Here is a 230,686-nt window from a genome sequence, read left to right as displayed (position 1 = left end):
CTCCCACCAAATTTCTTCAGTTTTACCTATATCTCTAAAAGAATAAAGATCATCGTTTACAAAAGTTACTCGTTTAGAACCTTTTTTGTCGGCAACGCCTAAATCAGAAGGATGTTCCGTATTACCCAGGGTATATGCAAATCGTGAGTTTTTAGAAACTGTAAAATCACCTGCATTATAAGGTCTTCCTAATGACAAACCACCAAGACCTTCAACTAAAGTTGTAATTTTTCCTTCAAGGGTAATGTGTCCAATTTTGGTAGCACCTTCCGTATCATATTGAAAATAAAGACCTTTACCTTCGTTAGCCCATTGCGCATTGGCTATATCTCTATCAAAATCTCCAGAAAGCAATTTTGAGTTTGTACCATCGGTGTTCATCACATATAAATTCGTGATTTGGTACCCCATTAATTTATCATCGTTACCTGTGTAAGCAATCATTTTACCATCAGGAGAAACTGTTGGAGAGCTGTCAGGACCATATCTTGTAGTCAACGGAGAAACTTCGCCGTTAGAAATGTTCAGCGCATATACCTCACTATTGGCAGGTTCAAAAGCCTCATCAGGATTAAAATTCGCTGAGAAGTAAAGTGTTTTGTCATTTTTAGACCATACAGGTGCACCGTGATCAAATGTTGTTGCCGTCAATTGTTTAGGTGTACCACCATCAATAGAAAGGGTGAAAATTTGGTCGTGCCCACCTTTAATATAACCTTGTCCGTCACCTCTGTAATTTAATTTGTCAATGTAAGTAGGAGGTGTGTTCCATTTTGCACCTTCCGGCTTTGCAGGTAATTTTACAATAGATTGTTCAGCTTCTGGTACAAACATGGTAAATGCCAAATAGCGATCATCATTAGACCAGCTAACCGCACCTGGTGCTTTTGGCGTATTTGTTAGCGGAGCAATTTCTTTGGTATCCATCCACATGATATACAATTTCATCTTATCATCGGATTTGTTCGATTTAAAGATGATTTTTTTACCATCATGAGACCAACGTGGGTAGTAATCATTTTGGTTACCAGTGGTAATTGGTCTGTTTTGTGAACCATCATAATTTACCATCCAAAAGTTAGATAAGTTCTTATCTGTCATGATGTCCTTAAAATTTCGGACATAGATAATTTTGCTTCCATCAGGTGATATCTGAGGGTCAGATACATACTCCATGTTAAAAATATCGGTAAGCTCAAGATTTGAAGAAACTTGGGCGGTTACAGATACTGTAAACAGCAAGAGAAATAGTGTTTTGATAATAATTTTCATAGTGTTGAATTTGGTTTGAAATGATAGTATGAAGATAACAATTATGCATAAAAAAAGAACGGCTTAAATAGCGAAATGAACAAGTATTAACATTCGATTTTTTATTGCTTTTTGTATTTTCACACTATAGAAGATTAAGACTTCATGCATTAAACTAATTCTGTTTTTTCAGAATGGAACGTAATTGACATGTTTGATTTTTATAAGTTGTTTAAAAATGTATTATAATTTAATACATATATGTAAAGTAAATAGTTTTAATCAATTGATATTCAGTAAATAAAATATAAAAATGAAAGTATTATTTATAGGAGGCACAGGAAATATAAGTACGCCAAGTAGTAAGCTTGCAGTTGCTAAGGGAATGGATTTATATGTGTTGAATAGGGGGAAGGCCAAAGTTGAGATAAAGGGCGCACATTCCATTATTGGAGACATCAATAAACCCCAAGAACTTTCAGAACTTAAAAAGCATGACTGGGATGTTGTCGTAAATTGGATTGCTTTTACTCCAGAAGACATTGAGCGTGATATTGAATTGTTTAGAGGGAAAACCAAACAATATATTTTTATAAGTTCAGCTTCTTGTTATCAAACACCTTTAAGTTATCCTGTAATTACCGAATCTACTCCGTTACATAACAAGCTGTGGGACTATTCTGAGAATAAAATTCTATGTGAAGACCGCTTGCAAAAAGCATATAGAGAAGAAGGATTTCCTATCACTATTGTTCGTCCGTCACTAACATACGATACCGTAATACCTATTGCCGTAGGTGGATTTGATAAATTCAATACTGCACAGCGAATTTTAGATGGTAAGGAAATAATTATTCATGGTGATGGAACCTCACTTTGGACAGTGACACATTCAGATGATTTTGCAAAAGGCTTTGTAGGTTTATTAGGATTACAAACAGCGATCGGACATGCTTTTCATATTACTTCAGATGAGGTTTTAACGTGGAATATGATTTATAAAATTCTGGCGGATGCCTTAGGGAAAGAAGCAAAAATAGTACATATAGCATCAGATTTTATATGTAAAGTAGAACCATCATTTACTGGTACTTTGTTAGCAGATAAGGCAGAAAGTGTATTATTCGATAATTGCAAAATTAAGACCTTTGTACCAGGATTTAAAGCAACAATTCCGTTTTCTGAAGGGATAAAAAGGACCGTAAAGTGGTTATTAGAGAACCCAGAACATCAAAATATTGATGAATACACTGAGGCTAAGATTGAGAATGTATTGAAGGTTTATAAGGGGTTGTAGAGTTTGGGTCTTTTTTTTTTAGATTAATTGACCATCCGTATTACCCACGCCTTAATCCCCTCCCAAGAGGGGAGGATTACGTTTTTGATTTCGAACTAGAAGTGCCTTTAAATCTAGGGTTACGATGTCAATTTTGTAAATATTTTAAAATGTCAGCAGGAGCTATTCCCCTCTAGGGAGGGGCTAGGGCTGGGTGTCGTAGGCAGTATTTTAAAACAATTCGTGGTATTAAAAGGTAGGTATCTAGTTGAACCTAATTGGTTAAATGTTATTTTTAGAATAATTGACCATTCGTATTACCCACCCCTTGATCCCCTCCAAGGAGGGGAAGTTTACATTTTTGATTTCGAACTAGAAGTGCCTTTAAATCTAGGGTTACGATGTCAATTCTACAAATATTTTAAAATGTCAGCAAGAGCTATTCCCCTCTAGGGAGGGGCTAGGGGTGGGTGTCGTAGGCAGTATTTTAAAACAATTCGTGGTATAAAAAGGTAGGTATCTCGTTGAACTTAATTGGTTAAATGTTATTTTTAGAATAATTGACCATTCGTATTACCCACCCCTTAATCCCCTCCCAAGAGGGGAGGATTACGTTTTTGATTGCGAGTGTAATTTAATCCGAAAGGATTTTAACATGCACAATCTATTCCCCTCTAGGGAGGGGCTAGGGGTGGGTTGGCTATATTGTTTAATTAAATTGTATTTGTGAATTTATGGTATGAAATTCAACATAGTTAAACGATTCTTAGTGCCCCATAATAAACAGCGGTTATTAGTAACAGAATTAGACTAATGGCTAAAAAACGAATGGAACGTTGTACGTTTCTAAATTTCCAAGCGGCTATTTTTGAGTTGATATAGATTTGTTCTCCTAATTGCTCAAAAACCTCTTCTTCGTTCATACTTACCTTATAGAATTTTTTTGAGAATTCTTTGATGCTCCCAAATTTGGTTATGACATCTCCAAAATAAAATACATTGTCACTATAGTTTCCTTCTAATTTTGGAATAAAGCAGCGTACGCTATAAAAAACGGAAACAGTAGTGGCAACAAACCAAAGTCCGATAAAGACATAAAATAAAATAGCATTAGAAACCGAGTGCATTACAGGAGCTGCACTTTGATAAATGAAATTCAATATAATACCGTAAAAGGATAGAATTAGACCCGCTTTTAATTCAGAAGCCTTTATTAAGCTTGATACGTAATTGATGGTACCCCAATAGTGATCCACCAATTCTTCTGCATGCCCCTTAGATTTAAGTTCATCTAAGAGTCCTTTTTCAAAAGCAGATAACGAATTTTCTTTTTCCTTAATTTTAGTGTTTTTTTTATTTTCAGGTGGTAACGGTTTGGTCATAGTTAGAAATTTAAATACTGCAAATAATTATTCAAGTACATTATAGACAGTAATTGGTTGTGCTTTGTTCTTCATGTTAATACTACCTAGGTTCTCACATTTAAAAGCTTCTTTTACTTGTTCGTAGCAACCCTCGCAGATAATTATTTGATTTTCTTTAGCGGCATCTTGTAATCTGGCAGCAGTATTTACGGTATCGCCAATTACGGTATAATCAAGTCGTTTTAAAGTAGCGGAACCTATGTTTCCAGATATCATTTCACCACTTTTAATGCCTATTGAAACTTTTGGCTGGTATGTTTCTTTGCCTTCCTCCTTGGGTAAGCTGTTCACTTGATTTCTAATGGCTAATGCGGCGTCAATGGCACGGTCTAAATGGTATTCTCCTCTAAAAACGGCCATAACAGCATCACCAATAAATTTATCTATGATTCCGTCTTGCTCCATAATCTCTTTTACCATGGCATCGAAATAGGTGTTGAGCATGGTAACGACTACATCTGGGCTCGTAGTTTCACTAATCTTAGTAAATCCACAAACGTCTACGAACATGACCGTACCCTCAATACTTTCATTGTCCATAATTTTAGATTCATATTCTTGTCCGCTCATAAAATTTAGAACGTTCTCATCTACATACATTCTAAGAATATTGTTCTCTTTAATAGCCTGTAGGGTCTTTCGAATTTCTCTGGCATGCTTTAAAGTTTTCTCCATGGTCAAAGTAAGGTCCTCAAAATTGATAGGTTTGGTGATAAAGTCAAAAGCACCACGGTTCATGGCCACACGAATATTTTCCATATCCCCATAGGCAGAAACAATGACCGCTTTAATTAGTGGACTAGATTCATGTAACTCAGAGAGTAGGGTAAGACCGTCCATCTCTGGCATGTTAATATCGCTCAAAACAATATCTATACCGGGATTTTCCCCAAGTTTTTCTAGCGCATCTCTACCGTTTATAGCAAATACAAACTCGTATTCGTTCTGCCGTATCTGTTTTCTAAATTTCTGTTTGATGAGTATCTCTAAGTCTGTCTCATCATCTACTACCATTATCTTTGCCATTGTCTTAGGTTAAGGTTATCAGCTTATCTTTTAATAATGAAAAATCTAAAGGCTTAGTTAGAAAATCATCGGCACCTAGATTTTTTGCCATTGTTCTATTCTCATCATCTCCATAGGCGGTAATCATCATAACCATTGGTGGCGGTTTTACATAATTTTTTTTGATGTTATCTAATAGTTCCAGTCCGCTCATGCCTGGCATATTAATATCAGATAAAATCAACACCGCTTCATGCTCCATAGTTTTCATGATTTTGAGTGCATCTTCTCCAGAGAAAGCAAACACAAATTCTAATTCTTCTTTGCGAATCTCTTTTCTAAATCGTTGTTGAAAAAGCACTTTTACATCTTGTTCGTCATCTACAACTAATATTTTCATAATCTGTTTTTTTTGTGTTTGTAAATATTATAATGAGGGAACATTTTGCTATTTAATTCATTGGTAATGAGATGGTGAAGGTGGTGCCTTCTCCTTGTTTTGTTTCTACCGTTAATTCGCCACCATGTACCTTTACAATATCATAGCTTAGTGATAGTCCTAGTCCGGTACCTTCGCCAGAAGGTTTGGTGGTGAAGAAAGGTTGAAATATTTTATCTAATACTTCTTTAGGTACTCCGTTACCATTATCAGATACTTTAATAAGAATCATATTACCTTGCTTTTCGGTGCTCACAGATACAGTAGGGTTGTAACCTTTAGGATTTTCTTCTTTTTTCTTCTTAACTACATAAAAGGCATTAGTAATAAGATTTAGAATAACTCTACCCATATCTTGAGCTACGATATTTAATTTACCGATAGAGTCATCAAAGTCGGTATTCAACGTGGCATTAAAGGTTTTATCTTTTGCTCGCAAACCATGGTAGCCCAGGCGTAGGTATTCATCTGATAAAGTATTGATATCAGTTAATTCTTTTTGACCAGTACTACTACGGCTATGTTGTAGCATTCCTTTTACAATACCATCGGCACGTTTGCCATGAAAGATAATTTTATCCTCATTGGCAGATACGTCTTTAGCCAAAGCCTTTACTTCATCATAATTACCGTTATCTATTTCTTCTTCCAGTTCATCAAGAAGTTCTTTGTTTACTTCAGAGAAGTTGTTTACGAAGTTTAAAGGGTTTTGAATTTCATGGGCAATGCCGGCCGTGAGTTCTCCAAGGCTCGCCATTTTTTCAGATTGGATGAGTTGAGATTGGGTGGCTTTTAATTCTTCTAAAGATTGATTTAATTCTGATGTTCTTTCTTTTACTTTTAATTCTAACTTTTCATTTTGTGAAGTAATTAGCGCACTCTTTTCGGCTTCGACTCTTATCAGTTCCACTGCATTTTGTCGCATATCTTCATTCTTCTCTCTCATGCGATAGGCTACATATGCTAACATTCCTAAAAAGAGAATGGCTTTACCGATCGTATCACTATGAACCATTATTAACCTTAGACTAAAATCATCTTTTATAGAGGATTGTCTTACTAAAAGACCAACAAGAGTAAAGACATAAGATAATGTTAAACAATAAAGAAGTATTCTAGCAGATAATACTTTATTCTTAGACTTTATAGATAGGTAGATTAAGAAAATGCCAATACTGATTTTAAATATAAAATATAGGAAATCCCCTATATCGTTAGTTGCAAAGAAGAAAAATAATGGTATAATCAAACTTCCCAAAATAAGCCATTTAGGAACTTTTCCATAATATATTTTATAGGCGAACAAAACGCAGAATAAGTAAAAACATAATTCCAAATAAAATCCGCAATAGGCAAGTATTATCATGTAATGAGAAGGAATTGTAAAGTACAAACTATCACCACCATAGAAAGCTGTGCTAAAATTCTCTAATAACATTATAGTAGAAAAAAGAGCGATAAAGAGTAGTTCACTTTCCTCTTTAATAAGGAAATAAAGAAGCCAGAAAAGAATGAAGAAAATCAAAGAACTCAATAAGTCAAATAAATGTCTATACCCTATAAAACTCATGTAGTCAAAATAGTCATTGGTAACAAATCTGGTAGAGCCCAAAGGAAGCCATTTAGCAATGCCCCAATAGGTACTATAGTCAACATAATGTATGGCTAATGTATATGTAGTGTCAGGCTCTAAAAAAATAGGAGATCGTATCTCAAAATCTTGAATATGCTCTTTAAACGAGGCTCTGTCATTCCCTTTTTCTCCAAATTGACGGAACAACTTTCCATTTATATAAATATCCTCTGCTGCATGGTCTTCTTTGTCCAAGTAGAGTGGAAGCTTTGCGAAAGCACTATCAATGGTAAATTGCAACCTAAACCAGCCTTCAAATTTGCCAGAACTATCTGCCATATCATTGGTTATCTGAGAGGGGTTTAATCGTTCCCAACCAGCTAAATCAATGTCTATGGATGATGCATCTTGCTTATTTCCTGATTTAAAAATCCAACCTGCTTTATTTGTCAACCTTAAACCAAAAATTGAATCTAAATCTGCTTTCGTAAAATGAACAATTGTATCTAGTGCCAATCCATTTTTATCTATAGGGTTTTCTTGCCCACTTGCCGTAAATAGCATACAGAAAAATAGCGTGATGAATATTAGGGATTGTCTAATCATTGATTTTTAAGTTAATTATGAACGTTGTGCCTTTACCTTCTTTAGTTTTTACTTGTAATTCTCCACCATGTCCTTTTGTCACAATATCATAACTCATACTTAAGCCCAGGCCGGTACCTTGCCCTGTGGGTTTGGTGGTGAAAAAAGGTTGAAATATTTTATCTAAAATCTTCTTTGGAATGCCGTTACCGTTATCGGAAATAGATATTTGTACACCCTTAAACCCACCCACAGCCTCTCCAAGGAGGGGAGTTCGCTTTGATGTAATTTTCACGGTAGGTTTATAGCCTTCGATGTCAGATTTTGATTTCTCTTTTACCGCATAAAAAGCATTGGTAATTAAGTTCAATATTACTCTACCTATATCTTGTGGTACAATGTTTACTTTTCCAATATTCGCATCAAAATCGGTAATGAGTTCGGCATTAAAACTTTTGTCTTTTGCCCGTAATCCGTGGTATGCAAGTCTTAAATATTCATCTGCAAGGGCATTAATATCCGTTGGTTCTTTGGTATCACTGCTACTGCGACTGTGTTGTAACATACCTTTTACAATATTGTCTGCGCGTTTACCGTGATGGTTAATTTTTTCTAGGTTTTGTTTGATATCCAATGAAATAGCCTTCACTTCTTCAAGATCTCCTTTATCCAATTCCTCGTTCATTTCATCAACAAGTTCGTTGCTTACCTCAGAGAAATTATTGACGAAATTTAATGGATTTTGAATTTCATGGGCAATACCAGCAGTTAACTCTCCGAGTGAAGCCATTTTCTCAGATTGTATTAATTGCGATTGGGTGGCTTTTAAATCCTCTAAAGATTTGTTAAGTGCTGCTGTACGCTCCTTTACTTTTTGCTCTAAAGTATTTTTTTGTTGGGATAAAATGGATTCTTTTTCTTTAGATAATTTTTGAACACGTTCTAAATTTAATCTTAGATCTTGACTGCGCCTTCCAAATGCGTAACCTAGATATATCGCTAAAACAACATTGGCGAGCATAAAAGCAAAAGGAATAAATTTCTCTATGCGCTGCTCTACTAAACCCATATAAAGACATAACATTAAAATCCAAAAGACAAGGTTAATACAACTAGAACTTAAAAATAAAAAGCTGGCAACTTTATTTTTATTCCAAGATTTTAAACTTAAACGTATAATAGCAGCATAAAAGAAAATTGACCAGATTGGCCCCAACTCGTCAGGGTTATATAAAAAGTAACAACCTATAGTTAAAAAACATAAAAAACTAATAGCTTTAAAAACAAGGTCTATAGGCTGTTCTAAAATTTTATAAAAACAGAATAAAAGGATAAGGCTTGAAATAAGAATGCAAGTGTCAAAATAAAACGTTAGCCAAAAATAAGTACCAGTGTTAGGATAGAATGACAATACTCCTAGGTTAAATAGAATTAAGAATAATAAAGAGGCAGCAAAATAACCGTTAATTCTCTCCTTAGGGAAGAAAATAAAAAACGATAGGAAAATAATAAACATTAGAATAGCAAGACCAAGTGAGATATTATAATTATTGACATATTGTTTAAAAAAAGCTACACGTCTATTTTTTACCACATCAGTTGAATTGGCATTACGCAAAGACGATATAAAAATTCTAATTAGTCCGTTATGATGGTAGTAGATAGGGTATTTGAATTGGGCATTGACAAAACGTACAGCTAAAATTTGTTCCTTGCCTATCTCTAAAGGTAAATGAAGCACTTGACTAAATGGATTATGGTAGATAACTTCATCCTTATTAGAGCTTACATTGCCCAATTGGTGAATTAGTTTGCCATCTAAATAAATTTCTGAAGCTCCTTCTTGATAAATATTTAAAACTAGAGCATCATTTAACGACTGGTCTGCCATAATACGTTTACGCAACCATACAATCTCACCTCTATCTGCAATTACGTTTTTTCCATCAAGCAGATTTAAGTTACTACTAGAGAATTCATTCCAGGTAGAATCATCAAATTCTGGATTTGCCCATAATTTATTATCTCCTTTTTGATAACGCCAATCGTCACCAAGAATCATCCATTTATCAGCCACAGTAGTATCTGTAATGACTAACACTTTGTCTTCTTGACTTAATAGTGTCAACGGAAGTAGAAATCCAAAAATATATAATATGTGTTTCATAAGTTGTTAGTTGGTAATGTTACTGTAAACACACTTCCTTCATTTTCAGCGCTATTTAGATGTAATTCTCCACCATGTCCTTTGGTTACAATGCCATAGCTCATTCTCAAGTCAAAATTGGTTCTTAGAATTATAGATTCTGAGGTTGAATTTGGTTCAAAAATGGTGGTAAAGAAATTAGAGGTAGAAGAACAAATTAAAAACGCCTCATTCACGGAAGTACCGTTAAAACAAGAGTCATAATTAAAAAAAGGAGTATTGGTTTTTACGTAGACATTTAAATAACCATGTGACCAATTGGTATAAATTTCAACGATTTTTTTGTCCCTTTTTACAGCTAGTTTCATTTACTAATTGGTGGTTAGTTTGAAAAAAAATGTCCTGATTACAATTTCATATTTGTATTTAATTTTTGAATTAAACACAAAATAAATAAGGCTGCAAATCTGGGGGAGATTAGCAACATATGGGTGAATCAGAAAAATAAAGGGGAATTTTACACCCTTAAAGTACATAAATAACTTATACTTTTAAAGTGTTTTACTTATAATTTGGATAAGGATGATGAACTAGATTTCTCAATAAAGAAACTAGTATATAAAAATTAATTAGGAATACTTTAGATAGAACCTACGAAATAATAGTACTCTGTATCAATTCCTCAACAATTTCACCATCTTTTAAATACACGTAATAAGAGTGGTTTTCTTCATTCAAAGAAACAGAAGTATGTACTTCATCATCAATAAAATGAATAGCAGAACGGTCATCACAAGCGTAACCATTAGAAAGTTTGCCTGTTTTAATATTTTCAAAAAAAAGAGGTCTACGTGAAGTTTCAGAATTGTAATGCGGACAGTGACTTTTGTCAATAAAAGCCATACCGCCAACAATACTTAATTCCTTAGGTCTAGAATCTGTAGTTCCGCCATTAAACCAACATAAAGAACCTGCGCTACCGCCACCCATAACTACGCCGTTATCATAAGCGTTTTTAAGAGCAATATCAATGCCTTGCGCTTTCCAAATGGCAAGCATGTTTAAGGTGTTTCCGCCGCCAACTATAATAGCATCCATACGAGAGATAATCTCCTCGAACGATTCTTTTTGGTCATAAGAGTTGATCCAGACAGATAATACATGCGGAGTAACATCTATTTGAGAGCACACATCATAGAAAGACGCAATATACTGTTCATCTTCACCGCTGGCGGTGGGTATAAAACACATATTTGGTTTTTCTTTACCTGTAGCTTTAGCGATATAATTTAAGAATGGTACGGTATGACGACCGCTACCATAAATAACCATTTGCTTTTTCATAAGGTGATGTGTTGGTATAAATAAAGTTCTAACAGAAGCTATTCGCTTCTGTTAGAGTCATTTCTTTTTTTAGGTTTACTGGTATTTCTATTGTTCTTTCCTCGAAAGTTGTTACCACCAGGTCTATTTTTATTTCCTGATTTTCCTGGACCTCTAGGAGTTCTTGCAGGCCTGTCGTCTTTCTCTTCTTCACCATCTTCATCTGTAAACTGATGTTGTGGCATACGTGGTACAGGTTGCTTTATGAGCTTTTCTATATCGCGCAAGTATGCTCTTTCTTCTTTATCACAGAAAGAAATTGCGATTCCGCTTGCGTTTGCGCGTCCTGTTCTACCAATACGGTGAACATAGGTTTCAGAGACATTAGGTAAATCGTAATTTACCACTAACGATAAATCTTCAACATCAATACCTCTTGCAGCAATATCGGTAGCAACCAATACTTTCAATGAGCCATCTTTAAAACTACCCAAAGCTTTTTGCCTTGCCGTTTGTGATTTGTTACCATGTATTGCAGCAGAACGGATACCGGCCTGGTCTAATTTTTTTACAATCTTGTTAGCGCCATGCTTGGTTCTTGAGAATACGATTAGTGTATTTTCAGGATTTTCATTAATAAGGTGAATAAGAAGTTTAGGTTTATTTGCTTTACTCACAAAATAAACACCTTGCTCAACCTTCTCTGCAGTAGCTTGTTCAGGTTTAATAGTAACACGTTCAAAATCACCTAACATTTTTCTAGATAGCACAACAATATCTTTTGGCATAGTAGCCGAAAAGAATAGCGATTGTCTTTTAGGAGGTAATTTTGCTATGATTTTTTTAATATCGTGAATGAAACCCATATCAAGCATTTGGTCGGCTTCATCTAAAACAACATGTTCTAAATCTCTAAAAGAAATAAAACCTTGGTTCATTAAATCTAATAAACGCCCGGGAGTAGCAATTAAAATATCAACGCCGGCTTTAAGTGCATTTACTTGTTTACCTTGTTTTACACCGCCAAAAATAACAGTGTTACGTAGGCCCGTATATTTACCGTAAGCGGTAAAGCTTTCACCAATTTGTATAGCAAGCTCACGTGTAGGCGTAACTACTAAAGCTTTTACCTTACGTTTAGATTGGCTTAAGCTAATACCTTCATACAATTGATGAAGTATAGGAATACCAAAAGCTGCTGTCTTACCAGTACCTGTTTGTGCAACACCTAAAAGATCTTTGCCTTTAAGTAATATTGGAATAGATTGTTCTTGAATTGGAGTAGGGTGAGTATAACCTTCGGCTTCTAAGGCCTTTAGGATTGGTTCGGCTAGGCCGAGTTCTTTAAATGTCATAAAAATTTTAATAAGTTGCAAAGGTACGCTTTAATGTGGAAGAAATAATATAGTGGTAAGGGGTGGTTAAGTATAAAGTAATAAGTCTTAAGTACAGAGTAATATGTTGGAGGTATCAGGTAGATAGTATTAAGTACAAAGTGGGAGGTACGAAGTTGAAAGTAGAACAAGAGGAAAGAGGAAAGACTTTTGGTAATTAAAATTTAGCAAAGCTAAATTTTCTAACAACGAACAACTCATTTTGAACTTGAATTTGATTTTTGAGTTTGAACTTGTATTTAATTCTTGTATTTAAAACTTCGTTTGTCGGTTAACGACATTAATTATCGGTAAGGTGATTTTGGGAGGTGTGTCGTTTATCGATATGATTTTACACTTTACCCGAACTTGTGTCAAGTAACGAGTATAAGGGGTTTTTCAGCGATTCACCACCTAGTAAAAGAAGGTCTGCGGCGTTCTATTATTGTAACAAACGCAAGTCATGAAAACAATAATAGCAACTATCTTCATTATCTTTTTAAGCTTCACTGCTCAAGCACAAAACACTACTGAAGAAGTAAAGGTTGAAACTATTGAGATGACCATCGTTACTGAAACTACTTACGAGTTAAACGTAGAAGCAAAAACGGAAGTAGCTAGATTATACAAATTTAAAAATTCTAGAATCAAAAGAGATTTGAATTTCTTAACTAAAGCTAACAAGCCTAAGATGGCTTAAGTTTCAGTGTTCAGTGTTCAGTGTTCGGTTTCCAGTTTTCAATGTTCAGTGTTCGGTTACCAGTTACAATTTACAGTATTAAGTACTAAGTATTAGGTACAAAGTACAAAGTGGAAAAGAGAAAATAGAATAGAGAGGAAAGACTACTGGCAATAACAATTTAGCTAAGCAAAATTTTTATTTTCCAACAACCAATTAAAGTCCCGCCATCGCAGCTTCTGCACAGCGTTCACCGTCCATAGCAGCAGAAACGATACCACCAGCATAACCGCCACCTTCACCACATGGAAAAAGACCTTTTATAACAGGGTGTTCTAATTTTTCATTTCTAGGTATGCTCACCGGTGATGAAGTTCTAGATTCTACACCCACAATATTTGCCTCAGCTGTGTAATACCCATGCATCTTATCACCGAATGCTTTAAAGCCTTGACGTAATCTACCACCAATTAGCTTGGGTAATAAGGAGTGAAGGGGAGCGGAGTTGAGTCCCGGTTGGTATGAAGTGGGGTTGAGGTCTACAGAAAGGTTTCCATCTACAAAATCAGTTAATCGTTGGGCGGGAGCGGTTTGTGTTCTTCCACCAGAGGTAAAAGCCAGTCGCTCTAAAGCCTTCTGATATTCTAATCCTTTTAATGCTCCAAATTTCTCGTATTTAGGAATATCCTTATCCACATTTATTTCAACCACGATTCCGGAATTTGCATACAGGTTATTTCGTTTAGACGGAGACATTCCGTTCACTACAACCTCACCAGGTGCAGTTGCAGCAGGAACTATGAATCCGCCAGGACACATGCAGAATGAATACACGCCACGGTCTTTCACTTGTTCTACCAAACTATAAGAAGCCGCAGGTAACAATTCGCTACGGTCACCAGAACAATGGTATTGAATACTATCTATAATATGTTGCGGATGTTCTACACGTACACCCATTGCAAATGACTTTGCTTCAAGTGCAATGTCCTTTTTGTGAAGTAAATCGAAAATATCGCGAGCTGAATGTCCCGTTGCTAGGATTACACGTTCAACAGCCATTTCATCTTTCTCATTTAAAACAATTGCTTTTAGCGTGTTATCTTTTATAACGAAATCTGTCACTTTGGTATTGAAATGAATTTCACCACCGTGATGCTGAATTACTTCACGAATATTCTGAACAATTTTCGGAAGTTTATTTGTCCCAATATGCGGATGGGCATCTACCAAAATTTGGTCTGTAGCACCATGGAAAACTAGACTTTCAAATATGCGACGCACATCGCCACGTTTAAGGCTACGAGTATATAATTTTCCATCAGAATACGTACCGGCACCACCTTCACCAAAGCAATAATTACTTTCAGGGTTTACCTGATGATCTTGGTTGATGGCTTTTAAATCTCGTCTACGATCCTTTACATTATTACCTCGTTCAAGAACAATAGGTTTGTAACCCATTTCTAAACAACGTAATGCAGCCCACATACCGGCAGGTCCGAAACCTACAATATGTATTGCTTTTGCGTTCGAGACATCTTTGTATTTAAAGTTAAGGGCATCGCTAGGGGCAGGTTCATTAATATAAATTGCCAGTTTGTAATTAAAGAAAATTTTAGGCTTACGAGCATCAATAGACTTTCGAAGTACTCTAATTTTAAAGGTTCCATCTTCGAGTCCTAAGTATTTTGCTGCACGAATTTCTAATCCGTTAGGTGTGCCTTCTTCCTTTAATGTTAACCGCAATTGTACATTTCTGACCATGCTGCAAAATTAAAGTAAAAATTATGATGAGCACGCTAGCCAATCAAAAATGCTGAGGAGAATTGTAGTGCTATTTTTCAATAATAGTTCTAAAAGTCAAATTAACCCTTGGATTCTTGCTTTTAGTTGTTGGCGGCAGTCGATGTAGCCAATTCGTTTGGGTTTCATCTTTCATAATCAATAAGCTACCATGTTCTAAAACCAGTTCTACTTTTTCTTTAGTTTCTTTATGTTTAAAAGCGAATTTGCGTTCATCGCCAAAACTAAGAGAGGCAATGGCTCCGTTCTTTTTTAAGTCCTTTTCACCGTCACTATGCCAAGCCATACCCTCACTACCATTATGGTATAAGTTTAGCAGGCACGAGTTGAACGTTTCTCCAGTTTCTTGTTCTATCTTATATTTTAATTCCATTAACTCCGTCGTCCACGGTAAAGCCTGTTTTGTAGTATTAGAGTAAGTGTATTCAAATGGTTTTTCACCGTACCAAGCTACTTTACGTTTGGTAATAATCTTCTTTCCAAAGATGATAGCTTCATCATTCTTCCAAACAATGTTATTGAGTAGTTTGTCTAGGTAATCCACAGATTCCTGCTGGGTAAGTATTTTTCCGTAGTAATTAACTGTTCCGCCCTGTGGAAGTAAATTTTTACTATGATCAACCTTTATATCAAATAATTTCATTTTCTAATTCATGCTGATGTGCTTTTACAAGCTAATAAAATTTTAACGCTTAAAAAAGCAAAAGCGAATAGCTAATCTTTTTTTATAAGATTATCTACTCGCTTTTATAATTAAAAAGAACTCTGTTGCTATAGACTAATTACTTTTAAGCAAGTTCTTAATCACCTTGTTCCATTTTTCTATAGACTGAAACTCTCCGCTCAATTGATAGTTTATTTCAGCATTATAGAATTCAAAAACGGTATTGGGTTCATTTGCTTTTTTCGGAAAAAGATTCAAAAACAAACGCTCGGTTATTTTCTCTTTTCTAATATACGATTTGCCGATATTGGCAATTTCAGACGCCTTAATAGTAGATAAATCTGCGTATTGCTGATTTAAAACTTCTCCGCTTTTTAAAATAAAGAATACGAACTTTTTCTGTGCATCAACACCTATGGCATAGTGACCAAAAAATTCATGTTCTGTTATTTTACAATTATGTTTACTGGCAACATCGTTTAGAGATGTCATCATTTGTTTTTCTTTCATTTTTCTACTTTTGCTAGTTACAACAAAAGGCATTGCACAAAGTGCAACAGATGCTAAACCAATAGCGGCTATTCCTAATTCCATTTAATAATTTTTTAAATATGATATATTGTTTTCTGTATAATGTTTTAAATAACACCATATCAAATAGTTACATATGGTTACCAAAACGATAACCTTTAAAAAAATGGATTACCAGAAACTATGAAAAGGGAAGATAAGGTCAGACTTTCTATGTCTAATTAATAACGTATTCGCGAACAGTTGGTACTGCTTAAACCTTGCTAAGGTGCCTAATTCACTATTGTTTATATGTGAATTGAAACTTGTAAATGGTAGCTTATAATTTGATGATGATACTTCGGCAACATCAGAAACTGAAATTTCAGATTGCTGTGCATGCGGAGATAGCGTCTTTGTAGATTCTTTAAATAAGGATTGCTTATTATTACTTTGGCTTAGTACAACCTCATTAGAAAAGGGTAACGTATTGGCAGAACTATATATACCGAAACAATAAATTGTAACGAGTAATAGCACTCTGAATATGTTATTCGTACTTTTCATATTATGCAATAACCGCTTGGTTGAGAATTACATTAACTTCTTTCAAAATTTCTTCGTTATCTAGCAGTAATACTAGAATGTCATCAGCTTCAATAATTGTTGATCCGCCTGGTCTAACAAAGGTTCCGTCTCTTTTGATCATAACAATGAATGCAGCCCTTGGAAAGTGCAAATCTATAATACGTTTATTTACGGCGAAACTATTTGGCAAAATAATAACTTCTTCCATAGCAGATTTCGGTAGATTAAGAATATATCTATCATTTTCTGCTATAGGTTTCACTTCGTCAGGTAAAGCAACATTCAGCCATTTTGCAAAAATAGACAATGTAGTACCCTGAATTAGTACTGATGATACCGATATAAAGAATACGATACTAAAAATGATATTCGCCTTGTCAATACCTGCAAGTAGGGGATAGGTAGCAAATACAATAGGTACGGCACCACGCAAACCCACCCAAGAAATATAGAATCTTCTGCCCATTTTCATTTTAAAGAACATTAAGCTGAGAAAAACGCTTACTGGTCTTGCAACAAGAATTAAGAATACTGAAATAAGTAATCCGATACCTAAATATGGCACAATTTGAGATGGAAAAACTAGTAATCCCAACGTAAGGAATAATACAATTTGCATTAGCCATGCCATACCGTCGAACATCTTTAAAATGGTCGATTTATGAATTAAATCTTGATTGCCTAAATACACGGCACATATATAAATGGCTAAGAAACCATTACCACCAACAGCATCTGTTGCTGAAAATGTAATGAACATAAGGGCGATTACTAATACCGGATACAAACCTTCAAAACCTAGTTTGATTTTGTTGATAATTATCTCGCTCAATTTACCAAAAGCGAATCCGCCGATACCACCTAAAATCATTTGCTTTAAAAACAGAGGGATGATAGATAGTACGCTTAGATCTTGATTTATAACCAGTGTTAAAAATGCTAGCGTCAGTACATATGCCATTGGGTCGTTACTACCGCTTTCAAGCTCTAATGTTGGTCTAAGGTTACTTTTTAACGCTAAATTTTTAGAGCGTAAAATAGAGAATACAGCAGCAGCGTCTGTTGAAGAAACAATGGAACCCAACAGCATACTTTCATAAATGGTAAAATCGGTTACATAGTATACAAATGTACCCAGGGTTAGCGCTGTAAGGAGTACACCTAAGGTAGAAAGCATAATGCCTTCTTTTAAAATGGGTTTTACGGCTTTCCAGTTGGTATCTAATCCACCAGAAAAGAGAATAAAGTTTAAAGAAACGATGCCGATAAATTGAGCAAGCTTAGGATCATCAAACCTAATGCCTCCAATACCGTCAGAACCTGCCAGCATACCAATAGCCAAAAAAAGTATTAATGTAGGAACACCAAATTTATAAGATGTCTTACCAACTATAATACTGATAAACAGTAGAATAGAACCTACAAGAAGTATGTTTTCGATGGTAAGATTCATTGGTAGTTATTAACTTAAATTTTGTGGCTGTAAAGTTAATTTAATTATCAAAAATTCAATGTAAATGTTAGGGTTTGGCACAATGTTAACATGTTGCATTAATACCGGAAGTTGCAAGAAAAATTATTGTCTTTATTCTTAAGGTCAAGTTAATGATTATTAAGATCTTCCCAATTAATGTTTAATCCAGCTTATAATAAATACATTTGCATGTATCAATATATTAAATTCATCATGGAGCTAAAACAAATAGAAAAAATATCTAAAGCATTAAGTGATGTCAATCGTCTAAAAATATTACAATACATGCAAAAAAACCAAGGTAAGGTAGAATGTACTAAAGCCTGTAATTTGTTAGATTTAGCACAGCCTTCTATTAGTCATCATATTAAAAAATTAGTAGAAGCAGGATTGATAAATCAACATAAAATTGGTCGTAATTATAACTATTCACTGAATCATGAAGTGTGGGATAATTATATGTTGAGGTTGCAAAATTTGTAATTTTTTTAAATAGATATATAGATACTTTTAAATATATAAATGAATTTAATAGTATGAAAAAAATAAAATATTCCATATTAGATTTAGCCATAGTATCGCAGGGGACTACATTGAAAGATACCTTTGATCATTCGGTAGCTTTGGCACAAGCTGCGGAAGAAGCTGGCTACACTCGTTTTTGGTTGGCAGAGCATCATAATTCAGTAGCGATAGGCAGTAGTGCAACATCTATTTTAATTGGTAAAATTGCTGAAGAAACAAAAACAATACGAGTTGGATCTGGTGGTATAATGTTGCCTAACCATTCCCCGTTAATTATAGCGGAGCAATTTGGTACTTTAGGTATATTATATCCTAACCGAATAGATTTAGGCTTAGGTCGTGCGCCTGGTACAGATCAGTTGACGGCACAAGCCATACGTTCAGATTTTTATCAAGCAGCTCAATCATTTCCTTTAGAGGTAGAAAAAATACAACGCTACTTTTCTCATGAAAATGCCCATGCAAAAGTACGTGCTACTTTAGCCGAAGGGGTAGAGGTGCCTTTATACATTTTAGGTTCAAGTACGGATAGTGCACATTTGGCGGCTAAAAAAGGGTTGCCTTATGCTTTTGCGAGTCACTTCGCTACAACCCACTTAATGGATGCGTTGAAAATTTATCATAATGAATTTCAACCGTCAAAGGAGTTAGAAAAACCTTATACGGCTGCGGGAGTGAACATCATTATTGCAGATACAGATGAAGAAGCAGAACGCATTTCTACATCGTTATATAAAATGATTATTGCGTTGTTGACGGGTAATAGAACTTTTATGCAACCACCAGTTGACATGACAGATGATTTGCGTGAGTTAAGTCAGAATCCGTCTGTGCAACAAATGCTTAAATACTCCTTTATTGGAAGCAAGGAAACAGTAAAAAAACAGATAAAGCAATTTATTGCCGATACTCAAGTAGATGAACTGATAGCGGTTACTAACATTTATGACGGACAAGACCGTATAAAATCTTATCAAATTTTTGCGGAGATTATGAAAGAGTTGAATGGAGAGAACAGTTAAGTTCTCTCCATTTTAATCATTTATGTCAACAATTGATTGCCGTTCTCTATTAACGGTTAATTTCGTTACATCTGGTCTAGAATAGTGCCCAACGGAGTCAAAATTTTGTCGTTCTTCAAGCACCCTGTTAAAATCAATTGTAGCAGTAATTAAACCTTCTTTATCAATAACTGGGGGCAAAATCCATTCTCCATCCGGTCCAGCAATACATGAACCTCCGTTTGCTAGGGTATCTGGGCAGTTTTCAAGAATAGTATTTAAGTGTGGTGTGTCTTTAGGGAAGTCGGTTTTGCTCATTAAACTAGAAACGGAAACTACAAAAGATCTTGATTCTCTCGCAATAAATCGTGTAATATCAGCGGTATTATAATCGGATCCGGGCCATACGGCTATATGCAAATCTTCTCCTAAACCATATAAAGCTGTGCGTGGAAGAGGCATCCAGTTTTCCCAACAATTGAGCCCGCCAACAGTAAAGTTTTTCAGGTCGTGAACCCGTAATCCATTACCATCACCAGGTGCCCATGTTAATCGTTCTTCATAGGTAGGCTGCAATTTTCTATGAACAGACTTGATTTCTCCATTACTATTTATGTAAACAAGTGAACAGTAAATACTGTGACCACCTCTATTTTTTGCACGTTCCATTAATCCTAGGTAGATAGCAATTTTATGCTGCTTTGCAAGAGCACAAATGTCATCTAATTCTCCCGCTTCAATTTGAATGGAATTTTTGATGTAATGGGCATGAATTTCTTTCTGTACTTTAGAATCGAATTTAGCACCGTCTGTCATGGAAACCCAAAAAGGATAACCAGGTAATAGAGCTTCACCAAAAACTACAAGCTCACAATCATCTTCACCGGCTTTAATGATAAATTCCTTGATTTTATCAATAGTCTTCTCTTTATTTAGCCAAACCGGTGAGATTTGAGCCATACCTATTTTAAGGTTATTTTGTTCTGGAGTATCTATAATTTTAGTCATTCGTGTTAATGGTATTTAATTTTGTGAGAAGCTGAGTTTTAAATCGCTGTGCGAAAATATGATTAGGGTCTAATTGAAGGGCTTTATCAAGGTTTGAAGTCGCTAAAGACAAACTGTCCATTTTTAAATAAATACTTCCGTACAGCACGTAAGGTTGCGGTATGTTCGGGTCATTAATTTGATTATTAAAATCATCGGCAATGGAGAGTGCTTTTTCAAAATTGCCTAAATCAGATTCTAAAGTAGCTGCATAGCTAATAAAAAATGGAACTTTTTTCTGTTTAGGGGTGGTAAGTATATGTAATGAATCTAAGGCTATTTTTGCACCATATATTGCATTCAAAACCTCTATATACTCAGCTTTAATATATGATTCGTTTGGGTATTTATGGATAAAGGTTCTATAGTTCTTCTCGGCAGTGGTCAAAAAATTAGATATAAAGTCTTGATCTAATTTCATATTCTGTCCACGGGCATTAAACAATTCTAAAGTAATACGGGTTACTTCTAAAATTAATTGGTCGTCTTCACTAACCTTAATTTGTGAGCTGTTTATGTCATTTAAAATTTGAATTCTTTCATTGAGGTTTGTAGTGTTTTTTCCAACCAAAGCTTTACCTACAATAAAAGTAGAATCAAAATCTACAGCTTTTCTAAATGCTTTTTCAGATAGCGTCCATTGACCATAATCTAGAATATGTTCCCAACCTTTATTAAAATAAAAAACGGCAGAATCGTTTTTAGCACCGTAAGTGTATACGGCTAGATTTGTAGATGATTTATTTTGTTTTTGCTGACATGAAGTGAACAGTATAAAGACTAGTGCATAAATTGGGTACTTCAATGACATTGAAAATATGTTTATTCGAAAATATTGTTTTTAATTTCATTAGAGCCATTCCAAGGTCTAAAATATAGTACGGAATCTGACTGCGCTACAATAGTAAGTAAATCATCAATAGCATCTGGTGTGTATTGAGATTTATGACAATTTGATGCTTTATGTCCTAAATCTAAATCATCCTTATCACAGGGAATTCTATACGTAAGAAATCTTTTTTGAGTTCTTTTAAGATTGTCGTTTAACCATTGCACTAAATCTGTTTTGAAGCTAATGTCCTTATTACTTGTTTCCTTCGGATATGCATAATAGAGTAGGTTCTGTAACGATTCTGACGTTTCTCGCTGAAAGACCTCTGTAACCACATTACTAACAATTCTATGGTCTGGGTGTCCGTATTGGCCGCCAGGGCCAAAACTAATGACTACGTTTGGTTTATAGCTTGTAAATAAGCTATCAATCTTATCATCTAAAGAGTTGATATTTTCTTTTAGGGCTAAATCCCCATCAGTATACTTCAAAAATATTGGTGGATTAATTCCTAATGTTTTGGTGACGCACAATGCCTCTTCTGCACGTGTTTTAGCAAGTAACTCGCCAGTAGGAATATTTGCATGCGGTGTAACCCCGTTAGAACCATCGGTAACAATTACCAAATGAATATTTACCCCTTCTTTTTGATATTTGGATAGAATAGGGGAAATAACGATTTCATCATCTGGGTGAGCAAAAATTGCCATTAATGTTTTGCCTTTGTTAGTTTCTTTCAGAGGTGCATTACTCTGGATTAAATTTTCTTTATAATCAATCGGTTTTTGACTGTTTTCTTTACAGCCTATAATTGATAGAAAAACAGAGCAGGTTAGAAGTAGTATTGTTTTTTGAATCATTATATGCTTAAAAAATGTCATCTATTACGTTATTGATGTTCTAATGATGGTAGCGAAGATAATAATCTAGGTTGGAGCTTATTTTTTTAACTACTGATAATTTAAGTACTAATTTTTTATATCAATTTTTACTACTTTAACTGACTACTAAATAATAGCTGTATGAAGTGTTTAAAGTATTTGATGGTTTTCGTACTATTTACAGCGTGTAAGTCTTACGAAATAGGAAAAATTGACACTCAAAAGGGAGAAATTTTAGTTTGGTTGCATGATGAAACTCCGAATCATAAAGCAAGTTTTATAGAACTAGCGAATGCAGGTTATTGGGATTCGTTGACTTTCAATAGGGTGATTCCAGATTTTGTAGCACAAGGTGGTTGCCCAGATACACCAGAAGGGTTTAATGATCCCGAATATTTGTTAGCGCCAGAGTTTGAATCAAAACTAACACATACTTATGGAGCAGTAGGAGCAGGACGAGATGGAAATGCGGAGAAGTTATCGGCTCGTTGTCAGTTTTATATTGTACAAAATAAAGATGGCCTACATCGGTTAGATGGTGATTATACTGTTTTTGGGAATGTTTTAAAAGGGATGGATGTTGTAGACGAATTAGTAGGTGTTTCAAAAGATTCTACTGATACACCATTGACTCCTTTACCATTAGACATTTCAATAGTAAAGATTTCTGCAAAAAGGCTAAAAGAGCTAAGGTCAAATAATAAATAATACACCAATAGTTCTTATTTTGAATTAGTCTACAAAGCAAAAATCAATGGCTTTATTCATCTTTTTTAAATTCAATTTTACTTGTAGTAGTAACCAAGGTTTTAATTTGGTCATTAATACTTTTTTCAATTACAAATACTAGTGTATCTCCAATAGCTAAGTTTTTTTTCTCTTCTTTGAAAGTGGTCATATAATCTTCAGATAACCGATAAGATTTTCTATCATCTAGTTCTGTTTTGTTGATGTCAATACGGTATGGAACTCCTGCGTAAATTAATTGTTTAGCACCATTACTATTTTCGAACCGATCAGCTTCTTCATTAAAGCACTCTAAATCTACAGAAGTAACTTCATCAGAAAAACCAATTAACTGTACATAATACTGGTATTTTTTTGAAAAATTTTTCCATTTTTCCATTTCTGGCGGAATGTTATTTTTTATGATACTATCTGTTTCTTTACTATTAGAATCAAAGTCTTCAGGTAAAGAATTTAAGAGTTCATCTCCAACGGCATTCCAATTATAACTATCAAATTCTTTTGCTTGAAACGTTGCAATTTCTTTTTGAAAATAATGTTTACCCGAAGCCCAAAGTGTTACCATACCACCAGGGGCAATACCAACTCCAAATTCATATCCATAAACATCAGATCCACCATATGGACTAAATGAGTGCATTTTAGTTTTTTCTAACTTAAATAAACTATCTATTGTTTTATGCGGAAGCTCAAAAGTGCCTTTATATATTTTACGTTCACGAAGAGAAACCCAGTGACAGGATAAGGTATATGGTGGAGGAAAATTTTCAAATTCATAATTACCTGCAAACCCCCAGTATGCATTATCTTCTTTATAGTCTTCAGAAATAGTTATGGATTGATTTTTATTTTCAGTCATAAGTTCAAACCTGCCCATAATAGGGTGGTGCTCTGCCACACCTATACTAAAAGAGTAATTTTCTCGAGAGTAGGTTTGGTATGATATCATTCTCCATACATGTAATGCAATAAGAATTAAGGTAATGACCAAGAACGATAAAGTAAGTTTGTGTATTCTCATAATTAATGCTGAAAAGCTGCTGCTAGCCCTGTTAAAAATGCTATACCTAATGCCACTAGTAATGAAATCACTACGGCTATTGTACCAAGAATTTTAAATGTTTTTTTATTTTTAGAAGTATCGAAATATGCTATCAAAAACAGCTGAATTGCAACTACTACCCAAAATAAATTGAAAATATAGAAGAGCTGGTCTTCATGACTACTCATTTCTAATAAAAGAGTAAAAAGCAATATGGTGTTTATAATAGCTATTAGAAATGTCAAAGAGCTATTAAACTTTGGTATTGTTTTGATCATATTTTAAATTATAGTGTCAAAATTATTTTAGTTCACATTTTACGTCTGCCATATACCCTGCTTTCTGCTCAATCCATTCGTTCAAGTCTAAAGTATCATTTTCAGACTTTATAAAAACCCTATTCCAAGATTTTTTTAGAATTCGCCCTTGGGCAATAAGTTCTTCGGTAGTTCTATCTAAAATAATAACCGTATCATTTTGTTTTCCATTAAAAAAGACATGATTATTTCTTCCATAATAATCTTCAATATCAAGCATATATAGAAAACTGCCTATAATCCCAAAAAATAGAATTAGAAAAATGATCATTAATTTTAAAGAGCGTTTATATATCAAAAATATTATTAATAAAAGAAAGAGAACTAATGCAACTATTGACATTAATGATATGTATTAGGGTTGTGCTTAAAATTATTTTTTATTTAAAAGTAATTATAGAATACTAATCTCCAATCAATAGATATATTTCAGGACGGGTCAAGATTGATTACAACGGTTTGGATATGCTTAGTTGAGACAATTTAGCACTCAACTTTATAAGTACAAAGCCAAGTTTGGGAAATCGGAGATTTTCCAAAGTAGCACAGAACTAAGCAATTAAGTGTAGCCGTTGATATAGGCAGAGTTTATTTCAGTTCAGCATTTTGTTCAAAATAGCGTTTACGTGAATTTTAGTCGTATTAAACACTTTTAATTTGTCAAAATCCCCTTGTTCAAGTATTAGTGGTAATTCAGTTCCGCCTAATACAATTCCTTCGATATTTTCATTGACTTGTAATTCATTTATTATTCGAATGAGTTGCTTTTTTGTTTCGGGAACAATTTTGTTAAAAACTAATTCTCCCATATATTTTTCATGAATATAGTTTTGGTTTTCCTCATTTGGAATTACTATTTTAATACCATTTTTCTCTCCTTATTTTTGGTAAAATCCTTTGCTCATTGTTGATTTTGTTCCTAGCAAACCAACTTTTTCAATTCCTGTGTTTTTTATAGCTTTAGTCGTTTCCTCAACAATACTTATCATTTTCGTGTTTACAGATTCCGCTAGTTTGTCAAAAACTAAATGAGGTGTATTAGATGCTAATGCAATATAATCTACATTCGATTTTTCTAATATTTTGATTTTTCTTTTTAGAAACTCTACCAATTCATCTAATTGATTAGTAAAAACATAATTAAGCATTTCTGTCATATCCACGCTATGAATAAGAACTTCTGGATATTGATTTGTATTATGTCTCTCTCTAAATGTCTTTATCAACAATCTGTAGTATTCGATAGTTGATTCAGGTCCAATTCCACCAATTATTCCTATTTTATTCATACACTTTTGTTCTTTGCCTATAACGGTTTAATTATGAACAGTACGGTAGCAAACTAGCGTTTGCTTTCCGCCACGCACATAGCGAAATTTTATTGTTTTGATTTATTTTTTCTTGTCCGAGTAAAATCCATAAGATTTTGCGGTCCTCATAAAAATACACAAACCTTTCGATTAAGCCCGAAGTCCGTATTGTTTATAGGTTGTGTTGGTGGTAGTTTTTATTTCCCATATTCTCAAAGTCTGTTTAATAATGCTTGGTCCTCAAAGAATGCTTTAATGTATGAGTTAGTTTCATTAGGATATTGAAAATGCGGAGCATGACCGGCTTCTGGCATGACAATGAGCCTTAATGTTGGCGCTTTGCCAAGCATTGGATACCAGTTTTCTAACGAAAATGAGATATCATTATTACCAGATAAAACCAAAATAGGAATGTTTGTGTTTTGATATGCGGTTCTAAAATTATCCGAGTCTTCGGCAATCGCATTTTTTGAGGCAAAATATCTATTGAATACTTCTTGGCTTGAAGGTACTTTACTAAGGTCAAATCTTTTTGCTATTCGCTGCATAGATTTTTCTGCCGCTGTGCTACTTTTCTTTGAGCTTGGCTCAAAAAACAACACTAGAAAATCGTCATCAGTATTTACTGGTTTTAATGCTCTTTCAAAAAACTCTTTCTTAAACGGCAACTCATTTTTTCCAATGGGATTATTACCAATTATAACTGCTTTTAATATTCTTGAAGGATTTAGAAACATAGTATACTGTGCTACCCAGCCGCCGTAAGACCATCCTAAAACATGAAATTGTTCTATATCTAGATAGTCTGCAAGTTTTATAACATCATTTGCAACATCTTTAATAGCTAAGGGTAATTCTCCTTCAGAATAGCCAATACCACAATAGTCAAAGGTAATAACGGTATTATGTTTTGCTAATAAATTAAGAAATAAAGGGTCCCAAGTGTCTAATGTTCCTCTAAATCTATTTAGTAAAATTAATGGTTGTCCAATACCAAATTTTCTATACGCAATTTGATTATTATCAATGTTTGCAAATTGGGTATGAACTGTAAGTGCGTTCTCTTTCATAATTATTCTTTTATATTTGTATTGTACTTGCAAAATGCAAGTGTAAATATAAATCAATCTACTTGCATTTTGCAAGTGAATTTACGTTAAATTTTATGAAAGCACCAAAAAGAAGGTCTCAATGTCCCATAAGTTCTTCACTTGAAGTTTGGGGAGACAAATGGTCATTATTGATAATTAGAGACCTAATGTTTAATAAAAGATTTACTTATGGAGATTTTTTAAAATCAGAAGAGAAAATTTCAACTAATATTTTAGCAGCTAGATTACTAATGCTCGAAAAAAATGATTTGATTGAAAAATTGGAACATCCTGATAGTAAGGCCAAAGTACTATACCAATTGACCCAAAAAGGCATAGATTTAATTCCGGTAATTGTAGAAATTAATTTATGGGCAGAAAAGTATTTTCAATTAACGGAGGAAAAGAAGTTTCTAATAAAAGAGATAAAATTAAATAAAGAGAAATTTATTTCAACCTCAATTAATAGCTTGCTTAAAAATTAGGTTTAAATTACTACCAACGGCTTCGGCTATGATTAGTACGGGAATAAATAGGCGATTAATTTCCGATTAAACACTTAGCCAAAACTTTTTATTTTATTTTAATTTTTTCTGTTCAAAAGCCAAATCAAAAGATTTGGCGGACATTATAAAAATACACAAAACTTTGAATTAAATACTAAACCCGTATTAATTATAGCCATTGTTGGCATTAGTATTTAACATCCCATTGGTATTTCAAACGAGATTATTTTTTCCTTTTTTTCTCCAGTTTTAGAGTTTTTTAATTTAATTTTTAAGAATATTCTACTTGTTAATACGGTACTTGGGTATTGATTATATTTCGTTATGTTTTTAATGTTATTCGAAAATTTTTCAGCACAATTTTCATCAACATAGTTTTTCAGTTCATCAACAGCTATTTCATTAAACTTCTGAGTGTCTTTTTCAGTATATTTTTTGGTAGTAAAGTATGTGTTATTTACCTCAATATTCTCCCAATTTGAGTAATAGTGTTTCCAATTTATTAAATCACAATGAGCACCTTCATCTGTTATTGATATTGAGTTTTCAAACCTTTGTTTAATTTCAACCTTATCATACTTAGATTCAGATATTATAATTTTCTTTCCCTCAGGACTATCTCCAAGGTCAACAAATATTTTCACATTGTCTTTCTGTATTTTATTTAAGTTGTTTTCATTATCCCAGACATTTAATCTCATTGATAATGTAAATTCTTCAAATCTTATTTTCAGATTGTCACTTAAACTTTCAGGTGTTAGATAACCATTAAAAACAAATCCAGATATATTTCCATTAACTTCTTTTATTTGAACCCAATTCCCCTTAATTATTTTCCCTTCGTCAATTACTTCAAGTTTGTTTTCTGTTTGTTCAAAAATATAGACTTTAGAGCCGTATTCTAGTTTGCCAATTCGTTTAGAGTTTTTGTTTGGTTTTTCTCTAACTATTAAACCATTATCCGCTTTAACATATTGATTACTCTGTCCAATAACTGATATTGAAGAAAGGATTATTAAATAAATGAGTAATTTTTTCATATTAATGCCAACGTAGGTATAATGAACATATGTTCATTATATAACATATGTTTTTTACAAATCTAAAGGATTTTTAATAAGATTGATAATAAACAACTTTCACTATTTTTTTAATTATTATTTCAGAAAATGAGATTTACAACAATAAAATTCTACTAAGTAAATTCAATAATTGAAAAGAGGTTCTAGGTGGCTTACTACCGTAATTGGTTTTAGAAGTAACTTAAATTTATAAAATAGTCGTTCTATAGTACAATTCGGTAATCAAAAACAACAATTGAGTTCCTATTTTTTTTAATTCGGTAGAAAAGGATTCATGTTTGCTTTTTAATAGGGCAACTATAGAAAGAATTAAAGTTCTAAAAGTAAATCCCTAATTTTAAAAAATATAAGCAGCAATTCTAAGTATATTAAAAATGGGTAGTTTTTTAAAGGTGGTAAGAACAGCGGTTATTATAACCTTGGTTATGGAATTAGTGCGACTGTTATTGTCCGATTGGGAAAACATAACTTTATATCGTGAGCTGCAATTTGCCGGTATAGCCTTTCTCTACTCTTTTGCTCTTTCTTTAGTTAACATGTATTTTAGTGATTATATTTCTCAAAAATATAGTTGGGAGAATGAAGCCCAAAAAAGGTTATGGTTCGGTGCCGCCGGCTCAATAGTACTTACTGTATTGGCATTTGGTGCAGTACGTGCGTTTACTGAAATATATATATTAGGTAAAAACTTTGAGCAATACTTAGCTGGTGAAAGAGTAGAATACTACTTCTATGCGTTGTTGGTTACCTTGGTGGTATCTCTATTTTTACATGCTTTCTATTTCTACAAAGCATTACAAGACACCAAGGTAAAAGAACAGAAAATAATAGCAGGTTCAGCATCTGCAAAATTCGATGCACTAAAGAATCAACTAGACCCTCACTTTCTATTCAATAGCCTTAATGTACTAACAAGCCTTATTGAAGAGGATCCTTTGCAGGCACAAAAGTTTACTACTTCGTTATCTAAAGTATATAGATATGTGTTAGAGCAGAAGAGTAAAAATCTTATTTCTGTAGATGAAGAACTAAAGTTTGCAAGAACCTATGTACGACTTCTAAAAATGCGTTTTGAAGACAGTATCATATTTGAAATACCTGATGAGGCACTAAACCCCGAAGCTAAAATAGTACCATTATCACTTCAGTTATTATTAGAGAATGCGGTGAAGCACAATGTGGTAACTTCTTCTAAACCATTACATATTAGAATTTATGAAGAAAACGACTATTTGTATGTCGTTAATAATCTTCAAGAAAAACAGGTGGTTAAAAAGAGTAGTGGGGTAGGGCTGCAGAATATACGCCAACGCTATGCCATTCTCACAAAAAAGGAAATGCAAATCTTTAAAACGGACAAAGAGTTTAAAGTACGCTTACCTATGTTAATGAACGAAATTTCGTTTAGAGAAACACAAGATTCTCACATTAGTGCCAAGCGCTATGAGAAAGCTAAAGAGCGTGTAGAGCTTATTAAAGGCTTCTACGGTAACTTAACCTCATACTGTATTGTAATACCTGTGCTTGCCTTTATAAATTATAGAACTACCAGTTTTGTGTGGGTTATTTTCCCTGCCATTGGTTGGGGTATAGGTTTACTTGCCCATGGCTTAAAGGCTTATGGCTTAAATCCGTTATTTGGTAATGACTGGGAAGAAAGAAAAATTAAGGAATTCATGGAGAAAGATAATTTTTGAATGAATTTTAAAGAATTACACTATGATGCTAACAAAAGAAATAGAAGCGGCTATAGACGATAGTGTATTGTGTTGGCTGGCAACATCTTCTGCCGATAACATGCCTAATGTATCACCCAAAGAGATATTCTGTTATTTTGAAGACGATACAATTATAGTAGCAAATATAGCTTCGCCACAAACCGTTAAAAATATAAGGGCGAATAAAAACGTGTGTATCAGTTTTATAGACATTTTAAAGCAAAAAGGATTCCAGCTTAAAGGCGCGGCTGAAATAATAGAGAAATCAGCTACAGACTTCTCTAAGATGGAGAAAATGCTGCTACACCTTACTGAAGGCAAGTTTCCATTTGCTACAATTACCAAGATTACCATTACTAGTTCAAAACCTATTATAGCACCTAAATACCTGCTGTATCCTAATACTACAGAAGAACTACAGATAGAAAGTGCAAAGAAATCGTATGGGTTTTAAAGGTTTTTTACGCCTATAATTACCACATTTTACAATTCAGTCGTAAAAAATTACAACTGGGTATTTCATTTTTTCAAAACCTGGGTTATCTGCCGAAATTTGAAGTATAGTAATCAAATAACAATAACCTAAAACACATAAAGATGGAATCAAATTTCACAAACGACAACAATTACAAGTATCAAAAAGCAAAAGAAAAAGTAGAAGCTATAAAAGGTTTTTATGGCAACTTATTAGCATACTGCATCGTAATTCCCATTTTAGCATATATCAATTATAATACAACAAGTTTTCTATGGTTCATTTTTCCGGCTTTGGGTTGGGGATTTGGTTTGTTAATGAATGGTCTTTATGCCTTTGGATATAACCCATTATTCGGTAAAAATTGGGAAGAGAGAAAGATCAAAGAATTCATGCAAGAATCATAACCTAATAAACTGAAGATCATGGAAAACACAAAATATACAAGAGCAAAAGAAAGAGTAGAAGAAATTAAAGCATTCTATGGCAAAGTAGCATCAGCCATTGTAACCATTTTAATTGTAGCGGCAATCAATTATTACTTGAATGAATGGAGGCATGCCTGGTTTCTTTGGGTAGTATTCGGATTAAGCATTAGCTTATTTTTTAAAGCAAATAAAATCTTTAACTTGAATCCGTTTATGAATCGTGACTGGGAAGAAAGAAAATTACAAGAGTTTTTACAACAAGAAGAAAGTAGAAAAAGATGGAACTAAACGAATTTGAACAATCAGATAAATTAGCAAGAGCCCAAAAGAAGGTAAAAGAATTGAAAGGGTTTTATATTCACTTACTAGTGTATGTATTGGTTAATCTATTCCTTATGACTATTACCATAATGGGAATAATGTCTGGCGGAGCTTCATTTTCAGAGGCACTATTTAATTTTGGTACATTTTCTACTCCGTTTTTCTGGGGAATAGGTTTGGCATTTCACGCCGCTAAAGTATTTGGTTACAGTCCTTTCTTTAGTAAAGATTGGGAACAGCGCCAGATCAGTAAGTATGTAGAACAGGAGAAAAGAGATGCCGAAAAATTTAGATAATATGAATACTAAACGCACAAACGATAATTTCGACAATGAAGAATACAATAAGTTTTCTAAGTATGAAAGAGCAAAAACAAAAGTGGCCAGCATAAAGCGTTTCTATAACCACGTATTAGTTTTTCTGATAATTAATATCATTTTGTACTTCTTAAGGCATAAGTTCGTTTTCATTTTGGTGAGTGAAAATGCATTAGGAAATCCTGAGTTTTTAGATTGGATAAACTGGAATGTCTACGGCACCACCATTGTATGGGGATTCATTCTTGCGATTCATGCACTTATTGTTTTTAGTAATATCTCAGGGTACATGAAGAGATGGGAAGAACGTGAAATTCAAAAACACATAAACTCATATAACGACTAGGAATACTATTTTATAAAAATCATAAAACCAAACCATGAAGACCATTATAATTGAAGATGAAAAACCAGCAGCACGTAGGTTGGGTAGAATGTTAGAGAGTTTAGATCTTTCGGTTTCTACTATGCTACATTCTGTAGAAGAGGCTATTGATTGGTTTCAAAACAATGAACACCCAGATTTAATCTTCTTGGACATTCAACTTTCTGACGGACTCTCATTCGAAATTTTCGATGTTATAGAAGTACACAGCGCCATCATATTTACTACCGCCTTTGATGAGTACGCGCTTAAAGCCTTTAAATTGAACAGTATAGATTATATTTTAAAACCTATAGACGATGAAGATTTAGAGCAAGCAGTTGCTAAATATAGAAAGCTGTTTAGATCTGATAATGAGCCAAGTAAGATTGCTTTAGACTTTGAAGACATAAAGAAGTTATTGGTGAATCCGCTTGAGCGGGAATATAAAAAGCGATTTACCGCTAAAGTTGGTCAGCACTTAAAAATTATAAATGCTGAAGATGTAGAATGTTTTTATAGCGAAAACAAAGGTACCTATGCCGCTACTAAAGATGGTCGTAATTATTTGTTAGATACTACTTTAGAACAGCTAGAAGAGGAACTAAAACCGCAAGTATTTTTTAGGGTCAGCAGAAAGTTCTATGTGAATATAGACCATATAAAAGATATTGTTTCATACACCAATTCAAGATTACAGATTAAGCTCAAAAACAATCCGGATCACGAAATAATTGTGAGCAGAGAGAAGGTAAAAGACTTTAAGCTTTGGTTAGAGTAGAAAAGGTAAGTTGTTGATAATTAGTAAGTAGTCTAAATATCCTCTTCTTCGTCAATTCTATTTTCATCGAATGCAGAGGGCAATAATTTAGGGATCAGCTTAATAAAAATAGGAAGCAGAATTGCACCACCTGGTAAAATAAATATCGCTAGTGAAGGTATACTTTTAAAAATATCTAATAGTTGATTTTGAACCTTTTTCTTTTCTTCATCACTTAAATCTCTCATAGTTGATTTTGACAAAAGCGCAACCAACTCTGCACTTTGAGAAAGTTCTTTAAGTAAACGTTTACTATTTCGTAGAATCAGTTTTTTTACAATTTTACCCATACTTTCGTAAAACTGCTGTGCCAAATTCTTTTCCTTTAAATAAGGTATAACATCAACATTCATTTTAAAGAAGTCGGTAACATCAGTAATAGATGATGAAATTATAGATTTTTCAAAACCGAGATCTTCTCCTATTCCAAATATAAATTCAGACTCGGTATAATCTAAAGAATGGTCTTCCCAAACGGTAAGGCAAGCCATATCTAACAAATATCGATTCTCCCAATTTTCCTTATTATTTAAAAGCCGTTCGCGGTAAGAACCATCAAAGCTGTTTTCGGCACAACTAATATAGGTTAATGAAGAAGCCAATAACTGTGAAAGTCTATTGTCTTGTCTATCAATTTCTTGAGAACTAAGGGCAGCGTAGGTAATATTAATAGCTAAGTATTCTATTTCTTCTGCCTTTTTCTTTAATGCTGTGTGCTTATTTAAAAAATGTTTAAAAAGTAGTACATCAATAAAAAGTAGCGAATTGGTAATAAGGCTGTTAAAAGTCTTACTTATAATATTGTCTTCAATATATATTCTTGAAGTCATTAGTTTTTCAAGCTTCGCAGATGTTTTGCTACCGGTAAACCATTTATCAAAAAAACCTGCGCGACTAATATTTAGTATTCCGTAGAACTCAAACACTTGTTCAATAAAGGTATTATAGTCATCACCACCTTTTATACGGTAGGTAAAGTAAAGTGCGTGCAGTAAATTAATTTTTGCTTTCTCGTCTTCAGATAGGGAGTGTTCTAATTCTATAAACTCTGGTATGCTAGAATTTAGACCATATACGAATCCGCTTTTTTTAAGCGTACTGTATAAAGCTTCAAAATGGGGGAAAGCATTTTGGTGTTTTTGAACAACCGAACCATATTTCTCAATCCAACCAGAGGAAGACGGGTTCATATCTTAATTATTTAAGATTGTAAAGTTAGCTAATTATTAGTTTACACTTATTTATAAATAGTTACTTCTAAGCTATAGAAACATTTTTATTGATGGATCTCATCTTGTAGTTGAAAATAAATTTTAATTTTTTTTAAGAAAAAATGAACCTTTCATTTTTAGTCTCGTAAGTAGGGGTGATTCTAATCTAAAAAAAAAAAGGATAATGAAAAAATCAAAATTATTTATGGGACTTGGCGCTTTGGCCTTAGTAGGTGGTCTTTTAGTGGCAGCAGATCATATTGATGCGCCAAACGCTATGGGAACCTCGGCAGATATTGCCGATTTTTATGCTTTTGAACCAACAGAAGGTTCAGACAATACCGTTTTTGCGGTAGACCTTCAATCTAATGTACTGCCAGATTTGGCTTATGGTACGTTTGATGAAAATGTATTACTAGAAATTAATATTGATACCGATAATGATTTGGTAGAAGATTTAGTAATACAAGCAATACCAAGAGATGGTAAAATGTATTTCTTTGGTCCGGTTGCACCAAGTGAAACAGGTTTAAATGGTGCTATAATGGTAGATGCTCCATTAGGATCGGTAGACATTTCTGCTGAAACTGCTATTGTAGAGACTACGGCAAACGGAGTTTCGTTATTCGCAGGTCCTAGACAAGATGCTTTTTTCTTTGATTTCTTTCAATTCAATGAAGTTATTGGTGGTACGGCTCCTTTAGGTTTTAAACCAGCAGGTGATCCTAATACAACTGATGACGATGATGATACCGCTGTTGATACTTTTGATGGTGCAAATACAATGTCTATAGTAGTAGAGTTGCCTAACAGCCTTTTGGGTACTACAACAGGTCAGAATGCACTTGGTTTAGAAGTGTACAAAACTTGGGTAACAACAAACGCTAAACAATAATTATAACCTTATAAAAATATAACGATGAAATATAAAAATATAAAATATACGTTTTTGTCTCTTTTGGCAGTAGCAGCATTGGCTTCTTGTAGCGATGATGATGACAACACACCCATAGTTATTACACCAACATGTGATGATGGTATTATGAATGGCGATGAAACAGGAGTTGATTGTGGCGGTACTTGTACACCATGTGAAGAGGCAATGGCTCCAGATTTTACAGGAACGTACGCACAAGTTGATTTTATGGGAAGACCGGGAATTAATACGGTATTAAGTGCAGATGGTACTATTAAAGATGCTCATAACGTATCTATTCCTTCAGAAATGGCAGCAACTTTTCAAGCAGATTTTGAAGCAAGATTAGAAGCATATCATGATGTGTATGCAAACATTTTAGGTGCTGATCCAGCTGCAGTAAACTATGAAAGCAACATCTTAGGTTTAGATGCCCCTACATTAACAGGTTATTTAGCTGCCGATGTTTTAGAAGTAGCACCAAACTTACCTACCACATACTTTAACCCAGGTACAGATTTGGATGATGATGGTAGAATTTTGGTTCCTGATGGTGATGAAGTTGCATTAACAGGTAGAACTCCTCAAGATGATGTTATTGATGTGTCATTAATATTATTGTTTGGTGGTATGGAAGGTGATCGTTTTAGCGGTCAAGATACAGATGGTGATGGTATGGCAGATTTACCAAGATTAACCTCAGATGGCGTTGGGCAAACCGCTACTATAGGTACTACGTTCCCATACTTGGGAGCACCTGAATAAAAAGTTGCCATCACCTTGTCTATTGATAGGTTAGATAAGACTGGCGCAACCCTAAATTGTTTATGAAAGAGAAGGGGAAGGGGAGTTGAAAAACTCCCCTTATTTTAATCGATCCACAAAAAAACAACCTTATGAAATTAATACAGCTTTTAATAGTAATGATACTGGTGTCATCATGTGGTACCAAAAATCAGGACGCAATTGCACATAAAAAAGATTACGATAAGTTTTTAGTCTCTAACGAGATTAAAACAACATCAAAGTATTTTGACCTTTGGAATTCTAAAATAAGACCAGACAGCATGCAACTTACCAGTTTTGGTGTGGTAGGTGGGGAGTACAACAGATACTTTCAGCAAACGGGAGATATTGAATTTTTAAAGAAGGCAGAAAAGAGTTTAAAAAAGGCAGTTGATATTGCAAACATTGGGAAGCCCGGTTTTTACAGATCACTAGCTAGAAATTATATTTCTCAACATCGCTTTAAAGAAGCATTACAATTAGCAGATGCTGTGGCGGCAATTGGCGGAGATAAGAATGAGACCCAAAGCTTGTACTTTGATGTTCATATGGAATTGGGTAATTACCCATTGGCAGAGAAGTATTTAGATAGCTTAAAAAACATGTCAGATTTCGGTTATATGATTCGTTTGGCAAAATGGAACGATTATAAAGGCGATTTAGATACGACCATAAGTTTTATGGAAAAGGCTAGAACCAAAGCTGAGTTGGCAAAGAATAAAGACTTAATGCTGTGGAGCTATACGAATTTAGGAGACTATTATGGTCATGCAGGTAGAATTGAAGATTCGTACCAGCAATATTTAAAAGCGTTAGAAATTGACAATAATAATGCATATGCTAAAAAGGGAATCGCATGGGTCGTTTTTTCGAACGATAAAAATTCTGAAGAGGCAATCCGAATTTTAGACTCGGTTACCAAAACCTATAATGCTCCAGATTATTTTCTATTGAAAGCAGAAATAGCTGATTATATAGATGATGACTTAGTGCGTACCAAGAATTTAGATGAGTACTTTACAAGGGTAAAAAACACCGCTTACGGCGATATGTACAATGCATATAACCTTGGGTTGTATATAGGTGAAACCAAACAATATGATAGTGCTTTATTACTAGCACAGCGAGAAGTAGCTAATAGACCTACGCCAGAATCGTATAGCTGGTTAGGATACAGTCTACTTAAAAACGGAAATAAAGAGAAGGCTATGGAAATTATGAACACCTACGTATATGGTAAAACATTTGAACCGGCTTTACTATACCAAGCAGCTGAAGTTTATAAAGCTAACGGAGAAGAAGAGAGAGTTAAAGAACTAAAAGGAGAATTAATAGGGGCTATTTATGAATTAGGTCCCGGTATGGAAAAGCAAGTGCATGATTTGTAATTGATTGCCCAATTATTTTCATTTCATGTTTGTTTTAGGTTGGATTGTTTTTTTTTCAGTGTCACGATGTAAAGTCGTGACACTGTTATTATTACGCATTTCATCGAAAATTTGGTTTTTTTTAACAGGCGTATAGATGAAATGTATATATTTATCGACCAAATACATTTAAAATGCCCCAGCGTCTTAAATAACTGAACTAAAAGTAACCCCGTAAATCAATTAGTGTTATGGAATACCTGCTCTTTACATTATGGATAAGCTTAATGATTTTAATGGTTGGCAAAACAATCTTTGCCTATAGGTCTTTACAAAAAACATTAGACCGTACCAATAAGCCTGTCTAAATCAATTTTCTTAGTAATACCGGTAATAACAGCAAGTCTAATATCAATGCTGTTACCAGGGTTACACTTATGATCAACCCAATAGTTACACTAGGTTGATGAATAGAAAATAACATCACCATAAAGCCAAAGAAAAGAATGATGGTTGTAATGACCAATGCTCTACCGGTTTGTGCAAATGTCTTTTCAAGTGCAGCCTCTTTATCCAAGCCTTGGCTAATACTTAATTTATATTTTCCTAAGAAGTGAATGGTGTCATCAACGGCAATACCGAAGACGATAGCAAAAACTACAGATAGCGAAGCTTCAAGTGGTATCCCTAAAAAGCCTAACATACCACCGGCAAATAATATAGGTAACACATTCGGTACTAATGAAATCAGAAATATTTTAATATCCCGAAACACAAAAGCCATAATTACTCCGATCAGCAGTAATCCGTACAGCAATCCTTCTAATAAACTACTTCTAATATATTCAGAGTTTTTATCGAGCAAAATGCTCTTACCTGTTACTTTTATGGAAACTAGAGACGTGTCTAATTGTGTTTTTGCAAAATGATCAATATCGCTATATATAATTTTTAGCTTATCGGTACCAATATCTTGTAGCCTGCCATTAATACGGGCAATACTTTCATCTGCATTTATAAATTTAGCCAGTTGTTTACGCGCTAGTTTACGGGTATCTTTTTGATATTTTAAAAAGGTTTTCTCATCGCTAGGTAGGGTAAAATATGCAGCGCTATTTAGGTTGTTCGCTTTATTGAAGATTTTATACGGTAGGTTAGCAGATTGTACATTGCCTATACTTTCAAATGTTTTTAGATAGGTAAGTAATTTTTCAATTTCTTGGGCAACTTTAAAATCGGTAACCTTATTGCCTTCAGTACTCATAACGGCAATTTCTAAAGGTCTGAATCCTGAAAAATTACTTTGAAAGTAATCGAAATCTTTGGCTATTTTACTTTCTGCAGGTAAGGTGTTCTTTAATTCTTGATTGGTCTGTACCATGTAGATACCTAAAACACATAGAGCAGTGAAAACAACAGTTCCCAGTATAATAGACTTAGGGTAGTTTTTGGTGAATGTATTTAACTTTAAAAGGTATTTAACCCAATTCTCAGAGATACTTTTACGACCGATCAATGATTTTTCGGGTATAGTTACCAGTAATGAACCGGTTAAGAAAATAACCGTTATGTAAGCCACAAGTACGCCAATAGCGGCGTTTATTCCGAATTCTTGAATACTAACCAATCGTGATGAAAGCAAGGTTACAAAACCAACGGCAGTAGTTATTGAGGTAAGTAAGGTAGTCATACCCACTTCTCTAAGTGAAGATTTAATCGCCTTATATCGTGGTATACCGGTTTGCAATTTTCTTATATAACTATCGGTAAGGTGTATAACATCAGAAGTACCCACAATAAGCATGAGTACAGGGTAGAATGCAGCCATGGCATTTAGTTCTTTACCTAACCAGCCTAGTAATCCCATGAATAGTAAAAGAGACATGGCGATTGAGAAAACCGATATAAGAACTACGGGCATACTTCTGTATACGAGCAAAAGAATTATAAAAACTAAAATAGAAGCTACAATAGTGGTTGTAAGCACTTCACTCTTCTGCATTTCAACAATGGCTTCATAAAAGAAAGCCCTTCCTAAAATATGAAAATCGGGTAAGTTGTGCTCTTTTAAAGAAGCTCTAATACTATTTAAAAGAAGTTCAGATTGCTTGTAATCTAAATTGTCTTCGGTCTCTAGTGCTAGAACTAAAGACTTTCGCTTTTCATCTACAAGTACGTTTAGAAAAAGGGAATCTTCTTTAATTTTATTCCAATCTTTTTGGTATTGCGAAGGGTCGTCAATATGAATGATTGGTAAGGTGGTATAGCCAAAAGAGGTTTTAAGCGGGTAGGAGAGTGATGTTAAAGAGCTACTTTCTAAAACATATTTAAAAGTTTTACTCTCTTCAGAAAATGCTTGAAAACTGTTAAGGAAATCTTGCTGAAAAACATCGGGATCGTTCTTTACTGCTATTAGTAAAAAATTATCATCGGTACCAAATTCTTCTACATAACTATCGTAAAAGGCTAAATCTGGATCTTCTTCGGGGAAAAATTGACTAAAATCAAATGAAAACCGAAGCTCATCCAATTTAGAGGCAGCCATTACGCCCAATAGGATAAATAGTACAACGAATAACTTTTTAAGGAAGCCAAGGTCAGCCTTCATAGAAAAATATAAAATCTATTTCGGATGCGAATTTACCATTCTTCATGGTAACCTTGGTATAAAGAAACAATTAAGAACGAAGTAAATTTTTAAAAAAAATATCTTTCGCTCTCAAATGTGATGTTCCAACTATAGTTCTATAAAATTATCAAGATATAAAGTCCAATCGTAATTAATGTATTCAATATCCACACCTTTTGTAGAAGGTATAATTTCGTTCTCTTTTAGAATTTTTTTAATTCCGCTTTTGCCACCAAAATCACCTCTAAACCAACTAAATAGCGAAGTAACTTTAACTACATTGGTTTCGCTATTGTATTCGCTCGTTTTCTCTAGAAGTCTTTTTGTACCTATTTTAAATTGTTCAGGTAAACGTTCCCACTCATAAATTGCAACTGGCGGGCAATCTTTAGCACCGCAGTTTAAGGCAAAATGTACATTATAAACCGGTTTATTTACTCTTAGTTTACGTTCAAATTTACCTGGAAACCACTTGCGTATATAACCTAAACCATATTCCCATTGCGATTTTCTGATAATACCATGTTCTATTTTAGCAAACGATACCATTTCACCTGCAATCTTTATCTGCTCCAATTTAAAAAAACTACCTCTGTCATCATATAACTCCGGGTTCTTTTGAAGAATCACTTGTATGTAGGCATTGTAAATATTGAGCCAAAAAGCTAGTCTTTTATCATTGGTGTCCAGAGCATTGTCTAATTCTGAAATAGAAGTATTCGCTAAGATGTCTTGTAGGTCTTGTGTATCTTTCTTATCAATAATACGTTTTAAGAAAGTCTCAGACAATTCATTAAAATCTGTTTTGTTTGTAGTTTCTACTTGTGCTTGAAGTCCGGTTTTTGCAGTGCAGGACAATGCAAATAAAGTAGCAAGAAGATATAATTTAAGTTTCATAGCATTATTTTAGATTACCTACTAACTACGTAATTATAATTAAAAGGTTTATGAAACATTTGTCGCACCTTTATTTAATTGATTACAGTATTAATTTTAAAAAATTACGATAGTTTTAAAACTATTTCTCTCAAATTGCGTAAGTAATACGTAAAACTAGATACTACTTAAATGCTGTTTTACTTTTTAATAAATATGCATTAACTATTGCCATGATAAGTATAATAATACCAGCACATAACGAATTTGATAACCTGCAACGACTCTTTAAAGTTGCTTGTTTCATTGAACATGAAAGGCTCGTAGAAATTATAGTTGCAGTTTCTTCTGGTAATACTGATACTATAGACATATTAGAATGCAGTCAAAAAGTAAAAGTATTACACTGTAAAAATAAAGGTAGGGCGGCTCAAATGAATGAAGCCTCTCAAATTGCCTCAGGAAATACCTTTGTTTTTTTACATGCAGATGTAGTACCACCAATGGGGTTCATTGATGATATTTTAAATAGCTTACAGCATGGATATGATGCAGGGTTCTTTTCATACAAATTTGATAAGGATGTGTGGTACTTACGCGTAAATGCTTCGTTTACAGCTAAAGACGGATTATTTACCGGTGGCGGAGATCAGTGTCTGTTTATAAAAAAGGATGCTTTTAACCAATTAGGAAAGTTTGATGAAGAACAAGTTTTGATGGAAGATTTTGAGTTTTTCCGTAGGATGAAAAAAGAGAACGTACCCTATACCATCGTTAAAAATGACTTAATAGTATCTGCACGTAAATATGAGTCGAATTCGTATCTACGGGTAAACCTTTCTAACTTTCTTTTAGTCGTTCTTTTTAAATTCGGTTACCCGGGCAACAAACTAAAATCACTACATAATAAGCTGATACGCACCCCATACAATGGTTGAGATTATAAACGGAATTCAGCAAATTGGGATAGGCGTTCTCGATGTTAAAAAAGTATTTAATTGGTATAGAAAACATTTAAATTTTGATGTTTTATTGTTTGAAGATGAGGCGGTTGCATCATTAATGACAAAGTATACCAATGGTAAGGCAGAAAAACGAGAAGCGTACTTATCGTTAAATATGATTGGTGGCGGCGGATTAGAAATTTGGCAGTTCAAAAATCGAACTCCGACTGCTGCTATAAATCCAGTTAAATTCGGAGATTTAGGTATTTATGCAATGAAAATTAGATGTAATAATCTGATAGCAATGCATTCGTATTTGAGGGGATTAAAAGTGTCTGATTTATCGGATATCAATCAATCATTCTGTCCTAACTTTTACTTTACCGATCCTTTTGGTAACAGGGTTCAAATGGTTGAAGATCATTATGTTTTTTCTACACAAACCACTAAAAATGGTGGAGTACTTGGCGCTGTAATTGGCGTAAGTGACATGGAAACTGCTATGAAGTTTTATAGTACCATGTTAGGGTATACAACTGTAGCATATGATACCGTTGAAACTTCAGTTGAAAACTCTAAAAGTACATTTCGCAGCGTAATTATTTCACAAGAACGAAAGTCTGTTGGCGGATTCGGAGATCTTCTTGGTCCTACACAACTAGAGCTTATTCAGGTTTTAGATAGAACACCCGTTAAAATATTTAAAAATAGACTTTGGGGAGACTTGGGTTATATACACCTGTGTTTTGACATATCTGGTATGAGTTCCATTAGAGAAAAAGCAAAACTAAATGGTCATGCTTTTACGGTAGATAGCGCCAATAGTTTTGATATGGGAGATGCTGCCGGTCATTTTAGTTATATGGAAGATCCAGACGGTACATTAATAGAATTGGTAGAAACCCATAAAGTTCCTATTCTAAAATCATTAGGATTGTACTTAAATCTCAAAAATAGAAACCCACATAAAACCTTGCCAAAATGGTTGGTTAAAAGTTTAAGCTTGCATCGTGTAAAAAAGGACCGGTAATTACAGAGGTTATCGAATACTAACTCTTACTCGTATTTCTAATAAGTCCAATTCCAGAAAAGAAAAAGATAGCGCCTAATACACCATAAACAATAAGTTGTTTTGTGGTACCAGTGCTATTTCCAAATAAAATTGCAGTGTAAACAAGTCCGCCAATACCTAGTAAGGTTAAAACAGTTCCAAAAAGTTTCTTTAAATCCATGGTGGAAAAATAGTAAAAAAAATGGGCAGTTAATAAAAACTACCCATTATACTTTAAATTTTAATTTGTTATGAAGTCGCTACTACACCAAGTGTATATAGTTGCTCTAAGTTTGGCGATTCACTACCACCTGCCGGTTCTAATGTAATACCAAATGCTTCAGAATCATTAGGGTTGCTCAGTGCAAACACTTTGTTTTCATCCGTAGCAAAATCTTGTAGCAGACCCATACTGGTAGGGGTAAGCGGTGAAAGTTTTAAAGACCATACTTGGTACACAAAACCATCTGGTGGTTCAGGTAATCCTTTGGCGTCTATAAAAACTTTCTGATTCTCTTTATTCCAATACGCTTTAGCATAGGATGTTGGCGATACAGCTTGACCACCTAAAGAAGTTACACTAATATTTTTATCGCGTAATGTATTCAATAAATCTTGTGTCTGTTCTAATGAAGAGTCCGTGTCAGCTATTTGCTGCTCCAAATCAACATTTTGTTTTTCAACTACCTGAATATTAGACTTTAAATCTTCATTCTGTTGATACATCCAAAAAAGACCAACTGCAAGTAAAAGTGATGCCGCCCAACCAACGTAAGATAGAAGCGGTGTGCTACGTTTTTCGTTAATTGATACCACTTTAACCTCACCGTTTATTTTATCCATTAAAGATTTAAATGAATAGTTGTATCCTGGTGATGCTTTTTTAGATAACGCTAATATTGAAGCCTCAATCGCTTCTATTTCTTTCCGTATTTCTGGGTACTCTTTAGCGTAGTTGGCAATTTCCAGATTTTCTTTATCTGAAAGTATACCAGCTATATAAAGCTCTAAAATTCCTGATGCTATATACTTTTCTACATCCATACTACTTAACCTCCATATTCTCCCTTAATTGGGAAATGCAACTCCTATTCCTTGTTTTGACAGTACCTATCGGAATTTCCAATTCTTCTGCAGCATCTTTTTGAGTATATCCTCTAAAGTATAACAGTTCTATGATTTGAACACATTTTTCCTTTAAATTCTTAACTAGATCCCTCAACCCTTTGGTATCTATAGAAGAACTTTCTTCTTCCTGTCTGTTCTGTAAAATACCTACGAAGTAATCTGCGGAAAGGTTCTTTTTATCATTTTTATACGACCTACTGCGTATTTCGTCGATAGCCGCATTTCTGGCTATGTTCAAAATCCACGTAAAGAATCTCCCTTTAGAAGAGTTATAACTTTCGCAGTTGTTCCAAATTTTTATAAAAACGTCTTGACAAATTTCTTGAGATAAAGCGTCGTTTTTGACTATGGTATTAATTACGCCACAAATATTATCGGCATACATACCATATAACTTCTCGAAAGCTGAGGGGTCTTTCTTTTTAAATTGATCAACCAAAAGGTCTAATTGCATGAGTGCTTTTTTAAATCGGTTAAAAATAAAAAAAGCTGTTCTTAGAACAGCTTTTAAAAAAAATATTATTAACCCTATTCAATAATTCCGGCACAGCTAACACGTGCACCAGCAGCACCACTAGGTTGTGAAGTGTAATCATCTACACCTTGGTGTACAATTACTCCTTTTCCTAAAATGTTTTTGTTATCATCATCACATCCAATACACCATTCTTCCGTAGAGAATTCAACTTTTGCATTACCATCGGCATCTGCGGTAAAGTTTCCAATATCTCCTTTGTGGTATCCTTCAGAAGCGCCCCATTTACCATGTGGTTCGTTTGTTGGGTTCCAGTGACCTCCTGCAGAAGAACCATCAGCTGCAGTACAATCTGCAGTTTGGTGAATATGTATAGCATGTTCACCTTCAGTAAGTCCAGATAATACAGCAACCATATTTACTTCTTCATCTTCCTCGGTAAAAGTTACTTCACCTTTTACGTTACTATCACTTTTAGGCTCTAACATAAATTTCACGACAGTTTCCTCTTCGTTCATTTCAGTTTTAGCCTCATCCATAAGTTCTTCAACTTCTTCCTTTGCGTCAGAAGCTTCTTTTTTTACTTCTTTGCAGCTAAAAGCAACTAATATTGCCAGTAGTGCTAATTGCATTTTAAATATTTTCATGATGTTCTTATTTTATTATGAAATGTTAAATTAGACATTAAATAATGTAATATCAAACAGTTCCTTGAAATGAGCAATACTTTTAATTTTTAAGGATAAAAAAAATGAGGTACTGTTGGGCACCTCATTTTTTAATAGGAATAAAATCAATTTTATTATTTTGTAAATAGCACTTCTGCTTTTACAGCAACTTCGCTCCATGTTTTACTAACACCATCTTTACCGGTATGTAAAACTTCACAAGCTTTGTTAATAGAAGCAACGGCATCCATAGCATTCCAGTTTGCTAAATCCATAGTACCTGTGAAGGTAATTCTATCATCACCGTTCATTTCGTATGCAAGCGGAATGTTCTGTATTTCTCCGTTTAGACTAACATCAATAGAACTTTTATCACCTTCAACTTTAAAAACACCAGAAATTAGTTCAGTATCCTTCATAACACCAAAGAAAAACTCTAAAAGTTTAGGGTCTCTAGTTCCCGTTGGGTCATTGGTGAATAAACTACTAACGGGAATACTGAATTCAGTACCATTTAAAGCTTCCATGGCAGTTGCACCACTATTCGTCTTCCTAAAGTTTATTTTTTTGAACATTCCGCCAACAGGTAACTTTTCAGTTGTCTTGTAGGCTGTAAAGCTCACTTTTGTTGAATCTTGTACTAAACTGAAGGTTTCAACTGCTTCAGTTGAAGCATCTACGCTTGTAGATTCTTCACCTTTCTTAGTTTCTTTACAGCTTGCAAAAACAATCAATAATGCACTAACGAAAGTTATAGTTATTTTTTTCATGATAATGTAATTTGTTTATGGTATAAAGTTATTCTTTCTTTTTAAAAATACCTCGCAAATCAGTGTTATAAAATACCCCAACTTGTAATCGATCAAAATTAGTTTCGCTAAAATGATTTTTTAAGTAACCTACCTGCATGCTCAAATCTTCAGTAACATTAACACCTAGGGCTGCATAAGCACGGTTTTGACCAAAGGCATCATTTTGTAGGTTAATGAAAATTTCATCGTAGAAGTTTAGGAAGAAAATATCAGTTAGGGGCAAGGTCATTTGAATTCTATATCGAGCCCTATGTAATGTATTACTGATACCGGTAGCATTATTTTGAACAAAGCGTTGCTCTAAACGATAGCGATGCTCAAACTTAAATTCCCACACCTTATTTTTTAATATGAATTGCTCAAAAATACGATGCTCTGAAATGGAGTTATTGTCAAAAAAAACATCGCCACCAAGAATATCAAATTCTCTAAAAGTAGGATCAGTGTCTATAAAGCCGTATCCAAGAGTTGCAATAGCATCAGAATTAATATGATAATTAACTCCCGTACGCAGTAACAACTGATTGAAATTAGAAGCCATTTCATAATACCTAAATTGCGCTTCGGTATGTATACTCCATTTATCGGCAATCTTGTTGGTGCCAAAATACATGAACCAACTACCAAAATCGTCTTCTCCGGTTATTTCACTTTGAGCATTTGTACTAAAAATCGTTGTTGTTAATAATAGTAACGTAATAGCTTTCCTCATTCTTCGTCTTCTTAATTTACAATTTAATAATTATGGTTTACCCTTTATAGGTGTGTCATCTTCAATAGCTGTTCCTTTATCTTTCTTTAGATATTCATCTAAAAATTGTAGAACTCTACTATAGGCTTCAATTTGATTTTCTTTTTTAACGAAACCATGTCCCTCATCCTCAAACAGCACATACTCTACAGGTACACCGTTCTTTTTTACTCCGGCAACAATCTCATCAGATTCTACTTGTAGTACTCTAGGGTCTTGAGAACCTTGTAAAACAATTAAAGGCTTGGTTACTTTATCGGTATGGAAAAGAGGTGAAATTTCTTTTAAACGTACAGAATCTGCACTATAAGGATCACCTAATTCTAAGTAAAGCGCATCTTTAAAAGACTCCCACCATGGTGGTATACTTTTTAATGTTCTGATCCAATTGGTAACGCCAAAAAGATTTACACCAACGGCAAACTCTTCTGGGGTGTAGGTCAATGCTGCCATGGTCATATAACCACCATAAGAACCACCTATAATTCCTATTTTTTCTGCATCTATTTCTGGTTGTGCCGCAAGCCAATTTTTGCCTTCTACGCAATCTTTTAAATCTTTGTCGCCATGGTTTAGGTCATCCATTTGAAAGAATGTTTTACCATAGCCACTACTACCTCTGTTATTTACTGCTAAAACAGCATAACCATGGTTGGTTAAATATTGAATAAATGAACTAAAATTTTGACGACTCTGACCACCTGGTCCGCCATGAACCCAAACCAACGCTGGTACTTTAGCATCTGCACTTGCTTGATGAGGCTTGTAGTAAATAGCGGGAATTTCTACTCCGTCAAAAGACTTGTAGCGCACAACTTCAGCGGTAACAAGATCTTCTGTTTTAATTTCAGGATTTAAAACATCTGTCAATTGCTTCTGTTCTTTCGTTTCTAGGTTGTAGACATATAAGTTACTTGGCGTATGTGAACCTCCTGCGTAAAAACGCATCCATTTTTCGTCTTTTGAGAAATCTACATTAGTTATTGCCATAGATTTAAATGACGGTAAATCAATATTTTCCATAGTAGCTACATTCATAACTTCTATGGTGTTTTTTGCATCTTCATTGATATAAGTAACTAGGTAGGTGCCATTTTCGGTAAAGTAGCTACCCAAAATATCCCAATCACGGGTTAACACTGTATCGCTCGCGCCAGATGCAATGTTGTATTTCATAAGGTATGAAAACTCACTGCCTTCATCAGTGGTGTAATATAGTTCATCACCAGAGGGAGAAAAATCTTGACTGCTATTCGCCCTTTGCGTTTTATTAATCTTGATTTTCTTCTCTGTAGCAAGGTCTAAAAGGTATAAATCAGAATCGTTGGTGTTCAAAGACTTACTGAGCGTTAGATATTTTTCGTCTTTACTAAGGTTACCGATATCGTAACCTTCTTCATTCTTAAAAATTAATTTAGGAGAATAATCGAGAAAATCCATTTGATACAAATCCATGTATTTTGAATCTCGTTTATTAGAGGTAAAAAAGAAACTCTGGTTATCTTCTGCCCAACCATGAAAACTAGCCCTAGCACCTTTAGCGGGTGTAAGGTCTGTATGGCTACCATTTAAATTACGGATGTAGATATGGTATATTTCATCACCATTACCATCCATACTAAAAAGCATTCGCTCATCTCTTGGAAAATATGAAATAGCAAAAACAGAAGCACTATCAGATTGAGTTATTGGTGTTAACTCACCACCTTTGGCAGGAACAGTATACATGTTGTAAATACCCGATCTATTGCTTGAAACCAATAGTTTAGAATTATCATGATAAAAACTGCCGCCAGAAATAGCTTCATTATCCATCATTTGTTTAATGGTATACTTATCCGGTATTTTGGTGATTTCTATTTCCTTTTCTACTTCTTTTTGAACTTCTTTTTTTTCTGTACAACTCCAAATAAGGGATATTGCAAAACAAGCGAATAGTTTTTTCATAATTGATGTTTTAAATAAGCATACCTATAAAAATGAGAATTATTTCAAACTAAATGTATCTACTTCTTTAAATGGAGAAAGTTCAAGACTCTCCATAGTTGCCTTATATGATTTCCAATCTGTAGAAAAGAAAGTGTTAGTTTTATCTAAAGCACTTTCTATTTCATCTTTTGCAAATTCCATTAGTTGCTTCTCTGTAGCAGTCATACCAGCTTTACGTGAGCCTACATAGCCACGTGCTATTTGTAAACGTTGCATTACGGTCATTTCTTTATTACGTGTAATACCTTGTCGCTTGTCAACTTTACCTAAATATAATGCAGTAACAGAATCTATTTGCTTCACTATTTTTTTAGAAGCATCAATTTGCTCCTTGAACATTTTCTTGTCTTTCTTATTCAAGTCTTTTTGCAATTTTTCAGCAGCTTCTTTACTCTCTGCTAATTGCTGAACAGCATCGGCAGCTTTTTGCATGTAAGATTCTAAAACTTTACCATTAGCATACGCTTCATCGATACCAGCAGTAGAAACTTCTAAACGAGGATCAGATTTTACGGTAATCTTAGTTTCTTCCTCTAAATCACCATAAAGCATTTTCACGGTATAAGTACCTGGTTTTACATCTAATCCACCAGATTCTTTCTTTTTAGTTTGTACTTTTCTAGAAGGTCTGTCGGCTCCTTTTTCATCCATTCCCCAGTAAATTCTATGGAATCCGGCTTTTTCTGGAGTCTTGTATTTTAAAGTACGAATTAATCTGTCACCATCATAAAAATCGAACTGAACAGAATCTTTCTTTTGTACACCAGTTAATTCAACTGCTTCTGATTTTTCCTCAGAATCATCTTCTTTTTCTTTTGAAGAAGGCTTCTCTTTTTTGGCATCCTTTTTACCTTCTTTTAAATAATAGGTAATCATTGCGCCAGACTTTCTGTTTTCACCTTGGTAAAGTCCATCACCACCAAAACGACTTCCCGTTGGTTGTTGATATGAAGCTTGATATGCCGTTGGCGGAGTAAATAATTCTATTTCTTTATTAAGAATTGATGCATCTGAAGCTAAAGCACGCAACGGACGAATATCATCTAATACCCATGCAGCTCTACCGAATGTACCAATTACCAAATCATGTTCTCTTGGGTGAATGGCTAAATCTTTGGTAGAAACCGTAGGGAAACCTTCGGTCCATTTTTGCCATTTTTCACCTGCATTGAAAGAAATATATAATCCGTCATCGGTACCTAAAAACACCAAGTTAGGATTCTCTGGATCTTCGATAATAGATAGCGCATAACTTTCTACATCTGTAGCGTCTACAATTCTTGTCCAAGATTTACCGTAATCTTTTGTACGGTATGCATATGGTGTGTAGTTGAATCTTCTGTAATCATTGGCAATTAATAGCGCTTCACCTTTATTACGTGTAGATGCTTTTATTTGCGGAATCCAGCTTCCTTTTGGTAAACCTTTAATATTACCGGTTACTTCTGTCCAAGTTCCACCTCCGTTTTGGGTGTAATGCACACGACCATCATCAGAACCAGACCAAAGCATATCTTTCTCCACTGCAGAAGGTTCAATAACCAATATGGTAGTATGGTTTTCAGCACCTGTAGCATCCATAGACAATCCGCCGCTTTCGCTTTGTTTTTGTTTTTCTGGATCGTTGGTAGTTAAATCCGGAGAAATTACCTTCCATGTTAATCCTTTATCCGTGCTTTTATGAACAAACTGACTACCAAAATAGATGGTGCTATTATCAAAAGGATCTTGGTTAATAGCCGAGTTCCAGTTAAAACGTAGTTCTGTAGTTGCGTCTGGTGGAGTAGGGCGCACAATGTAATTATCGCCTGTTTCATGATCAAAACGTTGTACGTAACCTTGTTGACTCATAGTATATCCATATCTAGAATCTACAGGGTCGGGAACAACATCAAAACCATCACCAAAACTAATTTCTTGCCAATAACTATTACGAATTCCTTGAGCTTTCCAAACATAGGCAGGACCTCTCCAAGAACCGTTGTCCTGCATACCACCGTATACATTATAAGGGTACTCGTTATCCGTTGCAATATGATAAAATTGCGCTACAGGTAGATTACCTACAAAGCGCCAAGTTTTTCCTCCGTCTTTAGAAATATTTAATCCACCGTCATTACCGTCCATCATAAACTGTCCGTTATCTGGGTGAATCCAAAATGCGTGGTGATCAGGGTGTACTCCATTATCTGCGCGGTATGCCGGCATTAATTGTTCAAAGTTTTTTCCACCGTCTTGCGAAACGTTCACGTAAGTAAATACAGAAAACACTCTATTTTCATTTTCAGGATCTACATAAATTTCAGAATAGTAAAAAGGTCTATTTCCAATATCATCTTTTTCATTGATTTTTTTCCACTTAAATCCGCCATCTTCAGATTTGTATAGCGCATTCTTTTTAGCTTCTACCAATGCATAAATAACATCTGGTTTGCCAGGAGCAATAGCCACACCAATTCTACCTAAGTCACCAGCAGGCAATCCATCTTCTTCAGATAATTTCTTCCAATTCTTACCGCCATCATGTGTTATGTACAAGCCACTACCAGAACCACCAGAGTTAAAAAACCAAGGATCACGCTTGTGTTCCCACATTGCTGCAATTAATTTGTTAGGGTTGGTCGGATCCATAATAAGGTCTGCAACACCTGTTTTATTATTTACAAAAAGAACTTTCTCCCAAGTTTCGCCACCATCTGTAGTTTTAAAAACACCACGTTCTGGGTGTTCGCCCCAAGGAGAACCAATAGCACCTACATATACGGTATTAGGGTTCATTGGGTCAATCTTAATTCTATGAATGTGTCTTGTTTTTTCAAGACCCATAGATTTCCAAGTTTTTCCGCCGTCTAGAGATTTGTATACTCCGTACCCACCATTTAAACTATTTCTAGGATTACCTTCACCTGTACCTGCCCAAATAACAGACGGATTACTTTGTTGAATAGCAACTGCACCAATAGAGGCAGTAACCTCTTTATCAAAAATAGGATCCCATTTTATGCCGCCAGATGTAGATTTCCATAAGCCACCAGAAGCGGTACCTACATACATTATATCAGGATTTGAGTTGACAACATCAATGCTAGTAACACGACCGCTCATACCACCGGGACCTATGTTACGGGGTTTCATGTCCTGTACCAGGTCCATTTTAAATTCTTGAGCTGTAACGAAAAAAGATGCAAAAAGCATCAACAGGGAGAGTAATCTTCTTGTCATTGTAGTGGTTTGTTAGTTATGTGCCTAAAAATAAATGAAAAGAAAGGTAAGTATTCTTAAAAGGATGTTAACAGTGGTTGGTTTTGTATAATCGGTAATTAATTAACATTTGATGGATTCAGTTTTCAGTTGGTAGTAATAGTTTTCAGTATGCAGTTTTTTATTCCTCATTGCGAGGAGCTTTTCGCGACGTGGCAATCTGTTGAATTTATGTTCCTAAGTTCTCGATTGCGCTCGAAAAGACAAATTGATTCATGATCACTGAGCGAAGCCGAAGTGATAATTTAGATTGTGTTGAGCGTTAGTATTCAGTTTAAAGTATCAGTTGGCAGTGCCAGTTTTCAGTGTGCAGTTTTTTATTCGTTGGAGTTTTATGTTCCTAAGTTCTCGATTGCGCTCGAAAAGACAAATTGATTCATGATCACTGAGCGAAGCCGAAGTGAAAACCAACAACCATCAACGAACTTGAAAAATTCCAAACAATTCATTACCCTGTCTTGGTGGAATAGAATTATAGCACTGATCGAAATTGATCGTTTTGAAATATGGTGATAAGTATTTGGTATACAGTTCTTTGTTTCCTCCAAAAGGGCGTTTAATCATATCGCCAGTTAATGGAATATCAAACCAAAGTCCCACTAATTTTCCATTCTGTTTTAATAGGCCTGCCATGTGCTTAGCGTACGCATTTCTATTAGCATCTGTAGGTACAAAAGAGCAGAAAAAAGTTTGTTCTATTACTAAATCGTACTGACCTTTAAACTCGAAGAAATCCGCTTGGTGCATATTCGAATCGGGGAAATCGGGATTCCTTTTTTTGAATGCCTTTAATGGAACTTCAGAAATATCTAAAATATGTACATTTTTAAATCCCGCTTTCCAAAGGTATTCGGCTTCATAGGCATTTCCGGCACCAGGTATCAAGATTTGTAACGCCTTATCTTGTAGTTGGTCAACATAAGTTTTTATTGGGGTAGAAGGGTAGCCAATATCCCAACCCGTCTTTTTTTCTACGTAGCGTTCTGTCCAATAATTTTCTTCTTCTTTCAAGATAATTGCGTGTTTTGTACTCTAGTAAATACCCCGGGGCAAGTCCGCGAGACATTGAATTGAAAATATAATTTATATTTCGACGCAAGCGTCGGAGTATTTAAATCTCGATTATCGAGTAAAATTAAACAGATTTGGTGAGTTTTTGCAAAGTATGTAAAATTCAATACCATTGATCACTCATGGATTGTGGTAAACAAATCAAATCCCTATCTTTCTAACCGACTAAATACCAACTAGAAAACGTATGAAATATTCTTTTTTAACTGCAGTGGCGGTATGCCTAACTTATGTGTGTTCAGCACAAACAAATCCGAAATGGGCACGTTACCCCGCTATCTCACCAGATGGAAATACCATTGCATTTACCTATAAAGGAAACTTATTTACCGTACCTGCAGATGGTGGTGTAGCAAAGCAATTAACCTATCATTCGGCACATGACTATGCACCTGTTTGGAGTAAAAACGGTGAGAAAATCGCGTTTTCATCTAACCGATATGGCAATTTTGATGTGTATATAATGGATGCCAAAGGCGGAGAGTCAACACGGCTAACTTATCACAGTAATGATGAAAAACCATTTAGTTTTTCTGCCGATGATTCAGATGTACTATTTGGTGCAGATCGATTAGATATAGCCCAGCATCGACAGTATCCAACAGATGATCAACCAGAGCTATATAGCGTACCTGTAATTGGTGGTCGTGTAGGTCAATTGTTGACAGTGCCTGCGGAAGACGTACAAGTAAATGCCGATGGTACAAAAATGGTGTATCACGATAAAAAGGGATATGAAGACGAGTTTAGAAAGCATCATACATCTGCCATAACTAGGGATATTTGGTCGTATGACCCATCCACCGGAAAACATAAACAACTTACCACTTTTAAAGGGGAAGATCGTAATCCGGTATTTTCTAAAGATGGCAGTGCCATTTATTACCTAAGCGAGCAAGAAGGTTCTTTTAATGTTTTTACAATGACCGCCGAAGGTGATGCTGAGAATAAGAAGCTTACCGATTTTAAAACGCATCCGGTACGGTCATTAAGTATTGGTAATAACAAATTGGCATTTGGTTACGATGGTGAGATTTATACACTTTCAGAAGAGGAAACAGCCAAGAAAGTTGATATTATCGTTAGAACACAAGAAGACAGTAATCCTATAAAATATGTATCTGTAAACGGTGGTGTTCAAGAAATGGATGTTGCACCTAATGGTAAAGAAATCGCTTTTATAAGTAGGGGCGAAGTCTTTGTAACATCGGTAGATGGTTCGTTGACAAAACGTATCACCAATACCCCAGAACAAGAACGTTTTGTGAAGTTTATGCCCGATGGTAAATCTGTCGCATACTCTAGTGAACGCAATGGTAAATGGAGTATTTTTAAATCTTCTAAAGTCCGAAAAGAAGAACCTTATTTCTTTGCGGCAACGTTATTCAAAGAAGATACATTAGTCACTTCAAAAGAAGATATTTATCTGCCCGAATTCTCACCAGATAGCACCTATGTTGCCTATGTAGAAGGTAGAAGAACGATAAAGGTGAAGAACTTAAAGACGAAAGAAATAACCACAATAATGACGCCAGACAATGTAATTCACATGAGAGATGGTGATCAGTATTTTCAGTGGAGTCCAGATAGTAAATGGCTGTTGGTAGATTGGAGTGTTTCGTTGAATAATACCGAGTTGCTTTTGGTTTCTAAAGACGGAAAACAGCGCAAAAACTTGACCCAAAGTGGGTATTACGATTTTTCACCTAAATGGGTAAACGATGGTAGTCAGATTATCTACTTCTCGAATCGTGACGGACTCAAAAGTTACGCGACCAGTGGTTCTTTTGAAACAGATGTGTATACCATGTTCTTGAACCAAGAGTCTTGGGATAAGTTCAATAATACAAAAGAGGAATACGATTTGTTGAAAATGATAGAAGAGGCTGCCAAAGAAAAAAAGGACGAAGCCAAATCTGATGATAAAAAGAAGAAAGACGATAAAAAGGAAGAAGCAGCAGTAAAAACCTTAAAATTCGATTTGGAAGATGTAGAACGCAGAAAAGCGCGTTTAACCATACACTCCTCTAAACTTTCAGATGGCGTACTTTCTAAAGACGGAGAAAAACTGTATTACCTAACCAAATTTGAAAAAGGATTGAACCTTTGGGAAACCGAAATACGTACTAAAAGCACCAAAATGCTTATAGCCTTAGATGCGAAATCGGGAAGTTTACAGTGGGATGCCAAGAAAGAGCAACTGTTCTTATTATCCGACGGTAGCATATCTAAAGTTGATGTAGCCACTAGTAAGACAGAACCGGTAAAAGTAAAGGCAGAAATGGTTTTAGATGCCGATGCTGAGCGCAAGTATATGTTTAATCATATTTGGTTGCGAACCAACGGTATTTTCTATACCTCAAATTTTCACGGAATAGACTGGGCAGCCATGCGTACGGAATACGAAAAGTATTTGCCACATATTGGTAATGACTTTGAATTTGCAGAAATGATTTCTGAAATGCTGGGTGAGCTAAATGTGAGTCACGCTGGAGGTCGTTTTTCAGATGGTATCGCTAACGGAGATGAAACAGCTTCGCTAGGTATCTTTATGGATTACAATTATAAAGGAGACGGAATTAAAATTACAGAAGTTATAAAAGGCGGACCATTAGATAAATCTGGATTCGATATAAAACCCGGTACAGTAATTGAAAAAATTAATGGGGAAACTATTGGTACGTCAATGGATGCAGCCTATTATTTAAACCGTTTAGAGGGTAATTTCACCTTATTAGATGTGCTGGATGATAAAGGAAAAAGAAAGCAAATTACCGTGAAGCCTATTTCTTTAAGAACAGAAGGTGGGTTGTTATATGAGCGTTGGGTGAAGAATAATGAAAAGGAAGTACTGGAAAAGAGTAACGGTACCTTGGGCTATGTACACATACCAGGAATGAGCGACGGACCTTACCGTACCATCTACGAGGAAATGTTAGGTAAGTTCAATGATAAGAAAGGAGTTATTGTAGATACCCGGTTTAATGGCGGTGGAGACTTGGTAGCAGATTTGGCAATGTTCTTTACAGGAGTACCTTTTTTATCTTATGAGACCGAAGCTAGGGTAGTAGGTGGTGAACCAACTTCTAGGTGGACGAAACCAACCTTGGCAATGTTCAATGAATCTATGTACAGTGATGGCTCTTGTTTTGCTAGTGGCTATACCGATTTAAAAATTGGTAAAACCGTAGGTATGCCCGTACCAGGTACCTGTAGTTTTGCTGGTTGGGAACGTTTGCCAAACGGTGGCGTTTGGGGTGTTGTACCTGTTAGTGCTAAAAACAAAGCAGGTGAGTGGATGGAAAATAATGAAACCAACCCAGAAATTATCATTAAAAATCAGCCAGAAGTAATTGCAAAAGGTACTGATCAACAATTAGAAAAGTCTATTGAAGTGTTGATGAAAGAGGTGGAGTAACACTATAATTTAGTAAATAAGAGATAATTAGGATTGTACTTATATTTTTACATTTAGGGATATGTACAATTATGTACATAAACAATTGTTACCGCCAATTAAAAGAAAATAGTGCAAGAAACTGAACGCATATCGAAAGAATTATTAGGAGAAGAAGCTTCCATCTGGTTTACGGAACAACTTAATGATTTAAGTATATTGATAAAGGCTCCAATCAATACGTGTAAATCATTAATTAAGGACTGTGGAGCTGAAATAATAATAGGAAAAGATAATACTTTAGCTAAACCAATTATCCATACAGGTGTAAGGATATTTGATGATAAGATTAATCCATTACTATTAACTGGTGCTCATAGATATCGTGAAGAAAATAAAGCTCTTATCAAAATTCTAAAATCGGAATCATGTTTAGTTGGATTGTATAGTGAATTAGGTGTGTTGGTAGCGACAGGTCAAGTCGTTTTTAACTCAGATACCCAAAAAGTTATTGAAATGATTGGTAGTTTAGAGAGTCTATTCTTTGGTGGTTTTACCACAGAAGTTACGGATTCTCTCGACTCTTTTGACTATACAATTGATGATACAAGACAATTTAAAAATCCATACTCAATTGATTTAATGACTTTAGACTGTGAATTTAAAGATTGGAATCATATTGACGCTCATTTTGTTGGGTTAATGGAGCAACCACAGACAAGAATTGACGATATAGAAGAAGGAGCGACTTTAGAGAAACACGTTTGGTTTTCAATTGAGCGTTTATTTTCTTTTAATATTTATTTAAACCCCAAGTTTAAAAATAGTAAAGGTGATAAGGAATTAACCGACATTCTTGCCTTTTACGATTTAGGAATTTTTCTAATTGAAACAAAAGGACTTTCCATTTTTGCTCAGACTAAAGAGAAATCAATGGATAAAAAAGTTGCGACTCTTCAAAAACATATTAAGAAAGCAATTAAGCAACTTATTGGCGCAACGGAAAACATTGAAAGAGGAACTGAGTTCTTTAACTCTAAGGGAGAAAAAATAGAATTTAAGAGAAATATAGTTCCTCATTGTATTGTTTTAGTTTCTGAGTTGCTTCCATTTGGCGACTGGGAAAACATTCAAAAGGAAATTCTAAGAACAATGAGGGAAGCAAAAATATATTTAAACGTATTGGATTTTACAGAGTTTATGACCTTAGTTAAAAACACTAAAGGTAAAAAAGAGTATCTTGACTATTATCTAATGCAAAGGACTGAAAAGTTTGTTGAGCACGATAATATACATCTAAGAAAATTAATAACTGGCAGTGACAATGTATTAAAATAATGGCTAAAATAGTAGTAAAACCAAGTGTTGTAGCCCGCTTCAACTTTCTTATATCTTGACAGGAAAGTGCCACCCAGTCGGCTACTATTCTTATATTAACCGTTTCCAGAAATTTGAAAAGAAAATACAAACCAAATAGCAGATTAATTATAATCCTTTTGAAGGAAAATCTAATATTCATAATAAGTATTATTGTTTTCACCTCTATCCATTTTTATTTTAAAGGGGTTACAAATTTTGAATACTCTCCATTACTCATCAAAATTTTTATTTTTGTAGTACTAGTTTGGAATATTCCAGCCATTATACTTTTAATTCATTTCTATATCGAAAATAAAGACACAAAATTCGAAATAGACACGGAATCGGATGTAATTATAATTGAAGTTAAAGGATTAACTAAGCAGTATAAATTAAGTGAAATAGATAAATCTACTTATAACTTAGGAATTTATCACAAGAATAGTATTGATAATAAGGGACGATTTAAAATGCATATATCCGACTTTGGCTACTGGGCAATACAATTTAATAATGGTGACAAATTCTATTTCACAAATCTATTACACGACTTTTTACATGATAAACCTTTCATAAAAAAAACTAAATATAATTATTGGTTCTTTCCCATTATAAATAAACATATAGCTCATAAATAAAAAAAAATCATAAAGAGGCAATGAAAATAGTTGTAATAAAAACTTTTGGTAACAAAATCTAAACGTAATGTGGACTTTAGGGCAAAATCGAAAGGTCTGTATATATTTATAATGTCGCTAAATCTTATGGATTTAGCTTTGGACAAGAAAAATTAAAACGAAACAAAAAGCTTTAGCTTCGTGCGCAGACGGAAACGAAAAGTTTCCTTACTTCCGCACTACGTATAGCTCAGGCGTTGTAACACATTTAAAAAAAAATCCAAATTGAGATATTTATTCTTCATATCTACTCTTCTTTTACTTGTTAGTTGCAAGAATAATAGACTTGAATTTGATTCTAAAGAGTGGAAATCTGATAAAATTGGACACAATAATGTTAGAACGAATATGACGGAGGATTTGATTGACTCAAAATTACTAATTGGAATCAAAATGGATTCGGTTGTTAATTTACTTGGAGTTGAATATTATCCAATGAAATCTGACTTAAACAGAAAAGTACTTTTTACGATTAAAGAAAGTTATGGATTTGATATAGACCCATTGTATTCTTCTTACTTAATTGTTGAAACTGATACAATTACCAAAACAGTTCTAAACGTTGAATTTACGGAAACAGAAGATAAACGGAATTTAATAGAAAAGATGTTTACTGAATAAAAAACGTGTTACAACAAAGCTTAAACGTTATGTGGACTTTAGGACAAAATCGAAAGGTCTGTATATATGTATAATATCGCTAAATCTTATGGATTTAGCTTTGGACAAGAAAAAGTAAAGCTTAATAATAAGCTTATGCTTCGTGTTTAGAAGGAAACGAAAAGTTTCTTTACTACCTGCACTAAGCTTAGCTCAAGCATTAGCAAATAGTTTGAAAAAAATAGTATTCATATTAATATTTACGTTTGCTGTTCAAATTTCTTTTGGACAAAAAAAAACATGGGTATTCCCTAAATTCGAATTCTCAGACTATATATCGCCTAAGGATACTGTAGCCAGTAGTTTCGTAAAAGACCTTCAATTGGAATATGATTACGGAATAATTGATATGACAGATACTCTGAAGGAGATAAGAATAATAGCTTTTCGCGACAACAAAGCCTATAAGATTAGGAAAAAAATGGACTTGTCAAGAGCCCATAAAAAACTAAAAATCAAGAAAGTCAGAAAAAAAAACTTAAAATTGGTTAAAGACTTACTCAAAACAACGGACTCTCTAAATATTACAGAACTTCATAATGTCGGTATCAATAACACAAGTAATGATAAATACGTTTATGACCGAATCCAATGGACTTCTAATTTTGTATTATTTTCAAAACAAAAACAAATAATATTCCGGTGCAATCGGACACACAATCATGGAGATACGAAACTGTTAAATAACCAGCATGACAAGTACATATATTTTGTGCATAAATTTTATCCCATCTTCAACCGTGGATAAAACTATTTGCTAACAAAGCCTAAGCGTAATGCGGAGTTTAAGGCTAAATCGAAAGGTCTGTGTATATTTATGAAGTCGCTAATCCCGATAGCAATGGAGAATGGATTTATTTTAAAGCAAGAAAAATAAAACTAAATAAAAACCTAGTATACTCCTGTATTAATTATAATTAAAGGTTTGGACCAATTTTAATGAATTCAAAAGAATATTCTACAATTTTAAATATTCCTCTTCAGGAAAAAGAGGATTCCCAAATATTACGTGGTGGAATTTTTATGTTAATCATTTCTGTTATAATTAATCTGCTTGATTTAAAATTTGAGATACTTATTGTTTTACAATTTATAATTTCTGTTTTTTCTGCCTTGTGGGCCATTCATCGTGCAGAAATTTTGAACAGGAACAAATTTTTTTGGGGAGTTTTGGCTTTCTTGTTTCCTCCAATTATATTAACCATCCTCGGGTTTTTGAAAACTAATATAAAAATTAGTTCAATTAGTAATTTGGTTAATGAATATCGAAAAAAGTATGAATTAAAAACACAAAATATTGATTTTCCTCAAAAAGATAAAATTGAATTAAAATCAAAAATATATAATGAACTTTCATCTGAATTAAAGCAAGATATTTCTATTGAATTAAAAAAATTAAATATTCAACCTGAAAATATTAATACTGTTTCTCCAAGCTCCTTTACAGTTGGGGTTGGCGGACTCATTGCTTCTTTATTTTTAAAAAATAGCGCAACGCAAAAAAGCACCATTAATAAGGCTAAGCTTGGTTATATCTTCAATGTCATAGTATTGATTCTTTTAATTTCTGTTTTGATTTATATTATAATTCATGGGTGATCAAACAAACATGTTTAAATAACATCTGAAATTAACACGAACTCAGCATTTAGACGCTAAAGTGTTTTTATATTTATATTATCGCGAAATTTTGGCGATAAGATTTAAAAGTGGTTTCTATTTGAAAATGGTACTCACGGGGTTGACTATGTAATTTTAGTAAGTTGAAAGGAGTAAATGAGGCTTTATGAATTGATAACATTCTAATATTAACCAAACTTATAAAATGAATAAAAATATCATGGAATTTTTCAAAGAGATACTCACAATTATAGTTGGTATTTTGATTGCACTCTACATCAACAATTGGAATGAGGATCGAAAAGATGCAAAATACATTAATAAAATATTTGTATCAATGGATAAGGAATTGAAAGAAAGTAATGACGATATCAAGAAAAAAATGCCTCAACAACAAACACTTATCGACACTTTAGGTTTTTACAAAAAGAATGATTCAATTTCTATTTTCGATGTAATGATGAAAGTCAATGGAGTTCAAATACCTCAAATTAGAATTAGTTCTTGGAAAGCAATTTCTAGTTCAAAAATTGAATTGCTGGAATATGAGAGAGTTTCCGCTTTGGCAAATATTGAAGAGCAAAAAGAGTTATTATTATCTAAAACTCAATATTTAATGAATTTCCTTTATCCAAATATAAAAGACACCAGTTTTGACAAAAAAGAACTTATAATGTTTATGATGAAGGATATTATGGTTACGGAAAGAGATTTACAAAAGGAAATTGAGATGGCTATTCAAGATTAATTGATTGCTATTTAATAACCTGAGATTTAAAGAATATGTTTTGATTAAAATACTTAAAAAGCTAAGTTGGTTATTACTTTATTTACTGTTCAACACGGTATTGTTTTTCATTGAAGTAAGTATTTTATTTGATACCAATAACTCAAGTAATAGTGGTATTTCAGGATTTGATTCAATAGATGCTCTATTAGAAGGTTTTAATGCTTTTTTTGATGTTTTGCAAGGCATGGCACTACTATTCTTTTTCTATGCATCTATAGCCTCGGCTATTTTTGCTTTACTACTATTTATTCCCGTACAGCTATATTTTATAAATCGGAAATTTAAAAACCATAGCAGGAAGTTTTTATACAGTTTATTGGCTTCTTTTGCTTTAGTGATATTGTTAAAATTGCCGAAGTATATTTTTATGTTTATAGAAATGACTTATTCGTAAAACTACTTCAGATTGTTTTTTAGTTTAACTTGTTAGCTAGATAATATTCGTACTTATAAATTACATAGTAATGCACATCACTCAAGACTGGAAGAAGATAAGAACACATTTCAATAAGAGTTTCAGTTCAAATTTTCATATTTCCGTTGCCTCTGTAGACACAGAGAATAACCCGACTGTAACACCAATTGGTTCTTTGTTTCTGAATGATAATCAAACAGGATTTTATTTTGAAAAGTTTCCGAAGAAATTACCACAGCACGCAAAAAAGAATAAAAATGTCTGTCTTCTTGGAGTAAACAGTAGTCGGTTCTTTTGGCTTGGAGCATTGTTCAAAGAAAAGTTTTCTGACTACCCGGCTATAAAATTATATGGTAAGCTTGGCGAGAGAAGATTAGCGACAGATCAAGAAACAAAACGACTCAACCGCAGAATGCGAATGACTAAGGGACTTAAAGGGAATACGTATTTATGGGGTAAAATGGAATATGTACGTGATATCAACTTCACTAAAGCAGAGAAAATAAATTTGGGTAAAATGACAGCAGGTTTATAAAGTATAGCGAGAGTTTTGCAATGGTAATTTTTAATTATTAAATGTGCCCCTTAGCTGTAAATAAGGAGCACAAAAAATAAATAATACTAGTGGTGTTCTTAAATAACCCCAAGTTTATAGAACTCTTCTAATTGCGAATTACAGCTAAAATTAACCTCTAAATCTTTTATTATCCCTGTACCTACGCCATATACCCAACCATGTAAAAATAGTTCTTGTCCTCTTTCCCATGCATTTTGTACAATAGAAGTTTTAGCGAGATTATAAACCTGTTCCATAGCATTGAATTCAACAAAACGGTCAAAAAGTACCTCTTCATCAGTTATATCTCCTAGCTCTTTTTGATGTTGCCTGTAGACATCTCTAATATGGCGGATCCAGTTATCTGCTAATCCGTAAGATTTGCTTCCCATAGCAGCTTTTACACCACCACACCCGTAATGTCCACAGACAATAATATGTTTAATTTTTAGCACATTTACTGCGTAGTCTAAAACACTAAGCATGTTCATATCTGAATGTACCACCATGTTGGCTATGTTTCTATGTACAAAAACCTCACCTGGTTTACCCCCAATTATTTCGTTTGCAGGTACTCGACTATCTGAACAACCAATCCACAATAAAGGTGGTTGCTGTCCTTTCTCTAATTTCTTGAAAAAATCTGGGTCATCATCTAATTTAGATTCGACCCATTTTTTATTATTTTCAATCAAGCTTCTGTAAAAGTCTAATTTCATATTCTTTTCTTTATACTATTAATGCTCTAAATGGAATACTTGGTGTCCGAAATACTTTCTAAAACTTTCCGGATTATCTAAAGTTTCCTTTTCTGCAATCATTTTAATATTAATGTTATTATTCTTCGCCTTAATAGAAAATTCATCTAAATATTCAAGAATATCGTAGTCAAGTACCTTTGTTTTTCTAAAATCCAATTCAAGATAAGAATCGCTTTTCAAGGCATCGAGCTCTTTCATGATTGGACCTTTGTTGATAAAGGTAACCTCTTCGGCAAAATTAATGTGAAATATATTTCTTTTACCGTTATTCTCCTTTACTAGCAATTGGTGAGAGTTATAATAAGACTTTAAGAGAACTACAATTTAACCTACTGTTAACCCTATTAAAATACCCTTTAATAAATCTGTAGTTACAATACCGATTACCGTTATAATAAATGGAATAAACTGTGCCTTACCCAATTTATACATTTGAATAAAAGATTTAGGACTAGCAAGCTTAAAACCTATAACCAAAAGAACACTAGCTAAAACAGCTTGTGGTATAAGATTCAGTAGGGTAGGGATTGCAATAACACTTATAAGGATCAGTATACCATGTAAAATGGCAGAAAGTTTGGTCATGGCTCCGCTCATTACATTTGCAGAACTACGCACGACAACTTGGGTTATAGGTATACCGCCAATTAAACCAGAAACACTATTTCCAATACCTTGGGCGATCAATTCTCTATTAGTGGGTGTTTGTCTTTTTAAAGGATCAAGTTTATCTGAAGCCTCTACACTCAATAAAGTTTCTAAGCTTGCTACGATTGCAATGGTAAAGGCTATTATATATACCTTTTTATCTGTCAATGCAGAAAAATCAGGTAGTGTAAATTGTCCCATAAAAGAAGCTACATCATTTGGTATAGGTACGCTTACTAACTGACTTTCATGTAGTTCAAGAAAACCAGATTTCCCGAAAGTGATGTAAATTACTATTCCCGCAATTACAGCTATTAAGGGAGCAGGAACGAGCTTAAAAAGTTTACTCTTTTTTGCGAGTATACCATCCCAAATCAATAATATGCTTAATGAAATTATGGTAATTAATATGGCACCAGGGGTAATTTGGTCATGCAAACCACTTAAATCAATTCTGTCGGTATTGACATCGCCACTAAAGCCAAATGCTAGAGGAATTTGTTGAACGAAAATCATGATCCCTATGGCGCATAACATACCTTTAATTACCGCAGAAGGAAAGTAATATCCAATTACGCCCGCACGAAATATACCTAGTAGAATTTGAATGATACCAGCCAAAATTACAGCGGTAAGAAAAAGCTCGTAGCTTCCTAAATCAGCAATAGCATTAAACACAATAACGACTAAACCTGCAGCCGGACCGCTGACCCCTATGGATGAACCAGAAAGATAACCAACTAAAACACCACCAATTAAACCAGCTATTAGCCCTGCAAAAGGCGGTGCTCCACTTGCTAAAGCTACACCTAAACATAGTGGTAATGCGACAAAGAATACAACAAGACTTGCGGGTAAGTCTTTTTTCCAATGTTTGAATAAATTCATGAAAATTTTAGATTTGAATATATTAGAGATAGTCCCCAAATGATATGAAATACCTTTAGGAGATTTATTTTAATAATTAAAATGAAGTACTTACTATTAGTTGTGCAGTAAGTGAAAAGTGAATTATTAGCCTATATATTCAGGTGGAGGTGTAGGTTGTGAGATTTCAATAATTTTAAAAGCCAAGTTTAGCTTTGTATTAATCATAAAATTATTGGAGCTTAAATAAGCTTTTAAAAGATGCTTTTCTCGGCTAGGTATGTCTATATCTATAATTTCTTCATCAATATCAGATTCAGATTCATCTTGATTATCTTGTTGTTCCGTATCAAAAACAAGAGCATTGTCATCAGAATACTGAGACAATAACTCATTGGTTAGCCCTAAACTAAAAACAAGCAATAAAATGCTAGAAGCAATATATTTATGGAAGATTTTCAATTATCTGAAAAGTAAAATATTGAATATGTTGAATTATTCTCGTTAAATGTAGATATGTGTTATTAATATTTTACTAAAATTATGTTAAACAATAATGTTAATTAAATTAATTTTAGAAATAAATAAATTAATTGCGAATATCGTAATCGCTAAATTTGTGGTTATGTGCTTTTTAAATTGAAGTATGCTAGCGCTATAAGTAATTTATAAGCGGTATTTTTAATATTCACAAAAATAAGAACAGCTTGAAACAGTCCATAGCACGTGTAGCATTAGTAGTCGGTGATTACGATAAAGCTATTAAATTTTACACCAAGAAATTAGATTTTAATCTAATAGAAGATACAGATTTGGGCGATGGCAAACGTTGGGTAATAGTAGCTCCGCCAGGGTCTAATGAATGTTCGTTAGTATTGGCAGAAGCAGCTAACGAAAAACAATTGGCAAGTGTGGGCAACCAGACGGGCGGGCGTGTTTTTCTATTTCTACATACCGATGATTTCTGGAGGGATTATTACAAAATGATGGAACGTAAAATCAAATTTGTTCGTTCTCCCGAAAAAATGCCTTATGGTATGGTAGCAGTTTTTGAAGATCTATACGGCAACATGTGGGATTTATTAGAGCCTATTAAAAATCTACAACAAGAGCAGCAACAGCAACAACAATAAATTAGTCGCTTTATCACTACTAAAACATGTGGAAATATCTTAAAAGCATATTCAATTTCAAAGGTCAAATGCCTTTGACAGGTTTTAGTACTTCTAAGGACATTTTTACATTGAAAAATTTGTTGTGTGGTATTGGTAAATCTGAAATTCGGGAACAGGAAATTCTAATAAGCGATTATCCTTTTGAGCCATCAGCTGTTTATCCTACAGCACTAATTTCCGCAAATGATATCGAATGTATATCGGTCGATTTTACAGTGTGTAAAGTTTATGTACAAAACGATATCATTTTTATTTCAGCAGAATACAAGGAGAAATTGAAACAGTTTGCTGAAAGTAACAATATTAGACTCATACTTCAAAGTTGGAATTGGGATTGGATTCTAGAACCTTATCTAGATACCGAATTTACCAAAGAAAACGAAGAACGTTGTTTGGCAAGACTCATAGAAAACGGATTCACATCTCTAGAGGTAGATACTATTAGAGCAGAAGTAAAAGACCAGATGTATGCCTATAATTTTGATACCATGTTGTGGGATTGGTGCAGCTTAGGTTTGTCTGATGTTCTTTCTGCTATGCGCGCTAAATATTCTAAAAAGGAGTTTAGAATATTTTATAAAAGAGCATTGGAGATTGAAAAGCGCTCTAAAATAAGTAAGTAGATTTTTTGTAATTAATCTTTATCTTTAAAGAGACTAATTACAAGCCATGCAAATTCCTGAAATCCCCAATTTAATACACTACGCCATTCCGTTTTTTACGGTAACTGTAATTCTAGAAGTTATTCTATCAGTAAAGGTTAAGCTACATGATTATGAGTTTAAAGACGCCGGTACTTCTATTCTTATGGGTTTGGGCAATGTGGCAATTGGTTTGGTAACTAAAGGCATTGCATTGGGCTTCTTTTATCTTTTATATAATTTTTATCATCTGTTTGAAATTCCCTTTGCATGGTGGTCTTGGTTGATTTTACTTTTCGCAGAAGATTTATGCTATTATTGGTTTCATAGAACTAGTCATGTTAGCCGGTTTTTTTGGGCGAGTCATGTGGTGCATCATTCCTCAAAAAATTACAATTTAAGCACCGCATTACGGCAGTCGTGGTCTGGCGGATTTTATACCTTCATTTTTTGGACTCCTTTAGTACTCATCGGTTTTCACCCGGTAATGATATTGGTACAGATGTCGGTAAGCCTTATCTATCAATATTGGATTCATACTGAAATGATTAAGAAAATGCCCAGGTGGTTTGAAGCCGTTTTTAATACACCGAGTCACCATAGGGTTCACCATGCCACCAATCCGCAGTATTTAGATAGAAATCATGCCGGAGTATTTATTATTTGGGATAGGTTATTTGGCACTTTTGAGCCAGAAGTTGAAAAGCCTGTATATGGTTTGGTAGCGAATATTAATACGTATAACCCTATTAAAATTGCTTTTGGAGAGTGGTACAAAATGTTGACCGATTTCTTTACTTCAAAAACCACATGGGGGAACCGGTTCAAGTACTTGACAAAACCACCGGGCTGGAAACATGATGGTACTAGTATTCTTTCTACAGATTTACGAAGAGAGTGGGAGGAAAAGAACTAAAGTTTGATTTTGCATTTTAATTGAATCATCATGATAGAAAAGTATAAAGTACATATTCCGCAATGTGATATCGATGATTTAAATGAACGAATTAAAAGCGCCAGATGGCCAGATGAACTCAACAACTCCGGTTGGTTGTACGGCACCAATTTAGGATACTTAAAAGAACTGTCAGATTACTGGAGCACAGATTTCAGTTGGCGAGCGGTGGAAGAAAAAATTAACTCTTTCCCCAACTTTATAGCAACCCTATCAGGTAGTAAAATTCATTTTCTCCACATAAAAAGCACCAAAAAAAATGCGGTTCCATTAATAATTACTCATGGCTGGCCAGGTTCATTTCTAGAAATGCTCAAGATAATAACCTACTTAAATAATTCTGATGAGTTGGCTTTTCATTTAGTAATACCCTCTATTCGTGGTTTCGGTTTTTCCGAAAAGCCTTTAGAAAAAGGGAATGACTACGGGGCAAATGCTAAATTGTGGCATCAACTCATGCAAGAACTTGGCTATATTAACTATGGAGTACAAGGTGGTGATATAGGTGCAGGTATAAGTATAAAAATGGCACAATATTATCCGGAGAACATTATCGGACTTCATTTAAATTATATTTCCGATTCCTATAAACCATTCCCGAAAGACCAAGAAAAGTGCAATAGGGAAATTGAAGCATACAAGAAATATGTCAAAGAATGGACAGCTTCTGAAGGGGCTTATGCTTTAGTTCATAGCACAAAACCACTGTCTTTGGCATATGGCTTAAACGATTCACCAGTTGGATTATGTGCTTGGATTATTGAAAAATTTCATGCTTGGAGTGATAATGATGGTCAATTGAAAAATTGTTTTTCTAAAGATGAATTATTGGCAAATGTAAGTTTGTACTGGTTTACGCAAACTATACATTCTTCTATAAGAATGTATCACGAAATTAGCAGTAATCCACTACATTTCAATGAAGACGATTATATAACTGTTCCTGTTGGTTTTGCTAAGTTTCCGAAAGAAATTCCTATACCGCCCAGGTCTTATTTGAAAAAAGGATTTAATATTGTCCACTGGTCAGAATTGTCAAAAGGAGGTCATTTTCCTGCTATGGAACAACCAGAAATTCTTGCAAATGATATTATAGGTTTTTTTAAAAATCACTGTATTTCTTATTGATGTATCTAGGAAAATAGAAATGTATTTGTAACATAACTGGTGAATAGTAGTCATATAAACGGTAATTAAGTTTTTTAACAAAATATGAGCAATAAGCTAATAGCATATATAGGAATTTTAGGAGTTAGCTTGTTCGCCATTGCGGCAATTGTTGGTCCGTTATTAATTGATAATTACAGTGTAGTAAGTCAATATATTAGTGAATCTTTTGCGTCTGATACTGCATATGGTCGGTATTTGCAGTACTTTGGATATGTGCCTAGCGGAATTCTCATTACTATTTTCTGTTTTAGTTCACCTAAGTATTTACCAAGTTCAAAATTGGTGCTGGCAGGTTTTCTTGGGTTGGCATTGTTCTACGGATTGGGAACCATACTAGTAGGATTATTTCCGTGTGATGCCGGATGCCCAACAAATGTGGTAGATTCTAGCCTATCACAACTCATCCATAACGCCATGGCATCGCTCACCTATATATTCTTTCCTATTTGTTTAATTGGTATTGGGCTAGGTTTAAAGAAATCTGAGAACTACAATCGCTTATCTCAAATAGCCATGGTTACGGGGATTGTAAGCGCAATTTTTATCTTCTCGCTATTCTCTAATCCCGAATCTGGTTATAGAGGTATTTTACAACGTATAATAGAAACATGTTTCATCGTATTTATAGTTTCTAGTGCTTTGAGAATTGGCGAGGGTTCTGAAGGAAGAAGTACATAGTATGAAGTAAAAAGTACTAAGTGTAAATTGTTGATTATATAATATTTAGTAAGAAGTGCAAAGTGTCAGGTTCAAAGCACACTGAGGGTAGCAAAAGTAAACGTGTTACATTAGAACAGATATCTTAGCTGCACTCGCTATGACGAACAACCAACAACCAACAACCGACAACCGACAACCGACAACCAACCAACCAACAACTACTCCTTATAAACCACTCCATCTTTCATCACAAAAGATACATTTTTAACAGCTGAGATATCTTGTATAGGATTTCCTTTTACGGCAATAATATCAGCTAGGAAACCTTTTTTTAAGCTACCTAATTCATTTAAATGAAACATACTGGCATTACCAGATGTTGCAGATTTTAAGACAGCTAAAGGCTTCATTCCGTAATCGACCATCAATTCCATTTCACGATAATTTTCTCCATGGGTAAAAACACCCACATCACCACCAAAAACAATTTGTACACCAGAATCCAATGCCATTTTAAAAGACTTGCGTTTCTGCTGAATACGTTCAGGTTCTGGGTCTGTTGCTTTGTTCCACCCTCGATATTGAGTTATGGCATCGCCAGCAGCAAGAGTAGGGCATAGACCGATACCTTTATCTTTCATCATTTTAAAAATTTCAGGTGTACCACCATCACCATGCTCAATAGTTTCAACGCCACCGAGAATTGCTCTTTTCATTCCTTCGGGAGTACCGGCATGGGCAACCACATATTTTCCTGCAGTAGTAGCGGTCGCAACCATAGCATTAATTTCTTCTTGTAAAAATGTCGCTTTAGAATCGGCTCCTGGTGTCCAACGATAATCGGCATATATTTTAATTAAATCTGCACCATTACCCATTTGTCTACGAACCGTTTCAATGCATTGATCAACGCCACTTGCTGCTTCAGCACCTAATGGTACAGTTACACCGTCATGAAATCCTTTTGGGCCGTATGCTCCTGTAGCAACAATTGCGGGTCCGGCAACCAATAAACGTGGTCCGTCTATAATCCCCTTATCAATAGTTTTCTTTAAATAAACATCCGTATAACCGGCACCTTCGGCACCCAAATCTCGCATGGTGGTTACACCGGCCATTAAAGAATTCTTTACATGAACGGTACCTCTAACTGCACGTTCAACATGCGATTCTTTTAACACCTGGTCATTCCAATCCGTTTCATTGTATGGGTGTAATAAAACATGCGAGTGACCTTCGATAATACCAGGCATTAAAGTGCTGCCAGCCAAATCTATTTCTGTGGTGTTGTTTGGTAGACTTATTCCGTTCGCACTACCTGCATAAGTAATTTGATTTCCTTCAACCAAAACCACCCAATTGGTATGTAATTCTGTACCATCAAATACCTGGTCTGGTTTTAAGAGTGTTTGAGCATTACATAGACTTATGGAGAGTGAAAAGAAAAATAATATTGATTTCATAAAAGTAGTTTGTTTAGTTGGCAATGGCAGAATTTAATAAGTTATCTAAGTCAATTTTAGTATGTTGGTTGCCATTAGAAAGCACCATAAAGATGTCTTTGGTGTTTTTAATATTTTCTAACGGGTTGGTATTTAGTAAAACAATATCAGCAATTTTACTTTCAGAAACAGTTCCGTAATTAGAATCTTGTTTTAAAAATTTAGCGCCGTTATAAGCAGATGATTTAAGTGCATCTAAAGGAGAAATTCCGGTAGCGACCATGGCTTCCATTTCTTTATGTAATGAAATACCTGGGTACGTGTAACTGTTATATGCTCCGCTATCTGATCCTGCCAAAAGAGAGACTCCGTTTTCATTCAATTTAAACGCAAGTTCGCCGAAAAAATCATCAAGAGCTTTACGGTCTGCCACCTGTTGTTCGGTCGAATTTTTTACACGGTCAATTCTACCTTTGTAGGTTTGTTGAATTCCGTTACTCATATACTTTAAATAGTCATCATTAGTATGGTCAACTTCATCTAAATAGCTGAGCACTACGCCAATATGAAGCGTAGGTACTACAAATACGTTTTTAGATTTTAAATGCTTGAATGTTTTAAAAGCGGTCGCATCAGAATATGAAGATTGGAGTAGAGGCATGGCATCCCAAAATCCAATTTCTTTATTGATCAATTGTTGGGTAATTTCTTTCTCTTGAGAAGAAGAGCCTTTCATGATGTAATACAAATGTTCTACAGCATCAATTCCGGCCTCAATGGTAGCGTCAAGTTCAACAGTAAAAGGCATATGACCAGATGTAATCAAATTTCGTTTCTCAGCTTCCTGTATCACCTTTAAGTAATTCTCAGCAGAAATACGGCTATCATAAATTTTCACAAAGTCTGACGGTATAGCTTGCAAAGAGTCTAAAGCCTTAGAAATATCTTCATCAGTATCTACTTCTAAAGAACCGGCCCAAGTGCCACCTGGTCCGTCAATTTTTGGTCCCGATGTAAAAATGGTAGGTCCTACAAGTTCATTGTCTGCAATAGCTGTTCGCCACTCTAAAACAGACGATGTAAGATCGCCACCAGCATCGCGAACTGTTGTAATACCGTTAGCCATAAAGAGTTTTAAGAAGTTCTTGTTTGCGCTGATTAAAGAATCGCCACCTCTAAAATGCGTGTGATTATCCCAAAAGCCAGGTACTATAAATTTACCAGTTGCATCAATAACAGATTTAGCTTCTATGGTAGTTAAATCAGCATCAGAAGTTATTTTAACAATTCTGTTATCGTTAATTAGGATGTTAGAAATAGAAACAGAACCATCTTTAAGATGAATAAGATGACCATTTTTTATGATTATATCATAAATGATTTTCGGTTCAGATTTGCATGATAAAAGAATTGATATGCAGTATAAGGCTATGCAAGTCTGTTTTAATTTTATTGAAATATGCATGTTGATTTTAGTTGGTCTAGAAAGGTAGAAATAATTACTTATTTAATAATTGTCTGATCAAGATAAAAACAAAAATCAACAAACTATAACCTATAAAAAACGGGATGATATATGCTTTTATACCCAATACTAAAAACAACCCAATGAGTAATAGTTGAAAGCCTAGCCCAAAGGTAGATACCGCTGTCATTAACCAATTGGGTTGATACTTTCCTTTTATGGCATTTTTATCAAGACTATAGATGATTCTGTCATATGGACCATAACAATAGCTATAAATCTTATATAGTATGTTAACGGTTTGTTGATTTTCACCATGTAGGGCATTCGGAGTTTTATTCTCAAATACTCTACTTGTACTATCGCCATCATGTCTATTTCTTAAAATTACATAATAGTAATTGTAGAGCGTTCCTTGTAATTCAAGTCCTATGAATGCTAGCAGCACTAAGTAAATGCTAACATTGGTAATTTGCCAAATAGAAAGCATGAAAAGCAGATTTAGTATAAAATCTGAAATTGAATCAAAGTACCTACCAATATGTGACGGGGTATTCTTCAATCTAGCTAGTTCGCCATCTGCGGCATCTAAAACAGATTTAAATATTAAGAAAATTAATGCTGACCAATAAAAGCCGTTTAAAATAGAAACAATTGCCAAAAGTCCGCAGAACGTAAAGGCTAATGTTACGTGTATTGGTGTAAATATGGTTGTTTTTAAACGGTTAGCAATTAAAAAGGCAAGTGGTCTACCGTAATCAGATAAATCTAAGAACTGATGTTCTTTAGGTAATTTAGACATTCAATATATCTTCGGGAAAACCAATAACGGAAACACGTTGGCTTGGTACACCACAAAAGAGAATGTAAAAATAAGGTTTAATTAATAATTAGGTAATACTAATAGTATGGGGTAAATTCATTTTATATAACTATTTCTTAGTCTGCCAACCTCCACCATTTCTATATTTAAGGTTTTCAGCGGCATGCTGTATTATTTCTTTAATTCTTTTATTTCTAGTTTCTTGCCGTTTTGCTTGGTTTAAAAAATACAGATAGCTTTTACGTTGGCTATGGGTAAAGTTCATAAAATTGTCAAATGCTTTAAGGTTTTTGTCAAATTCTATTTGTAATTCTTCAGGTATAATTCCATTTTCTACATCGTCTAAAGAAGTCCAGGAACCATTCTCCTTAGCAATTTTTATAGATTCTAATCCTTTAGCATGCATTAAACCATTAGATTTCAATTCTTTAATATGTTCTTTATTTACTTTGCTCCACACACTTTTAGGTTTTCTAGGACAAAAATATTGGCGTCTTTTTCCATCGCCCAAACTTTTTACGGTACTATCAATCCAGCCATAACACAATGCAACACGCACAGCTTCTTCCCAGCGCATGCTTTCATTTTCATGGGCAACCGAATAAAAAATAAGATGTACTCCCAAATGATCAGAATGGTTATTGTGTAACCAATTTTTGAATTCAATATCATTTTTGAAATATAACTCGGGTTTATTTATCATAATTCTATTAAATGGGTATTAATTTATTATAAATGTACAATGATTAACACAGAAAGTATTGGTTAATACAGATGCGCGCCCTATTTTTATGCTTTCTAAAATCAACTAAACAACAACAATTTACGTATGAAAAAAATCTTCATCGCGCTGCTTTTGGGCTTTGCGCTTATTATTGTCTCATGTGGTGGCAATAAACGAGAGGGAGAACCAAAAGTATTGGTTTTTTCAAAAACAATGGGTTTTAAACATGGATCAATACCGGCAGGTGTTGCAGCAATTCAAAAACTAGGCTCAGAAAACGGATTTGTAGTCGATACTACCAAGAATGCAGATCTATTTACAGATGAAAATCTTAAAAAATATTCTACAGTCATTTTTCTAAGTACTACGGGTAACGTTTTAGACCAAAATCAAGAAGCAGCTTTTGAACGCTATATTCAAGCAGGCGGTGGTTATGTAGGTATACATGCTGCGGCAGATACTGAATATGATTGGGGTTGGTACAATGATCTCGCAGGAGCTCAATTTTTAAGTCATCCAAGAGGAATGCCAACGGCAGATTTCATTATTAAAGACAAGAATTTTAAAGCTACACAGTTTTTTACCGACTCCGTGTGGACCAGAAAGGATGAATTGTATAACTACAAAAACATCAATCCTGATATAAACGTTCTCATGACTTTAGACGAGTCAACTTATGAAGGCGGTGCAAACGGAGATTTTCATCCTATTGCGTGGTATCATGATTTTGATGGCGGACGCGCATTTTATACAGGAGGCGGACATGCTGATGCCAGTTTTTCTGAAGATTTATTTTTAAAACATTTGTTAGGCGGAATTCAATATGCAATTGGGGAAAACTTGAATCTAGACTATTCTAAAGTAACAACTCAAATGCCACCAGATGCAGATCGTTTTGCAAAAGTTACGTTAAGTGAAGGTCAGTTTTTTGAACCTACTGAAATGGCTGTACTTCCTAACGGAAATGTATTGGTAGCACAACGTAGGGGAGAGGTAATGTTATATAATGATGATACAAAAGAACTTAGCGAAGTGCTTAAGCTTGATGTCTATAGCAAAACATTGAACACACCCGGTGTTAATGCAGAAGAAGGATTAATGGGCTTACAAAAAGATCCAGATTATGCCAATAATCATTGGATATACCTGTACTATGCACCTACAGGAGATAAATGGGTAAACAGATTATCACGATTTAAGTTTGCAGATGGTAAATTCGATGTAGCATCAGAGCAAGTAATTATGGATGTAGATAGCCAGAGAGAGATTTGCTGTCATACTGGTGGTTCCATAGCTTTTGGTCCAGATAACTTACTATATCTTTCAACAGGTGATAACTCAACACCGTTTAACGAGAAAGGTGTAAAATATGTAAATAACGGATTTGCACCTTTAAATGATATACCAGGTCATGAGCAGTTTGATGCGCGTCGTTCTTCAGGTAATACAAATGACTTACGTGGTAAAATACTTAGAATTAAAGTAAAGGAAGATGGTTCATATGACATACCTGAAGGAAACCTATTCCCGGTAGGTACAGATAAAACAAGACCAGAGATTTATACTATGGGGCATAGAAACCCGTATAGAATATCTGTAGATATGAAGAGAGGATATGTGTATTGGGGCGATGTTGGTCCTGATGCTCGCGCAGATAGTTTAGGCACTAGAGGTCCAAGAGGATATGATGAAATGAACCAAGCTAAAAAAGCAGGTAACTTTGGCTGGCCATTGTTTATAGGTAACAATTTCGCCTATAATGCATACGACTATGAAACAGGTAAAACAGGAGCGGCATTTGATCCTGAAAAACCTATAAATAACTCTCGTAATAATACAGGGTTAACAGAATTACCGCCTGCAATGCCGGCGTATGTGTATTATCCGTATGATGATTCTCAAGATTTTCCGCAAACTACCACAGGTGGTAGAAATGCAATGGCAGGTCCTACATACTATTCAGATATGTTTGAAGGTGATGAGAAATTACCGAGTTACTATGACGGTAAGGTGATTATTTATGATTGGATGCGTGGATGGATGTTCGCCGTGCATTTAGATGAAAACGGAGATTTCAGTAAAATGGAACCGTTTGCTCCCGAGGTTAAGGTCAATAACTTAATTGATATGGAAGTAGGTCCTAATGGTAAAATCTACCTATTAGAATACGGTAGTGGTTGGTTCTCACAAAATGCTAATTCTTCTTTAGGGTATATCCAATTCAATGGCGGAAATAGACCACCATTAATCAATGAAGTAACTGTTAGTGAAACAGCAGGAAAAACTCCTTTGACAGTTAATGCAACGGTAGAAGCAAGTGATCGCGAAAATGATGCTATAAAGTATATATGGGATTTTGGTAATGGCGATACCAAAGAAACTACGGAACCAAATGTTAGCTACAGTTATGCAGATGCTGGTGTTTATAAGTTGAAGGTTACCGTTGCAGATGATAAGGGAGAAGAGGCAATTAGCGAAAGCACCAGTATTGTAGCAGGTAACTCAAGACCAGAAGTAGCTATTTCTTTAGGGGGTAGTACACCAGCTTTCTATTTGCCAGGTCAGAAAATAGCTTATGATGTTTCCGTAACAGATCCTGATGGTACTGAAATAGATGCAAACAATATTTTTGTAAGTGTTGATTATTTAGAAGGAATGGATAAAGTAGCTATGAATATGGGCCATCAACAAGTATCCGCAGCAGTTACTGGTAAAGCGTTGACTCAAGCAATGGACTGTAAAACATGTCATAAAGAAGCAGAAGCATCTATAGGTCCAAATTACAAAGATGTTGCCGCTAAGTATAAGGAGCGTAAAGATGCTTTAAAGTACTTGCAAGGTAAAATTAAAACAGGTGGTAATGGTGTTTGGGGAGAAGTGACTATGCCAGCTCACCCTAATATAACATCAGATGAATCTAGACAGATTGCTTTATATATTCTTTCCTTGAACGGAGACGGTAAGGAGGAAAAATCATTACCTGCAAAAGGTACTATAACAGCAGCATCGTCTGCTCCAGGTAATATGCTGGTAATTACAGCTAGTTATACCGATGCAGGTGCCGAAGGTACCATTCCGCTAACAGGTTCTAAATCTGTCGTAATACCAAGTAGTACTGTAAAGTTCAATGACAAAATGAAGGTGGACGGAATGCAAGCAATGCAATTTGGAGGAATGGACATTCTACTAGTAGGGAAATCTACAGGATGGTTTATGTTAGAAAACATGTCGCTAAAAGGAGTGAAATCTGTTTCGCTTACCGCAGGATGGCAGGCAGCACCTACCATGTACTTTGATTTCGAAATACATGAAAACACGGCAGACGGTCCAGTAATTGGTACAGGTAAATTAACAGCCCAACCAGAGGGTTCTCAAGGAACAATGATTACCATTCCAATAACTGGAACAGTTTCAGGTGACGGACCATATTATGTGACGTTTAAAGGGGAGGAAGGTAAAGAGCTTTCTCAAGTAGCTTTCACAGGGGCTATTTTTAAATAGAACTCAGATATATTGAATTTAAAAGCCCGCTATATAGCGGGCTTTTTTATTTATGAAGGCGAAAAAATTAGCTCAATTTTTTGCTAATTAACTCACCAATTTCCATTAGTAAATCCATTTCAGCTTCTGTAAAATCATAAGGTATTGGTTTAGCGATACCAATAGTGCCATAAAGCTTTTCATTGTGCATTAGTGGCGCTGCCAATGACCCTTCTACTTTAGTATCCTTTGCTGAAGGTCTGGCTACTCCAGAATCATCGGTCTGTAGATTACACATTTCAACAGGTTTTCTACGTTCGGCTGCAATACCAGCCATACCTTTCCCAATAGGAATACTAGATAACTTCGGAATCAAAAATTCTGGAATACCTACCTGTGATTTAAGCTGTAACAAAGCGTCTTTATCTAAAAAGTGTAAGGTACCGGTAGAACAGTCAAAATGTTCTAAAGTTATTTTCAAAAGAGTATCCCAGTTTGGTGTGTCCGTTGATAATTCAGTATGTATAGCTGCTATAATTTCTTTAGAGTTTGTCATTTTATTTTTTCTAAGGATTTTTCAATTCAAAATTAATGATTTCGCTGATTTCATCTGCTCGGTCAACTATCATAAAGTGTTCTCCACCCTTAATTAGTTTCATTTTAGTAATACCTTTTGGCGGAATCAATTTATCTTTTGTGCCGTTTATCTTAACTACGTTTACAGATTCTTTTAAATTCTGCCATGTAGTAAATTCTTGTAACGCCCATTTCACAAAGTTTAGATCGGTATCATCCAATATATCATAAAACAGCTGTGCGTTTTTAGCTCCGATGATATACTTCGCAAGAAACCTAGGTGGATTGAATAGAGAAGCAGGTATAAGCTTCAAAAACCTAGATTTGCCAACCCATTTATAGATGGGTCTCAATTCACGTTTTGTTTGTGCAGAAGAGATAAGAATTACTTTCTCCGGATGAAGTATTTGGTTTATTTCAGTGGCTATTAATCCACCAAAGCTTACACCGATCAGTGCAAATTCCTTCGAGGTGTCTATAACTGCGCTAAGCCTTTCAGAATAACTTTTAATAGATTCATTCCTATTAGGTATTAACCAATCAATAGGAATTATCTCAACATCTAATGTTAAATGCTCAAAGACCCTTTTGTCAGCACCTAAACCACTAACTGCGTATACATTCAAAATAGTTTATTTAAAATCATACAATGTACTACCAAAATAGTATTTTGGCAGATTGCTTATGCAATTATAAAGGTACGTTTTAATCTCTTTTTGAAAAGAATTTAACCTAAGCTACTTTCCCTTTTCTAGGTGCTCTTCTGTAGGCGTAATAACCTAATACTGCATAAATTGCTTTTTCTAAAGCAATTCTTATTGGAAACAATTCTTCTCCTAAAGATTCATCTATGGAACGCAGTTGCATGTAGTAATTACTAATAAGTGGGTATTTCTTATTAGCTGCAATATGAGCCTTGGCATTATTAAAAGCTTCAGTTTTTTGTTCCTTAATAGGTTTACAAGTAACCAATGTAGGAGTATTATTTTTGTGAAGCATGGCAGAAAATCCAAACAACCTACAAATGAGTCCGCGATGCGCATATTCCGAACAGAAGCCTTTAGAATCTGGGGCAATAACTTTGTTTAAAACAGGGCATATTTTATTGTCCTTATCATTTTGTAGATCTTCTAGCCATTCTTCTGCTTCGCCATTTTTTAAAAGGTGATAAGCTAGAGGTAAAAACTCCAATGCAGTAGCATTGATGTCCGGTTTTAGACAACAAAGTCCGCAATTGGCTACACAGCTTAAACCGGTAGAATTTTGAAAGGAGTCCAAGTCCTTATCCAATTGATTGAAAATGCGATTTACAGCTTGAACTTTTTGATATAATGTCACTTATGTATTTAAGGTCGTGCGAAGGTAGACTATGTTTTAATGCGGTAAACAAATTAAAAAATTAAATAATTTGTAGCGATAATTAGCTTAAAATCAAGTGTTTAAATTCTGAAATTGAATTATATAAGAATAGTATTCTACTCAAATTAGAACCTTAAGGTTTTTAAACGCAATGGTTCTTGGTTTGTATTAAAATTAATATGAAAACCTATTACACCTAATACTTGCTCTTCTTCTGTAAGAACTTGAACCTCCCATTCACCTGGCATTACATTGGTTTTATAAGTATAACCCCTAAATCCACCATCTCTACCACCTGTAATATCATAACCAATATCTTCAACGGTTACCCATTCTTTGCTTTCATCATTATATCTTCTCCATCTATGAAATATCGATTTTTTTAAATCTGTTGGGGCAAAAATTGAAGAGAATATATAAACCCGTTGGGCTGGAGTATAACTGTAATCTAATTTGTGTTTTCTCCAAAAAATGAACGATTCTTCTGGTTCATAGCTTACTTCATATTTACCATTTTTTAAAACAATATTATGAGCCACAATACCTTTATCTAGTGCCATAGGTACAGGCGGAATCAATTTTAAAAAGTAGAATAAATTAATAACACCGTAAATAGCCAATATAATGGCAATCATTTTAGCTAGATTAATTTCTTTACGGGTACTTGGACTTCTGCCATATATTACAATGAGAAGAACTAGGGTGCAAACTAAGCTAGCTGCACCAGAAAATAAGAATATAGTGGTGTTTAATTCCTTCAAGAAAACAGGAATCATAAAAGTGAAAAATGTGAAACTTATAAAGTAATAGACACCAAACTGCAGATATTTATTAGAGATTCGTTTTTTAAGAAATTCATTGGCAATTAGCAGTAACACAAGAATAATAAAGAACGATGCTGTTTTGGATAATGAAACACTTCTAGAAAAGTAAATTACATAGGCACTTGATAATCCGCCAAAAAAGAACTGAATTGCTAGTGGCAAGTACTCTTCATACCGTTCTAAAAAGGTATTTTTCCATTTACCATCATCAGCTAAATTATAGAGGTACAACGTTATAGATAAAGAGGTCATGTGTAGACATAAAACCGTAAGGTCATACGTGCGGTCAATACGACCTAAAGTTAGGGTGTCAAATATGAACCCTCCAATAAAGAAAAGTATCGGCGCATATTTAGAGTGTCTTCTAATAAAACTTCTGAAGGCGCTATTTTTAAATTTGGAGAGCGTTTTTTTCATGGGGTGCCTAACAAATAGCTACGGCAAAAATACCTTTCTTAAAAAAGAAAATTGACCTGATATAATTTATGATGAACGCTAAAAATGAATATGCTGTAAAGTGAACTTTAATGATTGGTTTCAATATAGAAATTTGGGTCTACATTAAAGGTTTTAAATTTGCCTTTCATTTTTTCCGATTGCCATTCGTTACTTGGTTCTAGCCAAACAGGGGTGTCATCTACATATACTTTTATAGGTAGGGTGAATTTCTCGACAGTATTTGTAAAACGATATGATAGCTTTTTACCTTTCACCTTATACTCGAAAACCGGAATCTTGGTCGTTCTTAAGTACTGGTCAAAAAAGGGTTTTAAATCGCGATTCATTTCTATACCAATCACCTTCTCAATTTCGTCAGTAGTTACTGTTTTATGATAGAATTCTGAATTTAGACCACGTAAAATAGTTCTCCATTTTCTATCATCATTTACTACTTGTCGTAAGGTGTGAAGAATATTAGAGCCTTTATAGTACATATCGCTACTACCTTCATGATTTACATTGTAGATCCCTATAATGGGTTTGTCGTTTTTAATATTATTTCGAATGCCTTGTACATATGCATTTGCCGCCTCTGTACCATAATGATAGTCTAAAAATAGACTTTCAGAATAGCAGGTGAACCCTTCGTGAATCCACATATCCGCAGCATCTTTATAGGTGATATTATTTGCAAACCATTCGTGCCCAGCTTCATGAATAATAATAAAATCGAATTTTAACCCCCAACCGGTGCCAGATAAATCTGTCCCTAAATAGCCTTTTTGATATTGATTGCCATAGGTCACAGAGCTTTGGTGTTCCATACCTAAATACGGGACTTCTACCAATTTAAATGAGTCTTCATAAAAAGGGTAGGGTCCGAACCAATATTCAAAGGCTTGCATCATTTTAGGAGCATCTTTAAAATGGACCTTTGCTTTCTCTAGATTGTCTTTTAGAACATAATAATCCATATCAAGTGTACCTTTTTCTCCTTGATAAGTTTCATCGAAATGAGCATAATCACCAATATTGACATTAACACCATAATTGTTGATAGGGTTAGAAACAAACCAATTGTAGGTATTTGTCTCTTTGTCAACACTTCTAAGGCGACCATTAGAGACATTCATTAATCCTTTTGGTGCTTTTACACTGATTAACATACTGTCAACCTCGTCGTACATGTGGTCTTTATTAGGCCACCATACACTAGCACCTAGACCTTGGCAAGAAGTAGCGACAAAATCGTTGCCATTAGCATCTTTTTTCCAAGAGAATCCACCATCCCAAGGAGCTCTAACCGCTTCTTTTGGATGACCAGAATACGTGACAACAACCTCATTAAAATCACCTACTTGCTGAGGTTTCATTAATTGTATAAAATGAGCATTTATGTTATGTGTTACTTCAAGTTCAACTCCGTCTTGGGTCACTTTTTCTATACGTAACGGTTGTTGTAAATCTACCTGTAGTACTTGCTGAGGTTTCAGCACTTTGTAGCGAATTGTATTGCTTCCGTTGATAAACTTATCATCAGGATTAACATCAATATCTAAGTGATAATAATTAAGGTCCCACCATTCACGTTCAGGCGTAATACTGCCTCTAAGCGTATCTTGTTCAGTAAAGGTCTGTGCTTGAGAAAAAGTAAATATCCCGAGGGTAAAAGCAACAAGTAGTTTGTTCATATCTAATATGGATTAAGCCTATCTAAAAATTCCGTTAGGAAAAACAACCGGACTTTCAAATCCGTTTTCTCCAACAGTAGAAACTCCGAAGAAAAAATTATCGATAACGATGCCTTTCAAAACAAATTCAGAAACATCACCTACATATCTACTATAATCCCAGGTTGGAGATGTGGTATCTCTCCAGTATATTTTATATCCTTTTGCTCCATCAACCTTGCTCCATTGAAATTTTGCGGCAGGCTCCACAATACCACCTATTTTAACGGTTTTCGGTGCAGGAGGAGCCCAAGCAATAGATGCAAGGTTAATAGCGTTTACAGCAGTTAATTTAGCAGCATACTTAAAGTTTACATGCTCTAGAACATCGCCATAAGCAATACCATCTTCAACACGAATATCTTGATGTTGTTGTGTGTAGTTCTCATGAGCTTCCATAATACGAATTCCAGGGAAACCTGCATCGTTAAAAGGTCTATGGTGCCCACCACGACCAAAACGATCTAAACGATAAATCATCATTGGGTTCATTTCTGGCATGTACTGCTTCACGTTTTTATGAACGTATCGTGCTAATTGTCTAGAAATTCCGTCAACTTCACCACCATAAAAACGTCTTGCTTTACGCTGAGCTTCAGTTTCGGTAGGTGGTACAGGTTCAGAGAAAATTCTAAAATCTACATTACTTACCGTACCATCCACACCAGTAATATTACCGATCATATCATTATTGAAAATACCAATAACTTCCCAGCCTTTATCTTTAGCATATTGCGCAATACCGCCACCGCCGAAAAGACCTTGCTCCTCACCAGACAGACCCATATAAATGATGCTATTCTCGAATTTGTATTTAGAAAGAACACGAGCGGCTTCTATAGTACCGGCCATACCGCTGGCATTATCATTCGCACCCGGAGAATCATCAGTGAAATTGGTAGGGTCACTAACACGAGAATCTATATCGCCACTCATAATAATATAACGATTTGGGTATTTTGACCCTTTTTGAATAGCAAGCACATTAACTACTTCTACATCTTTTACAATACGGTCGTTAGCTCCTTTTTTAACTAAATCTTTTTGAAAGAAAACATTTAAACACCCATTACATTCAGCAGATGTTTTTTCGAATTCACTTTTAATCCAACGTCTTGCAGCACCAATACCCCTTGTTGTTGAAACGGTATCGCTTAAGGTATGTCTAGTACCAAAATTGACAAGTTTAGTAACATCGTTTTCTATTCGTTCAGTAGAAACCGCATCAATAATATCATAAATACGTTGGTCGGTTTGCGCCGTTAATGTAATAGCTGAGGTTAGTAAGGTAAGCAGTAATAATTTTTTCATTTCAATTTTTTTTATGAGTAAAGCTAGTATGGGCAATAGGTTTCTAAAATTAAGTAAAATATAGGGTTGAGCATAATTTCATGTATAAAAGTATAGGAGCGTATGGTATAGTTTTAATAGGATAAAAAAAGTGTTTCTTTTTAAGCAGACATTATCATCTCTTTTTGCTCAATAAATAGTACACACCTAACAGCGGACCTATAGCTAAAGGAATAAATAAAAGATCAATAGGGATGATCGATTGAAGTGATCCTAGAAGTTGAATACTTATAATAGTAATGGCAAAACCAATACAATTTACTAGAGTTAGAGCAGTGCCTTTTAATTCAGGTGCCACGGCTGATGCCACCAAGTTTGAGAATTGAGGAGAATCTGCAGTAACAGCAATGCCCCATAAACACCAACCTGCCAAGAATACATATATAGGAAGTGAAAATAAAAGTGGAGAAATTAAACATAGAAATCCGGATGCTATTAATGCTATAAGCGCTACCTTTTTACTACCTATACGCTGAGAAAGTATGCCACCATAGGCGCAAGATAATCCGCCGAGGGCAATAACGATTCCTGACCAAAGTGAGACCGAAATAGCACTACCTGATTGAATGGCAAAATATTGAATGGCAATAGGTGTAAAAGCCCAAAAGGCATAGAGTTCCCACATGTGCCCGAAATAGCCAAATGCAGCTTTTTTAAATTCGAAATTTTTAAAAAGCTTCGGTCCCGCATCAAATTTTAAAGTAGTACTTGCCACTCGATACGGACCGTTGGGAACAAGTAAAAAAAGTAATAGTCCGCCAAAAGCAGTAATACTGGAGGTTAATATAATAACCTTGTCTGGATGACTTGCTAAAGGGCTTCCTTTAATTAAAAAAGGAAAAGCGGTGCCTAGAACTAATGCTCCGACCAAAAAACCTAATGCTTTACCAAGTCCTTTTTCGTAGTAATCAGCAGCTATTTTCATTCCTACGGGATAAATACCTGCTAAAAAGAAACCTGTACTAAATCTAGCAAATAGTAAACCACCCACGTTTAAATCTGGATAAATTAATGTCAGATTAGAAACAGATGCTAGAAAGGCACAAATCATAAATACTCTTGAGGGAGAGAACCGATCTGCAATCATTAAAACTCCGAATATTAGGGTACCGATAATGAATCCGAATTGTACTGAAGAAATGACATGACTAACAATGTCTGCACCAAAATCTAACTTTTTGGTTAGCGATTCTAATATTGCATTCCCTGCAAACCATGTAGAAGTACAGGCAAATTGCGAGAGAATAATGATGGGGAGAATATGTGGCTTTTGTTTCAATAGATTAGTTAACAAAAGTTACTTTAACTATCTCATTATTTTCTACTTCATAAATAGCTACACCTTTAAAAATTTTGCCATTTGCAGTAATTGATTCTTCATCTATTACTATATTTCCGATGACAATTCTATTGACAATTTCGCAATGTAAATCAGGGGAAGAATTAAAGAAATCAACATAGTCGGATCGCATTGCGTCTGAACCATCTGACTGTAATTCTCCTGAATACCTATAAATTTTAGCTTGTTTTGAATACGTGGCTAAAAAACCGTCGATGTCTCTATTGTTATAAGCTTCAAGTTGCTTTTGAACAATGACTTCGGGGTCAAAAGTTGTTTTTTTATCTCTAATAAAAGTCATGGTTTTTATGAGTCCGTCAGTTTCATAAATGGCCACTTGTTGTTTTTGTTTGTCACCAATAGTGACAAATTCTTGGTCTATTACGGTAGAACCAATTACAATTCTTGAAGATACCTTAACTTCAATGGAAGGTGTTTTTTTATAAAAAGCCTCATAGCCATCTTTTAGTTGTTCTCTACCAATGGATATAGTATCCTGAGAGAAATTTTTAACCACAACATCTTCTGAATAACAACTTGCAAAAGCTTCTAAATCACGTGCATTAAAAGTTTCTACTTGCTTTTGTACAATTTTATCTGGAGCATCTTTAGTTACAAAAGATAGGTATTTTCCATTGGGACTAATTGACAGCCTAGAAATTGCTAGCATTTCTAATTCAGTTGGATGAAATTCATGGAGAGTGCTAATTTTATTGTCTATTTGAGGTTGATACTTTGCTATTCTTGATTTATCTGAAAATAAAATAGTACCATCTGGAGACCAGGTGACATCTTCAATTTTACTAAATACATTTAGAATATCAGATGCGTCTTTTGTAATTGGATTTAATGATTTAATTGTCCAAGTTCCATTATTAATCTTTGCTTTGCTAATATAACTTATCAAGTTACTTTTCGGAATTTTATGCAACGACCTACCTACATTCTTATGTGCAGTATAATGGGTGTTCTCTTTTAAGTTATACACCACCAAATCCATACGATTTTCAATCAAAACCGTGCAAACAATAATATCACTAGAAAACCAAACATGGTAACCCACTTTTAAATCTGGTAATAATACCTTTGAGTCACCCGTTTTCAAATCATATTCGTATAAACGTTGTAAACCATCTTCATCTAAGCGAACAGCAGAAATGGCATCTCTACCAAGAATTTTCAAAGGAGAATATTCACTACCATTTGGTGTATTAGATAGCCAAATTGTTGTTTTATCGTTTATATCATAAAGGGCGATATCTGTTTGATTATTTCTTGTTGATGCAAATAGAATTTTATCGTCAGAAAAAAATGAAGGCTGATTATCATAGCCTTCATTGTTAGAAATATTTATCGGAGTACCAATTTTTAAAGAGTCATTTGACCGATCTAAACTTGCCAGATATACTTCTGTGCCTTGTTGAGCATAAGAGTTAAGGCAACAAATAACACTTACAAATGCAATATTGAGAATTTGTTTCATTGTAAATAATATGTAAGTAACGTTATTTTTTGTCGGCAAATCGCTTCAAAATTGCACGAACATTTTTAGTGTTATCAACAAAATATCTTGCTTGTGTTTTTTGACGACCAACCTTTACTGTAATAGATTCTTCAGGTAGTTCTTGAAACATAAATTCATCGGTCCAATCATCACCAATTGCAAAAACAAAATCGTAATCATGTTCGGTATACACACGCATAGAGGCTCTACCTTTGTTTACGTTACTACTTTTAATTTCCATTACCTTATTACCATTTAAGACACTTAAGTCGTCATTGGCGATAAGACTTGTAAGTACGGTATTTAGTTCAACAGAACGCTTTTGACCAAAATCAGGATCTGTTTTTCTATAATGCCATGCTAAAGAATAATTTTTCTCTTCAATAAAACTACCAGGTGTACGGTCCACAAAAGATTCTAACACCGGTAAAATCTTCTCCATCCAGTCTTTCTTAACATTTTCTAGCATTCTAAATTCTTCGCCACCTTGAGAAATCCATACGCCATGTTCAACAATCATGTTGTACTTTTTAGGCAAGAACCATTTAGTGAACGTTTCTTTATCTCGCCCACTTATTAAATACATGTCTGTGTTTGGTTGAGAAGAAATCGCATCTAGTAGTTTGTATAATTCTTCGTCTGGCGATGCTTTTTGTGGATCCGCATGAAAACCAGCCAACGTACCGTCATAGTCCAAAAACACCAATCTTCTTTTTGCTTTATTATAATCATCCATCACCGTATTCAAGATGTCTGCTGAGAGTTTTCTTGACTTATAAGTTTGGTCTTTTTCTTTTTGACCCACTAACGATGTCATAAAGTCATTTGCCCATTTTTCAACGTTATAACGCTCTAACCTTTTTTGTAATAGCGTGTTTCTAGCTATCTGTTCTTCTTTAGGCATATTAATAGCTTCATTCAAAGCATCTGCAATTTGTTCAAAATTGTTAGGGTTTATCAATAGCGATTCGTTCATTTCATTGGCAGAACCCGCCATTTCACTAAGTATTAGAACCCCTGTTTTATCAGTTCTAGTAGCAATATATTCTTTGGCTACCAAATTCATACCATCTCTAATTGGTGTCAACCAAGCAATGTCAGAAGACGTATATAGGTCAATTAGGTTTTCAAAAGGCATAGATCTGTAGAAATACCAAATAGGTGTCCAGCTTACGGTTGAAAGTTCGCCGTTAATGCGACCAACCAATTCATCAACCTCTCGTTTTAGTAATTGATATTGCGGTACGTTGGAGCGCGAAGGCACGGCAAGTATAATAAGTCTTACTTTTTCTTTATACTGCGGGTATTTATTTAAGAAATATTCAAAAGCATTAAGTCGTTTCGCAATACCTTTTGTATAATCTAAACGGTCAATAGATAAAAAGAACTTAGCATCTGGGGCTGATTTTTTATGGGTATCTAATCGTTTTTGCAATTCAGACTTTTCGTCTTCAGTACGTTGCGAATGTTCTTTAGCTGCATCGCTGAATTTCTTATAATCGATTCCCATGGGAAAAGAGTCAACTTTAATAACTCTATCATCTAAGTAGATATCATTAAAACTAACCTCTAAGCCCAATAGTCTGCGTACAGAGCTTAAAAAGTGGCGTTCATAGTCATACGTATGAAAACCAATTAAATCAGACCCTAATAGGCCTTGTAATACTTCTTGTCGCCAAGGTAGTGTTCTAAATATTTCATACGATGGAAATGGAATGTGTAAAAAGAAACCGATTGAAATATCTGGTCTTTGGGCACGAACCATTTGTGGTACTAGCATTAATTGGTAATCGTGAATCCAGATTGTATCATCATTATCGGCTTTTTCAAGAATAGCATCTGCAAATTTTTGATTAACAGCCTTGTAAACTTCCCAACTTTCAAGCTCAAATTCAGAGTATTCTAAGAAATAGTGGAATAGGGGCCATATGGTTCTATTGCTAAACCCGTAGTAAAAACCATCAACTTCTTTTTCTGTAAGGTTTACTTTAGAAGATCCATGTTTAGCTAGTGCCTTATCAATTTTAGGAATTAGCTCTTCTGGTATTTCCTCATCAGTCAATCCGCTCCAGCCAATCCAAAGGCTATCTCCACCCGAGTGTACAGATTTCATTCCGGTTGCTAAACCACCAACACTTGGTACCGCAGTAATGTCTCCATTGCTAATTTGTAATTGTACAGGTAGTCTATTTGAGATAATGATAGTTTTCGCCATAAAAGAGATTTTTTTGCTACTTCTTGATAATTATTTCTCTAAATTTCGGGAAAAAGGAGGGCAATACCAATTGAAACCTCATATGAATTAAGATTTTTATTGAATGGATAATTTAGACTACGGAATAATAGGGAATTGTAGAAGTGCAGCATTAATTTCAAAGACTGGAAGTATTGAATGGTGCTGTTTACCAGAATTTGATAGTCCATCTATTTTTGCAAAATTACTGGATGAAGAGATTGGTGGTAGTTTTGATATCAATGTAGATGATAGCTATGTCATTACCCAAAAATATGAGCAATTCACAAATATATTAATCACCTCTTTTAAATCTGGCAACGACCATTTTGAGATTCATGATTTCATGCCACGTTATAGAAAAGAAGGTAATGCTTACCATGCGCCACCAGAGTTGATTAGATATTTTAAATATATATCTGGTGCTCCAAAATTTTCAGTTGTTTACGATCCCAAGCTTGAGTATGCAATGGGTAAAACTGAATCATTTATAAAAAAAGATTTTATAGCGAGCCTTACACATGAGGTTAAATTCGATACTATATTTTTGTATTCTTCTTTTGATAAGAAGACTATTGTAGATAGCGGCGAAATTGAGTTAAAAGAAGATGGTTATATTTTGGTAGGTTATAATGAAAAACTATTGTTACCTACTACTGACAGGGCTTACTTAGATTTACAGAATACAAAAGTATATTGGTTGAATTGGTCTAATTTGACACCTACCTATGAGAAATTCAACGAAGAAATTTCTAGAAGTGCACTGACATTAAAGCTTTTAAGCTATGATAAGACAGGTGCAGTTTTAGCGGCAGCGACCACATCATTACCAGAGACAATAGGCGAAGTACGTAATTGGGATTACCGATTCTGTTGGATCCGCGATGCGTCTATGGTAATTAAAGTAGTATCAGAATTGGGTCATAAGAACGTTGCAAGACGTTATTTACAGTTCATTATAGATTTGATACCAGATAAGGCGGAGAAGCTTCAAATCATGTACGGTATTAATAAAGAAAAGAAGTTGACCGAAGTAACCTTAGAGCACCTAGCAGGTTATAAAGGCTCTAAGCCAGTAAGAATAGGTAATGCAGCTTATCATCAAAAGCAAAACGATATCTATGGTATACTAATGGATGTTATCTATGAACAGATGGCGAAATTTAGTGTAGATATTGATAATGGTGAAGACCTTTGGGCTATTACAAAAGGAATCGTTTGGATTGTAAGTAATAATTGGAAAGATGCCGATAAAGGTATTTGGGAGTTCAGAACAGAAGATAGACATTTTACATTCTCAAAAGTATTATGCTGGACAGCTTTGGATCGTGCGATTAAGGTTGCCGAAATGCTAGATAAGAAGCATAAAATTGAGAAATGGGAGCCTATTAGAGCAGAAATCTGGAAAGACATATATGACAATGCTTGGAATGAAGAAGTAGGCGCATACACGCAGTCTTACGGATCTAAAGAGTTAGATGCATCTGTATTGTTGATGGAATCTTATGGATGTGTGAATGCAAAAGACGAAAGATACATAAGTACAGTACATGCCATAGGGAAGGAATTAAATAATGACGGATTACTATATCGTTACAAAAATGAGGATGATTTTGGTTTGCCTTCATCATCATTTACAGTTTGCACATTCTGGTATATAAATAGCTTATTTAAAATAGGAGAACGCAAAAAAGCATTAGAGTATTTTGAGCGATTATTAAGTTATAGTAATCATTTAGGTCTCTTTAGTGAAGATATTGATTTTAAGACCAAAAGATTATTAGGGAACTTCCCGCAAGCCTATTCTCATTTAGCGTTAATAGAGTGTGCAATCAACTTCTCTAAAAAGGAAAGTGAAGATCAAATGCTAGAGTCATTAAGGGAATAGTTAGCGAGTAGCAAAAGACTTAATCTTTTTGATTAAGGCTTTAAAATGTTGGTCAGTTGTAAACGGATTCATCACCGTAATGCGCATGTAATGCATACCTTTTAGTTTCGTTTGTACAATATAAAATTCGCCATCTTCTAAAAGAGATTGGCGAATTTTTGCATTAAGAGCATTTATATGTTCTTCGTCCATATTAGCAGGGCAATACCTAAAACATACAATATTAGACATTGGTTGTAGCGCTAGTTCAAAATTTGGCTCCTTTTCAATAAGATGAGCAAAGTGAGCACCTAAATCATAAAGGTGGGTAACATTAGCATCAAAAACTTCTTCTCCGTATAATTTAAGCATCGTGAACCAATGAATAGCCATCATATTTTTAGTGCATTCAAACGTACGTTTGCCAGAGTTATACCAATCTTCATGCTCAGAATCTGTAAGTAAGTAATCTGCTTTTTGGCTAAAAGTGGCATTAGCATTTACGACGTTTTTATAGAGTAGGGCAGTGGTCAGCGCTGGCATCATCATCATTTTATGTCCGTCAATAACAACAGAATCAGCCAATTCAATACCTTTAAGGGTGTGCTTGTATTTTTTGGAGAAAATACCCGCTCCACCATGTGCGCCATCAACATGAAACCAAATATTTTGTTTTTTAGCAAATTCTCCAAATACTTCTAAGTCATCAAAAATACCGGTAGCAGTAGAAGGAGCACTACCAATAATAGCGAAGATTTCAATTCCCTTTTCCTGTGCTTCTTTAAATTTAGATTCCAGTAAATCGGTATCCATTCTAAATTCTTTGGTTACAGGAACTTTGATAATTCCCTGTTCACCTAAACCCATAATTCTTGCGGCGCGATCAACACAATAATGTGCTTCTTCGCTTACCATAATACCTAATTGATTTTGGTTGCCCTCATTCCAAATATCTCTTTTGGTAATTGCTTTTCTTGCACTTAATAATGCAGTTAAATTTGCTAATGTTCCACCAGAGGTTAAGAATCCTCCAGAAGTGTCATCGAAACCAATTTTCTCGCAAATCAATTCTATAATAATGCGTTCAATAGCATTAGAGGACATACCCATCTCATAAACCGCAGTCCCATTATTTAATAATGAACTAATTAAACCAGTGAGTGCAGTAACTGGAGCTGGCGGACTCACTTGATGCCCCATATAATTTGGGTGGTGTACGTAAGTGGTACGTTTAGTTATTTCTAAAAAAAGATCTTTTTTATCTCCATTAGTTAAAAATTTCTTCCAGAATTCTAGTTCCTTTTCAGGTTCGTTCCAGTTGATAGCATTACGAGAAGAAGCACTCAGTTTATCCTCCAAGTGAGAAGACAATTGATCGATTAGAATATGACCATTCGAATTAAAATCGGAAGTATTATAAACCTGTTCTAGTAATTTTTTATGCATGGTTTAAAAGTAGTCGCAATATCAATATTTACCAAACAAAAAAACCGCCCCAATTGGGACGGTTTAATATTCAAGTTACCAAACAACAAAAGGTAATCTGAATTAGTCAAACGTGTAACCGTTATCTGCAGCAACCTTATCGGCAATTTGTGTGCGTAAGGCAACTACATTAGGGTAGTTTGTATATTTAGTAAAACGTTTAAGTCCCATTAACATCATTCTTTGCTCATCACCTTCAGCAAAAGAAACGATAGCTTCTTTACCTTTATTGATGATAGTTTCAGTAGCGCTGAACAAGTATAATCTAGACATGGCAATTTGAGTAGCTTGTGCTTCTTCACCAAATCGTTTTGCATTTTTCTCAGTACGTAATAAAGCAGATTCTGCCATATAAACTTCAATAAGAATATCAGAAGCAGCCAACATTAATTGTTGGTGATTCTCTAACTCTGCTCCGTATTTCTGTACCGCAGATCCAGCAACCATTAAGAAAACCTTTTTAAGTCTTTTTAAGATATCTTTTTCTTCAGCAAATAGTTCAGAAAAATCTGGTACATCAAAAGAAGGAATTCCCATTAATTCTTCACCAACAGCAGTAGCAGGACCTAAAAGATCAACATGACCTTTCATAGCTTTTTTCACAAGCATACCTACAGCCAACATTCTGTTGATTTCGTTTGTACCTTCATAGATACGGGCAATTCTTGAATCTCTCCATGCAGATTCCATTGGTGTATCAGCACTAAAGCCCATACCTCCAAAAATCTGAATACCTTCATCTGTAGTTTTTTGACAATCTTCAGAAACAGCTACTTTAAGAATAGAACATTCTATAGCATATTCTTCAACTCCTTTAAGTTCAGCCTCTTGGTGCGTATTACCTTCAGCTTCACGCATAGCAATACGATCTTCTATATTTTTTGCAGCACGGTAACTTGCAGATTCATCAACATAAACGCTAGTTGCCATTTCGGCAATTTTAGACTTAATAGCGCCAAAGTTCATAATTGGAGTTTTAAACTGAATACGCTCGTTAGCATATTTAGTAGCTTCACCGATAACTCTTCTTTGTGCATCTAAACAAGCAGCCGCTAATTTAATACGACCAACATTTAATGCGTTCATTGCAATTTTGAATCCGTTACCTCTAGTAGATAACATGTTTTCAGTCGAAACTTTAGTTTCATTAAAGAAAACCTGACGAGTAGAAGAGGAGTGAATACCTAATTTCTTTTCTTCATCACCTAAAGTGATACCGTTACTTGGGTCATTTTCTACAATGAAACCAGTAATGTTCTTGTCATCTTCAATACGAGCAAATACGATAAACATATTACAGAAGCCTGCATTTGAAATCCACATTTTTTGGCCTGTAATACTGTATGATTTACCATCTGCAGAAAGAACAGCTTTAGTTTTTCCTGAGTTAGCATCAGAACCAGCACCTGGTTCAGTAAGGCAATAAGCGCCAAACCATTCTCCAGAAGCTAATCTTGGTACATATTTTTGTTTTTGCTCCTCAGATCCATAAAGTGTAATTGGCATAGTTCCAATTCCTGTATGTGCTCCAAAAGCCGTACTGAAAGATCCAGTAGCACCGGAAATGTAATCACATACTAACATGGTAGAAACGAATCCCATACCCATACCACCATATGATTCTGGTACAGCTACACTCAATAATCCTAGTTCACCAGCTTTACGCATAGTTTCTTCGGTAAAGGCGTAATCTTTATTTTCAAAACGCTCCCAATGTGCCCAAAGTTCTCTGTCAACAAATTCTTTGGTGCTTTCACGCATCATGCGTTGCTCTTCATTCAAATCTTCTAATGTGAAAACATCTTCACAATTGGTTTCTTTGACAAGGAACTGTCCTCCTCTAAGAATATCTTTTTTTACTGTATCTGTACTCATGTTGTTAATAGTATTTAGTGTAAAGTAATTAGTATTAAGTATTCAGTAAACACTATAATATTAATTAGTGAAAGTTGTTAATTTAAAAATTCAAATATTCCGGCAGCTCCTTGACCTGTACCTACGCACATAGTAACCATACCGTATTTTCCTTGCATATCTCTTTTACGCATTTCATCAAATAACTGTACAGATAATTTTGCCCCTGTACATCCTAATGGGTGACCAAGTGCAATTGCACCACCATTTACGTTTACGATGTCTTGATTTATTTTCAATTCACGCATTACTGCTAAGGATTGTGAAGCGAATGCTTCATTCAATTCTATTAAATCTATGTCGTTAAGCTTTAAGCCTGCTTGCTTTAATGCCTTAGGAATAGCAGCAATAGGACCAATACCCATTATTCTAGGTGGTACACCAGCAGCGGCATAATTTACCAATCGTGCAATAGGTTCAAGATTTAATTCTTTTACCATTTCTTCACTCATTATTAAAACAAATGCAGCACCATCACTCATTTGCGATGAGTTACCGGCAGTTACACTTCCGCCAGCAGCAAATACTGGGCGAAGTTTGTTTAATACTTCTACAGAAGTACCTTTTCTAGGTCCTTCATCTTTAGTAACTGTATACTTACGGTGTGCTTTTTTTCCGTTAGCATCCAAATATGTTTCTTCTACTTCAATAGGTGCTATCTGACTTTGAAAACGGTCTTCGGATTGTGCTTTTAAAGCTTTCATATGAGAATTGTAAGCAAACATATCTTGATCTTCTCGCGATACATTATACTCATTTGCTACAGCTTCAGCAGTATTTCCCATTCCCCAATAGTAATCTTCATGACCAGAATTTGCTAAATCATAGTTCAATTCTGGTTTATTACCTGTCATTGGAACAGAGCTCATACTTTCTGCACCACCAGCAATAATACAATCGGCCATGCCAGCTTGAATTTTAGCTGCGGCAACACCAATGGTTTCTAAGCCTGAAGCACAGAATCTATTTACGGTTACCCCCGGTACATCAACAATATCTAATCCCATTAATGAAATTAGCCTTGCCATGTTCAAACCTTGAGACCCCTCTGGCATCGCATTACCTACGATAACATCATCAATACGTTTTTTGTCGAATTGTGGCAATTCCTTCATCATATACTCGATGGTTTCGGCAGCCAATTCATCTGTTCGCTTAAAACGGAAAACACCCTTCGGAGCTTTTCCAACAGCAGTTCTATATCCTTTTACTATATATGCAGTTTTCATTTTTTATGCTTTTGGCTATTAGCTTTTAGCTATTAGCATTTAATTGTTGTTTTATAATAGGCCGATAGCTAATTGCTACAGGCTAACAGCTTCGTAATTTTAGTTACGTAATGGCTTACCCGTTTTCAACATATGCTGAATACGTTCTAGAGTTTTTCTCTCAGTACATAATGATAAGAATGCTTCACGTTCTATATCTAATAGATATTGCTCAGAGACTAGTGTAGGTTCTGATAGATCACCACCTGCCATTACATAAGCTAGTTTGTTTGCAATCTTCTTATCATGTTCGCTAATATAGTGGCTAGCTTCCATAGCATCTGTACCTACTACAAACATACCCAACGCTTGTTTACCTAATACCTTAATATCATTGCGAGCTGCTGGTTGCGTGTATCCAGATTCTGCCATTAAAATAGCATGCGCTTTTGCTGTTGCTATTTGACGATCTTTATTAACAACTACAACATCCTTTCCTTTTTGAAGCAATCCTAAATCAAAAGCTTCGTAGGCTGAAGTAGAAACTTTTGCCATACCTATGGTTAAGAAATATTCTTGCAATACGTTTAATTCAACATCACCTTTCTTAAAGGTATCTTGTGCACGTAATGCCATTTCTTTAGAGCCACCTCCACCAGGAAGAACACCAACTCCAAATTCTACAAGTCCCATATAAGTTTCAGCTGCAGCAACAACTTTATCTGCATGTAATGAAATTTCACAACCACCACCTAACGCCATACCATGTGGGGCAGATATTGTTGGAATAGAAGAATAACGCATACGCATCATAGAATCTTGAAAGAATTTTATAGCCATGTTAAGCTCATCATATTCTTGCTCGACAGCCATCATAAAAATCATGCCAATATTTGCACCTACAGAGAAATTTGGAGCTTGGTTACCAACAACCAAACCTCTAAAGTCTTTCTCGGCCATTTCTATTGCTTTATTCAAGCCAGTTAGAACATCCCCACCAATGGTATTCATTTTCGATTGGAATTCTACATTCAAAATTCCATCACCTATATCTTCTACAACAACGCCAGCATTTTTAAATACTTCTTTTGACTTTCTAATATTATCTAATATGATAAATGAATCTTGTCCAGGAATTTTTTCCATGGATTTTTTAGGAATATCATAAAAATAAGTACTTCCTTCTTTTACCGAGTAAAAAGAATCTTTACCGGCAGATTTCATCTCTTGAACCCAAGCAGCAGCTTCTAAACCTTCAGCTTTAATAAACTCAAGACCTTTATCTAAACCAACGGCATCCCAAATTTGAAATGGACCATGTTCCCAGCCAAAACCAGCTTTCATGGCATCGTCAATTTTATAAAGCTCATCTGTAATTTCAGGTATTCTATGAGAAACGTAAGCGAACAACTGTCCAAAACTCTTACGGTAGAATTCACCTGCTTTATCTTTTCCGCCACAAAGTACAGCAAAGCGATCAACAACTTTATCAACTGTTTTTGTTAATTCTAACGTGGCAAATTTTGCACTCTTTTTAGAACGATAATCCATCGTACCTAAATCAAGCGTTAATATTTCAGTTTTACCTTTTGCGTCTTTCGATTTCTTATAGAAACCTTGTCCTGTTTTACTACCTAACCATTTGTTCTCCATCATGGTATTGATGAAACCTGGTAGTTTAAATAAATCGTGACGCTCATCATCTTTACAGTTATCATAAATACCATTGGCAACATGTACCAAAGTATCTAAACCAACAACGTCAACAGTTCTAAATGTAGCAGATTTTGGTCTACCGATCACAGGACCAGTAAGTTTGTCTACTTCTTCAACGGTCATATCCATATCTTTTACCATATGGAAAAGGCTTTGAATATTAAAGATTCCAATTCTATTACCTATAAATGCCGGAGTATCTTTGGCAACTACAGAAGTCTTACCTAAAAACTTTTCTCCGTATCCATTTAAAAAGCTTAATACATCATCATCTGTTTTTGGACCAGGAATAATCTCAAAAAGTTTTAAGTAACGTGCAGGATTAAAAAAGTGGGTACCACAAAAATGCTTTTGAAAGTCATCACTTCTACCTTCAGACATAAATTTGATAGGAATACCAGAAGTGTTAGAAGTAATTAAAGTACCCGGAGTACGGTACTTTTCAATATTTTCAAATACTTGTTTTTTAATATCTAATCTTTCAACAACAACCTCAATAATCCAATCAACTTTAGATATTTTTGAAATATCATCTTCCATATTGCCCGTAGTAATACGGTTTGCAAATTTTTGATGATAAATAGGTGATGGTTTTGATTTCAACGCTGCCGTTAAAGAATCATTTACCATTCTATTGCGAACTACCTTGTCTTGTAAGGTTAAGCCTTTCGCTTTCTCTTTGTCATTTAATTCTCTAGGAACAATATCTAACAATAAAACCTCTACGCCAATATTTGCAAAATGGCAGGCTATACCACTACCCATTATTCCTGAGCCAATGACCGCTACTTTTTTAATGTGCTTGTTCATGTACTTTATGCTGTATTAATTTGATAAGTTGAATTAAAATAATTTTTTGTCTGCAATAAGTTTATTGATGGCATCTGTCACTTCAAAAAAACTATCTAGTTTTTCATCTGTTACTTCATTTTTTACTGCCTCATTAAATCTAAGAACTGTACTTTTAGAATCGTTCCTTTTCTCTAGTCCAAAGTCTGTTAAATAAATAAGAACGCCTCTACCATCTTTGGGATTAGGTTTTCTTAAAATAAGACCTTTTTGTTCCATACTTTTTAAGATTCTAGAAAGGCTAGTGGCTTCCATTCCCATCTTTGGACCTAATGAAGTAGAAGGTGTGCCTGTTTTAGGATCGATACTTAATAATGTAAAACCAACAGCCATAGTAGAATCAAAATTCTTTGCTTCTTCATTATACATTCTAGCTACTGCTTGCCATGTAGCTCTCAACGCATAATCTATCGTTGCTTCTTTCATACTCCTTTAGTTGGTTCCCAAATATAAGAAAATTTATTATGCATGCATAATAAATTTTCTTATATTTTAGTTAATCAGATATTACTAGGATAACTTAAGGTGTAATCCCTTATCTAATGTTTTAAAGGTCTATTTGTTTTGTAGAGGCATGTTTATTAGCTAGATACAATAAAAATATTTTTTTGATATTTAGCTGCGCTAGTATTTTTAATAAAAATACTTATATCAAAAATGAAAGCCCAACTAAATATCTTTTTCAAGGTTTAGTTGGGCTCCATATTTGAAAACTATTAAATTATTGGATTCTATAGTAAGAATTAATGCTCATAAATATCATTATAAAGAGCAATATATTTTTGCTTAATTATCTTTCTTTTCATTTTCATAGTAGGTGTCAGGTGTCCGTCTTCCATACTCCAAACATCAGGGGTCAGTCTAAATTGTTTAATTTTCTCCCATTTGGCAAAACTTTCATTTGCTAGACTTACTTCTTCATTAATTCTGGCAATAACTTTTTCGTTAGTTACGATATCGGAATTATCGCCAACAGGGATATTCTTTCTTTTAGCCCATTCTTTAATATACTCAAAATTTGGCTGTATTAATGCAGCAGGCATTTTTTCACTTTCACCGACTACCATAATTTGCTCTATAAATTGCGATTGTTTAAATCGGTTTTCTAAAAGTTGAGGAGCAACATATTTGCCGCCAGATGTTTTAAACATTTCCTTTTTACGATCGGTAATTTTTAAGAATCCGTCACTATCTAATTCACCAATATCTCCAGTTAAGAAATATCCGTCAACGATGACCTCTTTTGTTTTTTCTTCATCCTTGTAATAACCCAACATTACTTGTGGTCCCTTAATGCATATTTCACCATCTGCAGCAATCTTTACTTCAGTACGGTCAATAGGTTTGCCAACACTACCAATTCTAAATCCGCCTTCGCGCATATCATTAACCGAAATTACGGGTGAAGTTTCAGATAATCCGTACCCTTCCATGAGTCCGAATTCCGCTGCATTGAAAATACGAGATAATCTCGGTTGCAAAGCTGCGCTACCAGAAGCAATCAAACCTAGGTTTCCGCCTAAGCCTTCTTTCCACTTGCTAAAGATTAACTTTCTGGCAATAGAAAGTTGTGTTTCGTACCACCATCCGTTTTGTCCGTATGGTTCATATCTAAGACCCAAGTCTACAGCCCAAAAGAAAAGTTTCTTTTTAATACCGGTAAGCTCTGTTCCTTTGGCATAGATTTTATCATACACCTTTTCTAAAAGCCGAGGTACCGCTGTCATAACATGCGGACTAGTTTCCTTTAGGTTATCACTGATTTTATCTAAAGATTCCGCATAGTAAATAGAAACGCCTCTAAATTGATATAAGTAAATTAACATTCGCTCATATACATGGCATAGGGGCAGGAAGCTTAATGCTTTTGTTTTTCCATCTTCAATAGGAAATCGCTTAGAGCTTTCAATGGCATTAGTCACAAGATTATTATGGGATAACATAACACCTTTAGGTCTACCCGTTGTACCTGAAGTATAAATTAATGTTGCCAAATCGTTTGGTGTAACAGCATTCATTAATTTTTCAACCTCTTCTTGATTTGAAGTATCTGTCCCTAATTCTAAAACCTTTTCCCAGCTATCGCAATTAGAAACTTCTTCAAAAGAATAGACATTTTCTAAACTTTTGACCTGATCTTTAATTGAAAGTACTTTTTCATATACTTCATTACAAGAAACAAAACAGAATTTTGCTTCAGAATGATTAAGCACATAGGCGTAATCTTCTTCTGATATAGTAGGGTAAATTGGTACATTCTGAGCACCAAGTTGAAGAATACCGATGTCCATAATATTCCACTCAGTTCTGTTGGTGAGTGATATTACGGCAATCTTATCATTAGGTTTTACCCCTAGGCGTAAAAGCCCACGGCTAATGGTATTTGCTTTGTCTATATATTCTTGAGTGGAAGTTTTAATCCACTCTCCATTTTTTTTTGACACCAATGCCTCTTTTAAGGCATGCTTTTCTAGCTGATAATATGGAAAGTCAAAAAGACGGGTTACTTTTTGCATACTTGATTTCTAATAAGTATTGCAAAATAGTGAAAGAACTCCACATTTTAAAATTGTATTGTTAAATAAAATGGCATCTCGTTACAATATCCTTAATTAAAGTATTGCATAATGTAGGTTGTCTATTTTAACCATTAAACTACAATAAATTGTATTTGAACGTGTTATGTATACATCTCATTAGTTTGTAGGAAAATTCTTTATTTAAATTAATTAGGTTTGAATAATAGATATTAATCCCAAGTTGTAGGAAACATGGAAAAAAAATACTTTAAAAACATATTGTTAAACTCAATTGCTGTATTTATTATAGCTCTTTTTGGTTGGAATCTGAACGCTCAGGCAGAACCCTTCAATTGTGATTTTAACGCTTACCTTTTTCAATATAATGATATTTATGCATTAGATCTTGCGTCAGGTAGTTCGTATTTAGTAGCCGAGAATATAACTCCGGGTAATGTTAATGGTGTAGGTTATAACCCAACAGACGGATATTTATGGGGATATTTATCGACCCCATCTAGTACCATAGTTAGAATCGGAAAAAACTACACTGTAGATCAGTATACTATACCAGAATTGCCAACAGGTAATAAATATGTAGGTGATATTTCTCCTGAAGGTATATATTATTTTAAAGCAGGAGGTTCCTCATATTTTAAGGTTGATATAAATCCTGATTCACCAACTTATCTTGAGTATTTAGGCGCTTTTGAATTAAGTCAGAGTTTGTCAATAGCAGATTGGGCTTTTAATGCTGCTGACGGCAATTTGTATACTGTTGAAGGTAGAAGTAGAATTTTGTATAAAATTGATCCTAATACAGGTAAAGTTTACAACTTAGGTGAAGTACCTATTCTAGAAGGGTTAAGCTATACTTTTGGCGCAGTCTATTTTGATGTTGATGGTAACTTCTATATTTCTGCCAACCAAACAGGTTCGGTTTATAAAATTGAGCAAGTCCAAAGTATATCGGACGGAAACATGAATTCAAATATTTTTGCATTTGGTCCTGCAGCATCTAGTAATGACGGTGCCCGTTGCCCCACAGCACCTGTACCGCAAGAAGATTGTATGAATGGTATAGATGATGATGGTGACGGATTAGTAGATTGCGATGATCCTTCATGTTCTGGTGTTGCTGCTTGCCCAGTAATAGTTACTACTTCTAGTGCTAATAAAGGCGGATTAGAAAGTAACGATAGGTTAGCGAATTTAATTAGTAAAAGAAACTTTAATAGAGCAAAAACGAACTATGTATTTGATAAGTTAAATGCGAAGAAAATAGTTAAAAATGCTTTTTACGGTCTTAGTTCTAAAACAGATGTCAACACTATTCCTTTAAATAGCCTAGTGCCATTGGGTGTTGTAGGTGAGACAAGTACAATAGAGTCATCACCTAGCGATTTATTAGATTTAACAAATGCATCAGATATCTATTCGGTAGATTATTTAAACGGTTCTGAAAATTTAGGTTCCTTAATGGTCATTAAAACAGATAACAAGGTATATGAGCACAGTAAGTTTATCTGCGATCGTTTTCTAGGGGCACAATTATTATCGGTTTCAAATATTCAGTTACGAGAAAAAGATTTTATCAAGTCAATTATTAAACAACCAGACGGTAGTCTTGAATTTGCCTTAACTTTTTCAGCTAGGGTAAATGCTGACGAAAATTTCACCATAGAATCGCATTGGAATATTGATGCATATGCGGGCGATACAGCCTATTATAATTTTCAGATATGGTCAAATTCAGTAGATGACTTATTATTGCTAGCGGATGAAATTTTAAATCTTTTAGAAGTTAATGCAGCTATTACACAGTATAATGGGTCAACGCCTCCGCCAGTATTCGTGAAGTCTGCTAGCTATAAGAATGGAGAAGTTTTATTGAATTTAGTGAATAATAACAACTCTCAAAGTATTAATCTAGAAGGAGGTTTGAAACTTACTGAAACTAGCGATACTGAGGTATTGGGAGTAACCGCAGATATAGATGGCTATTTAGATTCTGTAGCTTTAAAAACAGGAACCTTGTTCGATTTAGGTTTTAGAATAAGTGCCGGTTTAGGAGCAACACCAGATGATCTTTTTGTTGCCGATGCGCCATGGGGTTTAGATGACTCTGCCGAAGAAACCACAGTAGCTACTTATGAAGTGTTACCAGCGGATGGACCGTATGTTGGTGAAGGGTATCCTATAGAAAGAAATATAAAATTACAAGGTTCAACTAGTAATTATTTAGGCGTGTACCGTGCTTTGAGTCCTAGGTTTACCGCTGTTGATTTAAGTGATTATGGTAAGGTGAGTTTTGAGGCAAAAGGAACAGGTAATTTAGATGTACAGTTGATAAAGGGTGATGGCTCAATTTTTAAAACTACTATCAGTTTAGAAAGTGATATGGATGAATATATCTTATCTGCAACCGATTTTAAAAATGACTCAGATGCAGGTATTGATTTCTCTGATATAAAAGTACTTTCTTTTAATCTGGTTGCCGAAAATGGGTATGCAGAAGAAAAGTCAATGGAGCTACAGAATATAGATTTTCATAATAGAGAGCTGGGTCAAGAGTTTGTAGATTCAGATTTGAATAAGTCAATTGTATATCCAAACCCAATGATTGAAAGTACTAGTTTATACTTTTATGAAGAAAACGCAGATACCTATGAATTAGATATTTACTCTTTGAGCGGTAAATTACTGGGTAATCACCATATGGAGGGTGAAAGTATAGTAGGACAGAATGAAATAACTATAGAAAGAAAAGACCTATCCCCAGGGTTATACCTATACAAACTACAAAACTCTAATGAGAAAACTTGGAGCGGTAGATTGTTGGTTAGATAATACGTTTTGGTTGTAAAAAAAGCTGTGTACCCCAGACATGGGAGTGCACAGCTTTTGTATTTATATAATTGAATGTGATTATTTCTGATTTATAACCCACTCTTTTGCATTTGTAAAAGCCTCTATCCATGGCGAAACTTCATCAGTTCTATCCGTTGGGTAATGTGCCCAGTTCCATGGAAAGATAGAACGTTCTATATGTGGCATAGTTACTAAGTGACGACCAGTTTTATCACAAAGCATGGCGGTGTTGAAATCACTACCATTCGGATTTGCCGGATAACCTTCATAACCGTACTTGGCTACAATATCATAATTCTCTTCAGATAGCGGTAAAGCAAATTTACCTTCACCATGAGAAATCCATACACCAAGTTTACTGCCCACTAAAGAAGAAAGCATAACAGAGTTGTTTTTTTGTATTTCTACAGAGGTAAAATTACTCTCATGCTTATGAGATTCATTGTAGGTCATTTTACCGTGAGTTTCGTGTTCAGGGTTAATTAAATCCAACTCCATGAACAATTGGCATCCGTTACAAATACCAACTGATAAGGTGTCTGGTCTGGCAAAGAAGTTTTTAATGACCGTGTTAGCCTTTTCGTTGTATTTAATAGCTCCTGCCCATCCTTTTGCACTACCAAGTACATCTGAATTAGAGAAGCCACCAACAGCCCCTAAAAATTGAATATCTTCAAGATTTTCTCGACCAGAAATTAAATCGGTCATGTGAACGTCTTTTACATCAAACCCTGCTAAATACATTGCATTTGCCATTTCACGTTCAGAGTTACTACCTTTTTCACGTAGAATAGCTGCTTTTGGTCTCATTTCTGCTCCACTTAGACTTCGGCTTGGAAGTTGTAGCGGTGTTGTAGAAGGGAAGCTGTATGCTAAAGGCTGAACCTTATAATTATCAAATCTATCTTTCGCTAAGCCATTTGCAGTTTGCTGTTTGTCTAGTAAATACGATGTTTTGAACCAAGTGTCACGAAGGGTTTCAATATTTAGTCCCATTTCCATACCATTATTTTTAACAGTTAGGGTAGCTTCGTTTGTAACCGAACCTATTTTCTTGGCATCAATATTTTTAGAATTCAATATGGCTTCAATACTATCATCTTTCGCTTGAAAAACAATACCAGCGTTTTCAGAAAACAAAACTTTAATAGTATCAGCTTCACCTAAACTTGTTAGGTCAAGATTGGCTCCTAAATTGGTATCTGCAAAACATAGTTCTAAAAGAGTAGTAATTAATCCGCCAGAAGCGACATCATGTCCAGCTACTATTTTATCCTCTTTTATTAAAGATTGAATGGTATTAAAAACAGTTTTAAAGTATGCAGAGTCAGTAATTGTAGGAGTTTCGTTACCAATACTATTTCTAGTCTGTGCAAACGACGAGCCGCCTAATTTAAAATTATCTTTAGATAGGTTGATGTAATAAATAGAACCAGCACCTTTCTGTAAAACTGGCTCCACAACCTTTGTAATATCACTACAGTTACCAGCAGCAGAAATGACTACGGTACCAGGAGAAATAACATCACCATCTTTATATTTTTGTTTCATGGAAAGAGAATCCTTTCCTGTAGGTACGTTAATACCTAAATCAATAGCAAAATCAGAAACTGCTTGTACTGCTTTATATAGACGAGCATCTTCACCTTCGTTTTTACAAGGCCACATCCAGTTAGCGGATAAAGAAACAGAAGCCAATCCGTCTTTTAACGGTGCCCAAACTAAATTGGTCAATGATTCTGCAATACTATTTTTACTACCAGCAGCAGGATCAATCAAAGCGGAAATAGGGGAGTGACCAATACTTGTGGCAATTCCTTCTTTTCCTTTAAAATCTAACGCCATTACTCCGCAGTTATTCAATGGTAATTGTAACGGGCCAACACATTGTTGTTTTGCTACACGACCACCAACACAACGATCCACTTTATTCGTTAGCCAATCTTTACTAGCAACAGCTTCAAGTTGAAGAACTGCATCTAGATAATCATGGAAAAACTCTAAAGAATAATCTGCATTCTTATAATCACGAATAACCGTCTTATCTGTCATAACAGTCTTAGGAGAACTCCCGAACATATCAGACAAAGCTAGATCCATTGGCTTAGCGCCATTAGTCTTAGATTCAAAAGTAAAACGGTCATCACCTGTTACATCACCAACCTCATACATAGGCGAGCGCTCACGGTCAGCAATACGTTTTAGATGATCAATATCTTTTTTACCGATGACAAGACCCATACGTTCTTGAGATTCGTTACCAATAATTTCTTTAGCAGATAGAGTTGGGTCACCAACAGGTAATTTATCTAAATCTATTTTGCCACCAGTTTCCTCTACTAGTTCAGACAAACAGTTAAGGTGTCCGCCAGCACCATGATCATGAATTGAAACGATAGTGTTTACATCGCTTTCTACCATACCGCGAATAGCATTCGCAGCTCTCTTTTGCATTTCAGGATTAGAACGTTGTACGGCGTTTAGTTCAATAGCCGAGCTGAATTCGCCAGTATCTGCACTAGAAACAGCAGCACCACCCATTCCAATTCGGTAGTTGTCACCGCCTAGAATTACTATTTTATTACCTGTTTCAGGCTTGTCTTTTATTGCTTGTTCAATTTTACCATATCCAATACCGCCAGCTTGCATGATTACTTTATCATACCCTAACTTACGTTTGGTTTCTGTTGAAGAGCTTGTCTTTTCTTCGGAAGATTCAAACGGAATAGAAGCTTCATCATATTCAAAAGTAAGAACAGAACCAGTAATTAATGGTTGTCCAAATTTGTTTCCAAAATCAGAAGCACCATTAGAAGCTTTAATAAGAATATCCATAGGAGTTTGGTATAACCAATCTCTCTCTTGCATTCCTTTTTCCCAAGGTCTTTCTTTTTCTAGTCGAGAGTAAGCAGTCATGTAAACTGCAGTACCAGCAAGAGGTAAAGAACCTTTACCACCAGCCAAACGATCTCTTATTTCTCCGCCTGCACCAGTTGCAGCACCATTAAAAGGCTCTACAGTTGTAGGGAAGTTGTGTGTTTCTGCTTTTATAGAAATTACAGAGTCAAACTCCTGCTCTTGATAAAAGTCTGGCTTGTCTGCCGTTTTAGGAGCAAACTGCATTACTCTAGGTCCTTTCACAAAGGCGACATTGTCTTTATAAGCAGATACTATTTCATTAGGAAATTCTTGAGAGGTTTTCTTAATCAATTTAAATAGTGAAGAAGGCATTTCTTCACCGTCTATAACAAATGTGCCATTGAATATTTTATGTCTACAATGCTCAGAATTTACTTGACTAAAACCAAATACTTCAGAATCAGTTAATTTTCGACCAAGTTTTTTGCTGAGGTTGTCAAGATATCCTACTTCTTCATCATTAAGAGCTAAACCTTCTTGTTTGTTGAAAGCAGCAATATCTTCAATATCCAATATAGGTTTTGGTGCTACATGAACATCAAAAACCTCTTGGTTTAGAGTGCTGTATTTTTGAGAAATCATTGGGTCGAATCCTGTAAATTTTTCTTCTACAGCATTGAATTCCTCAATCCGAATAATTCCAGAAACACCCATATTCTGAGTAATTTCTGTTGCATTCGTACTCCACGGAGTGATCATTGCGGCTCTTGGACCAACAAAAAAGGCGTCAAGAGACGCCGCATTTATTTTAGGTCGGTTGCCGAACAACCATATAAGTTTACTTGTATCTTCAGATGAAAGTTCCTTCGCGGTCTGTACCGCAAAAATCTTTTTGCTAAGTTCCCCAAAAAAGTGAATCATTGTAGTATGTCTGGTATTGATTTTTGAAATACAAAATTAAGACTTTACTAGTTACTATTTACGGTAATCTGAAACACTTTTAAACAGTAATTGTTAATGAAAATAGTGAGAATTTGTTTTACCTTTATCAATCACAATTATAAATGACATAAAGTTTTACTTTATAGTATGAAAATTAGATTTTTACTGCAAAAATATTATTAGTACGTTTGTTAGATTTAGATTGATTGATGAGAAAAACGGCAAATTTTAGTTGTTTAAAAAATTAAAAAAGCATGGCGAAGCAAAATAATGATGCACAGGCACTTGATTATTGTATGAATATGATAGATAGTAAATGGAAGCCTATAATTCTGTATCATATAAATAAAGGCACCAATCGTTTTAATAAGCTTTTTGCAGAAATTGAGGGTATAAATCGCCAAATGTTAAGTAAGCAATTGAAGTCTTTAGAGCGGTCAGGTATTCTTGATCGTACTTTATATGGTGAAATTCCCCCACGAGTAGAATATACGTTAACACCTTTAGGCAAATCATTACTTCCGGTTGTGAAGGCGATGACCGGCTGGGGGCAAAAGCAATTGGAAAAGAAAGTTGAAATACCAGAAGTTAAAGAAGCTCCAAAAAATCAACAGTTGCCACTTTTTTAATTACTCTTTAGATAAACTCATAAGTTTTTAAATGTGGATTTTAATGCTATGTAAAATCCTATTATAGCAAAATTGAATGCTCAAGTTTTGAATTAGATAAAAATTGGTTGGTTACGCACGTGTAACAATCAATTTATGTAACTTCTAGTAACTAATTCAAATAACCACCATGAAACAAAGAACTACACTATGTGCATTCGCATGTTGTTTATTCGCCTATAGTGGCGTGTACGCACAAAAGAAAAGATCAAACAAACAAATTGAAAAATTAAAAACTGAAGTATCTACTTTGGTTGAAGAAAATAAAAAACTATCTCAAGTAATGGTAGATAAAGTTTTTAGTTTTTCTGAATTGGGTTTTCAAGAAGTAGAATCTTCAAAGTATTTGACAGGAATTTTAGCTGAAAACGGATTCGAAATCGAAAACTCAATCTCAGGAATTCCTACTGCTTGGTTTGCTACATGGAGCAATGGAGAAGGGCCTACAATTGCTTTAGGTAGTGATGTAGATTGTATTCCTAAAGCATCTCAATATCCAGGTGTTGCCTATCACAAACCTATAGTAGAGGGTGCTCCGGGACATGGCGAGGGTCATAATTCTGGTATACCTATGAATATTATTTCAGCTTTTGCTGTTAAAGAAATAATGGAACGTGAGAATATTGGAGGCACATTATTAGTATGGCCTGGAATTGCTGAAGAATTACTTGCGGCAAAGGCTTGGTATGTAAGAGATGGTCTTTTTGACGATATCGATATGTGTATTTTTACTCATGTAAGTAATAATTTAAGTGTGTCTTATGGGCCAACAACAGGTACAGGGTTAATATCAGTCGAATATGCTTTTGATGGCGAAGCGGCGCATTCTGCAGGTTCTCCGTGGAGAGGAAAAAGTGCTTTAGATGCTGCGGAGTTAATGAATGTTGCATGGAATTACAAAAGAGAACATTTACATCCTTTAAAACGTTCTCACTCTATTTTTACCGATTCAGGAGATCAGCCAAATGTCGTGCCTTCTAAAGCAGCTATTTGGTTCTATTTTAGAGATATTGAATACGAAGGAATTATGGAAATGTATGATATGGCAAATGATATGGCAAAAGGAGCGGCATTAATGACAGGAACCACAATGAAATCTAAAATTTTAGGTACGGCATGGCCACGACATTATAATAAGATAATTGCAGAGACCATGTTTTCCAATATTAAAGAAGTGGGATTGCCAGAATGGTCAGAGGCTGATCAAAACCTAGCAAAAGCAGTGCAAACAGAAGTCAATTCAAAGAAAATAGAAGGTCTGTCGGTTGAATTAGCCGAATTAGGACTTCCTATTGTGGAACCAATTAGTGGAGGTTCTGATGACGTTGGCGATGTTTCATGGAAAGTACCTACAGTTACTTTGCGTTACCCTTCTAACATACCTGGGCTACAAGGTCATCATTGGAGTAATTCTATAGCCATGGCAACACCTATAGCTCACAAAGGAGTTATTGCTGGAGCAAAGGTAGAGGCAATGACAATTATGGACTTTTTGTTGAAGCCGGAGTTGCTAAAAGGTGCTTGGGATTATTTCAATAATGAACAACAAAAAGAAACAAAGTATCAACCCATGCTTTCCGAAAGTGATATGCCACCAATTTATTTAAATAAAGACAAGCAAGACAAGTTTAGGTCAGAATTGGAAAAGTTTTATTACGATGAAACCAAATACGATACATATTTAGAACAATTGGGTATAGAGTATCCTACGTTGAAAGATTAGGCTGTTGAATACTATCCATTAAAAAAGCCTTTCAGTTCAATTGAACTGAAAGGCTTTTTAAGTTGTGTAGAAAAAGTGTTTAGATTTTCTTCTCTAGCAATGCCATATAGAATCCGTCAAACCCACTTTTAGAAGCGTATATCTTTTTGTCTTTCACCAAAGAGAAGTCTTTACCTTCTTCAGATTTTAAGAAAGACTGAACCTGATGGCTATTTTCTTGAGGTAGAATAGAACATGTAGCGTATACCATTTTACCACCTGGTTTAACTATTTTACTGTAGCTTCTAACGATTTCATGTTGTGTCTTCACAATTTTGTCAAGAAACTCTGGTTGCATTTTCCATTTAGAATCTGGGTTTCTTCTAAGAACTCCCAATCCTGTACACGGTGCATCTATAAGAACCCTATCGGCGCTACCATAAAGTTTTTTATAAACTTTAGAAGAATCTATTTCACGTACCTCAATATTATGAGCACCGTTACGTCTAGCACGTCTTTTAAGTTCCTTCAATTTACTTCCGTAAATATCCATAGAAATCAATTGACCTTTGTTTTCCATTAAAGCGGCTAAGTGTAAAGATTTGCCACCAGCACCGGCACATGTATCAACAACACGTTGCCCAGGTTCAACATCTAAAAATTCGGCAACTAGCTGAGATGAGGCATCTTGAACTTCGAACATTCCGTTTTTAAAAGCTTGAGTAACAAAAACATTTGCTCTCTCAACCAATTTCAATGCAGAAGGATGACCTTTTACAGGCTCGGCAACAATATTCTCGTCTAAAAGTGCTTTGCGTAATTCTTCTTTGTTAGTTTTTAGTGTGTTTGTACGTAAAATAACATCTGCAGGTACATTAAGTTTAGCTAACTCTTCGGTCCATAATTTTTCACCTAAAGCTTTTTCGCATAACTCATCAATCCAATCTGGCACAGCCTCTCTATATTTTCTTATTTGAGAAAGCTCGTCGAATTTACCTTTAATTCTTCTTTCTGGTGTTGGTTCTATCTGTTTCCAATCTGGTAAACTAATACCTTTCAAGACGGCCCAAACTGCCCACATACGAAACAGGTCTGGTCTGCTAAAAGGAGCTTTAACTTCTGCTATTTCAGTATATAAACGCTTGTAACGTACCATTTCATAGGTAGTCTCGGCAATAAAGCCACGGTCGCGAGCGCCCCAACGTTTGTCGTATCGTAATACTTTTTGAACCACCTTATCGGCGTATTCATTTTCGTTAAATATTAGGTTTAAGGCGTCGATTACGGCAAACACCAAATTTCTGTGTAATTTCATTAGAAGTGATATTATTTTACATGGTCAGAAGATTTGAAGCCGTCATTGTATTGATTATCGATTAGATAGGCTTTAGTCCTCCAAAAAATTATGGCTGCAAAGGTATTGTTTTAGAAGCGATTCCATTTATTTTTGATCAACTTTATACCATAATCCTATGCGTTATACTTTTCTTTTGATTGTTTTAATGGTTTCGTGCTCAGAAAGTGTTCCGCCAACTACTTTTAATACTGTAGATATTGAAACCGTATATTCAGATTCTTTAAGTATTCGAGCTATAGAGCTCATGGGTAATAGTTTGGCCTTCGCCGCTAATAAAGGTACTTTTGGTACTGTAGATTTGGGTACTGGTAAAGTACGTGCCAATATTGAAAGATACCATACGAGCGTACCGGCATTCAGAGCAGTGGCACATACATCTACCGATTTTTTTATGCTTTCTATAGAATCGCCTGCCTTGTTGTATAAAACGGGAGGTAATGGTAGAATGGAATTGGTGTATAAGGAGGAGGGAGAAGGTGTGTTTTATGATGCTATGACTTTTTTGAATGATAAAGACGGAATTGCAATAGGAGACTCAGTTGACGGATGTTTAAATATAATAATAACTTCGGATGGTGGAAACACGTGGTCTAAACTACCATGCTCACAATTACCAGAAGGTATAGAAGGTGAAGGAGCTTTTGCTGCAAGTAATACAAATATCAAGATAAAAGGTGATAACATTTGGATGGCAACCACATCTGGAAGAATTCTGTTTTCTTCGGATAAAGGGAAGTCATGGGAAACTAATCAGACCCCTATTAAAAATGGCAAGCCAACAGAAGGTATTTATTCCATTGATTTCTATGATGAGAATTTAGGATTTGCAATTGGCGGAGATTACACCGATCCGGATGCTTCAAAAGCCAACAAAGCAATAACAAAAGATGGTGGGAAAACTTGGAGCTTGGTAGCTGATGGCAGTAAACCTGGTTATAAAAGTTGTGTGCAATTTGTGCCTGGATCAAATGGAGCAGGGCTTGTAGCTATAGGTTTTACTGGAATTTCATATTCCTCAGATATGGGTAAAACTTGGAAAGAACTATCAAAGGAGCCTTTCTTTACCATACGCTTTCAGAACGATTCTATTGCTTATGCTGCTGGTAAAAATCGAATATCTAAGCTAACTTTCAAATAACTATTTACCACCTTTATTCTGGCGATACTGCTTCATTAATTGACGTTTGAATTCTTCTTCTGATCTTAAAAGTAAGAGTGTTTTTTTGGCGGAAATAACTTTGCTTACATTCTTGAGAAAGTTAGTGTCCAATATTTCTTCTTCTTCCTCAATTTGTAAATGTAAGGCTAATAGGTTTTCAGCCTCTTTTTCTGTCAGTGCATCGGTATCTTTCATTTTACCTCTGATCTGGTTATGACTTTTTTTGCGTAATAGGTTTCTTTTTTCTTGATACTCATTATACACAGGCCAGAACTCTTGCGCTTCTTTGCTGCTCAGAGAAAGTTTTTCAGTAATGAAGGCTACTTTTAGCGTGTTTATCTTCTCCCAGTCATGGTTTCTTTGTCCAAAAGAAAGGGTTGTTACAAATAAGAATATGGTTATTATGACTTTATTCATTGTCTTCAATATTAAATTCATCAAAATCACTTACATTTTCATTTAAGTAATCTAGTAGGTTATCACTCTCAATTGGTGAGCTTAAAAAATCTGAATATTCAGTATTTGTTACTGGTAGCACCTCTGCAATTTCATAAGGTGAAAGTTCAAAATCATTATTTTCAAAATAAGCTTCAATATCAGTATTGGCTATATCGCTGAAGCTTAATTCACTTGATGAGCTCCAATTGTAATTTAAAGCGATAAGCACAATAGCGGCAATTGATGCAGCTACGGCTATTACTTTCTTAATTGGAAAAAGCGGTATTACCTTTGGTTCAGTATCAAGTTTTCCTTTAAGAGATTCATTGAACGACTCAAAATAGTTATCTGGCACCTTAAAAGCGCTATCCTTTGGGATTGTGCTTTTGGTTTCTGACAATTTATCCATTAATTTATCCTCAAAGCTATCGAAATAGCCTTCTGGAGTTTTAAACGGATTTTTTTTGTTTTTGTTCATGATACTAGTTTGACAATCAATTGTATAAAAGGTTTAATCTTCTTTTAAATACTGCTCCAATTTTTTTACTGCTAAATGATACGAAGCTTTTAAACCGCCTACAGAAGTATTCAAAATTTCTGAAATCTCTTCATATTTCAACTCCTGAAAATATTTCATATTAAATACCAATTTTTGCTTTTCAGGAAGTGTTACAATAGCTTTTTGAAGTTGAAGTTGAATTTCATCTCCCTCAAAATATACATCTGCTTCTAAATTAGAAACTAATTTATCTTGATAATCAGTATCAGAAACACCTTGCAGTTTTGCTCGTTGCTTAATAAAATTCAAAGCCTCATTAGTTGCAATACGGTATATCCAAGAGAAGAGTTTGCTGTCTCCCTTAAATCCGTCTATGTTTTTGTAAACTTTAATAAAAGTGTTCTGTAAAACATCATCCGCATCATCATGGCTTAGTACAATACTTCGTATCTGCCAATATAAGCGCTCTTTGTAGGTATTTACTAATACCTCAAAAGCCTGTGCCTGTGTGCTTTTGGTTTTTAAATCTAATACTAATGTTTCCTCTTCAATCACCTAGAAATGAGGTTTGTTTATTCTTAGACCATGAAAATAAGAAAAGGTTTAATCATTCTGTATGATAATTGATACATTTTGGTGTGATATCAATAAACCAATAATCTATCCGTTGTAAAATAAACCAAAACTTATTTTTATGATTTTAAAGAAGAATTTTTTATTGATTTGCCTTTTTATAACTGTATTTTCTGTAATCTCATGTAGTGATGATAATGAAGATGTAATTATCGAAGACTTAACTGAACAAGCAGATGAAGAAGAGGAATCAGTAGAGGAAGAGGAGGCTGAGAGTGAGGAAGAAGCTGAAGAAGAAACTGAAGAAATAGTCGAGGAAGAAACTGAAGAGGAAGCTGAAGAATTTTCAAGTTATATTTTATATGAAAATGTGGAGTTTATAGTTGATACTGATGGGGTGGATACGAAGCGCTTCTTTTCTACAAGTACAGGAAATTTATATACATATAATGAGATTGATGCAGAAATAGCACCGACTATTGATTTAGCTTGGTACGATATGAGTCCGTCAAATCCCGGATTCTTATTTTGGATGAGTCCTGATGATTTGTTCCAAGATGAGCAAATAGAAGGTGGAACGACAACTAAAATGGAAAATACAGCTGATCAGATGACTGTTGAAGAATTTGATGCAATTGCTGATGAAAGTTCACTTGTTGACTTAGTAATTGAGAATGAAGATGAGGCAATGGGACCACAAGATTATCCGACTATTGTTTTGTTTGAGAATGCAGCGGGACATAAAGGAGCTATTAAAATGAAAAGTAACGACGGTCAAATTATGATTGTCGATATTAAAGTGGCTCGATAGTTTAGTATTATTCATAAAAAAGGAAAGCCATCTGAAAAGATGGCTTTTTTTATTTGAAAACTTTCTAATGTAGCTGGTATATAGTCTTATGCCAACGATTGCATCTGTACCAGTTTCTTATAAGTACCATTGAGCTCTAAAAGTTCTGCATGAGTACCTTGTTCTACAATCTCTCCTTTTAGTAATACTACAATAGTATCTGCATTTTGAATGGTAGAAAGTCTGTGAGCAATGACAATAGAAGTTCTGTTCTTCATCATTTTTTCAAGAGCATCTTGAACCAGACGTTCGCTTTCAGTGTCTAAAGCAGATGTAGCTTCATCCAATATCATTATTGGAGGATTTTTTAATACCGCTCTAGAAATGGACAATCGCTGTTTTTGTCCGCCACTTAACTTGTTGCCGCTATCTCCAATGTTAGTGTCATACCCTTTAGGTAGGTCCATGATGAAATCATGTGCATTTGCAATTTTAGCGGCTGCAATAATTTCTTCGTCGGTAGCATTTTCTTTTCCTAATCCGATGTTGTTTTTAACAGTGTCATTAAATAAAATAGAATCTTGAGTCACCAAGCCTAATAGACCACGGAGCGATTTTTTACTGAGGTTTTTAATGTTATTACCATCAATACTTATTTCTCCTTCATTAACATCATAAAAACGAGTAACAAGATTAGCAATTGTACTTTTTCCACTACCAGATTGCCCTACTAGCGCAACAGTTTTACCTTTTTCAACTGTTAGGTTAAAGTTTTTTAAGACGTACTCATCTTCATACTTGAAAGAGATATTATTGATGTCAACGGCTGTATTAAACGTTTCTTGTTGAATAGGATTTTCGATTTCAGAAATAGGGTTTTCTGTATCTAATATCTCTAATACACGTTCTGCCGCTGCGTTACCTTTCTTGACACTATACGAAGCTTTGCTAATAGATTTGGCAGGTGTTAGTATTTGATACGATAATGCCATATACGTTATAAAGAGTTCAGCTTCAAGTGTTTTATCTACAAGTACCATTTGCCCTCCATACCAAAGAATGACTCCGATAGCAGCAATACCAAAAAATTCACTTGTCGGTGATGCTAAATTTTGTCTATTAAGTAGGCTATTTGAAAAATTAAAAAATCTTTTGGTGGACGCTTGAAATTTCTTGGCGAATACCGATTCCGCATTAAAGGCTTTGATGACTCGTAAACCGCCTAAGGTTTCTTCTAATATGGATAAGAAGTAGCCTTGTTCATTTTGAACCTTGTCGGATTTTCGTTTTAAAGATTTACCGATTAATGAAATTAAAAATCCTGAAACCGGAAGAAATAGAAATACAAATAATGTTAATTTCGGACTAATAGCTAACATGGCTATAATCGTAAAAATGATTGTAAGTGGTTCTCTTACAATCAGTTCTAATATAGATAAAAAGGAATGTTGTATTTCTAATACATCAGATGTTATACGGGCAATAGTATCACCTTTTCTTTTTTCAGAATAATAAGATATAGGAAGTTCTATTGTTTTGTCATATAATTCATTTCGTAAATCTTTAAGTACACCATTACGCAGAAAAGTAATGAAGTACATGGCTAAGTAATTAAAAAGATTCTTTAGAAGAAACATCGTAATTATTAATCCTACCATTAGCATAAGTACTTCGCCTGGATCGCTATGCTCGCTTCGTTCGGTAACATAAAAGTTTAAAGAGTCGGTAGCAAAATCCTTTAAATCAGAAATACCATTCCATTTTGGTTTGATGTATATTTTTTCTGTTTGATTAAAAAGCACGTTCAACATTGGAAATAATGAAATCATCGCCAATGTTGAAAACAATGCATAAAAGACGTTAGATATAATATTTAAAATAGCATATATCTTGTAAGGCTTCGCAAAGCGAAGAATCTTTTTGAAATAGTTCATTAAGCTAAATTAAGCTCAGCAAGAATGCTCTTGACCTTATTGTCAAGTTCTGCCGCTACTTTTTTATAATCTTCAGTTTTTTCTAATTTTGTATTTGTACTGATGTAGAATTTCACTTTAGGTTCTGTTCCACTTGGTCTCGCTGCTATTCTTGTACCATCTTCTGTTTCGTAAATTAAAACGTTAGATTTTGGAATATCAATAGTTTTCTCTTCGCCAGTCAATACATTTTTAGCGATTGAAGTATTGTAGTCTTCAATCCACTTTACTTTGGAACCAGCAACAGATTCCACCGGATTTTCTTTAAAGTCCTTCAGCATTTGCTTAATTTCTTCGGCACCACTAATGCCTTTTTTGGTGATAGAAACTAAATGCTCTTTATAGAAACCATAATCAACATAACATTGTATTAAGTCTTTGTAAAAAGAACTACCATTAGCTTTAGCCTGACTAGCAATTTCACAAGCCAATAGGGTAGAGGTAACAGCATCTTTATCCCGAACAAAATCGCCTACCATGTAACCAAAGCTTTCTTCGCCACCACCAATAAAATCTGATTGTGGAAAATCTTTGATCATTTTACCGATCCATTTAAAACCAGTAAGTGATGTTTTGAACTCTACTCCGTATGCTTTGGCCATAGCTTCCATCATTGGGGTAGAAACTATAGTTGTGGCAATAAATTCATTTCCTTTAAAACCTTTTTCTTTTCTCTTTTCTAGAAGGAATTTTGTCATTAAAACCATTGCTTGGTTTCCATTAACAATTTCCATTTCACCATCAAGGTTACGAACGGCAATCCCTAGACGGTCACTATCTGGATCTGTACCTACAACCATATCAGCACCAATTTCTTCAGCCTTTTTAACAGCCATAGAAAGCGCCTCAGGTTCCTCAGGATTTGGAGACTTTACCGTAGGGAAGTTTCCATCAGGTTTGGCTTGTTCTTCAATTATGGTTACGTTTTCATACCCGCCACGTTTCAATACTTCTGGTATAGCGGTAATTGAAGTTCCGTGTAGTGATGTGAAAACAATTTTGAAATCATCTTTACCGGCAGCATTAAAGTTTCCGGCAGCTACTGACTGTGAGATAAAAGCTTCATCAACTTCCTTGTCAATTACTTGAATAAGGCTATCGTTTGCATTAAACTTTATATCTTCAAAATCAAGAGAATTAATTTCAGAAATAATAGCTCCGTCCTGTGGTGGTACAATTTGTCCGCCATCTGTCCAATATACTTTATACCCATTATATTCTGGTGGGTTATGAGATGCTGTTAAAACAATACCTGCATGGCAGTTTAAATGTCTTACTGCAAACGAAAGTTCTGGAGTGGTGCGCAAATCTGAGAAAAGGTATACTTTAATATTGTTTGCAGAGAACACTTCAGCTACAATTCTAGCTAGCGTATCACTATTATGACGGCAATCAAAAGCAATAACTACTTTAATTTCTTCGTCTTTATATACTTTATTAAGGTAATTGCTAAGTCCCTGTGTGCTTTTGCCCAATGTATATTTGTTAATACGATTGGTGCCCACGCCCATAACGCCTCTCATACCACCGGTACCGAATTCCATATTTTTATAGAAACGGTCGTTTAGTTCTTCTTTATCATTGGCGATAAGGTGTTCAATTTCTTTTTTTACAGCTGGGTCGAAAAAATCGGTAAGCCAGGTTTTAGCAGTATCAAGGATGTTATCCATTTTGGTTTATAGTTTTATGTGCAATTAAGTTAGTAAGAATTTTACTATTCTAAAAGTGCGGTGTTTATTTCTTCAGAGACAATATATCTTTTTTCTTCTTTCTTAGAACGTATTAATATTTCGCCAAGAAAGCCTGCTAAGAACAACTGTGTTCCTATCACCATGGCTATCAGTGAAATATAAAATTGTGGTCGGTCTGTTATCAATCTTCCAAACTTGTTTATGAATAATTTATCTATACCTAAATAGATAGCAAATCCGAATCCGATTAAGAACATTAAAACGCCCAAAGCGCCGAATAAGTGCATAGGTCGTTTACCAAATCTAGATACGAACCAAATGGTCAGTAAATCTAGAAAGCCATTTATGAAACGTTCCATTCCGAATTTTGTTTTACCGTATTTACGAGCTTGATGTTGAACTACCTTTTCTCCAATTTTAGAAAAACCAGCATTTTTGGCAAGTACAGGAATATATCTATGCATTTCGCCAGATACTTCAATGTTCTTTACAACATCATGGGCATATGCTTTTAGACCACAATTAAAATCATGCAATCTAACACCAGATGTTCTTCTAGCTGCCCAATTGAACAATTTTGAAGGCGTGTTTTTAAAGACAATAGAATCGTACCTTTTCTTTTTCCAGCCAGATACCAATTCGTAGCCTTCATTGGTTATCATATTATATAACTCTGGAATTTCTTCTGGGTTATCTTGTAAATCGGCATCCATGGTAATGATAACATCACCACTTACAGCTTTAAATCCGGCATGTAGTGCTTGTGATTTACCGAAGTTGCGTAAAAAATGAATTCCCTTAACAGCAGGGTTTTTCTCAGATAATGCGGTGATAATCTTCCAAGAGGCATCAGTGCTGCCGTCATCAACAAACAAAATTTCATAAGAAAAATGATTGGCTTGCATCACAGATACAATCCAATCATGAAGTTCTTTAAGTGAATCTTCTTCGTTAAGTAAAGGAATTACTATAGATAATTGCATGCGCGACTTCTGGTATTGTCTCCAAAAATACTACAATTACTTAGCATTAATAAGCGGCTTCTTCTTTTTTCAGAATTAATCCTGTAATTAAGCTTATGATTAAAGCAATAAGAACATTAATTATCAAACCTACTGGGTACATAATCCAAGCTAGTCCTTTTTGCATTTCAATGCCTTGATCAATTTGTTCTTCCGTAAGACTAGGGTTGTCTTTCATTGCTTTTATTTTACCTATTTCATAAACTTTATCTAAATAGTCAGGTTCTATAAGGTTAGATTGTATGAAAAACCACAATAAACCAACAATTCCTGCAATTAGCGCTACACCTGCGCCAACTTTTAGGGCTTCAGATATGGTTAGTAATCCGCCGCCAGCTTTCTTAAATTGGAGAATTGCCAAAACAATTCCGGCAGCTAATATTACTATTTGAATAATCTGTACAGAAGTTACTTGCTCGTAATGCATGTCCATTATAAAAAGCATAACAGCAAATACAACACCTACAAGCCCTGTAAGTAAGCCATAATTCATTGCATATTTTCCAGTTTTAGGTTCGTTTTCTTCCATGATATATAGTGATTATAGGTTGTTTTGTATATTAGTACTGCAATTATATATATTGTTACAAATGTGGTTAAATTTAATTTTAATATTTTTTTTGATTTCTAATTGTCCATTTGTATAATTTCACTATTTTTGCAGCCTTAAAATGAGTGCCCGTCGGAATGGGTGCGTTAAAGTTTTTATAATGAAAAAAGATTTACACCCAGAAAATTATAGGATAGTGGCCTTTAAGGACATGTCTAACGAGGAAGTATTTTTAACAAAATCAACAGCTGATACTAAAGAGACTTTAGAGGTTGAAGGTGTTGAGTATCCATTGGTAAAATTGGAAATTTCAAGAACTTCTCACCCTTTTTACACTGGTAAAGCAAAATTCTTGGATACAGCTGGTCGTATCGACAAGTTCAAGAACAAATACAAGAAATTTGTGAAAGAAGAGAAAAAAGAAGAAGAATAGTTTTTTTATTCTTTGTTTTAAATATAACGCCTTCGAAATTTTCGAAGGCGTTTCTTTTGCGTTTAACTTTTAAATAAAGGAAGTTGTCTATTATATATAGATGCTCTACGGATATTTGTTAATTTTGAAAAAAATCATCTAGTATGAACTTTATTCTTTTTGATGGTCCTCGTAGGGATCATCTTTTGCCCTTCACTTTTACTCGTCCTGTTTCAGAAATTAGAGTGGGTATTATGACCTTGAAAGAGCGTTGGGAAGCATTTTTAAAAGTTTCGGTAACATCTTTGACTGAGGACTATTTAAGTGTGAAATACCCTGTTAGTTTAGAAGAATCTAATGTTTTTATAGATGCTTCGGTATTACCATCTAACGAGTTGCTGAAAGCAGTTAAAGCTTTGCGGTCGGGCGAAAGGTTAATGTCGGGCGAATTGATAATTGCTTATTTAGCTGCAGTTTCTAAAAGTGCAGATGAATTAAGTGAATTTGATGTAGTTGAGTTTAAAGGTGGTCTTGTTCAAATAAATAACACCTGGGATATTTTCGATAAAAACGCAGATATCTTACAGTCCGATTTTGATTTCATTACAAAAGGTCGAAAAAGTCAGCCCATATCAAGTACCAACCAATTAATTCACCCAGAACGTATATTTCTTGAAGAAGGTGCAAAGGTTGAGTTTAGTATTCTAAATGCTACTGACGGACCTATTTATTTAGGTAAAAATTCTGAAATCTGGGAAGGAAGTCTAATACGTGGTGGCTTGGCACTTTGTAACAATGCTATTATAAAAATGGGAGGTAAGCTCTATGGAGCAACTACTATTGGTCCGTATAGTAAAGTGTGTGGGGAAGTTAGTAATTCGGTTATTTTTGGATACTCAAGTAAAGGTCATGAAGGATATTTAGGCAATGCTGTATTAGGAGAATGGTGTAATATAGGAGCAGATTCAAATAACTCCAATCTTAAAAATAACTATGCAAAAGTCCGTTTGTGGAATTATGCCACAGAGAGTTTTGAACAAACCGGATTACAATTTTGTGGATTAATGATGGGTGATCATAGTAAGACCGCTATTAATACCATGTTTAATACGGGTACTGTAATTGGGGTAAATTCAAACATCTATGTTCCTGGGTTTCCTAGAAATTTTGTTCCCAGTTTTAGCTGGGGCGGAGCATCTGGGTTTACGGCGTATCAACCTGCAAAAGCATTTGATGCGGCTAAAGTAATGATGGCAAGAAGAGGGGTGGAGTTTGATGAAATTGAAGCCAATATTTTAACCCATGTATTTGAAGTAACAAAAAAATGGAGAAAGTACTAAGTATTTAGAATTGAAATTCAACTACTTAGCTTGATACAACTAGTTGAAGTTAAGTATTTTTACACGCTCAAAGAGATTATTAGATGAAGAAGAAAGTGGCATTTTACACTTTAGGATGTAAGTTGAACTTTTCAGAAACATCTACCATAGCCCGAAGCTTTGCAGACGAGGGGTTCGATAGGGTAGATTTTTCAGAAAAAGCAGATATGTATGTTATAAATACATGTTCTGTAACCGATAATGCTGATAAAAAATTTAAGACTATAGTTAAGAAAGCACAGAAGATAAATCCCGATGCTTTTGTTGCGGCTGTAGGTTGCTATGCTCAATTAAAACCAGAAGAACTTGCTGATGTAGATGGCGTAGATTTGGTTTTAGGAGCTACAGAGAAATTCAAGATTACCGACTATATAAACGATTTAACCAAAAATGATCATGGTAAGGTTCATTCTTGTGAAATAGCAGATGCCGATTTTTATGTAGGTAGTTATGCTATTGGAGATAGAACTAGGGCATTCTTAAAGGTTCAAGATGGTTGTGATTATAAATGCACGTATTGTACAATACCTTTAGCACGTGGTATTTCTCGAAGCGATACTTTAGAAAATGTTTTAAAGAATGCAGCTGATATATCTGAACAAGGTATTAAGGAAATTGTTCTAACGGGAGTAAATATTGGGGATTACGGTAAAGGGGAGTTCGGTAATAAAAAGCATGAGCATACTTTTTTGGATCTTGTTACAGCTTTAGATGATGTAGATGGTATTCATCGTTTACGAATTTCATCAATTGAGCCTAATCTTTTAAAGAATGAAACCATTGAGTTTGTTTCTCAAAGTAAAACTTTTGTGCCTCATTTTCATATTCCCTTGCAGAGTGGTAGTGATGACCTGCTTAAGTTAATGAAGCGTCGTTATATGACGAATCTTTATAGAGAACGTGTAGCGAAGATTAGGGAAGTAATGCCGAATTGCTGTGTTGGGGTTGATGTAATAGTTGGTTTCCCTGGTGAGACCGAAGAGCATTTTTTAGAAACGTATCACTTTTTGAATGATTTAGATATTTCTTATTTACACGTTTTTACGTATTCGGAAAGAGATAATACACCAGCTGCTACAATGGGTGGAGTGGTGCCTAATAAAGTAAGGAGTAAAAGGAGTAAAATGTTACGCGGATTGTCTGTAAAGAAGAGACGAGCGTTCTATGAGAGTCAGTTGGGCAATAATTTAACTGTGTTGTTTGAGGGTGAGAATAAAGAAGGATATATTCACGGGTTCACTGAGAACTACGTGAAAGTAAAATCACCTTGGAATCCTGAACTGGTAAATACTTTGCATAAAGTGAAGTTGACCGAAATTGATAAGGACGGTCTAGTTCGGTTTAATTTTGTAAACGAAAAAGTAGAAGCATAAAAAAAAGCCTTTCATTTGAAAGGCTTTTTAATTTATTAGATGCGAATACCAATAGGTAACATTTCTTTGTATTGTCTTCTGTTCTTTCGAAGAAACCCTGCTATATGAGGGCTAGTTGGAACAACTCTAAGATTTCTATCTTGAATAATACTTAAAACAGCTTTTATGAAGTTTTCTCTAAAATCTTCATCTGTAATTTCCTCAGGAACAACTAGCTTGGTAAGAAATATCTTTCTTTCTTGAGAAGAATATTCAATTCTGGCAAGATGACCATCTACAGTAGTTTCAAATTGTCGCAGAAAAGAATTGTCATTAATGATAACATCGTTCATATAGAAAATTTTAGTTTTGTTGTTAGACAAAAAAATTACGATGTTCTCATATCGTAATTTATCATTAGGGAATGCTGTATAAAATATAACATATCAAATTGTATATGTTTTTCACATTCTCTTACAAAAGTAGTTAAAAAATACTTAATTTCCTAGTTTTTACTACGCTTCGTGACTATGACAGATAATGTAATTCATGTGTATTGTATGCCTGGTATGGCAGCAAGTCCTGCTATTTTTGAGTATATAAAATTACCCAAAGAAAGCTTTGAACTTCATTTTTTAGAATGGAGTGTTCCTGTAAGGGGTATTTCATTTGTTGATTATGCAAAAAACATGTGTAGTAAAATACAACATGAAAATGTGGTATTGTTAGGAGTTTCGTTAGGCGGACTCTTGGTCCAAGAAATGTCTAAATATATAGAGGTAAGAAAAGTGGTAATTGTGTCTAGTGTAAAAACTAGATATGAATTGCCAAAACGTATGATTTTTGCGAGGTATACAAGTGTGCATAAACTGCTGCCTACTGGTTTGGTTAATAATGTAGAATTATTAGCTAAATATGCATTTGGCGAAAGTGTAACGAAACGTCTTTCGTTGTATGAAAAGTATTTATCCGTTAGAGATAAAAGCTATATAGATTGGAGTATACATGAGCTAGTAAATTGGAAACAAGAGGTGCCGTGTGAGAAATTGGTGCATATACATGGTGAGAAGGATCCTGTGTTTCCAATTGAAAATTGTGGTAATTGTATTCATGTGCCCAATGGAACCCATACCATGATAATACATAGAGCAAAGTGGTTTAACGAGAACTTGCCAACAATTATTTTGGAATAAGATAGTTCTATATATACCTTTGATAGCGTAAAGTGTTGGTAGAAATAATTTAAAATATAAAATTCATGAAAACTATTAAGAATATATTAATGTTATTAGGTGTTGTGTTCGTTGCGGGTACGTTGATATTTGCTGTGGGAAACACTGAAGGTATAGTAAATAATGATAGGGTAGTTGCGAATGATAGTGTTCAGAAAAACGTTTCTAAATCATATAAGATTTCATCTATAGAGATACCTGCTGATTTGAATTTTGCAGGAGAAATTGTTCCTCAAGCAGATCCAGAAATTATGGAGCGTATAGATCGCGAATTTTTGGTGAATACCTATTGGCAGTCAAACGCAGTATTACTTATTAAAAGAGCTAATAAGTTTTTTCCTGTAATAGAGCCAATTTTAGCTAAAAACGGAATTCCTGATGATTTTAAATATTTAGCTGTAGCGGAAAGCGGATTGACGAATGTAGTTTCGCCAGCAGGAGCAACTGGTTTTTGGCAGATAATGAGAGAAACAGGTAGAGAATATGGCTTAGAGGTGAACTCAAATGTTGATGAGCGTTATCATTTAGAAAAGTCGACAGAGGTTGCTTGTAAGTATTTGAACAGATGGAAAGACAAATATGGTAGTTGGGCATTAACTGCAGCTGCTTATAACGCAGGACCAGGGGCAATTAATAAGTACATGGGTATTCAACAAGTCGATAACTATTGGGATTTATTGCTTGGTAGTGAAACAGGTAGGTATGTATTTAGAATTATGGCTATCAAAGAAATCCTTTCAAATCCAGAAAAGTATGGTTTTCATATCGAGAAAGAAGATATGTACGAAGCGGTACCGACATTTACTGTTGAGATAGATAAGCCAGTAAGCGACTTTGCTGATTTTGCACAGGAGTACGAGATTAACTATAAAATATTAAAGCGCCACAATCCATGGTTGAGAGAGGCGCATTTAAATAATAATTCTCGTAAGAAGTATACTGTAGAAATTCCTAATAAAGGATATTATAGAGAAACTAAATAAGATTAGATTTTCTTCATTTGTTGTTGCATCATTTTAATTTGATCCGTCAACATATTGTTTTTGTCTAATTTCTTAGCTTCGTTAAGTAACATAGTAGCTTCTCTCTTGCGACGTTTTTGCATAGATATACCTGCTAGGCTCAATTTAGCCATAGCAACATCATAATCCATTGTTAAGCCAAGTTTTAATGCTTTTTTAAAGTATTTTTCAGCTTGGGTTAAATTAGTTTGAGAAAATATAATACCATGTAGGTAATTATAGTAGCCTTGTTGTTTAACTGTTAGTGCCCCTTCAGGATTTTTAATTTTATCTAACCAATTCTTTGTTCCAGTTAAATCTTGCTTACGCATTCTTAAAAAAGCCAAAAGAATAATTTCATTTCTAAAATAAAGAAAGATAAAAATTAAGGATAGTAGGATTAGAAATATGCCATTTCCTATGTTGCCTTCTATAAATTGGTATACAGAAAAAGCAATTATAAGTCCTGCAATGATTAATTTTAAATTTTTATTGAACATATTTTAAGTTTTTGTTTGTCGATGATTGTTTGATTGTAATTTTGAAATTAATCGTAACCCTATTAAAATAAAGCGATTTCGGCGCTAAATTCCGATTCGGGCAAAATTAATCAAAAGCTTCGTTTTGTGACGTACGGATTTATAAAAATATTTTTTTCATATCACTTGTTAAAGAAAAAACTCTTTGTATATTTGCGCCCAGTTTCACAGAGAAATCTGAATAATTCAATTTAAATAGAAAAGGTTTAAGAGATGCCCGGACAAAAAAGAACATATCAGCCGTCAAAAAGAAAGAGAAAGAACAAACATGGTTTTCGTGAGCGTATGGCTTCCGTAAATGGTAGAAAGGTTCTTGCAAGAAGAAGAGCAAAAGGAAGAAAGAAATTGACTGTTTCCTCTGAAACTAGACATAAGAAATAATGATTGTATAGTTTTTATAATATATAGGTGTTACTTTTCCGAAAGTAGCACCTTTTTTTTGTCCAATTCCCAAAAATACTCAACTCAAAAATGCCAAAAAGAAAAGATTTAAACTCAATTTTATTAATAGGATCAGGTCCTATTGTAATCGGTCAAGCATGTGAATTTGATTATGCAGGTAGTCAATCTTTACGTTCGTTACGTGAAGATGGTATTGAAACTATTTTGATAAATAGTAACCCTGCTACTATAATGACAGATCCTTCAATGGCGGATCATGTTTATTTGAAACCATTAACTACGAAATCTATAGTAGAGATTTTAAAAGAACACCCTCAGATAGATGCAGTTTTACCAACCATGGGAGGTCAGACAGCGTTGAATCTTTGTATAGAAGCTGATAAAAAAGGAATTTGGGAAGATTTTGGTGTAGAATTAATAGGTGTTGATATTGATGCTATTAATATTACCGAAGATAGAGAGCAGTTTAGAGAACTAATGCTGAAGATAGGTGTAGGCATGGCGCCACAGGCTACGGCGACCTCTTTCTTAAAGGGTAAAGAAATCGCTCAAGAGTTCGGTTTTCCGTTAGTAATACGTGCTTCATATACACTTGGTGGGGCAGGAGCATCGATAGTTTATAAACCAGAAGATTTTGACGAGCAATTAAGTTACGGTTTAGAGATTTCTCCTATTCATGAGGTAATGATCGATAAAGCCCTGATTGGGTGGAAAGAATATGAATTAGAACTTTTAAGGGATAAAAATGACAACGTAGTTATCATATGCGCTATAGAAAATATGGATCCCATGGGTATACATACCGGAGATTCTATAACTGTAGCGCCTGCAATGACATTGTCTGATAGAACATATCAGAAAATGCGTGATATGGCTATACATATGATGCGTAGTATAGGAGACTTTGAAGGTGGATGTAACGTTCAGTTTGCTGTTAGTCCTGATGAGAAGGAAGACATAATAGCAATTGAAATTAATCCAAGAGTATCAAGATCTTCTGCTTTAGCTTCTAAAGCAACCGGGTATCCTATTGCAAAAGTGGCAACTAAATTGGCGATAGGCTATACTTTGGACGAATTAGATAATCAGATTACAAAATCAACATCGGCTTTATTTGAGCCAACATTAGATTATGTGATCGTAAAAATACCACGTTGGAATTTCGATAAATTTGAAGGGTCTGACCGTACTTTAGGTTTGCAGATGAAATCTGTAGGAGAAGTTATGGGTATTGGTCGCTCGTTTCAAGAAGCATTGCACAAAGCAACTCAATCTTTAGAGATTAAACGAAATGGGTTAGGTGCTGATGGTAAAGGTTATAAAGATTATGATCAAATAATAAGTAAACTGACTATACCTAGTTGGGATCGAGTTTTTGTAATTTATGATGCAATACAATTGGGCATTCCGCTAAGTCGTATTCATGAGATTACTAAAATCGATATGTGGTTCTTAAAGCAGTATGAGGAATTGTATTCTTTAGAAAAAGAAATTACAAAATATACGATTGCGACCCTGTCAAAAGATTTACTGTTAGAAGCAAAACAAAAAGGATTTGCGGACAGACAGATAGCGCACATGTTAGATTGTTATGAAAGTGAAGTGTATAACAAGCGTACAGAGCTTAATATTAATAGGGTGTATAAGCTTGTAGATACCTGTGCTGCAGAGTTTAAGGCAATGACTCCATATTACTATTCTACTTTTGAAGCAGAAATAGAAAAGCCAGACGGTACACGTTACGTAGAAAACGATAGTATAGTTTCTGATAAAAAGAAAATTGTAGTACTTGGGTCGGGTCCTAACCGAATCGGTCAAGGTATAGAATTTGACTACTGCTGTGTTCACGGAGTTTTAGCTGCGGCGGAGTGCGGATATGAAACTATAATGATAAATTGTAACCCAGAAACGGTTTCAACAGATTTTGATACAGCAGATAAACTTTACTTTGAACCAGTTTTTTGGGAACATATTTATGATATCATTCGTCATGAAAAACCTGAAGGAGTAATAGTTCAATTAGGTGGACAAACGGCATTAAAATTAGCGGAGAAGTTATCTAAATATGGTATAAAGATTATAGGAACAAGTTTTGATGCCTTAGATTTAGCAGAAGATAGAGGTAGGTTCTCAGAAATGCTATTAGAGAATGATATTCCTTTTCCAAAATACGGTATTGCAGAAACTGCAGATGAAGCTTCTGAGTTAGCAGATACTTTAGATTTTCCATTACTAGTTAGACCTTCATATGTTTTAGGTGGGCAAGGAATGAAAATTGTAATTAATAAGGAAGAACTAGAAGAGCATGTAGTTAATCTTCTTAGAAAAATACCAAATAACAAATTACTTTTAGATCATTACTTAGACGGTGCTATAGAAGCTGAAGCAGATGCTATTTGCGATGGTGAAGATGTGTATATCATTGGTATCATGGAGCATATAGAACCTTGTGGAATTCACTCAGGAGATTCAAATGCAACATTGCCGCCATTTAATCTTGGTGAATTGGTAATGCAGCAAATTAAAGACCACACTAAGAAAATTGCGTTAGCTTTAAATACAGTGGGTCTTATTAATATTCAATTTGCAATAAAGGACGAGGTAGTTTACATTATCGAAGCTAACCCAAGAGCATCTCGTACAGTGCCTTTTATAGCGAAAGCTTATAAGGAGCCTTATGTAAATTATGCTACTAAAGTCATGTTAGGCGAGAAGAAAGTAAAAGATTTTAACTTCAATCCGCAATTAGAAGGCTTTGCAATTAAGCAACCGGTATTCTCTTTCAACAAATTCCCTAATGTAAATAAGAATTTGGGTCCTGAAATGAAGAGTACAGGTGAAAGTATCTTATTCATTGATAGTCTAAAAGACGATGAATTTTACAACCTTTACGCAAGACGTAAAATGTACTTAAGTAAATAGTCTTATTATTAGACTTATAATATAGTAGAGGGGGAACTTTGATTTTTAAAGTTTCCCCTCTGCATATAATCTTCTAATCTCTTTCTTGTCAAATTTACCAACGCTTGTTTTTGGTACTTCATCGATAATAACATAATTATCAGGTATTTGGTAACTAGCAAAATCTTTGGATAAAAATTCTTTCAATTCTTCAGTTGATACATGTTTATTCTTATCTGCTAAAACTAATGTTGCCAAAGGTCTTTCAGACCATTTTTCATCAGGTATTGCAATTACAGCAGCTTCTCTAATATTTGCATGCGACATCAGTGCTAGTTCAAGTGCAACGCTAGAAATCCATTCACCGCCACTTTTTATTAAATCTTTCGTGCGATCCGTAATTTCCATGTAACCATTTGCATCAATTGTGCTGACATCACCTGTTCTAAACCACCCGTCATCAGTAAAGTTATCGCGGCTATTGGTTTTAAAATAAGACTTTATAACCCAAGCTCCTTTAACCTGTAATTCTCCCATAGTTTTTCCATCGCGAGGAGCTACTTTTCCGTCATCACCAATTATTCGCATTTCAATTCCTGGAAATTCAATTCCTTGTTTTGCACGTACTTTAATTTGTTCTTTATAGCTCAGGCTATCATGTTTTCTTTGTAGTCTACTAGCTGTTCCAAGCGGTGAGGTTTCTGTCATGCCCCATGCTTGAACTCCTCTAATACCGAAATCTTTTTCAAAATTTTCAATTAGACTTCCGGATAAAGCTGAGCCACCAACTAAATACTCTTCTAAGGCAAGTTTTGTTTTCGGCGGATTTTTTTTCATTTCTTCATACACGCCTCTCCATATAGAAGGTACTCCGTTTGCTTTGTTGATATTTTCACTTTCAAGAATTCTAATAATGGCATCTGGTCGCAAGTGTAATGAGGGCATAACCATGTCTGATCCTGTTAACAGGCACATATAAGGAAAACCCCATGCCATAACATGAAATTGAGGCACAACTAGTAAAATTATATCGTTATTACTATAGTTGCCCGCATTTGGCGATAGAATAGTCATAGCGTGTAAGTACGTTGATCTATGGCTATATAAAACTCCTTTTGGCATACCTGTAGTGCCACTTGTGTAGCACATGCCGCTTGCATCATTTTCATTTATAGCAGGCCAATCTATAGTTTCTAGTTGTTCTCCAATTAAATCTTCATACTGTATGGTATTAGCTAGGGTAGTGGTAAAACCTTTTGGGGCATTTATGATTATATATTTTTCTACAGTCTCTAGTTTAGGGGCTATTTTTTCTAAAAGAGGAACTAAGCTGGCGTCAACAAAAATTACTTTGTCTTCAGAGTGGTTAATTATAAACTCTGTTTGCTGCGATGATAATCTTATATTGATGGTATGGCAAACAGCACCTATACCTGGTATTCCGTAATATAGTTCTACATGTTGATAATGGTTCCAAGCAAATGTACCAACCATATCACCTTTAGTAATTCCTAATTTATTTTTTAAGGCATTAGCAAGCTGACAACAACGCTTATATAATTTTCCGTAGGTGTATTCATGTCTACTCCCATCAGGTAAGTATGAAATCAATTTTTTATCAGGAAAAGCGCTATTCGCATAATTTAAAATGGTATTTGTGGTAAGTGGGTAATCCATTATTAATCCATTCATAAAAACATACTTTTAAGTTCAAATAATTGATTGACCCTTAAATTTAATCAAATAATAATAAGAAATCATCACAATTTTAACATATGGCTTTACTAATAAATGTAGATACCTCATAATCTGGATCATCCCTTTTTAAGGTTAAAAAATTATTTTATCAGATAATTCAATTTTGTCCTTTATAGCTAATCTTGTTTTGTTAACGCAAAATAATTGAGGTTGAAAAAAGTTGTACTTATTGTGGTTTTTTTAGTGGTGCTGTTTACATTATTTACATACTGGTCATTATCTAGTACCAATAAAACATTCGATACTTGTGAGATTGTAGGGCTCTCTGATGTCAATGAGATAGATTTTAAAGCTTATGATTCGGTATTGGTTGCTGCAAGTACTCTGTATGAGGGTAATAGTTTAAAAAATGTAATGCAGGGAGAGCAGTATAGAAAAGCATGGTCTACACCTGTAAAAGTTCCTATTTTATATTTAGGTGATATTGACGATGATGTAAAGGTGTTGGAAGAAGGGGGCGGAAAACAGACACACTCTTTAAAAGTTCAGAGAGGTGATGGTACCTTGATGACTTTACGTAGTGTTTCTAAAGATCCCTCGCCTTTAGTGCCAAAAGTGGCTAAGACATTGGGTATAGAAAATATAATTGTCGACGGTATTTCTGCTCAACATCCTTATGCTGCATTAGTTGTCTCTGAACTTTCAAAAAAAGGAAATATTCTAAATACCATGCCCAAGTTGGTATTTGTGCCAAAACAAGAACAACTTTCTAGTTATAACGATAAATACGGAAATAGGTTATTTCTTTTAGAATACGAAACAGAAGGAAACGCAGCGTGGTTAGGTCTTAAGAATGTAGATTCATTGATAGATACAGATGATTTACAAGAGCTTAAAATTAAAAACACGAACAATGTTAGCGTAAATGTAAACGCATTGGTTAGAGCGCGTCTATTTGATCTGTTGATAGGTGATTGGGATCGCCATGCTAAACAATGGGGCTGGGCTATTGAGATTAAAGGTAATTCAATTATTGCCAATCCTTTACCGTGCGATAGGGATAATGCATTTTTTAATCTAGAAGGTGTACTGCCCACCTTAATATCAAACAATACTTTTCTTCCAGAGGTGCAAAGTTTTGAATCTGAAATTGATTTTTTGCCGGGTTTAATATCTCCGTTCGATGTGTATTTTATGAAAGATATTCCACAATCAGTTTTTGAAAAAGAAGCTAAACAATTACAGCTATTACTTACAGATGAAGCTATTGAGTCATCTTTTAAAGTATGGCCTGATGAAATTTTTGAGTTAGATGGAAAAGAGCTAATTGCAAAAATTAAAAATAGACGAGATGACCTTAAGGAATATGCACTTCTATTTCATCAAGAGTTGACTAAAAGTGAAGAATTGAACCAAGCATGAAAAGGGTCTGAAGATGTAGAAATGACCAAAGCGCAGATGGCAAGTTTTAATTGTGGCAAATAAATGATTTGCATTAAATATTAAGATAGCACTAAAAAGCGCAATAATAAATATTAAGAATCAAACCTGAAATTATGAATGAGTCTATAACAGTAAAAGCAGAAAAATATATTAAAAATTTGATGGCAGATCAAATGAGCAAGAACTTTCTATTTCATAGTCAGGGGTATTCTAACAAAACAATTGATAAGGCAAAAGAGATACTTGAAGCTTCAAATGATTTAGATGTTGACGTCGATAAAATACTAGTTGCTGTTTGGTTTATTCATGCTGGTTTTGCAGTAGATTATAGTAGTCATATTAATAAAAGTGTTCAATTAGTCTCTAACTTTTTAAAAGACAACGGTTGTTCTTTAAATGAAATAGAGGCTATCACTGAACTAATTGAAAGTACTTGGCAAGATGACGAACCTAAAAATGATTCAGAAAAAATTTTAAAAGATGTAGGTACCTGGTTTTATGCATCTGAAGATTTTGAAGAGATGCTTCAATTATTGAGAATTGAGTTGGAAAATTTAAACGAATCTATTCCAGATTTAGATACATGGCGATTAAGCTACGTAGAAAAACTTCGTATACAGCACAAATTTTATACTGAGTTTGCGAAAGAAAATTGGCAAGAACAAAAAGAAGAAAACATTCTTGCTTTAATTTGTAGATTACAAAAGGCAGAAAAAACTGAAAAAAAAGAAGTTTTGAAAGCGAAGTTGAAAGATGAAAGTCCGCAACGGGCAATTCAATCCTTATATCGTATAGAACTTAGAAACCATATTAAGCTAAGCGATATTGCAGATACTAAAGCTAATATTCTACTTTCTGTAAATGCGATTATTATTTCGCTTCTTTTGGCTAATTTGATACCTAAGTTAGACTCACCGGCAAATTCTTATCTTATTTATCCCACAGTAATATTTATTCTTTTTAGTATTGCTTCGATGATTATGTCTGTTTTGGCAACACGACCAAAAGTGAGTAATACCGATGTTGTAGATGAAGATATTAAGAAGAAGGATACCAATTTTTTGTTCTTCGGAAATTTTCATAATATGGAATTGGATGACTTTAAATCTAAATTGAGAGATATTATAAAGAGTAAGGAATCTATTTACGATTCGCTAAGTATGGATTTGTATTATTTAGGAAAGGTATTGCAACAAAAATATAGACTATTAAGGTGGACATATACCGTCTTTCTTATTGGTATAATTCTATCTGTTGTCGCATTTGGTTTTGCCTTGAAATATTACGGAATGGAAGATGAACTTTTAGATGCCGTAACGCCTCTGCCAAAATAACAGTATCAGTTATACCAAACTGCATATTTTTTTCGTCTAAGTTCTAGTGCCAATTGCTCTTCCATTTTTAAAGCTTCGGTTTTTGACTTTATTTTATCAATATGATTAAAAAGACTACCGCGCAGATATAAACCGTATTTCTGTACAATTTTTGAAGATATATTATGTCCTTTTTTACTCAAGGTTCCGTTTTTATGCTGATCAAAGCGCTCTTTAGGTGTTTTACTTGTCATACCAACATAAAGACATTCTAAAACACCATTAAATTGCGGATTAGCTTCCCTAAATTTTCTATTCTCGGTGAACACTTTTTTAGATAATTCGATAACGTAAATAGAGTACATAAAGAAAGTATGAATTATAGACTATAATTGGCTTGTGGTAATTTCAGAAAAATAAAACAGTTACTCAATTATCTCAATACCCTCTGTAGTAAAAGAAAACGCTTGTGCTCCTAGTCCGCCAACCATGACTGCTTGAAACAACGGATTCAATTGTTTATTCGAGTACCAGTCAATCAAAAAATTAGCGCCACTACCACCAGAAGTATCTTGTTGTTCAATGACATAGTCAATAGACTCCATTGGAGTTAGGTAAATTGGGGTGTCTATATAACTTCTAACCAAATCACCTTCTGTATTATAGTAATCAATTTTACTTACAAATAGACTATCCTTTAAGCTGGTATTTCTAATACTTAAGGTAGCGGTAAGTAATGTTCTAGTGTCTCTGGTCTGGTTATATATATGTCAGAATATATAGGTACGTATACTTGCCTAACAAGAGAATCTATTAAAATAGTATTTGCCTTTCTGTCAAGAGTATGGTTGTCTAAAATCTCAACCGGAACTTCTTCTTTCGAAACTTCTTTACACGACATAATTGTCGTAGCCACAATCAGTGAAAGGCAAATACTATTTAAAACAATTTTATATTTTTTCAAATGTTGATTTTTAATCTTCCCATTCTGTGTGAAAAATACCTTCACGATCTAAACGCTCATAAGTGTGAGAGCCAAAGTAATCTCGTTGTGCCTGAATTAAGTTTAAAGGTAATTTACTTGAGGTGTAGGCATCAAAATACGTAAGTGAATTTGATAGACCAGGTAACGGAATTCCGTTTTGTGCACCAAAAGCAACCAATTCTCTCGCAGCACCAACCGTTTCTTTTACTTTGCTTACAAAATTTGGAGAAAGTAAAAGGTTTGGTAAATTAGGTTCAGCTTTAAAAGCTTCAGTAATATCAGCTAACAAACCAGCGCGTATAATACAACCAGCTCTCCATATTTTAGCGATTTCAGAAATATCTAAATCGTAACCATATTCTCTAGAAGCATCAGCTAATTGGTGTAACCCTTGCGAGTAAGTAATTATAAATGAAAAGTATAAAGCTTTTTCTGTAAGCGCTTCTAGCTTCTCTTTATCCATATGTGCTACAGTTGGTCTGTCATATAAAGCATCGGCCTTAATTCTTTCATCTTTTAAAGCAGAAAGTTCACGCATGCTAACGGCTACATCAATTGAAGGTACAGGTATGCCTAAATCCATTGCATTTTGGCTAGTCCATTTACCGGTTCCTTTTTGTTTTGCTTTATCTAAAATTTGATCAACTAAGCGTCCTTCAACTAAATCATCTTCTTGCTCGAATATTTCAGATGTGATTTGAACTAAGAACGATTGTAATCTACCATCGTTCCATTTTGCAAAAGTGCTGTGTAATTCATCATTGTTGTAGTCGCCACCTTTTTTAAGAACATCATAAATTTCAGAAGTAAGTTGCATCAATCCGTATTCAATACCGTTGTGAACCATTTTTACATAGTTACCGGCAGATTTTGGACCTAAATATGCAACACAAGGTTCACCATTATATTTAGCGGATACTGCTTCAAAAATTGGTTTAATATGTTCGTAGGCAGATTTTGAACCACCAGGCATAATACTAGGACCTTTTCGAGCACCTTTTGCACCACCCGAAACTCCTGCTCCAAAAAAGTTAATACCTTTCTCTTGTAAATAAGCTTCTCTTCTGTCGGTATCGGTAAAGAAAGAGTTACCGCCATCAATAATAATATCACCTTTGTCAATATGTGGCAAAAGAGATTCTATAACACCATCTACAATTTTACCAGCAGGTACCAATAACATTATTTTACGTGGTTGCTTTAAGTTTTTAACGAAGGTTTTTATATTGCTCGAAGCACTTACTTTTTCTTCATCTCCACCTAAAGTTTTAAGAGCATCAACCTTTTCATCATCTAAATCATATCCATAAGCAGAAAATCCGTTGTCGGCTACATTGAGAATAAAATTTTGTCCCATTACTCCAAGACCTACTAAACCAAAATCGTACATAAATTGAATGTTTTATAATTAGAATACATCAAAATGTTACAATTTTTAATTATTTATTGTTAGTAACATAATGTGAACCAAAAATAATTTAAAATATCGACTTTAAATCCAAATTGTATCTTAATAACGCCCGATAATGGCTTACTTTTTAAGATATTTGAATAATAAAGAATATCAACCCATAATGAAAAAGACAGAAAATCAAATGCTCATAATTTTTGGAGCATCTGGAGATTTAACAGCAAGAAAATTAATACCCGCAATTTTCAATTTATATAAAGGCAATGACCTCCCTGCTAATTTTGTTGTTCTTGGTGTGAGTAGAAGTGATTTGGGCGATTTACAGTTTAGAAGTAAAGTTGTTCTAGAAAGTCCTTATTTAGAAAAAGAAAGAAAGGAGTTTGATGAAGATTATATTCAAAAATTTGCAGATAAGCTTTTTTATGAAGATTTAGGTTCAGACTATGATACATCTTATGAACGTTTAGAAAAACGTATTTCAGATTTAGATCAGAAATATGGTACAGGTGGTAATCATATGTTTTACCTATCTACGCCACCAAGTTTATATGAGCCGATAGCAAAGAACTTATCTGAGCAAGGTTTAAATAATGAATCTACAGGCTGGAGAAGAATTATAGTTGAAAAACCGTTCGGATACAGTTTGGAGTCTGCTAAAGAATTGAACGATGGTTTGCATACCTATTTTAAAGAAGGGCAGATATTTAGAATTGACCATTATTTGGGTAAAGAAACAGTTCAGAACTTATTGGTAACACGTTTTGCTAACAGTATTTTTGAGCCACTTTGGAATAGAAATTATATTCATCACGTAGAGATTACTAATGCCGAAAGCGTAGGTGTTGAAAAAAGAGGAGGGTACTACGATAAATCAGGAGCATTAAGAGATATGTTTCAGAGTCATTTATTACAGATAGTTGCTCTAATTGTTATGGAGCCACCATTGAGTGCCGATGCAGAAGAAATTCGTAATGAGAAGCTGAAAGCATTGAAGTCACTTAGGGTTATGAATGACGAGAAGACACTTTTTGAAAATACAATTAGAGCACAATATGTGTCTTCTAAGATTGACGGACAAGAAGTAAAAGGCTATAGAGAAGAAGAAGGTGTTGATAAAAACTCAACTACAGAGACCTTTGCTGCGGTTAAATTCTTTGTAGATAACTGGCGCTGGGCAGATGTTCCTTTTTATGTGAGAACAGCAAAACGTATGCCTACCAAGGTTACTGAGGTAGTAATACATTTCAAAACTCCGCACCATCAAATTTTTAAGGAATCTGGTATAAGTAACAAGGATAACAAATTGGTAATTCGTATTCAACCAGATGAAGGTATTCTAATTAAGTTTGGAGTAAAAGTGCCTGGGCAAGGTTTTGAGGTAGAACGTGCAAATATGGATTTCTACTACTCTAGCTTAACCGAAACACATGTAATGGAGGCTTACGAGCGTCTATTATTAGATGCGATGCAAGGTGATGCTACGTTATACGCAAGAGCAGATGAAGTTGAGGCTGCTTGGGCATTTGTTGATCCTATTTTAGATTACTGGAAAAATGGTAAGGATGTAAAAATGTACGGTTATGCAGCCGGAGTTTGGGGTCCTGAAAATGCCAATGAGCTTATTGAAGGCGTTGGCGAATGGAGAAACCCTAGTGAGAATTTGGCAGATGAATCTGGCTATTGTGTTATTTGTTAATTAGTAGTCATTACAATTAAAGTAAAAGTAAGAATGGAATTAAAAGTTTATCAAAATAAAGTAAAGGTTGCCGAAGAGTTTTCTAAGTATCTGATTGAAAAATCTGATACTCAGAAGGCTTTTCATATAGCATTATCAGGTGGTAGTACACCAAAAATTGTATTTGATGTTCTAGCAGAGGAATTTTCTAATGATGTAGATTGGAAAAACATTCATTTATATTGGGGCGATGAAAGATGTGTAGCACCTGCCAATGATGAGAGTAACTATAAAATGACGGTAGAACACCTCATTTCTAAAGTTGATATTCCAGAGGAGAATATTCATAGAATAAAAGGTGAAGATGATCCAAAAACCGAAGCTAAGCGTTATGGTGAGTTGTTGGATAGAGAGTTGCCAAAAGAATTGGGTTTACCTCAATTTGATTTAGTGATTCTTGGTATGGGAGATGATGGGCATACGGCATCAATTTTTCCACATGAGATTAACCTTTGGGTTTCTCCTGATAACTGTGAAGTGGCTATTCACCCAGAATCTGGTCAAAGAAGAGTTTCTCTTACGGGTAGAATAATTAATAATGCAAGAACTGTTGCTTTTTTGGTAACAGGCGAAAGCAAGGCAGAAAAAGTAAAGATAATTGTAGATAGGGAAGAAGGTTATTTAGAGTACCCTGCAAGCCATGTAGCACCTAAAACAAAAGACTTGGTCTGGTTTTTAGATGCTGCTGCAGCAAAACTTCTTACTTCATCTCAATCTTAATATTTTCAGATTTTAATTCAGTTAAATAATCTTCAGAATTAAAGGTTTTAGATTCAAATTTAGTGTCTCTTTCTTGAGCTTCTAATTTACGGTATTTGCTACGTGCAAATCTTCTAACACCCTGGTCATCAGAAATTATTAATCCTGGTACGGGAACATTTTTGCCATCTGTTCCCTTTGCTACCATGGTAAAGTAAGATGAATTACAATGCTTTTTAGTGCCAGATGTAATATTTTCGGACTCCACACGAACTCCAACGACCATAGAGGTACGCCCTGTATAATTAATACTTGCTTTTAAGGTCACCAATTCTCCTACCTCAATTGGGTTTAAGAAATTCACACGATTAACAGATGCTGTTACGCAGTACTGTTGCGAGTGTTTAGAGGCACAAGCAAATGCAATTTGATCCATTAGGTTTAATATATGACCCCCATGTACCTTTCCTCCAAAATTAGAATGGGATGGAAGCATTAATTCAGTGATAGAAACTCTAGACTCTCGTACGCTTTTGAATTTTTCCATAGACTTGATAATTTCTTTGTTAGTTTCTGACATGTGGTGATTTTTCGGCGTGTACCTCAGTAACAAAGTATTTAGAATCACCTAACCAGAAGAAAGTAGAATATCTTTCAACATAGCTTATTTTCACATATCGACCTTGATATTCTTGAAGTTTTTCTATTACTTCTTTGTCTTTATCCAATACAGAGAAAGAAAATATTTGTGCTCCAGAAATACCTTGGCTAATTTCTCCTTCCCATGTTTTAGCGATGACACCTTTATGGCTAATTTTTATAAGTTCTCCTGAACGAGTTCCTTCACTAAAAGTTACAAAGTAAATAAAGGCATAATATAGTCCGCCAATAATTAGGACTCCTAATAAAAGTAATGATACTATCTTTTTCATGTGTTTAAATTTAATATTGAATTAATGGTTGTTATAGTTTTAGTTTAGGTTCTTCTTCAAAATCATCATCTTCAATGTCTCTGTTTAAAAGCGTTTCAGGGATTGATTTTTTAGCTTTTGCACCCATTTTTTTTAGCTTTTCAATACTGGTGATAATATTACCACGACCATCAACCAATTTGTTCATAGCACCACGGTATTCATCTTTAGCATCGTCCATCTTTTTGCCTACCTTCATAAGGTCGCCTACAAAGCCTTCAAATTTATCATATAGTGCACCAGCTTGCCGGGCAATTTCAATAGCATTTCGTTGTTGCTTTTCATTGTTCCACATGCTATCGATCGTGCGCAAGGTAGCAAGAAGTGTTGAAGGAGTAACTATAATAATATTTTGCTCAAAAGCTTTGTTATATAAAGAGCTATCTTGATTAATAGCAATGGCGAACGCAGGTTCAATGGGGACGAACATCAGTACAAAATCCGGACTCTCCATTTCATATAAATCCTCATATTTCTTAGCAGATAATTGATCTACATGTCTTCTTAGTGAGTTAATGTGGTCTTTTAAAAACTTCTCTCTAAGTTGATCTTCAGCATTTACAAAGCGCTCGTAATCAGTTAATGAAACTTTAGAATCCACCACCATTTTCTTTCCATCTGGTAGGTTGATGATAACATCTGGTAATACTCGGCTACCATCTTCACGCGTGAAACTTTGTTGAACAGTATATTCTCGATCTTTCTCTAAACCTGATTTTTCTAATACGCGCTCCAATACAAGCTCGCCCCAATTACCTTGCATTTTACTATCACCTTTTAGAGCTTTGGTCAAGTTTTCTGCTTCTTGGGTAATTTTTATGTTCTGAGTTTGTAGATTCAGTAACTGTTCTTTTAAAGCAGAATGTATGCTGATGTTTTCTTTCTGACTTTCTTCAACCTTCTTCTCAAAGAGTATGATTTTCTCATTTAAAGGAGAAAGAATGTTTTTGATGTTCTTCTCGTTACGTTCCGTAAATTTTAAACTCTTTTCCTCAAGAATTTTATTGGCAAGGTTCTCAAATTCTTTAGTGAATTTTTCTTGAAGCTTTTCAACCTCTTGTTTCTGTTCAATATTCTTTTCTTGCAAGTTTTCTAAATCTGCTTGATAGCGAACAATTTGATTACCTAATTTTTCTTTATCTGACTGTAGCTGTAATTTATGATTCTCACTCTCTTTTAATCTATCCTGAAAAACAGAAAGGTTGTTCAGCATTTGCTGCTCTCTTTCTTCCAAAGTGCTTTGACGAGATTTTGTTTTTAGAAGCTGAATATAGTTACCCAAAAAATATCCGATGGCAAGACAAAGGATTCCAATGATTAAGTAAATATAAATTTCGTTCATTATTGTATTAAAGTAATCTGGTAAAGATACTTGATTGGGTAGTAAAGTTTAAATGAGCTGGTCTGTTTTTAATTAACATACCTAATTGAATTTCTGATAAATGTTAAAATTTCTATTTCATAATCCTGAAAGAGCCGGTATTGGCATCAAAAGAAATAGTATCGGCAGGGAAGAGAGAATCAAATTTTTTGTTCTTTATTAATTTACATGGCTCATTGAATGCATTCTCTCTTCCATCTAAAATAAGCATCTTATCACATAATTGAATAGCTAGTTCAATTTCATGACTAGTGAATAATATTACTTTATTTGTTTTATGGGCAATAGATTTTAAAAGCTTTAAAATTTGAACCTTATGGTACAAATCTAAGTGAGTAGTAGGTTCATCAAGAAGAATAATATTGGTATCTTGAATTAAAGCACGAGCAATAAGTATACGTTGCAATTGACCATCACTTAATTGAAAACATTTTTTATCTAAGAAAGATTCTAATTCTAAAAGGGAAATACTATTGTTTATAATGGAAATATCGTCAGCAGCCAATTTACCTAACCAATTGGTATAGGGTTGTCTACCCAAAGCTAATAGCTCATAAACAGAAAGATTTTTAGAAGCAATAGGTTCAGTAAGGACAACACTTATTTTAGAAGCTATTTGTATTTCGTTATAAGAATATAGTTCTTTTCCCTCAATTTCTATGGTACCAGAAATTTTTGGCTGAAAATTACCTAAGGTTCGTAACAATGTAGATTTTCCTATTCCGTTGATACCAACAATAGCCGCAAGTTCTCCTTTCTGTAAATCAAAAGAAATATTAGAAACAACAATTTTGTCATCATAACCAACAGATAACTTGTTGATGGAAAGGGTGCTATGTGATGTGATTTTAGTGATGATGTCAGTTTAAAATTAGAATATCATTTTTCTTTTACGAACCAGTAGCCAAATTACTACCGGAGCTCCAAAAATACTGGTAATAGCATTGATGGGTAAAACACTTACCGATCCAGGCAATTGTGCAATAGTATCGCATAACAACATTAAAATAGCGCCACAACAAAGTACAGCGGGTATTTGGATTTTATGATCCGTAGTGTGGAATAGTTGTTTGGTGATGTGAGGTACTGCTAAACCCACAAAGGCAATAGGACCGGCAAAGGCGGTAATGGATCCAGCCAGTAACCCTGTGGCAATTATAATAATGTACCGCGATTTCTGTAAACCTATACCTAAACTCTTAGCGTAATTCTCGCCGAGCAAAAAAGCATTTAAAGGTTTAATGGATATGATGCTTAGAAAAATTCCTATTATCGTACATAGCGCAACTATGAGTAATTGTACCCATGATAAATTTCCTAAACTACCAAAAGACCAAAAGATATACTGTTGTAATTTTTCAGCTTTAGAGAAATAAGAAAGTACGCTAACAATGGCAGCGGTAATACTCCCAAACATAAGCCCTATAATTAATAAAGCCATAGTATCTTTTACTTTAGCTGCAACTACAAGAACTAGTGATAATACTAGAAAACTACCAAGACTAGATGCAATAGCTAGTGTAATGTCATTAAATGTAGAAAAGGTGAATGCGCCAGAAAATAGAGATGTTCCCATAATTAAGATCGCAGCGCCTAAACTAGCGCCAGAACTAATACCAAGTACATATGGCCCTGCCAAGGGATTTCTGAATAAGGTCTGCATTAGAAGTCCGCTTAGTGAGAGTCCGCCACCTACCAATATACCTGTTATTGCTTTTGGCAGTCTATACTCCCAAATGATATAATAAGAAGAATTTTCAGTAGCCGTTCCAAATAATGCTTGTAATGTTTCAAGTAATGAAATGCTAACAGAGCCTAAACAAATATTAATAATAAAGCATAGAAGCAATACTACCAGCAAGGCTATAAAATGAAAGCTATATGTAGATTGTTTTGACAATTATAGCAGTGGTTTAAAAAAGTAAGGCTCATAGTTGGGTAATAATCCAGGGTGTAAAATATGGATTAAATCTTTTAACACAAGGTCTGGCCTTTGCGGACCTAATTCATAATATAAAGTACCGCCAGTTTCTCCCTTGGTATTTGCCGTAGAAAATACTTTTCTATTCTTAAAGGCATCAAACTGCGTATAATGCTGACTTGATGCTTCCATTTCTTGGTAAGTAGCTAATTGCGCTGGTCCAATCCAATATTCGGCATGTTGCCCAACATCAAGAACACTCTCCCAACTTAAAGAGAGGCTTCCGTTTTCATCTGTTGAACTCCATAGGTAATCTGCATTAGCATCTTTTAGAAAATTCGCTGCCCAGCTTTTACCACCAGGTAAATACCAGACATCATTGAACATAGCCCCGCTTAGTACAGTAGGTTTGTTTTCAGCTTTAGAAGCTAGTTCTTTTGCTTCCAAATAAGATTTTTCAATTTTATTAAAAGCAGCATCAGCTTCTTTAGTCTTGTTGAAAAAAGGAGCGAAGAATTTAATCCACTCCGCTTTTCCTAAAGGAGTTTCTTCAACCCAATCGCCATTATAAACTACAGGAATATGAGCACGTTGAATGGTCTCATAGGTGCTGGTGCCGTCATTAATGGCAAAGCCAAAAATAAGATCTGGTTGCAGTGCTAAAACAGCTTCAGTATTTAGACTTTCATTTATTCCTAATTCTACAATTGCTCCAGAATTAATTCTATTCCTCGCAGCTTTAGATGAAATATATTTGGTATCAGGAAAGCCAATAAGGCTATTTAAAACTTCTAATTCTTCTAAAGCAGGTATATGGGTTGTTGAGGTTACCACAATATTTTCCACAGGAGTTGAAATTATGGCATCGTAATCACTTTTGTTTAATGTAATTGTGGCTTGAATCTCTTTTGGTACCAAGGCATATGTATAGATAGTTTCTGCATTTGCCCAAGGTTGTAAGACTTTGATAATCGTAATTCCGTTGCTTTGATTTTGAATTTCAAAACCATTCGCATATTGTATATATGTCCTGTTAACCGTGGTTTGATTGGGAAATATTTCTTTTTTCTCCTGTTTGCATCCGCATAACAAAATAAAGCAACTAATAAAAAAAAAGCGTTCTAACATATTAGTAGTTCGTCTATTTTTCAAAAGTAGTATTATAAAACTTTACTAAGAAAGATTAAACTAAATGTTTACTTTCGCCTTGAATTTTGGTTTTCATTACTTTTTGCAATGAAATTAAAAGGGAATCTAGTGAAAATCTAGAGCTGTTCCCGCAACTGTAAGCTTAGTCTTTGTTTTAAAGATGGCTACTATATTCTTCAATGCCACTGTTATTAGTTTAATGGGAAGGTGAATAGTAGTACGTAAGTCAGGAGACCTGCCATATTCTAAATATAGATTCGATGGACTTTCGGGTAAAAAGTCGTTGTTGTGATGAAAGAATTAATTTCAATAGTACTAGTATTTTGTGCTACAGTTGGGTATGCACAACGAGATTCCATTTTAAAGTTGGATGAAGTTGTGGTGTCCGATAGTAGAATTAAGCAATATGCCGAAGGATATAAAGTAACTGTAATACAAGATAGTATTATACAACGTGCTAACGGATCTCTTACCTCGTTACTGGCATTTAATTCTAACATTTATTTCAAAGAGAATGGATTTGGAATGGTTTCTTCCCCTGCCTTTAGAGGAACCAATGCGTCGCATACCGCTGTTGTATGGAACGGTATTAATATAAACTCACAGTTAAACGGACAAGTAGATTTTAATACCATAAACCCATTTAACTATAACTCTGTAAGTATTCGTAGTGGTGGTGGAAGCGTGCAGTATGGCTCAGGAGCTATAGGAGGTAGTATTCATTTAAATAATGATTTACTATTTAAAGAACATTTTGATAATCAGGTTTCTATAGGTTATGAAAGTTTTCAAACAAAAAAAATAAATTATAATCAAACGTTTGGTAGTCGATTAATTTCCTACAGTTTAGGGGTAAATTATAATGCATCAGATAACAATTACAAGTATTTAAATACTGGTAAAGAGAATAAGAATGGCGAGTTTAATAATCTAAATTTAAATTGGAATATTGGTTATGTTCTTTCTGAAAATCAGATATTGAAGTTATACCATCAAACTTTTATTGGTGATAGAAATTTTTCGGGAAACTTGGTGGTTTTAGGAAGAAGTAAGTATAAAGATAACCAGTACAGAACTCAGGTAGAGTGGGAGCGTTTTGGAACCAAGGCGATATCTAAAGTAAAACTAGCCTACTTACAAGAAGAATATAAATATTTTGAGAATAAAGATGCAGATATTTATTCTTTTGGGAAAGTGTCTAATTTTTTAGCAAGATATTCTTTGGATTATAAACTTTCCAAATTTTTTAGAGTCAACTCTTTTTTAGAATATAATAACTACAAAGGTGCAGGAGATAGTTTTGGAAGTCCAAAAAGGGATGATTTTTCTGCAACAGCCCTTATAAAACATATTATTTCATCTAAAATCGCCTACAATTTAAGTGTTAGGCAAGATTTTTCTTCAGATTTCTCAAGTCCTTTGGTTTTTTCGTTCGATGGAAACTATAGTCTTACTGACAATTACCAGATTAAGATAAATGCATCTAAAAATTTTAGGACTCCCACTTTTAATGATTTGTACTGGCAACCTGGTGGAAATTTAGAGCTTGTTCCTGAAAAATCATACCAATTAGATTTTGGGAATATATTAAATATAGGGGCAGTTTCTATGCAATATAACGGGTATTATATTTCAACAAAAGATATGATTAAATGGTTGCCTAATAATGATGGGTTTTGGTCTCCTATAAATATAGAGGATGTGGAAATTTACGGAGCGGAGGCCAAAATAGAAGCAAATTATTCTTTAGGTAAAAACCAAGAACTAGGCATTAAGACGAATTATGCCTATACCGTTTCAGAAGATAAGAGTACTAATGAGCAGTTAATTTATGTGCCATTCCATAGGGCAAACGGTTCACTGGAATATAGAATAGCGGACTTAAATTTGTTTTACCAGCATTTATTTAATGGTGCTGTATCTATTGTTGGTGGGGAGTTAAAAGAATATCAAGTAGCTAATCTTGGAGCAACTTATACGGCAGATATATTGAAAACAGATTTAAAATATACCATAGGAGTTACGATTAACAATGTGTTTAATACGTACTACGAAAACGTAGCATTGCGTCCAATGCCCAACAGAAATATACAAACACAATTAATATTAAATTTTTAAAAATGAAATTGAAACACTTTATGTTAACAGCGGCTTTCGCCTCATTTATACTTACATCTTGTAGTGATGATGATGATATGCCAACACCAGGAACAATAGGGATATCTACAACAGAAGATACTTATGATGAGGGAGAAGGGACAGTAGAAATAACGATCAGTACTACTAGCGTAAATGCTATGGATGTAACCATTAGTTATGAAGTAACAGGAACAGCCACAGTAGGGGAAGACTATCAATCTTTATCAGGGTCGGTTGTTTTACCAGCAGGGGAAACATCAGTACAAGAAAATTTACTTTTAATTGATGATACAGAGGTAGAATCTTCTGAAGAGGTGATTTTTACTATTACATCTACAAGTAGTGGTGAGGATATTATGGGAGCTAATAGTTCTTTGATATTAACAATTACAGATAATGATTCTTACCCATTTGAAAATGGGATATTAGTTTCTCATGAAGGAAACTTTATGCAAGGAAACGCTTCTATTTCTTTTGTTTCGGATGATTTAACGACAGTGGAAAACGATATTTTTAAAACTGTCAATGATGCAGATGCATTAGGAGACAATGCACAGAGTATGTCTTTTTATGAAAATATGGCTTATATAGTAATGAATGGTTCTCAGAAGATAGAAGTTGTAAATCGTTATACTTTTGAATCTGTTGCCACTATTGGAGGACCGAGCGAGACAGATTTTTTAAACCCTCGTTATATGGCTATAGCTAATGGTAAAGGATATGTTACAAATTGGGGAGACGGTTCTAATCCTGATGATGATTATGTTGCCGTGATTGACTTGGAAACAAATACCGTTGAATCTACTATTTCAGTAGCGGAAGGGCCAGAGAAAATTATAGCGAAGGATAATACCATTTATGTAGCGCTCCAAGGAGGTTTCAATCAAAATAACGGCGTTACTGTAATTGATGCTACAACAAATACTGTTACTACAACCATTACAGTTGGTGATCGCCCTAATTCAATGCAACTAGATGCTAGTGGAAATCTTTGGGTTTTATCAGGTGGAAATCCATCTTGGACTGGAAATGAGACTGCTGGACAAATAGATAATATTAATACTACGGATAATACAGTTACAACAACTATAAGTTATGCAGTTACGGAACATCCAGGTAATTTAGAAATTGATGGAGCTACTCTTTATTATTACTTTGGTGGGTCTGTGTATGCTATGGATACTACAGCGAGTGTATTGCCAACAACTGCGGAAATTGAAGGTCTAAGTTTTTATGATATGGCTGTTATTGATGGTAAACTTTATGGGGTAGATGCCAAAGATTTTGTCAGCAATGGTTCTTTAGAGGTTTATGATTTATCCGATAATACCTTATTAGCTTCTAAAACAGTTTCTATCATTCCAGGAGGAATATATAATAACGAAACAGCAGCAAGATAAGATCTAATTAAAAAATCAACGATTTAAAATAATCGATAAAAAAGATTATCGTAAAATTTTAATAATTAAAAAAGCTGAACAATGTTATCATTGTTCAGCTTTTTTTAAATCGTTTCTTGGCTTCAAGAATTCTTGTATTTATTAGCGCAATATTGCAGCTATCATTTTAAATAATGTATTGGATTAAATTTAGAACTCTAAATCATAAACCGTATCATCTACCATTTTATCACTCATCAAACTATTCTCTTTAGAGCTGCTTATGATATTGATAGGATAGTGTACTGTAAAATCACGTTTGCCTGTAGCGCCTGTAATCAATTCAATTGCTTTTGCTAGTAATGGCTCATTTTCTTCGCCTAAAATACCAAGGTTGCTATAATCTTCTTTCAACTCATAATCTGGCTGTAAACCGCTTGTAAAGTCAAAGAAACCATCAGCATTTTCATTTCTACCTATTAAAGGTTGAATAGCCCATTGATTATCTGGGTTAATATTGTTTACTCTTGATGGAGTGTACAAATAAGAATTATCGCGGTCATCAACTAGGGTAGTAGAGAACTCATTTTTTCCTCTAGTAACATCACCAATCTGTATGACATCCATATATGGTTCTAAACTGTTAATCAACAATTCACTTGCAGAGGCAGAACTAGAAGAAGTTAATACGTATAATTTAGTTAATCCTAAAGTGTTAATGTTTTTTCCATTTACCTTATCTGCAAAATTAATTTCTAATTGGCTGTCATTAAATTGCTCTTGAAGTTTATCGTTATATCTCTTTCTTAGGAATAAATCAGATGTATTGGTACCATAAATCATACTAGCCAATAAGCGAGTTGTATTTACAGATCCACCAGGATTGTAACGTAAGTCCATTACAAGATTTGTGATTCCGGCAGATTTTAAATCTTCTACCGCTGAATACAAATCATCATCATATTCATTAGTAAACTGGTTATACATGATGTAGCCAATATTTTCACCTGCAATTGTAAAAGACTTAGCTAAAAAGACAGGATTTTCAGCTAGACCTTCTTGTTTGGTAAGCGAAACTTCCACGTCGTTCGGTGTAATATTACCATTGTCAAAATTTGCCATATTCAAGGTGTAAGTATCGTTTTCCCCAAAAAGCAAATCAATATAGTTAGATGTGGTTAATGTTTGCCCATCAACGCCGGTAAATAAATCACCACGTTGAATTTCTACAGTACTTGCATTTGAGTTAGGCACAATGTAACGAACGAAGCCAAAAATATCTTCGCTGTCTTGAAAACGAACTAGTCCGAATTCTAGACCATTACTTTTAGATATGCCTGCGAGCGAATTAGTAAGCTCTCTATAATCTTCATTGTAAAAACTGAAGCGATCTTCTATGTACTGTAATTTATTTTCAAAAAATGCAGCAGGATTTTCTTCAGAATCAAGAAACGCAGTATATTCAGCTTTGCCTTCTTCGGTGCTTTCAAAACGGTCGTCTGCCAAATCATCTATATTTGCTTGCCAGAAATACCAAAAATTCATGGATTTCCACATAAAATCTTGGACTTCGACATCTGCGGAGCCATCTGGGTCTACGGTGTTCGGTAAAGATAAATCGTCATCTTTAGAACACGAGAATGTAATTGCAGCAACTAATAATATTAATATCTTCTTCATAAATAGGGAAACTGAAATGTTTTAGATTTATTTCTTTTCAGCAACAGGAATTTTAGAAACAGGCATACTATTGTTCAATAACAGTACCGTATTTCTAGGATTGTAAAGTTTAGAACTAGAAACCACATTTGCAGGCATAAGCACGTCAAAATTTCTTTTGCCGCTGACACCTGTAATTTCTTGAATAGCTCTAGCAAATAAAGGTTCATCGGCATTACCAAGAACACCTAGGTTGGTAACATCTTCAGGAAGTTCAATATCAGGTACTAAACCATCTACATAATCGGTAAACCCAGCGCTATTTTCAACTTGACTGATAATAGGTTGTAGTCCCCATTGCACATTTGGGTTAATATTATCAACTCTTTCAGCATCATAAACATTACCACCTTCTGGATCATCCACAAATAAAACTGACCCTTGATTTTTACCAACAGTAGTACCACCTATATGAACAACATTTATATATGGTTCTAAACCAACCATTACCAACTCACTAGCAGAAGCAGAACCTTCTGTTGCAATGATATAAACTCTATTTAAATTTAATGTATTTAAAGGTGCATCAGAATTTCCGTCAAAAGCTCCTGTTGTGCTAACAAAATAATTTTCTGTAGAACTACCGAACTCCGCTTGTAATTTTGCGTTGTACACAGTCTTGTAAAGTAAGTCAGATGTATTTGTACCTTTTATTAAACTGGCAAGAACGGCAGCTGTAGAACCTCTACCACCTGGGTTGTATCTTAAATCTAATACTAAATCGTTAACACCTTGTGCAATAAAATCTGCAAATACTGCATTCATAGTATCTTCAGAACCAGAAACAAATTGATTATACATTAAATAACCAATTTTTTTATCACCAGAAGTAATGACATTACTTACGTGAATAGGGTCTTCAACCAAGCCTTCAGATTTGGTTAAAGTAACTTTTCTGTCACTAGCACTAATACCACCATCGACAATTTCAGCCATATTTAGAGCGTAGGTGTCGTTATCACCAAAAAGCAAATCAATATAATTATCTACGGTTAGCGTCTGTCCGTCAACACCAATAAATAGATCTCCTCTTTTTATATCTTGACCAGATGCATTAGAATTTTTAACAATATATTCTACAAAACCAAATAAATCGTCTGTACCTGTAATACGACCTAAACCAAATTGTAGGCCGTTACTTTTAGAAACACCAGCAGAACTGTTTACTAATTGAGTATAATCCTCGTTGTAAAAAGTGAATCTGTCTTCAGAAAATAAGAGTTTGTTTTCCAAAAAATCTACCGGCTGAGAATTTTCGGATAAATATTCTTCATAGGCGGTCTGTGTATCAAAACGATCATCTGCTAAATCTGGGACATCACCTTGCCAGAAATAATAGAGATTAAGTGTTTGCCAAAAAAAGTTTTGTACCTCAATATCAACTTCTGCGACTTCCTCTTCAGGGGTTTCAACTTCTTCTTCTTCTTCAATAACAGTATCGTCATCGTTATTACAAGAGGTAACAACAAATCCTAAACAAAGGAGGGACAAGAAAAATTTTTTCATAGTTTCTTTTTAAATTATAATGTATGGTTATGAATATTCAAATAGTAGAACATTCATTAGTATACTGAAAATAAACGTTTAAGTAAGTACGTATATAATTAGTATAAGGATGTTAAATTTACTTACAAGTCATTTAAATAAAAATTAATTGTAACAAAAATCGTTCAGTATCGTCTTCTTTTTGTAAACCGATGAGAAAGTTTACGAACAGCCAAACCAAAATGAAACAAACGGAGTTTTTAAATACTGTATTACCATTTAAGGATAAGTTGTTCCGTATGGCCAAAAGATTGTTGGTGTCTACAGAAGAAGCTGAAGATGCAACACAAGAGATTTTAATAAAGTTATGGTCCAAGAAGAATAAAATAGGTAGCTATAACAATGTAGAAGCTTTTGCAATGACAATGACGAAAAACTTTTGTTTGGATAGACTAAAATCTAAGCAAGCCGGAAATTTGAAATTGGTGCATACTAATTATACAGACGCAAATACGTCTTTACAAGGTCAATTAGAAGCAAAAGATAGCATCGATTGGGTAGAAAGAATAATGGCAGAATTACCAGAGCAGCAAAAAATGGTATTACAATTGCGAGATGTAGAACAATATGAATACGAAGAAATAGAAAAATTGTTGGATATGAAACCGACGGCCATACGGGTAGCTTTGTCAAGAGCTCGAAAAACCGTTAGGGAAAAATTAATGGAAAAGCATAATTATGGAATTGCATAACATAGAAAAATTAATAGAAAAGTATTTTGAAGCAACTACAACAGTTGCTGAAGAAGAAACGCTTAGAACTTATTTTTCAGGGGATGACATTGCTCCTCATTTAGAGCAACATGCACCTTTGTTTAATTACTTTTCTAAAGCAAAGGAAGAACGCTTTACAAAGCAGGTACCATTAAAACCTAGAAAAAATTATATGAAATGGGTATCCGTTGCAGCGATAGCAGTCTTTATGGTGGGGCTATATTTTTATCAGCCTACACCGGCTCCAGTAACTTTAGCAGATGAGTATACACCAGAGGAAATAGAATCTGCAAAAGAGGCTCTAGCCTTATTAGCAATGAATTTTAATAAAGGTACAGAGCAACTGTATTATTTAGAGGAATTTGAGAAAACAACGAATAAATTTTTAACGAAAAACAATTAAAATGAAAAAGATACTAGTATTAACGCTTTTGGTGTTAGCTCCCGTAATAATCAACGCTCAAGATATTTTTGAGAAATATGAGGATAATGATAAGGTGACCTTTGTTGCCATGCAGCCAAAAATGTTTCAAATGTTGGGTAAAATGAGCGTAAGTTCAGATGATCCAGAAGCAAAAGAATTCTTTGAGCTCGTAAACTCTATTACAAGTTTTAAAGTAATTACCACTGAAGACGCCGCAATTTCTAAAGATGTAGATAGTTGGGTGACAAAAAGGTTGAGCAGCTCTTCTTTTGAAGAACTAATGAGGGTGCGTGATGGTAGCTCTAATGTAAAGTTTTACGTTAAAGAAGGTAAGGATAGTGACCATGTAAAAGAATTATTAATGTTTGTAACCGGTATGAAAGATATGGATATAGATATCAATGGTAAAAAGTTAGAAACTGTTCTTTTGTCCTTGACCGGAGATATTAATTTACGATCAGTTTCGAAATTGACCGATAAAATGGATTTGCCAGGTGGAGACCAATTAGGCAAAGCAGCAAAGAAGGGGAACTAAATAGTATTAAAAAGTGTTGACCCCTTAAATTTGGCACTTTTTCGAAAACAAAAATTCATCAATTCATCAATCGCCAAAGCCTAAATTGGGTAGCGGCACTAAAAACAACAATCATGAGAAAAGCAGCAGTAGTAATTTTAATGGCAATTTTACCCGTATTTGGATTTTCACAGTCTGTATTTGACAAATATGAAAATATGGATAATGTAGGGTCAGTAATTGTAAACAAAGGTATGATCGACCTAGTTTCTAAATTAGGCGGCATGAGCGATGACGCAGAGGCAAAGGAGTTTATAGATGTAGCTAGCGGACTAAGAAATGTAAAGGTGTTCATGACCGAAGATGCTTCAGTAACTGCAGATATGACATCAACCGTCAAAAAATATCTTAAGTCGTCCAAGTTAGAAGAGTTAATGCGCGTAAAAGATCAGGACGTTAATGTTAAGTTTTATGTGAAAGACGGAAAAAAGAAAGATCACGTATCGGAATTATTAATGTTCGTTAGTGGTTTAGAGAATGTAGATGTAGGGCATAATGGGCGTAAACTTGAAACAGTTTTAGTTAGCCTTACCGGTGATATTGATTTAAATAAGATAGGTACTTTGACCAATAAAATGGATTTGCCAAAAGATTTAAATAAAGCATCGGGTAAATAAAACATATTTGAAAAAGGTCCTCTTTTTAGTAGGGGGACCTTTTTTGTAATTAAAAAGAATAGTATGAAAAAAGTATATTTAATGATAATGTTGATATTAGGTTTTACCATTTCATCATGTTCATCAGAACAGAGTTTACAAGAATATTATATTGCAAGTGCAGAGAATCCTAATTTCATGTCTTTTGATTTGCCTTCTAGTCTCTTGGATTTGGAAAAATCAAATTTGAGTAATTCGGAAATGGAAGCGGTCTCATCACTTAAAAAGTTGAATGTCTTAGCATTTCAAAAAAAGGACACAAATGAGGCTGATTATCAAGCTCAAAAAGCAGCTATAAAGTTGATTTTAAAAGATGATGATTATAGCGAGCTTATGAAAATAAATACGGCAATGGGTAAAGCAACCTTGCAGTTAAAGGGTGATGATGATACCATAGACGAGTTAGTAATTTATGGTGATAATGATGAAAAAGGATTAATTCTGGTTCGTGTACTAGGTGATGATATGAACCCTGCTAGTTTTGTTCAGTTAATAAAAGCAATGGAGAAATCTGATTTTGATGGGGAAGGATTAGAGAAACTTGGAGATTTGTTAAAAGGCTAATTTTTAATTATAACTAATACATATACAGCCCACTACGTAAATGTAGTGGGCTTTTTGTTTGCGATTATAGTTGTTTATATAAATTTTCGATGTGACCAATCAAGAAAATTGGTGTCATAATAAGTGAGAGTTATATACAAACAACCTAAACAAACATTTTAAAATGGAAAACGCACAAGTATGGATTGACAAAGGAATTGGAATGGCAATGGAATATGGACCAAAGGTTCTGATGGCCATATTAATATATATAATCGGTTCTTGGGTTATAAAAAAGTTAATTGGTGTCACTAGAAAAGGGATGACCAAGCAGGATTACGATGAATCATTGCAGAAGTTCTTGTTAAGTTTAGTGAAATGGGCACTTACAATATTTTTGATTATCACAGTTATTTCAACCTTAGGTGTTGAAACTACAAGTTTTGCAGCAGTAATTGCAGCAGCTGGTTTAGCTATTGGTCTTGCTTTGCAAGGTTCTCTTTCTAATTTTGCAGGTGGTGTTTTACTTATCATTTTTAAGCCTTATAAAATTGGAGATTTGATAGAAGCACAAGGTGTATTAGGTAATGTAAAAGAGATTGAGATTTTTACAACTAAATTGATAACACCAGAAAATAAGTTAGCAATTGTTCCAAATGGTGCAATGGCAAACGGTAACATAGTAAATTATACTGCAGAAGGTAAAATAAGAGTTGACACAACTGTAGGTGTAGCTTATGATTCTGATTTGCAAAAAACAAAAGATGTGTTATTGGCAATGTTAAAGGCAAACCCTTTAGTATTACAAGATCCAGCTCCTTCAGTAAATGTATCTGAATTGGCAGATAGTTCTGTAAACTTAGCTGTACGTCCTTTCTGTAAGCCAGAAGATTTTTGGGATGTTTATTTTGCAACCATTGAAGGAACTAAGAAAGCATTAGATACTGCAGGTATTGAAATTCCTTACCCGCACGAAGTTCAAATCAATAAATAATATTTAGTCTATTTAGTTAGTAAAAGTCCGTTGAACTTGCTCAACGGGCTTTTTTATTTTACTCGATAATAGAGATTTAAATACGCTGTGGCTTTCCTCAATGTATTTTACTCTTTTGCAATTTGCAAATTGTTTTTCCCAAAGTCCAATGTTCTAATTGGAAACGGAATATTAATGTCACGCTCATCAAACCGTTTCTTGATTATTTTAATAGCCTTATGCCTTGCGGCATGTTCTTGTTTTACATTAACACAGTCTGCCCAAAAACGGACCATAAAGTTGATAGAGCTATCGCCAAACTCTGTAAAAAAGAACTCCACATCTTCGTCATCATTCTGTTTAAAATTATCAGCTATAACTTTAACTGTTAAGTCTTCCACCATTTGTAAATCGCTTTCGTAACCAACGCCACAATTAACAAAAATTCTATTTCTCTTATTCATTGAATAATTGGTGAATGAACCATCAATGAATTTAGAGTTTGGTATAACTACTACATTGTTATCGGGTTTTTTAAGAATGATGTTTCGTAAACTAATTTCGGTAACAAAACCGGAAACCCCATCTGCAGAAATAAAATCATTGATTTTAAGCTGAGGCATAAAAGAAAGAATAAGACCGCCAAAAGTATTGCTCAAAGTGCCTTGTAAAGCTAGACCTACTGCCAAACCAACTACTCCTGCACCAGCTAAAATACTTGTTAATACCTTGTCGAGATCTAAAACACCTAAAGCTATAAAAAAGCCAATTAAAATTATAACTACAAAAACTACTTTGGCAATTATTTCTTGAATAGATACTTGAGATATTTTTCTTAGAACGGTTCGTTTAAGAACTTTGCGTATTCCTCTTGCTAGAAAATAAAATAAAAACATTACCAAAACAGCCATGGCTATATTTGGTAATTTTAGAATGATAGATTCTAACCAACCATCTAATTTATTCCATAAATTACTTACCGATTCTTCAACTGAGAAATTTGTTTGCATTTACTTTTAATTTTGCTTTCATCGGAAATATATAAAGTATGAATAACAAATTAAAATGCATATCGCCCTAAACGGGCGATATGAAGTATATGAACAAAAGAAAAGTTTTAATGCATTAAAACTGGCTTAAATACCGGTGTAATTGCTTGGAGATATTTGCTTTAATTCCTTTTTAATTTCATCAGAAACTTCTAAAGTATCTATAAAGTTGGCAATAGAATCCTTATTAATTTTCTCATTTGTACGTGTAAGTCCCTTTAAAGCTTCATACGGGTTAGGGTAGCTTTCTCGTCTTAATATAGTTTGAATAGCTTCTGCAACAACAGCCCAGTTGTTTTCTAAATCTTGCTCAAATTTCTCTTTATTTAAAAGTAATTTGTTTAAACCTTTTAGAGTAGATTGAAAAGCGATAATGGTATGGGCAAACGGAACACCAACATTTCTTAGAACTGTGCTATCAGTTAAATCTCTTTGTAATCTAGAAACAGGTAGCTTCGCGGATAAATGTACAAAAATTGCATTAGCAAGACCAAGATTTCCTTCAGAATTTTCAAAATCTATAGGGTTAACTTTATGTGGCATAGCTGATGAACCAACCTCACCTGCTTTAATTTTTTGTTTGAAATAGTCCATTGATACGTATGTCCAAAAATCGCGATCAAGGTCTAATATAATAGTATTGATGCGTTTAAGACCATCGAACAAAGCTGCTAAGTGATCATAATGCTCAATCTGCGTTGTAGGAAATGAATGTTGAAGACCTAATTTTTCTTGAACAAATTTTTGACCAAAGGCTCTCCAATCAATACTAGGGTAGGCTACTAAATGTGCGTTGAAATTACCTGTTGCTCCACCAAATTTGGCTGCACTTGGTATATCGTTTAATAAATTGAACTGCTCTTTTAAACGAACTACGAAAACCATAATTTCTTTTCCTAATCGGGTAGGAGATGCTGGTTGACCGTGTGTTCTTGCCAACATAGGAATGTCTGACCATTCTAAAGTAAGAACATCAAGTTTCTCTAACAATTCAAAGTATTGAGGTACATAAACATCATTCATTGCTTCCTTAATAGAAAGCGGAATAGCTGTATTATTAATGTCTTGAGAAGTTAACCCGAAATGGATGAACTCTTTATATTCTGATAAATTTAAAGTATCGAAAGCTTTTTTAATAAAGTATTCAACCGCCTTAACATCATGATTGGTAGTTCTCTCTATCTCTTTAATTTCTTCGGCGTCTTCAGTAGAAAAATTAAGGTAAATATCTCTAAGGGTATCAAATTTTGACGTATCAAAAGAAGAAAGTTGTGGTAAAGGAATTTCACAAAGTGCAATAAAGTACTCTATTTCTACTCTAACTCTATATTTTATTAGTGCTTCTTCAGAGAAGTAAGCAGATAAAGATTTGGTTTTAGAGCTATAACGACCGTCAATTGGTGAAATGGCATTTAGTGCATTAAGAGACATAATGATTGGTTAAATTAATAAGGGGCAAATATACCTAATCGTATCAAAGTTTAAAACCATAAGTACTTTAAGTTATGGTCAAATACAATGATTTAATGAACAATTTTCCAAGGTTCTTAAATGTGCTACTTTTTTTCTAGAACTTTTAAGGTCATTCTGGCTCTTGCCTTGTATGCAGCGCTACCGCTCTCGTAGTTTTGTTTAAGTATTTGTTGTAATTCTGGATGGATCCAACTTATTTTTCTACCTATTAAAAGAAGAGTGGTCATTGAGTATGCTTTTGGGGCAACTTTATAATCACCTATGAGCCAGTCAAAAGCAGCTTCAGTAATGGTGTTTAAATGTTTTGTTGTCAACTTTTGTTTTAGTTTTTCAGGCTTTTTAGAAAATTCGTTTATCACCAATAACTGACAAATTTTTGAAGCCGGGCGAACAGATGATTCTAATGAAATATGTTTTAACGAATCGATGAATACATCAAGGTTTGTTATAATTGGTATTAGATTTATTTTCGAAATACTTTCTAAAACCCAACCAGCCTTACATGATATGGGATCTATATCATTTTTGATTATCTCAATAAGAATAGGAATTAAATGAGGATTATCTTCAATTTTAAATGCCATTTTAATTCGGTTTTCTCTAGAAGCGCTTACATAATTCAATGCTTCATAAAGTTCTTCCTTATTCATAAAATTGTATCTTTAATTTTCATTTCCCCCAAATATGAAATTACTAAAAAAAATTAGCCTAGGTGTTGTTTTAGTGTTTGTTGCTATACAGTTTTTCAGTCCTACAAAAAATATTGCTACAGGTAACCATACAGAAGCTTTTATAAAGCAGACGAACCCATCGCCAGAACTTAAGAATATTTTTGAAACTTCTTGTTACGATTGTCATAGCAACAATACAGATTACCCGTGGTATAATAACATTGCTCCGGTTTCATTTTTGCTGGCCGATCACGTTAAGGAAGGCAAGGAACATTTAAATTTTTCTGAATGGGAAAATTATTCTTTAGATAAAAAAGATCATTTATTAGCAGAGATAGAAGAGGAAGTCGTTGATGGAAACATGCCATTATCTCAATACACCTTGTTACATAAAGATACAGAGCTTACGGCCAATGAAGTTAATAAATTGGTAGAGTGGGTAAGGCAAACCCGTATTATTTATCAATTAGGGAAGCAACCAAAGTAGGAGTTCCGGCTACTGCGGTTTCGGTAATAATTGTCAAATTACTTTTTTGAGAATTAGTTATCGCTGGCTTTGGGTCAATAAAATATATTGGTGTAGAAAAATTTACAAAATCGATTAGACTTGCCGCTGGGTATACTTGCATAGAAGTACCTATGATAATTAAATAGTCGGCTTTTTCGGTAATAGCTATAGCTTCTTCTAATAATGGTACAGCTTCGCCAAACCAAACAATGTGCGGTCTAATTTGATGTCCATTTTTACAGGTGTCACCCAGTAAAATATCTTGCTTACAATCAAAAAATTCATGGGTAGAATTACTACTTCTTGATTTTAATAATTCGCCATGAAGATGTAGAACTTGAGAACTACCGGCACGCTCATGTAAATCATCTACATTTTGAGTTATAATTTGAACATTGAAATGGGCTTCTAGAGCGACCAATGCCTTGTGCGCAGCATTAGGTTCAACGGTTAGCAACTGCCTTCTTCTTTGATTGTAAAACTCTAATACCAATTCCGGATTATTTTGAAATCCTTCTGGTGTGGCAACCTCCATAACATCATGCCCTTCCCATAGACCATTAGCATCTCTAAACGTTTTTAATCCGCTTTCAGCAGAAATTCCGGCACCCGTTAATACAACAATGTTCTTCATGAGCTTTTAATAATATTTATAAAAATATACTTTTCTTATCTTGGGGGCATGATTGATGTGAACCTTTTAGAGTATTTAGAAGAATTTATTTCAGAAAATAGAAAACAGCGTTTTGTTGATATATTGGCTGAACGCACAAATTACTTGACTGTAGCGGTAGAAGATGTATTTCAAATGCACAATACTAGTGCAGTGGTAAGAAGTTGTGAATCTTTTGGTGTTCAGACTGCGCATTTAATAGAGGATAGAAACGGTCAACATTTAGATGAGGAAATTGCCATGGGCGCGCAGAAATGGGTAGATATAAAACGGTATCAAAATTCAAAACAAGTAATTGATTCGTTACGAGAAAAAGGATACAAAATCGTAGCTACCAGTCCGCATGCAGATAGCTCGCTATTACAAGATTTTAAATTGGACAGTAAAACGGCTTTGTTTTTTGGGACGGAGAAAAATGGATTAAGCGATTATGTTTTAGAAAACGCAGATGCCTTTATAAAAATACCAATGGTAGGATTTACCGAGAGTCTTAATATTTCTGTTTCTGCCGCGATTATACTTCAGCATTTAACGACCCAATTGAAAGCTTCAAATGTAGATTGGGAATTGACAGATGAAGAAATGCTAGAAAGACGGTTAGATTGGACAAAGAAGTCAATAAAAAGTATCGATGACATTCTAGAAAGATATAAGTCTGATAATTAAATTTTAACTAACTTGTTAGTCAACAATTAATTAGATGACCGATGTATACCGTATTCATGATTATTGCAATAGTTCTAATCTTAGTTATTTTACTGGCATTAATAGCTCCCAAAAGTTATCAAGTTTCTAGAAGTATAGAATTAGAACATTCGCCAGAAAAAGTTTGGAGTCATTTGAAGTTTTTAAAGAAACAGCAAGAATGGTCGCCATGGGCAAGAAAAGACCCTGATATGGTACTTACTTTTACCGGGATTGATGGTGAAGTAGGTGCTACTAGCCATTGGAACGGAAATAAGGAAGTAGGTGAAGGGGAACAAGAAATTACTAGAATTGTAGAAGGTGAACGAATTGAACAAGATTTACGTTTCTTAAAACCCTACAAGTCGCAATCTGATTGTTATATGACTCTTGAAGAACATGAAGTAAATAAAAGTAAAGTGACATGGGGTTTTACTGGAAAGAACAAATTTCCTATGAGTATTATGATGCTTTTTATGTCAATGGATAAAATGGTTGGTAAAGACTTTGAACAAGGATTACAGAATCTTAAACATAATTTAAATAGTTAGTTATGATAGCATGGTATGAAATACCCGTCGCAAATATGGAGCGAGCACAGAAGTTCTATGAATCTATTTTAGATGTAACCATTACAGTCAATAATTTTGGAGAATTTGTAATGGGTCTGTTTCCAGATAAACAAGTTGTTGGTCAGGCAAATGGCGCTTTGGTTCAGCATGACCAATATGTTCCTAGTTTAACAACTGGAGTATTGGTTTATTTAGCATGTGACGATGCAGCTATAGTTTTAGGTAAAGTTCATGCCGCAGGCGGACAAGTATTACAGCCCAAAACCGAAATAGGTGACGGACACGGATTTATGGGACTTTTAAAAGATACCGAAGGCAATAGAATTGCGGTACATTCTAATGCCTGATATTAATTAGGTGTCTTAATTATTAAGTTCTAACAAGACAACGTCAAAATCATTATCTAGTATAACTTTGTTTTTGTCAACTGTTACTTCAGTTCCAGAAAAGCGATCGTATAATTTTGTGCCATCACCAAAAATACCTTTTACTGAAATAGATTTTTTTCCCTTTGGTGCATCTAAAGCGATAACTACTTTATCCACATAATCCTCTTTGGTGAAGTGTCTGCTAAAAACATATGGAGCTTTCGAAATTCTTTTATGAATACCAGCACCTATAGATGGGTGGTCATTTCTAAAAGTTCCTAATTTCTGCCAATAGCTTAAAGTTTCTTTTGTTTGTGGTAAACTATCTAACTCATTCCAATTCATAAACGAACGTAACGTAGCATCTCCTTGTGTCCCTTCTATCACTAGACTACGAGCAGTTTCATCACCATAATAAATTTGAGAAGCACCAGGCGTAAGCAATAATACATTTGCAGCTCTTTTAGGGTCAGCTCTTTCTTGGTCAAAAGGTTGACCGTCGTCATGAGAAGTAAGGTAATTTAATACACTTTTATCTTTGAAAGTAGTATGTAGTAGTTTGCTGTACTTGGTAAAAATAGTTTCGTAATCCTTTTGGGCATCCGTCTTTAATTCGAAATTGATAAGGCTTTTAAATCCGTTATCGAAATAGTTTACTTTTTTATCACCAAGGTCAAATTCTTGTCCGCCAGAAATTCCGTAATTATAAACTTCACCAACCATGTAGAAAGGGTTGTCGTCTAATACCTTATCACTATTCTTCTTTTTCCAAAGTTCAAAAGCAAAAGATGCTTCTTTGTATAATTCTGCCCATGAATTTTCATTGGCATGTTTAACTGTATCAACTCTAAATCCGTCAACACCATATTTATTAACGTAATCGGTTAGCCATTTAATTATATAAAAGCGAGGTGCTCTGGGGTAGCCGGTACGGTCAAAAAATAATTCTAGTTCATCTAGTTCTTGGCTAAGTCTACCTTCGCTTTTCCATTTTGCTAGAAGGGCATCTGGTAAATTTACAGTAGCATCAGATTCGGTTAAAATATCAGGTAGATTCGCAACCAATGTACAGGCAGTAGTATTCTCATATGTAGTAAATTCACAAGTAGGAGAGGTGCGTACCCATTCTTCTGGCCAAACAGGATCTTTTTCGGTGATAGGACCTGTATGGTTTAAAACAACATCTAATAAAATACGAATCCCATTTTCATGGGCGGTTTTTATTAGTGTATCTAAGTCTTTATCGGTTCCAAAATTAGGATCAAGAGCTGTCCAGTCTTTTGCCCAATACCCATGATAACCATACGTATTGCCAGTACCTTCATCTGTAGCGCCATGAATTTGTTCAACAACGGGAGTGAACCAAATAGCATTTACGCCAAGGTCTGTGAAATATCCGTCTTTGATTTTTTTTGTTATGCCTTGAATATCTCCGCCTAAAAAACCTCTGAGCTCTCCGGTTTCTTCGTCACGCTCAAAATTTAGATCGTTAGCTGTATTTCCGTTATTGAATCGGTCTGTGAGAAGAAAATAAACGGTAGCGGCTTCCCATTGAAAATTGGGATTCTTTTTAGGGGTTTCAATTGAATCTTTAACTACAGCAATAGTTTCTGATTTTTCTTTGCTCTTTGGTTGGCAAGAAATCAATGCTATAGATAATAGCCCTAGTAAGAATACGTTTTTCATTTCCCTGTTATTTGCAATAAAACTATAACAAGGATTTCACTTTAAGAAATATTATTTCTTTCTATTTAAAACTTTATACTCTTCATAACAGCTGCTAATGGCGTCAAGTATCTGAAGATCATTGGCTGTAGTGATAAAAGATTTGGAGTAATTGCAGTTATTTAGAATATCTTGAATATCAACTTTTTCTAATTGAAGGAATTCTGTAAGTGTTTCTCTATCAAATTTAGAAGCAAGTAGGTTGCGAATATCATCGTCTTCTCTCATTTGTCTAAGCTTACGCATTTGCGCAGGTTTTTTACCAAAGAGGTTACGCAACAAATCTGCTGGGTTTAGAATGGCACCCAATACTTTTGTGACAGCGCTAGGGTTTTTATTACCACCTTCATAGCTAACGCCTAAGCCAGATATACTATATTGGTAGGCATTGTTTATTGGAAGGTTCTTTACGTCGATTTCTAAGTACCCGGTTAGCTGATAAGGTCTAACAATAACTTCTTCTAGAGCATAAGCAAGCTCTGTCAGTGCTATTTCTGTATTTTCAAATTTGAACATATCATTGGTTACTCTAATTTTCTGTGATTTAAATCCTAGAAAAGAAAAATATAAGGTGTCATTTACTGCTGCGGTAATTGAAAATTCGCCATTTTCATTGGTAATTGTTCCAAAAACTTGGTTCAAGTTAACAACGTGTACGCTCTCAAGGGGTTCATCAGATTGGGCGTTTATAACAACAGCACTAAGGCGTTGACCTTCTTCTGTTTCTTGAGAGAAACCTATTAGTGAAAGAAAAATAAGTATAAGCGATAATAAGTATTTCATTGTACTGACAGCATAATTAAGTTGCAAACAAAACAAAAAAAATACGCCGAAGCGTATTTTTAATATACAATTAACTAAAAGAAATCTCCCTTTCTTTTGGTACTACGTCTTTTTCCGGAGTTAGGACTGCTAGATTCACTACGGTCACGTCTTCTGCCTTTAGACTCAGAGCTACCTTCTTTTCTTCCTCTTCCGCCGCGGTCATCATCTCTTCTTCCGCCACCGCTGCTTCTTTTTCCTCTGAAGCCACCGCCGCTTCCACCGCTTCTGCGATTTCCACCACCGCCACCGCCGGGGTTTTTAGAAACTTCTACATTAACAAATCTTCCGTCAACTTTAAACTCTGTAAATTTTTCAAGAATTTGTTGTGTAGATTCACTTTCAGTATTAAAGAATGAAAAACTTTCCTTAACATCAACTTTAAAGACATCTTCTTGTCCAAGTCCTACTGTATCTCTAATGAAGTCTTTAAGTGACATCCAATCATAACCATCTTTTTCACCAACGTTTATGAAGTAACGAACAGCACCACTAGTTGGTATTTCACCACCTCTTCGGCCATCGCTTCTTTCTCTATCTCTACCGCTGTCAGAAGAATTTAAATCTTTAGACTTGTTATAGTAGTTAGAGAACCTTGTAAATTCGGCAGAAATTAATTTCTTTATTAATTCCTCACGGTCAATACCTTCTAGTATCTCGTTGATTTCAGGTAAATAAGGGTCAACATCAGAATTAGTCTCAGTATCTTTTATTTTATTGGCTAAGTGATGTAATTGAATACCACAGATTTCCATTCCCGAAGGAACTTTTTTCAATTCAAATTTTTGATTGATTTTGTTCTCTATGGCCTTTATCTTGCGTTGTTCACCACGAGTAACAAGAACCATAGATATACCAGATTTACCAGCTCTACCTGTTCTACCACTACGGTGGGTATACGTCTCAATTTCATCTGGTAATTGGTAATTAATAACATGTGTAATGTCATCAACATCAATACCACGCGCAGCAACATCAGTTGCTACAAGCATTTGAATTTGTCTTTTACGAAAAGAGTTCATCACCAAATCTCTTTGGTTTTGGCTTAAATCTCCATGTAAAGCCCCTGCATTGTAGCCGTCTTCGATTAAATTTTCGGCAACTTTTTGAGTATCACGTTTTGTTCTACAGAAAATAACTGAAAATATATCTGGGTTTGTATCTGCTAATCTTTTTAAAGCTGGGTAACGATCTCTACCACCAACAACATAATATTCATGTTGTACGGTTGATGCTCCAGAGTTTTTTGCACCCACTGTAATTTCTTGTGGAGAATGCATGAATTTTTTAGCAATAGTAGCTACTTCTCTAGGCATAGTTGCAGAGAACAACCATGTAGATTTTTCATCAGGCGTACCAGAAAGAATATCTTTGATATCTTCCATAAAGCCCATGTTCAGCATTTCATCTGCCTCATCTAAAATACAATAATCTATATTAGAGATATCAACAAGACGTCTACTGATCATATCTTTCATACGACCAGGCGTTGCAACAATAATTTGCGCACCTCTTTTAATCTGTCTTGCTTGGTCTGTAATACTTGCACCACCATAAATGGCAACTACATTGATATTACGTTCGTATTTTGAATACGCTTGCATTTCTTTCGTAATCTGTAAGCATAGCTCACGAGTTGGTGATAATATTAAACCTTGTGTGGTTCTACTATTACTATCAATTTTTTGAATTAATGGAAAACCGAATGCGGCAGTTTTACCTGTACCTGTTTGCGCTAAGGCAACTAGATCGGTTTCACCTTCCAGTAAAATTGGGATTGCTTTTTCTTGAACTTCTGATGGGGTTTCAAAACCCATATCAGTAATAGCATCTAATAAGGACTTCTGCAGTCCCAGTGCTTCAAACTTTGTCATAAATATGTATACTAAATCGCAAATATGAATGTTGCATAGAGCGATTATCGTATATAACCTATTTAGACTCAGGGCAACACATGCTATACCAGCGGCGTTAATTAAGCGGCAAAGGTACTGCTAATAATTGAATCAGAATAATTTATTAGAAAGTAATATTACGGAGCTAGCGTATAGCCATATATAGATAGGAATGTACCCGAAATTCCAAAGATAATCATAAGCACAATTAGCCCTTTTTGTAGCACTGGGCTGTCATAAATAATGATACAAACGGCGCCAAGTACAATACATATTTGAAAAAATAGTAATGCATAGTCAAATTTTTTGGTCGCGTAATCATAGGTTCGGGTCAATTTTTCCCATTGTTTAACTCCGGTAATAATTCCCATTTCCCCCTCTATGTCTTGAACCCAGTTTTCTTTACCTACATGCTCAGACCCTAGTAAGATTTCTGTTTTTTCTGATTCGTACTTTACTATTTTATCTTTTACAATAGCTATTCTTTGTTCTATTACCGGTCTGTTTTCTTCCTTTACAATACCGCTTTCAATTAAAGTACTTAAATAATCTAGTTCACTTTCTTTCAAGCTTTCTTTAATACTTTTAGACTGGTACCAGCTAGAATAGCTCACTACATTGTTGTGGGCAATCATCATTTCTTCTTCTAATTCGCCATTCACCATTTGTGATATTGCCATAAGCGCGGCAAATAAAGCTATTAGTACACCGCCAATAGCTTCTGCTCGTTCTGATGCTACTGATACTACTACAGTTTCACCGTTGTCTTTTTTATTTATCATGAGTACTATTTAAATAGGTAATCAATTTTTTAAATGCTAGAGCTCTATGGCTTATTTTGTTTTTAATGGATAAGGGCAATTGCGCAAAAGTTTTTTTATAACCTTTTGGTTGAAAGATAGGATCATAACCAAATCCGTTATCTCCCTTTTTTGTTTCTATAATTTCGCCGTGTATGCTTCCGTCAAATATATGGGTTTTACCGTTTAAGTTTAAGGCAATTACAGTATTGAAGTAAGCATTTCTATTCTGTTTATCACTTAAGTTAGCTAATAGTTTGTCCATATTAGCGTTTGAATCATTTTCGGCACCTGCATATCTTGCCGAATATACGCCTGGTTCACCATTGAGAGAATCTACAATGAGGCCTGTGTCATCTGCAAAGCAAGGTAGTTGATACGTATTTGTTATAAAATCTGCTTTTATTCTAGCATTGCCCTCTAGGGTGGTGGCAGTTTCGGGTATATCGGTCATACATCCAATCATATCTAAACTAACTAGTTCAATATATGATGGTACCAGTTGCTGAATTTCTTTTAATTTGTTTGGGTTGTGCGTGGCGAATACAAGCTTCATGGGAACATTTTGAAATCTAGTTTGTCAATTTACATCAGCAAAAGTAGTAATTTTATAAAATGGAGTTAAAAGTACCGCCGGCTTTAGTGTTTTTGTGTTTCGGATTAATGATGTATCTATTGGCAGAATTTTTGCCGATGGGTTATTTTGATTTTTATGGGAGAATGTTGTTTGCCAAAATTTTAGTTGGTATTGGTATTGTAATAGCCTTATTGGCATTGTTTCAATTTAAAAGAGCAAATACAACTATAGATCCAACAAAACCTGATAAAGCTTCTAATTTAGTAGTAGGCGGAATTTTTAAATTTTCTAGAAACCCTATGTATTTAGCGCTGCTTCTTTTACTTTTAGCTTTAGGTGTGTTTTTAGGAAATGCTTTCAATACACTGATCGCTGCTGGGTTTGTGGGTTATATGAACCGTTTTCAGATTATTCCAGAAGAAAGAATTCTCTTAGATAAATTTGGGCGTTCCTTTAAAGATTATTGTATCTTAACAAGGCGTTGGTTCTAAATAATTTTTATTTATCTGTATTAATGACTGCACTAATAATACAAAATATTAACTAATTAGCTTATAATTTAATATATTAGCGTTTTAACTAATAACCATGATAGCTATAATTACCGGAGATATTATTAATTCTGAAAATCATCCTAGTGCTCAATGGATCGATTTATTGAAGAATTACTTTAACCAATTTGGTGCTTCGCCAATGAACTGGGAGATATATCGTGGTGATGAATTTCAGTTAAAGGTTACTGAAAAAAATGCATTATTTACGGCTATTCGTATAAAAGCAATGCTAAAGACTATAAAAGGTTTAGATGTAAGAATGGGTATTGGTATAGGTTTAGAAACCTATATTGGTACAGGAGTAACCGAATCTAACGGACCTGCATACCAGCGCTCTGGGCGTAATTTCGAAACACTTAAAGAGAGTAAAATAAATCTTAGTATTGCAACAGGAGAAAAAGCATATGATCGAACTTTAAATTTAATGTTACGCTTAGCATTAGATTTTATGGATGATTGGAGTGTAGTTTCTGCAGAAATAGTAACATTGTCATTAGACTATCCGCATTATTCACAAAAAGAAATTGCACAACAATTAGGTATTAAACAGTCTGCCGTAAGTCAGCGTTTAAAAAGAGCAAGATTAGATTTGGTTTTAGATGTATTGTCATATTACAAAGAATTAATTACCAGTAAATAAATATGTTGATTTTTATAAAACTAGTATTGGCTCATTTAATTGGAGATTTTGTTTTGCAGCCTACAAGATGGGTACTTCACAAGCAATCGAATAAAATAAAATCTAAGTTTCTATACTTGCACGTGCTATTGCATTTTGCTTTATATATGCTTTTTCTTTGGGATTTGTCTCTCTGGAAAATTGCCCTAATAATAACCATAGCTCATTTTGTCATTGATGTATTGAAATTATATTCAAATGATTTATTTAAGAATAAAAGCATTCCGTTTTTTATTGATCAGATCCTACATATACTAGTCATATATTGCTGTGCTTTTTACACAGATCTATACACTCACACTATATCTTTATTCGAAAATTTAGACTGGTATTTAGTTACTGCCATTGTTTTTGTAACCTATCCGGCAGCAATTATAATGGGGATGATTTTAGAGGGAATGTCTAATCAGATAGAGACGGATCACAAATCATTACCAAATGCAGGTAAGTATATTGGTATGATAGAACGACTATTCGTTTTAATATTTATAGTAATAGGCAGGTGGGAAGTTATTGGCTTATTAATAGCTGCGAAATCTGTTTTTAGATTCAATGATCTTAAAGAGCGCAATAATAGAAAGCTAACAGAGTATATTTTAATAGGTACTTTAGTAAGTTTTGGGTTAGCAATCTTGGCGGGGCTTCTATATATCTCTTAAATAAAAGCATAATGTCATCACGGTATTTTTTATTCTTTTTGTTGCTGGTCATATTCTCTCAAAAAACTATTTCCCAATCAGGTAAATTTGAATCATTTGACGGCGTACAAATCGCTTATACAGATGAGGGTAGTGGTGAGGTGGTACTATTGTTACACGGATTTATAAATTCTAGAAAGTCTTGGGATAAAACGGCTTTAAAGAAAGATTTGTTAAATGCTGGCTATCGCGTGATCATTCCTGATTTACGCGGTAATGGAGATTCAGATAAACCTCAAAATGAAGAAGCGTATCAAGGTAATGCCGAAGTAAAAGATGTGGTATTATTAATGAATCACTTAGATGTAGACAAGTATAAAGCTGTAGGTTATTCAAGAGGAAGTATTGTTTTGGCAAAATTACTGACAGAAGACGATAGTATAGAGAAAGCGGTTTTAGGTGGTATGGGTATAGATTTTACAAATGCCGATTGGGATAGAAGAATCATGTTCGCAAAAGCCTTTGATGGCGATATAAATGAGATAACCAAAGGTGCGGTAGACTATGCAAAATCTATTAAAGCAGATTTACGCTCATTACATTTGCAGCAAAAATTTCAACCTGTAACTTCGGTAAGCGAATTAAATAAAATAGATATAAACGTATTAGTAATTTGTGGTGATGAGGATAATGATAACGGAAATGCAGAAGAATTAAGTAAAATATTTAAAAGTGGCAGTTTAAAAAGAGTACCTGGGGATCATAATAGCACGTATAAGACTGAAGGCTTCTCATTATCAGTTCTTCAATTTTTAGATTAAAAGATGATCATTTTGTCAATTTGCACCATAACATAACCTTTTTGTTTTATTTACAGGATATCATTTATCAGGATAAATTAAATTTTTACTTTTGCTTCTTATTTTAATAACAAAAATTCTTATCCAACCAAAAGAGAATAATGGTAGAAGTTAGTAGAAAATACGTTTTTGATTTCGATAGTACGTTGACTAGGGTAGAAGCATTAGATGTTCTTGCTGAAATGACTTTAGAGGGAAGATCTAACAAAGACGAGGTTATTAAAGAAATACAGAAAATCACCAATTTAGGAATAGATGGCGATATTTCGTTTACGGAGTCTTTAGAGCGTCGAATTAAGTTATTACATGCCAAAAAGGAAGATTTAGACGGTTTGGTTGATAATCTTAGAAATAAAATATCTAAGTCTATAGCTGCGAATAAAGATTTTTTTGAAAAGTATGCAGATGATATTTATGTAATATCCTGTGGCTTTAAAGAGTTTATTGATCCTATTGTAAAAGAATATAATATACCATCTGATCGAGTGTATGCAAATACGTTTAAATTCGACGAAGAAGGGAATATCATCGGTTTCGATGAAAAGAATGTGCTATCTCAGCATAACGGCAAAATTGATTGCTTGAAGCAAATGAATTTGGACGGGGAAGTTCAAGTGATAGGAGATGGTTACAGTGATTATGTAATGCGCGAAGCAGGTATAGCACATAAGTTTTTTGCATATACCGAAAACGTGCATAGAGAAAAAGCCGCTAGTAATGCGGATTATGTTACACCAAGTTTAGATGAATTTTTATTTGTGAACAAGTTGCCAAGAAATATCTCGTACCCAAAGAATAGAATTAAGGTTCTATTATTAGAAAATGTGCACACAGCTGCATTTGATAATTTATCAGAAGACGGTTTTTCCGTTGAATTGATTAAACATAGCTTGTCTGAAGAAGAGCTGCTAGAAAAAATCAAGGGCGTACACGTGCTTGGTATCCGCTCTAAAACACAGGTTACCCAAACTATTTTAGATGCTGCCGATAAATTATTGGTAGTAGGTGCTTTTTGTATTGGTACTACCCAAATAGATTTAGAGACTGCCAAGAAGAAAGGAGTTGTAGTTTTTAATGCCCCTTACAGTAATACAAGGTCTGTAGTAGAGTTGGCTATAGGTGAGATTATTATGTTAATGCGTAGTGTATTTGATCGTAGTAGGGAAATTCATGATGGTCAATGGCAAAAAACAGCTGCTGGATCAAGAGAAGTTCGTGGTAAAAACTTGGGTATTGTAGGTTATGGTAACATTGGTAAGCAATTATCAGTTTTAGCAGAAGCCATGGGTATGCGTGTGTATTACTATGATGTAGATGATAAATTAGCTTTAGGTAATGCGGTAAAATGCAATACGCTAGAAGATTTATTAAATGTTTCTGATGTAGTTACGTTACATATAGATGATAATAAAGCGAACAAAAACTTTATTGGTGAGCGTGAAATAAAGCAAATGAAGAAAGGTGCTATGTTAATAAATCTTTCTAGAGGTTTTGTAGTTGACATCGATGCCCTTGCTGAAGGATTGAAAGATGGTCATATTGGTGGTGCGGCAGTAGATGTTTATCCAGATGAGCCTGCTAGTAATGGAGATTTTCATACAAAATTACAAGGCTTTGCCAATGTAATTTTGACTCCGCATGTTGGTGGTAGTACAGAAGAGGCGCAGCGCGATATTGCAGATTTCGTTCCTAATAAAATAATGGATTACATCAATTCTGGTAACACAGTTGATGCTGTTAATTTCCCGAACATTCGTTTGCCAAAACAGAATAAATCTCACAGATTCTTGCATATACATAAGAATGTACCTGGTATTATGGCTAAAATCAATAAGGTATTAGCTGAATATGAGTTAAATATCAATAGCCAATATTTGTCTACTGATAATGAAGTAGGTTATGTAATTACAGATTTAGATAAAGAGTATAATAAAGATGTCATTAAGGCTTTGAGAAAAGTTGAAAATACTATCAAATTTAGAGTACTATACTAGGTCTTGTAGAGGCTGTCAAAATCAATAGGTGTAAAATCCTTTTATATCTAAAGTGCAAGTTGAGAAACTTGTGCTTTTTTTTTGACCAATTTTGTACTATTTATTACAACATTTTTAGTTCTACAAGGTTATGGTAATGGTACAATTATGTTTTGTAGGAAATACCTTTAATTATGTGGAAAAAGATTTTATCGAAATTAAAATCTGGTAAAAGTTTCAATAACTATTACCTGCTGGTTTTTACTGTAATTGTATTGACGATTGTAATACAGTCTATAATACAATTTTCCTTAGCTAGACAGAGACAAGATGCATTAAGAATTAATGTGGCGGGTAGGCAAAGAATGCTGTCTCAGTCCATTGTAAAAAGTGTTTATGAATGCAGGTATGGCACTTGTGATTATGGGAAATTACGATTGGCGATGAATAAATTTTCTAATTCAAATATTTCGTTGCAAAAAGGTAATGATGCGACAGGAATACCAAAATTAGATAATGTCGAAATTCAAAAAAACTTTGATCGATTACAACCATATCTAAATTTTATTTTAGAAACAACTAATGATTTTAATCAATTAAAATCTATTGATTTAGAGAAGCTATCAGCTGCATCAGATCAGTTTTTAATAATTATGGATACCATTGTGGGGCAATTGCAAAAGGCTTCAGAAGAAGATGTTGAAACGTTAATGGTCATAGAATTAGAACTTGCAGTGTTTTCTTTATTGATTTTAATAATCGAGATTTTCTTTTTTATTAATCCTTCTATAAAAAAGATGGCGATTCAAAATCAGAAATTAAAAGAGATTGCATGGCATCAAACACATGCTTTTAATTCTCACATGAAAAATATAAAGAACTACAACCATGTGCTTAAGATTGAAAAAAATGTAGAGCATAAAGAAGAGCTCATCTCTTTTTTAATGGAAGAACTTACTGATCTAGAAGGTGTTTCAGAGAATATGGTAAAATCACTTGAGAAACAGGCATAGCGTATTTTATGACTCCTTATTTCATTAAATTATTGATGGTGATAGGGTTCGTTTTTTAAAATAGTATATGCTCTATAAATTTGCTCAGTTATAAATAAGCGTACCATTTGATGAGAAAAGGTCATTTTCGATAAACTTATTTTTCCAGATGCTTTTGAATAGATTTCATTACTAAATCCGTAAGGTCCTCCAATTAAAAAAACTAACTGTTTTATACCCGAATTCATTTTCTTTTGTAAAAAGGTAGAAAATTCAACAGACGTATACTGTTTTCCTTTTTCATCGAAAAGAATTAAAACATCTGTAGGTGCTAGTCTCTTAAGAATAAGTTCGCCTTCTTTATCTTTCTGCTGGTCTTCAGATAAGTTTTTGGTCTTTTTTAAATCAGGTATTAGTTCAATTTCAAAATTGATGTAATGCTGTAATCGCTTTTGATATACCTCAATGAGTTCTTGTAGTTGAGAGCTATCTGTTTTGCCAATAGCTAAAAGTTTTATAGTCATATGTCAAAAGTAAATCAATTTCGCAAATGGATTTGTAAATTAGCAATACAATAGATTTAATACATATGATTTCAGAAGAACAATTTAAAGAAGAGATTACATTAATCATAGCAAATGCCATTCGTGAAGATGTTGGTGATGGTGATCATAGTTCGTTGGCATGCATTCCTGATACTGCTACAGGTAAAGCAAAATTATTAGTAAAAGATGAAGGAATCATTGCCGGAGTAGATTTTGCAGAACTCGTATTTTATTTTGTTGATCCTAATTTAAAGATAGAAGTGCTGATAAAAGATGGTACGCCTGTAAGTCACGGTGATATCGTGTTTTATGTAGAAGGCAGTTCACAAAGCATATTAAAAGCTGAGCGTTTGGTATTGAATGCAATGCAAAGAATGAGTGCCATTGCTACCAAGACCCATATGTTCGTAAATCTTTTGAAAGGTACCGGTACAAAAATTCTAGATACCAGAAAAACAACACCAGGTATTCGTGCGCTAGAGAAATGGGCGGTAAAAATTGGTGGTGGAGAAAATCACAGATTCGCATTGTACGATATGATTATGCTAAAGGATAACCATATTGATTTTGCTGGCGGAATTACAAAAGCAATCAACAAGACTAAAAACTACTTAAAAGAAACGGGTCGTGATTTAAAGATTATTGTAGAGGCAAGAAACTTAGACGAAATCAAAGAAATTTTAGAGACAGAAGGTGTGTATAGAATATTGATTGATAATTTCAATTATGAAGATACACGCAAGGCTGTAAAATTAATAGGTAATACCTGTTTAACAGAATCTTCGGGCGGTATTAATGAAAAAACGATTAGGGATTATGCAGAATGCGGTGTAGATTATATTTCTTCGGGTGCATTAACACATTCGGTTTATAATTTAGATTTGAGTTTAAAAGCGGTATAGATGTCTTTAGAGGTCGAAGAAAAGCTAGAAAAAATTCCTATTGTAAATTGGTTGGTCAGATTGTTAAAACAAATCAGGCTGCCCGGTTTTGAGGGACTTTCCGTTTACGACCTTATAGAAATGTATGTGCTTGGTATTTTAAGAGGTACTTTGTCTACACGCGCTAGTGCTATTGCCTTTAGCTTATTTATGGCGCTATTTCCATTAATCATTTTTATGGTGACTTTGGTGCCTTTTTTGGTGTCGTATATTAGTATTGAACATGGCGATTTTGATGTGCAATTTCAGTTATTTTTAGAGTCATTTTTACCAAGTGCCACCGGCGATTATTTTGGAGAGGTGTTTCAGCAGATTAAAGATCAAAAAAGAGGAGGTCTGTTGTCATCGGCATTTTTACTTTCAATATTTCTAATTGCCAACGGTGTAAATTCCATTTTTGGAGGTTTTGAAACATCGTATCACATCGATCTAACACGACATTTTTTTAGGCAATATTTATATGCCTTGATGGTGGGTTTAATTTTAGCAATTTTAATTATAGTAGGTTTTGTAGCGTATATATACTTTGAATTTTATGTCTTGGGATATTTGTCTGAGTTTGCTGCAAAGCAAGGCGGATATATTTTAGGTGAAGATGAAGTTGTAGGTGTGCAAATAGCTAAAATATTATTTTTTATAATTCTATCTTATTTTACTACTGCTATACTTTATTATTTTGGTACTAGAGAAGGTAAGCAAGCAAAGTTTTTTTCTTTTGGAGCCTTAATGACAACTACCTTGTTTTTATTAACATCATATCTTTTCGGTATTTATGTTGAAAAGTTCGCCAGATACAATGAATTATATGGGGCGTTAGGTGGATTATTAATTTTAATGGTCTACATATGGCTAAATTCTAATATATTGCTACTTGGGTTCGAACTGAACGCATCGCTGAATACATTACGTAAAATCACAAAAAAGAATGATAAATAAGAGCATACAGTTAACTATTCTATTCACAGTATTTATTACAATGAGCATTTCTGCTCAGTCGGTTTTTGGTAAGTGGAAAACAATTGATGACCGCACAGGTTTGCCAAAAGGTGTAATTGAAATCTATAAGAAAGAAGGAAAGATGTATGGTAAAGTCGTTAAGATTTTAGAAGAAGGGCAAGAAGGAAGAATTTGTGATAAATGCGATGGAGAATTAAAAGATAAACCCGTAACCGGTATGGAGATTATTACAGACGGCGAGTTGCATGATGATGGAGAATGGAAGGGTAAACGACTATTTGATCCAGAACAAGCAATGACTTTTCGTTTTAAGATATGGTTAAATCCAGAAAATGAAGATGAGTTAAAAGTGCGCGGGTATTTGGCATTTATCTACAGAACCCAAACATGGATACGTGTGGAGGGATAACTATGGCGAACTTTATTAATGTAATATTACCTATTCCGCTAGAGAAAAGTTTTACGTACAGTATAACCGAAGAAGAAGCGGCATTACTGAAGCCAGGTATGCGTGTAGCAGTACCATTTGGTAAATCTAAAATATACACTGGGCTAGTTCAAGGTATTCACAATAATCCGCCAGAAGTCTATGAGGCAAAGGAAATTCATGAGCTATTAGACGAATACCCCATTGTAAATGAGATCCAGCTTAAACATTGGGAATGGATAGCTTCTTATTACATGTGTACCTTGGGTGAAGTGGTACGCAGCGCGTTACCTAGTGCTTTTTTATTGGAGAGTGAAACCTTGGTTCTTAGAAATACGGAATACGAAATAGATGAAAATGAACTTCTAGATGATGAATTTTTGGTGTTTGAAGCGTTGCAACATCAAGCTATACTAAAGGTTCAAGAAGTTTCTTCCATAATAGACCGTAAAAATGTACTGCCAATTCTTCAACGATTATTAGAGAAAAAAGTAATTGTTTTAAAAGAAGAAGTATATGATCAATACAAGCCAAAGTTAGTTAGGTATGTTAAATTGGGTGCAGAGCATACATCAGATGAAAAATTAGAAGAATTATTAAATTCACTTACGAGGGCGCCTAAGCAAAGTCAGGTAGTATTGTCCTTATTTCAATTACAGGGAAAAAGTCAAAATCCGATAAAGGTTTCTGAGCTTGAAAAATCTAGCAACAGCTCTAAAGCAGTAATAAAATCATTAGTCGATAAGGGAATTTTAGAGGAATATTTTATAAAGACCGATAGAGTCAATTATGATGGTGATCCAGATAATTCTGATACTAAGGATTTAAATGAATATCAAGAAATAGCCTTACTAGATATAAAAACTTCTTTCAAAGCCAATAAAGTTACCTTGTTAAAAGGTGTAACATCTTCAGGTAAAACAGAAGTTTATGTAAAACTGATAGAAGAATGTCTTGAAAAGGGGTTGCAGGCATTATATTTATTACCGGAAATAGCCCTAACCACACAACTTATAGGTAGGCTACAAGAGTATTTTGGAGAAAAGATTGCTATTTACCATTCTAAGTATAATGTTCAAGAACGTGTAGAAGTTTGGCAAAACGTTTTACAAGCAAAACCTAAGGCGCAATTGGTAATAGGCGCACGTTCAGCAATGTATTTACCATTTAGTAAGCTAGGGTTGGTAATTGTAGATGAGGAGCATGAGAGTTCTTTTAAGCAATTTGATCCAGCACCAAGATATCACGCTAGAGATGCTGCAATAGTATTAGGTCATTTACATAAGGCAAGTATTCTGTTAGGTTCTGCAACACCAAGTGTAGAAAGTTATTATAATGTACAAACGGGTAAATATGGTTATGCAGAAATAACTAGACGATATGGTAATGTGCTAATGCCTGAAATGGAGTTGGTAGATATAAAAGAAGCTTCTAGAAAAAGAAAGATGAAAGGTCATTTCTCCGAGCGTCTTTTTATGGAAATTGAAGAAACCTTAAAGGAAGGTGCACAAATCATACTTTTTCAGAATAGGCGAGGTTTTGCGCCATTAATGGAGTGTTTAACATGTGGACATACTCCGCAATGTCCCAATTGCGATGTTAGTTTAACTTATCATCAATATAGAAATCAATTACGTTGCCACTACTGTGGTCATCATACGGCATTACCAGAAATTTGTTTTGCATGCGGTAGTCCAGATTTAGATACCAAAGGTTTTGGTACCGAGCAAATAGAGAAAGAGGTTTCGGCATTATTCCCAGAAGCTAAGGTTGGTAGAATGGATTTAGATACTACCAGGGGCAAACACGGTTATGAAAAGATAATTACGGCTTTTGAGCAGCATGAGTTAGATATTTTGGTAGGAACACAAATGATCACTAAAGGTCTTGATTTTAGAAATGTGAATTTGGTAGGAGTTATGAATGCAGATTCTTTATTGAACTTTCCAGATTATCGCGCTCATGAAAGAACCTATCAATTATTAACTCAAGTATCAGGTAGGGCAGGGCGAACCAAAAAAAGAGGTCGTGTTGTTATACAAACCTATAATCCATATCATCAAATATTAAAACAAGTAACTACAAGTGATTATGAAGGTATGTATACTGAGCAGTTGTATGAAAGAGAGCAATTTAAATACCCTCCGGTAAATAGAATTATTAAAGTAACATTTAAGCATAAAAATTACAATGTGCTGAATGAAGCTGCAGATTGGTTTGCAGGGGCATTACGTACTAATTTTGGTGGTACTGTTTTGGGACCAGAATACCCTCCAGTAGCAAGAATTAGAAATCAATATTTAAAGCATATTGTAATAAAAGTTCAAAAAGTGCATTCATTGGCACAGACAAAAGCAAATATTAGGCGAATAGAAAAATCGTTTAAAGCTGTGGCAATGTATAGAAGTGTAAGGGTGATATATAATGTTGACCATATATAACTAAAAAAGACCGCTAATTAGCGGTCTTTTTTGAAAGTAAAATTATACCATATATTATACGTTACTTAGCGCTTCGGCTAGTTCTGTCTTTTTATTTCTACTTAGAGGTATTGATCTACCGCTAACTTCAACATTTTTACTGTTGAATTTTTCAACCTTTTCTAGGTTAATGATGTATGACTTGTGAATTCTTAAAAACTTATCTTCTGGCAATTGCTTTTCAAAAGACTTCATTGTTGATAAGATTACGATATTAGCTTCATCAGTTACTAATTTTATGTAGTCACCAAGTGCTTCAATCCACTTAATATCATTTTAAAATAACCTTTCTTTTCTTTAGGTTACTCTTCACGAAAATGTGCTCTTCGTCTTCGTTGACTCTGTGCAATTGTTCGTAGTTTGCTACAGCTCTTTTAACAGATGCATCAAAACGTGCCATGGTAATCGGTTTATGTAAATAATCCGTTACGTCATAGTCAAATGCTTTAAGTGCATAATCTGGTTTACCGGTAATCAAAATTACCTGAGGACTGTTTTCTAGGGACTCGAGTAGGTCAAATCCTGTGATAATTGGCATCTCAACATCAAGAAAAATAAGATCGATCTCATGGTTCTTGATTCCGTTTTTAGCCTCGATAGCATTACTGTATTCAGCTACCATTGTCAAATTCGGATGATTGTTTACCAACTTGGCAACGGCCATCCTTTGCATAGATGAGTCGTCAACGATGATACTTCTTAACTTCATAAGGGTTGATTTGTGGGGTTAAATCATCGACAAAGAACAGAAAAAACATGCTGAACTGCAACAAAAGATGTGAACAATGCACTGTTGATCGTGTAATTGGTAATGATGATATATTTAAGATTTGGATTAATTTTTAATGTTGTTACCATTTAATAACGAAGAATATTCGTATTTCTTATAATTATTTTAAAAAAATATCTATTTTTGCACTCTTTAAAAACAAATATAATATGAACCATTACGAAACTGTTTTCATTTTGAATCCCGTTCTATCTGATGTTCAGATAGAGGAAACAGTTAAGAAATTCGAAGATTTCTTAATTAACAATGGCGCCAAAATGGTAGCTAAAGAGAATTGGGGGCTAAAAAAATTAGCTTATCCTATTCAAAACAAAAAGAGTGGATTTTACCACTTGTTTGAATTTACTAACACTGGTGAGGTAATTACACCTTACGAACAGGAGTTTAGAAGAGATGAACGTGTTATGCGTTTCTTGACCGTTAAGTTGGACAAGCACGCTGTTGCATGGGCAGAAAAAAGAAGAACAAGAAACAAAACCGCTAAAGCTTAAGTATTATGGCAACATTACAACAACAGGCAAAAGGAAAGAAAGATGGAGAGATCAGGTATCTTACTCCATTAAACATTGAAACCAACACTAAGAAGAAGTATTGTCGTTTTAAAAAATCTGGTATTAAGTACGTAGATTATAAAGATGCTGATTTTTTATTGAAGTTGGTAAACGAGCAAGGTAAATTGTTACCTAGAAGACTTACTGGAACTTCATTGAAGTATCAAAGAAAAGTGGCACAAGCCGTAAAAAGAGCTCGTCATTTGGCGTTAATGCCATATGTTGCTGATTTATTAAAATAAAAGAAAAGAATCATGGAGCTTATATTAAAAGAAGACGTACAAAATTTAGGTTTTAAAGACGACGTAGTAAATGTTAAGAACGGTTACGGAAGAAATTTCCTTATACCTCAAGGCTTAGCTGCTATGGCTACTGTTTCTGCTAAAAAAGTTTTAGCTGAGAACTTAAAGCAAAGAGCACATAAAGATAAGAAAGTTGTTGACGCTGCTAAGAAAGTAGAAGAAGCATTAAAAGCTTTAGAATTAAAAATTACTGCTAAAACAGGAACTGCCGATAAATTATTCGGTTCTGTTACTAATGGTGATTTAGCTGCTGCAATTGAAAAAGAAGGTCATGCAATTGACAAAAAATTCATTAGCATTCAAGGTGGTGCAGTTAAAAGAACTGGACCTTACAACGCACAAATTAGATTACACCGTGAGGTGATTGTTGATTTTGGTTTCGAAGTAGTTGCCGAAAAAAAATAATTAACTATCTAAGTTGATAAATTTGAAAGAGCTATGCCTGCATAGCTCTTTTTTTATTGGTATTTTTGTTAAAGAACTCATAAATAACTCAAAACCAATAAAAATGAAAAACAACTTGTTTTTTAAAGTATTGTTGCTGCTTTTTGCAGGCGCAACCTACGGTCAAGTTACCACCTCTAATATTCGAGGTTTAGTAATGGATGACCAAAATTTACCATTATTTGGCGCAAATATTGTCGCTGTCCACACCCCAACAGGTACTAAGTATGGATCAATTACCAATGAAGATGGTAGATTCAATCTTTTGAACCTTCGTGTTGGCGGTCCTTACAAAGTTGAAATTTCATATGTAGGTTTTAAACCTTACGAACTTACTGATGTTAATTTGTCATTAGGGCAAACTTTCAATGTTGATATTAAATTAGCAAGTGAAAGTCAAGCATTAGACGAAGTTACTGTAGTATCTGATCGTTCGGGTACTTTTAGTAGCGACCGTACTGGTGCAGAAACAAGTGTGGGTAGAAGAGAATTAACACGTTTACCAACTATTTCACGTTCTGCCGCAGATTTTACACGTTTAGAGCCAACGGCAAGTGGTAATTCGTTTGGAGGTAGAAATGATCAATTCAATAATTTCTCTTTAGATGGAGCTATTTTCAACAACCCTTTTGGTTTGGATGCAGCTACACCAGGTGGTCAAACAGATTCACAACCAATATCTTTAGATGCAATTGAGCAAATTCAAGTATCTACAGCACCATATGATGTTACGCAATCAGGTTTTACGGGAGCTTCTGTAAATGCAGTGACTAAAAGTGGTTCTAACGAATTTCACGGTACCGTATATGGTTTCTTTAGAAATGAAGATATGACCGGTGGTAAAATTAAAGGCGATGAGATTGTAAAGCCTAAATTAGACCAAAGTCAATACGGTGTTAGTATCGGTGGTCCAATAGTAAAAAATAAATTGTTCTTCTTCGCTAACTTTGAAAGAGACGAACGTACAGATTTAGGTACTAATGGTTGGGTGCCAAATACAGGCTCAGGAGCAATAAACGAATCTAGAGTACTAGAAAGTGATTTAATAAATGTGCAAAATCAATTATTGGCTGCAGGTTACGATCCAGGTGCTTATCAAGGTTTTACACATGACGCAGAATCTACAAAAGGTCTTTTAAAGTTAGATTGGAATATAAATGACAATAACCGTTTAGCGGTTATTTATAACTTCTTGAATGCATCTAAACAAAAACCAGCTCACCCAACGGCAATACAATTTAGAGGTCCTAATGCAAACACATTACAGTTTCAGAATTCAGGATATGAAATAAACAATGAGCTTAAATCTATTCAAGTTGAATTAAACTCAACTTTGTCAGAAACTGCATCTAACAAATTACAAGTTGGCTATACTCATTTTAACGATTTTAGAAATCCGTTTTCTACACCGGCTCCTTCTATAAACATTACAAAAGATGGTTCTAATTATATAATTGCTGGTCATGAACCATTTTCAGCAAATAATAGATTGGATCAAAAGGTAATTCAAATTACCAACAACCTTAATTTTTACAAAGGTGATCATACTTATACTGTAGGTTTTTCATTAGAAAAATTCATGTTTGATAACTCGTTTAACTTAACCGCTTATGGTTTTGATTTATTCGGTGGTGTAGATATTGCAGATTTTGATGCTAGCACTTATGATTTTGCAGGTCCACAAGCTACTTTTAACGCTAACAATGCCGTACCAGATGGCGAAGGTTGGGCTTTGGCAGAAACTAATGTTGGTCAATTAGCATTTTACGTTCAAGATGAATGGAATTTAAGCGAGAAATTTAAATTAACATACGGTGTTCGTTTCGATAAGCCGTTGTTTTTTGATTCTGCAACAAAAGCACAAGATGTAATCGACAGAGGTTTTGTTATTGCTGATCAACCATACCAAAATCCAAATACAGGTGAAACCGTATTTATAGACAATACTCAAATGCCATCTAATGATTGGTTAATTTCACCAAGAGTAGGTTTTAACTATGATGTTTACGGTGATAGATCATTACAATTACGTGGTGGTTCTGGTTTGTTTACAGGTCGTTTCCCATTCGTATGGTTAGGAAATCAAATTTCATCACCAGATGTATTTTTCTTGCAAGCGGTTGATCCAGATTATAAGTTTCCACAAGTTTGGAGAACTAATTTAGGTGCAGATAAACGTTTAGATAATGGTATGGTGCTTACTGCAGATTTATCTTATACTAAGGATATCAATGGACCACATGTTCAAAACTGGGCATTGACTTCTCCATCAGGTAATTTGTCAGGGGTTGATAAAAGAGCTACGTATACTGAAGGAGATTTATTAAACAGCTTTGGTTTAGGGGCTGGTCCTTATGTTTTTACAAACTCAAATAAGGGTAGAATTTGGAATGCCTCATTAAAAGCTCAAAAGACTTTTGATAAAGGTTTGTATGCAATGTTGGCCTATAGCTATTTAGATGCTAAAGATGTGAATTCTATTGAAGCAGAAATTACGTCAGATGCTTTTGTTGGTAACCCTGTTGTAAACGATGCAAATGCAGATGTTTTAGCACCTTCTAAATATGGAGATAAGCATAGATTCATTGGTGTAGCAAGTAAAAATTGGGAATACGGTAACGGTAAGTGGGGAACTACACTTTCTACATTCTTTGAATATGCTCAAGGTGGTAGATTCAATTATACTTATGGTGGTGATATTAATGGAGATGGATCAGGTATTAATGACCTTATTTATGTACCTACATCTTCAGAAATAGGTCAAATGCAATTTTCAGGAACAGGTCAAGGTGCTGCTTTTGATGCTTTTATTGCTCAAGATGATTATTTAAGTGGTCGTAGAGGACAGTATGCAGAGCGCTATGGGGCTTTAGCACCATGGAGAGGTCGATGGGATGTTAAGTTCTTACAAGATTATAAGATCACTGTATCTGAAGGAAAAACAAATACTATTCAATTTAGTGTTGATGTATTGAATATTGGTAATATGATCAGTTCTGATTGGGGCTTGGTTCAACAACCAAATAATATTCAGCCTGTAGGTGTAACAGTTGATCCAGATTCTAGTATACCAACATACACCTTTAATCCAGAGTTGACAGAAACGTTTGGTTATGATGCTAGTTTGTTATCTAGATGGCAAGCACAAGTAGGATTGAGATATATCTTCTAAGTTTTTAAAATTAAGTTGTAAAAGCCCTAACAAATATGTTAGGGCTTTTTATTTTTGCAAAATGAAATATACGAGGCTAACAAAAGAGCAGTTGGAAGAATTACATCCAGAATTTATTAATTTTCTGGCAACACAATCTATTACGGGTGATGAGTGGGATTCGATAAAAAAAGATAAACCAAAAGTAGCAGAAGAAGAACTAGACATTTTTAGTGATTTGGTTTGGGAAGGAGTGTTGAGCAAAGTTTCTTATTTAGAGAATATTTCAGCCAAGCAAATGCACCTATTTCATTTAACCGATAAAGAGATGAAGCTGATATCGGTAAAAGTGATGAACCCAGAAATTGATTTAACTACTCCGGTTGGTTTTGACTGGTTTAAGAGAAACTGGCAATCAGACTTTGTAGAATATTTAACTGCTGCAAAAGCATATACCGATGATAAGAATGTAGATAAGTTTTTGTTGCTACAACAAGGTGCGGTAATTACTAAAGGAGATTTGTACCAGTGGTTCGAAAAAGTAATCGGTACTTCTTAAAACAATTATAATCTAATATTCATACCATTGAAATATTGCCTTATTTATTTGAAGGTTATATTTGTAATACAATAAAAAATTAATGGCACAGAAACCATCTATACCAAAAGGAACTCGCGATTTTAATCCATCAGAAATTGCAAAACGTAATTACATTTTTGACATTATAAAAAAGAATTTTCAAACGTATGGCTTTCAGCCCATTGAAACTCCTTCTTTTGAGAATTCAGATACGTTGTTGGGTAAATATGGAGAAGAAGGTGATCGATTAATTTTTAAGATATTAAACTCTGGCGATTTTATTAGCAAGGTAGATGACACTACTTATGCTGATAAAAATTCGAACAGTATTGCTCCGAAGATTACAGAAAAAGCATTGCGATACGATTTAACCGTACCGTTTGCGCGCTATGTAGTAATGCATCAAAATGAGTTGGATTTTCCTTTTAAGCGCTATCAGATTCAGCCGGTATGGAGAGCAGATAGACCACAAAAAGGAAGATTTAGAGAATTTTTTCAATGCGATGCTGATGTAGTTGGGTCAGATTCCCTATTGCAAGAAGTAGAATTGATCCAGTTGTATGATGCTGTATTTTCCGAATTAAAATTGGAAGGTGCAACCATTAAAATGAACAATAGAAAAATATTAGCTGGTATAGCAGAAGTTATCGGTGCTAAAGACTTACTGATAGATTTTACCGTAGCCTTAGATAAGCTCGATAAAATAGGAGAGGACGGCGTTAAAAAAGAAATGCTTGCTAAAGGAATTTCTGAGAAAGCTATTGAAAAAGCATCTCCATTATTTTTACCTCAAGGAAGTAATGAAGAACAATTAGAACGATTAGATACACTTTTAAAAGATTCTGAAGAAGGTAAAAAAGGATTGGAAGAACTGCGTTTTATCTTGGAAACGATAGCTGTTTTAGGCTTGCAATCTGCAAATTTATCTATTGATGTAACCCTTGCCCGCGGACTAAATTATTATACAGGAGCCATTTTCGAAGTTGCAGCACCAGAAGGTGTGAAAATGGGATCTATAGGTGGTGGTGGTCGTTATGACGACCTTACCGGTATTTTCGGGCTAAAAAATGTAAGTGGAGTGGGTATTTCATTTGGTCTTGATCGTATTTATTTGGTTTTAGAAGATTTAAATCTTTTTCCAGAAGCTATTGATCAATCACTTCAAGTATTATGTGTCAATTTTGGTGATAAAGAAGCTATGGCAGCTTTAAAGCTGGTAAGTCAATTACGTAAGTCTGGTGTTAAAGCAGATATTTATCCTTCGAGTGCCAAGATGCAAAAGCAGATGAAATATGCTAATAACCGCAATGTTCCTTATGTCATTTTAATAGGGGAGCAAGAGTTGAGCAATAATTCCTTCATCGTTAAAAATATGAAAGAAGGCTCGCAAAAAGAATATAGCTTAAGTAAGGTTGAAGATTTTACAAATCACTTGAGCTAAATGCCTTAAAATCAGATAAAATACTACTGATTAATTTTTGATTATATTTGGTTAACCAATTTGGTTGAGCAATTCTTTATAGTATGGTTTATTTGGATTTAAATCAATACGAAATCAAGTTTTATAATTAAAAAATCATGACGAATAATAGTAAATTATCTGGAAAAAATATACTCATTACTGCTGGTGCTCAGGGTATTGGAGAAGCAATTACGAAACATTTTATTGATAGTGGCGCCAATGTTGCTATTCATTATTTTTCAAGTGCAGATACTGCAAATGAATTAGTGAAATATGCAACTGATAAGGACTCAAAAGCAATTGCAATTAGCGGCGATTTAACAAAAGAAGAAGACGCCAATACATTAGTAAAGAAAACAGTTGAAGCTTTAGGAGGTCTTAATATCTTAATAAATAATGCAGGTTCATTAGTTGCTCGTAAAATGCTTAGCGAAATGGAAACTGAATTTTGGCACAAGGTGATGGATATTAACCTTACATCAATGATGTTTGTAACGAGAGCGGCAGCACCTTATTTAGCAAAAAATGAAAATAGTAGCATTGTCAACTTGGCTTCATTGGCAGGGCGTAAAGGAGGTCATCCAGGGTCTTTAGTCTATTCTACTAGTAAAGGAGCTATTTTAACCTATACGAGGGCACTTGCTTCAGAATTAGGTCCACAGGGCACACGTGTAAATGCTGTTGCACCAGGGCTTATCTTAGGTACTTCATTTCACAATACACATACTACTAAAGAATCTGCTGCAGAAACTACAAAAGGTATTCCTATTCAACGAGCGGGTAATGCAGATGATGTTGCTAGAGCAGTATTGTATTTAGCATCTGAATACGATGGCTTCATTACTGGTGCTACGCTTGATATCAATGGTGGTGTCTACAATATGTAGCATTTCATAAAACTATAGAGAACGCTAGTTAGTAATTACGAACTAGCGTTTTATTTTCATTTTCTTAATATATAAATATGCTAAAGACTCCTATCATACATCCAACAATTATGGAAGTGCTTGGACGTTCAGGTCATTTTGCGCAAGTGGTCATTGCAGATGGTAATTTGCCTGTAGGTGCAATGTCGGGTCCGAATTCTACAACAGTACACCTTAATTTTAAACCAGGCCTATTAGATGCCCTTACAGTTCTGGAAGGTATATTAGAAGTTTGTCCGGTACAAGGAGCTATTGTTATGGAAAAGCCTGCAGAAGCTAATGCTGAAATTCACGATGCCTATAAAAAATTACTTGGAGATGTAACTTGGGATGAAATGGAGCGTTGGGCTTTCTATGATAAAATTAGAGACCAAAATACTACGTTGATTATACAGACAGGTGAGCAACGACGTTTTGCAAATTTAATTTTAACCGTTGGCGTTGTAAAAATGGCTGAAGAGTCTGGATTTTAAAGAAGAGTATAAATTTTACAAATTGTTTTCTTTGTTGGGTATTTCTTTAAGTATAGTCCTGTAATAAGAAATATCATGAGGAACATAGCTGTATTTAATCGGGTCTTTCAATACCTTGCTAAATTCATTTAAAGAAATCAGTTTTAAGGCTTCAACTTCACTGTCTTGCTTTTGAAGTGTGCTAAATGGTGATTTTAGCTTAGCGATAAATGTGTGATGAAATTCATAGTCTTTCAGTACTTCGGAGTGATTTTTGACGGATTTAAAAATGCCTATTTTTTCTAATTCAGAAGGTAAAATTGTCAATCCTATTTCCTCTTGTATTTCTCGCAAGGCGGATGTTATAATGTCTTCACCAGCACCAATATGTCCGGCAACAGAAACATCCCACAATAATGGATATACATCTTTCTCTTTTCCACGTTGTTGCATTAGAATACTACCATCTTTTGTATAAAACCAGATATGAACGGTTTGATGAAACCATCCATTTTTATGTGCTTCTGACTTCATGGCGGTGGTCTTCGTCATGTTGCCATCAGCATCTAAAATGTCTATTAATTCATCCATAAAATAAAAAAAAATCCCTCCGATGAAAGAGGGATTGTATTAATTTAATCGAAGTAGCTAAAAGTTTCTCCGTCCTTAATAGTTAACAGTGTTTCGTAAATTAAACGAATAACGTTTTCTACATCATCTTTATGAACCGTTTCTACCGTTGTGTGCATGTAACGCAATGGTAAAGAAATTAGCGCAGAAGCAACGCCGCCATTACTATACGCAAAAGCATCTGTATCTGTACCTGTAGATCTAGACGCCGCCATTCTTTGAAATGGAATTTTATTATCTTCTGCGGTTTTAATGATACGCTCACGTAATTTGTTTTGAACTGCAGGAGCATAAGAAATAACCGGACCAGCACCAATTTCTGTATGCCCTTGTATTGCTTTGTTGATCATTGGGGTAGTGGTATCATGACAAACATCTGTTACGATAGCTACGTTTGGTTTTATGGTCTGCGTAATCATTTCTGCTCCACGTAAACCTATTTCTTCTTGAACAGAGTTTGTAATGTATAGTCCAAACGGCAGCTTCACTTTATTTTCATGAAGTAAACGAGCAACTTCAGCAATCATAAATCCGCCAGCACGATTATCTATCGCTCTACAAACATATTTGTTCTTGTTAAGAATTTGAAACTCATCTGGGTAAGTAATAACACAACCTACATGAACCCCTAGCTTTTCCACTTCTTCCTTATTTGTGGCACCAACATCAATAGTAATATTCTCAATTTTAGGAGTTTCCTCTTTAGGTCCTTTTCTAGTATGTATTGCCGGCCAGCCAAAAATACCTTTTACAATACCTTTACTTGTATGAATATTTACCCATTTAGATGGAGCTATTTGATGATCACTACCGCCGTTTCTAATAACATGAATTAGACCGTTATCGGTAATGTAGTTTACATACCAAGAAATTTCATCAGAATGCCCTTCAATAACTACTTTATATTTAGCATCAGGATTTATAACGCCTACAGCAGTACCGTACGTATCAGTAATGAATGTATCTACATAAGGTTTTAGGTAATCCATCCATATTTTTTGCCCTTCCCATTCATATCCTGTAGGAGCAGCATTATTCAAGTATTTTTCAAAGAAGTCTTCAGACTTTTTAGTAATTATTTTTTTATCAGCCATCAATGTAAGTTTAAGATACAAACTTAAGAATATTAGCGTTGTATTAGTAATAACCTTCTTTATTAATCGTTAATTTTGGCAAGACTTTTGTTTAGCTCATGGTAATGAAACATAACTTTTTACTACTTTTTTTACTCTTCAGCGGTATTTCTATTTGTAATGCCCAAGTTGCAGAACAAGAACTTGATTCTATTACAGAAAAGATGATTATTGTTGCTGGTGATTCTTTGGTGCAAAGTTCAATTGCCTTAGAAGAGGCTTATGTATTTGGCAAGCTTAAATTTTCATCTTATGATGATAAATTGCGGTATTACATTTTACGCAGAAAAACGCAGAAAGTATATCCGTATGCAAAAATGGCAGCGGAACGCTTGGTAGAGTTGAACGATAGTTTGGCTGATATGAAGAATAATAGAAAGCGAAAGAAATACACCAAAAAAGTACAGAAGTTTATTGAAGAGGAGTTTTCTGAAGAATTGAAAAAGTTAACACGAACCGAAGGTCAGATTTTAGTAAAACTAATATACAGACAAACAGGTACAACTGCTTTTGATTTGGTTAAAGACTTGCGCAATGGCTGGCGAGCCTTTTGGTACAATACTACAGCGAAGCTGTTTAGTATTAGTATAAAGGAAGAATTTCATCCTGATTTAATAGAAGAAGACTATTTAATAGAAGATATATTACAACGTGCTTTTTCTAAGGGTAAGTTAGAACGACAAGAAACCGTTCTTGATTACGACTATGATAAGTTGTATAACAAATGGAAGAGAACAACTAAAGTGCCTAAAGATTAAGATGATTTTGGTTTCTTACCGAACATAGAATCCATTATGGTCATAATTCCTTTAAAGCCTGTTCTAACGGCGAAGAATGCAAGAATTACCCCAATAATACAAACAGGCCAGAATAAAAAATTTTCTTGATTTTTAAATGCTTGATACAATACTATAGGCGCCGTAAACATTAATACTACTGTTATGGCTAGGCGTTTTAAACCGGTTACCAGCATGTCTTTATCAGTTCGTCTCATTGTCTGTAATTGTTATACTATCCTTGTATTCTTCAATTATGGCAAAATAACCCAAGGCAAAATTAACTGAACGTTCTACATTATCAAAAACCTCGTTATTATCGATGCCTGTAATATTTATAATATTGCCGCGTACAGTTGCTGCTGGCGTTTGAAACGGACCTTGGTCACCACCAGACTGAACAATAATTTGGTTCATGTAATTATAAAATGATTCATCTACCCCTAAAAGGCTTATATCGACTACAGAGCTTGTATCTAGCTCTAAATCATTGTCATAAAAGTATGAAAACACAAAAGTTTGACCTTGGTAAAATTCATCTTCGGTTACCAGAAATTCTCCAAAATCTAAATCTAAAAGATAAAAATCATCACTATCATTAGGGTCTGTAAATGTTACAATAACCTCTGTTTCATCACCTGAAAAGAGTGTTTCATCACCTTGAACCAGCGAGTCTATTGGTACTGATTTTATGTAAGTTGTGGTTGCGAAATAACGCTCTTCCTCTGTTTCAAGAATCAACTGAAACACATCACCCTCGTTAATACTACTAACTCTAATTCGCTGATCACTATCAAAAGATGGGTCGGGCACCCATTTTCCACTTCCTGCTTCAACTTCTGCTAAGTTTGATATGCCTCCACCTTCTAATATCTCAGGGGCATCTTCTCTAGGGGTTCCGTAATATATAGTAGCGCTTTTTAATGAAGCAATAGTGTTCTCATCAAAGAACGAACTACTTTCAGAAACCATTATTTCTATAGGTAGATACTCTTGTGTTTCATCAACTCTAATAACACCGTTTACGATAAGTCTAGTTTCGTTTTCAGGGAGCTCTATATCAATAACGTCTTCACAAGAAATGAAAGACGTAATAGTTAGCAAAAATAACAAATAACGTTTCATAGCTTATAATTTAAAGTTATAGGTAACAGCAGGCACAATACCAAAAATAGAAGTACGAACAGCTTCGTTGACACCGGTATCATCATTTTTTCTAAAGCTAATAGAGGCTGCATTTCTTCTGTTATATACATTGTAAAGGCTAAATACCCATTCACCTTTTATTTTCTTATTCTTATTTTTTCTGGGTGTTAATGTTGCAGATAAATCAAGGCGATTATATGCTGGTAGTCTTTGGGTGTTTCGAAGACCGTAATAAGGTACAGTCAAATTTTGAAATTCAAATTGACCTATTGGGTAGTTGGTCGGTTGCCCTGTTTGGTAGGTGAAGTTACTGCTGATGCTCCATTTTTCATTAACATCATAATTTACAAATAAAGACACATCATGCGTTTTATCGTAAGGCGTGTTATACCAATTGCCAAAATTAATACCAGTTTCTAAATTACTTCTACCATCATCTGCAGTTGAAGCTCTGCCAGGTGTACGTTGTTCAGATTTAGACAAGGTATATGCTAGCCACCCTTGTAATTTACCCTCATTTTTGCGTAACAAAAACTCCAGTCCGTAAGCACGGGCTTCTCCGTTTAAAATAACCTGTTCAATAGCATTATTGGCTATTAAGTTAGCGCCATCGATGTAATCTATTCTGTTTTGAACGTCTTTATAGAAAACCTCCGTTTCAATCGAGTAATCTCCGTCTTTTAAATTTTTAAAGTATCCGAAGGCATATTGATCTAATAATTGCGGTTTGGTAAACGGTCCGCTTGGTGTCCAAACATCTAGCGGAGTAGGGGAGCTTGTGTTCGAAAGTAGGTGTAAGTATTGAGCTAATCTTGTATAACTAGCTTTTATAGAGCTGGTCTCGTTTAAGGTGTAAGATAAAGATGCTCTCGGCTCAAAATTACTGAAGTTCGATATTGTAGTTCCTCTTCCAGGATTTATGACATCAATAGGATCTGCTTCTTTATAAATCAGCAAAAAAGGATCGAACTCAACAGGATTGTTATTTGAATAGACATTCAGTTCATCTTGACCTAATCTCATAAAGTGGCTAAAACGTAACCCATAGCCAAGACTTAAATTATCGGTTACTCGATGTTCAAAATCTACATAGGCAGCAAATTCATTGGCGTATTTTTGAATCAATTGTTCTTCAACAATTCCTGATTCGGCATTACTAGGTTCTATTTTACCGGGATTAAATTGATAATATACATTATTGACTCCGTAGTTTACCTGTAATTTATCTGTAGCGTAGTGTTTTAAATCGTATTTAATATTGAAATTACGGATGCCTGAGTTCCAGTTGAATCCTACGAAATCTAATTTCAATCCGTAATAGTAATCAGAGTAAATTAGCGATAGATTTGAGAAAATCTTGTCAGAGAATAAATGGTTCCATCTAAAGTTACCAACGGTATTACCGTAAGTATTGACAAAGCTATCATTGATACCAAATACATCTCTACCAAAATACCCAGATAGAAAAATATTGTTTTTATCGTTTAATCTATAGTTTAATTTAGTGTTTAGATCGTAGAAATAAGCCGTATTGTCAACATCAAAAAGAGGTAGAAAAAGATGGGCGTAAGAAGCTCTACCGCCAATTAGAAAAGCTGCTTTATCCTTCTTTATAGGGCCTTCGACCAATAGTCTGCTTGCCACTGCACCTATACCGCCATTCATTTTAAACTCCTTACTATTTCCTTCTTTTTGAAAAATATCTAGAACAGAAGAGACTCTACCGCCATAACGCGCGGGAATACCACCTTTGTAAAGCTTTACATCTTTTATGGCATCTGGATTAAAAACAGAAAAGAAACCGAATAAGTGTGATGAATTAAAGATAATAGCTTCATCTAAAAGAATTAGATTTTGATCGGCAGCGCCACCACGAACATTAAAGCCAGAAGCGCCTTCACCTGCATTTGTAACCCCAGGAAGCAATAGAATAGATTTTATAACATCAGCTTCGCCAAGAATTACCGGTATTTTTTTAATAGTGCCAACCGATAGCGTATTTACGCTCATTTGTGGTTTTCTGATATCCATCTTTTCCACATTTTCGGTAACTACAACTTCTTCTAACTGTTCAGCTTCTTCTTCAAGTAAATAATCAATACGCTTATTTTCGGTAAGGGTTATTTCTTGTAGAATATCTTCAAAGCCTAAATAACTAATTAGAATAGTATATGTGCCTTCAGGTAATGTAATGGAATAAAAACCATATTCATTAGTGGTAACGCCAGTGCTTAATTCAGGTATGGCAACCGTAACTCCGATAAGTGTTTCATTACTGCTAGATTCAGCTATTGAGCCACTTAACGTATATTTTTGTTGACCCCATGATGATAAACAGAAGCAAAATAGCGAGATAAGAATAAATGGTAAATATCTATTCATCAATTTTTTTTGTAAAAATACTTAGAAATAGGGGATACTCCTACAACTAATTAAAAGTCAAAAAAAAATACCCTCAACTTTCATTGAGGGTATTTTTTAATTCAAATTATACAATTAAATGGAGTTTAATATACCATTTAGAGTTGTGCTTGGTCTCATAGCTTTTTCAACTAGTATAGGGTCTGGTTTATAATAACCGCCTATATCTTGTTTAGAACCTTGAGCATCGATTAATTCAGTAAGAATCTGAGATTCATTTTCATTAATTTCAGTGCTTACTTTTGAAAATATCGATTTCAATTCAGCATTGTCATCTTGTAAAGCTAATGCTTCAGCCCAATATTTAGCTAAGAAGAAGTGACTACCTCTTGTGTCTATTTCTTTTACCTTTCTAGAAGGTGATTTATCATTAAGTAAAAATTTCTCAGTAGCGCTATCTAATGTATCCCCAAGAATTTTAGCAGCTGCATTTGAATTTTTCTCACCGTAGAATTCTAACGAAACTCCTAGAGCTAAAAACTCGCCTAAAGAATCCCATCTAAGATGACCTTCTTCTAAAAATTGTTCTACGTGTTTTGGAGCAGAACCACCTGCACCTGTTTCAAAAAGTCCGCCACCATTCATTAAAGGGACAATCGATAGCATTTTTGCACTAGTACCTACTTCTAAAATAGGAAATAAGTCAGTTAGGTAATCACGTAATACGTTACCAGATACAGAAATAGTATCCTTACCGGCTTTCATTCTTTTTAAAGTAAACTCAGTGGCCTTAAGAGGAGACATTATTTGAATGTCTAAACCTTTAGTGTCTTCTTGAGCCAAATAAGTATTTACTTTTTTAATCAGCTCGGCATCATGTGCTCTATTTTTATCTAACCAAAATATAGTAGGGTCATTAGTAGCCTTAGCTCTTGATACTGCTAATTTTACCCAGTCTTGAATAGGCGCATCTTTTACTTGGCACATACGCCAAATATCACCCTCGCTTACTGGGTGCTCAATTAAAACTTTGCCAGTTTCTTGGTCAATAACTTGAACTTTTCCACTTTTTTTAATTTCAAAAGTCTTATCATGAGAACCGTATTCTTCTGCTTTTTGAGCCATAAGACCAACATTAGGTACCGTACCCATAGTTGTAGGGTCAAAAGCACCGTGTTCTCTACAGAAATCTATAGTAGCTGAGTAGATACCTGCATAGCTACTATCTGGTATAACGGCTTTGGTATCTTGAGCTTTCCCTTCTTTATTCCACATTTGACCAGAATTTCTGATCATTGCAGGCATAGAAGCATCAATAATAATATCGCTAGGTACGTGAAGGTTGGTAATTCCTTTATCAGAATTTACCATAGCCAAATCAGGTCCGTTAGCTAATGCTTCATCTAAATCTTTTTTAATAGCATCTTTTTCGCTCGCAGGAAGTTCTTCAATTTTTTGATATAAACTAGCTAAACCATCATTAGGGCTAATACCTAATTTATCAAATGTATCAGCGTATTTGTCAAAAACGGATTTTAAGAAAGTTTCAACAACAATTCCAAATATAATTGGATCAGAAACTTTCATCATTGTAGCTTTTAAGTGCACAGAGAAAAGAACTCCTTGGTCTTTAGCATCTTTGATTTCTTTTCTTAAGAAATCAAGCAAAGCTGTTTTGCTCAATACCGTTGCGTCAATAATTTCACCCTTTAATAAAGCTAATTTGTCTTTTAAAATAGTTTCAGAGTCTTCTGAAACTAATTTTATTTGAACAGATGTGGCATCGTTCAATGTTAATGATTTCTCATTTGCTTGAAAATCACCGTCACCCATCGTTGCTACATGAGTTTTAGAGCTAGAGCTCCAGGCGCCCATACTGTGCGGATTTTGTTTTGCGTAATTCTTTACGGCTCTAGGTGCTCTACGGTCAGAGTTGCCTTCACGTAGTACTGGGTTTACGGCACTACCTTTTATCTTATCGTATTTCGCCTTAATTTCTTTCTCCTCATCATTCTTAGGCTCATCTGGGTAGCTAGGTAATTTATAACCTTTAGATTGTAATTCTTTTATGGCTTCGTTCAATTGAGGAACAGAAGCGCTAATGTTAGGTAATTTGATGATGTTCGCTTCCGGCTGTTTTGCCATATTCCCCAATTCTTCCAAATCGTTGGACACCTGTTGTTCTTTCGTTAAAAACTCAGGAAAAGTAGCAGCTATCCTGCCGGCTAAAGAGATATCTTTAGTTTCAATTTCAATTCCTGAAGATTTAGTGAACGCTTTTACAATCGGTAAAAAAGACTCTGTAGCCAATGCAGGCGCTTCGTCTGTTTTGGTATAAAAAATTTTGGACATTTGCGGTTTGTTTTAATTTAAGCGGAACAAATATACGATTTTCTAAAAGTTTGAAAGCGGGGAGTGGGCTTTATATTTAAGACAAAGAGGGAAGATTTGTTAAATAACAAAAGCCATATCAATGTACGCATACAATGATATGGCTTTTTAGAAAAAGTTTACGGACAGTTTGTTTTAATTTTTCATTAAAACGGCAACCCTTGATTGCACCCGCTTCACTAATTCAACGTTTAAAATGTTTTTCGATTCTCAGGTACGTAACCTAACATCTACACATCATTTCTTTTTTGTTGTCTTCATTGAAGATTAAAAACCTAGTATATAGTTTTTTTAAAATTCAATTAATCTTAAGTTTTAAGAGCGACAGCTAATAAGCTTAAAATTTACCTCATTTAATTATCATTAAATGAATTGGTCAAACAACAATACGATAGAACGTAAACTTCGTAGTGGCGATAAAATGGATATTTTCAAATTCCTATTTCTTAACCACACTCTAAATTACAAAAAAAAAGTAATTCAAATCTTATTTCTGTAAGTTTTTATTAATCAACACATTATGAACATGGTTTATTAACTTTTGTTCATAAAAAAAGCACCGTATCAAAATGAAACGGTGCTTTGTATTATTTAGGAAGAGAAATTTATCCTCTTATCTCTTTAATTCTAGCTTTCTTACCAGTTAATTCACGGAAGTAGTAAATTCTAGATCTACGTACTTTACCACGTTTGTTAACTTCAATTTTTTGAAGTGCAGGTAAGTTAATAGGGAAGATACGCTCAACACCAACAGTACCTGACATTTTACGGATAGTAAAAGTTTCTGTTGAACCAGAACCTCTACGTTGTATTACAACTCCTTTAAAGAACTGAGTTCTCGTTTTTTCACCTTCCTTAATTTCGTAGTACACAGTAATTGTGTCACCAGAAGAAAATTTTGGAAATTCTTTTTTAGTTACGAACTCGTCTTGTACAAATTTTATTAATGATTCCATTGTATAGTTAATTGGAATTAAATTAAAGCAACATTCACGATTATCGTCAGAGGTTGTTCTAACAGGGTGCAAAAATAATATTTAAATTAAAACACACAAGCATTTATGTGCTTTTTCTTTAATTTCCAAAGTTTGGCTACTCAAGTAAGTCCGGACGTAGTTTTTCTGTACGCTCGTAAGCCTTATTTTCTCGCCATTCTTCAATCTTTCCGAAATTGCCACTTAATAGAATATCGGGCACATTCATACCTTTGTATTCAGCTGGTCTTGTATACACAGGCGGTGCTAATAATCCGTCTTGGAATGTATCCGTTAGGGCAGAAGTTTCATCGTTCAGTACTCCAGGTAATAATCTAATGATAGAATCGCAAAGTACGGCTGCGCCTAATTCTCCGCCCGAAAGCACATAATCACCAATAGATATTTCTTTGGTAATAAAAGCATCTCTTACACGTTGGTCAACACCTTTGTAATGACCACAGAGAATGATAATGTTTTCTGCCATTGACATAGTGTTAGCCATTTTCTGGTTCAATGTAGTGCCATCAGGAGTCATATATATAACCTCGTCATATTCGCGCTGCGATTTTAAATCGGTAATACATTTGTCTATTGGTTCAATCATGAGCACCATTCCGGCCCCGCCACCAAATTGATAATCATCAACATTACGGTATTTTGTTTCTGTATAGTCTCTAAGATTGTGAAAGTGGACTTCTACCAATCCTTTTTCTATAGCTCTTTTTAATATAGAAGCTTCAAAGGGGCTGGTAAGTAACTCTGGTAATACGGTAATTATATCTATTCGCATCTTTTGATTTTGCATCATCATTTAACCTGCCAAAAGTAATGAAAAGCGTGGGAATCTTTTACCCATCCTAATTTCTCATATAATTTTTGCGCCGGATTGTCAATAGCGGTTTCTAAAGCGAGTCCTTTATAATTATTCTTTTTACAAAATTCTTGTGCTTTCAGTAGTAATTGTTCTCCAATAGACGCTCCTCGGTAATTGGCATCAACAAACAGGTCATTTAGAACAAGAGATTTTTGTAGGCTTACAGAAGAGAAGGTGTAATACAGTTGCACAAAACCAATAGCCTTGTTGCCTTCATAAGCGGCGAATATGATCGATTCGTCTTTCGTAATTCTATTATTTAGAAATCTGGCGGCAGCATCAATATCTGATTCCATTTTATAGAATACCCTGTACCCATCAAAAAGAGGAATTATATCGGTGATCTCTGTTGTTGTAATTCTACGTATACTTTTCATATCAAAAAAAAGCTCCGTTAAGGAGCTTTTAATTATTTAGTTTTCTTCTGTTTATTTATCTCATCTTGTAGTTGCCTACTGACTTTTTGCTCACGCTCTAGGGATCTTCTTCTATGATCTTCGTATTCAACCTCTAGTTCAGAAAGATTTTGTTTTGCTTCTTGAGTCAAAATATTACTATTTCTAAACTTATAGATGAACAAACCAAGGGTTAGAAATAATCCACCGATAATCGTCCAAAGAACAAAATTATATGTTCCTTTAGAAACGGGCAAGCCTAGGAAAAACATGCTATCTTTTTCTTCGGTTACGGCACCTAAATTAGTTGTCGTTTCTTCTAACTTATTATTTAAAGATGTAATAGTAGTCTCATGTTCTGCAATCGTTGCCTTAAGCTCAACAGTTTTTTTATTCATGGCAGCTATAGAATCTAAAACATTCTTACGAATCTTAAATAGATTAGTTTCTTTTACCACTTCATATCTAATACCGTCAGCTCTATAATTACCTGAACGCTTAGCAATAAAATCGAATTGATTACTAATAGGACCTTCGTCTAAAGACAGTTTATCATCCTCTTCTTCAGTATCTTGTGCAAATTGTAAGTTACTAGCTAAAAGCAATGCCAGTAGTAAAAGTATTCTATAGAATTTCATGTAATAGATTCTTAGGTTAATTTGAATAATTTAGAGTTGACTAAAGTACTTTATAAATGTCGAATTATAAAATAAAGAACAAAGCTAAAAAACCTTTATTTAACTACGTAGCATATTAATAAATAGATGTCATAATTTAAAAAAATTAATAATATGTAAAACGACGAACTTTAGCAATATACTTTGCTAGGCGAATTACTTGATGCGAATAGCCGTATTCGTTATCATACCATATGTACAGAACAATGTTTTTTCCGCTTTCAGATACAATTGTCGCCATACTATCATAAATAGATGGGGCAGAGGTGCCTATGATATCTGATGATACCAACTCCTTATCCAAAGAATATTTTATTTGCTCTACCAAGTCTCCTTCAAGAGCATATTTTTTAATCATGCTGTTAACACCTTCAAGAGATGTTTTTTGGTTTACATCAAGATTTAAAATAGCCAAAGAACCGTTAGGTACAGGAACTCGAATAGCGTTAGATGTCAATTTGCCTTTTAAAGATGGTAATGCTTTGGTTACAGCTTTTCCTGCTCCAGTCTCGGTAATTACCATATTAAGTGCGGCTGCACGACCTCTTCTGTATTTACCATGCATATTATCGACCAAATTTTGGTCATTGGTGTATGCGTGTATAGTTTCTAGGTGACCTTTTTCAATTCCTAAAGTTTCTTCAATGGCTTTTAGAATAGGAGTGATCGCATTTGTTGTACATGAAGCAGCTGAAAATATTTCAGTTTCATCTGGATCATATTCTAAATGATTTACACCATGTACAATGTTTGCAACTTCTTTACCTGGTGCTGTTAACAACACCTTTAAAGCTCCTTTTGCTTGTAAGTGTCTTTCTAATTGTTCTTTAGTTCTAAATGCGCCGGTATTGTCAATGACCAAAGCGTTATTGATGCCATATTCTGTATAGTCAATTTCTTCTGGCATGTTCGCATAAATAACATGTACCGTAGTGCCATTTATAATAAGTTTAAGGTTAGCGTAATCTACTTTTACTGTACCGTTAAAAATACCATGAACAGAATCCGTTCTTAATAAACTGGCTCTTTTTTCAAGATTTTCAATACTTGGTTTGCCTCTTACTACAATTGCTCTTAATCGTAATTGATTTCCTTTACCTGTTTTAGACATTAATTCCCTGGCAACCAACCTGCCAATACGTCCAAATCCGTATAAAACAACATCTTTGGGTTCAATGCTTTTGAAATCTTGTGCAGATTGTAATTTGTCAATTACAAAAGATTTGACATTGTTTAAGATGTTGGTGTCAGAATGGTATTCATACGTTAATTTACCAATATCTAATTTAGAAGGAGGTAAAAGCATATCTGAGATAGAACGTAAAATTTCAACCGAATCAAAAATTGATATTGGTTTTTGTACGAATTCACCAGCGTACTCATGTAAATGAATAATGTCACTTACATTTTTGTCAATAACCTGATTTTTAAAAAGGACAATTTCAATAGATTTATCATACCATAAATCACTTACGATTTTGATAAATTCAGTCGTAGCTTTTCTACGGTCTGCTTGAAATGCCAGCTCTTTTTCAAATGTGGTCTGTGGAGCCATAATTAGTTGATTATTTTTATAATTCGCACAAAACTAGAAAAATTAACCACTTAAAATAAATATTTTTCAAAAAAAAGCCCTCGCTTTTGCGAAGGCTATATTTTTTTGGTAATTTTTTACTGGAAGATTAATCGGTCTCGTTCCCCATTTGAGCCTACCATGACTATTACTGTTTTTCCGTATTTAGAAATACTACCAAATGCAGTGTAGGCATCGTCAATGTTTCCTATCTCATGATCGTCTACCTTAACAATTACTTTTTCAGATAGGCCATAACCTCTGTATCTTTCAGGTACACCGGTGATTTTTACTCCTGATGTTGTTTTGTAAACCTTTTTATCGTGTTCGGTAAGGTTTTTAACTTCTAAGCCCATTTCAGGTACAACCAATTTTTGTCTTTCTTTTAAAACTAAGGGAAGTGTCAGTAATTCTTTATCCCTATCAATTACAAAAGCTAAGGTGTCGCCGGGTCTTTTTGAAGAAAGATATCCAGTTAAATCAGGATATTTATGCACATCTATTTCATCGACTTTTTTAATAATATCACCGACAATAATTCCCGCTTCTTGTGCGGCAGACTCTTCTTCGACCAGTTCTATGAATACGCCGTCAATATTATTAATTCCTTTTTCAATAGCGTCTCTGGTGTTTACTGGTGCAGGACTTATGCCCATAAATCCTTTCTGAACATTACCATATTCCAAAATATCTTGCACTACTTTTTTGGCAATATTACTAGGTACGGCAAAAGAATACCCAACATAAGATCCAGTCTGTGATGTAATCGCGGTGTTAATACCCACTAAATCTCCGTTAGTATTTACTAAAGCGCCACCAGAATTACCAGGATTTACAGCTGCATCAGTTTGTATAAAAGATTGGTTTTTTCCAAGATTACGTGCTTTAGCACTTACAATGCCAGCAGTTACGGTAGATGTAAGATTAAAAGGGTTGCCAACAGCTAATACCCATTCGCCAATTTTTGTATGATCAGAATCACCAAAGGCTAAATAAGGTAGCTTTTCATCTGGGTCAATCTTTATGAGAGCAATGTCAGAATTTGGATCGGTACCAATAAGCTCTGCGTTATATGTTCGATTATTGTTTAAAGTTACTTGTAGTTGATTTGCTTTATTGATGACATGATTGTTGGTAACGATATATCCATCTGAAGAAATGATGACTCCCGACCCAGTACCAATCTGTGGTACAGCAGTACCGCCTGTTCCGTAAAAAACATCAAATATAGTTGTCGGTCCTTTACTGATGGTAATGTTTTTAACGTGTACTACGGCATTAACTGTATTTTCTGCAGCAGTTGTAAAATCAACTTCATTTATGCCTGCACCTCTTGCTGATGTTGGGGTATAGCTCGCATTTATAACACCACCATTATTTTCTTGACTAATAATGGTGAAATTTTCTTTCTCGAAAAACAGTTTGTAGGCACCTAATGTAATTGCTCCAGCAAAAACAGATACCAACAAGAGGCTTGCTAATCTTTTCATATTCATTAAAGTTTTAACGTATTCTATACAAAATTACTTGTTTTTATGCTATTCCATAAGCGTTTAACTACTTTTTAACTACCAATCAAAACCTAATTATGTACTATCTTTGAGTCTTTATTATCCCATGGAAAACACATTTTATAAATATCAAGGTACAGGTAACGATTTTGTGATGATAGACAATCGCAATGGGCAATTCCCTAAAGACGATACCAAATTAATTGCTAAAATCTGTCATAGAAGATTTGGAGTAGGTTCTGACGGACTTATTTTGTTAGAGAATAACGAGTCTACCGACTTTAGAATGGTCTATTTTAATGCCGATGGAAATGAAGGTAGCATGTGTGGAAATGGCGGTAGATGTATTGTAGCTTTTGCTCATTTTCTTGATATTATAAAAAAGGATACAACATTTATTGCTGTAGATGGTTTGCATGAAGCAACGATTGTTGGTAATGTTGTAAGTCTTAAAATGACAGATGTTAGTGAGGTAAAAGAAAAGGCTAGTGCCCTATTTATGAATACAGGCTCACCACATCATGTTCAAATAGTGAAGGAATTAAAGTCTTTTGATGTTGTCAAAGAAGGAGCGCGTATGCGTTATGGTATATATGGTGAAAAAGGTAGTAATATCAATTTTGTAGAAGCCAATGCTGAAGGTGGGTTTGATATTAGAACTTACGAACGTGGGGTTGAAGATGAAACCTTATCATGTGGCACAGGGGTAACGGCAGTTGCTTTGAGTATGTATCATTTAGGAAATACAAAGAATAAAACTATTGCAGTAAATGCCCTTGGGGGTAATCTTGAGGTTACTTTTGAAGAAAATCAAGGTATTTATAGTAATATCTATTTAAAAGGTGAGGCAAAGCAAGTATTTAAAGGAGAACTAACGTGGTAACATTAAAAGGAGAACAGATTTATCTAAGGGCTTTAGAACAAAAAGACCTTGATTTTCTGTATGCACTTGAGAATGATACAGATGTTTGGGAAGTAAGCGGTACGGTAACGCCGTATTCTAAAGATGTGCTACAGCTTTATTTAGATAGTGCTCATAGAGATATTTACGATGTTAAGCAATTGCGTTTGGTCATATGTTCGCAAGAACACCAAGCTCTAGGTTTGATAGATGTTTTTGATTTTGAACCAAATCATAATCGAGCAGGTATTGGTATTGTTATACTTGATAAAAATCAAAGAAATAAAGGAGTAGGGGCAGAAGCAATAACGTTGCTTTGTAATTACTTGTTTGAAGTTTTGGGTTTAAGGCAGGTTTATGCTAATATTTTAGAGGAAAATGCACCAAGCTTACATTTGTTTAAAAAGTTGGGTTTTGAAGAAATTGGAATTAAGAAAGATTGGGTGCGATTTAAGGATACCTATAAGAATGAAATATTATTGCAAAAAATAAATAGTTAATGAACATCAAGCGTATTTTATTAGGTGTAGTACTTTTAGGTTTAATTGGAGGCGGAATTTTTGGGTACACGTTTTATGGTACTTTTTTTACTCCCAATACCGGTTTTGATAATGAAGAGGCAATTGTATATATCCCTACCAATGCAACAGTAGATGATTTAAGAGAGCGACTTTCTTCTGTGTTGGAAGATTTTGATTCATTTGAGGCTGCTGCAGATAGAAAAGGGTATTTATCCAACATAAAAGCGGGTAAATATAAAATAGGTAAAGGAATGAATAACAATGAGATAGTAAACTCATTGCGAAGCGGGAATATACCGGTAAAAGTATCATTCAATAATCAAGAGAATATTAATGATCTGGCAGGTAGAATTGCAAGTCAGATCGAAGCTGATAGCGTATCGCTTGTTGCGGCGTTCGATGATCAAGAGTTCTTGAAGGCTAACGGATTTGATGATGCTAATAAAATATCACTTTATATACCTAACAGTTATGAATTCTTTTGGAATACATCTGCAGAGTTTTTTAGGGGTAAAATGTTGAAAGAATACAATCGTTTTTGGACCGATACCCGTAAAGAGAAAGCAAGTGCAATAGGTTTAAAGCCAAATGAAGTAATTGCCTTAGCTTCTATAGTGCATAAGGAAACGGCAAAGGTAGATGAAAGACCTACTGTTGCTGGGGTGTATTTAAATAGGTTGAGAAAGGGAATGTTGTTACAGGCAGATCCTACTGTTATTTATGCTATAAAGAAAGAGACAGGCAATTTTGATACCGTTATAAAAAGGGTATTGTATAAAGATTTGGAGATGGATTCTCCTTACAATACTTACAAATATGCAGGTCTACCACCAGGACCAATTGCAATGCCAGATATCACGGCTATAGATGCTGTTTTGAATCCTAAAAAACATAATTACTACTACTTTGTAGCAAATGTTGAAAAGTTCGGTTATCATATGTTTGCAGAGAATTTAACGCAACACAACCGAAATAAAGCACAGTACATCCGATGGATTAACGCTCAGAAAATCAATAGGTAAGCTTTCATCCGAATTTTAGAACTTCTTAACTAAATCTGTATTCTTTTAACAGAACCTTCTTAAACTCTTATAATTTCAGGTCTACCTTTGCCGCAGAAATTTAAGCAAGCAAATAGTAATCGCTGTAAGTCTTAAGAAATATATGATATGAGAAGATGGATATTAGCAAGTTGTCCTCTTATTGCGATTTTTATTTTATCTGGTTATGGGTTTAAATCTTTTACGGTTGAAGTGCCTAAGCAGCTAAAAGTGAAGGAATCTTTTATGGTTTCTTATCCTCAAGAAGAGGCTATATTGGCAAATTATCAAATCGCTCCCCCCTTTCTTGGTAGTCAATTTATAGGTTTTAAAGAAGCGTTAGCTTTTAAAGAATCTCAAGGCAATTATTTTGTCACTAATACTTACGGGTATTTGGGAAAATATCAATTTGGTCTAGGTACTCTAGAGTTAGTTGGTGTTTATGACGGTAATCGTTTTTTAAGAAATCCTGTTTTACAAGAAAAAGTATTTCAAGTGAACACATCTCGAAACAAGTGGATCTTAAGAAGAGATATTAAGCGTTATGTAGGTGTTAGAATGAATGGTATTCAGGTAACTGAATCTGGTATTCTGGCAGCAGCACATTTAGCCGGACCAGGTAATGTAAAGTTATATCTTAGGTCTCACGGTCGAATGGAGATTTCAGATGGTTACGGTACTAGTATTTCAAACTATATGAAAAAGTTTGCGGGTTATGATGTCTCTATGGTAGTGGCAAAAAGAAACCCAAGAATTTAAGATTTTACGGAAATATGAAAATGGAAAACCTTGGCATTTATTTGTCAAGGTTTTTTTTATGCCTGAATAATGAAAATAGCAGGTCTTTTATGCAGATCTACATTTTCTTTTTTCCAATTTATGGCGGTTTTTGTTTTAATGTATTCCGTTGACAAGGTAATATCTGCTGCCACACAAATTCTGGTACTCGGAGCTAAAGTTTTAATAAGTTCTTCTAGCATTTTATTGTTGCGGTACGGAGTCTCAATAAAAACCTGCGACTGTTTGTCTTCTTTTGATTTTCGTTCTAAGTTTTTGATATATTTTTTTCGTTCAGAACCATCAATAGGTAGGTAGCCATTAAAGGCAAAGTTTTGACCGTTCATTCCGCTAGCCATTAATGCTAAAAGAATTGAAGAAGGTCCTACTAACGGAACAACTTGAATATTTTTGTCATGGGCTATTTTAACTACAGCGGCACCAGGGTCTGCAATACCTGGGCAACCAGCTTCAGAAAGTATACCAACATCAAAACCTTCTAAACATGGATTTAGAAAACTAGGAATCTCGGCTGCTTCGGTAAACTTGTTTAATACAAATAGTTTTAAACTAGGTTGAGATTTTCTAGGACTTATCTTTTTTATAAAATGTCGAGCGGTTTTTTCATTTTCAACGACGTAGTGGTCTAATTTCTCAATTGTTTGTTTAATTGAAATTGGTAAAACCTCTAAAGGAGGCATATCGCCTAAGGTTGTAGGTATTAAATATACTTTTCCTATTTTTCCGTTTTGTACGCTCATTTATTTTCTTTGTAATCTTGCGGCAATACTATCGCAAGCTTGATCAATCATTTGAAAAACATGTTCAAATCCGTCTTCGGCATCATAATATGGATCTGGAACTTCTTTGTCTGAAGAACTTATTTCATTTAAAATAAGCTTCACTTTTTCCACATCGCCATTATTTCTTGCTAGACCTATGATATTGGTGTAGTTACTTTTGTCCATTGCAAAAATGAGGTCAAAAGAATCAAAATCAGAAACGGTAAATTTTCTGCAGACTTGAGCGCTTATGTCCAAACCATGTTCATGCGCTACTTTAATTGATCTTGGGTCTGGAGCGTTTCCTATGTGGTAACCTCCGGTACCTGCGGAATCAACATAAATTTTTGTAGCGTCAACTTTGCTTTTAAGAATGCCTTCTGCTAATGGAGACCTGCATATATTACCTAGGCAAACCATTAACACCTTCATGCAACGTAAGTTTTAAGAAAATTTCTTAGTTAAATCATCTATGTATTTGCGAAACTGCTTATCGGTTTCGGCAAGGTTGTCAACAGTTTTACATGCGTGTAAAACGGTAGCATGATCTCTTTTGCCAATTTGTGAACCAATACTTGCTAAAGAGGCTTTAGTAAACTTCTTCGCAAAGAACATAGCTAATTGCCTTGCTTGTACAATGTGTCTCTTTCTAGTTTTAGACTGTAAAGTAGCCACATCCATTTCAAAGTAATCAGAAACTACTTTTTGTATGTAATCAATAGAAACTTCGCGTTTGGTATTCTTTACAAACTTTTCTACGACCTGTTGTGCAAGCTCAATAGTAACTTCTCTTTTGTTCAAGGTTGATTGTGCTATTAAAGAAATAATTGCACCTTCTAGCTCTCTTATATTTGTTTTAATATGTTTAGCAACATATTCTATAATGTCTTCAGGTATTTCAACACCATCTCTATATAGCTTATTCTTTAAAATAGAGATTCTTGTTTCGTAATCAGGACTCTGCAGTTCTGCTGATAATCCCCATTTAAAACGAGAAAGTAAACGTTGCTCAATATCCTGCATATCTACAGGTGCTTTATCGGACGTAAGTATTACTTGCTTTCCATTTTGATGTAAATGGTTGAAAATATGGAAGAATACATCTTGCGTACCAGATTTACCTGATAAGAATTGTACATCGTCAATAATCAATACATCTATTAATTGGTAGAAATGAATAAAATCATTTCTGGTATTTTTCTTAACAGACTCTATATACTGTTGCGTAAATTTCTCAGCTGAAATATATAAAACGGTACGTTCTGGATATTTATCTTTTATTTCAACACCAATAGCATGAGCTAAGTGTGTTTTTCCAAGACCAACACCACCAAATACCAATAACGGATTAAAAGATGTGCCACCAGGTTTATTAGCAACCGCCATACCGGCAGATCTTGCTAAACGGTTAGAATCACCTTCTAGGAAGTTATCAAAATTATAATTAGGGTTTAACTGAGATTCTATTTTGATATTCCTAATACCTGGAATAACAAACGGATTTCTTAATTCAGGATTTTTAGATTTAATAGGAACATCCATTTCTTGAGCTGCCATAGCGCCTCTGTTAGAACTCGGAATTTTTTCAGTAAAAGGTTCTTTGTTTCCGTAAGTGTTTTCCATTCTAATGATGTACACCAACTTTGCAGATTCTCCTAATTCTTTAGTAAGAGCAACTTTCAGAAGTTTAACGTAATGTTCTTCTAACCACTCGTAAAAAAATTTACTAGGTACTTGAATACTTAATGCGTTCTCAGATAGTTTGACCGGTTTAATAGGTTCAAACCAAGTCTTGAATGCCTGCGGTTGGATATTATCCTTAATAAAAGCCAAACAGTTTTTCCATACGGAATTTGCAGTAACACTCATAATAAATTTTACACTTTTAATGGTTAGCGTTGAGCTATAGGTGATTATAAAAAATCAATATAGGTTCTCTTTCAACTTGGGCAAATATGTGAACAAATTATTGAAAAAAAAAATCGAATGTCATTGAATTTGACCTTTTTTTTTCTCATGTTCGCTTGCTCAATAGGGGAGCTTTTAAATATATACTTTTTACTTCAAATAAATGCGTACAAACGAAATTTCTTTTCGAATTAGATATAGTGAAACCGACCAGATGGGCGTTGTCTATCATGGTAACTATGCTCAATACTTAGAATTGGCAAGAGTTGAATGGTTAAGGTCATTAGGCATTTCTTACAAAAGCATGGAGGAAGGCGGAATTATGCTTCCTGTGATAAGTTTGTCAATAAAATATTTAAAGTCAGCGTTATATGATGATTTAATAACAGTTAAAGTTATTTTAAAGAAAAAACCTGCTGTTCGAATAGAATTTGATTATGAAATTACGAATGAGGCGGGAGAATTATTGGCAACGGCTAACACGGTTTTAGTTTTTATGGATATGAAGCGCAAAAGACCTACGAGATGTCCACAATTACTTTTAGATAAATTGGAGTATTAGAAATTAGTCAATTGCTCTAATTTCTAATTTATGATGTGCCTTTAAAAGTTTCATTGTCTCTTTAAAATCACTTTTATTGATAGATAGAATCATTTTACATTTAAGGTGTAAATCTTGAGAGACAATAGTAAGCTGGTGTTTTTTTATCAATCTCATTACAATATCCATTTCGGAATACTCAAACGTTACCGATAGTTGTTGTTGTAAAACTCGGGTAACTATTTTAGCATTTTCCAAGGCTAACTTAGCTGCTTCTTTGTAAGTACTTATTAATCCGCCGACACCTAATTTTGTACCGCCGAAAATACGAACCACGGCAACCAAGGTGTTGGTTACATCAAAAGACTGCAATTGCCCGTAAATTGGCATACCGGCAGAGTTGTTTGGTTCACCATCATCATTAGCACGATACGATTTTGTTTCAATACCCATTTGCCAAGCGTAGCATACGTGGTTTGCTGTGGGGTATTCTTTTTTAAGTGCTTCTATATGTTCTTTTACAGTATCTTCATCAGAAACTGGAAAGCAATAGCCATAAAACTTACTCTTCCGTTCTTTGAACATAATAGGTTCAGATGGTTTAGAGATTGTTTTATAAGCGTCCATTAATGTAAAAGTAATTTTTAAATGAAAGTCATTAGTTGCTGACCAAAAGCAACTAGAATTATACTAAAGATAGCCAATCCTATCCCGAACCAGTTTTTAGCCGTTAGGCGCTCTCTAAACAGTATAATACCCAATAAAGTAGAGAACATTACAATTGCCACATTATTAATAGTGAAAACAGAAGCGCTGTTCCATGTTGGGTGTTGTAATGCTTTAAGTAAAAAATAGATGGAGAAGTAATTAGGGACACCCAAACAAATACCGCCAATAATATTTTTAAAATTTACTTTTAGTCGCTGTTGGGTAGATTTGAATGCGATGAAAAGTAATCCGAAAATACCTGCAGATAAAAATACTGTTGCAGAGAATAATGCATATTCCTCTTCGGGCATATGAGCATCTTGAAAGTATTTTATGCTGGTGTCTATAGTTCCCGAACCTAGAAAGACTAAAACAGGTAATGCGAAAGCCCATTTTTCAGCTTTTACTTTTTGTTCTTTTAATGAGGTGAAATAAACGGCTAGTAACGCAAGGACGATCCCAATAATTTCCAATACACCTAGTGTCTCCTTATAGAAGAAAACTCCGAATAATACAGGTATGGTGAGCGACATCTTAGTGGCTACTGATGCAACAGAGACTCCTAGTTTCTGAGAGGTTGTTGCCATCAGGTTAAATATTAGTATGAAAAGAAGACCTAATGCGACACTTCCCCAAAACCAACTTTTCTGTGGTATTTCAGCAAGGTGTATTGGCTCATTATAATAGATGACACCTACAGTACAAGCAATAAAGTAATTGGTAATTATAGCATATATGATTTGAACCTGATATTTGGCATACAATTTAAAAATGACGAAAATTAGGCTTGAAAATAGAATGCTAAACGCTAAATAAATCATTTAGAGGTGGCTTAAAGTTTCTAGAACATCTTCCTTACCAACTTGAAGATTCCAGCAATGTATACCTAGTTTAGACGCGGCATCCGTATTTTCTTTAGTATCGTCTAAAAAGAAGGTTTCATTTGCATTTAATTCATTTTCACTTAAGACAAACTCATAAATGTCTGCATTAGGTTTGCGCATATACATTTCTTGCGATAGGTAGAATACCTCAAAACAATTTTTGAACCTATTGAACCTTTCCAATCCCATGGATTCTTTCACTTTGTCAATATGCAAGTCATTGGTATTACTCAATAAAAACAGGCGATATTGATTATCGTTTTTTAGTTTTTCAATGAATGTAAGTCTGTCCTCAGGGAAATCTAAAATAATAGAATTCCATGCGTCTTTAATTTGATCTTTTGTAGCATTGGTGAATATAGCCTGTAGCCTATTAATAAATTCATCAGACTCCATTAACCCCATTTCATATTTTTTGAAAATGGTATCTAATTCAGGAGTCAATTCGGTGAACCCGAATTTTGCCATTTCTAATAAAGGGGCTTGCTTATCAAGATTAATGAAGATATCTCCAAAATCAAATATGATGTTTTTAATCATTTCGTACTATGGTTAGTTGGTCGGTTAAAATTTGAATTTGTTGTTGGTTGCGTCCTGCAATTTTTGGTGCAGCAATACCTTTTGTGAAATTATTCGCTCCCTTAAAAATTCGAGCTTCATCCCACAGGTTGGCATCAATAAAACTTTGCAGTGTTTGTGAGCCGCCTTCAATTATTACACTTTGTATCTGCTCTTCATGCATCACATTACATAGCTGTTGCGGTACATCAGAATTAAAATTGATGATTTTATAAGTTACTCCTTCTAAATGGGAGTTGCTATCTGTTATTTCGGTGCAGATAATGGTCTTTTGTTTTCCGTCAAGAACGTGATAATCTCTAGAAATCTTTAAGCTTCTATCTAATACAATGCGTGTAGGTGCTTTGCCGGACCAATCTCTTAGGTTTAATTGAGGATTGTCAGCCAAGACTGTATTTGTACCTACTAAAATACCAGCCTCTTCGCTACGCCATTTATGTACTAATTGTCGGGATTTGGTATTGGTTATCCAATAGGGTTTCTTTTCTTCTCCGCGTTTTAAAGGTTCAGGAGCAATAAATCCGTCAGCAGTTTCTGCCCACTTCAAAATTAGATATGGTCGTTTTTTGGTGAAAAAGGTGAGAAAGCGTTTATGATGTTCTTCGCATTCTTTTTGTAGGACACCTACTTTAACCACGCAACCTGCAGCTTCTAATTTTTTGATTCCGTTACCTGCAACTTTTTCATGCGGGTCTTTCAATCCGATAACAACCTTAGGTATTCCCATTTTAATAATCAAATCTGCGCAAGGCGGAGTTTTACCATAATGAGAACAAGGTTCTAAGGTTACATAAATGGTAGATGATTTTAAAAGTGAAATATCAGAAACAGAGTTAATTGCATTTACCTCAGCGTGAGATCCACCATAGGCACTAGTAAATCCTTCGCCAATAATATTGTCATTATGTACAATTACAGCACCTACCATTGGGTTGGGCGCAGTAGTACCTAATCCGTTCTTTGCAATTTGTAAACAACGAAGCATATATGTTTCATCGGTAGAAAGCATATCTCTATGTAACGGCATCTAATTGTTGGTATCTAGATTATTAATGGACATCAGACTTTAACATTATACGCATATCACGTATCTTCACACCTCAAAAATAGTACTTTAAAACCTATTGCATTATTGATATGGAAAATGTCGTGATCCGCGAAATTAGAAAGGAAGATAACCCGCAAGTAGCCAAAGTTATACGGCAAGTGTTGGCAGACTTAGGTGTGCCAAAAGTAGGTACGGCTTATGAAGATCCCTCATTAGATCAAATGTTTGAGCATTATGAGAAACCTAAGGCAACTTATTTTGTTGCAGAGGCTAATGGTTCTATTTTAGGTTGTGCTGGTGTTGCGCAGTTAGACAATTATGAAGGTAATGTGAGTGAGCTTCAGAAAATGTACTTTTTAGAAGAGGCGAGAGGTAAAGGTGTAGGTCACGAAATGATAACGGTATGTTTAACTCGTGCCAAAGAATATGGTTTTGATGCCTGCTATTTAGAGACCATGCCAAATATGGAGGCTGCTCAAAAATTATATAAGAAAATGGGATTTGAATATATAGATGCCAGAATGGGAGATACAGGTCATTATTCTTGTCCCGTTTTTATGCTTAAAACATTTTAACTGTGCTTTTAAGAGAAATCAAAAATATATATCATTCAGAATTAGATGCCATCTACAGTAAAGAAGAAGTCAATAGTTTCTTCTATTTACTCATTGAGCATTATTTTGATTTAGAACGTTTTATTTTGGCAATTCAGCCAGAGCTGGTAATTGATAAAAAACAGGAAACTGTTATATTCCAAGCCTTATCAGAATTAAAACTAGAGAAGCCTATTCAACATATTATTGGTACGGCATATTTTATGGACCTAGATTTTAAGGTTAATGAGCATGTATTAATACCGAGACCAGAAACTGAAGAATTAGTCCGTTGGATTTTAGATGATCATAAGAATACCGCAAAAATCTTGACCATTTTAGATATGGGTACAGGTAGCGGTTGTATTCCTATTTCTTTGGATAAAAACCTGACAGATGCAAAAGTATTCGGTTTAGATATTTCTACGGATGCTTTAAAAGTAGCTGAGGAAAATAACGCATTGCTGAATGCAGGTGTAAAATTTTACGAAGCAGATATATTGTCTTTGGATGCGGAAACCTCAGCAAAAGAGTTAGATAAAAAATTTGATATCATTATTTCTAATCCGCCATATGTGCGAGAATTAGAAAAAGCAGAAATGCAAAACAATGTCATAGACCATGAGCCTAGTTTAGCACTTTTTGTACCGGACGAAGACCCTTTAAAGTTTTATAGCGCAGTAGTCAATTTTGCAGCTGATCATTTAAATGAAAATGGTTGTTTGTATTTAGAGATCAATCAGTATTTAGGAGAAGAAACTAAACAATTATTAGAGGAATCTAATTTTAAGACTATTGAGTTGCGAAAAGATATGTTTGGTAATGACCGCATGATAAAAGGAATAAGAAAATGAAAAGTATAGTAGTGTTTTGCGGTAGTAGTGAAGGTGTCGATTCTGTGTATGGATCGAAAGCATATGAATTGGGAGAGACTTTCGCAAAGAAAACTATTCAGCTGGTGTATGGTGGAGCCAAAATTGGCATCATGGGTAAAGTAGCCGAAGGAGTTCTTAACAGTGGCGGAAAGGTAGTAGGTGTCATTCCTGTATTCTTGAAAAAGAAAGAAGTTGTTCATGAAGGGTTAACGGAATTAATTGTTACCAAAAATATGCATGAACGTAAATTGAAGATGCATGATTTATCTGACGGTATACTAATGCTTCCTGGCGGATTTGGAACTCTAGAAGAATTTTTTGAAATGTTGACCTGGTCACAATTGGGACTACATCAATATCCGATAGGAATATTAAATACAAACGGCTTTTATGATTCTCTTCTAAAGATGATGCATGATATGGTCAACGAAGGGTTTGTAAAACAGGAACATATAAATACTATTTTGGTAGATGATGATATAGATTCATTACTAAAGAAAATGGAAAATTACACTCCGTTACCAACACCAAAATGGATTAATAAAGAGCAGCTTTAAGGAATATGAAGGCAAAAATAGAAGCACTAAGAAAAGAGTTACGAGAGCATAATCATAATTACTATGTGTTGGATAATCCGACCATTTCTGATTATGAGTTCGATATGAAATTGAAAGAATTGCAAGAGCTGGAGGCAAAGCATCCAGAATTCTATGATGCAAGTTCCCCTTCACTTCGTGTTGGTGGTATGATCACAAAGAATTTTGCAACCGTAGTTCATGAACATAGAATGTATTCTTTGGATAATTCGTACTCCAAAGAAGATTTAGAAGATTGGGAGAAACGTATTCAGCGTAACCTAGGTGATGTGCCCGTTGCATTTACGTGCGAGTTAAAGTATGATGGTGCATCTATTAGCATAACTTATGAAAAAGGGAAGCTGGTAAAAGCAGTTACCCGTGGAGACGGAATTCAAGGAGATGATGTCACCAATAATATTAAAACTATAAAATCTGTACCACTTCAATTGAAAGGCGATTATCCTGATAAGTTTGATATACGTGGAGAAATCGTTTTGCCTTTTGAGGGATTCATGAAAATGAATGAAGAACGAGTGGCAAATGGTGAAGACCCATACATGAACCCTAGAAATACAGCATCTGGTAGTTTAAAGCTTCAAGATAGTAGTGCTGTTGCACAAAGACCGCTAGAGTGTTTATTATATAGCATAGTAGGTAGAAATCTGAATATAGACTCTCAGTTTTATATGTTAGAGAAAGCCCGTGAATGGGGCTTCAAAGTACCAACAGTGGCAAAGCTTTGCCAAACTACAGATGAAGTTATGGCATTTGTAGAGGAATGGGATGTAAAACGACATGAGTTGCCTTATGAAACAGATGGAGTGGTGATAAAAGTAAATAGTCTTCAGAATCAAGAAGAACTAGGATTTACGTCAAAATCGCCGCGTTGGGCAATGGCGTATAAGTTTAAGGCAGAGCAAGTCTTTACTACCTTAAATGAAATAACCTATCAAGTAGGGCGTACAGGGGCAATTACTCCTGTAGCTAACTTAGAACCTGTTTTGCTTGCAGGGACAACAGTAAAAAGAGCCTCATTGCACAATGCTGATCAAATTGCAAAATTAGATGTACGTGTTGGTGATACCGTATTTGTAGAAAAAGGAGGAGAAATCATTCCGAAGATTATAGCGGTAGATCTAACCAAAAGACCTGCAGATTCAAAACCTACGGAGTATATACATCAGTGTCCCGAATGCGGAACAGAACTTACCCGTACAGAAGGTGATGCCAAGCATTACTGTCCAAACGAATATGGTTGTCCTCCACAGATAACTGGTCGTATTCAGCATTTCATTTCAAGAAAGGCAATGGATATTGAAGGCTTAGGTGGTGAGACCGTAGAATTACTATTTAAAGAAGGTTTAATAGATGATTATGCCGATTTGTATAAACTCACCAAAGAAGATGTGTTGCCGTTGGAGCGAATGGCTGAGAAGTCCGCAGAAAATTTAGTCAAAGGCGTATCCGAATCAGTACAAGTCCCTTTTGAGCGTGTACTATTTGCTTTAGGTATTCGTTTTGTAGGGGAGACTGTAGCAAAGAAATTGGCAAAGGCATATAAAAATATAGATGCTTTGAAAGAAGCTACCCTAGAGCACTTGACATCGGTTGATGAAATAGGAGAGCGTATAGCGCAGAGTGTTATTGACTTTTTTGCGAATGAGAAGAATATCGATGCTATAGAAAGATTACGTAGTTACGGCGTACAATTAGCAATATCTGCCGAGAAGTTAGAAAACCAGACCGATATGTTGGCGGGTAAAACCTTTGTAGTATCAGGTGTGTTTGAGATTCTAAGTAGAGATGAGCTTAAAAAGAAAATAGAAGATAATGGAGGTAAAGTAGGATCTTCTATATCATCAAAAACTAGTTTCTTGATAGCAGGTGATAAAATGGGGCCAAGCAAGCGTACCAAGGCAGAGAATCTAGAAATACCAATTATTAGTGAGCAAGATTTTATAAATATGATAGCATAAACAACTATGGACGTTTTTACAATTATTTCAGTATTAGTATTTCTATCGGCAATATTCGGTTATATAAATGCGCGTTTTCTAAAACTACCTAACAGTATTGGCTTAATGCTGATTACAATTCTATTTACCTTGGTGGTTTTTTTAATTGGTTATATCGATGATACCTTAATTAATGCAGAAAGATATATCATTACCCAGATAGATTTTAAATCTGTATTACTAGATATTATGTTGAGTTTCCTCTTGTTCGCAGGGGCACTTCATACCAATTTTGAACAATTAAAAGTACAGCGTTGGCCTATATTAGTATTCTCTACCTTAGGTGTGTTGGTATCAACCTTCTTAGTAGGTACGAGCATGTATTATTTATTACAATTGATAGGAATGAATATCTCTTTTATCTATTGTCTACTTTTTGGTTCGTTAATCTCACCTACAGATCCAATTGCAGTATTGGGAATATTGAAAAAGGCAGGAGCACCAAAGCAATTAGAAACAAAAATCGTAGGAGAGTCATTGTTTAATGACGGAGTAGGAGTAGTTGTTTTCTTAACCATTTTTCAATTGGCTTCGGCAACTGAAGTAGCTGTTAGTCCTTTAGACATCTTAGAGCTTTTTGGAGTTGAGGTTATAGGTGGGTTGGCATTAGGTCTAGCCTTAGGTTGGGGAACATGGAAACTTATGAAGTCTATAGATGATTATGATATAGAAGTAATCATAACTTTGGCAACCGTTATGGTAGGGACATTGATAGCACAGAAATTCCATTTATCTGCTCCATTGGCAATGGTTGCTGCAGGTTTGGTAGTAGGTAATGATACGGTACGTAATTCAGCCATGTCAGAAACTACAGAAACCTATGTAGATAAATTTTGGGAGTTATTAGATATTCTTTTGAATACACTTCTATTTGTTTTAATTGGGATGGAAATGCTCGTATTATCCTTTAAAACAGAATACGTAATTGCCGGATTGCTGGCAATTCCTTTAGTGCTTATTTGTCGATACTTATCGCTATTAATTCCTATTAAGTTCTTTGAGAAGAAGCTAGATTTTATACCGAAAACTAATTTGGTAATGACTTGGGGCGGATTGCGTGGTGGTATATCCATAGCATTGGCATTAGGTTTATCTGATGAAATGCATAGAGATGCATTTTTAGTGATTACATACATAGTAGTGGTATTCTCTATTATCGGACAAGGTTTAACTGTAGAGAAGCTTATTAAAAGAGTTGTAAAATGATACCGAAGACCTATCTTGAATTTGAAAAGAGTTTAGAGTTGTCTCATGTGCCAAAAGAATGGACGGACGGACTAAAAGCGGCTTGGTATGATGCCAAAGGCGATTGGGAAGCTTCTCATAACATAGCACAAGACATGCATAGTGCTTTAGGTAGCTGGTTACATGCATATTTGCACCGTAAAGAAGGCGACCGTTTTAATGCGGGATATTGGTACAGGTTGGCGAATAAAGAATATCCAACAATTACCTTAGACGAAGAGCTTAAGGTAATTGTGGAATATGTGATAAAAAATAAAACCTAGTCTTTACATTATTTTAGTTGGTAATTATTATAACTGGTAGTTGTCAATTTTTCAAAAGTCTTCTCGAAATCACTTTTACTATTGAATCCGCATGCAGAAATAAGAGTATTTAAATCATTCGATTCTAGAAATCCCGAATCAATTAGCTGCTTTGCTTTTTCTACTCTTATATTATTTCTATAAGAAGTAAAACTGATGCCTTTTGTTTGATAGAAAAAATAAGCAGCATGATAAGCAGGCACATGTAAAAGTTCTGCACAAGCTTTTAAATTAAAACCTTGTTTTAAAAATGCTTGCTGTTGTTCTATAGTTATTAGTGAGTTGTTTAGTTCTTGATTATCTAACCCGTACATCTGTGAATTGGTATCATTTGAAATAGATGATGAAACCAATAACTGATTCTTTGGAAATCCGTAGAGAATAGAAGGGAAGTATAAGGGAGCTATGCTTATCAATAATAAAACTAGAAACAAAATAATCTGTAAACTGTATAAACTTGTGGTTGATACATTTAAAGTATTGATACCTAACATTCTTTCTACACCAAAAAACAGAGTAATAAAAGCCATTAAGGTTAATGCCGCATAAAACAAAAGCAACCATCTATTAAGAATAATCTTTAGTTTATCATTTGGGTTTATATCTAAAAATCGTCTTAACAACGGTAGTAGAGAAAGTAAGTATATTAATTGCCATAAATGACGTAAGCTGTAGTGTTCATTTAAGCTTAGGAGACCATATTTTGCATTAAATCGCTCTTTTGGGAAATTAATGGCATTTTCTACAATCTGATTATAGTAGGATGCTGGATTAGAAAAAACAAGGGCAACATCTATGACGCTTAGTAGAAAGGGGATAAATAGTAAAATGTATTGCCATTTCCACGTAAACTTATCGTCCATAACTGTTTTAAAATAGAAATATACAGGTACGCTTATTACGCTGTAGAGTAAGAGTGGCCAAAAGTAAAACCATTTGAATTGAGTTAACAATCCATCGGTTATAATGTAAGTTTGAAGGTTGTATATGGAAAAAACAAAATAGAAAAAAGCAAGAAATTGTTGAGGTAATTTATTTACATTTTTTCTTAAAAGTAATACAGCGGTTAAAATAAATCCGAAGATTGCAATTAACAAGAAAACAATATTCATTGAATAACTTTTTATTATTCATTTTAATAACAATGCTAATGTACAATTTATATTACATGAAATGTAGCTGTTTTGGTTGAACTAAGAATTTAAAATATAAGCTCAATGAAAGAAGTTTAATAGTATCCTACAAGAAATAGTAAAGATTAGATGTCGTGCCATTTTTATTGTTGTCTATTTTAAATAGAAAAAAGGACAAACTGAAAAACCGGACTCCATTAAGAAATCCGGTTTAAAATATAAAAAATACTGTATGTATTAAATCATCTTAAAATCAAGCAACATTTCTCCTTCAATAGAAGCCTGTAAATGATCTCCTTTAAATGTTTCACCTGCACCTATTGCCGGTGTACCGGTAAAAATCATGTCACCAGGATTCAATGTCATAAAAGAGGAAACAAAACTTATGATTTCAGCAAAATTATAAATGATGTAGCCTGTATTACCTACTTGTTTTTTTTCTCCGTTAATTACTAAATCAAAATTAATATTATCTAATTCAGGAAAGTCCGATACTGGTTTAAAACCTGCAATAGGTGATGCGCCATCGAAACCTTTTGCTAAAGCCCAAGGCCCTTTTTTTTCTCTACTTGCCGTAAGTACATCTTTTGCAGTATAGTCAATACCAATACCTATTTCAGAGATATAAGAGTTTGCATCTGTTATACTTACATCTTTTGCTGTTTTACCAATTTTCACAACCAATTCTACTTCATAAATCAATTGATTGGTAATAGCAGGGAATGCTACGTCTTTACTATCTGTAACCAGGGTAGAATCTGGCTTTGTGAAAATGAGTTGTACATCATTCTTTAATCCGTCAATTTCAGATTTGTCAACTACGTAATTCTTTCCTATGCCTATTATTTTCATCGTTTATTATCTTAATGTGTAATTCAGTTTATGGGACTAAATTAATGATTATTACAACTATGGGGATAATGAATTTATTGAAATCACATTATCTCTGCGTTTTGTTTTAGGATTATGTTGAGGTAACGTTTTATTTTATAATATCCATTTTTCTAAGGGCTAAAAGTGTAATAGATTTTCTTTTTTTGCTAAATTCATTCATATTGATATCAGAAGATAATGGTTCTAGATTAGTGGCAAATAAATAGGTGTTATCAGCTACTTCAATATAACCTACAAACCAACCATTAAATTTTTCGCGACGTATGGTTAAGCCCGTTTTTCCGCTGAGCGTATAGTTCTTTTCCGTATCGATGATCATGATTTTTTGAACGATGTCTTTTGTCCTTTTTGAAATAGGGAGTTTGTTACCATAGAACCTTTTTAAGAAAGCGATTTGTTGCATTTGGTTGATACGTGATGTTCCTTCCAACCAAAAGTTTCGAATGTTTAACGAGTCTATATGAAGATCACCATAGTGTAGTTTTTCTACATAGGTGTTCATTCTTTCAGGGTTGATTTTTGAAGCCACTTCTTGATAACAGGGCACGCATGAGTATTGAAAAGCATCTTTTAACGCCAGATTTTGTTCCCATATGTCTAACCATCTGTCTTCACCGTTCCATTTAAAAATGGTACTGTCACTTTTAATGACTCCGGTTTCAAGTCCTATAATGGAGTTTGCAATTTTAAAAGTCGATGCAGGCAATCTTCCTTGATTTGCCCAGTCAAAATCATTGGAGTAAAAGATGTCTTTCTTTAAATCATATATGACTACGGATCCCTTAACATCTGAGGAATCTATAATAAATTGAAATTTAGTATTTTCTATCTTATTTTCAATTGAATTTGGCTGTTCAACAGTATGGTCCTTATTTTGTTCTTTACATGAACTTATACATAATAAGAGTAAAGTGATATGGCTAAATTTCAAAGACATTAGAAAAAATATAAGGTTAATAAAAAGAGCTTTAAAGATAAATATTTGAATTTATAAGCAGTAACCTTATGCTTGTAGCTAATGTTTTTTTATTCCGATGTGAAGCAATTCACTTTATGTGTTTTATTGATTTTTGGTAGCAGTTTTGTTTTGATTGAGTGCTTTAGTTTGATTTATCGCCATAAACAATACAATTGCCGCAATAATTCCAATAATTAAATTCCCCGTTGGTGTAATATCAAAGGGATTGAGTAAAATCATCATTAAGCTAGCTGCCACCCACAAAATGTCTTGAATAATAATCCATTGCACAGCTAATCTTCTTTGTTTTTTAGTCTCATACCAAATAGTAATGGTGAAGTAAAGTAACACCAAACCAACCACCCAAAAGATAGTAGTATTGTCCGTACCAAATAGTGCAGCTATTTTAGAATTAAATATAATCAGTAATATGCCAGAAATGCTAGAGAATATGGCATTGGCTTTTAAAGCGTTCTGTAATTTGTTCATGTTTTAAAATTCTTGTTCTTGCAAATTTCAGCAAACAAGATATCATCTCTCTTGACAAATGGTAGTTAATTCAATTTTCTCAACCTACTTAATGATTCTGGTGTAATACCTAACATAGAAGCTATGTATTGCAATGGTACAGTATTAAAGAGTTCCGGTTCTTCTTCTAGTAAGCTTTGAAATCTTTGTTTTGCTGTGGTATGTAGTTGGGAGAACATACTTTTTTCCAGCAAGGCGAAAGAATTCGCCAACAGAAGGTTGTCAAATTCCAACCATTTGGGTTCGGTTTTATTCAGTTTATAATGATCTTCTCTATTGATGACGTAAATAGTACAATCGGTCACAGCCTGAATGTTCCAATGGTTCTCGGTTTCAAAAACAAAACTAGAAAGTGATGTAATAAATTTACCCGAACTACCAATCCATAAGGTGATTTCCTTGCCATCTACAATGTCGTAAATTCTCATATAGCCAGATGCAATAAATGCCATTTGTCTACAGGTTTTTCCTGATTCCAAGAAAAAATTACCTTTTGAAATTTCCATAGGTTCAAAGACTGAAACAATAGCATCTAAAGAAAGATTGTCAATGGAGATTTGATTTAAGATGCAGTTTTTTAATTTTTCCATTTTGATGAGTGTTTGTTATCCATAAATACAAAAATTAAAAGAGATTAGTAGTGTGCAAATACATGAATTTTTCTATTTAGTTTTAAAGGACTCTAGTAAAGAAAATATAAATTATTTCAAGAAGATGCAACATAAATAAAGTTTGCAGAATTATTATAAGTTAATGCATGTAGAATTTAATTTAGGATGTATGTGGATAAGATATTATTTAATCCGTTTTGACAATCATAGTATTTATTAAGAAATGGTGTTTGACTTATGCTAAGCTAATTACACTTTTCTTTTCTATATCCATACATGATACTATCGTAGAAATAAATCTATAATACCTTCCTAAAACAAACACTGTTGGGCATATGCTCGTACGGAGGGTAATTATCAATAATTGTGTAATTATTCTTTTTGTAGAGTGCAATGGCTTCCGGCTGGCGTAATCCGGTTTCTAGAACAGTGTAAGAGTAGTTTAGTTCTTTAGCCCACTCTTCTAATACAACTAGCGCTTTTGAGGCAATTCCTTTTCCGCGATAATCTGGTTGAACATACATACGTTTAATCTCAACGGTGTCTTCGTTAAACTTTTTAAAAGCACCACAGGCAACAAGTGTTTCGTTCGAATAAAAGACAACACAGTTTTTCAACGCATCAATACCATTAAATTGTGCATAAAAAGCATTCTCATCTCCATCTCGTAATGCCAAATCAGCATCAAGTAAGGCAACTAATTCTTTGAAGTTTTGGTTATCGCTAGAACAACGTTTGTAGTATAGCATTTTAAGATCTAATTTTTAGACTTTAATTGTGTATCCGTCGGCTGTAGTGTTTTTACTATCAAAATAGAAATCTATACGACCAAGGTTAACTCCAAAACACCCTACTTGATTTACCAAAACATCACGTTCTGCAGCATTGGTTACAATTGTAGGTTTATCTAAAAATGTATGGGTGTGACCACCAATAATCAAATCGGTGTATTTAGTTCTTTTGGCAAGCTTTAAATCATCAGGTTTTTCAGTACTATATTCATATCCTAAGTGAGAGAGACAAATGACCAAATCGCATTTTTCATCTTCTTTTAGTTTGGTTTCCATATCGGTTGCCAGTTCATAAGGGTCAAGAAATACAGTCTCTTTATAGAGCTGTTTTGTAACCAATCCGTCTAATTTAATCCCTAATCCGTAGACACCAACTTTAATTCCGTCTTTCTCATAAATCTTATACGGCTGTGTTTGTCCGTCTAAAATCGTATTTGAAAAGTCGTAATTGGCACTAATAAAATTAAACTTCGCATAGGGCATTTGGGCTAACAATCCGTCAATACCATTATCAAAATCATGATTACCAATAGTGGTGGCATCATAGTTAAGCATACTCATTAGTTTAAATTCCAGCTCACCACCATAAAAATTGAAGTAGGGGGTACCTTGGAAGATGTCGCCGGCATCGAATAGAAATGTATGCGGGTTCTCTTTTCTAATACTATCTACCAAACCTGCTCTACGCGCCAAACCGCCCAAACCAGGGAAATTTGCGTGATCGTTAGGGAATGCATCTACATGACTGTGTACATCGTTGGTATGTAAAATAGTAATATGCTTTTTAGTAGATAGGTTGCAAGAGTTTAGACCTAAGCCACCAAGGGTTAATAGACTAGATGACGCAGCAGTATTTCGTATAAATTTTCTTCTTTCCATTTTACTGTAATTGATAGTATCTTAAATCTACTTTAGGGGCAAGAGTATCCACTTTAGAAAAGAAATCTATCATGGCATTTCGTATTTTATAATCGGTTTCTGTTTTAGAAAGTGCTTCTTTAAAGAAGTTCATATTATCGCCGCCAGTTACCAGGTAGTCAGAAGTAGCAACATAATAAGACTTGTTTTTATCTACAGACTTTCCGTTAATAGTAAAAGTATTTACCGTGTTATCTTTGTTTAGAATAAGCTGTATACCAGCAACAGGATGCGCTCTTTTAGATTGTATTAGATAGTCGACCATCTTTAATAATGCATCGCCTTTAAGTTCTACTACTACCACGGAATTTTCAAAAGGCATTACTTCATATGCAGTTCTAGAAGTGACATTACCCTTAGATATAATAGATCTAATACCGCCATGGTTCAATAATACCAAATCAATAGTATGCCCTGTGCGCTTATTGAATATGGGGCTGGTTTCGCTCAATACAATATCGGCCATTAAATTACCTGCTGTAGTATTGAATTTGCCATCGGTTTTAGTGATTACAAAAGGTGCATATGCTAAAGTACTGTCTAAAATACTTTCAACACGATCATGGTAAGGCTGAATAAATTTCTGAATACTGTCAACTGAAGTAAAACTGGTGTCAATCGGTATCTGCTTGCCAGTCAGTTCTTTTAGCTGCTCAGGGTTGTTTTTGCAAGATGCTAAATGTAGCAATGTTAAAAATATAACAAAATGTTTTATTTTTAAAATATCAAAGTGTTTTAACTTCGCCATAGAGTTGCAGGGATATTATTTACATTTGTCAAAATGTAAAAATACATGTTTTTAAAAGGAATTAAGGACAAGTTTAAACGGAAATCTGGCCGTAAGATATTAAAACAGTTGGTGGCAACACCAGTTGCTGTAACGCGTGAGAGTAAAGGAATACGTTCTGTTGGTTGTATTGTGGATCTAGATAAGTTTGAGAAAACGGAACTGTTTTTTCAGTTTCAAGAAGAGCTATCATTGCATCCTAATGCGGTTAAAATTATTGGTTATAAGCGTTTTTATGATAAAAACTCACCATATGCCACTCCTGTTTTTTCAGATAAGGACTTAGGGTGGAACGGTGAAATAGAAAACAGCTATGCCCTTGAGTTTTTAGGACGAGAATATGACCTTTTAGTGAATTATTATAATGAGGATAGCCTGCTGTTGAATTTAATGTCGGTAAAGGCAAAGGCTCGTTTAAGAGTGGGGTTTAAAGAAGTAGGACCTACTTACAATGATTTAATGTTAGATACGCCGTTAAAGGACTTTCAGATATTTAAAAAAGAATTGAAAAAGTACTTGGGCATTTTTAAAGAGATTTAATTATGAGAGATTTAAGGGGAGCAGGAGTAGCGTTAATTACGCCTTTTAAAGAAGATGGTACCGTAGATGTTGAAGCCCTTAGAAGAGTAGTGGCCTATAATATTGAAGGTAATATAGACTATTTAGTGGTATTAGGTACTACTGCTGAATCAGTAACCCTATCAAAAGCAGAAAAGCAATTGGTAATGCAGACCGTAGAAGAAGCCAATAAAGGTGCTTTGCCTTTAGTAATAGGTATTGGCGGTAATAATACCATGGCTTTGGTAGAAGAATTGAAATCTGCAGACTTATCTGCATATGATGCTATTTTATCTGTTTCTCCATATTACAATAGACCTACGCAAGAAGGTATTTATCAGCACTTCGCAGCCCTATCAGATGCATCACCGTTACCAATAATTTTATATAATGTACCTGGCCGTACCGGTAGTAATATGTTACCAGAAACCGTAGTTCGCCTTGCAAAGAAATTTGATAATATAATAGCGGTAAAAGAAGCCTGTGGCGATATGACACAGGTACAAGAACTAATATCTAAAAGACCAGAAGGTTTTCTAGTGCTTTCCGGGGATGATATTACGGCATTGCCAACTATAGTTGCAGGTGGTGATGGAGTAATTTCTGTAATTGGTCAAGGTTTGCCTGAAGAATTTTCTAAAATGGTACACGAAGGATTAGATGGTAATACCGAAGTAGCCTATAGTTATCATTATAAAATGCAAGATGGTATGAAGTTGATTTTCGAAGAAGGAAACCCGGCTGGTATCAAAGTTATATTTGAATATTTAGGTCTTGCCAAGCCTTTTGTAAGATTACCATTGATTACAGCGAGTGATGCCTTAAAGCATAGAATTGTTTCATTTATGGAATCTATGATACGCATACCAGCATAAATATTCGTTAAATCTTCACTTAGTAGGACATTCGTGTGCTGTAAAGCCTGTATTTTTATTGGTTTAAAATGTTTTTTAAATCCATTGATAATCACTAATTTTGCAAAATGTTTTTTAAAATGAGGAGAGTTTTCCCAATACTATTGATTGCCATTGCTTTACAATCGTGTAGCGAGTACCAAAAAGTACTTAAGAACGATGATGTAAAAGCTAAATACGATATGGCCGAAACTTTCTATGAAGAAGGTGATTTTAGAAGAGCCAACAGATTGCTTGAGCAAATAGCGCCTAAATATGTAGGTAAACCTCAAGGTGAGCGTGTTATGTTCTTTTTATCTAATAGCTACTTTCAGCGAGAAGATTACAATATGGCAGGCTATCAGTTTGAGCGTTTTGTGAAATCATATCCAAAAAGTGATAAGGCGGTAGAGGCTACTTTTTTAGGAGCTAAAAGTTTCTATAAGTTATCTCCAGAATATTCTTTAGATCAGACAGATACAGATAAGGCGTTGTTGAAATTACAGAATTTCATTAACACGTATTCTGAATCTGAGTTTTATGCCGAAGCCAATACTATGGCACAAGAGCTTACAACAAAAAAACAAGAAAAAGCGTTTGAGATATTAAAGCAGTATAATAAATTGGGTGAATTCAATTATGATATGCTTAAATCTGCAGTAGCGGCGAGCGATAACTTTGTGTCAGATAATCCTGGTTCTCCTTTTAGAGAAGAGGCAATGTTCATTAAGGTTGAAGCATTAACACACATGGCGGTAAATAGTTTTGAGCAATTGAAAGAAGAGCGTTTAAAAAATGCCAAGTCTGCTCATGCAGCAATGAAAAAGCAGTTTCCAGAATCTAAATTCGATAAGGAAGCTACAGATTTAATTGAAAAAATTGATAAAGAATTACAACGCATGCAAGCGCAGGTCGTTGAATCAAAATAAATAATTTAATTATGAATATGAACGATTTAAAAAACTCTAAGGCATCGGTATCTACGGTAACTATTAACCGTAATGAGTTCGATGCGCCTACTGAAAATATTTATGAGGCTATTTCAATCGCTGCAAAGCGTGCTGTTCAGATTAATTCTGAAATTAAGAAAGAGCTTTTAGAGAAATTAGAAGAGTTTGCTACTTATAGCGATAGTTTAGAAGAAGTTTTTGAAAACAAAGAGCAGATCGAGGTTTCTAAGTTTTATGAAAAATTACCTAAGCCACACGCAATGGCAGTAGAAGAGTGGTTGACTGATAAAATCTACCACAGAAACACAGAAAAAGACGCTTAAGAAATATGTTGAACGGCAAAAATATTCTTTTAGGAATTACAGGAGGAATTGCCGCTTACAAAATAACATTCTTAGTTCGTTTATTTATAAAAGCTGGCGCTAACGTTAAGGTCATACTTACCGATAGCGCCAGCTCTTTTGTTACCCCACTTACCCTTGCCACTTTGGCTAAGAACCCGGTAGTGCTTGATTTTGTAAAGACGGAAGGCAATACCGTGGACTGGAACAATCATGTAGATATGGGACTTTGGGCAGACTTAATGGTCATTGCACCAGCTACGGCGAATACCATGTCTAAAATGGCAACTGGTAACTGTGACAATATTTTAATGGCTACATATTTATCGGCTAAATGTCCGGTTTTTATTGCTCCGGCAATGGATCTTGATATGTATAAGCATCCAAGTACCCAAAGTTCTTTTGATGCGCTTACTTCTTTTGGTAACATGATTATACCGGCAACAAGTGGTGAGCTTGCTAGTGGTTTGCATGGCGAAGGTAGAATGGCAGAACCAGAAGATATTGTAAGCTTTATTAAAAAGCAGTTATCTGATGGATTACCATTATCTGGTAAAAAAGTTTTGATTACTGCAGGGCCAACCTATGAAGCAATAGACCCTGTTCGTTTTATAGGAAATCACTCCTCAGGCTTAATGGGATTTGAGCTCGCTAAAACAGCGGCAAGTCTAGGTGCAGAAGTATATTTAGTTACTGGACCTACATATTTATCTGTTACTCACGATAACATTCATGTTGTCAATGTGGTATCTGCGGACGATATGTATCATAGCGCTCAAATGTATTATGAAACTTCAGACATCGTAATTTGTGCAGCAGCTGTAGCAGATTATAGACCTAAGACAGTAGCAGAACAGAAGATTAAAAAATCCGAAGAAAACTTTACTATTGAATTAGTGAAGAATAAAGACATCCTAAAAACCTTCGGTGATCATAAAAAAAATCAATTCTTAGTTGGTTTCGCTTTAGAAACAGAAAACGAAATTGAAAATGCAAAAGGTAAGCTAAAACGCAAAAATCTAGATGCCATCGTATTGAATTCTATGCGAGATAAAGGTGCTGGTTTTGGTGGGGTTACCAATAAAGTTTCATTTATAGATACCAATTCTAACATTACTGCGTTTGAACTAAAGACCAAGGCAGAAGTTGCCGTGGATATCTTCAATGAAATTATTAAAAGACGGTATGCGTAAGGCTGTATTTCTATTACTTTTCACCTTTATTAGTTTAGTTACAAATGCTCAAGAATTAACTTGTGCAGTTACGGTCAATTCTGACCAACTATCTCGTGGCGAGCAACAAGTTTTTAAGACATTAGAACGTTCTTTGAATGATTTTATCAATAAAACAAAGTGGACAAATAGAGTTTACAAAGAGAACGAAAGGGTAAATGCCCAAATGTTCATTACCATTACCTCTTACGAATCGAATAATTTTAGTGGTAATATTCAAATACAATCTTCTAGACCAGTTTATAATACCTCATATTCATCGCCGGTTTTTAATTATAAAGACAATGCGTTTAATTTTCAATACATTGAATTTCAGCCTTTAATTTTTAATGAAAATCAGTTCGAATCTAATTTGGTAAGTGTAATGGCATATTACGTTTATGTAATATTAGGTCTAGATGCAGATACCTTTTCATTAGAAGGCGGAACCGATTTTTATAGAAAGGCACAGAATATTGTAACTCAAGCTCAAGGTAGTAATTCTGCCGGATGGAGCCAATCTGCAGATTCTAACAGAAGTAGATTTGAATTGATAGATAATCTTTTGTCAAATACCTATAGAGAGTACCGTATTGCGATGTACAACTATCACAGAAAAGGGCTTGACATATTACCTGATAACAATAGTACGGGTAAGCAAGTAATTGCGGGTACGATGAATTTATTTCAGACGATGATTAATAGAAGACCAAATGCATTTTTGATTTCTACTTTCTTTGATGCAAAATCAGAAGAGATTAAAAATATTTTTTCTGACGGTCCAAAAGTGGATATCGTGAAGCTTAAGGAAACCCTCAATAAAATAGCACCTTTATACGCAACTACCTGGAACGATATTAAATATTGAACCATTTTACGAAACGGAATTATAGATTACCTTTGTGAATCTAAAATTCTAACGCGTGCTATCAACCCTTTCCATTTCTAATTACGCATTAATTGATCGTCTAGAAGTAGACTTCAATAAAGGTTTCACGGTTATTACCGGTGAAACAGGTGCAGGTAAATCTATTTTACTTGGCGGATTATCTTTAGTGCTAGGTAAACGTGCAGATTTAAGCTCTTTACGAGTTAAGGATCAGAAATGTATTATAGAGGGAACTTTCAGAATAGACACGTACGGACTCCAGAACTTCTTTGAAGAAAATGACTTGGACTATGAAAATAGTACAGTTATAAGACGAGAGATTTTACCTAGCGGTAAATCCAGGGCGTTTGTAAATGATACTCCGGTAACATTAGGAGTCTTGTCAATCTTGGGAGAAAATCTTATTGATATTCATTCTCAGCATCAGACCATGCAGCTTACCGAAAACGATTTTCAGTTAAAATTGGTAGATGCATTGGCAAACAATCAGAAACGATTATCAGAATATAGAAAAGGTCTAAAAACCTATCGCAAAGCCCAGAAAGAACTAGATAAACTTATTGAAGTTCAAAGCACTGCGAATAAAGAACAAGATTACAATACGTTTTTGTTAGAAGAACTTGAAAAGGCGCCATTGATAGCAGGGGTCATTGAGGAATTAGAGGAAGAATACGAGCAACTTAACAATGTTGAGTTGATTATGGAGCAGCTGTCAAAAGGAGATCAGTTGTTTAATGACGAACAAATTGGTGTTTTGCCGTTGGTGACAGAAATGCGTCAATCACTTTCGAAATTAGTCGATTTTGGGTCCAACTATAATGATTTATTTGAGCGTGTAAAATCTGTACTGATAGAATTAGATGATGTTAGTTCAGAATTACAACGATTACAAGAAGGGGTAGAAGCGAACCCTGATCAGTTAGAACAGGTAAATAACAAGTTACAACTACTATATAATTTGTTGAAAAAGCATAATGTTAGCGATATAGCAGAATTGATTGTTATTAAAAATGACCTTGCAGACAAAGTTTTTGAAACGGCAAATTTGGATGACAAAATAATTTCAAAAACAAAAGGAATTCAAGAGCTCCAAGCAGTTTTAGAAGCGCAAGCAGTTGTTTTGAGTAAAAAGAGAAATTCTGTAATTCCGCAATTAAAGAAAAAACTAGAATCTGATTTAGGGTTGTTAGGTATGCCAAGCGCATCATTCGAAATAAAATTAAATACCGCAGAAGAATTTACAGCTACCGGTAAAGATGAACTTTCATTCTTGTTCACCGCCAATAGAGGTGGCAGTTATGGAGAATTAAAAAAAGTTGCATCTGGTGGAGAATTGTCAAGAATAATGTTGGTGATTAAAGCGATACTGGCTAAGTATGAAAAACTACCAACAATCATGTTTGATGAAATTGATACAGGCGTGTCTGGTGAAATATCTAACCGTATGGCAGATATCATGAAAGATATGAGTGTAGATTTGCAGGTATTTTCTATTACTCACTTACCACAAGTAGCATCAAAAGGAAATCATCATTTCAAAGTGTTTAAAACGGAAGGTAAAGAACGTACCATGACAAATTTAAAACAATTGACAGATGATGAAAGAGTAGTGGAATTAGCTCATATGCTAAGCGGAAAAGATTTATCAGATTCTGCTTTGGCTCATGCAAAAGAGCTTTTGAGCGCTTCTTCAAGTGTATAAATCACAACAATTTTAAAGAATGTAATTGCTACTAATAGCAATCAGGTCTTTGTTTACTTGAATTAAGACTGTTGTTTTAGGGTTTTTAAGTAATACTTCAATTCTCTATTAACATATTTTAGATATCTTTGAATATTAAATCTAACTATAGAATCAACCAGCATGGGATATAACTTATTAAAAGGAAAAAGGGGAATTATTTTTGGAGCATTAGACGCAAATTCTATTGCATGGAAAACGGCACAAACGGTACACGCTGAAGGTGGTACTTTTGTTTTGACAAACGCCCCAATTGCCATGAGAATGGGTCAGATAGATGAATTGGCTAAAGAAACCGGTTCAGAAGTTATACCAGCAGATGCTACAAGTGTTGAAGACTTGGATAATTTAGTAGCAAAAGCAGTTGAAATATTAGGAGGAAAAATTGATTTCGTATTGCATTCTATTGGTATGTCCGTTAACGTTCGTAAAGGTCGTGCTTACACAGATGAGAAATATGATTTCACAGCAAAAGGATGGGATGTTTCAGCCCTTTCTTTTCATAAAGTATTACAATCGCTTTATAAGGCAGATGCTATGAATGAGTGGGGTAGTGTTGTAGCGTTGACCTATATGGCAGCACAAAGAACATTCCCAGATTATAATGATATGGCAGATAACAAAGCATATTTAGAGTCTGTTGCTCGTAGCTTTGGTTACTTTTTTGGTAAAGAGAAAAATGTACGTGTAAATACGATTTCTCAATCACCTACTGCAACAACTGCAGGGCAAGGGGTAAAAGGTTTCGATGGTTTTATCAGCTACGCTGAAAAAATGTCTCCGTTAGGTAATGCTTCAGCTCAAGATTGTGCTGATTATACCATAACATTATTCTCTGACCTTACGAGAAAAGTAACAATGCAAAACTTGTTTCATGACGGTGGTTTCTCTAACACAGGGGTTAGTCAAGAAGTTATAGAGAAGTTTTAATCATAATTTTAATTTTCCAATTTTGTTGGATCCTATTCATTAAAGGAAGGTAATAATGGACTTATCGTTTTCTTTTATCATTCCTGTATACAATAGACCCAACGAAATTAAAGAACTGTTGGACAGTCTACGTTTACAAACCTATGACAAAACTTTTGAGGTGGTTATCGTCGAAGACGGATCTACTATTTCATCTGAAAAAGTCATAGGTGAGTATGTAGACGCTCTTGCAATTTCATACTATAAAAAACCTAATTCTGGTCCTGGTGATTCTCGTAATTACGGCATGTCTCGGGCAAAAGGTAATTACTTTATAGTATTAGACTCTGATTGTATTTTACCGCCACAATACCTTGTGGAAGCAGAAAAAAGTTTACAAGAAGATTATGTGCATTGCTATGGTGGTCCAGATGCAGCACATGAATCTTTTTCTACTGTTCAGAAAGCAATTAACTATGCTATGACCTCTTTTTTGACCACAGGCGGAATTCGCGGTGGAAAAAAAGCAGTAGATAAATTTCAGCCCAGAAGCTTTAATATGGGTATTTCGAAAAAAGCTTTTGAAAACGTAGGCGGATACGGAAATATTCACCCAGGTGAAGATCCAGATTTAACGATACGTATTTGGAATAAAGGGTATAGAACAAAACTGATTTCAGAAGCATTTGTTTATCATAAAAGAAGGATAGACTGGAACAAGTTTTATATTCAGGTAAACAAATTTGGTATGGTGCGCCCAATTTTAAATAAGTGGCATCCAGAAACAAAGAAAATTACATATTGGTTTCCTACCGTGTTTTGTTTGGGATTATTGGTTTCAATTATATTGGCTATAGTAGGGTTTATGGTGCCATTGTATATTTATTCTTTATACTTTCTGTTATTATTCATAGATGCCCTTAGAAAAACCGGTAATTTAAAAGTAGCCTTCCTATCTTTATTGGCAACTGCGATACAATTTTTGGGATATGGGTACGGATTTTTAAAATCAACCCTGTATATTAATTCTTCAGGTAAGAAACCAGAGGAAATTTTTCCAAAATTATTTTTTAGAGTGAACTGATGGAACGTTTATTAGAGTGGATTAAGACAGGGCTAAAGAAAAGAAAGGTAAAAGTCTTTCTTGTGTTCTTATTGTGTGCATCACTAGCTTGGTTAATTAATAAATTATCGCTTACCTATACCAATAACACTACCTTTCAAGTAGAATACATTAATGTTCCTGAAGAATTTTTGTTGGCAAATACGCCCAAAGATGAAATACAAGTAAGACTACAAGCAGCAGGATTTCAGTTTTTGGGATATGAATTGAAACCTAAGCATATTCAACTAGATGTAAGTAAGGTAATGCATAAAGATGGTAGTTATTATCTAACGTCTGACCAAATTAGAATTCAATTAGAATCTCAACTTAACAATTATAGCACGCTGACCGATTTTGATAGCGACGCAATATATTTCGATTTCACATCTTTAGAGATGAAAAAAGTACCTGTGAAGGTGTTAATGGAGATGACTTTTGCAGCCAATCACA

216 protein-coding genes, 3 pseudogenes and 1 riboswitch (2 of these 220 cut by a window edge) are annotated in these 230,686 nt (G+C 34.5%); of the genes and pseudogenes, 100 read left to right on the top strand and 119 right to left on the bottom strand.

The genetic code is table 11. The features are described 5' to 3' along the window. A protein-coding gene (locus BUC31_RS13815; protein ID WP_073245112.1) for a S9 family peptidase crosses the window boundary here: on the bottom strand, positions 1 to 1,272 show its 5' portion. The gene continues 756 nt to the left of window position 1, outside the view; only the first 1,272 of its 2,028 coding nucleotides appear in the window; it begins with the start codon at positions 1,270 to 1,272; the stop codon falls past the left edge of the window. 292 nt (positions 1,273 to 1,564) lie between these two features. Here BUC31_RS13815 and BUC31_RS13810 point away from each other — a divergent pair, with 292 nt between their 5' ends. Then, positions 1,565 to 2,548 carry an SDR family oxidoreductase gene (locus tag BUC31_RS13810; protein WP_073245110.1) on the top strand — a complete coding sequence of 328 codons (984 nt, stop codon included), beginning with the start codon at positions 1,565 to 1,567 and terminating at the stop codon, positions 2,546 to 2,548. 734 nt (positions 2,549 to 3,282) lie between these two features. Here the strand turns inward: BUC31_RS13810 and BUC31_RS13805 are convergent. The 8 genes from BUC31_RS13805 to BUC31_RS13770 form a co-directional block, all read right to left on the bottom strand. Continuing rightward, the gene (locus BUC31_RS13805; protein WP_244534053.1) at positions 3,283 to 3,909 is read right to left on the bottom strand and encodes a Pycsar system effector family protein; all 627 of its coding nucleotides are present in this window, start codon (positions 3,907 to 3,909) and stop codon (positions 3,283 to 3,285) included. A gap of 27 nt (positions 3,910 to 3,936) precedes the next feature. After that, positions 3,937 to 4,977, bottom strand: a complete 1,041-nt coding sequence (locus tag BUC31_RS13800; protein ID WP_073245108.1) for an adenylate/guanylate cyclase domain-containing response regulator — start codon at positions 4,975 to 4,977, stop codon at positions 3,937 to 3,939. Between the two features lie 4 nt (positions 4,978 to 4,981). Then, positions 4,982 to 5,356 (bottom strand): response regulator, encoded by a 375-nt coding sequence (locus BUC31_RS13795; protein WP_027067458.1) that lies wholly within the window; start codon positions 5,354 to 5,356, stop codon positions 4,982 to 4,984. Positions 5,357 to 5,408: 52 nt separating this feature from the next. Further along, on the bottom strand, positions 5,409 to 7,574 hold the full coding sequence (locus tag BUC31_RS20580) for an ATP-binding protein (protein WP_244534052.1): 2,166 nt from the start codon (positions 7,572 to 7,574) through the stop codon (positions 5,409 to 5,411). After that, on the bottom strand, positions 7,567 to 9,720 hold the full coding sequence (locus BUC31_RS20575) for an ATP-binding protein (protein ID WP_073245104.1): 2,154 nt from the start codon (positions 9,718 to 9,720) through the stop codon (positions 7,567 to 7,569). The genes BUC31_RS20580 and BUC31_RS20575 overlap by 8 nt, the downstream gene beginning before the upstream one ends. Then, positions 9,717 to 10,067 (bottom strand): HAMP domain-containing histidine kinase, encoded by a 351-nt coding sequence (locus BUC31_RS13780; RefSeq protein ID WP_073245102.1) that lies wholly within the window; start codon positions 10,065 to 10,067, stop codon positions 9,717 to 9,719. The genes BUC31_RS20575 and BUC31_RS13780 overlap by 4 nt, the downstream gene beginning before the upstream one ends. Before the next feature lie 283 nt (positions 10,068 to 10,350). After that, complete coding sequence (locus tag BUC31_RS13775) at positions 10,351 to 11,043, bottom strand: Type 1 glutamine amidotransferase-like domain-containing protein (RefSeq protein WP_073245100.1); 693 nt, start codon at positions 11,041 to 11,043, stop codon at positions 10,351 to 10,353. Between the two features lie 38 nt (positions 11,044 to 11,081). After that, the gene (locus BUC31_RS13770) at positions 11,082 to 12,377 is read right to left on the bottom strand and encodes a DEAD/DEAH box helicase (protein WP_073245098.1); all 1,296 of its coding nucleotides are present in this window, start codon (positions 12,375 to 12,377) and stop codon (positions 11,082 to 11,084) included. Between the two features lie 481 nt (positions 12,378 to 12,858). Between BUC31_RS13770 and BUC31_RS13765 the strand changes: the two genes are divergently transcribed. Beyond that, positions 12,859 to 13,095, top strand: coding sequence for a hypothetical protein (locus BUC31_RS13765; RefSeq protein ID WP_073245097.1), 237 nt, complete (start codon positions 12,859 to 12,861; stop codon positions 13,093 to 13,095). A 195-nt stretch (positions 13,096 to 13,290) separates the two neighbouring features. Here the strand turns inward: BUC31_RS13765 and BUC31_RS13760 are convergent, their stop codons facing one another. From BUC31_RS13760 to BUC31_RS13740, 5 genes are all read right to left on the bottom strand, one after another. After that, positions 13,291 to 14,841 carry an NAD(P)/FAD-dependent oxidoreductase gene (locus BUC31_RS13760; RefSeq protein WP_073245096.1) on the bottom strand — a complete coding sequence of 517 codons (1,551 nt, stop codon included), beginning with the start codon at positions 14,839 to 14,841 and terminating at the stop codon, positions 13,291 to 13,293. 70 nt (positions 14,842 to 14,911) lie between these two features. Then, the gene (locus BUC31_RS13755; RefSeq protein WP_073245095.1) at positions 14,912 to 15,523 is read right to left on the bottom strand and encodes an alpha-ketoglutarate-dependent dioxygenase AlkB family protein; all 612 of its coding nucleotides are present in this window, start codon (positions 15,521 to 15,523) and stop codon (positions 14,912 to 14,914) included. 135 nt (positions 15,524 to 15,658) lie between these two features. After that, positions 15,659 to 16,138, bottom strand: a complete 480-nt coding sequence (locus BUC31_RS13750) for a hypothetical protein (protein WP_073245094.1) — start codon at positions 16,136 to 16,138, stop codon at positions 15,659 to 15,661. A 108-nt stretch (positions 16,139 to 16,246) separates the two neighbouring features. After that, positions 16,247 to 16,621: a hypothetical protein gene (locus BUC31_RS13745; RefSeq protein ID WP_073245093.1), complete on the bottom strand. Its 375-nt coding sequence runs from the start codon at positions 16,619 to 16,621 to the stop codon at positions 16,247 to 16,249. A gap of 1 nt (position 16,622) precedes the next feature. After that, positions 16,623 to 18,095, bottom strand: coding sequence for a potassium/proton antiporter (locus BUC31_RS13740; protein ID WP_073245091.1), 1,473 nt, complete (start codon positions 18,093 to 18,095; stop codon positions 16,623 to 16,625). 234 nt (positions 18,096 to 18,329) lie between these two features. On the opposite strand from BUC31_RS13740, the gene BUC31_RS13735 reads away from it, so the two are divergent. Both BUC31_RS13735 and BUC31_RS13730 read left to right on the top strand, forming a co-directional pair. Continuing rightward, positions 18,330 to 18,599: an ArsR/SmtB family transcription factor gene (locus BUC31_RS13735; RefSeq protein ID WP_073245089.1), complete on the top strand. Its 270-nt coding sequence runs from the start codon at positions 18,330 to 18,332 to the stop codon at positions 18,597 to 18,599. A gap of 53 nt (positions 18,600 to 18,652) precedes the next feature. After that, entirely contained in the window at positions 18,653 to 19,663 is a 1,011-nt protein-coding gene (locus BUC31_RS13730; RefSeq protein ID WP_073245087.1) for an LLM class flavin-dependent oxidoreductase, read from the top strand. Positions 19,664 to 19,675: 12 nt separating this feature from the next. Here BUC31_RS13730 and BUC31_RS13725 read toward each other — a convergent pair whose 3' ends face one another. The 3 genes from BUC31_RS13725 to BUC31_RS13715 are packed head-to-tail and all read right to left on the bottom strand — an operon-like array spanning position 19,676 to position 22,402. After that, the gene (locus BUC31_RS13725) at positions 19,676 to 20,650 is read right to left on the bottom strand and encodes a carbon-nitrogen hydrolase family protein (RefSeq protein ID WP_073245085.1); all 975 of its coding nucleotides are present in this window, start codon (positions 20,648 to 20,650) and stop codon (positions 19,676 to 19,678) included. Next, entirely contained in the window at positions 20,643 to 21,500 is an 858-nt protein-coding gene (locus BUC31_RS13720; RefSeq protein WP_073245083.1) for a tetratricopeptide repeat protein, read from the bottom strand. Before BUC31_RS13720 ends, BUC31_RS13725 begins: the two co-directional genes overlap by 8 nt. Before the next feature lie 11 nt (positions 21,501 to 21,511). Then, complete coding sequence (locus tag BUC31_RS13715; RefSeq protein WP_084135045.1) at positions 21,512 to 22,402, bottom strand: PIG-L deacetylase family protein; 891 nt, start codon at positions 22,400 to 22,402, stop codon at positions 21,512 to 21,514. 141 nt (positions 22,403 to 22,543) lie between these two features. On the opposite strand from BUC31_RS13715, the gene BUC31_RS13710 reads away from it, so the two are divergent. Beyond that, complete coding sequence (locus BUC31_RS13710; RefSeq protein WP_073245080.1) at positions 22,544 to 23,110, top strand: peptidylprolyl isomerase; 567 nt, start codon at positions 22,544 to 22,546, stop codon at positions 23,108 to 23,110. Positions 23,111 to 23,162: 52 nt separating this feature from the next. On the opposite strand, the gene BUC31_RS13705 is transcribed toward BUC31_RS13710, so the two are convergent. The 5 genes and pseudogenes from BUC31_RS13705 to BUC31_RS13685 form a co-directional block, all read right to left on the bottom strand. Next, the gene (locus tag BUC31_RS13705; protein ID WP_073245078.1) at positions 23,163 to 24,170 is read right to left on the bottom strand and encodes a DUF2931 family protein; all 1,008 of its coding nucleotides are present in this window, start codon (positions 24,168 to 24,170) and stop codon (positions 23,163 to 23,165) included. Between the two features lie 2 nt (positions 24,171 to 24,172). Next, positions 24,173 to 24,469 (bottom strand): hypothetical protein, encoded by a 297-nt coding sequence (locus BUC31_RS13700; protein WP_073245076.1) that lies wholly within the window; start codon positions 24,467 to 24,469, stop codon positions 24,173 to 24,175. 22 nt (positions 24,470 to 24,491) lie between these two features. Next, a complete protein-coding gene (locus BUC31_RS13695) occupies positions 24,492 to 24,779 on the bottom strand; it encodes a hypothetical protein (RefSeq protein WP_139251970.1) in 288 nt (95 codons plus the stop codon). A gap of 322 nt (positions 24,780 to 25,101) precedes the next feature. Further along, positions 25,102 to 25,797, bottom strand: a pseudogene (locus tag BUC31_RS20690) (aspartate/glutamate racemase family protein). Positions 25,798 to 26,030: 233 nt separating this feature from the next. Beyond that, positions 26,031 to 26,888, bottom strand: a complete 858-nt coding sequence (locus tag BUC31_RS13685) for an alpha/beta fold hydrolase (protein WP_073245072.1) — start codon at positions 26,886 to 26,888, stop codon at positions 26,031 to 26,033. Positions 26,889 to 26,983: 95 nt separating this feature from the next. On the opposite strand from BUC31_RS13685, the gene BUC31_RS13680 reads away from it, so the two are divergent. After that, complete coding sequence (locus tag BUC31_RS13680) at positions 26,984 to 27,394, top strand: winged helix-turn-helix transcriptional regulator (protein ID WP_073245070.1); 411 nt, start codon at positions 26,984 to 26,986, stop codon at positions 27,392 to 27,394. A 215-nt stretch (positions 27,395 to 27,609) separates the two neighbouring features. Here BUC31_RS13680 and BUC31_RS13675 read toward each other — a convergent pair whose 3' ends face one another. Then, a complete protein-coding gene (locus BUC31_RS13675; RefSeq protein ID WP_073245068.1) occupies positions 27,610 to 28,455 on the bottom strand; it encodes an SH3 domain-containing protein in 846 nt (281 codons plus the stop codon). 416 nt (positions 28,456 to 28,871) lie between these two features. Here BUC31_RS13675 and BUC31_RS13670 point away from each other — a divergent pair, with 416 nt between their 5' ends. The 7 genes from BUC31_RS13670 (at position 28,872) to BUC31_RS13640 (ending at position 32,901) form a co-directional block, all read left to right on the top strand. Continuing rightward, complete coding sequence (locus BUC31_RS13670; RefSeq protein WP_073245066.1) at positions 28,872 to 30,194, top strand: 2TM domain-containing protein; 1,323 nt, start codon at positions 28,872 to 28,874, stop codon at positions 30,192 to 30,194. Between the two features lie 22 nt (positions 30,195 to 30,216). Next, complete coding sequence (locus tag BUC31_RS13665) at positions 30,217 to 30,669, top strand: pyridoxamine 5'-phosphate oxidase family protein (RefSeq protein ID WP_084135044.1); 453 nt, start codon at positions 30,217 to 30,219, stop codon at positions 30,667 to 30,669. 143 nt (positions 30,670 to 30,812) lie between these two features. Next, on the top strand, positions 30,813 to 31,097 hold the full coding sequence (locus BUC31_RS13660; RefSeq protein ID WP_073245064.1) for a 2TM domain-containing protein: 285 nt from the start codon (positions 30,813 to 30,815) through the stop codon (positions 31,095 to 31,097). Between the two features lie 18 nt (positions 31,098 to 31,115). Further along, positions 31,116 to 31,406: a 2TM domain-containing protein gene (locus tag BUC31_RS13655; protein WP_073245062.1), complete on the top strand. Its 291-nt coding sequence runs from the start codon at positions 31,116 to 31,118 to the stop codon at positions 31,404 to 31,406. Then, complete coding sequence (locus tag BUC31_RS13650; protein ID WP_073245060.1) at positions 31,397 to 31,735, top strand: 2TM domain-containing protein; 339 nt, start codon at positions 31,397 to 31,399, stop codon at positions 31,733 to 31,735. Before BUC31_RS13655 ends, BUC31_RS13650 begins: the two co-directional genes overlap by 10 nt. Before the next feature lies 1 nt (position 31,736). Next, positions 31,737 to 32,102, top strand: coding sequence for a 2TM domain-containing protein (locus BUC31_RS13645; RefSeq protein ID WP_170861962.1), 366 nt, complete (start codon positions 31,737 to 31,739; stop codon positions 32,100 to 32,102). A 34-nt stretch (positions 32,103 to 32,136) separates the two neighbouring features. Then, positions 32,137 to 32,901 (top strand): LytR/AlgR family response regulator transcription factor, encoded by a 765-nt coding sequence (locus tag BUC31_RS13640; RefSeq protein WP_073245056.1) that lies wholly within the window; start codon positions 32,137 to 32,139, stop codon positions 32,899 to 32,901. Positions 32,902 to 32,933: 32 nt separating this feature from the next. Here BUC31_RS13640 and BUC31_RS13635 read toward each other — a convergent pair whose 3' ends face one another. Next, positions 32,934 to 34,130: an LETM1-related biofilm-associated protein gene (locus tag BUC31_RS13635; protein ID WP_073245054.1), complete on the bottom strand. Its 1,197-nt coding sequence runs from the start codon at positions 34,128 to 34,130 to the stop codon at positions 32,934 to 32,936. A gap of 205 nt (positions 34,131 to 34,335) precedes the next feature. On the opposite strand from BUC31_RS13635, the gene BUC31_RS13630 reads away from it, so the two are divergent. The 3 genes from BUC31_RS13630 to BUC31_RS13620 all read left to right on the top strand — a co-directional run bounded on the left by BUC31_RS13630 (position 34,336) and on the right by BUC31_RS13620 (position 37,241). Beyond that, positions 34,336 to 35,046: a DUF4331 family protein gene (locus BUC31_RS13630; protein WP_073245051.1), complete on the top strand. Its 711-nt coding sequence runs from the start codon at positions 34,336 to 34,338 to the stop codon at positions 35,044 to 35,046. A gap of 24 nt (positions 35,047 to 35,070) precedes the next feature. After that, the gene (locus tag BUC31_RS13625; protein WP_073245050.1) at positions 35,071 to 35,832 is read left to right on the top strand and encodes a DUF4331 family protein; all 762 of its coding nucleotides are present in this window, start codon (positions 35,071 to 35,073) and stop codon (positions 35,830 to 35,832) included. A 131-nt stretch (positions 35,833 to 35,963) separates the two neighbouring features. Beyond that, positions 35,964 to 37,241: a tetratricopeptide repeat protein gene (locus BUC31_RS13620; RefSeq protein WP_073245049.1), complete on the top strand. Its 1,278-nt coding sequence runs from the start codon at positions 35,964 to 35,966 to the stop codon at positions 37,239 to 37,241. A gap of 343 nt (positions 37,242 to 37,584) precedes the next feature. Here the strand turns inward: BUC31_RS13620 and BUC31_RS13615 are convergent, their stop codons facing one another. Both BUC31_RS13615 and BUC31_RS13610 read right to left on the bottom strand, forming a co-directional pair. Next, on the bottom strand, positions 37,585 to 39,828 hold the full coding sequence (locus BUC31_RS13615) for an efflux RND transporter permease subunit (protein ID WP_073245048.1): 2,244 nt from the start codon (positions 39,826 to 39,828) through the stop codon (positions 37,585 to 37,587). A gap of 129 nt (positions 39,829 to 39,957) precedes the next feature. Then, positions 39,958 to 40,746 carry a DUF547 domain-containing protein gene (locus BUC31_RS13610; protein WP_073245047.1) on the bottom strand — a complete coding sequence of 263 codons (789 nt, stop codon included), beginning with the start codon at positions 40,744 to 40,746 and terminating at the stop codon, positions 39,958 to 39,960. Positions 40,747 to 40,958: 212 nt separating this feature from the next. Between BUC31_RS13610 and BUC31_RS13605 the strand changes: the two genes are divergently transcribed. Further along, positions 40,959 to 41,663, top strand: coding sequence for a glycosyltransferase (locus tag BUC31_RS13605; RefSeq protein ID WP_073245046.1), 705 nt, complete (start codon positions 40,959 to 40,961; stop codon positions 41,661 to 41,663). Next, positions 41,656 to 42,699, top strand: coding sequence for a VOC family protein (locus BUC31_RS13600; protein WP_073245045.1), 1,044 nt, complete (start codon positions 41,656 to 41,658; stop codon positions 42,697 to 42,699). Before BUC31_RS13605 ends, BUC31_RS13600 begins: the two co-directional genes overlap by 8 nt. A 19-nt stretch (positions 42,700 to 42,718) precedes the next feature. Here BUC31_RS13600 and BUC31_RS13595 read toward each other — a convergent pair whose 3' ends face one another. The 9 genes from BUC31_RS13595 to BUC31_RS13555 all read right to left on the bottom strand — a co-directional run bounded on the left by BUC31_RS13595 (position 42,719) and on the right by BUC31_RS13555 (position 52,815). Continuing rightward, a complete protein-coding gene (locus BUC31_RS13595) occupies positions 42,719 to 42,901 on the bottom strand; it encodes a hypothetical protein (RefSeq protein ID WP_073245044.1) in 183 nt (60 codons plus the stop codon). Between the two features lie 68 nt (positions 42,902 to 42,969). Beyond that, positions 42,970 to 43,764 carry an anti-sigma factor gene (locus BUC31_RS13590; RefSeq protein ID WP_073245043.1) on the bottom strand — a complete coding sequence of 265 codons (795 nt, stop codon included), beginning with the start codon at positions 43,762 to 43,764 and terminating at the stop codon, positions 42,970 to 42,972. A 1-nt stretch (position 43,765) separates the two neighbouring features. Continuing rightward, entirely contained in the window at positions 43,766 to 44,302 is a 537-nt protein-coding gene (locus BUC31_RS13585) for an RNA polymerase sigma factor (protein ID WP_073245042.1), read from the bottom strand. Positions 44,303 to 44,376: 74 nt separating this feature from the next. Next, on the bottom strand, positions 44,377 to 44,970 hold the full coding sequence (locus BUC31_RS13580) for a superoxide dismutase family protein (RefSeq protein WP_073245041.1): 594 nt from the start codon (positions 44,968 to 44,970) through the stop codon (positions 44,377 to 44,379). Between the two features lie 155 nt (positions 44,971 to 45,125). After that, positions 45,126 to 45,761 carry a hypothetical protein gene (locus tag BUC31_RS13575; RefSeq protein WP_073245040.1) on the bottom strand — a complete coding sequence of 212 codons (636 nt, stop codon included), beginning with the start codon at positions 45,759 to 45,761 and terminating at the stop codon, positions 45,126 to 45,128. Between the two features lie 28 nt (positions 45,762 to 45,789). Next, positions 45,790 to 46,515 carry a DUF2490 domain-containing protein gene (locus tag BUC31_RS13570; RefSeq protein WP_073245032.1) on the bottom strand — a complete coding sequence of 242 codons (726 nt, stop codon included), beginning with the start codon at positions 46,513 to 46,515 and terminating at the stop codon, positions 45,790 to 45,792. A gap of 30 nt (positions 46,516 to 46,545) precedes the next feature. Continuing rightward, complete coding sequence (locus BUC31_RS13565; protein WP_073245030.1) at positions 46,546 to 48,501, bottom strand: S9 family peptidase; 1,956 nt, start codon at positions 48,499 to 48,501, stop codon at positions 46,546 to 46,548. A gap of 39 nt (positions 48,502 to 48,540) precedes the next feature. Beyond that, entirely contained in the window at positions 48,541 to 51,765 is a 3,225-nt protein-coding gene (locus BUC31_RS13560) for a VPS10 domain-containing protein (RefSeq protein WP_073245028.1), read from the bottom strand. A gap of 456 nt (positions 51,766 to 52,221) precedes the next feature. Beyond that, complete coding sequence (locus BUC31_RS13555) at positions 52,222 to 52,815, bottom strand: methyltransferase domain-containing protein (protein WP_073245026.1); 594 nt, start codon at positions 52,813 to 52,815, stop codon at positions 52,222 to 52,224. Between the two features lie 247 nt (positions 52,816 to 53,062). Here BUC31_RS13555 and BUC31_RS13550 point away from each other — a divergent pair, with 247 nt between their 5' ends. The 7 genes from BUC31_RS13550 (at position 53,063) to BUC31_RS13510 (ending at position 62,328) form a co-directional block, all read left to right on the top strand. Continuing rightward, positions 53,063 to 56,293 (top strand): S41 family peptidase, encoded by a 3,231-nt coding sequence (locus BUC31_RS13550; protein WP_073245024.1) that lies wholly within the window; start codon positions 53,063 to 53,065, stop codon positions 56,291 to 56,293. Between the two features lie 111 nt (positions 56,294 to 56,404). Beyond that, positions 56,405 to 57,610, top strand: a complete 1,206-nt coding sequence (locus BUC31_RS13545; protein WP_073245022.1) for a hypothetical protein — start codon at positions 56,405 to 56,407, stop codon at positions 57,608 to 57,610. 1,091 nt (positions 57,611 to 58,701) lie between these two features. Further along, complete coding sequence (locus BUC31_RS20130; protein WP_139251968.1) at positions 58,702 to 58,929, top strand: hypothetical protein; 228 nt, start codon at positions 58,702 to 58,704, stop codon at positions 58,927 to 58,929. A gap of 142 nt (positions 58,930 to 59,071) precedes the next feature. Further along, complete coding sequence (locus BUC31_RS13530; protein WP_073245016.1) at positions 59,072 to 59,716, top strand: hypothetical protein; 645 nt, start codon at positions 59,072 to 59,074, stop codon at positions 59,714 to 59,716. A 191-nt stretch (positions 59,717 to 59,907) separates the two neighbouring features. Further along, positions 59,908 to 60,567, top strand: a complete 660-nt coding sequence (locus tag BUC31_RS13525; RefSeq protein ID WP_073245014.1) for a hypothetical protein — start codon at positions 59,908 to 59,910, stop codon at positions 60,565 to 60,567. 226 nt (positions 60,568 to 60,793) lie between these two features. Beyond that, on the top strand, positions 60,794 to 61,336 hold the full coding sequence (locus BUC31_RS13520; RefSeq protein ID WP_073245012.1) for a hypothetical protein: 543 nt from the start codon (positions 60,794 to 60,796) through the stop codon (positions 61,334 to 61,336). A 506-nt stretch (positions 61,337 to 61,842) separates the two neighbouring features. Then, entirely contained in the window at positions 61,843 to 62,328 is a 486-nt protein-coding gene (locus BUC31_RS13510; protein WP_073245008.1) for a hypothetical protein, read from the top strand. 98 nt (positions 62,329 to 62,426) lie between these two features. On the opposite strand, the gene can is transcribed toward BUC31_RS13510, so the two are convergent. From can to BUC31_RS13495, 3 genes and pseudogenes are all read right to left on the bottom strand, one after another. Beyond that, complete coding sequence (gene can, locus BUC31_RS13505; protein WP_073245006.1) at positions 62,427 to 63,068, bottom strand: carbonate dehydratase; 642 nt, start codon at positions 63,066 to 63,068, stop codon at positions 62,427 to 62,429. A gap of 18 nt (positions 63,069 to 63,086) precedes the next feature. Further along, positions 63,087 to 64,646 (bottom strand): annotated as a pseudogene (locus tag BUC31_RS13500) (SulP family inorganic anion transporter). 126 nt (positions 64,647 to 64,772) lie between these two features. Continuing rightward, complete coding sequence (locus BUC31_RS13495) at positions 64,773 to 65,087, bottom strand: hypothetical protein (protein WP_073245004.1); 315 nt, start codon at positions 65,085 to 65,087, stop codon at positions 64,773 to 64,775. Positions 65,088 to 65,332: 245 nt separating this feature from the next. On the opposite strand from BUC31_RS13495, the gene BUC31_RS13490 reads away from it, so the two are divergent. The 5 genes from BUC31_RS13490 to BUC31_RS13470 all read left to right on the top strand — a co-directional run bounded on the left by BUC31_RS13490 (position 65,333) and on the right by BUC31_RS13470 (position 69,244). Continuing rightward, on the top strand, positions 65,333 to 65,758 hold the full coding sequence (locus BUC31_RS13490) for a VOC family protein (RefSeq protein ID WP_073245002.1): 426 nt from the start codon (positions 65,333 to 65,335) through the stop codon (positions 65,756 to 65,758). Positions 65,759 to 65,784: 26 nt separating this feature from the next. Continuing rightward, a complete protein-coding gene (locus BUC31_RS13485; protein WP_084135042.1) occupies positions 65,785 to 66,423 on the top strand; it encodes a hypothetical protein in 639 nt (212 codons plus the stop codon). A 46-nt stretch (positions 66,424 to 66,469) separates the two neighbouring features. Beyond that, positions 66,470 to 67,357 carry a sterol desaturase family protein gene (locus BUC31_RS13480; RefSeq protein WP_073245000.1) on the top strand — a complete coding sequence of 296 codons (888 nt, stop codon included), beginning with the start codon at positions 66,470 to 66,472 and terminating at the stop codon, positions 67,355 to 67,357. Between the two features lie 30 nt (positions 67,358 to 67,387). Next, positions 67,388 to 68,524, top strand: a complete 1,137-nt coding sequence (locus BUC31_RS13475; RefSeq protein WP_211573870.1) for an epoxide hydrolase family protein — start codon at positions 67,388 to 67,390, stop codon at positions 68,522 to 68,524. An 84-nt stretch (positions 68,525 to 68,608) separates the two neighbouring features. Then, positions 68,609 to 69,244, top strand: a complete 636-nt coding sequence (locus BUC31_RS13470) for a DUF998 domain-containing protein (RefSeq protein WP_073244996.1) — start codon at positions 68,609 to 68,611, stop codon at positions 69,242 to 69,244. A gap of 200 nt (positions 69,245 to 69,444) precedes the next feature. Here the strand turns inward: BUC31_RS13470 and BUC31_RS13465 are convergent, their stop codons facing one another. The 4 genes from BUC31_RS13465 to BUC31_RS13450 all read right to left on the bottom strand — a co-directional run bounded on the left by BUC31_RS13465 (position 69,445) and on the right by BUC31_RS13450 (position 73,659). After that, entirely contained in the window at positions 69,445 to 70,689 is a 1,245-nt protein-coding gene (locus BUC31_RS13465) for a metal-dependent hydrolase family protein (protein WP_073244994.1), read from the bottom strand. 13 nt (positions 70,690 to 70,702) lie between these two features. Further along, a complete protein-coding gene (locus BUC31_RS13460) occupies positions 70,703 to 72,133 on the bottom strand; it encodes an amidohydrolase family protein (protein WP_073244992.1) in 1,431 nt (476 codons plus the stop codon). A 34-nt stretch (positions 72,134 to 72,167) separates the two neighbouring features. Continuing rightward, complete coding sequence (locus tag BUC31_RS13455) at positions 72,168 to 72,935, bottom strand: CDP-alcohol phosphatidyltransferase family protein (protein ID WP_073244990.1); 768 nt, start codon at positions 72,933 to 72,935, stop codon at positions 72,168 to 72,170. Positions 72,936 to 73,065: 130 nt separating this feature from the next. Next, positions 73,066 to 73,659 carry a YdeI/OmpD-associated family protein gene (locus BUC31_RS13450; protein ID WP_073244988.1) on the bottom strand — a complete coding sequence of 198 codons (594 nt, stop codon included), beginning with the start codon at positions 73,657 to 73,659 and terminating at the stop codon, positions 73,066 to 73,068. Positions 73,660 to 73,785: 126 nt separating this feature from the next. Between BUC31_RS13450 and BUC31_RS13445 the strand changes: the two genes are divergently transcribed. Further along, the gene (locus BUC31_RS13445; protein WP_073244986.1) at positions 73,786 to 77,181 is read left to right on the top strand and encodes a ThuA domain-containing protein; all 3,396 of its coding nucleotides are present in this window, start codon (positions 73,786 to 73,788) and stop codon (positions 77,179 to 77,181) included. Between the two features lie 67 nt (positions 77,182 to 77,248). Here the strand turns inward: BUC31_RS13445 and BUC31_RS13440 are convergent, their stop codons facing one another. From BUC31_RS13440 to BUC31_RS13400, 9 genes are all read right to left on the bottom strand, one after another. Continuing rightward, on the bottom strand, positions 77,249 to 77,716 hold the full coding sequence (locus tag BUC31_RS13440) for a GAF domain-containing protein (RefSeq protein ID WP_084135041.1): 468 nt from the start codon (positions 77,714 to 77,716) through the stop codon (positions 77,249 to 77,251). Positions 77,717 to 77,726: 10 nt separating this feature from the next. After that, positions 77,727 to 78,362 carry an alpha/beta fold hydrolase gene (locus tag BUC31_RS13435; protein WP_073244984.1) on the bottom strand — a complete coding sequence of 212 codons (636 nt, stop codon included), beginning with the start codon at positions 78,360 to 78,362 and terminating at the stop codon, positions 77,727 to 77,729. 106 nt (positions 78,363 to 78,468) lie between these two features. Beyond that, positions 78,469 to 79,074: a YkgJ family cysteine cluster protein gene (locus tag BUC31_RS13430; protein ID WP_073244982.1), complete on the bottom strand. Its 606-nt coding sequence runs from the start codon at positions 79,072 to 79,074 to the stop codon at positions 78,469 to 78,471. Positions 79,075 to 79,220: 146 nt separating this feature from the next. Then, on the bottom strand, positions 79,221 to 80,336 hold the full coding sequence (locus tag BUC31_RS13425; protein ID WP_073244979.1) for a DUF2914 domain-containing protein: 1,116 nt from the start codon (positions 80,334 to 80,336) through the stop codon (positions 79,221 to 79,223). A gap of 107 nt (positions 80,337 to 80,443) precedes the next feature. Then, entirely contained in the window at positions 80,444 to 82,051 is a 1,608-nt protein-coding gene (locus BUC31_RS13420) for a M1 family metallopeptidase (protein WP_073244977.1), read from the bottom strand. Positions 82,052 to 82,069: 18 nt separating this feature from the next. Continuing rightward, positions 82,070 to 83,401: a M28 family peptidase gene (locus BUC31_RS13415; RefSeq protein WP_073244975.1), complete on the bottom strand. Its 1,332-nt coding sequence runs from the start codon at positions 83,399 to 83,401 to the stop codon at positions 82,070 to 82,072. A gap of 154 nt (positions 83,402 to 83,555) precedes the next feature. Continuing rightward, entirely contained in the window at positions 83,556 to 84,719 is a 1,164-nt protein-coding gene (locus BUC31_RS13410) for an MFS transporter (protein WP_073245965.1), read from the bottom strand. 4 nt (positions 84,720 to 84,723) lie between these two features. Continuing rightward, on the bottom strand, positions 84,724 to 86,262 hold the full coding sequence (locus tag BUC31_RS13405; protein ID WP_073244973.1) for a nuclear transport factor 2 family protein: 1,539 nt from the start codon (positions 86,260 to 86,262) through the stop codon (positions 84,724 to 84,726). A gap of 22 nt (positions 86,263 to 86,284) precedes the next feature. Then, a complete protein-coding gene (locus BUC31_RS13400; protein ID WP_073244971.1) occupies positions 86,285 to 88,498 on the bottom strand; it encodes a bifunctional alpha,alpha-trehalose-phosphate synthase (UDP-forming)/trehalose-phosphatase in 2,214 nt (737 codons plus the stop codon). Positions 88,499 to 88,601: 103 nt separating this feature from the next. Between BUC31_RS13400 and BUC31_RS13395 the strand changes: the two genes are divergently transcribed. Beyond that, complete coding sequence (locus tag BUC31_RS13395) at positions 88,602 to 90,404, top strand: glycoside hydrolase family 15 protein (protein ID WP_073244969.1); 1,803 nt, start codon at positions 88,602 to 88,604, stop codon at positions 90,402 to 90,404. On the opposite strand, the gene BUC31_RS13390 is transcribed toward BUC31_RS13395, so the two are convergent. From BUC31_RS13390 to BUC31_RS13365, 6 genes are all read right to left on the bottom strand, one after another. After that, the gene (locus tag BUC31_RS13390; protein ID WP_073244967.1) at positions 90,405 to 91,829 is read right to left on the bottom strand and encodes a pyridoxal phosphate-dependent decarboxylase family protein; all 1,425 of its coding nucleotides are present in this window, start codon (positions 91,827 to 91,829) and stop codon (positions 90,405 to 90,407) included. A 102-nt stretch (positions 91,830 to 91,931) separates the two neighbouring features. Further along, a complete protein-coding gene (locus BUC31_RS13385) occupies positions 91,932 to 93,743 on the bottom strand; it encodes an acyl-CoA dehydrogenase family protein (protein ID WP_073244965.1) in 1,812 nt (603 codons plus the stop codon). A gap of 77 nt (positions 93,744 to 93,820) precedes the next feature. Next, positions 93,821 to 95,011 carry an acetyl-CoA C-acyltransferase gene (locus BUC31_RS13380; protein ID WP_073244963.1) on the bottom strand — a complete coding sequence of 397 codons (1,191 nt, stop codon included), beginning with the start codon at positions 95,009 to 95,011 and terminating at the stop codon, positions 93,821 to 93,823. A gap of 99 nt (positions 95,012 to 95,110) precedes the next feature. Beyond that, complete coding sequence (locus BUC31_RS13375; RefSeq protein WP_073244961.1) at positions 95,111 to 97,516, bottom strand: 3-hydroxyacyl-CoA dehydrogenase/enoyl-CoA hydratase family protein; 2,406 nt, start codon at positions 97,514 to 97,516, stop codon at positions 95,111 to 95,113. 33 nt (positions 97,517 to 97,549) lie between these two features. Next, a complete protein-coding gene (locus BUC31_RS13370; RefSeq protein WP_073244959.1) occupies positions 97,550 to 97,981 on the bottom strand; it encodes a MarR family winged helix-turn-helix transcriptional regulator in 432 nt (143 codons plus the stop codon). Positions 97,982 to 98,298: 317 nt separating this feature from the next. Continuing rightward, on the bottom strand, positions 98,299 to 100,071 hold the full coding sequence (locus BUC31_RS13365) for an AMP-dependent synthetase/ligase (protein ID WP_073244957.1): 1,773 nt from the start codon (positions 100,069 to 100,071) through the stop codon (positions 98,299 to 98,301). A 255-nt stretch (positions 100,072 to 100,326) separates the two neighbouring features. On the opposite strand from BUC31_RS13365, the gene BUC31_RS13360 reads away from it, so the two are divergent. After that, positions 100,327 to 102,924: a DUF6923 family protein gene (locus tag BUC31_RS13360; protein ID WP_073244956.1), complete on the top strand. Its 2,598-nt coding sequence runs from the start codon at positions 100,327 to 100,329 to the stop codon at positions 102,922 to 102,924. Positions 102,925 to 103,002: 78 nt separating this feature from the next. Here the strand turns inward: BUC31_RS13360 and purL are convergent, their stop codons facing one another. Further along, the gene (gene purL / locus BUC31_RS13355) at positions 103,003 to 106,725 is read right to left on the bottom strand and encodes a phosphoribosylformylglycinamidine synthase (protein ID WP_073244954.1); all 3,723 of its coding nucleotides are present in this window, start codon (positions 106,723 to 106,725) and stop codon (positions 103,003 to 103,005) included. A 275-nt stretch (positions 106,726 to 107,000) separates the two neighbouring features. Here purL and BUC31_RS13350 point away from each other — a divergent pair, with 275 nt between their 5' ends. Together BUC31_RS13350 and BUC31_RS13345 are read left to right on the top strand one after the other, a co-directional pair. After that, complete coding sequence (locus BUC31_RS13350; RefSeq protein WP_073244952.1) at positions 107,001 to 107,375, top strand: winged helix-turn-helix transcriptional regulator; 375 nt, start codon at positions 107,001 to 107,003, stop codon at positions 107,373 to 107,375. A gap of 169 nt (positions 107,376 to 107,544) precedes the next feature. Beyond that, a complete protein-coding gene (locus BUC31_RS13345) occupies positions 107,545 to 109,137 on the top strand; it encodes a zinc-binding metallopeptidase family protein (RefSeq protein WP_073244950.1) in 1,593 nt (530 codons plus the stop codon). A gap of 79 nt (positions 109,138 to 109,216) precedes the next feature. Here BUC31_RS13345 and BUC31_RS13340 read toward each other — a convergent pair whose 3' ends face one another. After that, a complete protein-coding gene (locus BUC31_RS13340; RefSeq protein WP_073244948.1) occupies positions 109,217 to 110,431 on the bottom strand; it encodes an RsmB/NOP family class I SAM-dependent RNA methyltransferase in 1,215 nt (404 codons plus the stop codon). A 157-nt stretch (positions 110,432 to 110,588) separates the two neighbouring features. Here BUC31_RS13340 and BUC31_RS13335 point away from each other — a divergent pair, with 157 nt between their 5' ends. Further along, positions 110,589 to 111,611 carry a WD40/YVTN/BNR-like repeat-containing protein gene (locus BUC31_RS13335; RefSeq protein ID WP_073244946.1) on the top strand — a complete coding sequence of 341 codons (1,023 nt, stop codon included), beginning with the start codon at positions 110,589 to 110,591 and terminating at the stop codon, positions 111,609 to 111,611. Here the strand turns inward: BUC31_RS13335 and BUC31_RS13330 are convergent, their stop codons facing one another. Genes BUC31_RS13330 through BUC31_RS13320 form a run of 3 tightly spaced genes read right to left on the bottom strand, consistent with a single transcriptional unit; the run spans position 111,612 to position 113,124 of the window. Continuing rightward, on the bottom strand, positions 111,612 to 112,049 hold the full coding sequence (locus BUC31_RS13330; RefSeq protein ID WP_073244944.1) for a hypothetical protein: 438 nt from the start codon (positions 112,047 to 112,049) through the stop codon (positions 111,612 to 111,614). It abuts the gene before it with no gap. Then, complete coding sequence (locus BUC31_RS13325) at positions 112,042 to 112,548, bottom strand: hypothetical protein (RefSeq protein WP_073244942.1); 507 nt, start codon at positions 112,546 to 112,548, stop codon at positions 112,042 to 112,044. The genes BUC31_RS13330 and BUC31_RS13325 overlap by 8 nt, the downstream gene beginning before the upstream one ends. 33 nt (positions 112,549 to 112,581) lie before the next feature. After that, positions 112,582 to 113,124, bottom strand: a complete 543-nt coding sequence (locus BUC31_RS13320) for an RNA polymerase sigma factor (protein WP_073244940.1) — start codon at positions 113,122 to 113,124, stop codon at positions 112,582 to 112,584. A gap of 163 nt (positions 113,125 to 113,287) precedes the next feature. Here BUC31_RS13320 and BUC31_RS13315 point away from each other — a divergent pair, with 163 nt between their 5' ends. Continuing rightward, on the top strand, positions 113,288 to 113,953 hold the full coding sequence (locus BUC31_RS13315; protein ID WP_139251967.1) for a hypothetical protein: 666 nt from the start codon (positions 113,288 to 113,290) through the stop codon (positions 113,951 to 113,953). An 86-nt stretch (positions 113,954 to 114,039) separates the two neighbouring features. On the opposite strand, the gene BUC31_RS13310 is transcribed toward BUC31_RS13315, so the two are convergent. From BUC31_RS13310 to BUC31_RS13295, 4 genes are read right to left on the bottom strand one after another with little or no spacing between them, the layout of a single operon-like run. Next, positions 114,040 to 115,866 carry an ABC transporter ATP-binding protein gene (locus BUC31_RS13310; protein WP_073244935.1) on the bottom strand — a complete coding sequence of 609 codons (1,827 nt, stop codon included), beginning with the start codon at positions 115,864 to 115,866 and terminating at the stop codon, positions 114,040 to 114,042. Continuing rightward, a complete protein-coding gene (locus tag BUC31_RS13305; RefSeq protein WP_073244933.1) occupies positions 115,866 to 117,575 on the bottom strand; it encodes a phospho-sugar mutase in 1,710 nt (569 codons plus the stop codon). Before BUC31_RS13305 ends, BUC31_RS13310 begins: the two co-directional genes overlap by 1 nt. A 44-nt stretch (positions 117,576 to 117,619) precedes the next feature. Then, on the bottom strand, positions 117,620 to 118,579 hold the full coding sequence (locus BUC31_RS13300; RefSeq protein WP_073244931.1) for a glycosyltransferase family 2 protein: 960 nt from the start codon (positions 118,577 to 118,579) through the stop codon (positions 117,620 to 117,622). A gap of 46 nt (positions 118,580 to 118,625) precedes the next feature. Further along, entirely contained in the window at positions 118,626 to 119,147 is a 522-nt protein-coding gene (locus tag BUC31_RS13295; protein ID WP_073244929.1) for a DUF4199 domain-containing protein, read from the bottom strand. A 181-nt stretch (positions 119,148 to 119,328) separates the two neighbouring features. On the opposite strand from BUC31_RS13295, the gene BUC31_RS13290 reads away from it, so the two are divergent. The 3 genes from BUC31_RS13290 (at position 119,329) to mtaB (ending at position 122,332) form a co-directional block, all read left to right on the top strand. Continuing rightward, positions 119,329 to 119,601 carry a type B 50S ribosomal protein L31 gene (locus BUC31_RS13290; RefSeq protein ID WP_073244927.1) on the top strand — a complete coding sequence of 91 codons (273 nt, stop codon included), beginning with the start codon at positions 119,329 to 119,331 and terminating at the stop codon, positions 119,599 to 119,601. A 143-nt stretch (positions 119,602 to 119,744) separates the two neighbouring features. Then, the gene (locus BUC31_RS13285) at positions 119,745 to 120,920 is read left to right on the top strand and encodes a GlmU family protein (protein WP_073244925.1); all 1,176 of its coding nucleotides are present in this window, start codon (positions 119,745 to 119,747) and stop codon (positions 120,918 to 120,920) included. An 83-nt stretch (positions 120,921 to 121,003) separates the two neighbouring features. Further along, complete coding sequence (mtaB, locus tag BUC31_RS13280) at positions 121,004 to 122,332, top strand: tRNA (N(6)-L-threonylcarbamoyladenosine(37)-C(2))-methylthiotransferase MtaB (protein ID WP_073244923.1); 1,329 nt, start codon at positions 121,004 to 121,006, stop codon at positions 122,330 to 122,332. Positions 122,333 to 122,367: 35 nt separating this feature from the next. Here the strand turns inward: mtaB and BUC31_RS13275 are convergent, their stop codons facing one another. Then, positions 122,368 to 122,664, bottom strand: coding sequence for a GNAT family N-acetyltransferase (locus BUC31_RS13275; RefSeq protein WP_073244921.1), 297 nt, complete (start codon positions 122,662 to 122,664; stop codon positions 122,368 to 122,370). A 177-nt stretch (positions 122,665 to 122,841) separates the two neighbouring features. On the opposite strand from BUC31_RS13275, the gene BUC31_RS13270 reads away from it, so the two are divergent. Beyond that, positions 122,842 to 123,504 (top strand): alpha/beta hydrolase, encoded by a 663-nt coding sequence (locus BUC31_RS13270; protein WP_073244919.1) that lies wholly within the window; start codon positions 122,842 to 122,844, stop codon positions 123,502 to 123,504. 65 nt (positions 123,505 to 123,569) lie between these two features. Continuing rightward, positions 123,570 to 124,526 carry a lytic transglycosylase domain-containing protein gene (locus tag BUC31_RS13265; RefSeq protein ID WP_073244917.1) on the top strand — a complete coding sequence of 319 codons (957 nt, stop codon included), beginning with the start codon at positions 123,570 to 123,572 and terminating at the stop codon, positions 124,524 to 124,526. Positions 124,527 to 124,528: 2 nt separating this feature from the next. Here the strand turns inward: BUC31_RS13265 and BUC31_RS13260 are convergent, their stop codons facing one another. Continuing rightward, positions 124,529 to 125,044 (bottom strand): hypothetical protein, encoded by a 516-nt coding sequence (locus BUC31_RS13260; RefSeq protein ID WP_073244915.1) that lies wholly within the window; start codon positions 125,042 to 125,044, stop codon positions 124,529 to 124,531. Between the two features lie 252 nt (positions 125,045 to 125,296). Here BUC31_RS13260 and rpmH point away from each other — a divergent pair, with 252 nt between their 5' ends. Next, the gene (rpmH, locus tag BUC31_RS13255; RefSeq protein WP_027067351.1) at positions 125,297 to 125,464 is read left to right on the top strand and encodes a 50S ribosomal protein L34; all 168 of its coding nucleotides are present in this window, start codon (positions 125,297 to 125,299) and stop codon (positions 125,462 to 125,464) included. Positions 125,465 to 125,554: 90 nt separating this feature from the next. Further along, positions 125,555 to 128,407, top strand: coding sequence for a carbamoyl-phosphate synthase large subunit (gene carB, locus BUC31_RS13250; protein WP_073244913.1), 2,853 nt, complete (start codon positions 125,555 to 125,557; stop codon positions 128,405 to 128,407). Between the two features lie 45 nt (positions 128,408 to 128,452). Here the strand turns inward: carB and BUC31_RS13245 are convergent, their stop codons facing one another. Beyond that, positions 128,453 to 130,078 carry a long-chain fatty acid--CoA ligase gene (locus tag BUC31_RS13245; protein WP_073244911.1) on the bottom strand — a complete coding sequence of 542 codons (1,626 nt, stop codon included), beginning with the start codon at positions 130,076 to 130,078 and terminating at the stop codon, positions 128,453 to 128,455. 216 nt (positions 130,079 to 130,294) lie between these two features. Between BUC31_RS13245 and BUC31_RS13240 the strand changes: the two genes are divergently transcribed. After that, positions 130,295 to 131,506, top strand: coding sequence for a hypothetical protein (locus BUC31_RS13240; RefSeq protein ID WP_073244909.1), 1,212 nt, complete (start codon positions 130,295 to 130,297; stop codon positions 131,504 to 131,506). Between the two features lie 134 nt (positions 131,507 to 131,640). Further along, positions 131,641 to 132,861: a Pycsar system effector family protein gene (locus BUC31_RS13235; protein WP_073244907.1), complete on the top strand. Its 1,221-nt coding sequence runs from the start codon at positions 131,641 to 131,643 to the stop codon at positions 132,859 to 132,861. Positions 132,862 to 132,866: 5 nt separating this feature from the next. On the opposite strand, the gene BUC31_RS13230 is transcribed toward BUC31_RS13235, so the two are convergent. Genes BUC31_RS13230 through gndA form a run of 4 tightly spaced genes read right to left on the bottom strand, consistent with a single transcriptional unit; the run spans position 132,867 to position 135,215 of the window. Next, positions 132,867 to 133,205 carry a GIY-YIG nuclease family protein gene (locus tag BUC31_RS13230; RefSeq protein ID WP_073244905.1) on the bottom strand — a complete coding sequence of 113 codons (339 nt, stop codon included), beginning with the start codon at positions 133,203 to 133,205 and terminating at the stop codon, positions 132,867 to 132,869. A gap of 60 nt (positions 133,206 to 133,265) precedes the next feature. Next, positions 133,266 to 133,556: a DUF3124 domain-containing protein gene (locus BUC31_RS19975; RefSeq protein ID WP_244534063.1), complete on the bottom strand. Its 291-nt coding sequence runs from the start codon at positions 133,554 to 133,556 to the stop codon at positions 133,266 to 133,268. A 2-nt stretch (positions 133,557 to 133,558) separates the two neighbouring features. Then, the gene (locus tag BUC31_RS13220) at positions 133,559 to 133,804 is read right to left on the bottom strand and encodes a hypothetical protein (RefSeq protein WP_139251966.1); all 246 of its coding nucleotides are present in this window, start codon (positions 133,802 to 133,804) and stop codon (positions 133,559 to 133,561) included. Between the two features lie 10 nt (positions 133,805 to 133,814). Further along, complete coding sequence (gene gndA / locus BUC31_RS13215) at positions 133,815 to 135,215, bottom strand: NADP-dependent phosphogluconate dehydrogenase (protein WP_073244898.1); 1,401 nt, start codon at positions 135,213 to 135,215, stop codon at positions 133,815 to 133,817. A gap of 184 nt (positions 135,216 to 135,399) precedes the next feature. Between gndA and zwf the strand changes: the two genes are divergently transcribed. Both zwf and pgl read left to right on the top strand, forming a co-directional pair. Next, positions 135,400 to 136,932, top strand: a complete 1,533-nt coding sequence (gene zwf / locus BUC31_RS13210) for a glucose-6-phosphate dehydrogenase (RefSeq protein WP_073244896.1) — start codon at positions 135,400 to 135,402, stop codon at positions 136,930 to 136,932. Positions 136,933 to 136,965: 33 nt separating this feature from the next. Further along, positions 136,966 to 137,691 carry a 6-phosphogluconolactonase gene (gene pgl / locus BUC31_RS13205; RefSeq protein WP_073244894.1) on the top strand — a complete coding sequence of 242 codons (726 nt, stop codon included), beginning with the start codon at positions 136,966 to 136,968 and terminating at the stop codon, positions 137,689 to 137,691. Here the strand turns inward: pgl and BUC31_RS13200 are convergent. The 6 genes from BUC31_RS13200 to BUC31_RS13175 all read right to left on the bottom strand — a co-directional run bounded on the left by BUC31_RS13200 (position 137,672) and on the right by BUC31_RS13175 (position 143,095). Beyond that, the gene (locus tag BUC31_RS13200) at positions 137,672 to 138,217 is read right to left on the bottom strand and encodes an acyl-CoA thioesterase (protein ID WP_073245963.1); all 546 of its coding nucleotides are present in this window, start codon (positions 138,215 to 138,217) and stop codon (positions 137,672 to 137,674) included. The genes pgl and BUC31_RS13200 overlap by 20 nt on opposite strands. Positions 138,218 to 138,236: 19 nt before the next feature. Further along, positions 138,237 to 138,602, bottom strand: coding sequence for a 6-phosphogluconate dehydrogenase (locus tag BUC31_RS13195; RefSeq protein WP_073244892.1), 366 nt, complete (start codon positions 138,600 to 138,602; stop codon positions 138,237 to 138,239). Positions 138,603 to 138,633: 31 nt separating this feature from the next. Then, on the bottom strand, positions 138,634 to 139,983 hold the full coding sequence (gene rmuC / locus BUC31_RS13190) for a DNA recombination protein RmuC (protein ID WP_073244890.1): 1,350 nt from the start codon (positions 139,981 to 139,983) through the stop codon (positions 138,634 to 138,636). Between the two features lie 112 nt (positions 139,984 to 140,095). Continuing rightward, positions 140,096 to 140,797 (bottom strand): ABC transporter ATP-binding protein, encoded by a 702-nt coding sequence (locus tag BUC31_RS13185; RefSeq protein ID WP_317614962.1) that lies wholly within the window; start codon positions 140,795 to 140,797, stop codon positions 140,096 to 140,098. 96 nt (positions 140,798 to 140,893) lie between these two features. Beyond that, on the bottom strand, positions 140,894 to 141,922 hold the full coding sequence (locus BUC31_RS13180) for a FecCD family ABC transporter permease (protein ID WP_073244886.1): 1,029 nt from the start codon (positions 141,920 to 141,922) through the stop codon (positions 140,894 to 140,896). Next, positions 141,923 to 143,095, bottom strand: coding sequence for an ABC transporter substrate-binding protein (locus BUC31_RS13175; protein ID WP_244534049.1), 1,173 nt, complete (start codon positions 143,093 to 143,095; stop codon positions 141,923 to 141,925). 46 nt (positions 143,096 to 143,141) lie between these two features. Further along, positions 143,142 to 143,349, top strand: a riboswitch (cobalamin riboswitch). Between the two features lie 34 nt (positions 143,350 to 143,383). On the opposite strand from BUC31_RS13175, the gene BUC31_RS13170 reads away from it, so the two are divergent. Together BUC31_RS13170 and BUC31_RS13165 are read left to right on the top strand one after the other, a co-directional pair. Then, a complete protein-coding gene (locus BUC31_RS13170) occupies positions 143,384 to 145,210 on the top strand; it encodes a TonB-dependent receptor plug domain-containing protein (protein ID WP_073244882.1) in 1,827 nt (608 codons plus the stop codon). Positions 145,211 to 145,212: 2 nt separating this feature from the next. Further along, positions 145,213 to 146,631: a DUF5074 domain-containing protein gene (locus BUC31_RS13165; RefSeq protein WP_084135038.1), complete on the top strand. Its 1,419-nt coding sequence runs from the start codon at positions 145,213 to 145,215 to the stop codon at positions 146,629 to 146,631. Positions 146,632 to 146,820: 189 nt separating this feature from the next. On the opposite strand, the gene BUC31_RS13160 is transcribed toward BUC31_RS13165, so the two are convergent. After that, a complete protein-coding gene (locus BUC31_RS13160; protein ID WP_073244880.1) occupies positions 146,821 to 148,290 on the bottom strand; it encodes a S41 family peptidase in 1,470 nt (489 codons plus the stop codon). Positions 148,291 to 148,317: 27 nt separating this feature from the next. Next, entirely contained in the window at positions 148,318 to 149,835 is a 1,518-nt protein-coding gene (locus BUC31_RS13155) for a S41 family peptidase (RefSeq protein WP_073244878.1), read from the bottom strand. 221 nt (positions 149,836 to 150,056) lie between these two features. Here BUC31_RS13155 and BUC31_RS13150 point away from each other — a divergent pair, with 221 nt between their 5' ends. The 6 genes from BUC31_RS13150 to BUC31_RS13125 all read left to right on the top strand — a co-directional run bounded on the left by BUC31_RS13150 (position 150,057) and on the right by BUC31_RS13125 (position 153,778). Beyond that, positions 150,057 to 150,566, top strand: a complete 510-nt coding sequence (locus tag BUC31_RS13150; protein WP_073245958.1) for an RNA polymerase sigma factor — start codon at positions 150,057 to 150,059, stop codon at positions 150,564 to 150,566. Further along, entirely contained in the window at positions 150,553 to 150,990 is a 438-nt protein-coding gene (locus BUC31_RS13145) for a hypothetical protein (RefSeq protein WP_073244876.1), read from the top strand. The genes BUC31_RS13150 and BUC31_RS13145 overlap by 14 nt, the downstream gene beginning before the upstream one ends. A 1-nt stretch (position 150,991) precedes the next feature. Next, positions 150,992 to 151,546, top strand: coding sequence for a DUF4252 domain-containing protein (locus tag BUC31_RS13140; RefSeq protein ID WP_073244874.1), 555 nt, complete (start codon positions 150,992 to 150,994; stop codon positions 151,544 to 151,546). A gap of 113 nt (positions 151,547 to 151,659) precedes the next feature. Then, positions 151,660 to 152,202 (top strand): DUF4252 domain-containing protein, encoded by a 543-nt coding sequence (locus tag BUC31_RS13135; protein ID WP_073244872.1) that lies wholly within the window; start codon positions 151,660 to 151,662, stop codon positions 152,200 to 152,202. 63 nt (positions 152,203 to 152,265) lie between these two features. Next, positions 152,266 to 152,805 (top strand): DUF4252 domain-containing protein, encoded by a 540-nt coding sequence (locus BUC31_RS13130; RefSeq protein WP_073244870.1) that lies wholly within the window; start codon positions 152,266 to 152,268, stop codon positions 152,803 to 152,805. A gap of 163 nt (positions 152,806 to 152,968) precedes the next feature. After that, complete coding sequence (locus BUC31_RS13125; protein ID WP_073244868.1) at positions 152,969 to 153,778, top strand: mechanosensitive ion channel family protein; 810 nt, start codon at positions 152,969 to 152,971, stop codon at positions 153,776 to 153,778. A 107-nt stretch (positions 153,779 to 153,885) separates the two neighbouring features. Here BUC31_RS13125 and BUC31_RS13120 read toward each other — a convergent pair whose 3' ends face one another. The 3 genes from BUC31_RS13120 to BUC31_RS13110 all read right to left on the bottom strand — a co-directional run bounded on the left by BUC31_RS13120 (position 153,886) and on the right by BUC31_RS13110 (position 156,929). Next, positions 153,886 to 154,767 carry a mechanosensitive ion channel family protein gene (locus BUC31_RS13120; RefSeq protein ID WP_073244866.1) on the bottom strand — a complete coding sequence of 294 codons (882 nt, stop codon included), beginning with the start codon at positions 154,765 to 154,767 and terminating at the stop codon, positions 153,886 to 153,888. Between the two features lie 126 nt (positions 154,768 to 154,893). Then, entirely contained in the window at positions 154,894 to 156,237 is a 1,344-nt protein-coding gene (gene purB, locus BUC31_RS13115; protein ID WP_073244864.1) for an adenylosuccinate lyase, read from the bottom strand. Between the two features lie 125 nt (positions 156,238 to 156,362). Next, positions 156,363 to 156,929, bottom strand: a complete 567-nt coding sequence (locus BUC31_RS13110) for an adenylosuccinate lyase (protein WP_073244863.1) — start codon at positions 156,927 to 156,929, stop codon at positions 156,363 to 156,365. Between the two features lie 34 nt (positions 156,930 to 156,963). On the opposite strand from BUC31_RS13110, the gene BUC31_RS13105 reads away from it, so the two are divergent. Beyond that, a complete protein-coding gene (locus BUC31_RS13105) occupies positions 156,964 to 157,437 on the top strand; it encodes a heme-binding domain-containing protein (protein ID WP_073244861.1) in 474 nt (157 codons plus the stop codon). Here BUC31_RS13105 and BUC31_RS13100 read toward each other — a convergent pair. Beyond that, the gene (locus BUC31_RS13100) at positions 157,406 to 158,092 is read right to left on the bottom strand and encodes an SIR2 family NAD-dependent protein deacylase (RefSeq protein ID WP_073244859.1); all 687 of its coding nucleotides are present in this window, start codon (positions 158,090 to 158,092) and stop codon (positions 157,406 to 157,408) included. The two genes, BUC31_RS13105 and BUC31_RS13100, sit on opposite strands and share 32 nt — an antisense overlap. 48 nt (positions 158,093 to 158,140) lie before the next feature. Here BUC31_RS13100 and BUC31_RS13095 point away from each other — a divergent pair, with 48 nt between their 5' ends. From BUC31_RS13095 to BUC31_RS13085, 3 genes are read left to right on the top strand one after another with little or no spacing between them, the layout of a single operon-like run. Continuing rightward, positions 158,141 to 158,797 (top strand): TrmH family RNA methyltransferase, encoded by a 657-nt coding sequence (locus BUC31_RS13095; RefSeq protein ID WP_073244857.1) that lies wholly within the window; start codon positions 158,141 to 158,143, stop codon positions 158,795 to 158,797. 41 nt (positions 158,798 to 158,838) lie between these two features. Continuing rightward, on the top strand, positions 158,839 to 159,366 hold the full coding sequence (locus tag BUC31_RS13090; RefSeq protein WP_073244855.1) for an SRPBCC family protein: 528 nt from the start codon (positions 158,839 to 158,841) through the stop codon (positions 159,364 to 159,366). A 2-nt stretch (positions 159,367 to 159,368) separates the two neighbouring features. Further along, positions 159,369 to 159,734 (top strand): VOC family protein, encoded by a 366-nt coding sequence (locus BUC31_RS13085; protein ID WP_073244853.1) that lies wholly within the window; start codon positions 159,369 to 159,371, stop codon positions 159,732 to 159,734. 15 nt (positions 159,735 to 159,749) lie between these two features. Here the strand turns inward: BUC31_RS13085 and BUC31_RS13080 are convergent, their stop codons facing one another. From BUC31_RS13080 to BUC31_RS13060, 5 genes are all read right to left on the bottom strand, one after another. After that, entirely contained in the window at positions 159,750 to 161,441 is a 1,692-nt protein-coding gene (locus BUC31_RS13080) for an alpha-amylase family glycosyl hydrolase (RefSeq protein ID WP_073244851.1), read from the bottom strand. 51 nt (positions 161,442 to 161,492) lie between these two features. After that, positions 161,493 to 162,263, bottom strand: a complete 771-nt coding sequence (locus tag BUC31_RS13075) for a carboxypeptidase-like regulatory domain-containing protein (RefSeq protein ID WP_073244849.1) — start codon at positions 162,261 to 162,263, stop codon at positions 161,493 to 161,495. A 74-nt stretch (positions 162,264 to 162,337) separates the two neighbouring features. Beyond that, positions 162,338 to 164,176: a DEAD/DEAH box helicase gene (locus BUC31_RS13070; protein ID WP_073244848.1), complete on the bottom strand. Its 1,839-nt coding sequence runs from the start codon at positions 164,174 to 164,176 to the stop codon at positions 162,338 to 162,340. 158 nt (positions 164,177 to 164,334) lie between these two features. Continuing rightward, entirely contained in the window at positions 164,335 to 164,979 is a 645-nt protein-coding gene (locus BUC31_RS13065) for a DUF4337 domain-containing protein (protein ID WP_073244847.1), read from the bottom strand. Next, on the bottom strand, positions 164,969 to 165,553 hold the full coding sequence (locus BUC31_RS13060) for a non-canonical purine NTP diphosphatase (protein ID WP_073244846.1): 585 nt from the start codon (positions 165,551 to 165,553) through the stop codon (positions 164,969 to 164,971). The genes BUC31_RS13065 and BUC31_RS13060 overlap by 11 nt, the downstream gene beginning before the upstream one ends. Positions 165,554 to 165,612: 59 nt before the next feature. On the opposite strand from BUC31_RS13060, the gene BUC31_RS13055 reads away from it, so the two are divergent. From BUC31_RS13055 to BUC31_RS13030, 6 genes are all read left to right on the top strand, one after another. Beyond that, positions 165,613 to 166,065, top strand: a complete 453-nt coding sequence (locus tag BUC31_RS13055; RefSeq protein WP_073244845.1) for a methyltransferase family protein — start codon at positions 165,613 to 165,615, stop codon at positions 166,063 to 166,065. A 97-nt stretch (positions 166,066 to 166,162) separates the two neighbouring features. Further along, a complete protein-coding gene (locus BUC31_RS13050; RefSeq protein ID WP_073244844.1) occupies positions 166,163 to 166,768 on the top strand; it encodes a SatD family protein in 606 nt (201 codons plus the stop codon). 2 nt (positions 166,769 to 166,770) lie between these two features. Continuing rightward, a complete protein-coding gene (locus BUC31_RS13045) occupies positions 166,771 to 167,466 on the top strand; it encodes a DUF3307 domain-containing protein (RefSeq protein WP_073244843.1) in 696 nt (231 codons plus the stop codon). 11 nt (positions 167,467 to 167,477) lie between these two features. After that, entirely contained in the window at positions 167,478 to 168,266 is a 789-nt protein-coding gene (locus tag BUC31_RS13040) for an alpha/beta fold hydrolase (RefSeq protein WP_073244841.1), read from the top strand. A 140-nt stretch (positions 168,267 to 168,406) separates the two neighbouring features. After that, complete coding sequence (serA, locus tag BUC31_RS13035; protein ID WP_073244839.1) at positions 168,407 to 170,299, top strand: phosphoglycerate dehydrogenase; 1,893 nt, start codon at positions 168,407 to 168,409, stop codon at positions 170,297 to 170,299. Positions 170,300 to 170,472: 173 nt separating this feature from the next. Beyond that, entirely contained in the window at positions 170,473 to 171,291 is an 819-nt protein-coding gene (locus BUC31_RS13030) for a type IV pili methyl-accepting chemotaxis transducer N-terminal domain-containing protein (protein WP_073244837.1), read from the top strand. Between the two features lie 29 nt (positions 171,292 to 171,320). Here BUC31_RS13030 and rlmH read toward each other — a convergent pair whose 3' ends face one another. After that, positions 171,321 to 171,794 carry a 23S rRNA (pseudouridine(1915)-N(3))-methyltransferase RlmH gene (gene rlmH, locus BUC31_RS13025; RefSeq protein ID WP_073244835.1) on the bottom strand — a complete coding sequence of 158 codons (474 nt, stop codon included), beginning with the start codon at positions 171,792 to 171,794 and terminating at the stop codon, positions 171,321 to 171,323. A gap of 65 nt (positions 171,795 to 171,859) precedes the next feature. Between rlmH and nadC the strand changes: the two genes are divergently transcribed. The 4 genes from nadC to priA are packed head-to-tail and all read left to right on the top strand — an operon-like array spanning position 171,860 to position 176,581. Continuing rightward, complete coding sequence (gene nadC, locus BUC31_RS13020) at positions 171,860 to 172,717, top strand: carboxylating nicotinate-nucleotide diphosphorylase (protein WP_073244833.1); 858 nt, start codon at positions 171,860 to 171,862, stop codon at positions 172,715 to 172,717. Then, positions 172,718 to 173,692: a YihY/virulence factor BrkB family protein gene (locus tag BUC31_RS13015; RefSeq protein ID WP_073244831.1), complete on the top strand. Its 975-nt coding sequence runs from the start codon at positions 172,718 to 172,720 to the stop codon at positions 173,690 to 173,692. Further along, positions 173,682 to 174,122 carry a DUF2147 domain-containing protein gene (locus BUC31_RS13010; protein WP_073244830.1) on the top strand — a complete coding sequence of 147 codons (441 nt, stop codon included), beginning with the start codon at positions 173,682 to 173,684 and terminating at the stop codon, positions 174,120 to 174,122. Before BUC31_RS13015 ends, BUC31_RS13010 begins: the two co-directional genes overlap by 11 nt. Positions 174,123 to 174,124: 2 nt before the next feature. Continuing rightward, positions 174,125 to 176,581 (top strand): replication restart helicase PriA, encoded by a 2,457-nt coding sequence (gene priA, locus BUC31_RS13005; RefSeq protein ID WP_073245955.1) that lies wholly within the window; start codon positions 174,125 to 174,127, stop codon positions 176,579 to 176,581. A gap of 54 nt (positions 176,582 to 176,635) precedes the next feature. On the opposite strand, the pseudogene BUC31_RS13000 reads toward priA, so the two are convergent. Continuing rightward, positions 176,636 to 177,329 (bottom strand): annotated as a pseudogene (locus BUC31_RS13000) (LytR/AlgR family response regulator transcription factor). A 230-nt stretch (positions 177,330 to 177,559) separates the two neighbouring features. Between BUC31_RS13000 and rpsF the strand changes: the two are divergent. The 8 genes from rpsF to BUC31_RS12960 all read left to right on the top strand — a co-directional run bounded on the left by rpsF (position 177,560) and on the right by BUC31_RS12960 (position 185,299). Then, positions 177,560 to 177,901, top strand: a complete 342-nt coding sequence (gene rpsF / locus BUC31_RS12995; RefSeq protein ID WP_073244828.1) for a 30S ribosomal protein S6 — start codon at positions 177,560 to 177,562, stop codon at positions 177,899 to 177,901. Positions 177,902 to 177,906: 5 nt separating this feature from the next. Further along, the gene (rpsR, locus tag BUC31_RS12990) at positions 177,907 to 178,203 is read left to right on the top strand and encodes a 30S ribosomal protein S18 (RefSeq protein WP_027067300.1); all 297 of its coding nucleotides are present in this window, start codon (positions 177,907 to 177,909) and stop codon (positions 178,201 to 178,203) included. 12 nt (positions 178,204 to 178,215) lie between these two features. Then, the gene (gene rplI / locus BUC31_RS12985) at positions 178,216 to 178,668 is read left to right on the top strand and encodes a 50S ribosomal protein L9 (RefSeq protein ID WP_073244826.1); all 453 of its coding nucleotides are present in this window, start codon (positions 178,216 to 178,218) and stop codon (positions 178,666 to 178,668) included. 103 nt (positions 178,669 to 178,771) lie between these two features. Next, positions 178,772 to 181,879, top strand: coding sequence for a TonB-dependent receptor (locus tag BUC31_RS12980; RefSeq protein ID WP_073244824.1), 3,108 nt, complete (start codon positions 178,772 to 178,774; stop codon positions 181,877 to 181,879). A 61-nt stretch (positions 181,880 to 181,940) separates the two neighbouring features. After that, a complete protein-coding gene (locus BUC31_RS12975) occupies positions 181,941 to 182,417 on the top strand; it encodes a DUF6495 family protein (protein ID WP_073244822.1) in 477 nt (158 codons plus the stop codon). Between the two features lie 82 nt (positions 182,418 to 182,499). Next, entirely contained in the window at positions 182,500 to 183,879 is a 1,380-nt protein-coding gene (gene hisS, locus BUC31_RS12970; RefSeq protein WP_073244820.1) for a histidine--tRNA ligase, read from the top strand. A gap of 137 nt (positions 183,880 to 184,016) precedes the next feature. Next, the gene (locus BUC31_RS12965) at positions 184,017 to 184,787 is read left to right on the top strand and encodes an SDR family NAD(P)-dependent oxidoreductase (RefSeq protein WP_073244818.1); all 771 of its coding nucleotides are present in this window, start codon (positions 184,017 to 184,019) and stop codon (positions 184,785 to 184,787) included. 77 nt (positions 184,788 to 184,864) lie between these two features. After that, on the top strand, positions 184,865 to 185,299 hold the full coding sequence (locus BUC31_RS12960; RefSeq protein WP_073244816.1) for an RbsD/FucU domain-containing protein: 435 nt from the start codon (positions 184,865 to 184,867) through the stop codon (positions 185,297 to 185,299). A gap of 15 nt (positions 185,300 to 185,314) precedes the next feature. Here the strand turns inward: BUC31_RS12960 and BUC31_RS12955 are convergent, their stop codons facing one another. Both BUC31_RS12955 and BUC31_RS12950 read right to left on the bottom strand, forming a co-directional pair. Then, the gene (locus tag BUC31_RS12955) at positions 185,315 to 185,869 is read right to left on the bottom strand and encodes an NUDIX hydrolase (protein WP_073244814.1); all 555 of its coding nucleotides are present in this window, start codon (positions 185,867 to 185,869) and stop codon (positions 185,315 to 185,317) included. Between the two features lie 44 nt (positions 185,870 to 185,913). Then, entirely contained in the window at positions 185,914 to 187,002 is a 1,089-nt protein-coding gene (locus tag BUC31_RS12950) for a M42 family metallopeptidase (protein ID WP_073244812.1), read from the bottom strand. 104 nt (positions 187,003 to 187,106) lie between these two features. Between BUC31_RS12950 and BUC31_RS12945 the strand changes: the two genes are divergently transcribed. Beyond that, positions 187,107 to 187,799, top strand: coding sequence for a DUF4294 domain-containing protein (locus BUC31_RS12945; protein WP_073245953.1), 693 nt, complete (start codon positions 187,107 to 187,109; stop codon positions 187,797 to 187,799). On the opposite strand, the gene BUC31_RS12940 is transcribed toward BUC31_RS12945, so the two are convergent. The 10 genes from BUC31_RS12940 to BUC31_RS12895 all read right to left on the bottom strand — a co-directional run bounded on the left by BUC31_RS12940 (position 187,796) and on the right by BUC31_RS12895 (position 199,701). Beyond that, the gene (locus BUC31_RS12940; RefSeq protein WP_073244810.1) at positions 187,796 to 188,035 is read right to left on the bottom strand and encodes a DUF6095 family protein; all 240 of its coding nucleotides are present in this window, start codon (positions 188,033 to 188,035) and stop codon (positions 187,796 to 187,798) included. The two genes, BUC31_RS12945 and BUC31_RS12940, sit on opposite strands and share 4 nt — an antisense overlap. Beyond that, a complete protein-coding gene (locus BUC31_RS12935; protein ID WP_073244808.1) occupies positions 188,022 to 188,942 on the bottom strand; it encodes a DUF4249 family protein in 921 nt (306 codons plus the stop codon). The genes BUC31_RS12940 and BUC31_RS12935 overlap by 14 nt, the downstream gene beginning before the upstream one ends. Before the next feature lie 3 nt (positions 188,943 to 188,945). After that, positions 188,946 to 191,345 carry a TonB-dependent receptor gene (locus BUC31_RS12930; RefSeq protein WP_073244807.1) on the bottom strand — a complete coding sequence of 800 codons (2,400 nt, stop codon included), beginning with the start codon at positions 191,343 to 191,345 and terminating at the stop codon, positions 188,946 to 188,948. Positions 191,346 to 191,459: 114 nt separating this feature from the next. Beyond that, on the bottom strand, positions 191,460 to 193,676 hold the full coding sequence (locus tag BUC31_RS12925) for an NADP-dependent isocitrate dehydrogenase (RefSeq protein ID WP_073244805.1): 2,217 nt from the start codon (positions 193,674 to 193,676) through the stop codon (positions 191,460 to 191,462). 644 nt (positions 193,677 to 194,320) lie between these two features. Beyond that, complete coding sequence (gene rplS, locus BUC31_RS12920) at positions 194,321 to 194,671, bottom strand: 50S ribosomal protein L19 (protein WP_027067287.1); 351 nt, start codon at positions 194,669 to 194,671, stop codon at positions 194,321 to 194,323. A gap of 136 nt (positions 194,672 to 194,807) precedes the next feature. Continuing rightward, on the bottom strand, positions 194,808 to 195,482 hold the full coding sequence (gene trmD / locus BUC31_RS12915) for a tRNA (guanosine(37)-N1)-methyltransferase TrmD (protein ID WP_073245951.1): 675 nt from the start codon (positions 195,480 to 195,482) through the stop codon (positions 194,808 to 194,810). Positions 195,483 to 195,499: 17 nt separating this feature from the next. Next, complete coding sequence (locus tag BUC31_RS12910) at positions 195,500 to 195,943, bottom strand: GNAT family N-acetyltransferase (RefSeq protein WP_073244803.1); 444 nt, start codon at positions 195,941 to 195,943, stop codon at positions 195,500 to 195,502. A gap of 32 nt (positions 195,944 to 195,975) precedes the next feature. Continuing rightward, positions 195,976 to 196,599, bottom strand: coding sequence for a tRNA (guanine-N1)-methyltransferase (locus tag BUC31_RS12905; RefSeq protein WP_073244801.1), 624 nt, complete (start codon positions 196,597 to 196,599; stop codon positions 195,976 to 195,978). A gap of 145 nt (positions 196,600 to 196,744) precedes the next feature. Next, positions 196,745 to 198,193, bottom strand: a complete 1,449-nt coding sequence (locus BUC31_RS12900) for a glyceraldehyde-3-phosphate dehydrogenase (RefSeq protein ID WP_073244799.1) — start codon at positions 198,191 to 198,193, stop codon at positions 196,745 to 196,747. Positions 198,194 to 198,309: 116 nt separating this feature from the next. Beyond that, the gene (locus tag BUC31_RS12895; protein WP_073245949.1) at positions 198,310 to 199,701 is read right to left on the bottom strand and encodes a S1C family serine protease; all 1,392 of its coding nucleotides are present in this window, start codon (positions 199,699 to 199,701) and stop codon (positions 198,310 to 198,312) included. Positions 199,702 to 199,828: 127 nt separating this feature from the next. Here BUC31_RS12895 and dapF point away from each other — a divergent pair, with 127 nt between their 5' ends. The 4 genes from dapF (at position 199,829) to BUC31_RS12875 (ending at position 202,943) form a co-directional block, all read left to right on the top strand. Further along, positions 199,829 to 200,605: a diaminopimelate epimerase gene (dapF, locus tag BUC31_RS12890; protein ID WP_073244797.1), complete on the top strand. Its 777-nt coding sequence runs from the start codon at positions 199,829 to 199,831 to the stop codon at positions 200,603 to 200,605. Next, positions 200,599 to 201,123, top strand: a complete 525-nt coding sequence (locus tag BUC31_RS12885) for a GNAT family N-acetyltransferase (protein ID WP_073244796.1) — start codon at positions 200,599 to 200,601, stop codon at positions 201,121 to 201,123. The genes dapF and BUC31_RS12885 overlap by 7 nt, the downstream gene beginning before the upstream one ends. Beyond that, positions 201,123 to 202,166 (top strand): endolytic transglycosylase MltG, encoded by a 1,044-nt coding sequence (mltG, locus tag BUC31_RS12880; RefSeq protein WP_073244794.1) that lies wholly within the window; start codon positions 201,123 to 201,125, stop codon positions 202,164 to 202,166. The genes BUC31_RS12885 and mltG overlap by 1 nt, the downstream gene beginning before the upstream one ends. A 147-nt stretch (positions 202,167 to 202,313) precedes the next feature. Beyond that, entirely contained in the window at positions 202,314 to 202,943 is a 630-nt protein-coding gene (locus BUC31_RS12875; protein ID WP_073244793.1) for a hypothetical protein, read from the top strand. Positions 202,944 to 202,999: 56 nt separating this feature from the next. Here the strand turns inward: BUC31_RS12875 and BUC31_RS12870 are convergent, their stop codons facing one another. From BUC31_RS12870 to dnaA, 3 genes are read right to left on the bottom strand one after another with little or no spacing between them, the layout of a single operon-like run. Next, entirely contained in the window at positions 203,000 to 203,722 is a 723-nt protein-coding gene (locus tag BUC31_RS12870) for an SAM-dependent methyltransferase (protein ID WP_073244791.1), read from the bottom strand. Further along, positions 203,723 to 204,175 carry a low molecular weight protein-tyrosine-phosphatase gene (locus tag BUC31_RS12865; protein WP_073244789.1) on the bottom strand — a complete coding sequence of 151 codons (453 nt, stop codon included), beginning with the start codon at positions 204,173 to 204,175 and terminating at the stop codon, positions 203,723 to 203,725. It abuts the gene before it with no gap. A 12-nt stretch (positions 204,176 to 204,187) separates the two neighbouring features. Beyond that, complete coding sequence (gene dnaA / locus BUC31_RS12860; protein WP_073244787.1) at positions 204,188 to 205,612, bottom strand: chromosomal replication initiator protein DnaA; 1,425 nt, start codon at positions 205,610 to 205,612, stop codon at positions 204,188 to 204,190. Between the two features lie 202 nt (positions 205,613 to 205,814). On the opposite strand from dnaA, the gene BUC31_RS12855 reads away from it, so the two are divergent. Then, positions 205,815 to 206,213: an acyl-CoA thioesterase gene (locus BUC31_RS12855; RefSeq protein ID WP_073244785.1), complete on the top strand. Its 399-nt coding sequence runs from the start codon at positions 205,815 to 205,817 to the stop codon at positions 206,211 to 206,213. Between the two features lie 3 nt (positions 206,214 to 206,216). Here BUC31_RS12855 and BUC31_RS12850 read toward each other — a convergent pair whose 3' ends face one another. From BUC31_RS12850 to ribD, 4 genes are read right to left on the bottom strand one after another with little or no spacing between them, the layout of a single operon-like run. Beyond that, on the bottom strand, positions 206,217 to 206,819 hold the full coding sequence (locus BUC31_RS12850) for an IMPACT family protein (RefSeq protein ID WP_073244784.1): 603 nt from the start codon (positions 206,817 to 206,819) through the stop codon (positions 206,217 to 206,219). A gap of 17 nt (positions 206,820 to 206,836) precedes the next feature. Further along, positions 206,837 to 207,721: a GRP family sugar transporter gene (locus tag BUC31_RS12845; RefSeq protein ID WP_073244783.1), complete on the bottom strand. Its 885-nt coding sequence runs from the start codon at positions 207,719 to 207,721 to the stop codon at positions 206,837 to 206,839. After that, a complete protein-coding gene (locus BUC31_RS12840) occupies positions 207,722 to 208,324 on the bottom strand; it encodes an HAD-IA family hydrolase (protein ID WP_073244782.1) in 603 nt (200 codons plus the stop codon). After that, complete coding sequence (gene ribD, locus BUC31_RS12835; protein WP_244534048.1) at positions 208,317 to 209,390, bottom strand: bifunctional diaminohydroxyphosphoribosylaminopyrimidine deaminase/5-amino-6-(5-phosphoribosylamino)uracil reductase RibD; 1,074 nt, start codon at positions 209,388 to 209,390, stop codon at positions 208,317 to 208,319. The genes BUC31_RS12840 and ribD overlap by 8 nt, the downstream gene beginning before the upstream one ends. Before the next feature lie 110 nt (positions 209,391 to 209,500). On the opposite strand from ribD, the gene BUC31_RS12830 reads away from it, so the two are divergent. The 6 genes from BUC31_RS12830 to BUC31_RS12805 are packed head-to-tail and all read left to right on the top strand — an operon-like array spanning position 209,501 to position 214,980. Next, positions 209,501 to 209,986, top strand: coding sequence for a GNAT family N-acetyltransferase (locus tag BUC31_RS12830; protein ID WP_073244781.1), 486 nt, complete (start codon positions 209,501 to 209,503; stop codon positions 209,984 to 209,986). A 2-nt stretch (positions 209,987 to 209,988) separates the two neighbouring features. After that, complete coding sequence (gene prmC, locus BUC31_RS12825; RefSeq protein ID WP_073244780.1) at positions 209,989 to 210,858, top strand: peptide chain release factor N(5)-glutamine methyltransferase; 870 nt, start codon at positions 209,989 to 209,991, stop codon at positions 210,856 to 210,858. Then, a complete protein-coding gene (locus BUC31_RS12820) occupies positions 210,855 to 211,436 on the top strand; it encodes an LOG family protein (RefSeq protein ID WP_073244779.1) in 582 nt (193 codons plus the stop codon). Before prmC ends, BUC31_RS12820 begins: the two co-directional genes overlap by 4 nt. Positions 211,437 to 211,441: 5 nt before the next feature. After that, positions 211,442 to 213,433 carry an NAD-dependent DNA ligase LigA gene (ligA, locus tag BUC31_RS12815; RefSeq protein ID WP_073244778.1) on the top strand — a complete coding sequence of 664 codons (1,992 nt, stop codon included), beginning with the start codon at positions 211,442 to 211,444 and terminating at the stop codon, positions 213,431 to 213,433. 6 nt (positions 213,434 to 213,439) lie between these two features. Beyond that, positions 213,440 to 214,678: a cation:proton antiporter gene (locus BUC31_RS12810; RefSeq protein ID WP_073244777.1), complete on the top strand. Its 1,239-nt coding sequence runs from the start codon at positions 213,440 to 213,442 to the stop codon at positions 214,676 to 214,678. Further along, positions 214,675 to 214,980 (top strand): hypothetical protein, encoded by a 306-nt coding sequence (locus tag BUC31_RS12805; RefSeq protein ID WP_073244776.1) that lies wholly within the window; start codon positions 214,675 to 214,677, stop codon positions 214,978 to 214,980. The genes BUC31_RS12810 and BUC31_RS12805 overlap by 4 nt, the downstream gene beginning before the upstream one ends. Positions 214,981 to 214,988: 8 nt before the next feature. Here BUC31_RS12805 and BUC31_RS12800 read toward each other — a convergent pair whose 3' ends face one another. The 8 genes from BUC31_RS12800 to BUC31_RS12765 form a co-directional block, all read right to left on the bottom strand. Beyond that, positions 214,989 to 215,882 carry a helix-turn-helix domain-containing protein gene (locus BUC31_RS12800; protein WP_170861961.1) on the bottom strand — a complete coding sequence of 298 codons (894 nt, stop codon included), beginning with the start codon at positions 215,880 to 215,882 and terminating at the stop codon, positions 214,989 to 214,991. 507 nt (positions 215,883 to 216,389) lie between these two features. Further along, the gene (locus BUC31_RS12795; RefSeq protein ID WP_073244774.1) at positions 216,390 to 217,004 is read right to left on the bottom strand and encodes a fumarylacetoacetate hydrolase family protein; all 615 of its coding nucleotides are present in this window, start codon (positions 217,002 to 217,004) and stop codon (positions 216,390 to 216,392) included. A 130-nt stretch (positions 217,005 to 217,134) separates the two neighbouring features. Beyond that, the gene (blaOXA, locus tag BUC31_RS12790; RefSeq protein WP_073245944.1) at positions 217,135 to 217,977 is read right to left on the bottom strand and encodes a class D beta-lactamase; all 843 of its coding nucleotides are present in this window, start codon (positions 217,975 to 217,977) and stop codon (positions 217,135 to 217,137) included. Positions 217,978 to 218,106: 129 nt separating this feature from the next. Next, positions 218,107 to 218,493 (bottom strand): hypothetical protein, encoded by a 387-nt coding sequence (locus tag BUC31_RS12785; protein ID WP_073244773.1) that lies wholly within the window; start codon positions 218,491 to 218,493, stop codon positions 218,107 to 218,109. A gap of 65 nt (positions 218,494 to 218,558) precedes the next feature. Then, a complete protein-coding gene (locus tag BUC31_RS12780) occupies positions 218,559 to 219,122 on the bottom strand; it encodes a Crp/Fnr family transcriptional regulator (RefSeq protein ID WP_073244772.1) in 564 nt (187 codons plus the stop codon). A gap of 320 nt (positions 219,123 to 219,442) precedes the next feature. After that, positions 219,443 to 219,892: a GNAT family N-acetyltransferase gene (locus BUC31_RS12775; RefSeq protein WP_073244770.1), complete on the bottom strand. Its 450-nt coding sequence runs from the start codon at positions 219,890 to 219,892 to the stop codon at positions 219,443 to 219,445. A gap of 15 nt (positions 219,893 to 219,907) precedes the next feature. Further along, positions 219,908 to 220,813: a bifunctional metallophosphatase/5'-nucleotidase gene (locus BUC31_RS12770; RefSeq protein ID WP_073244768.1), complete on the bottom strand. Its 906-nt coding sequence runs from the start codon at positions 220,811 to 220,813 to the stop codon at positions 219,908 to 219,910. 1 nt (position 220,814) lies between these two features. Beyond that, positions 220,815 to 221,600 carry a 5'-nucleotidase C-terminal domain-containing protein gene (locus BUC31_RS12765; RefSeq protein ID WP_073244766.1) on the bottom strand — a complete coding sequence of 262 codons (786 nt, stop codon included), beginning with the start codon at positions 221,598 to 221,600 and terminating at the stop codon, positions 220,815 to 220,817. Between the two features lie 45 nt (positions 221,601 to 221,645). Here BUC31_RS12765 and BUC31_RS12760 point away from each other — a divergent pair, with 45 nt between their 5' ends. The 10 genes from BUC31_RS12760 to BUC31_RS12715 form a co-directional block, all read left to right on the top strand. Next, a complete protein-coding gene (locus tag BUC31_RS12760; protein WP_073244764.1) occupies positions 221,646 to 222,179 on the top strand; it encodes a DUF6913 domain-containing protein in 534 nt (177 codons plus the stop codon). Positions 222,180 to 222,181: 2 nt separating this feature from the next. Then, entirely contained in the window at positions 222,182 to 223,072 is an 891-nt protein-coding gene (gene dapA, locus BUC31_RS12755; RefSeq protein WP_073244762.1) for a 4-hydroxy-tetrahydrodipicolinate synthase, read from the top strand. 119 nt (positions 223,073 to 223,191) lie between these two features. Beyond that, positions 223,192 to 224,019, top strand: coding sequence for an outer membrane protein assembly factor BamD (locus tag BUC31_RS12750; RefSeq protein ID WP_244534046.1), 828 nt, complete (start codon positions 223,192 to 223,194; stop codon positions 224,017 to 224,019). Between the two features lie 17 nt (positions 224,020 to 224,036). After that, on the top strand, positions 224,037 to 224,363 hold the full coding sequence (locus BUC31_RS12745; RefSeq protein WP_073245942.1) for a DNA-directed RNA polymerase subunit omega: 327 nt from the start codon (positions 224,037 to 224,039) through the stop codon (positions 224,361 to 224,363). A gap of 5 nt (positions 224,364 to 224,368) precedes the next feature. Beyond that, positions 224,369 to 225,574 carry a bifunctional phosphopantothenoylcysteine decarboxylase/phosphopantothenate--cysteine ligase CoaBC gene (coaBC, locus tag BUC31_RS12740; RefSeq protein ID WP_073244759.1) on the top strand — a complete coding sequence of 402 codons (1,206 nt, stop codon included), beginning with the start codon at positions 224,369 to 224,371 and terminating at the stop codon, positions 225,572 to 225,574. Then, positions 225,567 to 226,460, top strand: a complete 894-nt coding sequence (porD, locus tag BUC31_RS12735) for a type IX secretion system protein PorD (protein WP_073245940.1) — start codon at positions 225,567 to 225,569, stop codon at positions 226,458 to 226,460. Before coaBC ends, porD begins: the two co-directional genes overlap by 8 nt. 55 nt (positions 226,461 to 226,515) lie before the next feature. Continuing rightward, positions 226,516 to 228,183 (top strand): DNA repair protein RecN, encoded by a 1,668-nt coding sequence (recN, locus tag BUC31_RS12730; RefSeq protein ID WP_073244757.1) that lies wholly within the window; start codon positions 226,516 to 226,518, stop codon positions 228,181 to 228,183. Positions 228,184 to 228,345: 162 nt separating this feature from the next. Continuing rightward, positions 228,346 to 229,152, top strand: a complete 807-nt coding sequence (locus tag BUC31_RS12725; RefSeq protein ID WP_073244756.1) for an enoyl-ACP reductase FabI — start codon at positions 228,346 to 228,348, stop codon at positions 229,150 to 229,152. Positions 229,153 to 229,207: 55 nt separating this feature from the next. Next, positions 229,208 to 230,215: a glycosyltransferase family 2 protein gene (locus tag BUC31_RS12720; RefSeq protein WP_073244754.1), complete on the top strand. Its 1,008-nt coding sequence runs from the start codon at positions 229,208 to 229,210 to the stop codon at positions 230,213 to 230,215. Continuing rightward, on the top strand, positions 230,215 to 230,686 hold the beginning of the coding sequence (locus tag BUC31_RS12715; RefSeq protein WP_073244752.1) for a CdaR family protein. Its footprint extends 494 nt past the window's final position; the window shows 472 of its 966 coding nt (coding positions 1-472); its start codon is at positions 230,215 to 230,217; its stop codon lies off the right edge, out of view. Before BUC31_RS12720 ends, BUC31_RS12715 begins: the two co-directional genes overlap by 1 nt.

The sequence above is a fragment of the Maribacter aquivivus genome (assembly GCF_900142175.1).
Classification (GTDB): domain Bacteria; phylum Bacteroidota; class Bacteroidia; order Flavobacteriales; family Flavobacteriaceae; genus Maribacter; species Maribacter aquivivus.
This window is presented reverse-complemented; position numbering and strand designations above follow the sequence as displayed.

Bases quoted from the DNA above. Each gene is read 5' to 3' on its own strand.
- BUC31_RS13810 (WP_073245110.1), top strand. From the start codon at position 1,565: ATGAAAGTATTATTTATAGGAGGCACAGGAAATATAAGTACGCCAAGT.
- BUC31_RS13805 (WP_244534053.1), bottom strand. From the start codon at position 3,909: ATGACCAAACCGTTACCACCTGAAAATAAAAAAAACACTAAAATTAAG.
- BUC31_RS13800 (WP_073245108.1), bottom strand. From the start codon at position 4,977: ATGGCAAAGATAATGGTAGTAGATGATGAGACAGACTTAGAGATACTC.
- BUC31_RS13795 (WP_027067458.1), bottom strand. From the start codon at position 5,356: ATGAAAATATTAGTTGTAGATGACGAACAAGATGTAAAAGTGCTTTTT.
- BUC31_RS20580 (WP_244534052.1), bottom strand. From the start codon at position 7,574: ATGATTAGACAATCCCTAATATTCATCACGCTATTTTTCTGTATGCTA.
- BUC31_RS20575 (WP_073245104.1), bottom strand. From the start codon at position 9,720: ATGAAACACATATTATATATTTTTGGATTTCTACTTCCGTTGACACTA.
- BUC31_RS13780 (WP_073245102.1), bottom strand. From the start codon at position 10,067: ATGAAACTAGCTGTAAAAAGGGACAAAAAAATCGTTGAAATTTATACC.
- BUC31_RS13775 (WP_073245100.1), bottom strand. From the start codon at position 11,043: ATGAAAAAGCAAATGGTTATTTATGGTAGCGGTCGTCATACCGTACCA.
- BUC31_RS13770 (WP_073245098.1), bottom strand. From the start codon at position 12,377: ATGACATTTAAAGAACTCGGCCTAGCCGAACCAATCCTAAAGGCCTTA.
- BUC31_RS13765 (WP_073245097.1), top strand. From the start codon at position 12,859: ATGAAAACAATAATAGCAACTATCTTCATTATCTTTTTAAGCTTCACT.
- BUC31_RS13760 (WP_073245096.1), bottom strand. From the start codon at position 14,841: ATGGTCAGAAATGTACAATTGCGGTTAACATTAAAGGAAGAAGGCACA.
- BUC31_RS13755 (WP_073245095.1), bottom strand. From the start codon at position 15,523: ATGAAATTATTTGATATAAAGGTTGATCATAGTAAAAATTTACTTCCA.
- BUC31_RS13750 (WP_073245094.1), bottom strand. From the start codon at position 16,138: ATGGAATTAGGAATAGCCGCTATTGGTTTAGCATCTGTTGCACTTTGT.
- BUC31_RS13745 (WP_073245093.1), bottom strand. From the start codon at position 16,621: ATGAAAAGTACGAATAACATATTCAGAGTGCTATTACTCGTTACAATT.
- BUC31_RS13740 (WP_073245091.1), bottom strand. From the start codon at position 18,095: ATGAATCTTACCATCGAAAACATACTTCTTGTAGGTTCTATTCTACTG.
- BUC31_RS13735 (WP_073245089.1), top strand. From the start codon at position 18,330: ATGGAGCTAAAACAAATAGAAAAAATATCTAAAGCATTAAGTGATGTC.
- BUC31_RS13730 (WP_073245087.1), top strand. From the start codon at position 18,653: ATGAAAAAAATAAAATATTCCATATTAGATTTAGCCATAGTATCGCAG.
- BUC31_RS13725 (WP_073245085.1), bottom strand. From the start codon at position 20,650: ATGACTAAAATTATAGATACTCCAGAACAAAATAACCTTAAAATAGGT.
- BUC31_RS13720 (WP_073245083.1), bottom strand. From the start codon at position 21,500: ATGTCATTGAAGTACCCAATTTATGCACTAGTCTTTATACTGTTCACT.
- BUC31_RS13715 (WP_084135045.1), bottom strand. From the start codon at position 22,402: ATGACATTTTTTAAGCATATAATGATTCAAAAAACAATACTACTTCTA.
- BUC31_RS13710 (WP_073245080.1), top strand. From the start codon at position 22,544: ATGAAGTGTTTAAAGTATTTGATGGTTTTCGTACTATTTACAGCGTGT.
- BUC31_RS13705 (WP_073245078.1), bottom strand. From the start codon at position 24,170: ATGAGAATACACAAACTTACTTTATCGTTCTTGGTCATTACCTTAATT.
- BUC31_RS13700 (WP_073245076.1), bottom strand. From the start codon at position 24,469: ATGATCAAAACAATACCAAAGTTTAATAGCTCTTTGACATTTCTAATA.
- BUC31_RS13695 (WP_139251970.1), bottom strand. From the start codon at position 24,779: ATGATCATTTTTCTAATTCTATTTTTTGGGATTATAGGCAGTTTTCTA.
- BUC31_RS13685 (WP_073245072.1), bottom strand. From the start codon at position 26,888: ATGAAAGAGAACGCACTTACAGTTCATACCCAATTTGCAAACATTGAT.
- BUC31_RS13680 (WP_073245070.1), top strand. From the start codon at position 26,984: ATGAAAGCACCAAAAAGAAGGTCTCAATGTCCCATAAGTTCTTCACTT.
- BUC31_RS13675 (WP_073245068.1), bottom strand. From the start codon at position 28,455: ATGAAAAAATTACTCATTTATTTAATAATCCTTTCTTCAATATCAGTT.
- BUC31_RS13670 (WP_073245066.1), top strand. From the start codon at position 28,872: ATGGGTAGTTTTTTAAAGGTGGTAAGAACAGCGGTTATTATAACCTTG.
- BUC31_RS13665 (WP_084135044.1), top strand. From the start codon at position 30,217: ATGATGCTAACAAAAGAAATAGAAGCGGCTATAGACGATAGTGTATTG.
- BUC31_RS13660 (WP_073245064.1), top strand. From the start codon at position 30,813: ATGGAATCAAATTTCACAAACGACAACAATTACAAGTATCAAAAAGCA.
- BUC31_RS13655 (WP_073245062.1), top strand. From the start codon at position 31,116: ATGGAAAACACAAAATATACAAGAGCAAAAGAAAGAGTAGAAGAAATT.
- BUC31_RS13650 (WP_073245060.1), top strand. From the start codon at position 31,397: ATGGAACTAAACGAATTTGAACAATCAGATAAATTAGCAAGAGCCCAA.
- BUC31_RS13645 (WP_170861962.1), top strand. From the start codon at position 31,737: ATGAATACTAAACGCACAAACGATAATTTCGACAATGAAGAATACAAT.
- BUC31_RS13640 (WP_073245056.1), top strand. From the start codon at position 32,137: ATGAAGACCATTATAATTGAAGATGAAAAACCAGCAGCACGTAGGTTG.
- BUC31_RS13635 (WP_073245054.1), bottom strand. From the start codon at position 34,130: ATGAACCCGTCTTCCTCTGGTTGGATTGAGAAATATGGTTCGGTTGTT.
- BUC31_RS13630 (WP_073245051.1), top strand. From the start codon at position 34,336: ATGAAAAAATCAAAATTATTTATGGGACTTGGCGCTTTGGCCTTAGTA.
- BUC31_RS13625 (WP_073245050.1), top strand. From the start codon at position 35,071: ATGAAATATAAAAATATAAAATATACGTTTTTGTCTCTTTTGGCAGTA.
- BUC31_RS13620 (WP_073245049.1), top strand. From the start codon at position 35,964: ATGAAATTAATACAGCTTTTAATAGTAATGATACTGGTGTCATCATGT.
- BUC31_RS13615 (WP_073245048.1), bottom strand. From the start codon at position 39,828: ATGAAGGCTGACCTTGGCTTCCTTAAAAAGTTATTCGTTGTACTATTT.
- BUC31_RS13610 (WP_073245047.1), bottom strand. From the start codon at position 40,746: ATGAAACTTAAATTATATCTTCTTGCTACTTTATTTGCATTGTCCTGC.
- BUC31_RS13605 (WP_073245046.1), top strand. From the start codon at position 40,959: ATGATAAGTATAATAATACCAGCACATAACGAATTTGATAACCTGCAA.
- BUC31_RS13600 (WP_073245045.1), top strand. From the start codon at position 41,656: ATGGTTGAGATTATAAACGGAATTCAGCAAATTGGGATAGGCGTTCTC.
- BUC31_RS13595 (WP_073245044.1), bottom strand. From the start codon at position 42,901: ATGGATTTAAAGAAACTTTTTGGAACTGTTTTAACCTTACTAGGTATT.
- BUC31_RS13590 (WP_073245043.1), bottom strand. From the start codon at position 43,764: ATGGATGTAGAAAAGTATATAGCATCAGGAATTTTAGAGCTTTATATA.
- BUC31_RS13585 (WP_073245042.1), bottom strand. From the start codon at position 44,302: ATGCAATTAGACCTTTTGGTTGATCAATTTAAAAAGAAAGACCCCTCA.
- BUC31_RS13580 (WP_073245041.1), bottom strand. From the start codon at position 44,970: ATGAAAATATTTAAAATGCAATTAGCACTACTGGCAATATTAGTTGCT.
- BUC31_RS13575 (WP_073245040.1), bottom strand. From the start codon at position 45,761: ATGAAAAAAATAACTATAACTTTCGTTAGTGCATTATTGATTGTTTTT.
- BUC31_RS13570 (WP_073245032.1), bottom strand. From the start codon at position 46,515: ATGAGGAAAGCTATTACGTTACTATTATTAACAACAACGATTTTTAGT.
- BUC31_RS13565 (WP_073245030.1), bottom strand. From the start codon at position 48,501: ATGAAAAAACTATTCGCTTGTTTTGCAATATCCCTTATTTGGAGTTGT.
- BUC31_RS13560 (WP_073245028.1), bottom strand. From the start codon at position 51,765: ATGACAAGAAGATTACTCTCCCTGTTGATGCTTTTTGCATCTTTTTTC.
- BUC31_RS13550 (WP_073245024.1), top strand. From the start codon at position 53,063: ATGAAATATTCTTTTTTAACTGCAGTGGCGGTATGCCTAACTTATGTG.
- BUC31_RS20130 (WP_139251968.1), top strand. From the start codon at position 58,702: ATGGATTCGGTTGTTAATTTACTTGGAGTTGAATATTATCCAATGAAA.
- BUC31_RS13525 (WP_073245014.1), top strand. From the start codon at position 59,908: ATGAATTCAAAAGAATATTCTACAATTTTAAATATTCCTCTTCAGGAA.
- BUC31_RS13520 (WP_073245012.1), top strand. From the start codon at position 60,794: ATGAATAAAAATATCATGGAATTTTTCAAAGAGATACTCACAATTATA.
- BUC31_RS13510 (WP_073245008.1), top strand. From the start codon at position 61,843: ATGCACATCACTCAAGACTGGAAGAAGATAAGAACACATTTCAATAAG.
- can (WP_073245006.1), bottom strand. From the start codon at position 63,068: ATGAAATTAGACTTTTACAGAAGCTTGATTGAAAATAATAAAAAATGG.
- BUC31_RS13485 (WP_084135042.1), top strand. From the start codon at position 65,785: ATGTGGAAATATCTTAAAAGCATATTCAATTTCAAAGGTCAAATGCCT.
- BUC31_RS13480 (WP_073245000.1), top strand. From the start codon at position 66,470: ATGCAAATTCCTGAAATCCCCAATTTAATACACTACGCCATTCCGTTT.
- BUC31_RS13475 (WP_211573870.1), top strand. From the start codon at position 67,388: ATGATAGAAAAGTATAAAGTACATATTCCGCAATGTGATATCGATGAT.
- BUC31_RS13470 (WP_073244996.1), top strand. From the start codon at position 68,609: ATGAGCAATAAGCTAATAGCATATATAGGAATTTTAGGAGTTAGCTTG.
- BUC31_RS13465 (WP_073244994.1), bottom strand. From the start codon at position 70,689: ATGAAATCAATATTATTTTTCTTTTCACTCTCCATAAGTCTATGTAAT.
- BUC31_RS13460 (WP_073244992.1), bottom strand. From the start codon at position 72,133: ATGCATATTTCAATAAAATTAAAACAGACTTGCATAGCCTTATACTGC.
- BUC31_RS13455 (WP_073244990.1), bottom strand. From the start codon at position 72,935: ATGTCTAAATTACCTAAAGAACATCAGTTCTTAGATTTATCTGATTAC.
- BUC31_RS13450 (WP_073244988.1), bottom strand. From the start codon at position 73,659: ATGATAAATAAACCCGAGTTATATTTCAAAAATGATATTGAATTCAAA.
- BUC31_RS13445 (WP_073244986.1), top strand. From the start codon at position 73,786: ATGAAAAAAATCTTCATCGCGCTGCTTTTGGGCTTTGCGCTTATTATT.
- BUC31_RS13440 (WP_084135041.1), bottom strand. From the start codon at position 77,716: ATGACAAACTCTAAAGAAATTATAGCAGCTATACATACTGAATTATCA.
- BUC31_RS13425 (WP_073244979.1), bottom strand. From the start codon at position 80,336: ATGAAAAAAACGCTCTCCAAATTTAAAAATAGCGCCTTCAGAAGTTTT.
- BUC31_RS13420 (WP_073244977.1), bottom strand. From the start codon at position 82,051: ATGAACAAACTACTTGTTGCTTTTACCCTCGGGATATTTACTTTTTCT.
- BUC31_RS13415 (WP_073244975.1), bottom strand. From the start codon at position 83,401: ATGAAAAAATTATTACTGCTTACCTTACTAACCTCAGCTATTACATTA.
- BUC31_RS13405 (WP_073244973.1), bottom strand. From the start codon at position 86,262: ATGAAACAAATTCTCAATATTGCATTTGTAAGTGTTATTTGTTGCCTT.
- BUC31_RS13400 (WP_073244971.1), bottom strand. From the start codon at position 88,498: ATGGCGAAAACTATCATTATCTCAAATAGACTACCTGTACAATTACAA.
- BUC31_RS13395 (WP_073244969.1), top strand. From the start codon at position 88,602: ATGGATAATTTAGACTACGGAATAATAGGGAATTGTAGAAGTGCAGCA.
- BUC31_RS13390 (WP_073244967.1), bottom strand. From the start codon at position 91,829: ATGCATAAAAAATTACTAGAACAGGTTTATAATACTTCCGATTTTAAT.
- BUC31_RS13385 (WP_073244965.1), bottom strand. From the start codon at position 93,743: ATGAGTACAGATACAGTAAAAAAAGATATTCTTAGAGGAGGACAGTTC.
- BUC31_RS13380 (WP_073244963.1), bottom strand. From the start codon at position 95,011: ATGAAAACTGCATATATAGTAAAAGGATATAGAACTGCTGTTGGAAAA.
- BUC31_RS13375 (WP_073244961.1), bottom strand. From the start codon at position 97,516: ATGAACAAGCACATTAAAAAAGTAGCGGTCATTGGCTCAGGAATAATG.
- BUC31_RS13370 (WP_073244959.1), bottom strand. From the start codon at position 97,981: ATGAAAGAAGCAACGATAGATTATGCGTTGAGAGCTACATGGCAAGCA.
- BUC31_RS13365 (WP_073244957.1), bottom strand. From the start codon at position 100,071: ATGCAAAAAGTAACCCGTCTTTTTGACTTTCCATATTATCAGCTAGAA.
- BUC31_RS13360 (WP_073244956.1), top strand. From the start codon at position 100,327: ATGGAAAAAAAATACTTTAAAAACATATTGTTAAACTCAATTGCTGTA.
- purL (WP_073244954.1), bottom strand. From the start codon at position 106,725: ATGATTCACTTTTTTGGGGAACTTAGCAAAAAGATTTTTGCGGTACAG.
- BUC31_RS13350 (WP_073244952.1), top strand. From the start codon at position 107,001: ATGGCGAAGCAAAATAATGATGCACAGGCACTTGATTATTGTATGAAT.
- BUC31_RS13345 (WP_073244950.1), top strand. From the start codon at position 107,545: ATGAAACAAAGAACTACACTATGTGCATTCGCATGTTGTTTATTCGCC.
- BUC31_RS13340 (WP_073244948.1), bottom strand. From the start codon at position 110,431: ATGAAATTACACAGAAATTTGGTGTTTGCCGTAATCGACGCCTTAAAC.
- BUC31_RS13335 (WP_073244946.1), top strand. From the start codon at position 110,589: ATGCGTTATACTTTTCTTTTGATTGTTTTAATGGTTTCGTGCTCAGAA.
- BUC31_RS13330 (WP_073244944.1), bottom strand. From the start codon at position 112,049: ATGAATAAAGTCATAATAACCATATTCTTATTTGTAACAACCCTTTCT.
- BUC31_RS13325 (WP_073244942.1), bottom strand. From the start codon at position 112,548: ATGAACAAAAACAAAAAAAATCCGTTTAAAACTCCAGAAGGCTATTTC.
- BUC31_RS13310 (WP_073244935.1), bottom strand. From the start codon at position 115,866: ATGAACTATTTCAAAAAGATTCTTCGCTTTGCGAAGCCTTACAAGATA.
- BUC31_RS13305 (WP_073244933.1), bottom strand. From the start codon at position 117,575: ATGGATAACATCCTTGATACTGCTAAAACCTGGCTTACCGATTTTTTC.
- BUC31_RS13300 (WP_073244931.1), bottom strand. From the start codon at position 118,579: ATGCAATTATCTATAGTAATTCCTTTACTTAACGAAGAAGATTCACTT.
- BUC31_RS13295 (WP_073244929.1), bottom strand. From the start codon at position 119,147: ATGGAAGAAAACGAACCTAAAACTGGAAAATATGCAATGAATTATGGC.
- BUC31_RS13290 (WP_073244927.1), top strand. From the start codon at position 119,329: ATGAAAAAAGATTTACACCCAGAAAATTATAGGATAGTGGCCTTTAAG.
- BUC31_RS13285 (WP_073244925.1), top strand. From the start codon at position 119,745: ATGAACTTTATTCTTTTTGATGGTCCTCGTAGGGATCATCTTTTGCCC.
- mtaB (WP_073244923.1), top strand. From the start codon at position 121,004: ATGAAGAAGAAAGTGGCATTTTACACTTTAGGATGTAAGTTGAACTTT.
- BUC31_RS13275 (WP_073244921.1), bottom strand. From the start codon at position 122,664: ATGAACGATGTTATCATTAATGACAATTCTTTTCTGCGACAATTTGAA.
- BUC31_RS13270 (WP_073244919.1), top strand. From the start codon at position 122,842: ATGACAGATAATGTAATTCATGTGTATTGTATGCCTGGTATGGCAGCA.
- BUC31_RS13265 (WP_073244917.1), top strand. From the start codon at position 123,570: ATGAAAACTATTAAGAATATATTAATGTTATTAGGTGTTGTGTTCGTT.
- BUC31_RS13260 (WP_073244915.1), bottom strand. From the start codon at position 125,044: ATGTTCAATAAAAATTTAAAATTAATCATTGCAGGACTTATAATTGCT.
- rpmH (WP_027067351.1), top strand. From the start codon at position 125,297: ATGCCCGGACAAAAAAGAACATATCAGCCGTCAAAAAGAAAGAGAAAG.
- carB (WP_073244913.1), top strand. From the start codon at position 125,555: ATGCCAAAAAGAAAAGATTTAAACTCAATTTTATTAATAGGATCAGGT.
- BUC31_RS13245 (WP_073244911.1), bottom strand. From the start codon at position 130,078: ATGAATGGATTAATAATGGATTACCCACTTACCACAAATACCATTTTA.
- BUC31_RS13235 (WP_073244907.1), top strand. From the start codon at position 131,641: ATGAATGAGTCTATAACAGTAAAAGCAGAAAAATATATTAAAAATTTG.
- BUC31_RS13230 (WP_073244905.1), bottom strand. From the start codon at position 133,205: ATGTACTCTATTTACGTTATCGAATTATCTAAAAAAGTGTTCACCGAG.
- gndA (WP_073244898.1), bottom strand. From the start codon at position 135,215: ATGTACGATTTTGGTTTAGTAGGTCTTGGAGTAATGGGACAAAATTTT.
- zwf (WP_073244896.1), top strand. From the start codon at position 135,400: ATGAAAAAGACAGAAAATCAAATGCTCATAATTTTTGGAGCATCTGGA.
- pgl (WP_073244894.1), top strand. From the start codon at position 136,966: ATGGAATTAAAAGTTTATCAAAATAAAGTAAAGGTTGCCGAAGAGTTT.
- BUC31_RS13200 (WP_073245963.1), bottom strand. From the start codon at position 138,217: ATGGAAAAATTCAAAAGCGTACGAGAGTCTAGAGTTTCTATCACTGAA.
- BUC31_RS13195 (WP_073244892.1), bottom strand. From the start codon at position 138,602: ATGAAAAAGATAGTATCATTACTTTTATTAGGAGTCCTAATTATTGGC.
- rmuC (WP_073244890.1), bottom strand. From the start codon at position 139,983: ATGAACGAAATTTATATTTACTTAATCATTGGAATCCTTTGTCTTGCC.
- BUC31_RS13170 (WP_073244882.1), top strand. From the start codon at position 143,384: ATGAAAGAATTAATTTCAATAGTACTAGTATTTTGTGCTACAGTTGGG.
- BUC31_RS13165 (WP_084135038.1), top strand. From the start codon at position 145,213: ATGAAATTGAAACACTTTATGTTAACAGCGGCTTTCGCCTCATTTATA.
- BUC31_RS13160 (WP_073244880.1), bottom strand. From the start codon at position 148,290: ATGAAGAAGATATTAATATTATTAGTTGCTGCAATTACATTCTCGTGT.
- BUC31_RS13155 (WP_073244878.1), bottom strand. From the start codon at position 149,835: ATGAAAAAATTTTTCTTGTCCCTCCTTTGTTTAGGATTTGTTGTTACC.
- BUC31_RS13150 (WP_073245958.1), top strand. From the start codon at position 150,057: ATGAAACAAACGGAGTTTTTAAATACTGTATTACCATTTAAGGATAAG.
- BUC31_RS13145 (WP_073244876.1), top strand. From the start codon at position 150,553: ATGGAATTGCATAACATAGAAAAATTAATAGAAAAGTATTTTGAAGCA.
- BUC31_RS13140 (WP_073244874.1), top strand. From the start codon at position 150,992: ATGAAAAAGATACTAGTATTAACGCTTTTGGTGTTAGCTCCCGTAATA.
- BUC31_RS13135 (WP_073244872.1), top strand. From the start codon at position 151,660: ATGAGAAAAGCAGCAGTAGTAATTTTAATGGCAATTTTACCCGTATTT.
- BUC31_RS13130 (WP_073244870.1), top strand. From the start codon at position 152,266: ATGAAAAAAGTATATTTAATGATAATGTTGATATTAGGTTTTACCATT.
- BUC31_RS13125 (WP_073244868.1), top strand. From the start codon at position 152,969: ATGGAAAACGCACAAGTATGGATTGACAAAGGAATTGGAATGGCAATG.
- BUC31_RS13120 (WP_073244866.1), bottom strand. From the start codon at position 154,767: ATGCAAACAAATTTCTCAGTTGAAGAATCGGTAAGTAATTTATGGAAT.
- purB (WP_073244864.1), bottom strand. From the start codon at position 156,237: ATGTCTCTTAATGCACTAAATGCCATTTCACCAATTGACGGTCGTTAT.
- BUC31_RS13110 (WP_073244863.1), bottom strand. From the start codon at position 156,929: ATGAATAAGGAAGAACTTTATGAAGCATTGAATTATGTAAGCGCTTCT.
- BUC31_RS13105 (WP_073244861.1), top strand. From the start codon at position 156,964: ATGAAATTACTAAAAAAAATTAGCCTAGGTGTTGTTTTAGTGTTTGTT.
- BUC31_RS13100 (WP_073244859.1), bottom strand. From the start codon at position 158,092: ATGAAGAACATTGTTGTATTAACGGGTGCCGGAATTTCTGCTGAAAGC.
- BUC31_RS13095 (WP_073244857.1), top strand. From the start codon at position 158,141: ATGATTGATGTGAACCTTTTAGAGTATTTAGAAGAATTTATTTCAGAA.
- BUC31_RS13090 (WP_073244855.1), top strand. From the start codon at position 158,839: ATGTATACCGTATTCATGATTATTGCAATAGTTCTAATCTTAGTTATT.
- BUC31_RS13085 (WP_073244853.1), top strand. From the start codon at position 159,369: ATGATAGCATGGTATGAAATACCCGTCGCAAATATGGAGCGAGCACAG.
- BUC31_RS13080 (WP_073244851.1), bottom strand. From the start codon at position 161,441: ATGAAAAACGTATTCTTACTAGGGCTATTATCTATAGCATTGATTTCT.
- BUC31_RS13075 (WP_073244849.1), bottom strand. From the start codon at position 162,263: ATGAAATACTTATTATCGCTTATACTTATTTTTCTTTCACTAATAGGT.
- BUC31_RS13070 (WP_073244848.1), bottom strand. From the start codon at position 164,176: ATGACAAAGTTTGAAGCACTGGGACTGCAGAAGTCCTTATTAGATGCT.
- BUC31_RS13065 (WP_073244847.1), bottom strand. From the start codon at position 164,979: ATGATAAATAAAAAAGACAACGGTGAAACTGTAGTAGTATCAGTAGCA.
- BUC31_RS13060 (WP_073244846.1), bottom strand. From the start codon at position 165,553: ATGAAGCTTGTATTCGCCACGCACAACCCAAACAAATTAAAAGAAATT.
- BUC31_RS13055 (WP_073244845.1), top strand. From the start codon at position 165,613: ATGGAGTTAAAAGTACCGCCGGCTTTAGTGTTTTTGTGTTTCGGATTA.
- BUC31_RS13050 (WP_073244844.1), top strand. From the start codon at position 166,163: ATGATAGCTATAATTACCGGAGATATTATTAATTCTGAAAATCATCCT.
- BUC31_RS13045 (WP_073244843.1), top strand. From the start codon at position 166,771: ATGTTGATTTTTATAAAACTAGTATTGGCTCATTTAATTGGAGATTTT.
- BUC31_RS13040 (WP_073244841.1), top strand. From the start codon at position 167,478: ATGTCATCACGGTATTTTTTATTCTTTTTGTTGCTGGTCATATTCTCT.
- serA (WP_073244839.1), top strand. From the start codon at position 168,407: ATGGTAGAAGTTAGTAGAAAATACGTTTTTGATTTCGATAGTACGTTG.
- BUC31_RS13030 (WP_073244837.1), top strand. From the start codon at position 170,473: ATGTGGAAAAAGATTTTATCGAAATTAAAATCTGGTAAAAGTTTCAAT.
- rlmH (WP_073244835.1), bottom strand. From the start codon at position 171,794: ATGACTATAAAACTTTTAGCTATTGGCAAAACAGATAGCTCTCAACTA.
- nadC (WP_073244833.1), top strand. From the start codon at position 171,860: ATGATTTCAGAAGAACAATTTAAAGAAGAGATTACATTAATCATAGCA.
- BUC31_RS13015 (WP_073244831.1), top strand. From the start codon at position 172,718: ATGTCTTTAGAGGTCGAAGAAAAGCTAGAAAAAATTCCTATTGTAAAT.
- BUC31_RS13010 (WP_073244830.1), top strand. From the start codon at position 173,682: ATGATAAATAAGAGCATACAGTTAACTATTCTATTCACAGTATTTATT.
- priA (WP_073245955.1), top strand. From the start codon at position 174,125: ATGGCGAACTTTATTAATGTAATATTACCTATTCCGCTAGAGAAAAGT.
- rpsF (WP_073244828.1), top strand. From the start codon at position 177,560: ATGAACCATTACGAAACTGTTTTCATTTTGAATCCCGTTCTATCTGAT.
- rpsR (WP_027067300.1), top strand. From the start codon at position 177,907: ATGGCAACATTACAACAACAGGCAAAAGGAAAGAAAGATGGAGAGATC.
- rplI (WP_073244826.1), top strand. From the start codon at position 178,216: ATGGAGCTTATATTAAAAGAAGACGTACAAAATTTAGGTTTTAAAGAC.
- BUC31_RS12980 (WP_073244824.1), top strand. From the start codon at position 178,772: ATGAAAAACAACTTGTTTTTTAAAGTATTGTTGCTGCTTTTTGCAGGC.
- BUC31_RS12975 (WP_073244822.1), top strand. From the start codon at position 181,941: ATGAAATATACGAGGCTAACAAAAGAGCAGTTGGAAGAATTACATCCA.
- hisS (WP_073244820.1), top strand. From the start codon at position 182,500: ATGGCACAGAAACCATCTATACCAAAAGGAACTCGCGATTTTAATCCA.
- BUC31_RS12965 (WP_073244818.1), top strand. From the start codon at position 184,017: ATGACGAATAATAGTAAATTATCTGGAAAAAATATACTCATTACTGCT.
- BUC31_RS12960 (WP_073244816.1), top strand. From the start codon at position 184,865: ATGCTAAAGACTCCTATCATACATCCAACAATTATGGAAGTGCTTGGA.
- BUC31_RS12955 (WP_073244814.1), bottom strand. From the start codon at position 185,869: ATGGATGAATTAATAGACATTTTAGATGCTGATGGCAACATGACGAAG.
- BUC31_RS12950 (WP_073244812.1), bottom strand. From the start codon at position 187,002: ATGGCTGATAAAAAAATAATTACTAAAAAGTCTGAAGACTTCTTTGAA.
- BUC31_RS12945 (WP_073245953.1), top strand. From the start codon at position 187,107: ATGAAACATAACTTTTTACTACTTTTTTTACTCTTCAGCGGTATTTCT.
- BUC31_RS12940 (WP_073244810.1), bottom strand. From the start codon at position 188,035: ATGAGACGAACTGATAAAGACATGCTGGTAACCGGTTTAAAACGCCTA.
- BUC31_RS12935 (WP_073244808.1), bottom strand. From the start codon at position 188,942: ATGAAACGTTATTTGTTATTTTTGCTAACTATTACGTCTTTCATTTCT.
- BUC31_RS12930 (WP_073244807.1), bottom strand. From the start codon at position 191,345: ATGAATAGATATTTACCATTTATTCTTATCTCGCTATTTTGCTTCTGT.
- BUC31_RS12925 (WP_073244805.1), bottom strand. From the start codon at position 193,676: ATGTCCAAAATTTTTTATACCAAAACAGACGAAGCGCCTGCATTGGCT.
- rplS (WP_027067287.1), bottom strand. From the start codon at position 194,671: ATGGAATCATTAATAAAATTTGTACAAGACGAGTTCGTAACTAAAAAA.
- trmD (WP_073245951.1), bottom strand. From the start codon at position 195,482: ATGCGAATAGATATAATTACCGTATTACCAGAGTTACTTACCAGCCCC.
- BUC31_RS12910 (WP_073244803.1), bottom strand. From the start codon at position 195,943: ATGAAAAGTATACGTAGAATTACAACAACAGAGATCACCGATATAATT.
- BUC31_RS12905 (WP_073244801.1), bottom strand. From the start codon at position 196,599: ATGAAATTCTATAGAATACTTTTACTACTGGCATTGCTTTTAGCTAGT.
- BUC31_RS12900 (WP_073244799.1), bottom strand. From the start codon at position 198,193: ATGGCTCCACAGACCACATTTGAAAAAGAGCTGGCATTTCAAGCAGAC.
- BUC31_RS12895 (WP_073245949.1), bottom strand. From the start codon at position 199,701: ATGAAAAGATTAGCAAGCCTCTTGTTGGTATCTGTTTTTGCTGGAGCA.
- dapF (WP_073244797.1), top strand. From the start codon at position 199,829: ATGGAAAACACATTTTATAAATATCAAGGTACAGGTAACGATTTTGTG.
- mltG (WP_073244794.1), top strand. From the start codon at position 201,123: ATGAACATCAAGCGTATTTTATTAGGTGTAGTACTTTTAGGTTTAATT.
- BUC31_RS12875 (WP_073244793.1), top strand. From the start codon at position 202,314: ATGAGAAGATGGATATTAGCAAGTTGTCCTCTTATTGCGATTTTTATT.
- BUC31_RS12870 (WP_073244791.1), bottom strand. From the start codon at position 203,722: ATGAGCGTACAAAACGGAAAAATAGGAAAAGTATATTTAATACCTACA.
- BUC31_RS12865 (WP_073244789.1), bottom strand. From the start codon at position 204,175: ATGAAGGTGTTAATGGTTTGCCTAGGTAATATATGCAGGTCTCCATTA.
- dnaA (WP_073244787.1), bottom strand. From the start codon at position 205,612: ATGAGTGTTACTGCAAATTCCGTATGGAAAAACTGTTTGGCTTTTATT.
- BUC31_RS12855 (WP_073244785.1), top strand. From the start codon at position 205,815: ATGCGTACAAACGAAATTTCTTTTCGAATTAGATATAGTGAAACCGAC.
- BUC31_RS12850 (WP_073244784.1), bottom strand. From the start codon at position 206,819: ATGGACGCTTATAAAACAATCTCTAAACCATCTGAACCTATTATGTTC.
- BUC31_RS12845 (WP_073244783.1), bottom strand. From the start codon at position 207,721: ATGATTTATTTAGCGTTTAGCATTCTATTTTCAAGCCTAATTTTCGTC.
- BUC31_RS12840 (WP_073244782.1), bottom strand. From the start codon at position 208,324: ATGATTAAAAACATCATATTTGATTTTGGAGATATCTTCATTAATCTT.
- ribD (WP_244534048.1), bottom strand. From the start codon at position 209,390: ATGCCGTTACATAGAGATATGCTTTCTACCGATGAAACATATATGCTT.
- BUC31_RS12830 (WP_073244781.1), top strand. From the start codon at position 209,501: ATGGAAAATGTCGTGATCCGCGAAATTAGAAAGGAAGATAACCCGCAA.
- BUC31_RS12820 (WP_073244779.1), top strand. From the start codon at position 210,855: ATGAAAAGTATAGTAGTGTTTTGCGGTAGTAGTGAAGGTGTCGATTCT.
- ligA (WP_073244778.1), top strand. From the start codon at position 211,442: ATGAAGGCAAAAATAGAAGCACTAAGAAAAGAGTTACGAGAGCATAAT.
- BUC31_RS12810 (WP_073244777.1), top strand. From the start codon at position 213,440: ATGGACGTTTTTACAATTATTTCAGTATTAGTATTTCTATCGGCAATA.
- BUC31_RS12805 (WP_073244776.1), top strand. From the start codon at position 214,675: ATGATACCGAAGACCTATCTTGAATTTGAAAAGAGTTTAGAGTTGTCT.
- BUC31_RS12800 (WP_170861961.1), bottom strand. From the start codon at position 215,882: ATGGACGATAAGTTTACGTGGAAATGGCAATACATTTTACTATTTATC.
- BUC31_RS12795 (WP_073244774.1), bottom strand. From the start codon at position 217,004: ATGAAAATAATAGGCATAGGAAAGAATTACGTAGTTGACAAATCTGAA.
- BUC31_RS12785 (WP_073244773.1), bottom strand. From the start codon at position 218,493: ATGAACAAATTACAGAACGCTTTAAAAGCCAATGCCATATTCTCTAGC.
- BUC31_RS12780 (WP_073244772.1), bottom strand. From the start codon at position 219,122: ATGGAAAAATTAAAAAACTGCATCTTAAATCAAATCTCCATTGACAAT.
- BUC31_RS12775 (WP_073244770.1), bottom strand. From the start codon at position 219,892: ATGCTATACTACAAACGTTGTTCTAGCGATAACCAAAACTTCAAAGAA.
- BUC31_RS12770 (WP_073244768.1), bottom strand. From the start codon at position 220,813: ATGGAAAGAAGAAAATTTATACGAAATACTGCTGCGTCATCTAGTCTA.
- BUC31_RS12765 (WP_073244766.1), bottom strand. From the start codon at position 221,600: ATGGCGAAGTTAAAACACTTTGATATTTTAAAAATAAAACATTTTGTT.
- BUC31_RS12760 (WP_073244764.1), top strand. From the start codon at position 221,646: ATGTTTTTAAAAGGAATTAAGGACAAGTTTAAACGGAAATCTGGCCGT.
- dapA (WP_073244762.1), top strand. From the start codon at position 222,182: ATGAGAGATTTAAGGGGAGCAGGAGTAGCGTTAATTACGCCTTTTAAA.
- BUC31_RS12750 (WP_244534046.1), top strand. From the start codon at position 223,192: ATGAGGAGAGTTTTCCCAATACTATTGATTGCCATTGCTTTACAATCG.
- BUC31_RS12745 (WP_073245942.1), top strand. From the start codon at position 224,037: ATGAACGATTTAAAAAACTCTAAGGCATCGGTATCTACGGTAACTATT.
- coaBC (WP_073244759.1), top strand. From the start codon at position 224,369: ATGTTGAACGGCAAAAATATTCTTTTAGGAATTACAGGAGGAATTGCC.
- porD (WP_073245940.1), top strand. From the start codon at position 225,567: ATGCGTAAGGCTGTATTTCTATTACTTTTCACCTTTATTAGTTTAGTT.
- BUC31_RS12725 (WP_073244756.1), top strand. From the start codon at position 228,346: ATGGGATATAACTTATTAAAAGGAAAAAGGGGAATTATTTTTGGAGCA.
- BUC31_RS12720 (WP_073244754.1), top strand. From the start codon at position 229,208: ATGGACTTATCGTTTTCTTTTATCATTCCTGTATACAATAGACCCAAC.